206 protein-coding genes and 1 tRNA gene (2 of these 207 running past the window's edge) are annotated in these 227243 nt (G+C 70.1%); 94 read left to right on the top strand and 113 right to left on the bottom strand.

Annotated elements, in window-relative coordinates:
• The 7 genes from AB0N59_RS06585 to AB0N59_RS06555 all read left to right on the top strand — a co-directional run.
• Window positions 1–260: the final stretch of a DUF2238 domain-containing protein gene (locus AB0N59_RS06585; RefSeq protein ID WP_363480471.1), read on the top strand. 391 nt of this gene lie to the left of the window's left edge; the window shows 260 of its 651 coding nt (coding positions 392–651); its start codon lies beyond the left edge, outside the window; its stop codon occupies window positions 258–260.
• Between the two features lie 67 nt (window positions 261–327).
• Window positions 328–3153 carry an AAA family ATPase gene (locus tag AB0N59_RS06580; protein WP_363480468.1) on the top strand — a complete coding sequence of 942 codons (2826 nt, stop codon included), beginning with the start codon at window positions 328–330 and terminating at the stop codon, window positions 3151–3153.
• 19 nt (window positions 3154–3172) lie between these two features.
• A complete protein-coding gene (locus tag AB0N59_RS06575; RefSeq protein ID WP_363480465.1) occupies window positions 3173–3484 on the top strand; it encodes a hypothetical protein in 312 nt (103 codons plus the stop codon).
• A 48-nt stretch (window positions 3485–3532) separates the two neighbouring features.
• Entirely contained in the window at window positions 3533–4366 is an 834-nt protein-coding gene (locus tag AB0N59_RS06570; protein ID WP_363480462.1) for a transposase, read from the top strand.
• 113 nt (window positions 4367–4479) lie between these two features.
• Entirely contained in the window at window positions 4480–5313 is an 834-nt protein-coding gene (locus AB0N59_RS06565; protein ID WP_363480459.1) for a hypothetical protein, read from the top strand.
• Window positions 5291–5704, top strand: a complete 414-nt coding sequence (locus AB0N59_RS06560; RefSeq protein WP_363480456.1) for a phage holin family protein — start codon at window positions 5291–5293, stop codon at window positions 5702–5704. The genes AB0N59_RS06565 and AB0N59_RS06560 overlap by 23 nt, the downstream gene beginning before the upstream one ends.
• Entirely contained in the window at window positions 5701–6264 is a 564-nt protein-coding gene (locus tag AB0N59_RS06555; RefSeq protein WP_363480453.1) for a DUF3618 domain-containing protein, read from the top strand. The genes AB0N59_RS06560 and AB0N59_RS06555 overlap by 4 nt, the downstream gene beginning before the upstream one ends.
• 54 nt (window positions 6265–6318) lie before the next feature.
• Here the strand turns inward: AB0N59_RS06555 and AB0N59_RS06550 are convergent, their stop codons facing one another.
• Genes AB0N59_RS06550 through AB0N59_RS06540 form a run of 3 tightly spaced genes read right to left on the bottom strand, consistent with a single transcriptional unit; the run spans window position 6319 to window position 8142 of the window.
• Complete coding sequence (locus AB0N59_RS06550; protein WP_363480450.1) at window positions 6319–7023, bottom strand: TetR/AcrR family transcriptional regulator C-terminal domain-containing protein; 705 nt, start codon at window positions 7021–7023, stop codon at window positions 6319–6321.
• 37 nt (window positions 7024–7060) lie between these two features.
• The gene (locus tag AB0N59_RS06545) at window positions 7061–7606 is read right to left on the bottom strand and encodes a YaeQ family protein (protein ID WP_363480447.1); all 546 of its coding nucleotides are present in this window, start codon (window positions 7604–7606) and stop codon (window positions 7061–7063) included.
• A gap of 11 nt (window positions 7607–7617) precedes the next feature.
• Window positions 7618–8142, bottom strand: a complete 525-nt coding sequence (locus AB0N59_RS06540; RefSeq protein WP_363480444.1) for a GNAT family N-acetyltransferase — start codon at window positions 8140–8142, stop codon at window positions 7618–7620.
• A 224-nt stretch (window positions 8143–8366) separates the two neighbouring features.
• Between AB0N59_RS06540 and AB0N59_RS06535 the strand changes: the two genes are divergently transcribed.
• Together AB0N59_RS06535 and mmuM are read left to right on the top strand one after the other, a co-directional pair.
• The gene (locus tag AB0N59_RS06535) at window positions 8367–10406 is read left to right on the top strand and encodes an MMPL family transporter (RefSeq protein WP_363480441.1); all 2040 of its coding nucleotides are present in this window, start codon (window positions 8367–8369) and stop codon (window positions 10404–10406) included.
• A gap of 111 nt (window positions 10407–10517) precedes the next feature.
• Complete coding sequence (gene mmuM, locus AB0N59_RS06530; RefSeq protein WP_363480438.1) at window positions 10518–11417, top strand: homocysteine S-methyltransferase; 900 nt, start codon at window positions 10518–10520, stop codon at window positions 11415–11417.
• Window positions 11418–11420: 3 nt separating this feature from the next.
• Here mmuM and AB0N59_RS06525 read toward each other — a convergent pair whose 3' ends face one another.
• Both AB0N59_RS06525 and AB0N59_RS06520 read right to left on the bottom strand, forming a co-directional pair.
• Complete coding sequence (locus tag AB0N59_RS06525; protein WP_363480435.1) at window positions 11421–12761, bottom strand: SH3 domain-containing protein; 1341 nt, start codon at window positions 12759–12761, stop codon at window positions 11421–11423.
• A 176-nt stretch (window positions 12762–12937) separates the two neighbouring features.
• Window positions 12938–13028 (bottom strand) — tRNA-Ser (locus tag AB0N59_RS06520).
• Window positions 13029–13137: 109 nt separating this feature from the next.
• Here AB0N59_RS06520 and AB0N59_RS06515 point away from each other — a divergent pair.
• The 3 genes from AB0N59_RS06515 to AB0N59_RS06505 are packed head-to-tail and all read left to right on the top strand — an operon-like array spanning window position 13138 to window position 16298.
• Window positions 13138–14064 carry an ornithine cyclodeaminase family protein gene (locus AB0N59_RS06515; protein ID WP_363480432.1) on the top strand — a complete coding sequence of 309 codons (927 nt, stop codon included), beginning with the start codon at window positions 13138–13140 and terminating at the stop codon, window positions 14062–14064.
• Between the two features lie 43 nt (window positions 14065–14107).
• The gene (locus AB0N59_RS06510; protein WP_363480429.1) at window positions 14108–15091 is read left to right on the top strand and encodes a proline racemase family protein; all 984 of its coding nucleotides are present in this window, start codon (window positions 14108–14110) and stop codon (window positions 15089–15091) included.
• A gap of 25 nt (window positions 15092–15116) precedes the next feature.
• Window positions 15117–16298 (top strand): amidohydrolase family protein, encoded by a 1182-nt coding sequence (locus tag AB0N59_RS06505; RefSeq protein WP_363480426.1) that lies wholly within the window; start codon window positions 15117–15119, stop codon window positions 16296–16298.
• A 133-nt stretch (window positions 16299–16431) separates the two neighbouring features.
• Here AB0N59_RS06505 and AB0N59_RS06500 read toward each other — a convergent pair whose 3' ends face one another.
• From AB0N59_RS06500 to AB0N59_RS06440, 13 genes are all read right to left on the bottom strand, one after another.
• Window positions 16432–18018, bottom strand: a complete 1587-nt coding sequence (locus tag AB0N59_RS06500; protein ID WP_363480423.1) for an aldehyde dehydrogenase (NADP(+)) — start codon at window positions 18016–18018, stop codon at window positions 16432–16434.
• A 21-nt stretch (window positions 18019–18039) separates the two neighbouring features.
• Window positions 18040–19041 carry a proline racemase family protein gene (locus AB0N59_RS06495; protein ID WP_363480421.1) on the bottom strand — a complete coding sequence of 334 codons (1002 nt, stop codon included), beginning with the start codon at window positions 19039–19041 and terminating at the stop codon, window positions 18040–18042.
• Window positions 19042–19117: 76 nt separating this feature from the next.
• Window positions 19118–20050 (bottom strand): dihydrodipicolinate synthase family protein, encoded by a 933-nt coding sequence (locus tag AB0N59_RS06490; protein ID WP_363480418.1) that lies wholly within the window; start codon window positions 20048–20050, stop codon window positions 19118–19120.
• Between the two features lies 1 nt (window position 20051).
• Window positions 20052–21425, bottom strand: a complete 1374-nt coding sequence (locus AB0N59_RS06485; protein ID WP_363480416.1) for an FAD-dependent oxidoreductase — start codon at window positions 21423–21425, stop codon at window positions 20052–20054.
• Window positions 21422–21667, bottom strand: a complete 246-nt coding sequence (locus AB0N59_RS06480) for a (2Fe-2S)-binding protein (protein WP_363480413.1) — start codon at window positions 21665–21667, stop codon at window positions 21422–21424. Before AB0N59_RS06480 ends, AB0N59_RS06485 begins: the two co-directional genes overlap by 4 nt.
• Entirely contained in the window at window positions 21664–22824 is a 1161-nt protein-coding gene (locus tag AB0N59_RS06475; protein ID WP_363480410.1) for an FAD-dependent oxidoreductase, read from the bottom strand. The genes AB0N59_RS06480 and AB0N59_RS06475 overlap by 4 nt, the downstream gene beginning before the upstream one ends.
• Window positions 22825–22948: 124 nt before the next feature.
• Window positions 22949–23659 (bottom strand): ABC transporter ATP-binding protein, encoded by a 711-nt coding sequence (locus AB0N59_RS06470; RefSeq protein WP_204974560.1) that lies wholly within the window; start codon window positions 23657–23659, stop codon window positions 22949–22951.
• On the bottom strand, window positions 23656–24579 hold the full coding sequence (locus AB0N59_RS06465; RefSeq protein WP_363480405.1) for an ABC transporter ATP-binding protein: 924 nt from the start codon (window positions 24577–24579) through the stop codon (window positions 23656–23658). Before AB0N59_RS06465 ends, AB0N59_RS06470 begins: the two co-directional genes overlap by 4 nt.
• A complete protein-coding gene (locus AB0N59_RS06460; RefSeq protein ID WP_363480402.1) occupies window positions 24576–25733 on the bottom strand; it encodes a branched-chain amino acid ABC transporter permease in 1158 nt (385 codons plus the stop codon). Before AB0N59_RS06460 ends, AB0N59_RS06465 begins: the two co-directional genes overlap by 4 nt.
• 1 nt (window position 25734) lies before the next feature.
• Complete coding sequence (locus tag AB0N59_RS06455; RefSeq protein WP_204976726.1) at window positions 25735–26622, bottom strand: branched-chain amino acid ABC transporter permease; 888 nt, start codon at window positions 26620–26622, stop codon at window positions 25735–25737.
• A gap of 70 nt (window positions 26623–26692) precedes the next feature.
• A complete protein-coding gene (locus AB0N59_RS06450) occupies window positions 26693–27877 on the bottom strand; it encodes a branched-chain amino acid ABC transporter substrate-binding protein (RefSeq protein WP_363480400.1) in 1185 nt (394 codons plus the stop codon).
• Window positions 27878–28005: 128 nt separating this feature from the next.
• A complete protein-coding gene (locus tag AB0N59_RS06445) occupies window positions 28006–28671 on the bottom strand; it encodes a GntR family transcriptional regulator (protein ID WP_363480397.1) in 666 nt (221 codons plus the stop codon).
• A gap of 52 nt (window positions 28672–28723) precedes the next feature.
• Window positions 28724–29767, bottom strand: a complete 1044-nt coding sequence (locus AB0N59_RS06440; protein ID WP_363480394.1) for a hypothetical protein — start codon at window positions 29765–29767, stop codon at window positions 28724–28726.
• Between the two features lie 106 nt (window positions 29768–29873).
• Between AB0N59_RS06440 and AB0N59_RS06435 the strand changes: the two genes are divergently transcribed.
• The gene (locus AB0N59_RS06435; protein ID WP_363481234.1) at window positions 29874–30650 is read left to right on the top strand and encodes a hypothetical protein; all 777 of its coding nucleotides are present in this window, start codon (window positions 29874–29876) and stop codon (window positions 30648–30650) included.
• A gap of 127 nt (window positions 30651–30777) precedes the next feature.
• Here AB0N59_RS06435 and AB0N59_RS06430 read toward each other — a convergent pair whose 3' ends face one another.
• The gene (locus AB0N59_RS06430; protein ID WP_363480391.1) at window positions 30778–31446 is read right to left on the bottom strand and encodes an ArsR family transcriptional regulator; all 669 of its coding nucleotides are present in this window, start codon (window positions 31444–31446) and stop codon (window positions 30778–30780) included.
• An 80-nt stretch (window positions 31447–31526) separates the two neighbouring features.
• Here AB0N59_RS06430 and AB0N59_RS06425 point away from each other — a divergent pair, with 80 nt between their 5' ends.
• Entirely contained in the window at window positions 31527–32003 is a 477-nt protein-coding gene (locus tag AB0N59_RS06425; protein ID WP_363480389.1) for a MogA/MoaB family molybdenum cofactor biosynthesis protein, read from the top strand.
• A complete protein-coding gene (locus AB0N59_RS06420) occupies window positions 32000–32425 on the top strand; it encodes a molybdenum cofactor biosynthesis protein MoaE (RefSeq protein ID WP_363480386.1) in 426 nt (141 codons plus the stop codon). Before AB0N59_RS06425 ends, AB0N59_RS06420 begins: the two co-directional genes overlap by 4 nt.
• Window positions 32426–32440: 15 nt before the next feature.
• On the opposite strand, the gene AB0N59_RS06415 is transcribed toward AB0N59_RS06420, so the two are convergent.
• Genes AB0N59_RS06415 through AB0N59_RS06400 form a run of 4 tightly spaced genes read right to left on the bottom strand, consistent with a single transcriptional unit; the run spans window position 32441 to window position 35527 of the window.
• Window positions 32441–32677 carry a MoaD/ThiS family protein gene (locus AB0N59_RS06415; protein WP_363480383.1) on the bottom strand — a complete coding sequence of 79 codons (237 nt, stop codon included), beginning with the start codon at window positions 32675–32677 and terminating at the stop codon, window positions 32441–32443.
• Entirely contained in the window at window positions 32677–33156 is a 480-nt protein-coding gene (moaC, locus tag AB0N59_RS06410; RefSeq protein WP_363480380.1) for a cyclic pyranopterin monophosphate synthase MoaC, read from the bottom strand. Before moaC ends, AB0N59_RS06415 begins: the two co-directional genes overlap by 1 nt.
• Window positions 33156–34379, bottom strand: a complete 1224-nt coding sequence (gene glp, locus AB0N59_RS06405; RefSeq protein WP_363480377.1) for a gephyrin-like molybdotransferase Glp — start codon at window positions 34377–34379, stop codon at window positions 33156–33158. The genes moaC and glp overlap by 1 nt, the downstream gene beginning before the upstream one ends.
• Entirely contained in the window at window positions 34376–35527 is a 1152-nt protein-coding gene (locus AB0N59_RS06400) for a ThiF family adenylyltransferase (RefSeq protein ID WP_363480374.1), read from the bottom strand. The genes glp and AB0N59_RS06400 overlap by 4 nt, the downstream gene beginning before the upstream one ends.
• Window positions 35528–35678: 151 nt before the next feature.
• On the opposite strand from AB0N59_RS06400, the gene AB0N59_RS06395 reads away from it, so the two are divergent.
• The 5 genes from AB0N59_RS06395 (at window position 35679) to radA (ending at window position 39984) form a co-directional block, all read left to right on the top strand.
• On the top strand, window positions 35679–36080 hold the full coding sequence (locus AB0N59_RS06395) for a TOBE domain-containing protein (RefSeq protein ID WP_363480371.1): 402 nt from the start codon (window positions 35679–35681) through the stop codon (window positions 36078–36080).
• Window positions 36077–36889: a molybdate ABC transporter substrate-binding protein gene (modA, locus tag AB0N59_RS06390; RefSeq protein WP_363480368.1), complete on the top strand. Its 813-nt coding sequence runs from the start codon at window positions 36077–36079 to the stop codon at window positions 36887–36889. Before AB0N59_RS06395 ends, modA begins: the two co-directional genes overlap by 4 nt.
• Window positions 36886–37695: an ABC transporter permease gene (locus tag AB0N59_RS06385; protein ID WP_363480366.1), complete on the top strand. Its 810-nt coding sequence runs from the start codon at window positions 36886–36888 to the stop codon at window positions 37693–37695. The genes modA and AB0N59_RS06385 overlap by 4 nt, the downstream gene beginning before the upstream one ends.
• Entirely contained in the window at window positions 37692–38411 is a 720-nt protein-coding gene (locus tag AB0N59_RS06380; RefSeq protein ID WP_363480363.1) for an ATP-binding cassette domain-containing protein, read from the top strand. The genes AB0N59_RS06385 and AB0N59_RS06380 overlap by 4 nt, the downstream gene beginning before the upstream one ends.
• A 205-nt stretch (window positions 38412–38616) precedes the next feature.
• Window positions 38617–39984, top strand: coding sequence for a DNA repair protein RadA (gene radA / locus AB0N59_RS06375; protein WP_363480360.1), 1368 nt, complete (start codon window positions 38617–38619; stop codon window positions 39982–39984).
• 17 nt (window positions 39985–40001) lie between these two features.
• Here radA and AB0N59_RS06370 read toward each other — a convergent pair whose 3' ends face one another.
• From AB0N59_RS06370 to AB0N59_RS06350, 5 genes are all read right to left on the bottom strand, one after another.
• Window positions 40002–40238, bottom strand: coding sequence for a hypothetical protein (locus tag AB0N59_RS06370; RefSeq protein WP_363480357.1), 237 nt, complete (start codon window positions 40236–40238; stop codon window positions 40002–40004).
• On the bottom strand, window positions 40235–40645 hold the full coding sequence (locus AB0N59_RS06365; RefSeq protein ID WP_363480354.1) for a dehydrogenase: 411 nt from the start codon (window positions 40643–40645) through the stop codon (window positions 40235–40237). The genes AB0N59_RS06370 and AB0N59_RS06365 overlap by 4 nt, the downstream gene beginning before the upstream one ends.
• 239 nt (window positions 40646–40884) lie before the next feature.
• Window positions 40885–41544 carry a hypothetical protein gene (locus AB0N59_RS06360; protein ID WP_363480351.1) on the bottom strand — a complete coding sequence of 220 codons (660 nt, stop codon included), beginning with the start codon at window positions 41542–41544 and terminating at the stop codon, window positions 40885–40887.
• A gap of 9 nt (window positions 41545–41553) precedes the next feature.
• Window positions 41554–42057 (bottom strand): amino-acid N-acetyltransferase, encoded by a 504-nt coding sequence (locus AB0N59_RS06355; RefSeq protein WP_363480348.1) that lies wholly within the window; start codon window positions 42055–42057, stop codon window positions 41554–41556.
• Window positions 42058–42149: 92 nt separating this feature from the next.
• Window positions 42150–44669: an ATP-dependent Clp protease ATP-binding subunit gene (locus tag AB0N59_RS06350; RefSeq protein WP_363480345.1), complete on the bottom strand. Its 2520-nt coding sequence runs from the start codon at window positions 44667–44669 to the stop codon at window positions 42150–42152.
• Window positions 44670–44899: 230 nt separating this feature from the next.
• Here AB0N59_RS06350 and AB0N59_RS06345 point away from each other — a divergent pair, with 230 nt between their 5' ends.
• The 5 genes from AB0N59_RS06345 to AB0N59_RS06325 all read left to right on the top strand — a co-directional run bounded on the left by AB0N59_RS06345 (window position 44900) and on the right by AB0N59_RS06325 (window position 47956).
• Entirely contained in the window at window positions 44900–45526 is a 627-nt protein-coding gene (locus tag AB0N59_RS06345; protein ID WP_363480342.1) for a DUF2975 domain-containing protein, read from the top strand.
• Window positions 45526–46275: a hypothetical protein gene (locus AB0N59_RS06340; RefSeq protein ID WP_363480340.1), complete on the top strand. Its 750-nt coding sequence runs from the start codon at window positions 45526–45528 to the stop codon at window positions 46273–46275. The genes AB0N59_RS06345 and AB0N59_RS06340 overlap by 1 nt, the downstream gene beginning before the upstream one ends.
• Before the next feature lie 103 nt (window positions 46276–46378).
• A complete protein-coding gene (locus tag AB0N59_RS06335) occupies window positions 46379–46618 on the top strand; it encodes a helix-turn-helix transcriptional regulator (RefSeq protein WP_363480337.1) in 240 nt (79 codons plus the stop codon).
• 95 nt (window positions 46619–46713) lie between these two features.
• On the top strand, window positions 46714–46986 hold the full coding sequence (locus tag AB0N59_RS06330; protein ID WP_363480334.1) for a helix-turn-helix transcriptional regulator: 273 nt from the start codon (window positions 46714–46716) through the stop codon (window positions 46984–46986).
• A gap of 106 nt (window positions 46987–47092) precedes the next feature.
• Entirely contained in the window at window positions 47093–47956 is an 864-nt protein-coding gene (locus AB0N59_RS06325) for a MurR/RpiR family transcriptional regulator (protein WP_363480331.1), read from the top strand.
• Window positions 47957–47965: 9 nt separating this feature from the next.
• On the opposite strand, the gene AB0N59_RS06320 is transcribed toward AB0N59_RS06325, so the two are convergent.
• The 5 genes from AB0N59_RS06320 to AB0N59_RS06300 are packed head-to-tail and all read right to left on the bottom strand — an operon-like array spanning window position 47966 to window position 54536.
• The gene (locus AB0N59_RS06320; RefSeq protein ID WP_363480329.1) at window positions 47966–49303 is read right to left on the bottom strand and encodes an aminotransferase class III-fold pyridoxal phosphate-dependent enzyme; all 1338 of its coding nucleotides are present in this window, start codon (window positions 49301–49303) and stop codon (window positions 47966–47968) included.
• The gene (locus tag AB0N59_RS06315; RefSeq protein ID WP_363480326.1) at window positions 49300–50541 is read right to left on the bottom strand and encodes an amidohydrolase; all 1242 of its coding nucleotides are present in this window, start codon (window positions 50539–50541) and stop codon (window positions 49300–49302) included. The genes AB0N59_RS06320 and AB0N59_RS06315 overlap by 4 nt, the downstream gene beginning before the upstream one ends.
• Window positions 50538–51713, bottom strand: coding sequence for an amidohydrolase family protein (locus AB0N59_RS06310; RefSeq protein ID WP_363480324.1), 1176 nt, complete (start codon window positions 51711–51713; stop codon window positions 50538–50540). The genes AB0N59_RS06315 and AB0N59_RS06310 overlap by 4 nt, the downstream gene beginning before the upstream one ends.
• A complete protein-coding gene (locus tag AB0N59_RS06305) occupies window positions 51703–53085 on the bottom strand; it encodes a glutamine synthetase family protein (RefSeq protein ID WP_363480321.1) in 1383 nt (460 codons plus the stop codon). The genes AB0N59_RS06310 and AB0N59_RS06305 overlap by 11 nt, the downstream gene beginning before the upstream one ends.
• Window positions 53085–54536: an APC family permease gene (locus AB0N59_RS06300; RefSeq protein WP_363480318.1), complete on the bottom strand. Its 1452-nt coding sequence runs from the start codon at window positions 54534–54536 to the stop codon at window positions 53085–53087. The genes AB0N59_RS06305 and AB0N59_RS06300 overlap by 1 nt, the downstream gene beginning before the upstream one ends.
• 206 nt (window positions 54537–54742) lie before the next feature.
• Between AB0N59_RS06300 and AB0N59_RS06295 the strand changes: the two genes are divergently transcribed.
• The gene (locus AB0N59_RS06295) at window positions 54743–56170 is read left to right on the top strand and encodes a dicarboxylate/amino acid:cation symporter (protein ID WP_363480315.1); all 1428 of its coding nucleotides are present in this window, start codon (window positions 54743–54745) and stop codon (window positions 56168–56170) included.
• Window positions 56171–56260: 90 nt separating this feature from the next.
• On the opposite strand, the gene AB0N59_RS06290 is transcribed toward AB0N59_RS06295, so the two are convergent.
• Entirely contained in the window at window positions 56261–56551 is a 291-nt protein-coding gene (locus AB0N59_RS06290) for a MerR family transcriptional regulator (RefSeq protein WP_363480312.1), read from the bottom strand.
• A 127-nt stretch (window positions 56552–56678) separates the two neighbouring features.
• On the opposite strand from AB0N59_RS06290, the gene AB0N59_RS06285 reads away from it, so the two are divergent.
• Window positions 56679–57101 carry an Hsp20/alpha crystallin family protein gene (locus AB0N59_RS06285; RefSeq protein WP_363480309.1) on the top strand — a complete coding sequence of 141 codons (423 nt, stop codon included), beginning with the start codon at window positions 56679–56681 and terminating at the stop codon, window positions 57099–57101.
• Window positions 57102–57174: 73 nt separating this feature from the next.
• Entirely contained in the window at window positions 57175–57384 is a 210-nt protein-coding gene (locus AB0N59_RS06280; RefSeq protein WP_363480306.1) for a DUF2795 domain-containing protein, read from the top strand.
• A gap of 53 nt (window positions 57385–57437) precedes the next feature.
• Here AB0N59_RS06280 and AB0N59_RS06275 read toward each other — a convergent pair whose 3' ends face one another.
• A complete protein-coding gene (locus tag AB0N59_RS06275; protein WP_363480304.1) occupies window positions 57438–59180 on the bottom strand; it encodes a sodium:proton antiporter in 1743 nt (580 codons plus the stop codon).
• A 94-nt stretch (window positions 59181–59274) separates the two neighbouring features.
• On the opposite strand from AB0N59_RS06275, the gene AB0N59_RS06270 reads away from it, so the two are divergent.
• The gene (locus AB0N59_RS06270; RefSeq protein ID WP_363480301.1) at window positions 59275–60309 is read left to right on the top strand and encodes an LLM class flavin-dependent oxidoreductase; all 1035 of its coding nucleotides are present in this window, start codon (window positions 59275–59277) and stop codon (window positions 60307–60309) included.
• Between the two features lie 271 nt (window positions 60310–60580).
• Here the strand turns inward: AB0N59_RS06270 and AB0N59_RS06265 are convergent, their stop codons facing one another.
• Both AB0N59_RS06265 and pheA read right to left on the bottom strand, forming a co-directional pair.
• Window positions 60581–61528 carry a DUF559 domain-containing protein gene (locus AB0N59_RS06265; RefSeq protein WP_363480298.1) on the bottom strand — a complete coding sequence of 316 codons (948 nt, stop codon included), beginning with the start codon at window positions 61526–61528 and terminating at the stop codon, window positions 60581–60583.
• 157 nt (window positions 61529–61685) lie between these two features.
• Window positions 61686–62627, bottom strand: a complete 942-nt coding sequence (gene pheA, locus AB0N59_RS06260) for a prephenate dehydratase (protein WP_363480295.1) — start codon at window positions 62625–62627, stop codon at window positions 61686–61688.
• Window positions 62628–62754: 127 nt separating this feature from the next.
• Here pheA and pgm point away from each other — a divergent pair, with 127 nt between their 5' ends.
• Window positions 62755–64398, top strand: a complete 1644-nt coding sequence (pgm, locus tag AB0N59_RS06255) for a phosphoglucomutase (alpha-D-glucose-1,6-bisphosphate-dependent) (RefSeq protein WP_363480292.1) — start codon at window positions 62755–62757, stop codon at window positions 64396–64398.
• A 75-nt stretch (window positions 64399–64473) separates the two neighbouring features.
• Here the strand turns inward: pgm and AB0N59_RS06250 are convergent, their stop codons facing one another.
• The 8 genes from AB0N59_RS06250 to AB0N59_RS06215 all read right to left on the bottom strand — a co-directional run bounded on the left by AB0N59_RS06250 (window position 64474) and on the right by AB0N59_RS06215 (window position 72576).
• Window positions 64474–65487 carry a LacI family DNA-binding transcriptional regulator gene (locus tag AB0N59_RS06250; protein ID WP_363480289.1) on the bottom strand — a complete coding sequence of 338 codons (1014 nt, stop codon included), beginning with the start codon at window positions 65485–65487 and terminating at the stop codon, window positions 64474–64476.
• A 113-nt stretch (window positions 65488–65600) separates the two neighbouring features.
• Window positions 65601–66377, bottom strand: a complete 777-nt coding sequence (locus AB0N59_RS06245; RefSeq protein ID WP_363480286.1) for a TIM barrel protein — start codon at window positions 66375–66377, stop codon at window positions 65601–65603.
• A gap of 36 nt (window positions 66378–66413) precedes the next feature.
• On the bottom strand, window positions 66414–67298 hold the full coding sequence (locus AB0N59_RS06240; protein ID WP_363481231.1) for a sugar phosphate isomerase/epimerase family protein: 885 nt from the start codon (window positions 67296–67298) through the stop codon (window positions 66414–66416).
• 8 nt (window positions 67299–67306) lie between these two features.
• On the bottom strand, window positions 67307–68482 hold the full coding sequence (locus AB0N59_RS06235; RefSeq protein WP_363480283.1) for a dihydrodipicolinate synthase family protein: 1176 nt from the start codon (window positions 68480–68482) through the stop codon (window positions 67307–67309).
• Entirely contained in the window at window positions 68482–69633 is a 1152-nt protein-coding gene (locus AB0N59_RS06230) for a Gfo/Idh/MocA family oxidoreductase (protein ID WP_363480280.1), read from the bottom strand. The genes AB0N59_RS06235 and AB0N59_RS06230 overlap by 1 nt, the downstream gene beginning before the upstream one ends.
• A gap of 241 nt (window positions 69634–69874) precedes the next feature.
• The gene (locus AB0N59_RS06225) at window positions 69875–70342 is read right to left on the bottom strand and encodes a MarR family transcriptional regulator (RefSeq protein ID WP_363480277.1); all 468 of its coding nucleotides are present in this window, start codon (window positions 70340–70342) and stop codon (window positions 69875–69877) included.
• Window positions 70343–70490: 148 nt separating this feature from the next.
• Window positions 70491–70937 (bottom strand): MarR family transcriptional regulator, encoded by a 447-nt coding sequence (locus AB0N59_RS06220; protein WP_363480274.1) that lies wholly within the window; start codon window positions 70935–70937, stop codon window positions 70491–70493.
• A 1-nt stretch (window position 70938) separates the two neighbouring features.
• The gene (locus AB0N59_RS06215) at window positions 70939–72576 is read right to left on the bottom strand and encodes a DHA2 family efflux MFS transporter permease subunit (protein ID WP_363480271.1); all 1638 of its coding nucleotides are present in this window, start codon (window positions 72574–72576) and stop codon (window positions 70939–70941) included.
• A gap of 131 nt (window positions 72577–72707) precedes the next feature.
• On the opposite strand from AB0N59_RS06215, the gene AB0N59_RS06210 reads away from it, so the two are divergent.
• The 3 genes from AB0N59_RS06210 to AB0N59_RS06200 all read left to right on the top strand — a co-directional run bounded on the left by AB0N59_RS06210 (window position 72708) and on the right by AB0N59_RS06200 (window position 76623).
• Window positions 72708–73715 (top strand): hydroxyacid dehydrogenase, encoded by a 1008-nt coding sequence (locus tag AB0N59_RS06210; protein ID WP_363480268.1) that lies wholly within the window; start codon window positions 72708–72710, stop codon window positions 73713–73715.
• Entirely contained in the window at window positions 73712–75628 is a 1917-nt protein-coding gene (locus AB0N59_RS06205; protein WP_363480265.1) for a DUF2264 domain-containing protein, read from the top strand. The genes AB0N59_RS06210 and AB0N59_RS06205 overlap by 4 nt, the downstream gene beginning before the upstream one ends.
• Window positions 75629–75732: 104 nt before the next feature.
• The gene (locus AB0N59_RS06200) at window positions 75733–76623 is read left to right on the top strand and encodes a formylglycine-generating enzyme family protein (RefSeq protein ID WP_363481228.1); all 891 of its coding nucleotides are present in this window, start codon (window positions 75733–75735) and stop codon (window positions 76621–76623) included.
• 12 nt (window positions 76624–76635) lie between these two features.
• Here AB0N59_RS06200 and AB0N59_RS06195 read toward each other — a convergent pair whose 3' ends face one another.
• The 3 genes from AB0N59_RS06195 to AB0N59_RS06185 are packed head-to-tail and all read right to left on the bottom strand — an operon-like array spanning window position 76636 to window position 78394.
• A complete protein-coding gene (locus AB0N59_RS06195) occupies window positions 76636–76989 on the bottom strand; it encodes a DUF202 domain-containing protein (RefSeq protein WP_363480262.1) in 354 nt (117 codons plus the stop codon).
• Window positions 76986–77399, bottom strand: a complete 414-nt coding sequence (locus tag AB0N59_RS06190; protein ID WP_363480259.1) for a DUF202 domain-containing protein — start codon at window positions 77397–77399, stop codon at window positions 76986–76988. Before AB0N59_RS06190 ends, AB0N59_RS06195 begins: the two co-directional genes overlap by 4 nt.
• A gap of 44 nt (window positions 77400–77443) precedes the next feature.
• Window positions 77444–78394, bottom strand: a complete 951-nt coding sequence (locus AB0N59_RS06185) for a LacI family DNA-binding transcriptional regulator (protein ID WP_363481225.1) — start codon at window positions 78392–78394, stop codon at window positions 77444–77446.
• A 97-nt stretch (window positions 78395–78491) separates the two neighbouring features.
• Between AB0N59_RS06185 and galT the strand changes: the two genes are divergently transcribed.
• The 3 genes from galT to AB0N59_RS06170 all read left to right on the top strand — a co-directional run bounded on the left by galT (window position 78492) and on the right by AB0N59_RS06170 (window position 81465).
• On the top strand, window positions 78492–79676 hold the full coding sequence (galT, locus tag AB0N59_RS06180) for a galactose-1-phosphate uridylyltransferase (protein ID WP_363480256.1): 1185 nt from the start codon (window positions 78492–78494) through the stop codon (window positions 79674–79676).
• A complete protein-coding gene (galK, locus tag AB0N59_RS06175) occupies window positions 79673–80854 on the top strand; it encodes a galactokinase (RefSeq protein WP_363480253.1) in 1182 nt (393 codons plus the stop codon). Before galT ends, galK begins: the two co-directional genes overlap by 4 nt.
• Before the next feature lie 101 nt (window positions 80855–80955).
• Window positions 80956–81465, top strand: coding sequence for a GNAT family N-acetyltransferase (locus AB0N59_RS06170; RefSeq protein WP_363480251.1), 510 nt, complete (start codon window positions 80956–80958; stop codon window positions 81463–81465).
• Between the two features lie 90 nt (window positions 81466–81555).
• Here the strand turns inward: AB0N59_RS06170 and AB0N59_RS06165 are convergent, their stop codons facing one another.
• Window positions 81556–82986: a gamma-aminobutyraldehyde dehydrogenase gene (locus AB0N59_RS06165; protein WP_363480248.1), complete on the bottom strand. Its 1431-nt coding sequence runs from the start codon at window positions 82984–82986 to the stop codon at window positions 81556–81558.
• A gap of 100 nt (window positions 82987–83086) precedes the next feature.
• Here AB0N59_RS06165 and AB0N59_RS06160 point away from each other — a divergent pair, with 100 nt between their 5' ends.
• The 3 genes from AB0N59_RS06160 to AB0N59_RS06150 are packed head-to-tail and all read left to right on the top strand — an operon-like array spanning window position 83087 to window position 85344.
• Complete coding sequence (locus AB0N59_RS06160) at window positions 83087–83554, top strand: Lrp/AsnC family transcriptional regulator (protein ID WP_204974610.1); 468 nt, start codon at window positions 83087–83089, stop codon at window positions 83552–83554.
• 42 nt (window positions 83555–83596) lie between these two features.
• Entirely contained in the window at window positions 83597–84994 is a 1398-nt protein-coding gene (locus tag AB0N59_RS06155; RefSeq protein ID WP_363480245.1) for an FAD-dependent oxidoreductase, read from the top strand.
• The gene (locus tag AB0N59_RS06150) at window positions 84991–85344 is read left to right on the top strand and encodes a cupin domain-containing protein (protein ID WP_363480242.1); all 354 of its coding nucleotides are present in this window, start codon (window positions 84991–84993) and stop codon (window positions 85342–85344) included. Before AB0N59_RS06155 ends, AB0N59_RS06150 begins: the two co-directional genes overlap by 4 nt.
• Window positions 85345–85368: 24 nt before the next feature.
• On the opposite strand, the gene AB0N59_RS06145 is transcribed toward AB0N59_RS06150, so the two are convergent.
• Window positions 85369–86919, bottom strand: a complete 1551-nt coding sequence (locus AB0N59_RS06145; RefSeq protein ID WP_363480239.1) for a PucR family transcriptional regulator ligand-binding domain-containing protein — start codon at window positions 86917–86919, stop codon at window positions 85369–85371.
• 98 nt (window positions 86920–87017) lie between these two features.
• On the opposite strand from AB0N59_RS06145, the gene AB0N59_RS06140 reads away from it, so the two are divergent.
• From AB0N59_RS06140 to AB0N59_RS06130, 3 genes are all read left to right on the top strand, one after another.
• Entirely contained in the window at window positions 87018–88502 is a 1485-nt protein-coding gene (locus AB0N59_RS06140) for a CoA-acylating methylmalonate-semialdehyde dehydrogenase (protein WP_363480236.1), read from the top strand.
• A gap of 19 nt (window positions 88503–88521) precedes the next feature.
• Entirely contained in the window at window positions 88522–89907 is a 1386-nt protein-coding gene (locus tag AB0N59_RS06135; protein ID WP_363480233.1) for an aspartate aminotransferase family protein, read from the top strand.
• Window positions 89908–90026: 119 nt separating this feature from the next.
• Complete coding sequence (locus AB0N59_RS06130) at window positions 90027–91469, top strand: carboxylesterase family protein (RefSeq protein WP_363480230.1); 1443 nt, start codon at window positions 90027–90029, stop codon at window positions 91467–91469.
• Between the two features lie 81 nt (window positions 91470–91550).
• On the opposite strand, the gene AB0N59_RS06125 is transcribed toward AB0N59_RS06130, so the two are convergent.
• From AB0N59_RS06125 to AB0N59_RS06115, 3 genes are read right to left on the bottom strand one after another with little or no spacing between them, the layout of a single operon-like run.
• Window positions 91551–92480, bottom strand: a complete 930-nt coding sequence (locus AB0N59_RS06125) for a carbohydrate ABC transporter permease (RefSeq protein ID WP_363480227.1) — start codon at window positions 92478–92480, stop codon at window positions 91551–91553.
• 9 nt (window positions 92481–92489) lie between these two features.
• Window positions 92490–93449 carry a sugar ABC transporter permease gene (locus tag AB0N59_RS06120; RefSeq protein ID WP_363480224.1) on the bottom strand — a complete coding sequence of 320 codons (960 nt, stop codon included), beginning with the start codon at window positions 93447–93449 and terminating at the stop codon, window positions 92490–92492.
• Window positions 93446–94741: an ABC transporter substrate-binding protein gene (locus AB0N59_RS06115; RefSeq protein ID WP_363480221.1), complete on the bottom strand. Its 1296-nt coding sequence runs from the start codon at window positions 94739–94741 to the stop codon at window positions 93446–93448. Before AB0N59_RS06115 ends, AB0N59_RS06120 begins: the two co-directional genes overlap by 4 nt.
• 231 nt (window positions 94742–94972) lie before the next feature.
• Here AB0N59_RS06115 and AB0N59_RS06110 point away from each other — a divergent pair, with 231 nt between their 5' ends.
• The 4 genes from AB0N59_RS06110 to AB0N59_RS06095 are packed head-to-tail and all read left to right on the top strand — an operon-like array spanning window position 94973 to window position 99953.
• Window positions 94973–96103 (top strand): substrate-binding domain-containing protein, encoded by a 1131-nt coding sequence (locus AB0N59_RS06110; protein ID WP_363480218.1) that lies wholly within the window; start codon window positions 94973–94975, stop codon window positions 96101–96103.
• A gap of 33 nt (window positions 96104–96136) precedes the next feature.
• Complete coding sequence (locus AB0N59_RS06105) at window positions 96137–97129, top strand: Gfo/Idh/MocA family oxidoreductase (RefSeq protein WP_363480215.1); 993 nt, start codon at window positions 96137–96139, stop codon at window positions 97127–97129.
• Window positions 97126–98550, top strand: coding sequence for a sulfatase-like hydrolase/transferase (locus tag AB0N59_RS06100; RefSeq protein ID WP_363480212.1), 1425 nt, complete (start codon window positions 97126–97128; stop codon window positions 98548–98550). The genes AB0N59_RS06105 and AB0N59_RS06100 overlap by 4 nt, the downstream gene beginning before the upstream one ends.
• The gene (locus AB0N59_RS06095) at window positions 98547–99953 is read left to right on the top strand and encodes a sulfatase-like hydrolase/transferase (protein WP_363480209.1); all 1407 of its coding nucleotides are present in this window, start codon (window positions 98547–98549) and stop codon (window positions 99951–99953) included. The genes AB0N59_RS06100 and AB0N59_RS06095 overlap by 4 nt, the downstream gene beginning before the upstream one ends.
• Here the strand turns inward: AB0N59_RS06095 and AB0N59_RS06090 are convergent.
• Window positions 99940–101379: a sulfatase gene (locus AB0N59_RS06090; protein ID WP_363480206.1), complete on the bottom strand. Its 1440-nt coding sequence runs from the start codon at window positions 101377–101379 to the stop codon at window positions 99940–99942. The genes AB0N59_RS06095 and AB0N59_RS06090 overlap by 14 nt on opposite strands.
• 128 nt (window positions 101380–101507) lie before the next feature.
• On the opposite strand from AB0N59_RS06090, the gene AB0N59_RS06085 reads away from it, so the two are divergent.
• Window positions 101508–103922 carry a polysaccharide lyase 8 family protein gene (locus tag AB0N59_RS06085; protein WP_363480203.1) on the top strand — a complete coding sequence of 805 codons (2415 nt, stop codon included), beginning with the start codon at window positions 101508–101510 and terminating at the stop codon, window positions 103920–103922.
• A 156-nt stretch (window positions 103923–104078) separates the two neighbouring features.
• Here the strand turns inward: AB0N59_RS06085 and AB0N59_RS06080 are convergent, their stop codons facing one another.
• From AB0N59_RS06080 to AB0N59_RS06065, 4 genes are all read right to left on the bottom strand, one after another.
• A complete protein-coding gene (locus tag AB0N59_RS06080) occupies window positions 104079–107531 on the bottom strand; it encodes a bifunctional proline dehydrogenase/L-glutamate gamma-semialdehyde dehydrogenase (RefSeq protein WP_363480200.1) in 3453 nt (1150 codons plus the stop codon).
• A gap of 82 nt (window positions 107532–107613) precedes the next feature.
• Window positions 107614–107916 (bottom strand): hypothetical protein, encoded by a 303-nt coding sequence (locus AB0N59_RS06075; RefSeq protein ID WP_363480197.1) that lies wholly within the window; start codon window positions 107914–107916, stop codon window positions 107614–107616.
• On the bottom strand, window positions 107913–108614 hold the full coding sequence (locus AB0N59_RS06070; RefSeq protein ID WP_363480194.1) for a TNT domain-containing protein: 702 nt from the start codon (window positions 108612–108614) through the stop codon (window positions 107913–107915). The genes AB0N59_RS06075 and AB0N59_RS06070 overlap by 4 nt, the downstream gene beginning before the upstream one ends.
• Window positions 108614–109315 (bottom strand): hypothetical protein, encoded by a 702-nt coding sequence (locus AB0N59_RS06065; RefSeq protein WP_363480191.1) that lies wholly within the window; start codon window positions 109313–109315, stop codon window positions 108614–108616. The genes AB0N59_RS06070 and AB0N59_RS06065 overlap by 1 nt, the downstream gene beginning before the upstream one ends.
• A 140-nt stretch (window positions 109316–109455) precedes the next feature.
• On the opposite strand from AB0N59_RS06065, the gene AB0N59_RS06060 reads away from it, so the two are divergent.
• Both AB0N59_RS06060 and AB0N59_RS06055 read left to right on the top strand, forming a co-directional pair.
• A complete protein-coding gene (locus tag AB0N59_RS06060; RefSeq protein ID WP_363480188.1) occupies window positions 109456–110349 on the top strand; it encodes a LysR family transcriptional regulator in 894 nt (297 codons plus the stop codon).
• 33 nt (window positions 110350–110382) lie between these two features.
• The gene (locus AB0N59_RS06055; RefSeq protein ID WP_363480186.1) at window positions 110383–111027 is read left to right on the top strand and encodes a DUF6226 family protein; all 645 of its coding nucleotides are present in this window, start codon (window positions 110383–110385) and stop codon (window positions 111025–111027) included.
• 1 nt (window position 111028) lies between these two features.
• Here the strand turns inward: AB0N59_RS06055 and AB0N59_RS06050 are convergent, their stop codons facing one another.
• From AB0N59_RS06050 to AB0N59_RS06030, 5 genes are all read right to left on the bottom strand, one after another.
• Window positions 111029–111946: a site-specific DNA-methyltransferase gene (locus AB0N59_RS06050; RefSeq protein WP_363480183.1), complete on the bottom strand. Its 918-nt coding sequence runs from the start codon at window positions 111944–111946 to the stop codon at window positions 111029–111031.
• A 125-nt stretch (window positions 111947–112071) separates the two neighbouring features.
• Complete coding sequence (locus AB0N59_RS06045) at window positions 112072–113121, bottom strand: biotin/lipoate A/B protein ligase family protein (protein ID WP_363480180.1); 1050 nt, start codon at window positions 113119–113121, stop codon at window positions 112072–112074.
• Between the two features lie 41 nt (window positions 113122–113162).
• Complete coding sequence (pnuC, locus tag AB0N59_RS06040; RefSeq protein ID WP_363480177.1) at window positions 113163–113870, bottom strand: nicotinamide riboside transporter PnuC; 708 nt, start codon at window positions 113868–113870, stop codon at window positions 113163–113165.
• Window position 113871: 1 nt separating this feature from the next.
• On the bottom strand, window positions 113872–114735 hold the full coding sequence (locus tag AB0N59_RS06035; RefSeq protein WP_363480174.1) for an alpha/beta hydrolase: 864 nt from the start codon (window positions 114733–114735) through the stop codon (window positions 113872–113874).
• 52 nt (window positions 114736–114787) lie between these two features.
• Window positions 114788–115540, bottom strand: coding sequence for a copper homeostasis protein CutC (locus AB0N59_RS06030; protein WP_363480171.1), 753 nt, complete (start codon window positions 115538–115540; stop codon window positions 114788–114790).
• Between the two features lie 90 nt (window positions 115541–115630).
• Here AB0N59_RS06030 and AB0N59_RS06025 point away from each other — a divergent pair, with 90 nt between their 5' ends.
• From AB0N59_RS06025 to AB0N59_RS06000, 6 genes are read left to right on the top strand one after another with little or no spacing between them, the layout of a single operon-like run.
• Window positions 115631–116062, top strand: coding sequence for a MarR family transcriptional regulator (locus AB0N59_RS06025; RefSeq protein WP_363480168.1), 432 nt, complete (start codon window positions 115631–115633; stop codon window positions 116060–116062).
• Window positions 116059–117417: an MFS transporter gene (locus tag AB0N59_RS06020; RefSeq protein ID WP_363480165.1), complete on the top strand. Its 1359-nt coding sequence runs from the start codon at window positions 116059–116061 to the stop codon at window positions 117415–117417. Before AB0N59_RS06025 ends, AB0N59_RS06020 begins: the two co-directional genes overlap by 4 nt.
• Before the next feature lie 2 nt (window positions 117418–117419).
• Window positions 117420–118598 (top strand): multidrug effflux MFS transporter, encoded by a 1179-nt coding sequence (locus tag AB0N59_RS06015; protein WP_363480163.1) that lies wholly within the window; start codon window positions 117420–117422, stop codon window positions 118596–118598.
• A 31-nt stretch (window positions 118599–118629) separates the two neighbouring features.
• The gene (locus AB0N59_RS06010; RefSeq protein ID WP_363480160.1) at window positions 118630–118938 is read left to right on the top strand and encodes a hypothetical protein; all 309 of its coding nucleotides are present in this window, start codon (window positions 118630–118632) and stop codon (window positions 118936–118938) included.
• 28 nt (window positions 118939–118966) lie between these two features.
• Window positions 118967–120850 carry a BCCT family transporter gene (locus AB0N59_RS06005; protein WP_363480157.1) on the top strand — a complete coding sequence of 628 codons (1884 nt, stop codon included), beginning with the start codon at window positions 118967–118969 and terminating at the stop codon, window positions 120848–120850.
• A 46-nt stretch (window positions 120851–120896) separates the two neighbouring features.
• A complete protein-coding gene (locus AB0N59_RS06000) occupies window positions 120897–122498 on the top strand; it encodes a molybdopterin-dependent oxidoreductase (protein WP_363480154.1) in 1602 nt (533 codons plus the stop codon).
• Between the two features lie 31 nt (window positions 122499–122529).
• Here AB0N59_RS06000 and rocD read toward each other — a convergent pair whose 3' ends face one another.
• The 6 genes from rocD to AB0N59_RS05970 all read right to left on the bottom strand — a co-directional run bounded on the left by rocD (window position 122530) and on the right by AB0N59_RS05970 (window position 130155).
• Window positions 122530–123711, bottom strand: a complete 1182-nt coding sequence (gene rocD / locus AB0N59_RS05995; protein WP_363480151.1) for an ornithine--oxo-acid transaminase — start codon at window positions 123709–123711, stop codon at window positions 122530–122532.
• Complete coding sequence (gene ddaH / locus AB0N59_RS05990) at window positions 123711–124589, bottom strand: dimethylargininase (RefSeq protein ID WP_363480148.1); 879 nt, start codon at window positions 124587–124589, stop codon at window positions 123711–123713. Before ddaH ends, rocD begins: the two co-directional genes overlap by 1 nt.
• A 169-nt stretch (window positions 124590–124758) precedes the next feature.
• Complete coding sequence (locus tag AB0N59_RS05985) at window positions 124759–125742, bottom strand: NAD(P)-dependent alcohol dehydrogenase (protein ID WP_363480145.1); 984 nt, start codon at window positions 125740–125742, stop codon at window positions 124759–124761.
• A gap of 1 nt (window position 125743) precedes the next feature.
• Complete coding sequence (locus AB0N59_RS05980) at window positions 125744–125977, bottom strand: helix-turn-helix transcriptional regulator (protein ID WP_363480142.1); 234 nt, start codon at window positions 125975–125977, stop codon at window positions 125744–125746.
• Complete coding sequence (locus AB0N59_RS05975) at window positions 125977–126411, bottom strand: hypothetical protein (protein ID WP_363480140.1); 435 nt, start codon at window positions 126409–126411, stop codon at window positions 125977–125979. Before AB0N59_RS05975 ends, AB0N59_RS05980 begins: the two co-directional genes overlap by 1 nt.
• 81 nt (window positions 126412–126492) lie before the next feature.
• Complete coding sequence (locus AB0N59_RS05970; protein ID WP_363480137.1) at window positions 126493–130155, bottom strand: bifunctional proline dehydrogenase/L-glutamate gamma-semialdehyde dehydrogenase; 3663 nt, start codon at window positions 130153–130155, stop codon at window positions 126493–126495.
• 61 nt (window positions 130156–130216) lie between these two features.
• Between AB0N59_RS05970 and AB0N59_RS05965 the strand changes: the two genes are divergently transcribed.
• From AB0N59_RS05965 to AB0N59_RS05955, 3 genes are read left to right on the top strand one after another with little or no spacing between them, the layout of a single operon-like run.
• A complete protein-coding gene (locus tag AB0N59_RS05965; RefSeq protein WP_363480134.1) occupies window positions 130217–130930 on the top strand; it encodes a hypothetical protein in 714 nt (237 codons plus the stop codon).
• Window positions 130924–131502: a hypothetical protein gene (locus AB0N59_RS05960; RefSeq protein ID WP_363480131.1), complete on the top strand. Its 579-nt coding sequence runs from the start codon at window positions 130924–130926 to the stop codon at window positions 131500–131502. Before AB0N59_RS05965 ends, AB0N59_RS05960 begins: the two co-directional genes overlap by 7 nt.
• Window positions 131499–132107, top strand: a complete 609-nt coding sequence (locus AB0N59_RS05955; RefSeq protein WP_363480128.1) for a hypothetical protein — start codon at window positions 131499–131501, stop codon at window positions 132105–132107. Before AB0N59_RS05960 ends, AB0N59_RS05955 begins: the two co-directional genes overlap by 4 nt.
• Here AB0N59_RS05955 and AB0N59_RS05950 read toward each other — a convergent pair.
• Entirely contained in the window at window positions 132008–133498 is a 1491-nt protein-coding gene (locus tag AB0N59_RS05950) for a hypothetical protein (protein WP_363480125.1), read from the bottom strand. The genes AB0N59_RS05955 and AB0N59_RS05950 overlap by 100 nt on opposite strands.
• Window positions 133499–133531: 33 nt before the next feature.
• On the bottom strand, window positions 133532–134092 hold the full coding sequence (locus AB0N59_RS05945; protein ID WP_363480122.1) for an acyl-CoA thioesterase: 561 nt from the start codon (window positions 134090–134092) through the stop codon (window positions 133532–133534).
• A gap of 120 nt (window positions 134093–134212) precedes the next feature.
• Between AB0N59_RS05945 and AB0N59_RS05940 the strand changes: the two genes are divergently transcribed.
• A complete protein-coding gene (locus AB0N59_RS05940; protein ID WP_363480119.1) occupies window positions 134213–134722 on the top strand; it encodes a GNAT family N-acetyltransferase in 510 nt (169 codons plus the stop codon).
• 117 nt (window positions 134723–134839) lie between these two features.
• On the opposite strand, the gene pntB is transcribed toward AB0N59_RS05940, so the two are convergent.
• From pntB to AB0N59_RS05915, 5 genes are all read right to left on the bottom strand, one after another.
• Entirely contained in the window at window positions 134840–136240 is a 1401-nt protein-coding gene (pntB, locus tag AB0N59_RS05935; protein ID WP_363480116.1) for a Re/Si-specific NAD(P)(+) transhydrogenase subunit beta, read from the bottom strand.
• Entirely contained in the window at window positions 136237–137778 is a 1542-nt protein-coding gene (locus AB0N59_RS05930) for a Re/Si-specific NAD(P)(+) transhydrogenase subunit alpha (RefSeq protein WP_363480113.1), read from the bottom strand. The genes pntB and AB0N59_RS05930 overlap by 4 nt, the downstream gene beginning before the upstream one ends.
• 238 nt (window positions 137779–138016) lie before the next feature.
• Window positions 138017–139765: a cytochrome b/b6 domain-containing protein gene (locus AB0N59_RS05925; protein ID WP_363480110.1), complete on the bottom strand. Its 1749-nt coding sequence runs from the start codon at window positions 139763–139765 to the stop codon at window positions 138017–138019.
• Window positions 139766–139770: 5 nt separating this feature from the next.
• Window positions 139771–140742 (bottom strand): electron transfer flavoprotein subunit alpha/FixB family protein, encoded by a 972-nt coding sequence (locus tag AB0N59_RS05920; RefSeq protein ID WP_363480107.1) that lies wholly within the window; start codon window positions 140740–140742, stop codon window positions 139771–139773.
• Between the two features lies 1 nt (window position 140743).
• A complete protein-coding gene (locus AB0N59_RS05915; protein ID WP_363480104.1) occupies window positions 140744–141520 on the bottom strand; it encodes an electron transfer flavoprotein subunit beta/FixA family protein in 777 nt (258 codons plus the stop codon).
• 116 nt (window positions 141521–141636) lie between these two features.
• Between AB0N59_RS05915 and AB0N59_RS05910 the strand changes: the two genes are divergently transcribed.
• Together AB0N59_RS05910 and AB0N59_RS05905 are read left to right on the top strand one after the other, a co-directional pair.
• Window positions 141637–142173: a MarR family transcriptional regulator gene (locus AB0N59_RS05910; RefSeq protein WP_363480101.1), complete on the top strand. Its 537-nt coding sequence runs from the start codon at window positions 141637–141639 to the stop codon at window positions 142171–142173.
• A gap of 101 nt (window positions 142174–142274) precedes the next feature.
• Window positions 142275–142724, top strand: coding sequence for a YdeI/OmpD-associated family protein (locus tag AB0N59_RS05905; protein WP_363480098.1), 450 nt, complete (start codon window positions 142275–142277; stop codon window positions 142722–142724).
• A gap of 85 nt (window positions 142725–142809) precedes the next feature.
• Here the strand turns inward: AB0N59_RS05905 and AB0N59_RS05900 are convergent, their stop codons facing one another.
• The 5 genes from AB0N59_RS05900 to AB0N59_RS05880 all read right to left on the bottom strand — a co-directional run bounded on the left by AB0N59_RS05900 (window position 142810) and on the right by AB0N59_RS05880 (window position 147802).
• Window positions 142810–143259 carry a putative immunity protein gene (locus tag AB0N59_RS05900; protein ID WP_363480095.1) on the bottom strand — a complete coding sequence of 150 codons (450 nt, stop codon included), beginning with the start codon at window positions 143257–143259 and terminating at the stop codon, window positions 142810–142812.
• On the bottom strand, window positions 143256–144032 hold the full coding sequence (locus tag AB0N59_RS05895) for an enoyl-CoA hydratase-related protein (RefSeq protein ID WP_363480092.1): 777 nt from the start codon (window positions 144030–144032) through the stop codon (window positions 143256–143258). Before AB0N59_RS05895 ends, AB0N59_RS05900 begins: the two co-directional genes overlap by 4 nt.
• Window positions 144033–144194: 162 nt before the next feature.
• Entirely contained in the window at window positions 144195–145082 is an 888-nt protein-coding gene (gene mmsB, locus AB0N59_RS05890) for a 3-hydroxyisobutyrate dehydrogenase (protein ID WP_363480089.1), read from the bottom strand.
• Window positions 145079–146269: an acyl-CoA dehydrogenase family protein gene (locus AB0N59_RS05885; protein WP_363480086.1), complete on the bottom strand. Its 1191-nt coding sequence runs from the start codon at window positions 146267–146269 to the stop codon at window positions 145079–145081. Before AB0N59_RS05885 ends, mmsB begins: the two co-directional genes overlap by 4 nt.
• 30 nt (window positions 146270–146299) lie before the next feature.
• Window positions 146300–147802, bottom strand: a complete 1503-nt coding sequence (locus AB0N59_RS05880) for a CoA-acylating methylmalonate-semialdehyde dehydrogenase (RefSeq protein WP_363480083.1) — start codon at window positions 147800–147802, stop codon at window positions 146300–146302.
• Between the two features lie 285 nt (window positions 147803–148087).
• Here AB0N59_RS05880 and AB0N59_RS05875 point away from each other — a divergent pair, with 285 nt between their 5' ends.
• Entirely contained in the window at window positions 148088–150865 is a 2778-nt protein-coding gene (locus AB0N59_RS05875; RefSeq protein ID WP_363480080.1) for an immune inhibitor A domain-containing protein, read from the top strand.
• A 73-nt stretch (window positions 150866–150938) separates the two neighbouring features.
• On the opposite strand, the gene pulA is transcribed toward AB0N59_RS05875, so the two are convergent.
• Window positions 150939–156665 (bottom strand): pullulanase-type alpha-1,6-glucosidase, encoded by a 5727-nt coding sequence (pulA, locus tag AB0N59_RS05870; RefSeq protein WP_363480077.1) that lies wholly within the window; start codon window positions 156663–156665, stop codon window positions 150939–150941.
• Window positions 156666–157152: 487 nt separating this feature from the next.
• On the opposite strand from pulA, the gene AB0N59_RS05865 reads away from it, so the two are divergent.
• Window positions 157153–158142 carry a hypothetical protein gene (locus AB0N59_RS05865; RefSeq protein ID WP_363480074.1) on the top strand — a complete coding sequence of 330 codons (990 nt, stop codon included), beginning with the start codon at window positions 157153–157155 and terminating at the stop codon, window positions 158140–158142.
• A gap of 55 nt (window positions 158143–158197) precedes the next feature.
• Here AB0N59_RS05865 and AB0N59_RS05860 read toward each other — a convergent pair whose 3' ends face one another.
• From AB0N59_RS05860 to AB0N59_RS05800, 13 genes are all read right to left on the bottom strand, one after another.
• Window positions 158198–159376 (bottom strand): thiolase family protein, encoded by a 1179-nt coding sequence (locus tag AB0N59_RS05860; RefSeq protein ID WP_363480071.1) that lies wholly within the window; start codon window positions 159374–159376, stop codon window positions 158198–158200.
• A gap of 59 nt (window positions 159377–159435) precedes the next feature.
• Window positions 159436–160380 (bottom strand): aldose 1-epimerase family protein, encoded by a 945-nt coding sequence (locus AB0N59_RS05855; protein WP_363480068.1) that lies wholly within the window; start codon window positions 160378–160380, stop codon window positions 159436–159438.
• Window positions 160377–161900 (bottom strand): L-arabinose isomerase, encoded by a 1524-nt coding sequence (gene araA, locus AB0N59_RS05850; protein WP_363480065.1) that lies wholly within the window; start codon window positions 161898–161900, stop codon window positions 160377–160379. Before araA ends, AB0N59_RS05855 begins: the two co-directional genes overlap by 4 nt.
• A 45-nt stretch (window positions 161901–161945) precedes the next feature.
• Window positions 161946–163514: an FGGY-family carbohydrate kinase gene (locus tag AB0N59_RS05845; RefSeq protein WP_363480062.1), complete on the bottom strand. Its 1569-nt coding sequence runs from the start codon at window positions 163512–163514 to the stop codon at window positions 161946–161948.
• On the bottom strand, window positions 163511–164245 hold the full coding sequence (locus AB0N59_RS05840) for an L-ribulose-5-phosphate 4-epimerase (protein ID WP_363480059.1): 735 nt from the start codon (window positions 164243–164245) through the stop codon (window positions 163511–163513). The genes AB0N59_RS05845 and AB0N59_RS05840 overlap by 4 nt, the downstream gene beginning before the upstream one ends.
• Window positions 164246–164391: 146 nt before the next feature.
• Entirely contained in the window at window positions 164392–165402 is a 1011-nt protein-coding gene (locus tag AB0N59_RS05835) for a LacI family DNA-binding transcriptional regulator (protein WP_363480056.1), read from the bottom strand.
• 25 nt (window positions 165403–165427) lie between these two features.
• A complete protein-coding gene (locus AB0N59_RS05830) occupies window positions 165428–166465 on the bottom strand; it encodes a sugar ABC transporter permease (protein ID WP_363480053.1) in 1038 nt (345 codons plus the stop codon).
• On the bottom strand, window positions 166462–167532 hold the full coding sequence (locus tag AB0N59_RS05825) for an ABC transporter permease (protein WP_363480050.1): 1071 nt from the start codon (window positions 167530–167532) through the stop codon (window positions 166462–166464). Before AB0N59_RS05825 ends, AB0N59_RS05830 begins: the two co-directional genes overlap by 4 nt.
• Entirely contained in the window at window positions 167529–169136 is a 1608-nt protein-coding gene (locus tag AB0N59_RS05820) for a sugar ABC transporter ATP-binding protein (RefSeq protein ID WP_363480047.1), read from the bottom strand. Before AB0N59_RS05820 ends, AB0N59_RS05825 begins: the two co-directional genes overlap by 4 nt.
• Before the next feature lie 62 nt (window positions 169137–169198).
• On the bottom strand, window positions 169199–170203 hold the full coding sequence (locus AB0N59_RS05815) for a substrate-binding domain-containing protein (protein ID WP_363480044.1): 1005 nt from the start codon (window positions 170201–170203) through the stop codon (window positions 169199–169201).
• A 147-nt stretch (window positions 170204–170350) separates the two neighbouring features.
• A complete protein-coding gene (locus AB0N59_RS05810) occupies window positions 170351–171880 on the bottom strand; it encodes a sugar ABC transporter ATP-binding protein (RefSeq protein ID WP_363480041.1) in 1530 nt (509 codons plus the stop codon).
• A complete protein-coding gene (locus AB0N59_RS05805) occupies window positions 171877–172896 on the bottom strand; it encodes a LacI family DNA-binding transcriptional regulator (protein WP_363480038.1) in 1020 nt (339 codons plus the stop codon). Before AB0N59_RS05805 ends, AB0N59_RS05810 begins: the two co-directional genes overlap by 4 nt.
• A gap of 109 nt (window positions 172897–173005) precedes the next feature.
• A complete protein-coding gene (locus AB0N59_RS05800; protein ID WP_363480035.1) occupies window positions 173006–175498 on the bottom strand; it encodes a family 43 glycosylhydrolase in 2493 nt (830 codons plus the stop codon).
• Between the two features lie 372 nt (window positions 175499–175870).
• On the opposite strand from AB0N59_RS05800, the gene AB0N59_RS05795 reads away from it, so the two are divergent.
• The gene (locus AB0N59_RS05795; protein WP_363480032.1) at window positions 175871–176689 is read left to right on the top strand and encodes an aldo/keto reductase; all 819 of its coding nucleotides are present in this window, start codon (window positions 175871–175873) and stop codon (window positions 176687–176689) included.
• 101 nt (window positions 176690–176790) lie between these two features.
• Here the strand turns inward: AB0N59_RS05795 and AB0N59_RS05790 are convergent, their stop codons facing one another.
• The 4 genes from AB0N59_RS05790 to AB0N59_RS05775 all read right to left on the bottom strand — a co-directional run bounded on the left by AB0N59_RS05790 (window position 176791) and on the right by AB0N59_RS05775 (window position 181159).
• Window positions 176791–177981: a bifunctional 2-methylcitrate synthase/citrate synthase gene (locus AB0N59_RS05790; protein ID WP_363480029.1), complete on the bottom strand. Its 1191-nt coding sequence runs from the start codon at window positions 177979–177981 to the stop codon at window positions 176791–176793.
• Window positions 177978–178886, bottom strand: a complete 909-nt coding sequence (prpB, locus tag AB0N59_RS05785) for a methylisocitrate lyase (protein ID WP_363481222.1) — start codon at window positions 178884–178886, stop codon at window positions 177978–177980. Before prpB ends, AB0N59_RS05790 begins: the two co-directional genes overlap by 4 nt.
• A 90-nt stretch (window positions 178887–178976) precedes the next feature.
• The gene (locus tag AB0N59_RS05780) at window positions 178977–180503 is read right to left on the bottom strand and encodes an MmgE/PrpD family protein (RefSeq protein WP_363480026.1); all 1527 of its coding nucleotides are present in this window, start codon (window positions 180501–180503) and stop codon (window positions 178977–178979) included.
• Complete coding sequence (locus AB0N59_RS05775; protein ID WP_363480023.1) at window positions 180500–181159, bottom strand: GntR family transcriptional regulator; 660 nt, start codon at window positions 181157–181159, stop codon at window positions 180500–180502. Before AB0N59_RS05775 ends, AB0N59_RS05780 begins: the two co-directional genes overlap by 4 nt.
• Window positions 181160–181320: 161 nt before the next feature.
• Here AB0N59_RS05775 and AB0N59_RS05770 point away from each other — a divergent pair, with 161 nt between their 5' ends.
• From AB0N59_RS05770 to AB0N59_RS05755, 4 genes are read left to right on the top strand one after another with little or no spacing between them, the layout of a single operon-like run.
• Window positions 181321–181695 carry a PadR family transcriptional regulator gene (locus tag AB0N59_RS05770; protein ID WP_363480020.1) on the top strand — a complete coding sequence of 125 codons (375 nt, stop codon included), beginning with the start codon at window positions 181321–181323 and terminating at the stop codon, window positions 181693–181695.
• 1 nt (window position 181696) lies between these two features.
• Window positions 181697–182071 carry a DUF1048 domain-containing protein gene (locus tag AB0N59_RS05765; RefSeq protein ID WP_204974695.1) on the top strand — a complete coding sequence of 125 codons (375 nt, stop codon included), beginning with the start codon at window positions 181697–181699 and terminating at the stop codon, window positions 182069–182071.
• Entirely contained in the window at window positions 182068–182838 is a 771-nt protein-coding gene (locus AB0N59_RS05760; protein WP_363480017.1) for an ATP-binding cassette domain-containing protein, read from the top strand. Before AB0N59_RS05765 ends, AB0N59_RS05760 begins: the two co-directional genes overlap by 4 nt.
• Window positions 182835–183602, top strand: a complete 768-nt coding sequence (locus AB0N59_RS05755; protein ID WP_363480014.1) for an ABC transporter permease — start codon at window positions 182835–182837, stop codon at window positions 183600–183602. The genes AB0N59_RS05760 and AB0N59_RS05755 overlap by 4 nt, the downstream gene beginning before the upstream one ends.
• Window positions 183603–183725: 123 nt before the next feature.
• On the opposite strand, the gene AB0N59_RS05750 is transcribed toward AB0N59_RS05755, so the two are convergent.
• Complete coding sequence (locus AB0N59_RS05750; protein ID WP_363480011.1) at window positions 183726–184739, bottom strand: EamA family transporter; 1014 nt, start codon at window positions 184737–184739, stop codon at window positions 183726–183728.
• 39 nt (window positions 184740–184778) lie between these two features.
• Between AB0N59_RS05750 and AB0N59_RS05745 the strand changes: the two genes are divergently transcribed.
• The 8 genes from AB0N59_RS05745 to AB0N59_RS05710 all read left to right on the top strand — a co-directional run bounded on the left by AB0N59_RS05745 (window position 184779) and on the right by AB0N59_RS05710 (window position 193072).
• Window positions 184779–185315: a CGNR zinc finger domain-containing protein gene (locus AB0N59_RS05745; RefSeq protein ID WP_363480008.1), complete on the top strand. Its 537-nt coding sequence runs from the start codon at window positions 184779–184781 to the stop codon at window positions 185313–185315.
• 207 nt (window positions 185316–185522) lie between these two features.
• On the top strand, window positions 185523–186794 hold the full coding sequence (locus AB0N59_RS05740) for an ABC transporter substrate-binding protein (RefSeq protein ID WP_363480005.1): 1272 nt from the start codon (window positions 185523–185525) through the stop codon (window positions 186792–186794).
• A 73-nt stretch (window positions 186795–186867) separates the two neighbouring features.
• Window positions 186868–187800, top strand: coding sequence for a sugar ABC transporter permease (locus AB0N59_RS05735; RefSeq protein WP_363480002.1), 933 nt, complete (start codon window positions 186868–186870; stop codon window positions 187798–187800).
• Window positions 187800–188657, top strand: coding sequence for a carbohydrate ABC transporter permease (locus AB0N59_RS05730; RefSeq protein ID WP_363479999.1), 858 nt, complete (start codon window positions 187800–187802; stop codon window positions 188655–188657). Before AB0N59_RS05735 ends, AB0N59_RS05730 begins: the two co-directional genes overlap by 1 nt.
• Window positions 188658–188662: 5 nt before the next feature.
• Window positions 188663–190567 (top strand): hypothetical protein, encoded by a 1905-nt coding sequence (locus AB0N59_RS05725; RefSeq protein WP_363479996.1) that lies wholly within the window; start codon window positions 188663–188665, stop codon window positions 190565–190567.
• Window positions 190564–191364: a ribonuclease activity regulator RraA gene (locus AB0N59_RS05720; RefSeq protein WP_204974703.1), complete on the top strand. Its 801-nt coding sequence runs from the start codon at window positions 190564–190566 to the stop codon at window positions 191362–191364. The genes AB0N59_RS05725 and AB0N59_RS05720 overlap by 4 nt, the downstream gene beginning before the upstream one ends.
• Entirely contained in the window at window positions 191334–192272 is a 939-nt protein-coding gene (locus tag AB0N59_RS05715) for an aldo/keto reductase (RefSeq protein ID WP_363479993.1), read from the top strand. The genes AB0N59_RS05720 and AB0N59_RS05715 overlap by 31 nt, the downstream gene beginning before the upstream one ends.
• On the top strand, window positions 192248–193072 hold the full coding sequence (locus AB0N59_RS05710; RefSeq protein WP_363479990.1) for an amidohydrolase family protein: 825 nt from the start codon (window positions 192248–192250) through the stop codon (window positions 193070–193072). Before AB0N59_RS05715 ends, AB0N59_RS05710 begins: the two co-directional genes overlap by 25 nt.
• A 27-nt stretch (window positions 193073–193099) precedes the next feature.
• On the opposite strand, the gene AB0N59_RS05705 is transcribed toward AB0N59_RS05710, so the two are convergent.
• The 3 genes from AB0N59_RS05705 to AB0N59_RS05695 are packed head-to-tail and all read right to left on the bottom strand — an operon-like array spanning window position 193100 to window position 198437.
• The gene (locus tag AB0N59_RS05705) at window positions 193100–193750 is read right to left on the bottom strand and encodes a GntR family transcriptional regulator (protein WP_363479987.1); all 651 of its coding nucleotides are present in this window, start codon (window positions 193748–193750) and stop codon (window positions 193100–193102) included.
• Window positions 193751–193782: 32 nt separating this feature from the next.
• Complete coding sequence (locus AB0N59_RS05700; RefSeq protein WP_363479984.1) at window positions 193783–194385, bottom strand: SGNH/GDSL hydrolase family protein; 603 nt, start codon at window positions 194383–194385, stop codon at window positions 193783–193785.
• Window positions 194376–198437, bottom strand: a complete 4062-nt coding sequence (locus tag AB0N59_RS05695) for an Ig-like domain-containing protein (protein WP_363479981.1) — start codon at window positions 198435–198437, stop codon at window positions 194376–194378. The genes AB0N59_RS05700 and AB0N59_RS05695 overlap by 10 nt, the downstream gene beginning before the upstream one ends.
• Before the next feature lie 329 nt (window positions 198438–198766).
• On the opposite strand from AB0N59_RS05695, the gene AB0N59_RS05690 reads away from it, so the two are divergent.
• The 6 genes from AB0N59_RS05690 to AB0N59_RS05665 all read left to right on the top strand — a co-directional run bounded on the left by AB0N59_RS05690 (window position 198767) and on the right by AB0N59_RS05665 (window position 206625).
• Window positions 198767–199621 carry a sugar ABC transporter permease gene (locus AB0N59_RS05690; protein WP_363479978.1) on the top strand — a complete coding sequence of 285 codons (855 nt, stop codon included), beginning with the start codon at window positions 198767–198769 and terminating at the stop codon, window positions 199619–199621.
• Window positions 199618–200523 (top strand): carbohydrate ABC transporter permease, encoded by a 906-nt coding sequence (locus AB0N59_RS05685; protein ID WP_363479975.1) that lies wholly within the window; start codon window positions 199618–199620, stop codon window positions 200521–200523. Before AB0N59_RS05690 ends, AB0N59_RS05685 begins: the two co-directional genes overlap by 4 nt.
• Before the next feature lie 43 nt (window positions 200524–200566).
• A complete protein-coding gene (locus AB0N59_RS05680) occupies window positions 200567–201895 on the top strand; it encodes an extracellular solute-binding protein (RefSeq protein WP_363479972.1) in 1329 nt (442 codons plus the stop codon).
• Window positions 201895–203301 (top strand): BNR-4 repeat-containing protein, encoded by a 1407-nt coding sequence (locus AB0N59_RS05675; protein ID WP_363479969.1) that lies wholly within the window; start codon window positions 201895–201897, stop codon window positions 203299–203301. Before AB0N59_RS05680 ends, AB0N59_RS05675 begins: the two co-directional genes overlap by 1 nt.
• A 91-nt stretch (window positions 203302–203392) precedes the next feature.
• Complete coding sequence (locus tag AB0N59_RS05670; RefSeq protein WP_363479966.1) at window positions 203393–205654, top strand: FAD-dependent oxidoreductase; 2262 nt, start codon at window positions 203393–203395, stop codon at window positions 205652–205654.
• Window positions 205654–206625 (top strand): substrate-binding domain-containing protein, encoded by a 972-nt coding sequence (locus AB0N59_RS05665; protein ID WP_363481219.1) that lies wholly within the window; start codon window positions 205654–205656, stop codon window positions 206623–206625. Before AB0N59_RS05670 ends, AB0N59_RS05665 begins: the two co-directional genes overlap by 1 nt.
• A gap of 2 nt (window positions 206626–206627) precedes the next feature.
• On the opposite strand, the gene AB0N59_RS05660 is transcribed toward AB0N59_RS05665, so the two are convergent.
• Entirely contained in the window at window positions 206628–207413 is a 786-nt protein-coding gene (locus AB0N59_RS05660) for a DeoR/GlpR family DNA-binding transcription regulator (protein WP_363479963.1), read from the bottom strand.
• 80 nt (window positions 207414–207493) lie between these two features.
• Between AB0N59_RS05660 and AB0N59_RS05655 the strand changes: the two genes are divergently transcribed.
• Complete coding sequence (locus AB0N59_RS05655; RefSeq protein WP_363479960.1) at window positions 207494–208492, top strand: acetylxylan esterase; 999 nt, start codon at window positions 207494–207496, stop codon at window positions 208490–208492.
• A gap of 30 nt (window positions 208493–208522) precedes the next feature.
• Here the strand turns inward: AB0N59_RS05655 and AB0N59_RS05650 are convergent, their stop codons facing one another.
• From AB0N59_RS05650 to AB0N59_RS05635, 4 genes are all read right to left on the bottom strand, one after another.
• Complete coding sequence (locus tag AB0N59_RS05650; RefSeq protein WP_204974715.1) at window positions 208523–208882, bottom strand: VOC family protein; 360 nt, start codon at window positions 208880–208882, stop codon at window positions 208523–208525.
• 83 nt (window positions 208883–208965) lie between these two features.
• Complete coding sequence (locus AB0N59_RS05645) at window positions 208966–209385, bottom strand: RbsD/FucU domain-containing protein (RefSeq protein WP_363479957.1); 420 nt, start codon at window positions 209383–209385, stop codon at window positions 208966–208968.
• An 84-nt stretch (window positions 209386–209469) separates the two neighbouring features.
• Entirely contained in the window at window positions 209470–210420 is a 951-nt protein-coding gene (locus tag AB0N59_RS05640; RefSeq protein ID WP_363479954.1) for an aldo/keto reductase, read from the bottom strand.
• Window positions 210407–211702, bottom strand: a complete 1296-nt coding sequence (locus tag AB0N59_RS05635) for an L-fuconate dehydratase (protein ID WP_363479951.1) — start codon at window positions 211700–211702, stop codon at window positions 210407–210409. Before AB0N59_RS05635 ends, AB0N59_RS05640 begins: the two co-directional genes overlap by 14 nt.
• A 119-nt stretch (window positions 211703–211821) precedes the next feature.
• Here AB0N59_RS05635 and AB0N59_RS05630 point away from each other — a divergent pair, with 119 nt between their 5' ends.
• Window positions 211822–212676, top strand: a complete 855-nt coding sequence (locus tag AB0N59_RS05630) for a fumarylacetoacetate hydrolase family protein (RefSeq protein ID WP_363479948.1) — start codon at window positions 211822–211824, stop codon at window positions 212674–212676.
• Entirely contained in the window at window positions 212664–213419 is a 756-nt protein-coding gene (locus AB0N59_RS05625; protein WP_363479945.1) for an SDR family oxidoreductase, read from the top strand. Before AB0N59_RS05630 ends, AB0N59_RS05625 begins: the two co-directional genes overlap by 13 nt.
• An 89-nt stretch (window positions 213420–213508) precedes the next feature.
• Here AB0N59_RS05625 and AB0N59_RS05620 read toward each other — a convergent pair whose 3' ends face one another.
• A complete protein-coding gene (locus AB0N59_RS05620) occupies window positions 213509–214369 on the bottom strand; it encodes an amidohydrolase family protein (RefSeq protein ID WP_363479942.1) in 861 nt (286 codons plus the stop codon).
• Between the two features lie 69 nt (window positions 214370–214438).
• On the opposite strand from AB0N59_RS05620, the gene AB0N59_RS05615 reads away from it, so the two are divergent.
• From AB0N59_RS05615 to AB0N59_RS05600, 4 genes are all read left to right on the top strand, one after another.
• Window positions 214439–215119: an FCD domain-containing protein gene (locus AB0N59_RS05615; RefSeq protein ID WP_363479939.1), complete on the top strand. Its 681-nt coding sequence runs from the start codon at window positions 214439–214441 to the stop codon at window positions 215117–215119.
• A gap of 25 nt (window positions 215120–215144) precedes the next feature.
• Window positions 215145–216194, top strand: coding sequence for a PLP-dependent cysteine synthase family protein (locus AB0N59_RS05610; protein ID WP_363479936.1), 1050 nt, complete (start codon window positions 215145–215147; stop codon window positions 216192–216194).
• Between the two features lie 113 nt (window positions 216195–216307).
• Window positions 216308–216817 (top strand): ACT domain-containing protein, encoded by a 510-nt coding sequence (locus AB0N59_RS05605; protein WP_363479933.1) that lies wholly within the window; start codon window positions 216308–216310, stop codon window positions 216815–216817.
• A 36-nt stretch (window positions 216818–216853) separates the two neighbouring features.
• The gene (locus AB0N59_RS05600; protein WP_363479930.1) at window positions 216854–218233 is read left to right on the top strand and encodes an FAD-linked oxidase C-terminal domain-containing protein; all 1380 of its coding nucleotides are present in this window, start codon (window positions 216854–216856) and stop codon (window positions 218231–218233) included.
• 10 nt (window positions 218234–218243) lie between these two features.
• Here the strand turns inward: AB0N59_RS05600 and AB0N59_RS05595 are convergent, their stop codons facing one another.
• Complete coding sequence (locus tag AB0N59_RS05595; protein ID WP_363479927.1) at window positions 218244–218924, bottom strand: FCD domain-containing protein; 681 nt, start codon at window positions 218922–218924, stop codon at window positions 218244–218246.
• Window positions 218925–219079: 155 nt separating this feature from the next.
• Here AB0N59_RS05595 and AB0N59_RS05590 point away from each other — a divergent pair, with 155 nt between their 5' ends.
• From AB0N59_RS05590 to AB0N59_RS05575, 4 genes are read left to right on the top strand one after another with little or no spacing between them, the layout of a single operon-like run.
• The gene (locus AB0N59_RS05590) at window positions 219080–220315 is read left to right on the top strand and encodes an aminotransferase class V-fold PLP-dependent enzyme (protein WP_363479924.1); all 1236 of its coding nucleotides are present in this window, start codon (window positions 219080–219082) and stop codon (window positions 220313–220315) included.
• 47 nt (window positions 220316–220362) lie between these two features.
• The gene (locus AB0N59_RS05585) at window positions 220363–221670 is read left to right on the top strand and encodes a sugar ABC transporter substrate-binding protein (protein WP_363479921.1); all 1308 of its coding nucleotides are present in this window, start codon (window positions 220363–220365) and stop codon (window positions 221668–221670) included.
• A 5-nt stretch (window positions 221671–221675) separates the two neighbouring features.
• Window positions 221676–222647 carry a sugar ABC transporter permease gene (locus tag AB0N59_RS05580; protein ID WP_363479918.1) on the top strand — a complete coding sequence of 324 codons (972 nt, stop codon included), beginning with the start codon at window positions 221676–221678 and terminating at the stop codon, window positions 222645–222647.
• Window positions 222644–223567 carry a carbohydrate ABC transporter permease gene (locus AB0N59_RS05575; protein ID WP_363479915.1) on the top strand — a complete coding sequence of 308 codons (924 nt, stop codon included), beginning with the start codon at window positions 222644–222646 and terminating at the stop codon, window positions 223565–223567. Before AB0N59_RS05580 ends, AB0N59_RS05575 begins: the two co-directional genes overlap by 4 nt.
• A 113-nt stretch (window positions 223568–223680) precedes the next feature.
• Here the strand turns inward: AB0N59_RS05575 and AB0N59_RS05570 are convergent, their stop codons facing one another.
• Together AB0N59_RS05570 and AB0N59_RS05565 are read right to left on the bottom strand one after the other, a co-directional pair.
• Complete coding sequence (locus AB0N59_RS05570) at window positions 223681–224694, bottom strand: aldo/keto reductase family protein (protein WP_363479912.1); 1014 nt, start codon at window positions 224692–224694, stop codon at window positions 223681–223683.
• Window positions 224695–224762: 68 nt separating this feature from the next.
• The gene (locus AB0N59_RS05565) at window positions 224763–226358 is read right to left on the bottom strand and encodes a DUF4407 domain-containing protein (protein ID WP_363479909.1); all 1596 of its coding nucleotides are present in this window, start codon (window positions 226356–226358) and stop codon (window positions 224763–224765) included.
• Between the two features lie 104 nt (window positions 226359–226462).
• On the opposite strand from AB0N59_RS05565, the gene AB0N59_RS05560 reads away from it, so the two are divergent.
• Window positions 226463–226936, top strand: coding sequence for a histidine phosphatase family protein (locus AB0N59_RS05560; protein WP_363479906.1), 474 nt, complete (start codon window positions 226463–226465; stop codon window positions 226934–226936).
• Between the two features lie 35 nt (window positions 226937–226971).
• On the opposite strand, the gene rlmN is transcribed toward AB0N59_RS05560, so the two are convergent.
• Window positions 226972–227243: the 3' end of a 23S rRNA (adenine(2503)-C(2))-methyltransferase RlmN gene (rlmN, locus tag AB0N59_RS05555; protein ID WP_363479903.1), read on the bottom strand. The gene runs 1000 nt beyond the window's last position; the window shows 272 of its 1272 coding nt (coding positions 1001–1272); the start codon falls outside the window, past its right edge — the gene reads right to left on this strand; it ends in the stop codon at window positions 226972–226974.

The following is a 227243-nucleotide window of genomic DNA, read 5'->3' as shown; positions in this document are numbered from 1 at the left end:
TCCCCCTCATCGCGCTCGCGCTGAGCGCCGTCTGGGAGATGATCGAGTGGTTCGGCGCGGTGTTCATCAGCGATGCCATCCACGTCGGCTACCAGGACACCATCGGCGACATGATCCTCGGCGGGCTGGGCGGGGTGGCGGCCGGGATCGCCCTGTCCCGGCTCGACGTCCGCCGGCCGGCGGATCCCGACGCCGACGCACGTCGCACGGCCGGTGCGGGTGACGCCCGCCAGTGCGGCGAGAGCATCCCGCACAGATGAGCACTCCTGGGCAGGGGTATCGCGTGGCTACAATCCAGGTGGGGGGCAGAGAGGCGGTGGCATCTCCATGCCAGCAGAGGCGCTCCCCCCGGCGCCACCGGAACGGATCTTCATCGGCCGCGACGCCGAGCTCGCGCAGCTGATCGATCTGGCACGTTCCGGCCTGACGAGCGGTCTCTTCATCGTCGTGCGCGGCGAGGTGGGCATCGGCAAGAGCGCCCTCATCGATGCCGCCGTGGCTCAGGCGCCCGCGTCTCGTACGGTGCTGCGCGGAGCGGCGGATGCCATGGACCGGCGCCGCGCCTACGGCATGCTGCTCGACGCGCTCGCCCCGCTGCTCACCGAGCAGGATCGGCGGATGGCGGCAGAGCAGAACGAGCACGTCGCGGGCGAGCGGCTGCTCTCGGCCATCGACTCGTCGACCCGCGAGCCCACCGTGCTCGTCCTCGACGATCTGCACTGGGCCGACGCCGCGTCGCTGCGGCTGCTCACCCGACTGAGCCGCAGTCTCGCGCACCTCCCGCTCGCGATCGTCGCCTCGCTGCGCACCCAGGCCAGTCACGAGGTCGCGCCCGAACTCGACCACCTGCTCGGCGTGCTCGACGAGAAGGACCTGCTGCGCGCGGTCGAGCTGGCGCCCCTGCCCCAGCCGACGTGCGACGCGATCACCGAGCGTCTCACCGGCGCGAGAGTCGACGCGACCCTGCGCCGGTATGTCGCCGCGGCGGGAGGGAACCCGCTCTTCCTCACCGAGATGGTGCGCGCGCTGCTGCGCGACGGCGCGGTGACCGTCGGGCCGCACGGCGCCGTGCTGCGCCGCATCCCCGCCGATCCGTCGCCCTCGCTCGCGATGGTCATCATGCGCCATCTCAGCCATCTCGACCTGGCGACCCGTGAGCTGCTCACCACCGCGGCTCTGCTCGGAACGCGGTTCTCGGTCGCGCACCTGCGGCTGGTGGCCGACCGGCCGATGGGCGAGCTGGCTCCGCTGCTGCGGCAGGCGTACGCGGCCGGGTTCCTCGCCGAGATCGACGACGACACTCTCGGCTTCCGCCACGAGCTCATCCAGAACGTCCTCCTGCACGACGTGCCGACGGCGGTGCGCGCGCAGCTGCACCGTGACGTCGCCCTGACCCTCGACTCGGCAGGAGTGCCGGCAGCCACCGTCGCCGGTCACGTGCTGCGCGCACCGACCCTCGGCGAAGACCTTCCCTGGCTGCTCGATCTCGCGCAGCGCACCGCCGCGGCCGCTCCCGTGACCGCCGCGGAGCTCTGGGAGCGGGTCGCGTCCGAGACCGACGCGTCGGATCCCCAGCACGTCGCCGCGGTCGCCGGCCTGGCGCGGACGGCGCTGAGCGGGGGACGCGCTCGCGCCGCCGAGAAGCTGGCGGCCAGCGCGCTCGCCCATCTGCGCGGCGCCGAGTCCGGCATGCCGCTGCGCGGCATCGAGCTGCGGTCGCTGCTGCTGCAGAACCGGCACGCCGAGACGCTGCAGCAGGCGCGCGAGTACGCGGCGTCGCCGAGCCTTCCCGCCGCCGAGCGCGCGGCGCACCTCGTCTTCGGCGGCTGGCCCGCACTGCTTCTGGGCGATCCGGAGACGGCGCTCGGCCTGGCCGACGAGGGCATCGCTCTCGCCGCGCAGAGCGGGAACACGGCCGCCGAGATCACCGGATTGACGCTGCAGGGCCTGATCGTCAACGGGCGCGGCGACCTCGACGACGCCGTGCGGCTGCTCACCAGGGCTGTGGACCTCGCCGAACAGCATCCGTCGGTCGCCGCGATCGAGGCTTTCCCCCATGCCTGCCTCGCCGTCGCCCTCGCCGACGTCGAACGGCACGACGAGGCCACGGCGATGCTGGCCCGCAGCATCGAGATCTGCGAGCGGTTCGGGTTCCGCACCGGCATCCTCACCACACGAACGCTCGCGGCGCACGCACGCAGCCACAGCGGCAACCTCGCAGACATCGCCACAGAGCTCGAAGCGCACGCGGCGCTGCTCGACGCGATGGACGTGCGTCTCGACCCGCCGGTGCGGGGACTCCGCGCATGGGTCGTCGCATTGCAGCGCGGGCCGGATGCCGCGCGCGCAGCGGCCGCCGACATCGATCCGTCGCAGAGCCGCAAGGCGTGGCGCTGGCGCGGCAGCTCGTGGGTCTGGCTCGGGCACAGCCAGCTCGCCCGCGCCCGCGGCGACGCCGCCGCGACCAGGGAGACGATGTGGCGCGGCTGGGAGGATCTGCACGGCGCCGGACTGCTGATGGACTGCGCCGAGATCGCCCTCGACGTCATCGAGCTGTGGCGAGGGCAGCCGGGGCGGTGCGACGAGGTGGTCGTGGCGATGGATGCCCTCGCCGCCAGGAACCCGCGGATCACGCACCTGCAGGCGGCCGCACTGGCGGTGCGGGGCGTCGCCGAGAGCCGTGCTGATGCGCTCATCGACGCGGCGCAGCTGCTCGCCGCGACCCCTCGGCGCCTCGATCACGCTCGCGTCGCGGAGCTCGCGGCCCTCGCTCTGCCCGCCCGCGACGATCGGGCGCGCGTGCTCGCCGAGGGGTCGCTGCACTCCTACGCCGAGGTCGGCGCCGACCACGAGGCGAGGCGCGCTGCCTCATCGTTCCGACGAGCAGGCATCTCGGTGCGCGTGGCCGCGCGCGTCCGCCCGTCGTCGGGGTGGGAGGCGCTGACCCGCACCGAGGAGCGCATCGCGCGACACGTCGCCACGGGCGAGACCAACCTCGAGATCGCCCAGGAGCTGTTCATCTCGCGACGCACGGTCGAGACCCACGTGTCGAACATCCTCACCAAGCTCGGGCTGCGCTCGCGCACCGAGCTCGCCGTCCACTTCGCCCACCGTCTCGACGCTCGTGCCGCTCGGACGTCGGCCGACCAGTGAGTCCTCGGCGGTTCGCGGCATGATACTCGCCGCACGCGTCGCCGTCACGCCCCTGCCCCTCGGCGGCGACGCCGACTGCAATGGCGGCATGACCCACCACAACGGAAACCCCGACGAGCACCACGACGCAGCCGCCGACGCCGGTGAGAACGGCGCCGCGCAGACCGCTGACGAGGCGCTGCCCGACGGCCAGTTCGACAGCCAGCAGATGCCGACCACCGACGGCGAGCCCGCCTCGAACGACGATCCCGCCGCAGACGCCGGCGCGGAATCGCAGGAAGAGGGCGATGCCGCGATGCGGGCTGCCGAAGAGGCCACGAAGAACGACTGATCACACGACCGCTCACCCCGCGGCCGGCAGCGCGGTAGGGTCGCTCGCATGAGCGATGCGAGCGACCTCGAGACCATCGCCGCCGAGCTGTACGCCGCACCGCCCGAGTCGTTCGTCGCGACCCGGAACGCGCGCGCCGGCGAGGCCGACGAGGCCGAACTGGCGAAGGCGGTGCGCGCGCTCCGCAAGCCCAGCGTCGCCGCGTGGGTGGTCAACGTGTTCGCGCGCGAGCGGGCTGCGCGGCTCGGTCAGGCGCTGCAGCTGGCCGCCGAGCTGCGCGAGGCGCAGGAGGATCTCGATGCGGCGACCCTGTCGCAGCTCGGACGACAGCGGCGGGCGCTGACGAATCAGCTCGCCGCCGAAGCGGCCTCCCTGGCGACGGCGCAGGGCGCGCGCGTGACCGATGCGACGCTCGAGGCAGTGCGGCAGACCATCTCGGCGGCATTCTTCGACCCCGATGCGGCTGCGGCCGTGGCATCCGGGCGCCTCGTGCGCGATCTCGAGCCGACCGGATCCGTCGACCTCGACGCGGCCGTCGCCGGAGGGCGGCCCGCCGCTCCTGCGGCACCGGCGCCCGTCGCCGACGAGGTCGCCGCTCGGCGCGAGCGGCGCAAGGCCGAGCAGGCCCTGCGCGATGCCGAGAAGGCGAGGGAGCGTGCCGAGCGCGCTGTCGAGAAGGCGGACCGCGATGCCCGGTCGGCTCGTGGCCGTCTGGATCAGCTGGCCGCACGCATCGCCGAGGTCGAGAAGGAGCTGTCGCGTCTGCGGGCTGATCGTCAGCAGGCGGATGCGGATGCCGCTGATGCGGAGTCCTCGCGCGCCGAGGCGGCGGAGGCGCTGACCGAGGCGCAGGAACGGCTCGACACGCTGCGGGCGGAGTGACTCGCGCGGACTTACACCGTAAGGCACAGGATGGCAAGGGCCCTGGGTCAGGGCCTCCCCGGGCTTAGACATGGTGCACCGATCCACCGATCGGTCCGCGAAAAGGAGCACTCATGTCGGACAATTTCGAGACGACCAGCCCGAGCGGTTCGGGAGCACCCGCCTACGGCGCGGACGCACAGCCGCACGGCTCGCAGCCGCAGCCGGGGGGATCGCAGATGCCGCCGTCTGGCACGCACACGCCGTCCTCGGGCTCGCAGGGCAAGGTCGACGCCGCCAAGCACGAGGCATCTGATCTGAAGGACAGCGCCGCCGGCCACGCGAAGGATGTGATGGGCGCGGCCAAGGACGAAGCCTCCGCCGTCATCAGCGAGGCGAAGATGCAGGCCAAGGACCTGTACGCCCAGACTCAGCGCGAGCTGCGCGATCAGGCGAACACCCAGCAGCAGCGACTCGCCACCGGCCTTCGCTCCGTCGGCGACGAGCTGGGCTCGATGGCCAACAGCTCCTCGGGCACGGGCATCGCCGCCGACCTGGTGCAGCAGGCATCCGGACGCGTGTCGGCAGCAGCCACCTGGCTCGGCGACCGCGACCCCGGAGCAGTGCTGACCGAGGTCAAGCGTTACGCGCGCCGCAAGCCGGGCACGTTCATCCTGGCCGCGGCGATCGGCGGAGTCATCATCGGCCGGCTGACCAGGGCACTGGCAGCCGACGCATCCGATCAGAAGCACGCCGCGGCGCAGACGCCGCCTGCTCCGCCTGCACCGCCGATGCCTCCGGCCCCGCCGGTGCCTCCGGTGTCGCAGGTGCAGCCGGATCACTCGGCCCCCACCCTGGTCGGCGGCACCACCCCAGGCGCCACCGAGACGCCGCTGTACACCCAGACCCGCTCGACCCGAGCGGATGCCAGCGGGGAGGCCGGCTATGACCGACCCGACACCGTCTGAGCAGAAGGCGGCATCGTCGTCGCTCGGTGAGCTGCTGGGTGAGGTGTCGCGAGACATCTCCACGCTGATGCGGCAGGAGGTCGCGCTGGCGAAGGCGGAGCTCAAGGAGTCGGCGGCGAAGTCCGCCAAGGGCGCGGGGTTGATGGGCGCAGCGGGCTACAGCGCGCTGATGGCCGTGTTCTTCCTGTCGATGGCGCTCTGGTGGGCGCTGGGCACCCTCATCGGCGGCGGATGGTCGGGGGTCATCGTCGCCGTGATCTGGGCGGTGATCGCCCTCGTGCTGTTCATGGTCGGACGTGGCCGGCTGCAGGAGGTCGAAGGAGCACCGCAGACCGTGGAGACCCTCAAGGAGATCCCGGACACGCTGAAGAGAAATGAGGAGAACCGATGAGCAATTCAGCCGATGAGATCCGCTCGGACATCGAGCGGACCCGTCAGGACCTCGGCATGGACGTCGACGCCCTGGCAGACAAGGTCACCCCGTCGAAGATCGTCGACCGTCAGATGGGCAAGGTGCGGGGCGCGTTCGGGTCGGTGCGCGACCGCGTGATGGGCGCCGCTGACGACGCGGGCTCGTCGATCTCGGATGCAGGTGCGCACGCGGGCGACGTGAAGGACCGGGTCGTGTCGAAGGCCGAGGGCAACCCGCTGGCGGTCGGGCTGATCGCGTTCGGCGCCGGTCTGGTGGTGGCGTCGCTGTTCCCCGCCTCGTCGAAGGAGAAGGAGATCGCCTCGACGGTGAAGGATCAGGCGCAGCCGCTGATCGACGAGGCGACGGACGTCGCCAAGGAGGTCGGCGAGCACCTGAAGGAGCCCCTGGCGGCGTCGGTCGACTCTGTCACCGCCACGACCAAGGACTCGGTCGCCGCGGTGAAGGAAGAGGCGCAGTACGCCGCGAGCGAGGTCAAGCACGACGCTCAGGATGCACGGGACAACGTCGCGAACAGCTGACGATGCACATGATGCGGGCGGGCTCCGGTTTCGGAGCCCGCCCGCTTCGCGTCGTCAGTGCTGGCGGGCCAGGCTGTTCTCGAGGCGATCGAGCAGCGCCTCGAGGGCGACCTCGAACTCCTCGCGGCTGCGGTCCTCACTCAGCTTCTCGCGCAGCCGGAACACCTGCGGAGCGCGGGTCTCGGCATCCGGCTCGTCCTGCTCGGCCGTGGTGTCGGGCGGCGGCTCGACCAGATCGTCATGCACGGCGGCCTCGAGCAGCAGCTGCCCCAGCAGGAAGCTCGAGAACGACCGGTAGGTCGCGACGGCCTGCGCATCGGTGAAGCCGCGCTCGAGGAGCGCGGTGAGGAACGCATCGACGACCTCGACACTGCGCAGGGGCGGACGAAGCCAGGGCGCCGCCGGGTTCCGCGACGCGACGAGCGGGAACGCTCGCGGGTGCTCGACGGCGATCAGGCGCATCTGATGAGCGATCGCCTGCAGGAAGCCCTGCCAGTGCTCGGCGATGTCGTCGTCGAGGGCGCTGATCAGGTCGCTCATGAGCAGCGCGACGACGCCCTCGAGCAGGTCTTCGCGGCCGCGGACGTAGCGGTAGAGCGACATCGCCTCGACGTCGAGGGATTGCGCGAGCGAGCGCATCGAGACGGCGTGCACGCCGGACTCGTCGATCTGCTCGAGGGCGGCCGCGACGATCGACTCACGGGTGAGCCCTCGCCCCCGCGAGCCGCCTCTCGCTGGGTCCTGCGGCAGCTCGTCCACGTGCCGATCCTATCCCCGGGCTCTCTGTGCGGGCGGGTCAGGTGGTGCGGATCGGATGCTCGTGCACGGCCGTGCTCAGATGCGCGCCGTTGAGCTCGAGGTACAGCTGACGCTCGGTGACCGAGACCGTCATGGTGTTGCGGCGGGCGAGCGCTGCCGCGGCGTCGTCGAGAAAGCCGGCGTCGAAGCTGTGCATCACGATGGCGTCGGCCGCGTGGATGGTCTTGCCGGCCCAGTTCGCGATCACCTTCGCCGGATCCCGGTACGTGTAGACGACCGTGCGATCGGCGAGCTTGCTGCCGTAGTGCAGCCGCGACGCGTCGGGAGCACCGACCTCGATCCACGCGGTGATCCGGCCGGTGAGGTCGCGCACGAGCACGGCCGGCTCATCGGTCGCGGCGACGCCCTCGGTGAACGCGATGCCCTCTTCGTACTCGAGGCAGTACGCCAGCAGCCGGGTGAGCATGTAGGCGTCGGTCTCAGAGGGATGCCGCGCGACGCGCAGAGTCAGCTCGTCGTAGACACCGCGGTCGACGTCGGCCAGCTGTACATCGAAGGTGTGGATCGTCGCGCCTGCAGCCATGAGACCCGAGCTTACGCGGGCGCGGCGGCTGACCCTTCGGACGCCCCGAGGTCGAGCACCCATTCGTTCATCGTGAGCTCCTTCTCGCGGAACGTCTCGGTGAAGGTCCCGACGAGCGTGAACCCGTTGCGACGGCAGACCCCGTTCGAGGCGGGGTTGTCGACGCCGGGGCACGCGGTGAGCATCCGCCTCCCGTCGCGGTATGCCCGGGCATCCGGAATCACCGCCGCCAGGGCGGCCGACGCGATTCCCCTCCCCTGCGCCTCGGGCAGCACGAACCAGCCTGTCTCGAACGCCGGCTGGTCGCGCCAGAGCGTTCTCCAGTAGCCGATCGAGCCGACCGGATGCTCGTCTTCGACGATCACGAACAGGCGCGATTCGCCCGACGCGACATGGCGCAGATAGCGCTCGTGCCTCGCGATCAGCTGCTGCTCGGTCTCCGGCCCGTTGAGATGCTCGGTCATCTCCGGCGTGTTCGCCCGCCGCAGCAGCGGCAGGTCGGCGTCCGACCACAGGCGAAGGTAGATGGCTGCCATCGATGGAGTCTCGCACCGGGCGCCGACATCCGCCACCGGTCCGCCTGGTCCATCGGCCGGGCTGCGGGCACCGCGGCGCGATCTCGTCCTTTCGATCGATGACCGCGTCCGGCAGCGGTGATGGTCTTGATGACATGCCGAATTCTGTTGCCCGTGCCCGGTTCGCGGACAGGCTGACCTCTCGTCGAGGCGCCTGGATCTCACTCGCTCTCGTCCTTCTCATCATGACGACGCTCTTCGGCGTCTTCGGCTCGGCGAAAGCGCCCGAAGGCGGTGCCCAGGCTCCCTCGGGCAGCGAGTCGGCGAAGACCGCAGCGCTGATGAAGGAGTTCCCGGATGCCGATCGTCAGTCCGTGCTCGTGGTGGCATCGCGCGGCGACGGCGAGACGCTGTCGCCCGACGATGTCGCCGCCCTGACCGAGCTGCTGCCTGTGCTCGGCGAGCATGCCGAGGCCGATCCCTCGGGCCCGCTGATGAGCGATGACGGAGAGGCGGCTCTGCTCGTCACGCCGATCAGGGCCGGAGACACCAGTGCCGATGCCGCTCAGGTCATCGGCGACATCCGCGCCGATCTCGCCGAGCACCCCATCGACGGCGTGACGGTGCAGCTCACGGGCGGTCCCGCGTTCGGGGCGGACGTGGCGTCGGCCTTCGCCGGTGCTGACCTCGCACTGCTGCTGGTCACGATCCTGATCGTCGCGATCCTGCTGATCGTGACCTATCGCTCGCCCGTGCTGTGGCTGATTCCGCTGATCGTGGTCGCGCTGGCCGATGGCCTGGCAGGGCGGATGACCGCAGCGGCGGGCGCGGCGTGGGATCTGCAGTTCGACTCGGGCATCATCAGCGTGCTGGTCTTCGGGGCCGGCACGAACTACGCGCTGCTGCTGATCTCGCGGTACCGGGAGGAGCTGCTCCAGACGGACGATCACAGGCGGGCTCTGAGCTCGGCCTGGCGCCAGACGGTTCCGGCGATCGTCGCCTCGAACGTCACGGTCGTGCTGGCACTGCTCACCCTTGTTCTTGCCGTCATCCCCGGCACGCACGGTCTCGGCATCTCCAGCGCGATCGGACTGCTGATCGCCCTTTCCGCGGTGCTGTTCCTTCTTCCGCCGCTGCTCGCCGTGTGCGGCCGCGGAGTGTTCTGGCCGTTCGTCCCCCGCCCCGGTCAGGGCAGGACACAGGGTCGCGGATGGCGGACCGTGGCGACCAGGGTCGTGCGTCGGCCGGCGCTGAGCCTGCTCGCGGCGGGTGCACTGCTGGCGGTCATGGCATCAGGTCTGCTCGGCACCTCCGTCGGGCTCGACCAGGTGCAGAAGTTCCGGGTGCAGTCGGAGTCGGCGACCGGTCTGCAGGTGCTGTCCGCGCACTTCCCGCCCGGCGACGCGCAGCCGGTCTTCGTCGTCACGCGCACCGCCGAGACGGATGCCGTGCTCTCGGCGCTCGAGGGCGTCGACGGCATCGTCAGGGCGCAACCGGTCGGCACGAGCGACGACGACTCGCTGACCAAGATCATGGTGACGAGCGAGTTCTTGCCGAGCTCGCCCGAGAGCCTGGATCAGATCACCGAGCTCCGCGATGCGGTGCACCCGGTGCGCGGCGCGGACGCGATCGTCGGCGGTGCGGTCGCCACCGATCTCGACGCCCGAGCCGGAAACCAGAAGGACCTGTTCCTGATCGCACCGCTGGTGCTGGCCGTCAGCTTCATCGTGCTGCTCGTGCTTCTGCGATCGATCGTGGCACCCGTGCTGCTGCTGCTCGTGAATCTCGCCAGCGCCGTCGCCGCGATCGGGGCCGGCGCGTGGCTGAGCAGGATGATTCTCGGGCAGCATGCGCTCGACCTGCAGGTGCCGCTGCTGGCCTTCCTGTTCCTCGTCGCGCTCGGCATCGACTACACGATCTTCCTCGTGCACCGCGCACGCGGTGAGGCTGCGGAGCACGGCACCAAAGCGGGAATGGTCGAGGCGATCGCGCACACCGGAGGCGTGATCACCAGCGCGGGCATCGTGCTGGCTGCGGTGTTCGCCGCGCTCGGCGTTCTGCCGCTGGTCACCCTCGGCCAGCTCGGACTCATCGTGGGCATCGGCGTGATCGTCGACACCCTGGTCGTGCGCACCGTGGTCGTACCCGCTGTCTTCGCGCTGGTCGGCGACCGGATCTGGCGGCCGGGACAGCCACCGGCCGGCCGACGGGTCACGTCGCTCGAGGAGGCCGCATCGGAGGCGGGCGGTTCTGACTCTCGCGACCGCGTCATGACGGCGCCATGAACAGCGGAACGTCATCGATGCGACGGATCGTGCCGCGGCTCGGTACGATCCGAAGCGGCGATGAGCCGCGCGCCAGGCGCGACGCTGCTCGACGCGCGAGAGGAGACGCCGATGACGACGACAGAGGCCCCAGTGGTGGTGCTCGACGGCGGACTGTCGAACGCACTCGGCGACCGGGGGCACGACCTCAGCGACGAACTGTGGACCGCGCGGCTGCTGCGCGACGCGCCCGCCGAGATCGCCGCCGCGCACAGGGCCTACTTCGACGCCGGCGCCCACGTCGCGACGACTGCGAGCTATCAGGCGAGTTTCAGCGGGTTCGAGCGCGCGGGGATGAGTCGCGCCGAAGCCGCCGACCTCATCCGGCGCAGCGTGACGATCGCCCGCGACGTGCGCGACGAGGTCGCAGACTCTCAGATCGACGGCCCCGTCCTGCTCGTCGCCGCATCGGTGGGGCCCTACGGGGCCGTGCTCGCGGACGGGTCGGAGTACCGGGGCAGATACGGGCTGAGTCGCGCGGCGTTGCGCGACTTCCACGCCCCGCGGATGGAGCTGCTGGTGGGCGCCGGCCCCGACCTGCTTGCGCTGGAGACGATTCCCGACCTCGACGAGGTGGAAGTGCTCGTCGATCTCGCCGAGGAGTTCGAGGTGCCCGCCTGGCTGTCATGCACCGTAGCCGGTGATCGGCTGCGCGACGGTCGACCCGCACGCGAGGCGTTCGCCGCGGCCGGCGAGAAGCCCGGGATCGTGGCGGTCGGCGTGAACTGCTGTGCGCCCGGTGACGTGCTCGCGGCGGTGCGCTCGGCCTTCGACGCGAGCGGCACGCCCGCGATCGCCTATCCCAACTCCGGAGAGGTGTGGGACGGCGCTGCGCGCCGATGGAACGGCGAGCCAGGCTTCGAGACCGATCTCGCCCGCGCCTGGGTCGACGCCGGGGCGCGCTTCGTCGGCGGATGCTGTCGCATCGGCCCGGCGGCCATCGCCGGCATCGCCACAGAGCTGCAGAGGTAGGGGTCAGCGCAGGTAGCCGCTGTGCACCCAGCCGGTCTTTCCCGCGTACGTCACCTGTCGCCAGATACCGCTCGACGCGAGGATCCGCCCGACGCTCTTGCCCTTCGGGATCGTCAGCAGCGCCTTCCTGCTCGTAGAAGCTGTGGGCCGGAGGTTCACCGCCGCCGTGGTCGTGTAGGTGGTCGGCTTCGGCGCCGCGGCGGGCGCCGTCGCGCTCGTGAGGTAGTTCTTGTCGACCCATCCGGTCTTTCCGGCGTAGGTCACCTGTCGCCAGGAACCGCTCGACGCGAGGATCCGCCCGACGCTCTTGCCCTTGGGGATCGTGAGCAGCGGCCTCTTGCTCGTCGACGCCGTCGGTCGCAGGTTCACCGCCGCGGAGGTCGTGTAGACAGCCGCGGATGACGAGCTTCCGGCGGGGGCCGGAGCGGGCTTCGGGGCGGTCGGAGCCGGGGCCGGGGCGGGCTTCGGGGCGCTCGGGGCGGGCACGGGCGCAGGAGTCGGCTTCGGAGTCGTCACGACGGGGCGAGTGGGGCTGAGCAGCCAGTTCGCGATCCATCCGCTGCGTGAGCCCGCCGTGACGGGCAGGAACGAGTTGGTGACCTTGCCCGGCACGGCGGTGACCATGGTGCCGGCGGCGAGGGTCGCGACGATGGCGGTGGCGGTCGACGCTCCTGCGCGCAGGTTCACCGCCCCCGTCGTGTAGTAGGTGCAGGAGCTGGGGACCGGCTTGGCGGTGATCGTGGTCGCCTGTGCGGCCAGGTCGACGCCGCGAGCCTTCAGCCAGGGGACGGGATCGAGCTGCGTGCTGCCGCTCGTCGAATGCTGCCAGAGCTCGAGGTGCAGGTGCGGGCCGCTGGAGTTCCCGCTCATGCCCACAGAGCTGATCCGCTGCCCGGCCGCGACGACCTGGCCGACCTTGACGTGCGTCGTCGCCGACCAGATGTGCAGATACTTCGTCGTGTAGGTGACGTTGCCGACGGTGTGCCGGATCTCGATGCGCCCGTTGACCGAGCTCGACCCCGAGACGGTGGCGGTCACGACGCCCGCCGCGACGGCGTACATCGGCGAACCGCTCTTGGCCGCGAGGTCGACGCCGCCGTGCGCCGTCGATGCGCCGGGCATCGGCATGCAGCGCGGACCCTGCCATGCCGAGAGCGTGTACGACTTGGCCGCGAGCGGCATCGCGAAAGCCGTCGCTGCAGGTATGGCGGTCGCTGCGCTCGGGGCCGTTGAGACGGCTGCGGAGACGGGCACGGCAGCGGCCGCGGCGGCCGGGGACAGCGCCGCGCTCGACAGCGCGATCGCGGTCGAGAGTGCCAGGACATGGCGTGATCTGAGGTTCATGATTCTCCGGTCGAACGGCGCGGGGGAACGCCGATGGTCATGACATTAGCGGTGCGGTCGGATCCATGACCAGACACGATTCGAACGGCGGATGCGCGCAGCGGATGCAGGGGCGTGCGGATCTGCTCGTGCACACGCCGGACATGCGAGAACCCCCGATCTCTCGGGGGTTCTCATGGCGGTGACGGTGGGATTTGAACCCACGGTAGGGGGTTACCCTACACAACTTTTCGAGAGTTGCACCTTCGGCCGCTCGGACACGTCACCGTCGTCCAGCTTACGACATCCCCCACCCTGTGCGCGAATCGAGCCACAGCGGCTGGCGCCGACCCTCGCAATGCGTGACATATTACTGTTCCGCACCTAACCTGGAACCATGCCCAGCGTCTCCGACCTCACCCTCGTCAGCGCCGAGACGATCGCCGAGCGGGTCACCATGGCCGCAGCGATCGCCGAGCTTCAGCGCGTGCTGCGCGACGGCTTCGATCCCGAGACCGACCTGCCGCGCGGCATCCTCGATGTGCCGGCCGGGCAGCTGCTGCTCATGCCGGCAGCCATCGACGGCGCTGTCGGGCAGAAGTTCGCCACCGTCGCTCCAGGCAACCCCGCGCGCGGGCTCGAGCGCATCCAGGCGCTCTACATCCTGCTCGACGGCGACACCCTCTCCCCCACCGCGATCCTCGACGGCACGGCGCTCACCAGCCTGCGCACCCCGGCGGTCTCGGCGGCCTGCGCCGATCTCCTGGCGGATCCGGACGCCGGCGACGCGGTCATCTTCGGCACAGGCCCGCAGGCCATCCGTCACGTCGAGGCGCTGCAGGCCATCCGCCCGCTGCGCACCGTGCACCTGATCGGCCGCGACGCCGCGCGCACCGAATCCGCGGTACAGGAGTCGCGCCGGTTCGCACCCGGGGCGCAGATCACCGCCGGAACCCCGGATGCCGTACGCGACGCCGACCTGATCGTGTGCGCGACCACGGCATCCGACCCCCTCTTCCCCGCCGATCAGGTGCGCGACGACGCGACGATCATCGCGATCGGATCGCACGAGCCCGAGAAGGCCGAGCTCGACCCCGCGCTGCTCGGCCGGTCGCAGGTCGTCGTCGAGAGCCGCCGCGTCGCCGCGGCCGAGGCCGGCGACGTGATCCGCGCCGTCCGCGAGGGCGCCATGCGCGAGAGCGATGCGATCACGATGCACGAGCTGTTCACCGGCGCCGTCGCACCGGCATCCGACCGCCCCCGCATCGTCAAGACCTGCGGCATGGGCTGGCAGGACCTCGCCGTCGCCCGCCTGGCCGTCTGAACCGTCTGAACCGTCTGCACTGAAGCCCGAGAGAGGGACGCCCATGCGCTGGAGCACAGAGGACTGGCACACCGCCGGCGAGCCGTTCCGCATCGTCGAGAACGTGCCGACGCACGGCGCGACCGTCGCGGAGCGGCGGGTCGAAGCGATCAGCGGCGAGGCCGACGGAATCCGCCGCTTCCTGTGCCTCGAGCCACGAGGCCACGACGACATGTACGGCGGCTTCATCACCCCGCCCGACGACGAGGGCGCCGACTTCGGCGTGCTCTTCTGGCACAAGGACGGCTTCTCGACAGCCTGCGGCCACGGCACGATCGCGCTGGGCGCATGGGCCGTGCGCACCGGACGCGTGCCATCCGACCCCGACGGCGAGACCGTCGTGACGATCGACGTGCCGAGCGGCCGCGTGCAGGCCCGGGTGCGGCAGAACGGCGGGCGCATCGTCGACATCGTGTTCCGCAACGTCGAGTCCCGCGTGCTCGAGCGCGGCATCGCGCTGCGCACATCGCGCGGAGAGGTGGCCGTCGACCTCGTGTTCGGCGGTGCCGTGTACGCGACGCTTCCGGCATCCGCTGTCGGACTCGACGTCACCCCCGAGAACACCGCCGATCTCATCGCGGTCGGGCGCGAGATCAAGTGGGCGCTGAACGAGCATCCCGCCGCTCAGCTCGACGACGACCGGCTCAGCGGCGTCTACGGGACCATCCTGTTCGACGACCTCGGGCGCACCGCCGACGGACCCCACCAGCGCAACGTGACCGTCTTCGCCGACGGAGAGGTCGACCGCAGCCCGTGCGGCTCGGGCACGGCCGCACGCGTCGCCCTGCTCGCCGCCACGGGCGACCTGGCCGACGGCGAGATCCTCACCCACGACTCGATCATCGGCACCCGCTTCCTCGCACGCGTCGCCGATCGCACCGACGACGGCGTGATCCCCGAGGTCACCGGCCAGGCGCACCGCGTCGGAACCTCGACGTTCGAACTCGACGAAGGCGACCCCGTCGCCACCGGATTCAGCCTGCGCTGACACCCCCCCTCGGAACGGAGACCCCATGCGCACAGCATCCATCACCATCACCGGAGCACAGGTGTGGAACGGCGAGGGCTTCGACGCCCGCGACGTGCACATCGTCGACGGCCGGGTCGCCGATGCGGGCCATCCGGATGCCCGGCAGCTCGACGGCAGCGGCAGGTGGCTCGTCCCCGGGCTCATCGACGCGCACTTCCACGCGTATGCGACGAGCATGGACGGCCTCGAGAACGAGCGGGGCCCGCTCAGCTACGCGGCCATCAACGGCGCCACCCGTCTCGCCAAGGCGCTGCAGCGCGGCTTCACGACCGTGCGCGACGTGGCGGGCGGCGACATCGGCCTCGCCCGCGCGATCGACGCCGACCTGTTCCCCTCTCCCCGCTACCACTTCACCGGCCCCGCGCTCAGCCAGACCGGCGGGCACGGAGACCCGCGCTCGGCGCACGTCGACGTGTGCTTCTCGCACGGGCACATGTGCGAGGTCGTCGACGGCGTCGACAACCTGCGCCTGGCAGTGCGCAACCGGCTGCGCACCGGTGCGCATGCGATCAAGGTCATGGCATCCGGAGGCGTCTTCTCGCTCACCGATCCCATCCGCGTGCCGCAGTACTCGGCCGACGAGCTGCGCGCCGTGGTCGATGAGGCCACCCGGCGGGGCAGCTACGTCTGCGCGCACGCCTACTCGTCAGAGGCGGTGCAGCACGCGGTGACCGCGGGCGTGCGCTCGATCGAGCACGGCAACCTGATCGACGCCGACACCGCTCGGCTGATGGCCGAAGCCGGGGCCTTCCTCGTGCCGACCCTCGCCGCCTACGACGCGATGGACCGGCGCGGTGCCGAGATCGGGCTCAACGAGACGTCGCTCGCGAAGAACAGCGAGGTGCTGTCGAAGGGGCAGGATGCTGTGCGCCTCGCGCACGAGGCGGGCGTGCGCGTGGGCTTCGGCACCGACCTGATGGGAGACCTCGAAGACGACCAGCTCGCGGGCATCCGGCTGCAGGTCGAGGCATCGGGCGCCGCAGCGACCCTGCACTCGATGACCGCCGTGAACGCCGAGCTCATCGGCGACGAGTCGCTCGGTCACCTGAACGCCGGTGCCTATGGAGACGCCGTGCTGCTGGCATCCGACCCGCTCGCCGAGCCTGCCGCGCTGTGGCAGCAGGACGCCCGCGTCGCCGTGGTGCGCGCCGGCACCGTGGCCTGAGGTCCGGCGCGCGCTCGCCCGCGAGTGCACCACGTACCGCCGAGTTCACCACTTATCGACGTCAGCATCCGGTGCACTCGACGCGAAGTGGTGCACTCGGCGGCACGCGCCCCCCTCACACGCGCATGCGCGGTCAGCGCACCGCCGCGCCCCAGCTCTGCGAGACTCCCGCTTCGCTGACGCTCTGCGGAACGCCCCACGGGTTGTCGTCGCGCAGAGGCGCGGGCAGCAGCTCCTGCGGCGCACCCTGGTACGAGACGCCGCGCAGGAACCGCGTGATCGCCGCGGTGCCGACGCTCGTGCCGTCGCTCGTCGTCGCGGGGTACGGGCCGCCGTGCTGCATCGCCGGAGTGACCGAGACGCCGGTCGGCCAGCCTCCGAAGAGAACGCGTCCGCTGGTCTCGGCGAGCGCGTCGACCAGCTCGCCGAGCGATCCGTCCGCGAGCTCCTCGGGCCGCGCGTGCACGGTCGAGGTCAGGTTGCCGGGGAACAGGCCCGCGTGCAGGGCCGGCAGCGTCGACAGATCGGAGTACCGCACGATCACCGACAGCGGCCCGAACGACTCCTCGAGCAGGGCGTCGCCCGCAGCGACCAGCGAATCGACATCCACCGACACGACCGTCGGCGTCGCGTAGGTCTGTCCGTCGTCGTCGACGCGCACCTCGCCCTGCGAGAGCACCTCGACACCCGGAGCCTCGAGCACGTCGTCGCGACGCTGCGCGAACGACCGGCCGATCCCCGGGTTCAGCAGCCGGTGCTCGGCGACCGTCGACGCCGCCGACGACACCGACGAGAGGTCGGCGTCGGCAGGCACGAAGAGGAAGCCGGGCTTGGTGCACAGCTGCCCCGCCGATCCCGACACCGAGGTCACGAAGCCGTCGAGCAGCGCGTCATCGGCGTACGTCGCGTAGACCGGGTTCACGCTGCCGAGCTCGCCGTAGAACGGGATCGGCACGGGGCGCGACGCCGCGATGTCGGCCAGCATGCGACCGACGTGCGTCGACCCGGTGAACGCGCCGGCGCGGATGCGCTCATCCTTCAGCATCGCGACGCCGTTCTCCTGGCCCGAGATCAGCTGGAAGGCACCATCGGGCATTCCGGCCGACCGCAGGGCCGAGCTCACGACCTCGGCGGTGCGGCGCGAGAGCTCCGGATGCCCGGAGTGCGCCTTCACGACCACGGGGCAGCCCGCCGCGAGCGCGGCAGCCGTGTCGCCCCCGGCGACCGAGAAGGCGAACGGGAAGTTCGAGGCGGCGAAGTTCAGCACCGGGCCGACGGGCTCGAGCATGCGGCGCACGTCGGGGCGCGGACCGATCACGTAGTCGGGGTCGGCGCGATCGATGCGCGCGTCGAGGTACGAGCCGTCGAGGATCGTGTCGGCGAAGAGACGCAGCTGCCACGAGGTGCGGCGCAGCTCGCCGGTCAGGCGCGCTTCGGCGAGGCCGGTCTCGCGCATCGCGATCGGGATGAGCTCGGGGGCGGCGGCATCCAGGGCATCCGCCACGGCGACCAGCGCGGCCGCGCGCTCACGCGGGCTGGTGCGGGCGAACGGGCGGGCGGCTGCGGCTGCCGCAGCCGCGACCTCTTCGATGTCGATCTCGGTCACGTCGGTCTCCTTCGTCTTCGTCTGGGTCTCAGGGGCGGGCGGCGCTGCGCCTGCCGCGGAATTGTGCGCTTCGCGCGGATGGATGCCGGGAATTCGTCCGCGCGAAGCGCACATCTCCGCGCGAAGCGCCGGGCATCAGAACACGAAGCCCTCGGGGAACGGATCGTTCTCGTCGAGCATGTACTGACCCAGCCCCGTCACCCAGGCGCGCCCGGTGATCGTGGGGATCACGGCGGCGCGATCGCCGATCGTCGTCTCGCCGACGACCCGCCCGATGAACTCGGTGCCGATGAACGACTCGTTCACGAACGGGGTGTCGAGCGCGAGCTCGCCGCGGGCGTGCAGCTCGGCCATGCGGGCACTGGTTCCGGTGCCGCAGGGCGAGCGGTCGAACCAGCCCGGATGGATCGCCATCGCGTGCCGCGAGCGCACCGCATCCGAACCGGGCGCGATGAACTCGACGTGGTGCACGTGGTTCGCACCCTCGAGCACGGGGTGCACGGGCGGCGCCTGCTCGTTGATGGCGTCCATGATCTTCAGGCCAGCGGCGAGGATGTCGTCCTGCCTGGCGCGGTCGAACGGCAGCCCGACCTGGTCGAGGTCGACGAGGGCGTAGTAGTTGCCGCCGAAGGCGACAGAGTAGGTGATCTCGCCGATGCCGGGCACGTCGATGCGCTCGTCGAGCCGGTCGACGAAGCTCGGCACGTTCTCGATCGTCACGTCGACGGCACGGCCGTCTTCGACGCGCACACGGGCGATCACGAGCCCTGCCGGCACGTCGAGGCGGATCTCTGTGACCGGCTCGGTCACCTCGACCATGCCCGTCTCGACGAGCACGGTCGCGGCTCCGATCGTGCCGTGTCCGCACATCGGCAGGAATCCGGATGCCTCGATGAAGACGATCCCCCAGTCGGCGTCGTCGCGGGCGGGCGGCTGCAGCAGCACGCCCGACATCGCGGCGTGACCGCGGGGCTCGTTCATGAGAAAGCCGCGCAGCCCGTCGAGGTGCTCCATGGCGTAGAGGCGGCGGTCGTTCATCGTCGCGCCGGGGATGCGTCCGACCCCGCCGGTGACGACGCGGGTGGGCATCCCCTCGGTGTGGGAGTCGACGGCCTGGATGGTGCGGCGAGCGCGCATCAGCTTCCTTCGTTGAGAGTGAGGAACCGACGGGGATGCCGGGTAGCGGCGTCCCCGTCGGTCATTGTCACACGCGTCAGGCGACGACGGCCGCGCGGGCGGCGATCGCAGCGAGAGCACGCTCGGTGTCGGCGGTGACCTGCGCGCGCTGCTCGTCTGAGAGCGGGCCGCGCGGCGGGCGGGTCGGTCCGCCGTACGAGTTGCCGCAGATGTCCATCGACAGCTTGATGGCCTGCACGAACTCGGTCTTCGAGTCCCAGCGGAACACGGCGACGAGCTGCTCGTACAGCGCCTTGGCCTCGTGCCAGTTGCCGTCGGCGCAGAGGTTGTACAGCTCGACGGCCTCGCGCGGGAAGGCGTTCGGGTAGCCGGCGAACCAGCCGACGGCGCCGTTGACCATGAGCTCGAAGAGCACGTCGTCGGCACCGGCGATGATGTCGATGTCGCAGAGCTCCTTGATCTCGTAGACGCGACGCACGTCGCCCGAGAACTCCTTGATGGCGACGACCTCGGGGATCTCGGCGAGCTTCGCGACGAGCGAGGGCACCAGGTCGACCTTGGTGTCGAACGGGTTGTTGTAGGCCATGATCGGCAGGCCGACCTTGGCGACCTCTTCGTAGTGCGCGATGACCTCGCGCTCGTTGGCGCGGTAGATCGTCGGGGGCAGCAGCAGCACGCCATCGGCACCGTCCTCACGGGCGTACTCGGCCCACTGACGGGCCTGGTGGCTGCCGACGCCGTGCACGCCCGAGATCACGATGCCGCGGCCGTCGACCGCGTCGACCGCGACCTGGATGACCTTGCGGCGCTCCTCGTCGGTCAGCGACGAGTACTCGCCGAGCGATCCGTTGGGGCCGACGCCGCGGCATCCGTTCGACATGAGGAAGTCGACGTGCTCGCCGAACCGGTCGTAGTCGACGGCGAGACCGGCGGGCGCCGACGCGTCTTCCTTGAAGGCGAGGGTGGTGGCGACGACGACGCCGCCGAGGTCCATGCTCTGGTCAGTCATTTCAGCTCTCTTCTTCGATGAGTGGGTGGGTGGGACGGTGCGCGGCGAGCTCGCCGATGCGCACCGAGGACAGGACGGGGCGGCGGTCGATGCCGCTGGGTGCGCCGAGGATGTCTTCGACGCTGCGGCCGCAGGTGCGGCCCTGGCAGGCGCCGAGGCCGGCGCGGGTGGCGAGTCGCATGCCGCGCGACGAGGCGGCCGAGTACTCGGCGATCGCCGCTTTCGTCGCCGCTTCGCAGCGGCAGACGATGGTGTCGTCGTCGAGCCAGGCGGTCCACCCCGGGCGGATGGCGTGCGTCGCCAGCCGTGCGGCGAAGGCGCGCATGCGCCGGCGGGCGGCGACGGGGGCGCGCAGCAGCGGGTCGGATGCCCGGATGCCCGCGGCCGAGAGCCCCGCGATCTCGCCCTCGGCGAGCGCGGCGTCGGCTCCCCCGATGCCGGTGATCTCACCGGCGGCGAAGACACCCGGCACCGTCGTGAGCTGCTGCTCGTCGGCGCGGACGAACCGCTCGGGGGTGATGTCGCAGCCGAACTGGATCGCGGCCTCGAGCCGAGGGGTGAACCCGTGCCCGAGAGCGACGGCATCGCATTCGACGGTGCGCTCGGTGCCCGCGACGGGGCGCCAGTCGGCGTCGATGCGCTGCACGGTGACGGCCTCGACCACGGAGTCGCCGTGGATGCGGGTCACCGCGCTGCCGAAGCGGTACGGGGTGCGGGTCTTGACGAGCGAGGCGACGTACGAGCCGAGCTCGCCGGCTTTGCCCGCGGCGGCGGTGAGCTCCCACGCGCGGGCGCCCCAGCCGCGCAGGATCGTGCCGATCGAGGCGGCCTCGACGACCTCGGCGACGTCGCCGCCGAGGATCGCGATGCTCTGTGCGACGGGCAGCAGGAACGGCCCTGCCCCCGCCACGACGGTGCGGGTGCCGAGGGCGACGCCGTCGCGCTTCGCGAGGGCCTGCACCGCGCCGGCCGAGGTGACGCCGGGCAGCGTCCAGCCGGGCACGGGCAGCACGCGGTCGTGGGCGCCGGTGGCCAGCACGACGGCATCCGCCTCGAGGGTCTCCCCCTGCCGCTCGGTGCCGTCGACCGGTCCGACGAGGGCGTGCACCCGCAGGGGTGCACCGCTCTCGACGCGCCAGACGCTCGCAGACGAGAGCACGCGCACGCCGGCGAGGGCGCTCTCGAGCGCGCGGAACCTGCCGAGCTGGTGCTGCAGCCGCTGGTCGGTGAAGGCGGGATGGTGCCGCCAGAACTGCCCGCCGACGCGCTCGCCCTCGTCGACGATCACGACGTCGGCTCCGGCGCGGGCGGCGGATGCTGCGGCGGCGAGCCCCGCGGGCCCGGCGCCGATCACGACGATGCGGCGGGCGCTCATGCCCGCACCTCGCGCTCGACGCGATCGCCGTCGCAGGCGGTGCGCTGGCAGGCGCGAACGCCCTCGACGCCGTTGACCGTCACGACGCAGTCCTGGCAGATGCCGATTCCGCAGAAGATGCCCCGTTCGGCTCCGCCGGCCGTGCGCCAGGTGCGGTGGCCGTTCGACAGCAGGATGCCGCCGATGCTCTGACCGTCGCGGCCGTCGAGCGGCTGCCCGTCGAAATCGATCCGGATGCTCATGCCGCCACCCCCTGCAGGCCGGCACGCGCGGGCAGGAACGGCCTCGGGTCGAGCGGCGCCTCGGCTCCCAGCACCGCGTGCGCGATGAGCGCGCCGGTGGTCGGGGCGAGGCCGATGCCTGCCCCCTCGTGCCCGGCGGCGTGGAAGAGGCCGGCGATCCTGGCATCCGGTCCGATGGCCGGAAGGTGATCGGGGGCGTACGGGCGGAAGCCGAAGTAGGTGCGCAGCAGCATGGTGTCGCGCAGGAACGGGAAGAGCCGGGCCGCCTTGGCTGCGATCTCGGCGAGGGGTTCGAGCAGACCCTCGTCCGAGAAGCCCACGCGTTCGCGGCTCGATCCGATCAGCACCGTGCCGCCGGGGGTCGATTCGACGACCGTCGAGGTCTGCAGCGCTGCGTCCCCCGACCCGACGGCTCCGACGTAGTCGGCGTCGTACACCTTGTGGAAGACGCGCTGCGGCATCGGCGCCGTCACCAGGATGGTGCCGCGCCGGGGGCGGATGTCGAGGGTCGATCCGAACAGCGCCGCCGCGTCTCCGGCCCAGGGGCCGGCGCAGTTGACGACCGCGTCTGCGTCGATGCGCCCGGTGGGCGTGAGCACGCCGCGCACGCGATCGGCGTCGACGACGGCCCCGGTGACCTCGGTGATGCGCAGCTGCGCGCCGAGGTGGCGCGCCCGGGCGAGCATCGCCTGGGTCGCGAGGCTCGGCTGCACCTGCGCGTCGTCGGGGTAGTGCACGCCGAGCGCGATGTCGGGTGCGAGGTGCGGCTCGGCGGCGCGCAGCGCGCGCTCGTCGAGCACGTCGGCCCGGATACCGATGCCGCGCTGCGAGTCGGCGAAGCGCTGCAGAGCATCGGCCCCGCCGTCGAAGGCGACCACGATGCCGCCCTTCGCCTCGAACTCGGTGGCCGGCTGACCTGGTACCCGGTCGCCGTCGAGCCGTTCGGCGAGCTCGCGCCAGGCGCGGTTCGCCTCTATGGCCATGAGCGCTTCTGCGCCTGGCTCCTTGTCGGAGACGAGGATGTTGCCCTCGCAGCGGCTGGAGGTCTCGCCCGCCACGCCGACGCGGTCGATGACGACGACCTCGGCACCGGCCTCGGTGAGGGCGAGTGCGCATGCCGCGCCGACAGCGCCGGCGCCGATCACGATGATCCGCATCGCTCCCCCTTCCCTGCGGGCTGATGTCCCCTCCGCGCGAGGGTGACGTGTGACATATTACTCTGTGGAACGAGGATGCGCCACCCCGCCGGAGTGGCGCATCCCCGTTCTGACTGAAGGGCGGTCAGCCGCCCAGGTAGGCGTCGATCACCCTGGCATCCGCCGCGAGCTCGGCGGCCGGACCCTCGAGGGTCGTGCTGCCCGTCTCGACGACGTACGCGCGATCGGCGATCTTCAGCGCTGCCCTGGCGTTCTGCTCGACGAGCAGCACCGTCGTGCCCTGCGCGTTCACCGCCTGCACCGTCTCCATGACCTGCTTGACGACCAGGGGGGCGAGCCCCATCGACGGCTCGTCGAGCAGCAGCAGCTTCGGACCGCCGATGATGGCGCGCCCGATGGCGACCATCTGCTGCTCGCCGCCCGAGAGAGTGCCGCCCTGCTGCCTGCGGCGCTCGGCGAGCCGCGGCATCAGGCTGTAGACCTGATCGACGCGCTCGGCGATCTTCTTCTGATCGCGCACCGTGTACCCGCCGAGCAGCAGGTTCTCGTGCACGGTCATGGTCGAGAAGATGCGCCGACCCTCCGGCACGTGGATGAGCCCGGCCGACACGATGTCCCACGGCTTCGCGGTCGCGAGATCCATGTCGCCCCAGCGCACCGTGCCCGACTTCGGGCGAACGAGGCCTGACAGCATGTTCATCGTGGTCGACTTGCCCGCGCCGTTGTTGCCGAGCAGGCAGACGATCTCGCCCTCGCGCACCTCGAAGCTCAGCGCGCGCAGCGCGTGCACCCGTCCGTAGTAGACCTCGGCGGCGTCGACGGTCAGCGTGCTCATGAGCGCTTCTCCCTGCGGGTCTTGTCGGATCCGGTGTCGAGCAGCGACAGATCCACCGTGCCCGTCTGCAGCTTCGTGTCGTCGATCGGCTCGTCCTCGACGCCGAGGTACGCCTCGATCACGACCGGGTCGTTCTTGATCTGCTCGGGAGTGCCGACGGCGATCTCCTTGCCGTAGTTGAGCACCACGATGCGCTCGGCCAGCTCCATGATCAGCCCCATGTCGTGCTCGATGAGCACCACCGCGACACCGAGGTCGCGGATGCGGCGGATCAGCTGCATCAGCGACTGCTTCTCGTTGAAGTTCAGGCCGGCGGCCGGCTCGTCGAGCAGCAGCAGCTTGGGCGACGTCGCCAGAGCCCTGGCGATCTCGACCCGGCGCTGCTCGCCGTACGGCAGCTGGGTGACATAGAGGTTCTCGTCGCCCGTGAACCCGACGAAGTCGAGCCAGCCCCTGGCCTGGTCCGCGCACTCCTGCTCGGCCCGGCGGTAGCCGGGGGTGTGCAGCAGGGTCGCCCAGAAGCCCTCGCGCAGATTGGCGTGCATCGCGGTCTTCACGTTGTCGAGCACGCTCAGCTCGCGGAACAGCCGCAGGTTCTGGAACGTGCGCGCCATGCCCCACTTCGTTACCCGCGACGGCAGCACCCGGTAGAACCCGAAGCTCTGCAGCAGATCGACCAGGCGCAGGGTGCGCCAGATCGACGGCGCCTCGCGAACGATGTCGTTGCCGTCGAACACGACCGACCCCGAGGTGGGCAGGTAGAAGCCCGAGATGCAGTTGAACGCACTCGTCTTCCCCGCGCCGTTCGGGCCGATCACGGCGAGGATCTCGCCGGACTCGACCGAGAAGCTCAGCCCGTCGACGGCCTTCACGCCGCCGAACTGCAGACGCAGGTCCGAGACCTCGAGCAGCGCGCTCATCGGCTCTCCTCCCCTTCGACGGTCTCGAGATCCTCATTGGCTGAGGGCGAGGGAACGGCCATGAACCCCGCCGTGGGCGGCGGAACCGGCTTCTGCCTCTTCAGCCACGGCAGCACCGCGGTCGACGGCCACAGTCCGGCGGGGCGGAACAGCATGACGACCACGAGCAGGATGCCGAAGATCAGGAAGCGCCACTCCGAGAAGTCGCGCAGCAGCTCAGGCGCGAGCGAGACGAACAGCGCACCGATGATCACACCGGGCGTCGAGCCCATGCCGCCGAGCACGACGGCCATCAGGATCAGCGCCGAGTAGAGGAACTGGAAGCTGTTCGGGCTGATCGCCGACAGGTGCGTGGCCATCAGCTGACCGGCGACTCCTGCCCAGACGGCGCCGATGATGTACGCGGTGATCTTGGCGACGTAGGTGTTGATGCCCATCGCCTCGGCCGCGTCCTCGTCGTCGCGAACGGCCTTCCACGCGCGTCCCAGCTTGCCTCGGGCCAGCCGGCCGGCGCCGATGACGCCGACGAGCACGACGACGATGCCGACGAAGTAGTAGAACACCACGCGCTGCGGGAACTCGAGCCCGAAGACGGTGAAGCCGTCGGCGAAGCTCCAGTCGCCGAACTGCCAGGTCGGGATGCCGTGGATGCCCGAGGGCCCGCCGGTGATCTGGAGGTTGTTCGCCGTGATGCGGATGATCTCGCCGAAGCCGAGCGTCACGATCGCGAGGTAGTCGCTGCGCAGCCGCAGCGTCGGGGCGCCGATGATCACACCGGCGACGATGCAGGCCAGCACGGTCGCCGGCAGCGCCATCCACATCGGCCAGCCGACGACGGTGGTCAGGATGCCGGAGACGTAGGCGCCGACCGCGAAGAAGGCGATGTAGCCGAGGTCGAGCAGGCCGGCGTAGCCGACCACGACGTTCAGCCCCATGCAGAGCATCACGTAGATGAGCGCGCTGGTCGCGATCGACATCGTGTACCGCGACGCGTCGAGGAATGGCAGCACGGCCAGCAGCACGACGGCGACGATACCCAGCGCCCGCAGGAACCCGCGGTTGGAGGTGAAGATGCCACCAGGCGCGTCTGGCCGGTCGAACAGCGGGGAGGGCGCGCGCAGCGCCGAGTCTCGCGTCTTCAGTGAGCGGGACATGTCACATCCTCTCGACGACGCGGGCTCCGAGGAGGCCGGTCGGCTTGAAAGTGAGGAACAGGATGAGGAAGGCGAACGAGAACACGTCTCGCCATTCGCCGCCGAACCACGCGGCCCCGAACGACTCGAGCAGTCCGAGCAGCAGTCCGCCGAGCATGGCGCCGTAGAGGTTGCCGATGCCGCCGATCACCGCTGCCGTGAAGGCCTTCAGTCCGATGATGAAGCCCATCAGGAAGTCGATCGAGCCGTAGTAGGCGCCTGCCATCACTCCGGCGGCTCCGGCGAGCGCGGAGCCGATGAAGAACACGGTCGCGATCACGCGGTTGACGTTGATGCCCATGAGCTGCGCGCCCTGCGGGTCGAGGGCGATCGCGCGCATCGCGCGGCCCTGACGGGTGCGCTCGACGATGTGGGCGAGCACGAGCATGAGGGCTGCGGCGATCACGACGAGCACGATCTGCGCGGCCGTGATGCGCATGCCTGCGAAGGCGAACCCGCTCGATTCGAGCCGGACGGGGAAGGCCTCGGGGTTGGGGCCGAAGATCTGGCGCACGGCGTACTCGAGCGTGAACGAGACGCCGATGGCGGTGATCAGCACGGCGAGGCGGGGGCTCTTGCGCAGCGGCCGGTAGGCGACCCGCTCGATGGCGACGCCGATCAGGCCCGTGGTGACCATCGACAGCAGCAGGATCACGAGCAGCAGCGGGATCGACGACTCGTTCGAGATGCCGAAGGCCGACAGCGTCGCGAAGCCGGCGAAGGCGCCGAGCATGTAGATGTCGCCGTGCGCGAAGTTCAGCAGCTTGATGATGCCGTAGACCATGCTGTAGCCGAGCGCGACGAGGGCGTAGAACGAGCCGACGATCAGCCCGTTCCAGATGAGTTGCATCACAGGGGATGTCCTTCCGAGAAGGGGAGGCGAAGCGGGCGGGGCGACATGTCGCCCCGCCCGGATCGGATCAGCCCTGCAGGTCGTCCTTCAGCACGAACTGGCCGGAGGCCGGATCGATCGAGACGATCACGAAGCCGCCGCCGGAGCGGGTGTGGTCGGGCATGAACGTGAGCGGCCCGCCGAGGGTCTCGAAGTCCTTCAGACCTTCGAGCGCCTTGACGACCTTGTCGAAGTCGGTGCCCTCGGCCTCCTTCATGGCCTCGGCCACGACGTTGACGGCGTCGTACGCCTGCGTCGAGTACGGACCGGGGTCGGCACCCGCGAGCTTCTTGTAGTCGGCGATCCACTGGTCTGCGCCCTCGAGCATGTCGGGCGTCTGGGTGAACGTGCCGAGCACGTGCTCGGTGTATCCCTTGCCGGCGATCTCGGCGAACTTGGCGTCGACAGAGCCGTCGCCGACGAGGAACGTCCCCTCGAATCCGGCGTCCTTCGACTGGCGGGCGATGAGACCGCCCTCCTGGTAGTAGCCGGTCCAGTAGACGAGGTCGGGCTTGGCATCCGCGAGCTGCGTGGCGACCGCGGCGTAGTCGTTCTCACCGGGGGTGACGACCGCGTTGAAGTCGACGGTGAGGCCGGCCTCCTTCGCCTGGGCCTCGAACGAGTCGGCGAGGTCCTTCGCGTAGGCCGTGGCGTCGTTGATCGCGGCGACCGACTTCGCGCCCGTCTTCTGGGCGTAGGTCACCGCGGCCTCGGCCTGCTGGGTTCCGGTGCCGTTGATGAGGAACACTCCGGGCAGCTTCTGCTTGACCAGCTCGTTCGAGTTGGCTGCCGGGATCACCATCGGCACGCCGGCCTCGTCGAAGATCGGCAGGGTGGGCAGGGTGGCCCCCGAGCAGTAGCCGCCGACGGATGCGACGACACCCTCGGTCACGAGCTTGTTGGCACCGGCGACGGCGGTGGTGGCGTCGCACGCGTCGTCTTCGACGACGAGCTCGAGCTCACGACCGTCGATGCCGCCGTCGGCGTTGATCTCGTCGATGGCGAGCTGCGCGCCGTTCTTCATGTAGTCGCCGAAGGCCGACTCGCTGCCCGAGAAGGGTGCGAGCATGCCGAGCTTGATCGGGCCGTCGCCGCCCTTGTCGTCGCCCCCGTCGGAGGCGAGGCCGCCGGAGCAGCCGGCGGTGATGGCGATGACGCCGACGGCGGCGGCGATGGAGAGTGCGCGGCGGATGCGCGGGGTTCGGGTGTGCATGGATGGTCCTCCTGGATGCCTCATTGCATATGTCCCACCGGGATAGCACGTGACACATTACTCCCGCACCGGGTCGTTGGGAACGCCCCGAGATGAATCCGTGACCTAGGGCCGCGGGTCCGTGACTCTCAGTCCTCCTGCTGACCGCTCCACAGTCCGCCGACGTGACGGATGTGGCGGCGCATGAGGGCCTCCGCATCCTCGCCACGACCGGCGACGAGCAGATCGACCAGCTCTGCGTGCTCGAGCGAGGTCGCGATCAGGGCATCCGTCTCGGCGAGCTGCACCAGACCGACCAGCCGCGTCTGCTGACGCAGCTCCCGCACGGTCTCGACGAGCTTGCGGTTGCCCGTGCACTCGAGGATGCGCAGGTGGAACTCGGTGTCGGCCATCAGGTACTCGTCGAACTTCGCCCGCCTCGCGGCCTCGACGAGGCGATCGGCGATCGACCGGAGCGCGGACTCGGTCTCGGCGTCGAGCGTGCCGGCCACCGCCCGCATGGGCGGCGCCTCGAGCAGCATGCGCACCTCGCTGAGCTCACGCAGCTCGTCGGCCGAGACCTCGGTGACCTCGAAGCCGCGGTTGCGGATCGGACGCAGGAATCCTCGGCGGGCCAAGTTCAGCATGGCCTCGCGCACGGGCGTCGCGCTCACCCCGAAGTCGCCGGCCAGCGTCGGCACGGTGAGAACCTGCCCTGGCGGGATCTCGCCCGACACGATGCGCGCCGACAGGTGCGCCTCGACCTGCTCGCGCAGGCTCTCGGCGGGCGACAGCAGGGTCGCGAAGCCGCTCATCGGCTGATCCGGCAGTGGGTGGTCATGCGTCATATGGTACCCACGGCCGATGTCACCACGGGGGTGCGACAGCGGCGTGGGTCTCGAAGATGCCCTCGGTGGTGCCCGCCGGCGCACGCCCGATGCCGCACTCCGTGGCCACGCCGAAAGCAGGCACGACCTTCGACGCCGCGGCGATGCGCCGCTCGGCGCCCTCTACCCCGTCTTCGCGATGCACGAGACCCAGGTACAGCTCGGCGACCGGGGCCAGCTCGGCGAGAGGAGCATAGAAGGGGTCGTCGTCGCGCTCGATCGGCACGGGCAGGTGCAGCCAGGTGAGATCCCGACGAGCGCGGGAGAGCACGGCATTGGCGAAGCGCACCAGGGTTCCCGCATCGCTCGGCTCGACGAAGTGCCGCTCCCCCGCGTCGCCGTAGCAGAGGTGCACGCCCACCTCGACGCTCTCGGGCACGGCATCCACCAGCGCGACGAGCCGTGAGACCAGCCCGTCGAAGGGGTCGCCGTCCCACCACGCCTCCATCGTGCTGCCATAGCCGGATGCGCGCTCGATGATGCCGATCTCGCTCGCGACGTCCCACTGCACGGCCAGGTCGCCGGCGGGGATCGCCGTGATGATCTGCTCGAGCTCACGCAGCAGCGCGGCGGTGTACGCCGGCTCGATGGCCTCCCGATCGTCTCCGAAGAAGAACGACCCGACCACCGCGACGGCCGTGGGCAGCGAGACCTGGAAGCGAACGCCATCGGCGATGGCGCCCTCGTCGCGCAGTCTGCGGAAGATCTCGTACGACTCGATCGCCGCGTCGGCGTAGCCGAGCGGGGGCAGCTGCAGCGACGACGGGTCCGCGCCGTCGGCGATGCGCAGCGGGCGGGCGTCGAGGTCGCGCAGCCATACCGGCTCGGCGCCGATCCGCTCGATCCCCTCTGCCTCGCCGAGCACATCGGGCTGGAACATGATCCAGTGGAAGCGGCGCCCCACCTCACCGTCGGGGATGCGCTTGAGCAGCGGGCCGAGCACCTCGGCCGCGGTGCGCAGGGTCTTCTCGGCGTCGTCGTAGTTCACGCTGCCGACGAGCAGCGCGCCGTGGGGCTTGGTCATGCCCTCAGCGTAGGGCGAGGGCGTTTTGTCCGGCCGCGCCCGAGTCGCCATGTGACGTCGCGGATTAGGATCGGAGTGAGATCGGATGCCAGAACGGAGAAGCGCGATGGGATTCCTCACCTCACCCGCCCTGAGCGAGACGGGCTACGTCGTGCTCGACCGCCATGATCAGGCCGGCGACCCCGCCGAGTGGCACGACCTCGAGTACGTCGGCTGGCGCTCGTCGGGCATCACCCGCTTCGCGCCGCTCGCGAGCCATGCCGGCGACGTCGAGTGCAACGGATTCTGGAACCACACGCCTCCTCGCACCGACAAGGACGGCGTGTGGATCGCATCGCAGGTCGCGAAGGCGCCGACGCTGCAGGCCCGCGCGCTCGAGCCGGGGGCGAACGTCGGCCGCTGCCGGGTCATCGAGCTGCAGCCGAACACCTACGCCGATGCGATCTACAACCTGCATCAGGACGACAACAACCGCCTCAACACCGAGGGCACCGGCTGGGTCGTGCGGGCCTGGCTCAACCTCACCGACGACCCGGACTCGCTGCTGATCCTTCGCTCCGACCGGTTCGACCCGACGACCGAGATCCGCCTGCCGCTGCACGCGGGCTCGCGCATCATCGTCGACACGCAGCGCTTCTGGCACGCCGTCTGGCACCGCGGGTCCGAGCCGCGCTACTCCCTGATCTGCTCGTGGACCTCGGGCCCCGAGCTCGATGCGTACCTGGCCGCAGGTCACGCCGACCCGCATCCGGCATCCGTCGACCTGCCCGCATCCCTCGTGGCCGACGCGCAGGCCGAGATGCACCGGCGCATCGAAGAGCGCCGGCAGGCGTTCGAGGCGCACGGCATCGTGATGGAGCCGACCGAGTCCCTGTACAGCTGAGTACCGGCTCGACGCGGCGACGGCGGCGTGCGCCTGGCGCGGGAATGCGCGCTTCGCGCGGATGGATGACGCGGATTCCTCCGCGGCAGGCGTACATCTCCGCGCGAGCGCAAGGCCGCGAGCGCGCTCAGGCGGTGAGCGGCAGCTGTCCGGTCAGCTTGAGCTGACCGGTCACCTTGAGCTGCCCGGCTACCTTGAGCTGCACAGTGCACTCCTCCGGCAGCTGGGAGGCGAGCACGCACTCGGCGGCGATCGGTCCGCCGGCCTGCGTGAGCACGCCCTGCATGAGCCCGAGATGAACCTGGCACAGCATCGGCCTGTGCTCGGGAGCGCTGGCCGCGTGCGGGCACGGAGTGAGGTCGACGGTCATCCGGTCCTCGTCGACGATCGGCTCGAAGCCGCTCTCCTCGAGGTGCTCGACGAGAGCGTCGAGCTGGTAGGTCGCCTCGCGGCCGAGGTCGGATCCGGGCTCTGACAGGATGCTGCGCATCACGTCGCCCCGACGCGCGGCGCCGGCGATCTTCTCGCGGGCGATCGGGCTCGACGCCTCGGGCGCTCCGGTCGCCGCGCTGTAGAGGGTGCGAGGGCGTCCGCGGGTGGTGCGGTGCTCGGTCGCCTGGATGACGTAGCCGCCCTCGATCAGCCGCTGCAGATGCTCGCGGATCGTGTTCGCGTGCAGCCCGGTCGCGTCGCAGAGCTCGCCGATCGTGCGCTCGGGCCGCTCCTGCACGAGATGCAGGATGCGCACGCGCGAGTAGCTGGAGATCGGTCCGTAGGCGACCCCGGTGATCGACATGCCTCCATGATCCCAGAGCTGCCGTTCCACTGCACGGACAGGGGCCGTGAATAACCCGTCGCGCGGATAGTGTGGAGGGCATGATCGCCGCCGCCGTCGTCACCGTCTCAGACAGGTCGGCCGCAGGCGTGCGCGCCGACACCGCCGGTCCGGTCGCGGTCGCCGCCCTGCGCGAGGCGGGTTTCGCGTGCGACGACGCGCGGATCGTGCCCGACGGGGCGGATGCCGTCGAGCAGGCGCTCCGCGAGCTTCTCGGCACGGGCATCCGGTTCGTCGTCACCAGCGGCGGCACGGGCGTCAGCCCCCGTGATCAGACCCCGGAGGGCACGGCGCGCGTGATCGAGCGGCAGGTTCCCGGAATCGCCGAAGAGCTGCGGCGCGCCGGTCTCGCCTCGACGCCCATGTCGATGCTGACCCGCGGACTCGCCGGCGTCGTCGGCGACGCCCTGATCGTCAACCTGCCCGGCTCGCCCAAGGCCGTCGCCGAGGGCATGCCGATCGTGCTGTCGACGGCTGCGCACGTGCTCAGCCAGCTCCACGGAGAGGACCACCGATGACCGTCCGCCTCGCTCGCATCACCGAGCAGCCCCTGTCGCTCGACGAGCACATCGCCGCCGTCGACAGCACCACCGCCGGTGCCGTCACGACGTTCGTCGGTCGCGTGCGCGACCACGATCCGGATGCCGCCGACGCCGTCGTCGCGCTGGAGTACACCTCGCACCCCGACGCCGAGCCCACCCTGCACCGCATCGCGGAGGCCGCGGCCGAGGGAACGGATGCCCTGGTCGCGGTCAGCCATCGCATCGGCCATCTCGGCGTGGGCGAGGCCGCCGTCGCGATCGCCGTGGCATCGTCGCACCGCGATGAGGCGTTCTCGGTGTGCCGCGAGGTGATCGAAGCCATCAAGCGCGACCTGCCGATCTGGAAGAGGCAGGTCGAGGCCGACGGCACGACGGCCTGGAAGGGCATCGGCGGCTGAACACCGCCGTCGCCGTCAGCCTCCGGCGAAGGGCGGCAGGACGTCGATCGTCTGGGCCTCGGCGAGCGGGAACGCGTCATCGACGCGGGCGCCGTCGACCAGCACCGCGCATCGGTTCAGGATGCCGGTGAGCGCCGGATGCCCGGCGAGCAGCTGCTCTTTCAGCGAGCCGAGCGTCTGCGCATCCGTGGTCAGGGTGTCGCTGCCGACCGCCTCCTGAGCTGCGGCGAAGAACCGCACGGTGGCCGCCATCAGGCGCCCTCACCAGGGCGGTGCCATGATCCGCTGCGGCCGCCCTCCTTGGCGGTGATGCGCAGATTCTCGATCGACGCCGACTTGTCGACGCCCTTGATCATGTCGATCACCGAGAGCGCCGCGACCGAGACGGCGGTGAGGGCCTCCATCTCGACGCCGGTGCGGTCGGCGGTGCGCACGGTCGCCTCGATCGCCACGCCCTCATCTTCGATCGCGAGGTCGACGACCGCGCCGTGCACGCCGATCACGTGCGCGAGCGGCAGCAGCTCGGGGGTGCGCTTGGCGGCCTGGATGCCCGCGATGCGCGAGACCGCGAGCACATCGCCCTTGGGCACCGAGCCGTCGCGCAGCAGCTCGACGGTCGAGGCGGCGCAGCGCACGAAGCCCTTCGCGGTCGCCGCTCGGACGGTCGGGGTCTTCTCGGTGACGTCGACCATGCGGGCGTGGCCGGCGGAATCCAGGTGGGTGAAGGTCATCACAGCTCCATGACTTCGATGAGATCGCCGACGGAGACGCGCTCCGTCTCGGCGGGGACGATCGCGTAGGCCTCGGCCGCGCCGAGCCCCACGCTGAGGTGCGAGCCGGATCCGCCGGCGGTCGCCGGGCGCACCACGGGGCGCGCGGGGTCGGTGCGGTCGATCACGGCGGGCAGGTACTGGCGCCGGGCGGGCGGCGTGGTCCAGTCGGTGCCGGCGGGCAGCATCCGCTTCGGCCGGTGGATGCCGGCAGCCCCCTGCATGCGCAGCAGGGCCGGACGCACGAACACCTCGAACGAGACCGCGGCGCTCACCGGATTGCCAGGCAGTCCGAACATCAGCATGCCGTCGGCGGCGCCGAAGCCCTGCGGCTTGCCGGGCTGCATGGCGATCTTCGAGAACTCCATGCTCTCGCCGAGGCTCTGCTTGACCACCTCGTAGGCGCCCGCACTCACGCCGCCGGAGAAGACGATCACGTCGGCATCGAGCGCCTTCGCCTCTGCGACGGCGTCTGCGGGACCGTCACCCTCGTCGTCGACGACGCGGCGCAGCACGACCTCGCCGCCCGCGTCTGCCGCGAGACCGGCGAGCAGGATGCCGTTCGACTCGGGGATCTGCCCGCGCTGCAGCGGGGTGCCGACCGGCACGAGCTCGGAGCCGGTCGAGACGATCGCGACCCGGGGGCGGGGCGCGACCTCGACCTGGGCGATTCCCGCGGATGCCAGGGCCGACAGCTGCCGCGGGCCGAGCTGCGTCCCTGCGGCGAGCACGACGTCGCCCTCCGCCGTGTCGGCGGCCGTGCGGCGGATGTGCAGTCCTGGTGCCTTCGGAGCACGCCGCACGACGGCGGTGTCGAGCGAGTCGTCGAGCCCGCCCGCCGTGTCTTCGAACGGCACGATGGCGTCGGCGTCGCTCGGCGTGGGCGATCCGGTCATGATGCGGGCCGCCTCGCCGGGGCCGATCGCGGGGTCGAGGGCGCTGCCGGCCGGGATGTCGGCGATCACGCGGAGAGTCACGGGCTGCTCCGGACTCGCGCTCTCGACATCGGCCCAGCGCACGGCGAAGCCGTCCATCGCGGAGTTGTCGAAGGCCGGCACGGCGCTCAGGGCGCGCGCGTCGGATGCCAGGAACAGTCCGCGAGCGTCATCGAGCGCGACGGTGACCGGCGATCGCCGCCGCACCTGGGCGAGCACGATGTCGAGCTGCTGTTCGACGGTTCTCATGCCGTTGCTCCCGCGTTCGAATCGCTCATCTTGCCGCCGTCGACCTCGGAATGCCGCAAGTCGAGCGATTCGAAGCCGGTCCAGGCATCCATCCCCCCGGCCAGCACGACGGCGTCGGCACCGGCGGCGCGCAGCGCGTCGGCGGCGCGGCGGGCGCGGGCTCCGACCTGACAGATGACCACGACGCGGCCGGCGTCGAGCGCGGCGGGATCGGCGAGCACCCGCGCGAGCGGCACGTGCTGTGCGCCGGGGATCATGCCCGCCGCGACCTCGGCGTCCTCCCGCACGTCGAGCAGTGCGGCGCCGGCGGCGATCTCGGCCTCGAGGTCCGCTACCGCGATGTGCGGCGCGCGCTCGGGCTGCGGCGCCTGCGCGGTCGCACGCGACGGGCGCAGCGGCACCTCTGCGGTCTTCGCACGCAGCGCGTCGATCACCAGCACGCGACCGAGCAGCGGGTCGCCTATCCCGGTGATGAGCTTGATGGCCTCCATCGCGAGGATCGATCCGGCCTGCAGGCACAGCGCCCCGAAGACGCCGACGGCTGCGCACGTCGGCAGCTCGCCGACGCTGCCCGCGGGGTACAGGTCGCTCAGCACCACGGCGTCCGTGCCCTGCGGCGGAGACGACCAGAAGATCGTGACCTGCGCCGCGAACTCCTGGATCACGCCCCACACCAGCGGAATGCCGAGGCGCTCGGTCGCCGCGGCGACCTCGAGGCGGGTCTCGAAGGTGTCGGTGCCGTCGATGACGAGGTCGGCGCCGGCGAGCAGGTCGGCGGCGTTGCCGGATGCCAGTCGCGCGCGCTTCGCGTGCACGAGCGTCTCGGGCGAGAGATCGGCTGCCACGCGGACCGCGCTGTCGACCTTCGGCCGGCCGACGTCGCTGCCGCGGTGCATGACCTGGCGCTGCAGGTTCGAGAGCTCGACATCGTCGTCGTCGATCACGGTGATCTCGCCGATGCCCGCTGCGGCGAGCGCGAGCACGACGGGGGCGCCGAGCCCGCCCGCTCCGACGACGGCGACGTGCGCTGCGCGCAGGCGTCTCTGACCGATCTCGCCGAGGCCCGCGAGCACCTGGTGGCGCGCCGTGCGGGCGCTCTCGGCGTCGCTCAGGGCGGCGACGGGCTCGACGAGCGGCGGAAGGGGCATGGTTCCGAGGCTACGGTTCCGAGGCCGCACATGCCAGCCACGAGAGCAGGAAATCCGCATCGCGAGAATGGCGACTCAGATTTCCGCATCTGCGGAAGATCAGCACTGAATCCTCTGGATCTGCGGAACCCAGCCGCCTAGTCTCAGGACTATGACCTCGTACCGCATCGCCGATGCCGCCCGGCTGCTCGGCGTCAGCGACGACACTGTGCGCCGGTGGATCGACCAGCGCGCTCTGCCGGTGACCGGCGACTCCCCGACGCGCGTCCCGGGCGACGCCCTCGCCGCTCACGCGCAGCGCCTCGCCGAGTCGGGCGACGACGAGCGCGGGCCGCTCTCGAGCGCCCGCAACAGGTTCACCGGCCTGGTGACCCGCGTGCAGGCCGACGGGGTGATGGCGCAGGTCGACATCCAGGCGGGGCCGCACCGGATCGTCTCGCTGATGTCGGCCGAAGCCGTGCGCGAGCTGGCCCTCGAGCCGGGATCGCTCGCGACGGCCATCGTCAAGGCGACGAACGTCATCGTCGAGACCCCGCAGGGAGGGCACCCGTGAGGCGGGTGGCCGCCGGGATGCTGCTCGGCGCCCTGATGCTCACCGGATGCGCGGCGGCATCCCCGCGCGACTCCTCCGTGCCCGGCGACGAGAAAGGCGGGTCGGCGACGTCGGGACCCGGCCTCACCGGCGAGGTCACCGTCTTCGCCGCAGCCTCGCTGCGCACCGCGTTCGACGAGATCGCCGAGGAGTTCGAGCAGCAGCATCCGGGAGTCGACGTGAAGCCGATCGTCTACGACGGTTCGAGCACCCTGGTCACGCAGCTGCAGGAGGGCGCCCGCGCCGACGTTCTCGCCACCGCCGATGAAGACAGCATGCAGCTGCTCGTCGACGACGGCCTGGCTTCGGACCCCCGGATCTTCGCGACGAACACCCTCGTCGTGATCACCCCGCCCGACAACCCCGGTGGGGTGACGGCCCTCTCCGACCTGGCCGACGCGGTCACCGTGCTGTGTGCACCAGAGGTGCCGTGCGGCAAGGCGTCGTCGACGCTGCTCGACGGGGCCGGGATCGAGGTGACGCCGGCAAGCCTCGAGCAGAACGTCACCGCCGTGCTGCAGAAGGTCGCCGCCGGCGAAGCCGACGCGGGCCTGGTCTACGCGACCGACGCGCGTCCGGCCGACGGCCCGTGCGAGGCGTCGGCGGCCGAGGTCTGCAGCTTCCGGCCGGAGAACTGGCGCGATGCGGTGAACCGCTACCCGGTCGCGGCTCTCGACGGCGCGAGCGGGGCGGGCGTCGCGTTCGCCGAGTTCGTGCGCGGACCAGAGGCGCAGCGGATCCTCGACGACCTCGGATTCGGGCATCCGTGACCGGCCGCGACACCGGAACCGGCACCCCCTTCACCCTGGTCGCACCGGCGGTGCTGGGGGTGGCGCTGCTGATCCTGCCGCTCGTCGCCCTCGTCGGCCGCGCGTCGTGGGCGACGCTCTGGCAGGACATCACCTCCCCCGCCGCTCTCGACGCGCTGCGACTGTCGGTGCTGAGCGGTCTCGGCGCGACGGCGCTGTGCCTCGTGCTCGGACTGCCGCTCGCTCTGCTGATGGCACGGTCGGGTCCGCGGGTGTCGGCGCTGCTGCGCGCGCTCGTCGCGGTGCCGCTCGTACTGCCGCCGATGGTCGGCGGGGTGGCCCTGCTGTTCCTGTTCGGTCGCACCAGCCCGGTCGGGCGGATGCTGTCGGATGCCTTCGACGTGACCCTGCCGTTCACCCCCGCCGCCGTGGTGCTGGCGCAGGCGTTCGTCGCGCTGCCGTTTCTCGTGCTGGCGGTGGAGGGCACGATCCGCAGCGTCGGCGGCCGGTACGAGCGCACCGCGGCGACCCTGGGGGCGCGGCCGTGGCGCGTGCTGTGGCATGTGACCCTGCCGCTCGCCGCGCCGGGCATCGTCGTGGGCGTCATCCTGTGCTTCGCGAGGGCGATCGGCGAGTTCGGCGCGACGGCGCTGTTCGCCGGCAATGCGCCCGGCGTCACGCAGACCATGCCGCTGGCGATCTACACGGCGTTCAACGGCGCGGGCACGGGTCGCGAGACGGCGGTGGCGCTGTCGATCCTGCTGCTCGCGACGGCGGTGGTCGTGCTGCTGCTGGTGCGCGCCTGGCGGCCGGGGGCGCTGAAGTGAGCGCGGAGGCGACCGGCGCCCTCGACGCGCACGTCGTCGTGGCGCACGCGTCTCTCGACGTGCGGCTGTCGCTGCAGCCCGGCGAGGTGGTGGCGGTGATGGGTCCGAGCGGGGCGGGCAAGACGACGCTGCTCGACGCGCTCTCCGGTCTCACGCGCCTCGACGCCGGACACGTCGCGATCGACGGGGCGGTTCTCGCCGACCCCCGGCGCCACACGCCTCCGTCCCGGCGCGCGATCGGCCTGCTGGGGCAGGATCCGCTGCTCTTCCCGCACATGACCGCCGTCGGCAACATCGCGTTCGCCGCGCGTTCGGCGGGGTCGTCCCGGGCCGAGGCGATGACGATCGCGCAGGAGTGGATGCCCCGCATCGGCCTGGCGGACCTCGGCGACCGCCGCCCGGATCAGCTCTCCGGCGGCCAGCGTCAGCGCGTGGCCCTTGCCCGTGCTCTCGCCGCCCGCCCGCGGCTGCTGCTGCTGGATGAGCCGTTCAGCTCTCTCGACGTGCAGGCGGCGGCTCAGCTGCGTGAGGTCGTCGGCGGGCATCTGAATGGCACGACGACGGTGATCGTCTCGCACACCCTCGCGGATGCCCAGTCTCTCGCCCCTCGTCTCCTGATCCTCGAGAACGGCCGCATCACGCAGGACGGCGCGCTGAGCGACGTGCTGGCCGCCCCCGCGTCCCCGTTCACCCGAGCCGTCGCCGCCACCGCCTGACCTCAGCCCCCTCCCTCCCCTTCTCGCTCCTCGAGGGTGGCCCGCAGCCACACATGCAGTCGAGGGCGCAGGGATGCTCCCGATGCGAGCATCGGGGAGGGACCCGCGAAGCGGGAGGGGCACCCGCTCTGCGAGCAGCGGGAGCATCCCGAAGCCCGCCCACCCATGAAAGGGGAACGTCCGCCCCCACGGTTAGCCTTGAGCAATGGCCACCCGCAGACCCGCTCCCCCCGCTTTCGCCTGCTCCGAATGCGGCTGGACGACGGCGAAGTGGGTGGGCCGCTGCGGTGAGTGCCAGCAGTGGGGCACTGTGCAGGAGCAGGGTGCGAAGACCGGCCTGGTGAAGCAGACCGAGGCGGTGGCGCCGCTGGCGGGCAGGGCCGCGCGCCCGATCACGCAGATCACGACGGCCGATGCGCCGCGGCGCAGCAGCGGTGTCGGCGAGTTCGACCGGGTGCTGGGCGGCGGCATCGTGCCGGGGGCGGCGATCCTGCTGAGCGGCGAACCAGGGGTGGGCAAGTCCACGCTGCTGCTCGAGGTCGCGGCCTCGACCGCGCGAACGGGTCGCCGGGTGCTGTACGCGAGTGCCGAAGAGTCTCCTGCGCAGGTGCGGCTGCGCGCCGAGCGCACGAATGCGCTGCACGACGAGCTGTATCTGGCCAGCGAGACGGATCTGGCGACGATCCTCGGGCACATCGACGAGGTCAAGCCCGACCTGGTGATCGTCGACTCGGTGCAGACGGTGGCATCGGGCCTGATCGACGGCGCCGCGGGCCAGCCGAGTCAGGTGCGCGAGGTCGCGGCGTCGCTGATCCGCATCGCGAAGGACCGCGGGCTGCCCGTGATCATCGTCGGCCACGTCACGAAAGACGGGCAGGTGGCGGGCCCCAGGGTGCTCGAGCACCTGGTCGATGTGGTGTGCCACTTCGAGGGCGACCGTCAGACGGCGCTGCGGTTCATCCGCGCGCTGAAGAACCGGTTCGGTCCGACGGATGAGGTCGGATGCTTCGAGATGACCGGATCGGGCATCTCGGAGGTGCCCGATCCGAGCGGGCTGTTCCTGTCGCAGGGCACCGCCGAGCCGGGCACGTGCGTGGCGATCGCGCTCGAGGGCAGGCGTGCGCTGCCGGTCGAGGTGCAGGCGCTGACGATCGAGTCGAACGCGCCGAACCCGCGGCGGGTGGTGCACGGCCTCGACTCGTCGCGCGTCGCGATGGTGCTGGCGATCCTCGAGCGGCGGGCGGGTATCGCGACGTCGAAGCTCGACGTGTACGTGTCGACCGTGGGCGGGGTGCGCTTCACCGAGCCGGCCGCTGATCTCGCGATCGCCGTGGCGGTGGCCGGGTCGATCCGGCAGTGGTCGGTGCCGCGCACGATCGCGGCGGTCGGCGAGCTGTCGCTGGCGGGTGAGATCCGCCCGGTGACGCAGGCGCCGCAGCGCCGAAGCGAGGCGGCGCGGCTGGGCTATCAGCAGGTTGTCGACGACCGGTCGAAGACCCTGCGCTCGGCGCTGGGCGACATCCGCTCGCGCACGACCGATCGCCGACCCGAGGCCGCGATCCCCCCGTTCTGACCGTCGGCCCTGAGCCGTCAGCGTCGCGGGTCGCTGGGTCCTCCGCGCGTGCCCTTGTGCTCTTCCTCGATGAAGCGCACGTTGCGCACGGTGACCGTGTCGGCCATGAGCAGGTCGAGCGAGGTCACGAAGAGCCGGCCGATCTCGGCATCCGTCACGTCCGGGCCGGGAACGTCGACGCGGAACCCCTGCGCCTGCAGGCCGCCCTCGTTCGAGAACGTGACCTCGGCGTCGAAGACGGCCCGCCAGCTCACGCGTCGAGGGCCCTGAGAAGCTCGGCGGGCGGTGCCTGCATGGGGTGAGGCCCGGCGATGTCGAGGAACACGGTCGTGATGGTGTCTCGGTGCGTTGTCAGGAACGACTTCAGCCAGGTCGGCGAGTAGATGCCCACGCCGGGCGGAAGGTTGGCGGGCTTGTTCTTCGCGTCGCTGAACAGCAGCAGCGCGACGTCGCCGGTGCTCGCGTCGCGGTACGTCCACACCTCACCGCTGTCGAGCGGGTTGTCGCGCGCGCCGGGCTTTATCAGCGGCACAACCGTGTTGCCGTTGCGCAGGGCGAGGGCGACGGCAGCCATGTCCTGCTTCTCGAGCGCCTGAGCGAGTGCCTCTGAGCGGAAGTCCTGCGGTGCGGGCTTCTTGCTGCCCGGCTTCTTCTTCGCCATGACACCAGCCTATGAGTGGGGCCCTCTCGAATCCTCCATTGGGGACTGGGGAACTCGAGAGGGCCCTCCGGCTCTCGGATGCGGTGGATTGTCGAAGCGCTGGGGACGCTGGTATCGACACCACTGGGGATGGCTTGACCGCATCAGATCTGAGAACCTCTACCCATGGTATCCCAAAATATTGGTTGCGTCAGCCTAAAACCGGAATTTCTCCGATCGTTTTGCGACAGATCCGTTCGCTAACGCAGCAGGAACTGCTTGGGCTGGGCGCTCTCGAATCCGCCGATCGACACCACCACATGGTACGAAGCGCCGCCACCCGGGGCCCGCGGCCGGTTCTTCTCGGCACAGGTCTCCTTCGACGACCTCGTGCGATCCCAGACCACAGGAGTCGAGCTGGTGACCGACGCACCCGCTTCCAGCGTCACGATCATGTCCGAGGGGTCCGACTGGCAGTCGGTCGAGTTCCACCACACGTCCGAGCCGCTGGTGATCGTGAACTTCTGCGTGCTCGACCCGACGTTCATGGTGCAGTCCTGGGCACTCGTGTTCTTGAGCGCGATCGACAGCTTCGGCAGCTCTCCTGCGGCGTAGGCGTCGGCATCCGTCACCGCGGTGACCGTGACGTCCGCAGCCGTGCACGCGACGATCGCAGGAGACTCCGACGGGTCCGGGCTCGGGTCCGGGCTCGGGTCGGCGCTCTCCGCTGTCGAGGGGCTCGGCTCACCTGCATCCGGAGTCGCCGTCCGACCACTCGAGGGGTCGGCAGGGGCGGCATCCGCCCAGGGCTGGGCGATCGCCAGCCACACGCCGCCGCCGATGGCGGCGAGCACGAGCACGAGGATCAGCAGCACCGCGAGCCGGCGGCGACGGTAGACGGCGGCTGACTGACGGGGCATGACTCCAGGCTAATTCAGGTGCTTGATCATCCTCGTGTTGCCGAGCGTGTTGGGCTTGACGTGGGCGAGGTCGAGGAACTCCTCGACACCCGCATCGCCGCTGCGCAGCAGCTGCGAGTACACATCGGCGTCGACGACCTGCTCGCCGATCGGCTCGAACCCGCGGCGCGAGAAGAAGTCGGTCTCGAACGTGAGGCAGAACAGTCGCGTGAGGCCCAGCTGGCGCGCGCGATGCTCGAGGTCGGTCACGATCGCGCGTCCGACGCCGTGACGCAGGAAGTCGTCGCGCACCAGCAGGGTGCGCACCTCGCCGAGGTCTTCCCACATGACGTGCAGGGCGCCGCAGCCGATCAGCTCGCCGTCGGCTTCGGCGACCACGAACTCCTGGACGGCGCCGTAGAGCACCGCGAGATCCTTGCCGAGCAGGATGCGCTGGTCGACGAGCGGCTCCAGCAGGGAGTGGATGCCGAGGATGTCGGTGCTGCGCGCAGCGCGGACGATGAAGTCGCTCACCCTTCCAGCGTAGGGCCGGAACACGGCCGAGCATGGGAAAGGCCCGGATGCCTGGCATCCGGGCCTTTCCCGATCAGATCCGTCTCAGCCGATCAGCCGGCCGCGAGGTCGGGCGTGGTCGAGATGCCGCCGCCGGTGTTGACGCCCACCGACACCTTCTCGCCGCGCGGGGCGTGCTCGAAGGCGAACGCGCCGTCGACGACGTCGACCTTCACGTGGTCGCCGGTGTTCAGCTGACCGTGCAGGATGCGCTCGGAGAGCTGGTCCTCGATCTCGCGCTGCATGGCGCGACGCAGCGGACGCGCACCGAGAGCCGGGTCGAACCCGATGTCGATGAGCTTGTCCTTCGCGGCGTCCGACAGCTCGACGGTCATGTCGCGGTCGAGCAGGCGGTCGCCCAGCTGCTTGACGAACAGGCCGACGATCTGGCGCAGCTCGTCCTTGTTCAGCTGCGGGAAGACGATGATGTCGTCGAGGCGGTTGAGGAACTCGGGCTTGAAGTGGCGCTTGAGCTCTTCGTCGACCTTGCCCTTCATCCGCTCGTACGTCGTCTGCGAGTTGCCCTCGAGCTGGAAGCCGACGGGGCCACCGGCGATCGCCGACGAGCCGAGGTTGGTCGTCATGATGATCACGGTGTTCTTGAAGTCGACGATGCGTCCCTGACCATCGGTCAGGCGACCCTCTTCGAGGATCTGCAGCAGCGAGTTGAAGATGTCGGGGTGCGCCTTCTCGATCTCGTCGAACAGCACGACCGAGAACGGCTTGCGGCGCACCTTCTCGGTGAGCTGGCCGCCCTCTTCGAATCCGACGAATCCGGGAGGGGCTCCGAACAGGCGCGAGACGGTGTGCTTCTCACCGAACTCCGACATGTCGAGCGAGATGAGGGCGGCCTCGTCGTCGAACAGGAACTCGGCGAGAGCCTTGGCGAGCTCGGTCTTTCCGACGCCGGTGGGGCCGGCGAAGATGAACGAGCCGCTGGGGCGCTTCGGGTCCTTGAGGCCGGCGCGCTGGCGGCGGATCGTGCGGCTGAGCGCGGCGATCGCCTCTTCCTGCCCGATGACGCGCTGGTGCAGCGCCTTCTCCATGAAGACGAGTCGGCTCGACTCCTCTTCGGTGAGCTTGAAGACCGGGATGCCCGTAGCCTGAGCCAGCACCTCGGCGATCAGGCCCTCGTCGACGACCGCCTGGGTCGCGACGTCGCCCGAGCGCCACTGCTTCTCGAGGCGCAGACGCTCACCGAGCAGCTCCTTCTCCTGATCGCGCAGGGCCGCGGCCTTCTCGAAGTCCTGCTCCTCGGAGGCCGCCTCCTTGTCCTGACGGACCTTCGCGATCTTCTCGTCGAATTCGCGGAGCTCGGGCGGGGAGGACAGGATGCTGAGGCGCAGACGCGCACCGGCCTCGTCGATCAGGTCGATGGCCTTGTCGGGCAGGAACCGGTCGGAGACGTAGCGGTCGGCGAGGTTCGCCGCCGCGACGATCGCGCCGTCGGTGATCTGCACCTTGTGGTGCGCCTCGTAGCGGTCGCGCAGACCCTTGAGGATGTTGATCGCGTGCGGCAGCGTCGGCTCGTTCACCTGCACGGGCTGGAAGCGGCGCTCGAGAGCGGCATCCTTCTCGAAGTACTTGCGGTACTCGTCGAGCGTGGTGGCGCCGATGGTCTGCAGCTCGCCGCGGGCGAGCAGCGGCTTGAGGATGCTCGCGGCGTCGATCGCGCCCTCCGCCGCACCGGCGCCCACGAGGGTGTGGATCTCGTCGATGAAGACGATGATGTCGCCGCGGGTGCGGATCTCCTTCGTGACCTTCTTCAGGCGCTCCTCGAAGTCTCCGCGGTACCGGGAGCCGGCGATGAGCGAGCCGAGATCGAGCGAGTAGAGCTGCTTGTCCTTGAGCGTCTCGGGGACGTTGCCCTTGACGATCGCCTGCGCGAGGCCCTCGACGACGGCGGTCTTGCCGACGCCGGGCTCGCCGATGAGGACGGGGTTGTTCTTCGAGCGGCGCGAGAGGATCTGCATGACCCGCTCGGCCTCTTTCTCGCGGCCGATCACCGGGTCGAGCTTGCCGTCGCGGGCGGCCTGGGTGAGGTTGCGGCCGAACTGGTCGAGCACCTGCGACCCGCCCTGGGCGGCCTGCTGGTTCTCGTTCGTGGTCGCGCCGACCGAGGCGGTCTCGCGGCCCGGCGCACCCGAGAGCAGCTGGATGACCTGCTGGCGCACCTTGTTGAGGTCGGCGCCGAGCTTGACGAGCACCTGGGCGGCGACACCCTCGCCCTCGCGGATGAGACCGAGCAGGATGTGCTCGGTGCCGATGTAGTTGTGGCCGAGCTGCAGCGCTTCGCGCAGGCTCAGCTCGAGCACCTTCTTCGCACGGGGCGTGAAGGGGATGTGGCCGGTCGGCTGCTGCTGACCCTGGCCGATGATGTCCTGAACCTGCTCGCGAACGGCGTCGAGGGAGATGCCGAGGCTCTCAAGGGCCTTGGCGGCGACACCTTCGCCCTCGTGGATGAGGCCGAGCAGGATGTGCTCGGTGCCGATGTAGTTGTGGTTGAGCATCTTCGCCTCTTCTTGGGCGAGGACGACCACTCGGCGGGCTCGGTCGGTGAATCTCTCGAACATGCTGTGACTCCTTTTCGCGCGGGGCGAAGCGGCGGTGGCGCCGTGTACATCGAGAGTAACGACCGCGACGGGCAGGAATGCCCGTGTTCGCCGTCGGCATACCGCCGTGCCGCCACGGCGATCGAGCACCGGGAACGAGGGGGATTCGAGCGTCGGTTGACGTCTTTATCGATTCTCGTTATGTTAACGACAAGCGATAACAACGACTATCGATATCCCAAGGGGGGACCATGGACAGCAGGCAGAGCACTGCCGACAGGGCGCGCACGCTGAGCAGAGGAGACACGATCAGCCTCGCGCTGTTCGTCATCGCCGGGGTGGGCATCGCCGCGTGGACGACGTGGAACGCGGCGGTCCGCATCGCCGAGCTGGCTGGAGGCGGGGCCGTCCAGGTGCTGGTCGAGTTCGTGGGCACGACGGCGGATGCCCGCATCGGCGCGACCACGCTGCCGGTCGAGCTCGATCGAGGGGCGGTCACCGTGGAAGGACTCGGCACGATGGGCACCGTGTCGGGCATCCTCGGTCAGCTCGCGTTCGGGATCACGGTGATCGTGGTCGTCGCCTGCCTGATCATGCTGAGCCGGAACATCCTGCGCGGGCGCGTCTTCAGCAGGGCGAACACGCGCATCGTCGCGATCGGCGGCGGCGTGGGCCTGGTGGGGGCCGCCGCCGCGCACTTCTTCGACAACATGCTCTCGAACGCCGCGATGGCGCAGACGATCGACGGCCCCTTCGACACCGCGGTCATATCGATCGAGCCGTTCACCTTCGTGCTCGCCGCGTTCGCGATCGCGGTGGTCGGCTCGGCGTTCGTCGTCGGCGACCGCCTGCAGAAGGACACGGAAGGACTCGTCTGATGGCGATCGGCTTCGGAGTCGCCGCGATCGCGGTGATCGCGCTCATGCTCCTCGCGGTCGCCGTCTTCCTCTGGATGCTGGGCCGGGGTCTCCTCGGCAACGGCGAGCGGGCGATGCTCGTGACCGAGCGACTCGCGTGGGCGGCGATGACCGTGTTCGTGGGCACCGCGGTGATCGGCGCGATCGTCGACCTCACGTCCCCCGAGGTGACGATGGAGCTGCCGGTGCTGAACGTCTGGCCGCTGCCACTCCCCGATGTGCAGGTCGAGGCGGGTGCCGCCTCCGTGCAGTCGACCGGCGTGGCGCTGGCGCAGATGACACTCGAGGGCGTCTCGACTGCGACGCGCGCGCTCTGGGCTGCCGGCCAGGCGCTGAGCCTGCTGCTTCCTGCGACGGTCGCCATGCTGGTGGCACTCGCACTGCGCGAGGTGCGCACGGGTGCACCGTTCTCTCCGGTGATGCTGCGGATGACCACGGTGACTGCGGCGGCGATCCTGGTGGCCGGGACGGGTGCCCCGATCCTTCGCGGCATCTCGGGGTCGATGGCATCGCATGAGGCCCTGAGCCTGGGTGGAGCATCATGGACGGGGTATCCGGACGAATGGATGCCCATGGACCAGCTGCCCGAGCCGACCGTCTTCGTGCACTGGGACTTCTGGCCGATCGGAGTGGCCATCGGGCTGTTCGTGCTGGGCGCCATCCTCCGAATGGGCCAGCGCCTGCAGAAGGACACGGAGGGATTGGTGTGATGCGGTTCTCCCGCGACGCAGTCACGTACGGGCTCTCGACCGTTCCGACTGCTCTGGTGGCCGACGGGCTCGCCGCAGCGTTCTCTTTCACCAGGGGGCTCGCATGACTCCGGCCGGGATGGACGACGAGTTCACCGGCATACACTGCCGACTCGACGAGCTGCTCGCCGAGCGCGGGATGACGCTGACCGAGCTGAGTGCGAAGGTCGGCGTGAGCATCGTCAATCTGTCGGTGCTGAAGAACGACCGCGCGCGAGCGATCCGGTACTCGACCCTGCGGGCGGTGTGCGACGCGCTCGAGTGCGAGGTGGGCGACCTGCTCGTGCTCGCAGAGCGCGCCTGAGCCGCGACACCCGGACGAGGGGCGAAGTATAGCGGCACTTATACCCGGGTGCCTTGACCCTGGCACATGTGACGGATATTCATGACGCTTGTCAGGTGTCCCGCATCCCCTCCCCCGCCGCCGCTCGCATCGGCGAGCTGATCGCCGGCGAGCGCGTGCGCCGAGGCCTCACGCAGGACGACCTCGCACACCTCACGCGCATCGATTCGTCGAACATCCGCGGCTATGAGAAGGGCCGCGCTCTGATGGGCATCCCGACGCTGGTACGCATCGCCGACGCGCTGAAGATGGACCCGGGGATGCTGCTCGACGGAGTGACCGTCGACATGTTCCCGGTGCCGGCCGAAGACGGCCGACGCCGCGCCTGAGCGCCCGTCAGGCGTCTGCTCGGCGCGGAGGTGCACGCCAGCGGCCTCGTCCATGCCGCACTGAGAGGCATCCGCTGTAACGTATGTTTCACCACGAGGGGGTGCAATGTCCGACAGCGACGACACGGCAGCCGTCCGTCCCCTGAACGCCCAGGTGCGCGAAGCGCTCGACCGCCTGAGCTCGAGCGAGCGGAAGGTCGGTCGCGCGATCCTCGCGAACTATCCGATCGCCGGACTCGGCACGGTCGCGGAGCTCGCCGACCGGGCTGGGGTCAGTCCCCCGACCGTGGTGCGGTTCGTCAGCCGGCTCGGATTCAGCGGCTACCCCGCGTTCCAGAAGCAGCTCGTCCGCGAGGTGCACGAGCGTCTCGGGTCGCCTCTCGAGCAGTACGGACGCGACGACCTCCTTCCCGCCCACGGCGACCTCGCCCGCGCCGGTCGCGTCTTCGCCGCGAGCATCGCAGCGACGATCGGCGAGCTGCCGCCGAGCGAGTTCGAGCGCACCGTGGGACTGCTGTCGGATGCCAGGCGCGTGCGCCTCATCGGAGGGCGCTTCAGCCGCCTGCTCGCCGAGTACCTCGGCGCGCACCTGATGCTGCTTCGCGGGGATGTGCAGGTGATCGGCGGCGACGAGTTCACCCGCCTCTCCGTCGTCGAGGACACCCGCCGCGGAGATGTGATCGTCGTGTTCGACTACCGCCGGTACGACCCGCGCGTCGTGCGTCTCGCCCAGCGCATCGCCGAACGAGGCGCCGACCTGGTTCTCTTCACCGACCAGTGGCTCTCGCCCGCGGCCGAGCACGCCGCGACCGTGCTGCCGGCCAACGTCGAGGCCCCTTCGCCCTTCGACTCCCTGGTAGGTGCGCTCGCCGTCGTCGAGACGCTCGTGGCCGCCGTCACCGACCGTCTCGGCGAGGCCGGGCGTCAGCGGCTCGCCGCCATGGAGGAGACGCGCGGCACACCCGGCTGAGGGCGAGCGTCACCAGCCCTGGAAGGCCGCGATCATCTCGTCGGTCACGGCGCCCTCGACGACGTCGTCGACGGCCTGCGCGATCAGATCGGCGGCCAGGTCGATGGCCGAGGCGGTGATGGTCAGAGGGGGCGTGAGCTCGATCACATTCCCTCTCACCGGGTACGCCACGGCGCCCAGCTGCCACAGCCGGTAGGCGACCCTGGCTGTGAGATCCGCGTCCGGTTCGAGCGACGCCCTGTCGCGCACGAGCTCCAGGCCGAGCGAGAGGCCACGGCCCCGCACGTCGCCGATTCGCGAGGCACCCTGCCGATCGCCGCTCGCGTAGCTCTCGAGCAGCGATCGCAGCTGCCCGCCTCTCTCTGCGGCGTTGCGGATCAGCCGTCCGTCACGCAGAAGTGTCAGCACGGCACGACCCGCGGCGCACGACACCGGGTTGCCCGTCGTCGTCATCAGCGCCGATGCGACCGGCTCATCGAGCACCGCTGCGGGTCCGACCGCCGCCGACAGCGGAAGCGCTCCGCCGAGCGCCTTGCCCAGGGTCACGACGTCCGGCACCACGTCTTCGGCAGCGAACGCGTGCACACGGCCCGTCCGTCCCAGACCGACCTTGACCTCGTCGACGATGAGGTACGTGCCGTGATCGTCGCAGAGGCGCCGCAATCCGGCGAGAAAGCCGTGCGGAGGCACGATGACCCCGCCGTCCGACTGGATGGGCTCCACGATGACGGCAGCGGTCGCGCGCTGGCTGAGCACGCGCTCGGCACGGGCCAGCACATCCGGCAGAACCGTGGCCGGGTCTGCGGTGTGCGGCCGGAACGGATCGGGATACGGCAGGAAGACGACATGCGGATCGGCGGGCACCCCGCCCGAGACATGCACTCCCGACACCCGCTGCGCGGTGCCGACACCACCGTGATAGCCGTTCTCGAAAGCGACCACCCCTGGGCGCCCGGTCGCGTTCCGGCATCCGCGCAGGGCGACCTCGTTGGCGTCGGTCCCCGCGTGCCCGAGGTACACGCGCCGCTCGGCCGCCGGCAGGCGGCTGGGAACGAGCGCGATCAGCTCCTCGGCCAGAGCGACGGCGTCGGGGTGCGTCGCGGAGAGGACGGACGCTCCGGCCCCCTGCTGCATCGCCCGGTGCACGGCCTCGGCGATCGCCTCGGCACCGAGGCCGAATCCGGATGCTGTCCAGCTGGCACTCAGATCGAGCAGCTGACGGCCGCCCGGTTCGACCAGCGTGTGACCATGACCCGACTGCACCGCCAGGGGGAAGAAGCGCAGCTTCTCGACGCCGGCTATCACCGCATCGTCGCGCGCGATCAGGGCATCCGCTGCGTCGGTCATTCGCGACCCGCCCCCTCAGATCCTCGCCGGTGGTGCTCGATGCCGAGCGCGAGCTCGGCCGCGGCGAGGTAGCCGGCCATGAGCGCTCTGGCGACCGACGCGACGGCATCGTCACCCGGCAGGAACCGCGGGTGGTGCAGGCCCGGCTGCGGGTCCTCCCCCTCCGTGCGCACTCCCACGAACATCATCAGCGACGGCACCGCGTCGCAGAAGTACGAGAAGTCGTCGGCGCCCAGCGAGCGCATGGGCTCGGCCCCCTCGACGCCGAGGCGCGCGAGCCAGTCGTCCGCGGCGGTGGCCAGGACGCCGTCGTTGATGAGCGCGGGCTCCCCCTCGATGCGCCGGACGTCGGCTGCGGCTCCGTGCGCCGCGGCGATGCTCTCGGCCATCCGCCGCACAGCGGCGAAGAGCGCCGTGCGGTCGTCGGGGTGCGTCGTGCGCATCGTGGCGAAGATGCGCGCATCGGCAGGCAGCACATTGGCCGCCCCTTCACCGGCGGCGAGGGTTCCGATGCTGATGATCGCCGGACGCAGCGGACTCACGGTGCGGCGGACGATCTCGGGGACGGCGAGGGCGATCTGCGCGATCGCCGCGACCGTGTCGCTCGCCTCGTGCGGGTAGGCCCCGTGTCCGCCTCGACCGATGACGCGGATCTCGAGCTCATCGGCCGCCGCGTTGATGAATCCTCCGGCAGCTGCCACAGCGCCCGCCGGCAGGCTTGGATGCACGTGCGCACCGATCACATGGGCGATGTCGTACCTATCGATCACCCCCGCTTCGATCATGTCGAGCGCACCCGAGGGATACGTCTCCTCCCGCGGCTGCAGCAGGGGCACGAGCGGCACCGGCAGGTCGAGGCCATGTGCCGAGCGGACCAGCGCGACCAGCGCCGCCTGGTGCACATCGTGTCCGCAGGCGTGCATCGCCCCGTTGCCGGAGGCGAAGGCGGCACCGGTCAGCTCGGTCACCGGCAGGGCGTCGAGCTCGGCGCGCACGGCGACAGCGGGCCCGCCCGCGGGCCCGATCCGCCCGACCGCACCGCTCTCGGCGATGGGCTCGAAGTCGACCTGGCGGCTCAGCTCGTCGATCAGCCTCGCCACCGCCGGATGCTCGTTCCCCGACGTGCACGGCGCGGCGTGCAGCTCACGGCGCAGCTGACCGGCCGCGGCGAGCTCTCGCTCGAGCAGGGCGTTCCACTCGGTTGCGAGCTGGGTGAGACGGGCGACGGTGAGGGTCACGCTGCGCCCGCGCCGTCTGCCCCGGGCGTCTCTTCCGTCGAGGCGTCGAGCCGGTACGCCCGCCGGGCGTTGCGCCACGCGATCATCTCGGTGATCCTCGTGCGCTCCGCAGCGGGCCAGCCGTCGCGCTCCGCGAACGTGTCGAGTGCGCGAGCCAGCCCGCGGCGGAAGAGCAGGGCTCCGAGGTGGTACAGCTCGGCCGCGCCGAAGGCATCCGACGAGAACAGGATCTTGTGGAACGGAGCCAGCTCGAGCGTCTCGGCGATGATCTCGTCGGAACGCGAGCCCGTGTAGTTGATCGCCAGCCCCACGTCGAAGTACACGTGCGGGAAGACCTGAGCGAGGTAGCCGGCTTCGCGGTGGAACGGATAGCAGTGCAGCAGCATCACCCTGGCACCGGTCTCGCGCGTCAGACGCAGGAAGTCGGTGAGCAGCAGCGGGCTGCAGCGGTGCAGGTCGACATCCGCATCGCCGTAGCCGATGTGGAACTGGATCGCGCAGGCGCGGTCGACCGCCGCCCACAGCAGGCTCCTGATGATGACCGGGTCCGCCAGGCGCACCGGCGCCCCGTCGGCGATGCCCGCCAGCCAGGTCGCGACAGCGGAATCCGTCTCCGCCTCCGACGGACGTCGGGGATCGAAGTCCAGTCCGATCCGGTACGCGGCGATCGATTTGACTCCGACGGCCGTGCGCAGCCTCTCGTCGAGAAGGCGTGCATAGGCCTCGGTGAACCCGGCCGCCTCGACCCCGTCGAGCACGAGCTCCTCGGCCAGGCGCTCGAGCCTCACGATCACGGAAGCGCGGGCACCGCCGGCATCCGCCATCTCGTCCGGATCGAGGATCTCGTCGCCACGGTGCCCGGTCTCGATGAAGTAGTCGCTGATCCCGGTGGCGCGCAGCAGGCGGCGGCTCACCTCGAGGCCCCCCAGTTCGCGCCGTCGCGCCAGGTACTCGTCGGGGCTCGCGAACGGCTCGAGGCCGAGCACGGGCGCGCAGTGCCGCCGGATGGCGAAGCCGACCTGCGAGTCGAAGTGGGTCGTCCCCTCCGGCGCATCCCAGTCGGATTCGGTGATGAGGGCCTCGAACTCGTCACGATCGAGGTCTGCGGTCGTCACCCCGTGGCAGTGATGGTCGAGCAGCGGGATGTCGAGGTCACGGCGCTCAGTAGACACGGGCGTACACCTCGCACTGCTCGGCGAGCGAGCGCGCCTGCACCGAGGCGAACTCGTCGCGCTTGATCGCCTCGTACGTCGCGAGGAACGCCGGCGAGAACCATCCCGAGACGACCTCGTCGTCCGCCAGCGCGGTCAGCGCCTCTTCGAGGTTGCGCGGCAGCTTCGGCAGGTGCGCGTGCGCGTCGTCGAGGTCGAGCTCTCCGACCACGATCTCGGGGGTCTCGAGCCCGTCGCGCAGACCCTGCGCTCCGGCCCGGAGGATCAGTCCGAGCAGGATCCAGGGGTTGGCTCCGATGTCGCCGCCGCGGAACTCGAAGTGCAGCTGCCTGCTGGGGTCGCGACCGTCGATCTCGTTGGTGGGGCAGATGCGCAGCAGGGCCTCGCGGTTCTGCAGGCCGAGGAAGGCGCGCGCGCTCGACCAGTTGTGCGGCGCGAGTCGCTGGTAGCTCGTGGCGAGCGGGGCGAAGAGCGCGGCCATCGCCGGGCCGTACTTGACGATGCCCGCCGCGAAGCTGCCCGCGAGCGCCGAGAGCCGGCCGGGGCGCTCGGGATCGTAGATGACGGTGTTGCCGTCTGCGTCGTCGAGGCCGAAGTGCACGTGCACGCCGTTTCCGGCCTCTCCCGGTGCGACGACAGGAGCGAACGACGCCTCGCGGCCGTGCGCGTCGAACAGGTCGTACACGATGTCGCGAACGAGGATGGCGCGGTCGGCCGCCGTCACCGGGTCGGCCGGCGCCACGGTGATCTCGTACTGGTGACGGCCGTACTCGGGCAGCCAGGTCTCGGGCTCCAGGCCGGCGCGGCTCAGCACGGTCATCAGCGTCGACCCGATCGGCTCCGCACGCCGGAACGCCTGCAGCGAGAACGGGTGGTGGTCGCCGGTGGCCGTGCGGTCGACGAACTCGTGCTCGAAGGAGCAGCGGGTGGTGAGGCCGAACTCGGTGCGCAGCTGCTCCACCGCGTCACGCAGGAAGGTGCGAGGGCAGCTCTCCCACGGGGTTCCGTCGGTGTTGACGAGGTCGGCGAAGACGATGCTGAGCGGCGGCCGGCCCGGGATGCCGTCGAGCCGGGCGAGCGACGACAGGTCGGGCCTGAGACGCAGGTCCCCGGTCGATCCGTACGGGATGTCGTCGACGATGTGACCCAGCGATCCGATGCCCAGGTTGGCCGGCACCCACCCGAGCGAGGTGTTCTCGTCGAAGTCCGCGAGCCGCATGGATCGGCCCTTCGTGCGGGCCGCGATGTCGGTGGTCGCGACGAAGACGAGCTCGTCGACGTCGGATCCGGGATGCGGGAGGGTGCCGTTCATGTCTTCCATTCGGGTCGGTTCGGGGTCGGCGACGCCGACGGGGTTCTCGGTGAGGGTCATCAGTCGAGATCCTCCATGCTGAGGCGCGAGCCGATGCGGTTCGCGAGGGCGGGTTTGACCAGCACGATCACGAGACCGATGAGGCACCAGGCGCCGGCGATCCACGGGAAGTACGTGTACGGGGGCTGCTGACCCGCGATCTGGATGACGTAGACGTACGCGAGGAACACCAGCCCGAGCACGGGGATGATCGCCTCCCACTTGGGGATGACCGAGCCCGGCTTGAACGTGTACCGGATCACGCCGATCGACGTCATGCCGTACGCGACCACCATGCAGAGCACGGCGACCGTGGCGAACCAGTAGTACACGTCGACGGACGTGGCGCCGAAGACCCCGAACGCCACCGCCATGACGACGGTGAAGATCACGACGAACACGGTGCTGTTCACCGGCACACCCGTCTTCGCGCTGGTGCGCGCGAAGGCGCTCGGTCCGAAGCCGTCGCGCGCGAGGGCGAACATGAGTCGAGCGGATGCGGCCGTCGAGCTGAGCAGCGAGGCGAAGGCGACGAAGAACGCGAAGATCGCGATGAGCACCGCGAACCACTGACCGACATACGTCGATGCCAGGGTGGTGAGAGTCGACGAGGCACCGGCGAAGGCCGCGACGCCCGCCTCATCCGTGCCGAAGCCGATGGTCTGAGCGAACATCACGAGGACGTAGATGAACCCCGCGAGAACGACGGCGAGCAGCAGCGCGACCGGCACGACGCGCTTCGGATTGCGCGTCTCCTCGCCGAGCGACGCGCCGGACTCGAAACCGGCCCACGACAGGAACCCGAACACGGCTGCCGTCATCACGGCGCTGATCGGAGCATCGCCGGGGAGCAGCACCGACAGGTCGACGCCCGTGGACACGGGAGCGTCGCCGGTCGCGACACGCACGATGATGACGACCGACAGCACCAGCATCGCGGCGATGCCGACGAACCCGATGACCAGCAGCGTGCGCGCGGTCACGGCGGACTCCCGCACGTTGAGCATCAGCACGAACGCCGACACGACGATCGGCACCAGCACCCAGGCCCAGCCCGGCATGGTGATGCCGAGCTCGGTGAGCATGGCCTCGAAGAACACCGCGCATGCTCCCGCGATGCAGACTGCGAAGAACAGGTAGGTGCCCAGCAGGGCGAACCCGCCGAAGAAGCCCGCTCGCGGTCCGAGCGTCGAGCCCGCCAGGGCGTAGACCGAGCCGGCGTGGGTGATGTAGCGGGTGAGCCTGATGAACGCGTAGGCGACCAGCATGGTGCCGATGAACGAGACCGCGAACGTGAACGGCACCGACGAGCCGACGAGCCCGGCGACGCCGATGCCGTTCAGCGACATGGCCATGACAGGGCCCATGAAGCCGACGGAGATCGCGACGACCTCCCACAGCCTCAAGGGCCTGCGCGGAGTCAGCCTCTCCTCGCGCGCTGCTGACGGCTGGGCCTGCGACGTTGACGTCATGACAACCCTTTCGTCCGGCATCCGCATCGACGCCGGAATCCTGAACGAAATCATGCACGACTTCGTTGTTTGAGTGAGATTGAAACAGATATTACACACGCACCGGGCCCACGTCATCCTTCGTCACACACATTCACGGGAATAGGACGTTCCGCTTAGCGTTGACCCCACGTGACGCGCACTCCGCGCAGACAATTGGAGTCCCCTTGAGCACCTCTTCATCGACCGCGCGCGCCCAGAAGGCGCCCGACACCCGAAGCCCTGCACGCAAGCTGCTGACCTCGTTCGGGTTCCAGATCATCGCCGCCCTCGTCCTGGGCATCGGCGTCGGACTGATCGCCGTCTCGCTGGGCGCAGGCCCCGAGACCCCGACGGTCCTGTCCGACACCCTCGACCGCATCGGCAGCTCGTACGTGACACTGCTGCGCGCCGCCGTCGTGCCGCTGATCTTCACCGCCATCGTCGCGAGCATCTCCAACCTGCGCCGCGTGCAGAACGCCGCACGTCTCGCGGGTCAGACGATCCTCTGGTTCGGCATCACGGCATTCATCGCGGTGATCATCGGCATCGCCCTCGGCCTGGTCATCCAGCCGGGCGCGAAGGCCGGCGCAGGCCTCGAGACCGGCGACCCGTACACGGTCGGCACCTGGTGGAACTTCCTGCTGGGCCTCATCCCGCAGAACTTCCTCGGCCTGACCGTCTCGACGACCCCCGGCCCGGTCGAGGGAACCCTCGTCTCGAACGTCGGCTTCAACATCCTGCAGGTCATCGTCGTCGCGGCCGTCGTCGGCATCGCGGCGCTCAAGGCCGGCAAGAAGGCGGAGCCGTTCCTCGCCTTCACCGAGTCGCTGCTCAAGGTCATCCAGCGCGTGCTGTGGTGGATCATCCGCATCGCCCCGATCGGCACCTTCGGCCTCATCGGCGCCGCTGTCGTCAAGTACGGCTGGGACAAGCTGACCTCACTCGCCTGGTTCGCCGCCGCGATCTACATCGGTCTGGCCCTCGTGATCTTCGTGGTCTACCCGATCATCGTGCGCGTGCACGGCCTGTCGATCAAGCAGTACTTCTCTGGCGTGTGGCCCGCCGTGCAGCTGGCCTTCGTCAGCCGCTCGTCGATCGGCACCCTGCCCCTCACCGAGCGCGTCACCGAGCGCAACCTGGGTGTCCCCCGCGGTTACGCCTCGTTCGCCGTGCCCCTGGGCGCCACCACCAAGATGGACGGCTGCGCCGCCATCTACCCGGCGATCGCCGCGATCTTCGTCGCGCAGTTCTTCGACATCCAGCTGAGCTTCATCCAGTACCTGCTGATCGTGATCGTCTCGGTCGTCGGCTCGGCTGCGACCGCCGGCACCACGGGCGCCGTCGTGATGCTGACGCTCACCCTGTCGACCCTGGGCCTTCCGCTCGAGGGCGTCGGACTGCTGCTCGCCATCGACCCGATCCTCGACATGGGCCGCACCGCGGTCAACGTCGCCGGCCAGGCCCTGGTTCCGACGATCGTCGCCAAGCGCGAGGGAATCCTCGACGAGGATCTCTACAACGCCCCGCGCAACGGCCTGCCGTTCGCTGAGGACATCGACGACGTGGATGCCGCTGAGCCGGACGCCACCAAGGAGCCGGCCGGCACCCGCTGACCCTCCCGTACGTCCAGAGAGCGCCTCGCCCCTTCCGGGGGCGGGGCGCTCTCTGCATCCGGATGCCGCATCGCGGCGTGCGCGGCGGAGTCAGCCCTCTCGGCGCCTCTCCTCGAGCTCTCGTCGCAGGTCGCCGTTCTCGTCTTCGAGATCGAGCACCCTGCCGATGCCTGCGAGGTTCACCCCGGCATCCCGCAGCTCGGCGACCCGGCGCAGACGGTCGATGTCGTCGTCGCTGTACCTCCTCGTGCCGCCATCGCTGCGGAATGGCGTCAGCAGCCCGCGCCGCTCGTAGAGCCGCAGCGTCGCCTCGGGCACATCGGCCAGGTCGGCTGCGACGGCGATCCCGTACAGCGGCGTGGCAGCGTCACGATCAGTCATCGGCATCCATCCTGACACTTGAGATCTACGGCGGTCGGAGTTATAAATATACATCGACGGATGCAGATTCCCTGCATCACCATCCGCAGAGCCGCCGACCGGCGGCCCATAGTGAGAGGAGAACACCATGGCTATGACCCTCGACCCGATCAGTCAGCTCGATCGATTCGCCGCGAGCGTGCTGGACTCCGTGCGCGCCCCGCGCGTGATGCCCGTCGACCTCTGCCGCGACGGCGACCGCTATGTCCTGCATGCCGACATCCCGGGCGCCGATCCCGGATCGATCGACGTCGACCTCGATGGCTCGCAGCTGTCGATCCGCGCACAGCGCACCGCCGACACCGGCGAGGGCATGCGCTGGATCGCCCGCGAGCGCGGAACCGGCACCTACTTCCGCCAGTTCACGCTCGGCGACGGCGTCGACCTCGACCGCATCAGCGCCTCGTACGACAGCGGCGTGCTCTCGGTGATCATCCCCGTCAGCGAGCGCGCGAAGCCGCGGCGCATCGAGGTCGAATCGACCGACGCCCGCGAGGCGATCAGCGCCTGATCGACCGCGGGGAGCGCCCGGTCGCGTCTGCGGGCGCTCCCCGCATCCCCGTCCTCTCAGGAAAGGAGCACGCATGTCCCTCTCGACGTCGCTGCAGCGGTTCCTCGCCGGAATGGAGTTTCCCGCCACCAGAGACGACCTCGTGCGCGAGGCCGTGCGCGACGGACTCGATTCCGACGACATCCGGATGCTGATGCAGCTCGATCACGACAGCTACGACGCGCGCTGGCAGGTGCGCCTCGCGCTGGCCTCGCCCGCCGACGCGGCCCTCGTCGCGGCCTGACCGCCGCGCACCTCCTCCGCCCGGCGGGCAAGTCCGGGCCGGGCGGGGCACGGTCAGGTGCGCAGAGCCATCCTCGTGTCGAGGGCCAGCTCCTCGGCATCCATCGCCGCGATCAGCTCGTGCATGACCTCCTCGCTGAGGTTGCCGGCACGGCGCTCCTCGAGCAGCAGCTGCCGCCGCACCGCGAGCCACCCCTTCGCCAGGGCCGTGAACTGCTCAGCGGTCGGCCGCAGCTGCTGATCGACGCCATCCTGCGCGGGTCCGGACTTCTCGGCCCCCGCCTGCTCGGCGTCGGACTGCACCCGCACCAGCCGCTTCGCATAGGCGTCGAAGGCCGGCAGCCGGTCCTCGCGGTGCTCGAGGGCCCATTCGCGGCGCATCCCCCGCAGGTACGCCTTGCCCGCCTCGCGGCTGCGCTCGCGCACCGCGGCGAGCTGCCTGGCATCCTCCTGCTGCTCGCGATCGTCGACGACTCGCAGCGTGCGGATGAGCCACGGCAGCGTCAGCCCCTGCAGCAGAAGGGTTCCGACGGTGACGACGAAGGCGACCACGACGATCGCGTGCGCGGCAGCGCCGTCGATGCCCGCGAGGTCGGCTGCGGCGAGCGCCGTCGCGAGCGTGACGACGCCGCGCATCCCCGCCCACGAGATCACCGCGTTGTCACGCCACGAGAGCCGCATCTCTGCGAGGCGACGACGCAGCTGCTCCTCGCTGAGCGGATGCCGGCCCGGACGGCCCGGATGGGCCGCCGGGCCCGGATGAACGGCATCCGGATGCGCGGCGGTGATCCGCTTCCACCGACGCAGGCGCATCCGCGTCCACCACTGCCCCCACGCATGCGCGGGATAGACGAACAGCGGCCGCACGACCAGCACCGCCAGCAGCACCACGGCCGAGAGCAGCACGACCCCGCCCACCTCGCCGTCCTTCAGATCGGCGATGACCCTGGGCAGCTGCAGCCCGATGTACGCGAACACGAACGACTCGAGAAGGAAGTCGGCCGACAGCCACAGCGGCGCCTCCTGCTGGCGCGTCGCATAGCTCGTCTTCGGTGCGTTGAAGCCGACGAACAGACCCATCGCGACCACGGCGAGGACTCCCGAGCCCAGCAGCTGCTCCGCGATCGCGTACGCACCGAAGGGCGCGAGCAGCCCGAAGGTGCCGTTCACGACAGGGTCCGCGACGCGCATCCGAAGCCCGTGCAGCACCGCGCCGAAGACGAGGCCCACCGCCACCCCGACGAGCACGGCGACGAAGAACTGCCCGACACCGCCCGCCAGCGTCACCGTCGCGCCGGCCACGATCGCCGCGAACACCCGGTACATCGTCAGCGAGGTCGCGTCATTGATCAGGCTCTCGCCCGAGAGCACGGTCATGACGCGCCTCGGCAGGCCGAGCCGGCGCCCGATGGCGGCGGCGGACACGGCATCCGGAGGTGCGACGATCGCTCCGAGCAGCAGCGCACCCGGCAGGGTCAGCTCCGGCATGATCCACCACGCGAGCAGCCCGACGACGCCCGCCGTGACCACCACGAGACCGACACCCAGCCGCCGGATCTGCGGCATGGCCCTCGTGAAGCTCAGGAACGACACGTCGAGCGCCGCCGAGTACAGCAGCGGCGGCAGCACGATGTTGAGCAGCACATGACCGTCGATCGCGACGTCGGGCACGAACGGGAGGAACGAGGCCAGCAGCGCGACGACCGTCACCAGCAGAGGCGCGGGCCATCCCTTCCAGCGGGCGACGGCTGCGACCGCCACGGCACCGACCACGATGAAGAAGATGCTGGACTCCATCCCAGGAGGCTACGCCCACGGCATCCGGCCACCGCGGCTCGCATCTGGCGCGTCTCGTGGAATGCCCGCGCCGCCTGCGCGGTTGGCATTGACGATGAGTACTCCCGCGCTTTCCGTTCTCGATCTCGTTCCCGTCCGCTCAGGACAGACCTCTGCGCAGGCGATCGCCTCGTCGATGGCGCTCGCCCAGCACGCCGACGCCCTGGGCCTCGCTCGCTACTGGTTCGCCGAGCATCACAACATGCCGTCGGTGGCGTCGACCACTCCCCCTGTGCTCATCGCCGCGGCGGCGTCGCGCACCGAGCGGATCCGCGTCGGCTCGGGCGGTGTCATGCTGCCCAACCACGCCCCTCTCATCGTCGCCGAGCAGTTCGCCGCGCTCGAGGCTCTCGCGCCCGGCCGCATCGACCTCGGAATCGGCCGCGCTCCCGGCAGCGATCCCGTGATCACCCACCTGCTGCGTCAGTCGGGCACCACCGGCGATGTCGAGCGCTTCCCCTCGCACGTGCAGGACATCGCCGCGATGGTGCAGCCCGACGGCGCGACCGTGCGCTTCACGAGCGGCGGCGAGTACGGCGTGAAGGCGACGCCCGTGGCATCCGGCGCCCCCGCCATCTGGCTGCTCGGCTCGAGCGACTACTCCGCCCAGCTCGCCGCGGCGCACGGCCTGCCGTACGTGTTCGCCAACCACTTCGCCGGCACAGGGCTCGAACGGGCCCTCGACCTGTACCGGTCGCAGTTCCAGGCATCCGAGACCCTGGCGGCGCCCCTCACCTTCCTGACGGCGAACGTCGTCGCCGCGCCCACAGCAGAAGAGGCGAACGACCGCGCCCTGCCGCAGATGCGCGCGATGGCGCGCCTGCGCGGCAATAAGCCCATGCGGGTTCTCGAGACGGTCGAAGAGGCGCTGGGCGCGGCTCCGGATGCCGCCGAGCAGCCCCTCATCGAGGCGATGCGTCAGCGCTGGTTCATCGGCACCGGCGACGAGGTGCGCGCGTCGCTCGCCGCGTTCGCCGCGCAGCACGGTGTCGACGAGATCATGCTCTCGCCCGTGGCGGGCTCGTACGACGGCGAGCCGCTCGACGAGACGCCTGGACGCACGCAGACCCTCGACCTGCTGGTCGCGTAGCCCCCGGGCCGGGCCGGGGCCGGGGGCGTGCCGCCGGGGCCGTGCCGCCGCCGGGGCCGTGCCGCCGAGAGGTCGAAAAGGCACCGGAAAGAGCGCGTTCCGGTGCCTTTTCGACTTCTCGGTGGCCGAGCGTCACGTGCGCGACGCGACCCCGGCCGCCGCCATGCCCGCGCGGCCGGCCGGTGCCCCCGGCGCGCCGCACGCCGAAAGGTCGAAAAGGCACCGGAAAGAGCGCGTTCCGGTGCCTTTTCGACTTCTCGGTGGCCGAGCGTCACGTGCGCGACGCGATCGCGCGGCGGATGCGATCGACGACCGCATCCGGATGCCCGAGATCGGCCTGCGTGAGGCGGATGACCATCCAGCCGCGATCCTCGAGCTCACGCTGCCGCTGGATGTCGCGGCGCCACTGCTCCCTCTCTGTGCGGTGCCCATCGCCTTCGTACTCGATGGCGACCTTGCATTCGGGGTATGCGAGGTCGATCCGCGCCACGAGCCGCCCGCCGTCGAGCTCTCGATACTGAACGCGCGGCTCGGGAAGTCCCGCGGCGAGCAGAAGCACTCTCGTCTCGGACTCCTTGGGCGATTCGACGTCGGGACGCGCCAGCGCGAGGGCCTCGCGAACCGCTACGCAGCCGCGGAACGCGCCCCATTCAGCCAGCCGGGACTCGATCTGCTCGCGGGTGCAGACCGGTCTGCCTGGCAGGAGACCCGGATAGTTGTCGGCCGTTGTCATGACCGCATCCAGCAGCACGACCACCTGGCTCGCAGTCAGCTCGGCAGCCGCGCTGAAGACAGCAGCCAGGGGATCGACGACCGCGACGCCGTCGATGACCCACGTCGTCGCACGGCTCGCAGTCAGGCGCCGCCCCTTCACCCCGGTCGTGCGCGGCGGGTTCTCGTCTCGCGGCGCAGCGACCTCGAGGGGCTCGGCGGGGGTCCACCGCACGGGGAACGGCAGGCGCCATGCCCGCAGAGCGCTGCGTCCGATGAGCCGCTGGGTCGGGCGCATCCGGTGCCCGTAAGCCTGCATGCGGTCGAGAAAGCCCGCCTCAGGGCGTCGAGCGCGCACGCCGTGAAAGGGCCGAGCGAGATCACGGGCCCTGATCCGCCCCCTGCCGACGCCGAGCGCCCGCGCGTCGGCGACGCTGAACCTCTCGCCGAGCTGATGAGGGAGCGAGGTCTGATGGCGCATGCGCACCATGCTGGGGGAGACGGTCACCCTCACAAGCGCCTTTTCGCACGAGGTGCGCACAACCCGGGCATCCGCTCGCCTGTGCAGAACGACCGAGAAGTCGAAAAAGCACCGGAGAGCTCGGCTTCCGGTGCCTTTTCGACCTCTCGGCGCACCGAGCGCGCCGGGCGCAACTCGCGCCGGGTTACGCCTCGGGCTCGCCGTGCAGCAGGGCGCGCAGCCAGTCGCGGGCCTCGACGAACACGCCGTCGGCGTAGCGCTCGGGGTAGTGCACGATCTTGCGGTCGGCGCGCGGGTACGAGCCGAGGAAGACGACGCGCGGGCTGAACCGGCGGATGCCGAGCAGCGCGTCGGCCATCCGCTCGTCGTACGCGTGCCCGTCGGCATCCACCACGAAGCGGTACCTGCCCAGCGCGTCGCCGACCGGACGCGACTGCAGCAGCGAGAGGTTGATGCCGCGGGTCGAGAACTGCTCGAGCATGTCGAGCAGCGCACCGGGCCGATCGTCGGGCAGCTCGACGATCAGCGAGGTCTTGTCGGCTCCGGTGGGCTCGGCAGGGGGCGCCGGCTTCGAGACGAGCACGAAGCGGGTCACGGCGTTGTCGTTGTCGCCGATCTGCTCGGCCAGCACCTCGACGTCGTGGTGCTGCACGATGCCGGGCGCGGCGATCGCTGCCTGCGCGGGCGACGATCCGTCGAGCACGCCGAGAATGGATGCCACGTTGCTCGCCGCGGGAACATGGGCGTGCTTCGGAAGATGCTCGCCCAGCCAGCCATGGCACTGCGCGTATGCGACGGGATGCGCGGCGATGACGTCGACGTCTTGCAGGGTGGTGCCGGGCTTGCCGACGAGCACGAAGTTCACCTTCACGAGGTACTCGCCGATGATGCGCAGCCCTGGCAGCGTCGCGAGCGCGTCGAGCGTGGTCGACACCCCGCCCTCGACGGAGTTCTCGATCGCGATCATCGCGGCGTGCGACACCCCAGACAGCACGTCGTCGAGCGCTTCGCCGACGTTGTGCACCGGCCGCCAGTGGTGACCCCTCGCCTCGGGCACCTGCTCGAGGGCTGCTTCCGTGAAGGTTCCGGCGGGGCCCAGATAGCTGTAGGTGCGGCGTTCGGTCACCCGGCAAGCCTAGCCCTGGCGTTCCCCCGCCCCTGCGGCTGTTTCCGGATGCCGGCACGCATGCGGCTCCGGCCGTCCGCTGTCAACGGAGGTGCGCGGCAGCGCCCGGGCGGGGCAGACTATCCCCATGACGAGCCGAGCTGGCCTCCCCGCGGAGGAAAAGGACCTCATCGATGTCGACGAACTGATCGCCGCGTACTACGACCGCATCCCCGACCCGTCGGATCCGGGTCAGCGCGTCGCGTTCGGAACGAGCGGCCACCGCGGTTCGTCGCTCTCGACGAGCTTCAACGAGCAGCACATCGTGGCCACCACGCAGGCCATCGTCGACTACCGCCGCGAGCAGGGCATCACCGGTCCGCTCTTCCTCGGCCGCGACACGCATGCGCTGTCGCTGCCCGCCGAGCGCACGGCGATCGAGGTGCTGATCGGCAACGGCGTCGACGTGCGCGTGGACTCGCGCGACTCGTGGGTGCCCACGCCCGCGCTGAGCCATGCGATCCTCACCTACAACCGCGGCCGCGCATCCGACGACGCGGGCCGCGCCGACGGCATCGTCGTGACCCCGAGCCACAACCCTCCTCGGGACGGCGGCTTCAAGTACAACCCGCCGCACGGCGGCCCCGCCGACACCGACGCGACCAGCTGGATCGCCGACCGCGCCAACGCGCTCATCGAGGCCGGCCTCGAGGGGGTCGAGCGCATCCCGCACGCCGACATCGACGACGACTCGATCGGCGAGTACGACTTCCGCGACGCGTACGTGCGCGACCTGCCCACCATCATCGACATCGATGCGATCAAGCGCGCGGGCGTGCGCATCGGCGCCGACCCGATGGGCGGGGCATCGGTCGAGTACTGGCAGCTCATCAAGGAGATGCACGGGCTCGACCTCACCGTCGTGAACCCCGAGGTCGATCCGACCTGGCGCTTCATGACCCTCGACTGGGACGAGAAGATCCGCATGGATCCGTCGTCGCCGAGCGCCATGGCATCCCTCGTCGCGAAGCGCGGCGACTACGACGTGCTCACCGGCAACGACGCCGATGCCGACCGGCACGGCATCGTCACCCCTGATGCGGGGCTGATGAACCCCAACCACTACCTGGCTGTGGCGATCGACTACCTGTTCTCGCACCGCACCGAGTGGCCCCGCGACGCCGCGATCGGCAAGACGCTCGTGTCGTCGATGATCATCGACCGCGTGGCCGACTCGCTCGGGCGCCGCCTGCTCGAGGTGCCTGTGGGGTTCAAGTGGTTCGTGCCCGGTCTGCTCGACGGCTCGGTCGCGTTCGGCGGTGAGGAGTCGGCGGGCGCGTCGTTCCTGCGCAAGGACGGCACCGTGTGGTCGACCGACAAGGACGGCCTGCTGCTGTGCCTGCTCGCCGCCGAGATCATCGCCGTCACCGGCAAGACCCCGTCGGAGCGCTACCGCGAGCTCGAGCAGGCCTTCGGCTCGTCGGCGTACCAGCGGGTGGATGCTCCGGCGACGCCGGAGCAGAAGGCGACGCTGGGCAGGCTGGCTCCGGATGCCGTGGGCGCGACCGACCTGGCGGGCGAGACGATCACCGCGAAGCTCTCTCATGCCCCCGGCAACGGTGCGGCGATCGGCGGCCTGAAAGTGCAGACCGAGCACGCCTGGTTCGCGGCGCGTCCTTCCGGCACCGAGGACGTCTACAAGCTGTACGCCGAGAGCCTCAAGGGCCCCGAGCACCTCGCACAGGTGCAGGAGGAGGCACGGGCGGTCGTGAGTGCGGCCCTCGGCGGCTGACGCCGGACCCCTGACAGCGATGAGCCGTCTCCCTCTCCGGGAGACGGCTCATCGGCATCCTGGGCGCAGGCGGCGTCAGAGCCCGGGCGTGCTCTCGCGCACGACGACCTCGAGCTCGAGCGGAGGCTGCTGCCACTCGGCATCCACGGTCGCCCGGAACGCCTCGTAGCCGAGGTCGGCCAGCGGCACCCGCACGGTCGTCAGGCGGGGCGTCACGTCTCGGCTGACCGGCACGTCGTCGAATCCGCACACGGCGATGTCATCGCCGACGCTGCGGCCGCCGTCGCGGATCGCCGTCATCGCCCCCACGGCGACCACGTCGCTGAGCGCGAAGACGAGGGTTCCGGCATCCACTCCCTCGGTCAGCGCGGTCGTCATCGATGCCGCTCCCGACTCGCGTTCGAAGCTGCCGCGGTAGACGCGCTCGATCCGGCCGCCGCTGTCGCCGAACCCGGCGGCGAACCCGGCGAGGCGGTCGTCGGAGGTGCGCACGCCCTCGTCGGCGCCGATCGCGATCGCCCGGCGGTAGCCGAGCGCAGCCATCTCGCGACCCAGCCGCTCGGCGCCGCCGCGGTTGTCGATGCGGATGCTGCGGTCGCCGCCCTCGCCGAAGGTCACGGTGCGTCCGCCGAGAGGGGCGAAGGCCGCCAGCTCGGCGGTCGTGCGGTCGTCGGCCGTCTCGGCCCTGGATGCCGCGAGGATCACGCCGCGGGGACGCTGACCGCGCAGCGCCCGCAGGATCTTCGCCTCTCGGTCTGCGTCGCGCTCGGTGATCGCGACGGTGACGATGAGTCCCTCGGCATCCGCCCCGCGGGCGACGCCCGCAGCGATCTGGCCGAAGTACGGGTCGGCGATGTCGGCGACCAGCAGGGCGATCACGGCCGAGGTGCCCCGGGCCGTCGCCTGTGCCGACGCGTTGGCGGTGTAGCCGAGCTCGTCGGCCGCCTTCTCGACGCGCTCCCGGAACGACTCGGCGACCTTGCGCTCTGATCCGTTCAGCACGCGCGACGCGGTCGCCAGCGAGACCCCCGCCGCACGGGCCACATCGTGCAGCGTGGGCGGTGAGGTGCGCGTGCCGTCAGCGGTCATGAGCAGAGCCTACCGAGCACCGTGCGCCGCCGATCCACCGCTCAGGTCGCGATTCGCCCCGGAAAACCCGGCGGGAAAGCGTGCCGGATCGCGACCTGAGCGAGGCGGCGACGTCACCCGCCATCGATCCAGCGACGCAGCGTCGCCGCCTCGGGTGCGAGCAGCTCGGGGTCGTCGTCAGGAACGAACTCGATCAGGGCATCGCGGGGCGGGGCGGGGTTCGCCGCGGCGGCGACGAAGAGCGGACGCCAGAGGCTCTTCCTCTCATCGAGCCGGAGGCGCCGGTCGAAGGGCCACCACGAGAAGACGTGCACGGCGCTGACATGCGCGGCGAGCGCGTCGTACTCGGCGAGCGCGACGGCATCCGGCGCATCGACGGTCGGCTGCCAGTAGGTCGTGAGCCCCGGCACGTCGGCGATCAGGCGCAGCGCGGCCTGCGGGGTGTCGGCGACCGTGCCACGGTGGAACTCGAGCGCGAGGGCGATGCCCCGCTCCGAGGCCTCGGCGGTGGCATCCCGCAGCCGCGCGGCGATCTGCGCGTACTGCTCGGGCGTCGCGTCGGCCGAGTCGACGCGCCCCGCCCAGATGCGCACACGGTCGGCGCCCAGAGCCGCAGCGCTGTCGAGGATCGGCGTCAGCGACTCGTCGGCTCCGCTGCGGAAGTACGAGCCGTACGAGCAGACCGCGAGTCCGGCATCCGTCGTCACCCGCGCCACCTCGGCGGCGCGATCCGGTTCGCCGGGCGGCACGTGCACGTCGCCGCCCCACTCGATCACCTCGAGACCGGCATCCGCCGACAGCTCGACCACCTTCTCAGGCGCGAGCTGCCGGAACGTCACCGAGCACAGGCCGGGTCTGATCATCGTCACCTCCCCGTTCGAATCGCTCACCTTGTCGGCTTCTCGCCGTCGACGCGACCATTCACGCTACTCGAAGGATCCGAGCGCCGGCAGGTGCGGCGACACCGTCGCGGCGAAGGCCGCGGCGGTGCGCGCGACGACGGCCTCAGGGGCGTCGGACCAGATGTCGGCGTTGAAGATCTCGACCTCGATGTCGCGGTCGTAGCCGGTCTCGACCACCGCGCGGGTGAGCGAGGCGAAGTCGATGATCCCGTCGCCCATGTAGTGCCGAGAGAGCAGCACGTCGGCGGGGAACGGCGTCTTCCAGTCGCACACCTGGTAGGTCGAGATGCGCCCCTCGCGCCCGGCGCGGGCGATCTGCTCGTGCACCTGCGGGTCCCACCAGATGTGGAAGGTGTCGACCGCCGCGCCCACCACCTCCGGCGCGAAGTCGGCGGCGATGTCGAGCGCCTGTCCCAGCGTCGAGACGACGCAGCGGTCGGATCCGAACATCGGATGCAGGGGCTCGATCGCGAGGGTCACGCCCGCGCTCTCGGCGTACGGGGCGAGGGTGCCGATGGCATCCCGGACCCTCTCGCGAGCACCCGCGAGATCGCGGGAGCCCTCGGGAAGGCCTCCCGCGACGAGCACGAGCACGGCCGTCGAGCCGTCGGCGCCGGCCGCGGCGAGCGCCGCGGTCTCGTCGATCGCGCGGCGGTTGTCGTCGAGGGCGGCGTCGCGCTCCGCGCCGGCCGGGAGGGTGAAGAATCCTCCGCGGCAGTGGGTCGTGAAGCGCAGACCCGAGTCGGCGAGCATGTTCGCGGCGGTCTCGAGTCCGACCTCGTTCACCGGCTCGCGCCAGAGCCCGATGGCCTGGATGCCGGCATCCGCCGTCACCCGCAGCGCCGTCGCCAGGTCGGCGTACTTGATCGTCGCCTGGTTGATCGAGAGACGCGGATCGGGCGCGGCCATCGGGGCGCTCACTCTTCCACTCCCCTCAGGCTGATCCCGTTGACCACGAGCATGTCGTGCCAGCGCTCGCGGGCGAGACCCGGGTCTTCCAGGGCGAGCGACGCGTTCGCGAGCTCGACGATGCGCGAGAGGTGCGGCAGGCTGCGCGCCGAGTGCAGGCCGCCGACCATCTGGAACGCCGGCTGGTGGCCGTTGAGCCACGACAGGAACGCGACGCCCGTCTTGTAGTAGAAGGTCGGAGCGGCGAACACCTGCCTGCTGAGCTCTTCGGTCGGCCCGAGGATGCGGCGGTAGGCGTCTCGGTCGCCGGCATCCAGTGCCTGGATCGCGGCCGACGCGACGGGGGTGATGGCGGCGAACGCACCGAGCAGGGCGTCGGAGTGCCCGCTGTCGGATTCGTCGATGAGCCCGACGTAGTTGAAGTCATCGCCGGTGAACATGCGGACGCCCTGAGGAAGCCGCGAGCGCACCGAGATCTCGCTCTCGGCGTTCAGCAGGCTCATCTTCACTCCGGCGACCTTCGACGGGTTCTCCTCGATGATGTCGAGCAGCACTTCAGACGCCGCCTGCCACTCGGTCGATCCGAAGTAGCCCTCGAGCTCGGGGTCGAATGCGGTTCCCAGCCAGTGCAGCACGACCGGGCCGGTCGCCCGCGACAGCACCGCACGGTAGACACGGCGGTAGTCGTCGGCCGAGGTCGCGACGCGGGCGAGGTGGCGCGACGCCATCAGCACCGGCCCCGCCCCCTGCTCCTCGGCGAACTCGAGCTGCGACACGTACGCGTCGATGACCTGCTCGAGCGAGATGTGCGTGTCGGCGACGTGGTCGGTGTTGACTCCGACGACGACGGATCCGCCCTCCTCGCGCGCCACCTCGGCGCTGCGGGCGATCAGCTCGCGGGTGGCCGCGGCGTCGAGGCCCATGTTGCGCTGAGCGGTGTCCATGGCATCCGCCACCCCCAGCCCCCACGAGTACACGTTGCGGCGGAAGGCGAGCGTCGCGTCCCAGTCGATGTCGGCCGGCTGGCCGGGGGTGTTGTCGGCATGCGCCTTCGGCACGACGTGCGCGGCGGCGTAGGCGACGCGCGAGCGCAGCGGCGAGCTCGGGCGGCGGTAGCCGCCCGAATCGTTCAGTGCGGCATCCGACAGCCCACCGGATGCCGACAGCAGGCGAAGCGTCGTCATCAGAGCGACAGCTTCTCGATGGCGACCTTGCGGCCCTCGGCGCTCGAGGTCAGGCCCGCCTCGGCGAACTGCACGCCTCGCGCGCCGGCCAGCAGGTCGAACGCGTAGTCGGTGCCGAGCACGTATGACTCGAGGTACTCCTCCCACTGCTGACGGAACCCGTTGAGGAAGACGTCGTTGGTGGGCACCTTCTGCCAGTCGGCGTCGTAGTCGTGCGTGTCTTCGAGGTCAGGGTTCCAGACCGGCTTCGGGGTGGCGTTGCGCGGCTGGATCTTGCAGCCGAACAGACCGACGACCGCCGAGCCGTGCGTGCCGTCGACCTGGAACTCGACGAGCTCGTCGCGGTTCACCCGCACCGTCCACGAGGAGTTGATCTCGGCGATCACGCCGCCCTCGAGCTCGAAGATGCCGTACGCGGCGTCTTCAGCGGTCGCGGTGTAGTGCTCGCCCTTCTCGTCCCAGCGGTCGGCGATGTGCACGGCGGCCTGCGCGTACACGCTCTTGACCTCGCCGAAGAGGTTCTCGAGCACGTAGTTCCAGTGCGGGAACATGTCGCTGATGATCCCGCCGCCGTCTTCGGTGCGGTAGTTCCAGCTCGGGCGCTGCGCCGGCTGCCAGTCGCCCTCGAACACCCAGTAGCCGAACTCGCCGCGCACCGAGAGGATGCGCCCGAAGAAGCCGGAGTCGATGAGGCGCTTGAGCTTCTGCAGGCCCGGGAGGTAGAGCTTGTCGTGCACGACACCGGTCTTGACGCCGGCCGTCCTGGCGAGGCTTGCGAGCTCGAGCGCCTCTTCGAGCGACTCCGCGGTGGGCTTCTCGGTGTAGATCGCCTTGCCCGCGGCGATGGCCTTGCGGATGGCGGTGGCGCGGGCCTTGGTGACGAGGAAGTCGGCGTAGATCTCCCACTGCGGGTCGGCGAGCGCCGCGTCGAGGTCGGTCGTGTAGTCGGCGATGTCATGCTTGGCGGCGAGCTCGGCGAGCTTCTCTTCGCTGCGGCCGACGAGCAGGGGCTTGACGGTGACCTTCGAGCCGTCGGAGAGCTCGATGCCGCCCTGGTCGCGGATCGCGAGGATCGAGCGCACCAGGTGCTGACGGTAGCCCATGCGTCCGGAGACGCCGTTCATGATGATGCCGATCTCGCGAGTCGCCATGGTGTTCCTGTTCTGTCGGTTCAGTGTCGGTAAACGCTTTCCGAGAGTGTAGCCCGGCTTCGCCGCAACGCACAATGCCGCTCGCCCCCCCATCCCCCACCGCCCACCGCCCACCGCCCACCGTGATAAACCACTTCCGGCGTGAGAAACCACGTCTGCCGCGGTTTCTCACGCAGGATGTGGTTTCTCACCGGCGTAGGCGGCGCGGCGCGGCGCGGCGCGCGGCGCGATCACCCCGCGCTCAGCGGGCGAGCTCGTCGAGCAGTCCGGCCACGCGGTCGAGGTCGTCGGCAGACCAGCTGCGCAGCTTCCCGCCGAGCCGGCCCTCGTAGGCGGCGCGCGCCGCGGTCACGCGCTCGGTCGCGAGGTCGGTCGCGATCAGCCGTCGCGCCCGCCGGTCGTCGGGATCGCGGATGCTGTCGACCAGACCGAGCTCGGTCAGCTGGCGCACCTGGCGGCTGATGGCCGACTTGTCGGTCTGCAGTCGCTCGATCAGCTCGCCGGCGGTCGTGGCATGCCCGCTGACGATCGAGGCGAGCACCTGGTAGCCGAGGGGCTGCAGATCGGGATGCACGGTCGCGGCCGCCTCGCGCCACCCGACGCGGATGCGGGCGAACAGCCGGCCGAGCTCGCGCTCGACGCGGTGCACGGCGTCGTCGAGGGCCGCCCCTTCGAGGGCGCCGTCGTTCGAGGCAGGTGCATCGCTCATGCCGTCAGCCTAACGACGCCGTCACCCCGGGGCGCAGGCCGCAAACGCCGCGAGACGCGCCTTTTCGCATGAGACACCACGTCAGAGCATGAGTCTCATGCGAAAGGGCACGTCTCGCGCAGAAGAAGGGCGACACGAGCTGCAGGAGTCAGGCCTCGGTGAGCACCCGGAAGACCTTCGAGGCGACCTCGATCTCGGCGGGGGTCAGCCCGATCATGGCCGAGCGCATGCGCTCCGCATGGTCGGCCCGCAGGGCGGCGAGCATCTCGACCGCACGCGGGGCCGCGGTGAGCACGCGCAGACGGCCGTCGCGCTCATCAGCGCGCGACTCGAGCAGGCCCAGCTCCTCGAGCATCCGCACCTGGCGGCTGACGACCGACTTGTCCATCTCGAAGCACTCGGCCAGCTGGTGCGCGTTGGTGCCGCCGGAGCGGGCGATGAACGTCAGCAGCTTGTAGCCGGCGGGCTGCAGCTCGGGGTGCACCCGAGCCGCAGACTCCTTCCACAGCGTCCGGGCCTTGGCGAACATCAGGTTCAGCTGGCTCTGGAACTCGGCGAGCGCCTCGTCGACGTCGGCCGCCTGCTGCGCGGTCATGTCAGCGCACGACCCGGATGCTGCCGGTCGCGGCTCCCACCTCGGCCTCGGCGACCTCGATCGCCGATCCCTCGGCCTGCTCGCGCAGCTGCTCGGCCGAGTTCTTCGTCGACAGGGGCTTGTTGCGGATGAACGCGATCGCGATCACGCCGACCACCGCGAGCGGGATGGCGATGATGAAGGCGTCCGCGATGCCATGACCGTACGCCGACTCCACGACCGTGCGGATCGCATCGGGCAGGTCGCCGATCTTCGGCACGTTGCCCGAGCCGAGGGCCTTCAGCGCCTCGACCTCATCCGGCGAGGTGGGCCGGAAGCCGTCGAAGCCGCTCTTGATGTACTCGCCGACGTTCGTCGCGAGGATCGAGCCCATGATCGTGACGCCGATGGTGCCGGCGATCGTGCGGAAGAAGTTGACGCCGGACGACGCGGCGCCCAGCTGCTGCGGCGGGGTGTCGTTCTGCACGATCAGGGTGAGGTTCTGCATGACCATGCCGAGGCCGGCGCCGAGCACGAACATGTACGTCGCGACCAGCCCGAACGGGGTGTCGTAGCGCAGGGTCGACATCAGGCTGACGCCGGCGACCGTGAGCACCGAGCCCAGCAGCATCCAGCCCTTCCACCTGCCGAAGCGGCTCACCAGCTGACCGATGATGATCGACGCGCCCATCTGGCCGACGATCATGGGGATCGTCATCAGACCCGACTCGGTCGGCGTCGCGCCGCGTGCGAGCTGGAAGTACTGCGCGAGGAACACCGACGTGGCGAACATCGAGACGCCGATCGCGATCGAGGCGATGACCGAGAGGGTGAAGGTGCGGTTGAGGAAGAGCGTGAGCGGGATGATCGGCTCTTTGACCAGCAGCTCGACCACGATGAAGGCGATCAGCACGACGGCCGAGCCGATGGCCAGCGTGTAGCTGGTGACCGAGTCCCACTCGAACTGCTGCCCGCCCATCGAGACCCAGATCAGCAGGCCCGACACGCCCACTGCGAGCAGCACGATGCCGAGGTAGTCGATCGAGATCTTCGCAGCCTGCGGCTTGGGCAGGTGCAGGGTCACCTGCAGCAGCACGAGTGCGAGCACCGCGAACGGCACGCCGACGAAGAAGTTGGCGCGCCAGCCCCACACGTCGGTGATGAATCCGCCCAGCAGAGGACCGCCGATGGTGGCGAGCGCCATGATGCCGCCGACGACGCCCATGTACTTGCCTCGTTCGCGCGGCGAGATGATCAGCGCCACGGCGACCATGACGAGAGACATCAGACCGCCGACGCCGAGGCCCTGCACCACGCGCATCGTGATGAGCATGTCGATGCTGTGCGCGAATCCGGCCGCCACGGTGCCCGCGGTGAACAGCACGAGCGAGAGCTGAACCAGCACCTTGCGGTCGAGCAGGTCGGCGAGCTTGCCCCAGATCGGGGTCGACACGGCGGTCGCGAGCAGGCTGGCGGTGATCACCCAGGTGTACTGCGCCTGGGTCCCGCCGAGGTCGGCGACGATGACGGGCAGCGAGGTCGAGACGACGGTGCCCGAGAGCACGGCGACGAACATGCCGACGATGAGGCCGGAGATGGCGGTGAAGACCTCTCGGGCCGAGCGGGTGGTCTCAGCTGTTGCGGAAGGGGATGAGTTCAAGGGGAAGACGCTCCTGAAAGATGGTTGATCTTCGTCAACGATACGTTATTGGTTGCTCTTTTGCAACCATTGCGCAAGGTCAACTATTCCGTGCGTTGCGGAAGAGTCCGGGAAAGCGCTTCACTGGGAGCATGTCCCGCTCCCGACCCCGAGCCCACGCCGTCATGGACGTCGACGCTTTCGAGCTGCTGTTCGACGAGACCAGGCGCGAGCGCCTCGCGTCTCTCTCAGACGTCGCCGGCCGGATGCTGATCACCGATCTCGACGACCCCGCTCACGCCGCGCTGCTCGCCGAGACGGAGGTTCTGGTCACATCATGGGGCGTGCCCCAGCTCGACGCGGAGCGACTGGCGCGCATGCCGAAGCTGCGCGCCGTGCTGCATGCGGCAGGCAGCGTGCAGCACATCGTGTCCGAGGAGTTCTGGGCGCGCGGCATCCGGCTCACCTCGGCCGCAGACGCGAACGCCGTGCCGGTTGCGGAGTTCACCCTCGGCGCCATCCTGCTCAGCGGCAAGCGCACCTTCACGCACCTGCAGACACCGCACGACGCCACCTGGAACGCGTGGACCGCACGACGGATCGGCAACGTCGACCGCACCGTCGGCATCGTCGGCTTCTCGCGCATCGGCCGTCGGGTCGTCGAGCTGCTGCGTCCGTTCGACGGCATCCGCACGCTGGTCTCCGACCCGTTCGCCGATCCGGATGCCGTGGCCGCAGCCGGCGGCGCCCTGCTGCCGCTCGACGAGATGCTGCCTCAGGTCGACGTGCTCTCGCTGCATGCACCCGCGCTGCCCGCGACCAGGCACATGATCGCGGCTCCCCAGCTCGCGGCCCTCCGCGACGGCGCGACTCTGATCAACACCGCCCGCGGCGCCCTGCTCGATCACGACGCGCTGCTCGCCGAATGCCGCACCGGCCGGCTCGAGGCCCTGCTCGACGTGACCGAGCCCGAGCCGCTGCCCGACGACCATCCGCTGCGCGCGCTGCCGAACGTCGCCATCACCCCGCACCTCGCCGGCTCGCTGGGCACCGAGGCCCGCCGGCTCGCCGACTCCGCGCTCGACGAGCTCGCCGCGTACATCGCGGGGGCACCGGCGATGCATCCGGTGACCGAGGCCGAACTGGGGATCAGCGCATGATCCCGCTGCCCGACGACGACCGCGCTCTGTCGCCCTTCACGGGCTGGACGCGAGAGCACTGGGTCGCCGTGGCCGACGCGATCCTCGACGGCGCCGCCCGGCATGCCAGCCCCGCCCAGTCCCTGATCCGCTACCCGGGCACGCCGGGCGGTCTCGGACGGGCGATCGACGAGCTCGAGGGGTTCACCCGCACGTTCATGCTCGCGGCCTTCCGCATCGCCGGCGATCCCGCCGGCACGCACGACCTCGCCGAGCGCTATGCGCGAGGGATCGCCGCGGGGGTCGATCCGCAGCATCCGGAGAGGTGGACCCGCCTCGATGAGCACAACCAGGCGAAGGTCGAAGCCGCCGCCCTGGCCCTCGGCCTGCATCTCACGCGCGACACGGTGTGGGCGCGGCTCGACGAGCGCGCCAGGCACAACACGATCGACTACCTCGCCGCATCGATCGGCGCGCACTACTGGCCCAACAACTGGGTGTGGTTCCGGATCATGGTGTCGCACTTCCTCGAGAGCGTCGGCGGGCCGTTCTCGCCCGACGACCGCGCCGAGGACTTCGCCCTGCTCGACACGTTCGACCTGCCCGGCGGCTGGTCGAGAGACGGCGTCGGGCGCAACTTCGACCACTACTGCGGATGGGCGCTGCCGTTCTACCCGGTGTTCTGGGCGCAGATGGTCGAGGGCGACCCCGCGCATGCCGAGCGCGTCGCCCGCTACCGGACGCGGCTCGACGACTACCTCGACGACGCGCTGCACCTGATCGGCGCCGACGGGGCTCCGCTGATCCAGGGCCGCAGTCTGACCTACCGCTTCGCCACCGCCGCCCCCGCGTGGGCCGCGGCGTTCGGCGGCGCGAGCAGGCATGAACCAGGACTGCTGCGCCGTGCGGCGAGCGGCCAGGTGCGCCACTTCGTCGACCGCGGTGCGCCCGATGCCGACGGCATCCTCTCTCTCGGATGGCACGGCGAATGGCGGCGGATCGCGCAGAACTACTCCGGCCTCGGATCGCCCTACTGGGCGTCGAAGGGGATGCTGGGGCTCGCGCTGCCCGCCGGGCATCCGGCCTGGACGGCGACCGAGCAGCCGCTGCCGATCGACCGCGGGCCGTTCGCCCGCGCGATGACCGCTCCCGGCTGGCTGGCGACCGGAACCGCCGACGGCGTCGTGCGCATCGTGAACCACGGCACCGACCATCGCGTCGAGGGCTCCCTTCAGCCGGACTCGGCCGTGTACGCCAAGTTCGGGTACTCGACCGCTACTGCGCCGACGCTCGACGCCGCATCCGCGGCCGCCCCGCTCGTCGGCACCGTCGCGCTGCTGCGCGAGGCGCTGCCGAGCCACCGATCCGGATTCATCGCCGGCCCGGTGCGCGAGCTCGACGACTCGACCCTCGTCGGGTCGTCGCGCGCGCAGGCGCACTGGCCGGTCGACTTCTCGTTCGTGCCCGACCACGGGGTGAGCGACTACGAGGGCCGCACGGTGGTCGGCCCGTGGATCGACACGGTCTCGCTCGTCCGCGGTGCGTGGGAGGTGCGTTTCGTGCGCGTGCACGAGGGCGGCTTCGCCGGTGAGACGCTGCGGGTCGGCGGCTGGGCGCTGACCGCTCCGGATGCCGGGATCGCGGGCGACGCATGGGCGACGAGCGCCCGGCTCGCGTCTCGCGTGGTCGTGCTCGGCGGGACGCCGGCCGCAGGGTCGGGCGTGCGCATGCAGGACGACGTGACACCGCTGGAGGGCAGGACGGCGGTGCCGTGGATCACGGTGGCTCCCGCCGCCGGCGAGTGGCATGCCTTCGGCATCCACCTGGGCGAGCCCGCCGGCGCCGGGCAACCGCCCGCCGTGGCGGACGACCTGATCACGTGGCCCGACGGCGGCACCGTCTCGGTCGGTTCAATGCTCGAGGCCGCCGGATAGGCTCGGAGCAGAGCGCCGCCTCGGCGCCGGAAGGAGAGCGGGTGGACGCGGACTGCTCATGCGGATGCGGAACGCCGACGCGCGGCGTCTTCGGCTCGATACCGCTGCGCCCCGCTGCGACGGCACCCCAGGTGGCGGCGCAGCACGCCATCGAGCAGGCGGCCATCCCCGCCGGAACCTTCGTCATGGGCGACTCGTCGGGCGACCGCAATCGCGGCGACGGCGAGGTGCCGCAGCATCCGGTCACGCTCGAGGCGTTCTCGATCGACGTGACCAGCGTCACCAACGACGCCTTCGCACGGTTCGTCGACGCCACCGGCTACGAGACCGAGGCCGAGCGCTTCGGATTCTCCGCCGTGTTCCATCTGGCCCTCGCCGCCGACGACGGCGACGTGATGGGCCGGCCCCCTGGCACCCCGTGGTGGCTCGGAGTGAAGGGCGCCGACTGGCGGCATCCGGGCGGACCGAACTCCTCGCTCGACGGCGTCGGCGACCACCCCGTCGTGCACGTCAGCTGGAACGACGCCCAGGCGTACTGCGCCTGGGCGGGTCGGCGCCTGCCGACAGAGGCGGAGTGGGAGTACGCCGCCCGCGGCGGGCTCGAGCAGCGGAAGTACCCCTGGGGCGACGACGAGGTCGACGCCGGCGGATGGCGTGCCAACATCTGGCAGGGCGACTTCCCGCGGGTCAACACGCTCGACGACGGCTGGCTGACCACGGCGCCCGTGCGGTCGTTCGAGCCGAACGCGTACGGTCTCTGGCAGATGGTCGGCAACGTCTGGGAGTGGACGTCCGACTGGTTCGACCCGGACTACTACCGGGTGTCGCCCGCTGAGGCCCCGGCGGGACCGTCCGTCGGCCAGGCGAAGGTGCTGCGCGGCGGCAGCTATCTGTGCCACATCTCGTACTGCAACCGGTACCGCAATTCCGCACGCTCGCAGAACACACCCGACTCCTCGATGGGCAACGCGGGCTTCCGCACCGTCGGCCTGTGACCGCGAGGCCGGTCAGCGCCCGCCGAGCAGCACCGCGATCAGCCCGAGGGCGCCGACGGACGCCACCCCGGCGGCGATCAGCATGAGCGCGAGCGCGCCGCCGATGCGCGGATCATCGCCGCGCGACCACTGCCGCATGAAGGCCTGGTGCCGGCGCCGCGACACGATCCAGAGCAGGCAGGCCAGCAGCAGCCCGATCATGCCCGGCACCACCCACTCCGCCCCGCCCAGCCACTCGGGCAGCAGCCGCAGCGAGACCAGCGATCCGACCGCGACCGACAGCGCCGTCCGGCGCCACGACAGCGAGGTGCGCTCCAGCTGCAGGCCCGCGTCGAACGGGCCGGTCCGGCGCTCGGAATCGCTCATCGCAGGATGGCGAGCAGCACCAGCACGCCGGCCGCGACGACCGCCACGGCCAGCACGATGCCCGTCGGCGGATGCGGCAGCGGGCGCCCTTCGCGCATCCGCCGCTCCACCCGCGCCCACTCGAACCACGCGACGACAGGCAGCACGATGCCGGTGATGATCAGCACGAGCGATGCCGCGAGGCGCAGCGGCGCGTACAGGTCGAGCGCCAGCGCCTCCAGCGCGACGCCTCCTGCCATCAGCGCGAGAGCGGTGCGCGTCCAGGCGAGGAACGTCCGCTCGTTGGCCAGCGAGAACCGCACATCGGGCTCGTCGCCGCGACCGAACACCGCGCGAGGGAATCTGCGATCTGCGTTCACCTGTCGGGCCGTCCTCTCGCGCGCCGGGGGTCGGACGCCTGAACAGATCATTTCACGCCGCGGCCAGCGCCTCGATGCGCGCGACGGACCGACCGTCAGGCGCTCTCGCGAGCGATGAGGCGGGGCGCCAGCAGCAGGTCGGCAGGATGCTCGCCCTCGATCCACGACGCCAGGCGGCTCACGGCCTGCTCGCCGAGGGCGTCGAAGTCCTGCCGCACGGTCGTCAGGGGCGGAGTGAACTGCGCAGCGTCGGCGATGTCGTCGAAGCCGATCACGGCGACGTCGTCCGGCACGCGGCGCCCGGCCTCGGCGAGCGCGCGCAGAGCGCCGAGGGCCATCTGGTCGTTCGCGGCGAAGATCGCGGTGACGGTGCCGGTCGGCATCCGGCTCGCCAGGTCGAACCCTGATGCCGCACTCCAGTCGCCCCGTGCGACCCGTGGCGCCTCGAGCCCGGCGGCGTCCAGCGCCTCTCGCCAGCCGCGCTCGCGCTCTGCGGCGGCGAACGAGCCGGCGGGGCCCGCCAGGTGGTGCACCGTGCGGTGGCCGGCGGCGAGCAGGTGCTCGGTGGCGGCGCGAGCGCCCGCTGCGTGGTCGGTGCCGATGACGGCGAAGCGGTCGTCGGGCGGCGAGTCGACGACCACGAGGCGCAGGCCGGCGGATGCCGCATCGCGGGCGAGCGCGGTCGCCTCGTTCAGCACGATGGCGCCGTCGACCCCCTGATCGCGCAGGCGGTCGAAGGCCTCGGCGATGTCGGCGTCGGGGCCCAGGGTGAGCACCGTGAGCGCGTAGCCGCGAGAGGCGGCCGATTCGGCCACCGCCTGCAGCATGCGGGAGTTGCCCACGGTCGCGAGGGTCTGTGCGACGAGGCCGAGGGTCTGACTGCGTCCGGTGCGCAGCGCGCGGGCGGCGCGGTTGGGCCGGTAGCCGAGCTCCGCCATCGCCTGCTCGACACGCGCCCTGGTCTCGGGGTCGACCTTAGGACTGTCGTTCGCGACCCGTGAGACCGTCTGGCCCGACACTCCGGCTCGGGCGGCGACCATCGACATCGACACGCGCGTGGATCTCTGCATCCGGTCCCCTGATCTCGACGGTCACAACTCCGGAGTGTTGACGTTATCACGCCGCGCAGGGTAGCGTGTTGACGTGAACACGGCAGAATCTCCTGAGTTGCGAACGACCGAGCTCGGCGCAGGCGTCGTCAAGCGGGCCACCCGCCTCGCCGACGGCCGCGAGCTGTTCTACTACGACGACCCCGGCTCCTCCCTCGGCGCCGGCCGCGCCGTCGACGCCCGCGTGCTCGACGAGCGGCCCGAGACCGCGACCATGCGGCAGGACGTGCTCACCGGCGACTGGATCACCTTCGCGACCCGACGCCAGAACCGCGTGATGATGCCGAGTGCAGACGCCGACCCCCTCGCCCCGCAGACCCCCGCCAATCCCTCCGAGGTTCCGGCGAACTACGACGTCGCCGTCTTCGAGAACCGCTCCCCCGCGTTCGGCCCGGCGCTGAACGAGGCGACGGGCGGCGTGCCCGCGGCCCGCAACCCCACGCGGGGACTCGACGATCTCGCCGAGCTCGGCATCGGCCGCACGCGCACGAGCATCGGCCGCTGCGAGGTCGTCTGCTTCAGCCCCGACCACGAGGGCTCGTTCGGCACCCAGACGGTCACGCGCGCCCGCACGGTGATCGAGGCATGGGCCGACCGCACTGCCGCACTGTCGGCGCTGCCCGGCATCCAGCAGGTCTTCCCCTTCGAGAACCGCGGCGAGGCGATCGGCGTCACGCTCCCCCACCCGCACGGCCAGATCTACTCGTACCCGTACGTCACCCCTCGTACGCAGCGGCTGCTCGACAGCATCCACCGCACCGCACCTGACCTGATGCAGCGCGTGCTCGACAGCGAGCGCGACTCCGACCGCGTCGTGCTGCAGGGCGAGCACTGGACGGCCTTCGTGCCCTTCGCCGCCCGCTGGCCCCTCGAGGTGCACCTCATGCCGCACCGGCACGCGCCCGACTTCGCGGCTCTCACCGACGCCGAGCGCGATGAGCTCGCCCCGCTCTACCTGCGTCTGCTCAGGGGCGTCGACGCCCTGTACTCGACGCCCACGGCGTACATCGCCGGCTGGCACCAGGCGCCCGTGCACACGGGCCGTGACACCGTGCGCATGCGTCTCGAGCTGACGAGCCCCCGTCGCGCCGAGGACAAGCTGAAGTTCCTCGCCGGCTCCGAGGCGGCGATGGGCGGCTGGACCGCCGAGATCCTTCCCGAGGTGGCCGCGGAGCGGCTGCGCGATGCGATCGCCTCTGTTCCGGAGGTGTCCGCATGAGCGCGCTCGATGCCGCCCGCACCCTGTTCACCGGTCTCACCGGCCGCGAGCCCGACGGCATCTGGTCGGCACCGGGCCGGGTGAACCTCATCGGCGAGCACACCGACTACAACGAGGGCTTCGTGCTGCCCTTCGCGATCCCGCACCGCACCTTCGCCGCGGCGGCGCTGCGCGACGACGACCGCGTGCGCGTCGCGTCGACCTTCGCCGATGAGCCGGTCGAGGTCGACCTGGCGCAGCTGGATGCCCTGTTCCCGACGCCTGCAGGACGCGCGCCCTCCGTGCCGGAGTGGTCGGCGTATGCGCTGGGCGTGGCCTGGGCCATCCGCGCTGCAGCGCAGGGAGCGCCAGCCCGGGGAGTCGACATCGCGATCGCATCGGACGTGCCGGTCGGCGCGGGGCTGTCGTCGTCGGCGGCGATCGAGGGGGCCGTGGCGTCGGCCCTCGACGCGCTCTGGAGCACCGGGCTCGACCCCGTCGCCCTCGCGCAGGTCGGCCGCCGCGCCGAGAACGAGGCCGTCGGCGCCCCCACAGGGATCATGGATCAGATGGCGTCGATGCTCGGCCGTGCCGACGCCGCGACCTTCATCGACTGCCGTTCGCTCGCCACCGAGTCGGTGCCCACCGGGTTCACCGGCGAGGGCCTCGAGGTGCTCGTGATCGACACGCAGGTGAAGCACTCGCACTCGACCGGCGGCTACCGCGAGCGCCGCGAGGCCTGCGAACGAGGGGCTGCGCTGCTGGGCATCCGGTCGCTTCGCGACACGACCGAGGCAGACCTGCCGCGAGCCGCCGGACTGATGGACGATGTGACCTTCCGGCGCGTGCGTCACGTGATCACCGAGAACCAGCGCGTGCTCGACACGGTGCGCGCCCTCGCCGAGCGGGGCCCCCGGGCGATCGGCGACCTGCTGGTCGCCTCTCATGCGTCGATGCGCGACGACTTCGAGATCTCGGTCGCCGAGCTCGACCTCGCGGTCGAGACCGCCCTGGTGCAGGGCGCTGTCGGCGCCCGCATGACAGGAGGCGGTTTCGGCGGCGCGGCGATCGCCTTGGTCGCCCACGACGACGTCGAGCGGGTGTCGGATGCCGTGACCCGGGCCTTCGCGGATGCCGGCTACGCCGCCCCGCTCGTGTTCACCGTGCATCCCTCGGAGGGTCCGCGCCGCGACGTCTGAAACAACCGGCGTCGGATCGCTCATCTGGCGATGATCCCGGGCAGAATCGAGCCATTCACGCGATTCGAACCGGGCTGGGAAGCCCCTCAGAAGGAGCCGACATGGAGATCCGCCCCGCCGACTCAGCCGACGCCCACGGGATCGCCGTGGTGCACGTGCGCGCCTGGCAGGAGGCGTACCGCGGGCTGATGCCCCAGTCCGTGCTCGACGAGCTGTCGATCGCCGAGCGCGAGGCCGGCTGGACGCGCATCCTGGCCGACGCCGATCGTCCTTCCCAGACGATCGTCGCCGAGCGCGACGGCGCGATCGCGGGGTGGGCGAGCTTCGGCGGCGCTCGTGATGCCGAGGCGCCCGGCTCCGGTGAGCTGTGGGGCATCTACGCGCATCCGGATGCCTGGTCGACGGGCGTCGGCCACGCACTGATCACCGCGGTCGAGAGCGCCCTGCGCGCAGACGGCCACGAGACCGCATACCTCTGGGTTCTCGAGGGCAACGAGCGCGCGGCGAGGTTCTACGAGCGCCACGGGTGGGCATCCGACGGCGCCCGCAAGGTCGACCACCGCCCCGGGCTCGAGCTGCACGAGCTGCGGCACGTGACTCGCCTGGGGTGACGCGCACTCGTCTTCGCCCCTGTTCAGCGTCGCCGCCCCTGCTCAGTCACGCAGCTGAGCAGGGGCGGCGGCGATCAGCGGGGGCGAGGGTCAGAGCGCCGTCATCACGTGCTTGATGCGCGTGTAGTCGTCGAAGCCGTACTGCGAGAGGTCCTTGCCGTAGCCGGAGTGCTTGAAGCCGCCGTGCGGCATGTCGGACACGAACGGGATGTGCGTGTTGACCCACACGCAGCCGAAGTCGAGGTCGCGGGTGAACCGCATCGCGCGGGTGTGGTCACGCGTGAACACCGACGCGGCCAGCGCGTACCGCACCCCGTTGGCGAGCGCCAGCGCCTCGTCGTCGGTGTCGAACGACTGCACGGTGAGCACGGGCCCGAAGACCTCGTTCTGCACGGCCTCGTCGTCCTGCCGCATGCCCGAGACGATGGTCGGCTCGAAGAACCAGCCCTTCTCGCCCTGGCGCCGTCCGCCCGTCTCGATCGTCGCGTGGGCCGGCAGCCTGTCGACGAACCCCTGCACCTGGGCGAGCTGCGCTGCGCTCGAGAGCGGGCCGTACAGCACGCCCTCCTCGTGCGGCGCGCCCGTGCGCGCGTGGGTCCTCGTGCGCTCGACGAGGGCGCGCACCAGCTGGTCGTGCACCGACGAGTGCGCGATCACGCGGGTCGCCGCGGTGCAGTCCTGCCCGGCGTTGAAGAACGCGGCGGTGACGATGGCATCCACCGCCCTGTCGAGAGACGCGTCGTCGAACACGATCGCGGGCGCCTTGCCGCCGAGCTCGAGGTGCACCCGCTTGAGGTCGTTCGCCGCAGACGACGCGACCGCCATGCCTGCCCGCACCGACCCGGTGATGGCGACCATCTGCGGTGCCGGGTGGGCGACGAGCGCGGCGCCGGTCTCCCGGGCTCCGAGCACGACGTTCAGGGTGCCCGCCGGCGTGTGCTCGGCGACGATCTCGGCGAGCAGCAGGGTCGACAGCGGCGTCGATTCGGCCGGCTTCAGCACCACCGTGTTGCCCGCGGCGAGCGCGGGGGCGATCTTCCACACCGCCATGTTCAGCGGGTAGTTCCATGGTGTGACCTGGCCGATGACGCCGATCGGCTCGCGGCGCACATAAGAGGTGTGCCCCGCCGCGTACTCGCCCGCGGCGCGCCCTTCGAGGTTGCGGGCGGCACCCGCGAAGAAGCGCAGCTGGTCGATCGACTGCTCGATCTCGTCGGCCACGAGGGTCGCGCGGGGCTTGCCGGTGTCCTGTGATTCGAGGTCGGCGAACTCCTCGGCGCGGGATGCCATGGCATCAGAGATCCGGAACAGCGCGAGCTGCCGTTCGGCCGGTGTCTTCTCTCGCCAGACCGGGAATGCCGCCGCAGCGGCCGCGTATGCGTCGTCGAGGTCGCGCTGGTCGGACAATGGGATGCGCCCGTACACCTCTTCCGTCGCCGGGTCGATGAGATCGAGCGTGCCGGTGCCGTGCGCGTCCCGCAGGGATCCGCCGATGTGATTCTGCAGCGTCGTCGTTGCCATGCCGTCACTCTAACCTCGATCTCTGCGGATTCAGAAGTTTTTTCGCGGTTTCTCTACGAATACGGTTGCAGACACCCGTTCTACGTGTCAGGATCGGCACATGAGCGACAAGTCGAAGACCACCGCCCTTGACGACGTCTCGAAGCGGATCATCGAGCTGCTGCAGCAGGACGGGCGCCGGCCCTACGCCGAGATCGGGCGCGCGGTCGGACTCAGCGAGGCCGCCGTGCGCCAGCGCGTGCAGCGGCTCACCGACGCCGGCGTCATGCAGATCGTCGCCGTCACGGACCCGCGTCAGCTCGGATTCTCGCGGATGGCGATGATCGGCATCCGCACCTCCGGAGATCCGCGCGAGGTGGCGGAGGCCGTGAAGGCGTTCGACGAGATCGCGTATGTCGTCGTGACGCTCGGCACCTTCGACGTGCTCGCCGAGGCCATCTGCGAGACCGACGAGGATCTGCTCGAGCTCGTGTCGATGCGGGTGCGCGCCATCCCCGGCGTAGAGCACACCGAGAGCCTCATCTACGCCGGCCTGCACAAGGACTTCTACAACTGGGGAACGCGCTGATCAGCAGCGCGGCCCTTCCCCGCTGACACGAGACGAGAACCCATGGGCACCACTGTCTTCGAGCGCGCCCGCCCGCGCGACAGCATCATCGACGATGCGCTGAGCGAGACCAGGCACGCGACGTTCTGGCTCGACGACGTCGAGCGGCCCGCGTATCCGCCGCTCACCGCGTCCACCCGCGCCGACCTCGTCATCGTCGGCGGCGGCTACGTCGGGCTGTGGACGGCCGTGCGCGCGAAGGAGCGCGACCCGCAGCGGTCGGTCGTCGTGCTCGAGGCGGCACGGATCGGCTGGGCGGCCTCGGGCCGCAACGGCGGGTTCTGCGAGGCCAGCCTCACCCACGGCTACGAGAACGGCATGAACCGCTGGCCCGACGAGATGGATGCCCTCGTGCGCCTGGGACTCGAGAACCTCGACGGCATCCAGGAGTCGGTCGAGCGCTACGGCATGGATGTCGACTGGGAGCGCACCGGTCAGCTGGCCGTCGCGACCGAGCCGCACCAGATCGAGTGGATGGAGGGCGACGGCTTCCTCGATCAGGATGGCGTGCGCGCCGAAGTGCACTCCCCCACCTATCTCGCCGGCAATTGGGACCGCGAGGGCTGCGCGATGATCCACCCCGCCAAGCTCGCCGTCGAGCTCGCCAGGGTCGCCACCGAGCTCGGTGTCGTGATCCACGAGCAGAGCCGTGTGACCGGGATCGGCGGCAGAGGGGTGCAGACCGTCACCGTGCAGGGCGGCGCGACCGTCACCGCCGATCACGTCGCGCTCGCGACCAACGTCTTCCCCTCGCTGCTCAAGCGCAACCGGCTGATGACCGTGCCGGTCTACGACTACGCGCTGATGACCGAGCCGCTCACCGCGGAGCAGTACGACGCGATCGGCTGGAAGAACCGTCAGGGTCTCGCCGACAGCGCGAACCAGTTCCACTACTACCGGCTCAGCGCCGGCAACCGCATCCTGTTCGGCGGCTATGACGCGGTCTATCACTTCGGCGGCAAGGTGCGCGCCGAGTACGAGAACCGGCCGGAGAGCTTCCGCAGGCTGGCCTCGCACTTCTTCACGACCTTCCCGCAGCTCGAGGGGCTGCGCTTCACCCACCAGTGGGCGGGCGCGATCGACTCGTGCAGCCGGTTCTGCGCGTTCTTCGGCACCGCACGAGGCGGGCGCGTCGCCTACGCGACCGGATTCACCGGCCTGGGTGTAGGCGCCAGTCGCTTCGCCGCCGATGTCATGCTCGACGAGCTCGCCGGTCTCGACACCGAGCGCACCCGCCTCGAGATGGTGCGCACGAAGCCCATCCCGTTCCCGCCCGAGCCCGCCGCGTCGATCGGCGTGAACCTCGTGCGCCGATCCATGGACCGCGCCGACCACAACGGCGGCAGGCGCGACCTGCTGCTCAGGACTCTCGACGCCGTCGGCATGGGCTTCGACTCATGACTCTGCCGCTGGACGCGGCGGGAGCCGTGACGGATGCCCTGCAGGCGCCGGTCACGCAAGAGTCGCTGCCCGCCGACGTCGTCCGCTCGGGGTCGCCGAGCACAGGCGTCCGGCAGCTGGGCACGTTCAGCGGTGTCGACGTGGGCATCTGGGAGATGACGGAGGGCGCGGCGGTCGACGCCGAGGCCGACGAGGTGTTCATCGTGCTCGCCGGCAGCGCACGGGTCGACTTCATCGAACCGGCGCTGCCCTCCATCGAGGTGCAGGCCGGTTCTGTCGTGCGCCTGACCGAGGGCATGCAGACGCTGTGGACCGTGCACGAGACCCTGCGCAAGGTGTACCTCGCCTGATCGACGACGGGGCGGCTGGCCCGATCAGCCGCGCGCCAGCAGCGCGAGGTGCAGGGCCGCGAGAGTCTCGCCGTCGTCGAGATCGGCGCCGATCAGGTCGGAGATCACCGCGAGACGCTGGTAGAACACCGACCGCGACAGATGCGAGGCGGATGCCGCGGCCGTGCGGCTGCCCGGATGCGCGACCACCGCGCCGAGCACGCGCACGAGGTCGCCCTGATGCTGCTCGTCGTACCGGATCAGCGGCGCGAGCAGGCGCTCGGCGTGCTCCTGCAGCCGGTGGTCGTCGCCGAGCTCGGTGACCAGACGCGTGAGCGGCCTGTCGTCGACGCGGCGCACCTCGCCCGCCCGCAGCCGGGCGGCGAGCAGGCGGGTCGGGCGGATGGATGCCAGCAGCTGAGCGACCGTCGAGACCTCGGGGCCCACGGCGAGGCCCGCCCCGGATGCGTCGGCCGCACGGCGCAGCGCCGAAGACCGGATGCCGGCGGCGGCCGACACGAGCACCACGGCCGCGCCGTCCTGCACGGCCCCCAGGGCTCGGACGGAGGCGCGCGGGGCGCCGTCGTCGGTCAGCGCGGCGATCAGGGCATCCGTCGCCGTGACGTCCGCCCTCTCGGCGACCAGCACGCTGAGAGCCCGCCCGCGTACGGGCAGCCCCGCGGCCTGCAGCCGGGCGGCGATGTCGTCGTCGCCCCTGTGGCGGCCGCTGAGCACCGCATCGACGAGCTCGTGCGCGGGCAGGGTCGCCCACTCGTCCGGCCCGTCGGCCAGCCGGGCGAGCGCGAGGGCCGTCGCTGCGAGTTCGAGCACGGTCGTGCGTCCGGCCGGATGCTCGTCTCCGGGCAGTGCGATGAGAGTGCCCCACCGCGCGCCTCGGGCCTCGACCGGCACGGCGAGCAGTCCGTCGCCCGCGCGCGAGCGCGCAGCCCAGTCGCCGAGCACCTCGTTCGCCGCCTCACCCCACAGCTCGGCGGTGACCACCTCGCGCCCCAGCGTCTCGAGCACGACAGGGGCGCCGAGTGCCTGCGCCGCCGCATGCACGACGGTGTCGGCCGGCGCCCCGCGCAGAGTGAGCCCCGTGAACAGCTCGTGCAGCCGCTGCCGTTCCTGCAGCGCCTCGAGCTGGCCCGAGATGATGCGCCGATGCACCTCCTCGGTGACCGCGACGAACTTGACCACCCGCTCCAGCGCGATCAGGGCCAGCCCGCGTGCCCGGCAGGCGGCGACCAGCGCCGGAGGGGCGACCGGGAACCGCGCACCGAGTTCGAGCACGATGCCGGCGATCCCCGCGTCGGCGAGGCTCCCGGCCACCGCGCGCAGCGCGGCATCCGTACCGCTCCACCCCGCCGCCGTCGTCAGCAGCAGCTCTCCGCCATCGAGCAGACCCGCGACCTCAGCGCTGTCGGAGACGTGCACCCAGCGCACCCGCGCGTCGAGCGCACGGCCGCCGACGAGCACCTGCGGGTCGCCGCGCATGAGCGTGACCGTGTCGAGCGCGTCCCGCACCCGAGGAAGCGCGATGTCGTCCGGACGTTCTGTCCGGGTGAGGTCATCTTCCGGACGGTCTGCACTCATGCATCCATTCTGCCCGCTGGAATCATGGGTTTCGAGCCAGAAGACCCTTCCGGTCAGTCTGTGCGAACGAACCCCACATCTCATCGAGGAGAATCTTCGTGACCACGATCCGCCACTACATCGACGGCGCCGAGACCGGCACCACCGACCGCACCCTGCCGGTCTACGACCCCGCGACCGGAGAGGCGCACCGCCAGGTCGCCGCCGCCAGCGTGCAGGAGGTCGAGCAGGCGATCGCCTCGGCCAAGGCGGCCCAGAAGGCGTGGCGCGCCTCGAGCCTCATCAAGCGCGCCGACGTGTTCTTCCGTCTGCGCCAGATCCTCGCCGAGCGCACCGACGAGCTCGCCGCCATCGTCACCAGCGAGCACGGCAAGGTGCTCTCCGACGCCGCAGGAGAGGTCTCGCGCGGCATCGAGAACGTCGAGTTCGCCGCGGGCCTGCTGCACCATCTCAAGGGCGAGCGCGCCGAGCAGGTCTCGCGCGGCGTCGATGTGCACTCGGTCAAGCAGCCCGTCGGCGTGGTCGCCTGCATCACGCCGTTCAACTTTCCCGTGATGGTGCCGCTGTGGATGGTCGCCTCGGCCATCGCGTGCGGCAACACCGTGGTGCTCAAGCCGAGCGAGAAGGACCCGTCCGCCGCCATCTGGCTCGCCAAGGCCTTCCAGGAGGCCGGTCTTCCCGACGGCGTGCTCAACGTCGTCAACGGCGACAAGACGGCCGTCGACACGCTGCTCGATTCGACCGACGTCGGTGCCATCAGCTTCGTCGGCTCCACCCCCATCGCGAAGTCGATCTACGAGCGCGCTTCGGCCAACGGCAAGCGCGTGCAGGCGCTGGGCGGCGCCAAGAACCACATGGTCGTCATGCCCGACGCCGATCTCGACGGCGCCGCCGCCGCCGCCATCTCGGCCGCCTACGGCTCTGCCGGCGAGCGCTGCATGGCCGTGTCGGTGCTGGTCGCCGTCGGCGACATCGCCGATGACCTCGTCGACGGCATCCGCACCCGCATCGCCGACCTGCGCATCGGCGCCGGCACCGACTCCGCCTCCGAGATGGGCCCGCTGATCACCCGAGAGCACCGCGACAAGGTCGAGTCGTACGTCAAGGGCGCCGCCGCAGAAGGCGCCACCGTGATCGTCGACGGCACCCAGAAGCGATTCGAGGGAGACGGCTTCTTCACCGGGGTCTCGCTGCTCGACAACGTGCGACCGGGCATGAAGGTCTACGAGGACGAGATCTTCGGCCCCGTGCTCTCGGTCGTGCGCGTCGAGACCTACGCCGAGGCCGTCGAGCTGATCAACGCCAACGCGTTCGGCAACGGCACCGCGATCTTCACCCGCGACGGCGGCACCGCCCGCCAGTTCGAGTTCGACATCGAGGTCGGCATGGTCGGCGTCAACGTGCCGATCCCCGTGCCGGTCGGCGCCTTCTCGTTCGGCGGCTGGAAGAACTCGCTGTTCGGCGACTCGCACATCTACGGCCCCGAGTCGATCAACTTCTACACGCGCTCGAAGGTCGTGACCACCCGCTGGCCCGACCACACGCCCGCGCAGGTCGACCTCGGCTTCCCCAGCAACCACTGACCCGAGGAAGATCAGCGACATGAGCAGCTACACCGACCGGCACGGCGCGACGCACGCCCTGCCCGCCCCCGAGGCCGAGGCGCAGGTGCGCGCCGACGACCGCGCGCACGTGTTCCACTCCTGGAGCGCGCAGGCGCTCATCGACCCCGTGCCCGTGGCATCCGGTTCCGGGTCGACGTTCTGGGACTACGCCGGCAACGAGTACCTCGACTTCTCGAGCCAGCTGGTGAACCTGAACCTGGGTCACCAGCATCCCGATCTCGTCTCCGCCATCCAGCGACAGGCGGGACGCCTGGCCACCATCCAGCCGTCGGTCGCGAACGACGTGCGCGGCGAGCTCGCCCGCCTGATCGCCGGGGTCGCCCCCGAGGGTCTCGAGAAGGTCTTCTTCACGAACGGCGGCGCCGAGGCCAACGAGTACGCCGTGCGACTGGCGCGCCAGTCGACCGGGCGCCGCAAGGTGCTCTCGATGTACCGCAGCTACCACGGCTCGACCTCGACGGCGATCTCGCTCACCGGCGACCCACGCCGCTGGGCGAACGATGTCAGCGACACCGGCGCGGTGCGGTTCTTCGGACCGTACCTGTACCGCTCGCCGTTCCACTCCGAGACCCCCGAGCAGGAGGCCGAGCGGGCTCTCGCGCACCTCGAGCAGACGATCCTGCTCGAGGGCCCCTCGACCATCGCCGCGATCATCATCGAGTCGGTCGTCGGCACCAACGGCGTGCTCGTGCCCCCGCCCGGATACCTGCAGGGCGTGCGGGAGCTGTGCGACCGGCACGGCATCGTGTACATCGCCGACGAGGTCATGGTCGGGTTCGGCCGCATGGGCGAGTGGTTCGGCTTCCAGGCGTACGACGGCCGCCCCGACCTCATCACCTTCGCCAAGGGCGTCAACTCCGGCTACGTGCCCCTCGGCGGCGTGGTGATCTCCGACCGCATCGCCTCGCACTTCGACACCACGCCGTTCGCGGGCGGCCTCACCTACTCCGGTCACCCGCTGGCGTGCGCCGCCGGTGTCGCGACCTTCGAGGTGTTCGCCCGAGACGGCATCCTCGAGCGGGTGCGCGACCTCGGCGAGCGCATCGTCGAGCCGACGCTGCGCTCGTGGGGGTCGACCCACCCCAGCGTCGGCGAGGTGCGTGGACGCGGGCTGTTCTGGGCCGTCGAGCTCGTGCGCGACCGCGAGACCCGAGAGCCGCTCGTGCCGTTCAACGCCTCGGGCGCGGATGCCGCCCCGATGGGCGCCTTCGCCGCCGCCGCCAAGAAGGCGGGCGTCTGGCCGTTCGTGCACTTCAACCGCACGCACATCGCCCCGCCGCTCGTCATCACCGAGGACGAGCTCGTGCGCGGCCTCGCCGCGATCGACGAGGCTCTCACGGCGGCTGACGAGCACACCGCCTGACGGGCATCCGGCCCTGCACTCGATGGTGCGGGGCCGGAACCTCCGCTTCCGCACCGCCTCGGCGTGCACGGGCGGTCGGCTCCCCCGCGCGGCCGCGAGTGCCCTTTACGCTGGACACCGTGACCGAATCGCCGATCGCACAGACCGCAGAGGGCCCCGTCCGCGGCATCCGCCGACCAGACGGGTCGCTCGCGTTCCTCGGCATCCCGTACGCCGCCCCGCCGACCGGACGCCGCCGCTTCCAGCCTCCGCAGCCGGTCGCGCCGTGGACCGAACCGCTCGACGCGACCGAGTACGGCCCGACTCCGCAGCGGCGCGAGGAGCCCAACGCGATCATCCCCGAGCCGAGCATCCCCGGCGCGGCGACCCTGAACCTCAACGTCTTCACGCCGGCGCTCGAGGGCCGTGCGCCCGTGCTCGTCTGGATCCACGGCGGCGGCTACTCGTCGGGCTCGGCGGCCAGCCCCTGGTACGACGGGCGCGCGTTCGTGCGCGACGGCGTCGTGGTCGTCGCGATCTCGTACCGCCTCGGATTCGACGGCTTCGGGGTGATCGACGGCGCCCCCGACAACCGCGGCGTGCGCGACTGGATCGCGGCCCTCGAATGGGTGCAGCGCAGCATCGCCGGATTCGGCGGCGACCCGTCGCGAGTCACGATCGCCGGGCAGTCGGCGGGCGGCGGAGCGGTGCTGACGCTGTTCGGGATGCCGGCGGCGCAGCATCTGTTCCATGCGGGCATCTCGATCAGCGGCGCCCTCGGCGACCTGCCTCGGGAGCGCGCCCGCGAGCGCAGCGCACGCCTGGCCGAGATGGTCGGCTGCGAGCCGACGCTCGACGGCTTCCGCGGTGTGAAGGAGCGCGAGCTCACGAGGCGTCAGTACGAGGCATCCCTGCTCGGCAAGACCGGCCTCGCCGCGACGACCGCGACCCTGACCGACGGGCTGCCATGGGGGCCGGTGGTCGACGGAGAGCTGATCACGCGTCCGACCGTCGACTCGTTCGCGGCGGGCATCGGCGCCGACAAGCCCCTGCTGCTCGGCGCCACAGACGACGAGTTCACGATGGTGTTCGACGGCGCCCCGCGCATCCTGCGGTGGGTGCCGGTGCCGCTCGCCCTTCGCATCGTCGAGAAGACCGGCAGGCTGCGTCGCGGCTGGCGGCGCGCGAATCGGGCTCGTCGCGGCTCAGGCCCGGCGCTGGGCCGGTTCGTCACCGATCGCGTGTTCCGCTCGCTCGTGGTGCGGGTCGCCGAGACCCGGCGGGATGCCCGAACCTGGACGTATCGGTTCGCCTGGGCCTCGCCGACCAACAGGTGGTCGTTCCACTGCCTCGACGTGCCGTTCTGGTTCGACTGCCTCGACGATCAGCACGTCGCGCGCATCGCCGGGACGGACCCGCCGCAGCACCTGGCCGACGAGATGCACGCCGCCGCGGTCGCGTTCGTCCGCGAAGGCGACCCCGGCTGGCCGGCCTGGCGCACCGAACCGGGGATGACGCGCGTCTTCGGCGACCAGCCGGCCCTGTCGCGCTCGGCCTACGACGACGCCCTGCCCCTGGTCTGAGGGCCCCCGGGTTTCGAATCGCTCGAATGGCGCCTCGGCTGCCCGAGAAGCTGCCATTCGAGCGATTCGAAGCGGTTCAGCTCACTTCCCCATGCCGAGGGTCAGGCCCTCGGTGAGTCGCCGGCCGACCCAGAGGTAGATCGCCAGCATCGGCAGCACGACGATGCAGAGGCCGGCGAACAGGCCACCCCAGTCCGCCCCCGAGTACGTCTGCTGCTGGATGAACGAGATCAGCGCCACCGGAAGCGTGTACTTGTCGGTCGACTGCAGCAGGGTCAGTGCCAGGAGCGTCTCGTTCCAGTGCGAGATCACCTGCAGCACGAACGCCGTCAGGATCCCGCCCTTGGCGAGCGGCAGGGTGATGCGCCAGAACGTGCCGAACGCCGTGACGCCGTCGAGGGCCGCGGCCTCCTCCATCTCCAGCGGCAGGGAGCGGAAGAACGCGGTCAGCAGGAACACGGTGAACGGCATCGAGACGCCGATGTACACGAGGTTGAGGCCGATCAGGCTGTCGGTCAGGTAGACCTCGTTCAGCATGACGAAGAGCGGGATCACGATGACCTGCGCGGGAATGCCGAGCCCGAGCACGAAGTACAGGGTGAGCGAGTTCGTCACGCGATTCTCGACGCGGCTCAGATAGTAGGCGGCCGGTGCGGCGATGGCCACCGTCAGGAACGACGAGACCACGGTCGTGACGACGCTGTTCATGGTCGCGGTGGCGAAGTCGCCCACCGTCCACGCGGTCACGAAGTTGACCGGGTCGAGCGACGTCGGCATCCCCCACGGGTCGTTGAGGATAGAGCGGGTGTCGCGGAAGGCCTGCACGACCATCCAGACCATCCACGCGATGTTCAGCGCGACGAAGATCCACAGCAGCACGAGGCCGATGCCCCGCAGCACGCTGCGATCGCGTCCGATGGCAGCACGGCGCGGACGGGGACGGGGGCCCTTCGGCACGATCAGCGTGCGCGTCGTCTGGTCCGATGCGGGCGAGGGGGCGGTGAGTGTCACGGTCATCTCCTAGAACTCGATCGCTTCGCGCTTCATCGCGCGGCGCAGCAGCAGCACCAGCACCGACACGAGGGCGAGGGACAGCACCGCGGATGCCGACGCGGCACCGTATGCGGGCACCGACTCTCCCGAGAAGGCCGTCACGTAGGTGTACACGGCGGTGGTCCAGGTCTGCGTCGGCGGCATGCCCTGTCCGCTGGATCCTCCGAATACCCAGATGATCTCGAAGATCTTCACCGACGAGATCGTCCACAGCACGGCGCAGGTGCCGAAGACGTCCCAGGTGAGCGGCAGGATCACGTAGCGCAGCCGCTGGAAGGCGTTCGCGCCGGCCAGCGCGCAGTCCTCGTAGTAGTACGGCGGGATGCGGTCGACGCCCGCCATGAGGATCGTGGTGAAGTAGCCGGTGGTGATCCAGATCAGCATCACCATGATGAGCGGGAACAGGTTGTCCTGGGCGAGCCAGGCCGGGGGCTCCTTCACACCGAGGCCGCCGAGCAGGGTGTTCACCAGACCGCCCGGGTTGAAGATGAACCCGGCGAGCACCCCGAAGATCATGGCGTTCACCAGATGCGGGAAGAAGATCACCGAGCGGGCGACCTTGCGCCCGACCATGTCGCGCAGCACCAGCGTGAGGCCGAACGCGATGACGAAGATCGCGATGCCCACCACGAACAGCAGCAGGAGGGTGTTGCCGAACGACCGCAGGAACAGCTGGTCGGAGAACAGACGGACGTAGTTGCCCAGGCCGACGAACTCCATGGGGCCGGCTCCGGCCCACTTGTTGAAGCTGATCCACACGGCGAAGATCGCGGGGACGACGAACAGCACCGTGTAGAAGACGAACGCCGGTCCGACGAAGGGCACGAACAGTCGCCGCCTCGCCCTGTCGATCGTGCTGCCACCGCCGTGTCGCCCGCGACGAGCGACACGGCCGGCGGGCACGGCCACCACAGCGGCCTCGGTCATGAGTTCTGCTTCCAGTAGTCGATCTGGCCGCTCTTCATCGTCTTCACGAACTGCGCGGCGTCGGTCTTGCCGAGCACGAGGTCGTTGATCGCGGGCCACAGCAGCTTCTCGGTGTACCCGGGGAAGCTGATGCCGTCGTTCTGCAGGAAGTACGAGCCGGCGCCGTCGAGCGCGGACTTCACCGACGTCATCTCCTCGCTGACGGCGGCATCCTGACGGATCGGCAGGATCTTGGCGTCGGTACCCAGGGCGTCCTGGTACTCCTTGCGCAGGAAGAACGAGGCGAGCTTCTGCGCGTTCTCGTCGTTGCGAGCCCTGGCGGGCACCGCGAATCCGACGAAGTCGGCCCGCTCGGCGTCGCTGCCGCCGTCGATCAGCGGGAACGGGAACGACGAGTACTCGAACCCGTCAGCGGCGTACGGCCCGGTCTCCGTCGGGATCCAGGTGCCGTTGAAGAGCAGGGCGGCCTTGTTGTCGGCCCATGCCTGCTGCTGCGCAGGCCACTTGCTCGCGTTGTAGCCGTCGATGAAGTACTTGCCGTCGACGAGCTGCTCGACGAGCTGAGCCGCCTCGAGCGCCTCGGCCGAGTCCCATGCCTCGCCGCTCTTGTCTGCGGCCATCTCCTTGAGCGAGCCGGGGCCGGCGATGCGGATCATCGCCGAGGTGTACCAGTACGCGTTGTAGCCGGCGACGTCGCCGTCGATCGCGAGAGGGGTCTCGCCCGCCGCCTTCATGTCGTCCATCGCCGAGAGGAAGTCGTCCCAGGTCTTCGGCGGGCTCTCGACCAGCTCGGGGTGCGCCGAGGCGTTGAACCAGAACGCGTCGCTGGTGAGGGAGTAGGGCAGCATCCAGGGCGCGTCCTCACCATCGACCGTGAGCACGTCGCCCTTCAGGTACGCCTCCGGCACCAGCGCCGAGACCTTCTCGCCTTCGACCTCGGCGTCGTAGGCCTTCTCGAGGGGCTTCGCCTGGCCGGTCTCGGCGAGCACCGGAGCCAGACGCGCGAACGAGCCGTCGACGAGGTCGGGGACCTTGTTGGTGTTGAGGGTCGGGACGACCTTCTTCACGTTGTCGCGCCCCTGCCACTGGACGTTCACCTCGATGCCGGTCTCCTTCTCGAAGTCGGCGATCGCCGCGGCGACGACCTTCTGCTGCGCTTCGCCCTCCTTCCACATCGACCAGTAGGTGAGCTCCTTCGACTCCGTGCCCCCGCTGCCGGATGCGCACCCGGCTGCCGAGAGCGCGACCGCGCCAATGAGGACGAGTGCTGAGAGCTTTCGGGACTTCGCCATCGGATTTCCTTCCGTCTGAGAGCGGCTTCTTCGCCTGCGTCGGTTGACTCTCGCTCGCACATAAGAGAGCAATCAAGGAGTAATCCTGAAATCGTGCCGACCATTACGTCCGAAGATCCCGGATCACGTGCGTGAGCAGCGGAGAACCCAGGAGATGAATCGAGGAATACGTCTTTATTTCTCTCTTGCGCGACCTCAGAATCGGAGGAAGTGGAACGAAGGGGGGTCGTCATGGCCGGAAGGCGCACTGCAGCCGTGCGCGACGCGGAGTCGCGCGGGCTCAAGTTCGAGGTGCTCGCCGACCAGCTGCGCCGCGGCATCCTCGCCGGCACGTGGACGGCCGGGCAGAAGCTTCCGACGGAGCAGGAGCTCTCGAAGGAGACCGGACTGTCGCTGACGACCGTGCGCCGTGCGTTCGACGAGCTGGTCGCCGAGCGGATCGTCGTGCGTCGCCAGGGCGCCGGCAGCTTCGTCGCTCATGCGCGACCGCGAGAGCAGAACGCACGGCGGCGCATCGGCGTGCTGCTTCCCGACACCCAGCTGTACTACCCGCGCGTGCTGCAGGGCATAGACGAGTCGCTGTCAGCCGCAGGTGCGTCGCTTCAGCTGGCGACGTACCGATATCGTCCGGAACGCGAAGACGAGGCGATCGCCTCGCTGCTCGACGCCGGTGTCGACGGTCTGCTGCTCGCGCCGACCCTGACGGGACTCGAGGCGCCGTTCGAACGCGCGCAGGAGCTGCTGGCGCTGCCGGTTCCCGTCGTGCTCGTCGAACGCAGCCTGCAGGAGCTGGGCCCTGCCGACACCACCGAGCACGTCTGCTCGGATCACGCCGGCGGGGCGTTCGACGCGGTGCGCCACCTCGCCCGCCTGGGCCACACGCGCATCGCGCTTCTCACCCGCTCGCGCACGGTCACCGAGTCCGGCGTCATCCAGGGCTACCGGCGTGCGATCGACGACCTCGGTCTTCCCGCGGGGCTGGAGTTCTCGCAGAGCAAGGCCGAATGGGTGGCGGACGCGGCGTCGTCGGCGCTGCGCGCGGTGCGCGACTTCGAGGCCACAGCTGCGCTCGTGTTCGGCGACCGCGAGGCGACGATGCTCGAGGGTGCCGCGCATCGCGATGGCATCTCGATCCCCGACGACCTCGCGATGGTCTCGTACGACGACGAGGTCGCGGACCTGGCCGGGGTCCCCCTGACCGCGGTCGCCCCGCCGAAGTACCGCATCGGCCGGATGGCGGGAGACATCATGCTGCGGCGGCTCGTCGAGGGCGACGAATGCCCGCTGCATCAGATCAGGCTCCGCCCTCGGATCGTGATCAGGCGCTCGTGCGGCGCCGACCGGCAGCATGACCACAACTGACGAACACCGGACGACGGCCGACGAGGAGAACACGTGCGCATCGGATTGATCGGGGCAGGAGCGGTCGCGCCGTTCCACATCGCGGCGGCGGCGGCCCTGGAGGGGATCGAGCTGACCGCGGTGTGCGACATCGACCCCGCCATCGCCCGTCGGGCGGCCTCAGGGAGCAGAGCTGAGGTCTACACAGACCATCGAGCCATGCTGGACGCGGGCGTCATCGATGCCGTCATCGTGAACACGCCGCACGCGCTGCACCTGCCGATGACCCAGGATGCCGCTGCCGCCGGCGTCCACGTCATGGTCGAGAAGCCCATGGCCACGACCGTGGACGACTGCGATCGGCTGATCGCGGCGTGCACCCGGGCCGGGGTGGCGCTCACGGTGGGCCATATCCAGCACTTCATGCCCGACAAGCTCGCGGCACGACGGATGATCGACTCGGGCGAGCTGGGCGCCGTGCGCATGATCCGTGACAACCGCAGCACCGATTACCGGCCCGGAACCCGCCCCGCGTGGTTCTTCGCACCGGCGATCGCGGGTGGCGGAGCCCTGATGAACATCGGCGGCCACTGCCTCGATCGCTCGCTGTGGCTCGGCGACGGGCGGGCGGTCGAGGTCCTGGCGAGTGCGGTGAACCGCTTCGGGGCAGCCGTCGAGACCGACGGCGGGATGCTGGTTCGCCTCGACAACGGCGTGGGGGTGACCATCGCCGTGATCAGCGACCCCGCCACGCGCGGCGACAGCATGACGGTCGTCTGCGACGAGGGGGTCATCGAGCTCGATCCGCGTCAGGGCGCGACCGTGCACGTCGACGGCCGCTCCCGGGTCGTGCACTCCGTCGGAGAGCACGACATCCAGAACGCGTTCACCGCGCAGCTGGCCGATTTCGCGTCGGTGATCGGCGGCGCAGACCCCGCCGTGCCGCTCAGCCACGCGCGCCACGTGGTCGAGGTCGTGCTGGCCGCCTACCGCTCCGCGCAGGAGTCGACGACCGTGGCCATCGCACGAGAGGAGGTCGTGGCGTGACGCCTACCCGGCCGAACATCGTGATGATCGTCAGCGACGATCAGGGCCCGTGGGCGCTCGGCGCCGCAGGCAATCACGAGATCCGCACCCCCGTGCTCGACGGACTCGCCGCGCGCGGCGTGCGTCTCGATCGGTTCTTCTGCGCGTCGCCCGTGTGCTCCCCGGCGCGAGCATCCCTGCTCACCGGCCGCATCCCCTCAGCGCACGGCGTCCACGACTACCTCGACGGAGCCCACGTCGGTCCGACCGGCCGCGACCATCTGCAGGGCCTCCCGACCCTGACCGACGCGCTGGCCGACGCCGGATACCGTCTCGGGCTGTCGGGCAAGTGGCACCTGGGCGCGAGCGACGTCCCCCGTCGCGGTTTCGTGCACTGGTACGCGCTGGAGGGCGGGGGAAGCCCGTACCACGACGCCGTGATGTACCGAGGTGCCGAAGCGGAGCATGTGACCGACTACCTCACCGACGTCATCGCCGACGACGCGGTCGCGTTCATCGACGCGGAGCAGGCGCACGACGATCCCTTCTTCCTGGCCGTGAACTTCACGGCGCCGCACAAGCCCTTCGCCGGCCAGCATCCCGACGAGTACACCGCCCTCTACCGGGACTGCGCGTTCGACAGCTGCCCGCAGGAGGAGCCGCACCCCTGGCTGCAGACGCTCGGCGGGGCGCCGATCGGCGGCGAACCGGATGCGCGCGAAGCGCTCATCGGCTACTTCGCCGCCGTCACCGCGATGGATGCCGCGATCGGCCGCATCATCGATGCCCTGCGCAGGAACGACCGCGAGCACGACACGATCGTCGTCTTCCTCAGCGACAACGGGTTCAGCTGCGGACAGCACGGGTTCTGGGGCAAGGGAAACGGCACCTTCCCGATGAACATGTACGACGAGTCGGTGATGGTCCCGTTCATCGTCTCGGCGCCGTGGATGCTGCCCTCCGGCGCCGTGGACGACCGGCTGCACAGCGCCTACGACCTGCCCGCCACCCTGATGGAGCTGGCGGGCCTCGACGGATCGCCCTTCGAATCCGGGCCGGGACGCAGCTTCGCCGCCGCGCTGCGCGGCGATCTGCCCGCGGCGCCCGCCGAGCAGCGTCCCGTGGTGGTGCACAGCGAGTACGGCCCGGTGCGGATGATCCGCACCCACGATCGCAAGTACGTGCACCGGCATCCGTACGGGCCCCACGAGCTGTACGACCTGACAGCCGATCCGCGCGAGCGGCGCAACCTCGCCGATCTGCCGACGCACGGTGACGAGGTCGCACGGCTGCGCGGCATGCTGCACGACTGGTTCGCAGAGCACTCCGCGGCGGACGCAGACGGTCAGGGGCTCCCCGTGTTCGGCGCCGGACAGACCCGGCCGCTCGACGACGACCCGCTCGGCGCCTTCGCCCTTCCCGGCTGGGACGGTGCCCGATGACCCGGCCGAACATCCTGCTGATCGTCTCGGACGATCACGGTCATGCCGACCGCTCCGCACTCGGGACGCCAGGGGTGCACACGCCCGTGCTCGACCGCATCGCCGCGGAGGGGGCCACGTTCACCGATGCCTACGTGACCGCGCCGATCTGCTCGCCGTCGCGAGCGGCGATCATGACGGGTCGCTATCAGCAGCGGTGGGGCGGACTGTGGTTCGACTCGGCCGATATCGGCAGCGCCCCCACCATCGCCGAGCGCCTGCGCGATGCGGGCTACACCACCGGCTACTTCGGCAAGGTGCACTACGGCGACGAGACCGTGACCGATCGCGGTGCTCCCCCGAACCATGGCTTCGACGAGTCCTTCTACGGACTGGCGGGGCAGTCGATGGGCCGCCTGCACTACCTGCATCATTCTGATGCGGCGAGCGCGGCGTACGGCGAGGCTGCGGCGCCGATGGGCGTGCAGCCGTTCTGGTCGGGCGATGAGCCGGCCGAGTTCGAGGGCTTCACGACCGACGAGATCGCCGATCGGGCGATCGACTTCATCAGACGACGCGCCGCCGACGGCCCGTTCTTCGCCACCGTCGCCTTCAACGCCGTGCACAACTTCTGCTGGCAGCTGCCCGAGGACGAGCTGCAGGCCCGCGGGCTCGCGGGCTTTGAAGACTGGAACCCCGGCGCATCCCGCTACCTCGACTGGTACGACGGCGCGATCAGCCCGAATCTGCCTGACGGACGGGCCTACTACCTCGCACAGCTGGATCTCATGGATCGCGCGATCGGGCGGCTCCTCGACGCGCTCGAGGCGCAGGATGCCTCAGCCGACACGATCGTGGTGTACCTGACCGACAACGGCGGCTCGCAGTGCAATTACGGCGACAACGGCGAGCTGCGGGGCTCGAAGTACACGCTGTGGGAGGGCGGCATCCGGGTCCCGTTCCTGGTCAGGTGGCCGGGCGTCGCCGAGCCGGGCAGCATCGTCGGCGATCCCGTCAGCGCCCTCGATCTGGCATCCACGTTCGTCTCAGCCGCGGGCCTGCCCGCCTCGGCCGACGACGACGGATGCGACCTGCGCTCGCTGCTGTCGACCGCGACGGATGCATCCGCTCCTCGCCCGCACGAGCGCGAGCTGCACTGGGACTGCGGCTGGCAGTGGGCTGTCCGGCGAGGCGGGTGGAAGCTGCTGTCGGTGGCGGGAGACGACCCCATCGCCGCGCATGTGCGCGCGGTCGAGCACACCGAGACGGGTGACGGCCTGATCCTGACCGACCTCGCAGGAGACCCGGGCGAGCGTGACAACCTCGCGGGCCGCCGGCCGCGGCTCGTCGCCGAGCTGCAGCAGGCCCACCAAAAGTGGCGCGAAGAGGTCGGCCTGCCGCCGGACCGGCCTACCCGGCCCTGACCTGCGTGGCCCCGACCTGTCGGGGGATGACCAGGGACTCGGGGTAGGCCGCGGCCAGAGCGTCGCGGCCTGCCCATGCGTCTCGGGTCTCGTCGAGCATGCGCAGCAGGGCGTCGGCGAGCAGCGCGGCGGCGCGGTCATCCGGCCTGCTGTCGACCTCGAAGGGGTCGCGCCGGAGGTTGAAGTACTCGAGATCCAGTCCGTCGGACGGATGCCAGGTGGCCACGATCTTCTCGTCGCGCGTGCGCAGTCCCCTGGCGCTCGTCGGATCCGAGCGTGCGGGGTACCGCAGGTACAGGGCGGCGTCGCTCGGGTCTCCCTCCCGGACGGATGCGGACGCCGCGAGGAGTGCGGCTGAGCGGTCGCGCCCCGCCATCCGCGGATCCCGCGAGGTGACACCCGCGAGCCCCAGGATCGTCGGCGCGAAGTCGAGCGAGTCGATCAGCACGTCGGCCGTGCCGGCGGGGACCAGCCCCGGAGAGTGCACGATGAGCGGAAGGCGCATCGACTCCTCGTACGCCACGTTCTTGTACATCAGCCCGTGACTGCCCAGCTGCATGCCGTGGTCGGAGGTGAACACGATGACCGTCGGGCGCGCACCGCCGCGCCGCTCCACGGCCGCGGCGAGCCGACCGACCTGCTCGTCGACACCCGTGACGGCGGCGAAGTAGTCGCGCGCGATCGCCGCCGCCTCGGCGCTCGCCTCGGTGCCCCACGGCACATTGGGGCGGGTGAGCAGGGAGCGCTCGTCGAGACCGGCGTACATGCCGCGATAGCGCTCGGGCACCTGGTCGAACGGCTGGTGCGGAGGATTGAGCGACAGCATCAGCGCGAACGGCGCGGCATCGTCGAGTCCGGCGATGTGCTCCACGGCGACGTCGGTCTCGTGCTCGGCCGACCAGCGGTCGACATCGACGCGCTCGTGACGGCCGGCATCCGCGGTCCAGTAGTGCGGGGCGAGATGACGATCGGCCGCACCGTAGGAATACCAGAAGTCGAAGCCGAATCGCCGGGCGGGCGGCGACCAGGCGTCCCAGACCTTCCCATCGTCGCGGCGGCCCTCGCCCGCCTGCTCGTCCTCCGCCGTGGGCGGTTCGAGATGCCACTTGCCGATGTAGCCGGTGCGGTAGCCGTGGTCGCGCAGGATGCTCGCCCAGGTCGGCAGCCCGTCGCGCAGCCCCACGCCGTCGAGCGCGGACTCGGAGTGGACGTTGAGCGTGACCCCGTTCGCCTCGGGCCGCATGCCGGTGAGGAACATCGCGCGATGAGGGCTGCACACCGGATAGCAGCTGACCGCCTGACGTGCCAGGCATCCCGTCTCGGCGAGACGATCCAGGTTCGGGGTGCTCACCGGGTCCTCGCCGAGGATGCCGAGGGCAGCGGCCCGGAACTGGTCTGACATGACCACGAGGATGTTCGGTCGCATCGGCTGCTCCTCTCGTGCCCGCGCGGTGCGAGTCGTGCTCATTCAAGGCGCCGTGAAGATGAGGAATCAACATTGATTCCTCATCTTGCGCGCTCCTAGCCTCGCTGCCAACGACCGAAGGAGTTCGAATGTTCACCCCCACTCGCCGCACCGTCCTGCAGCTCGGCGGCTTCGCCGTGGCGTCGGCCCTGCTCGTCGACGCGAGCCGCCCTCTGACCGCAGCCGCGTCGCTGCGCCCCCTCGCCGTCGGCCCCGCCGAGATCGAGGCGCTGCGCACCCGGTGGGTCGAGACGCTGACCGGGCGCAGCATCATCGCCGGCTCGCCTGCGACCTTCGCAGCCGCGATCGCACGGCAGGACAGGGGCACCGATGCCCTGCTGGCGAAGATCAGTCCGACCTCCACCCGCTACTTCTCGGACCAGGACTGGTCGATCGGCGCCACCGACATCGCGAAGTCGAACGCCATGCGCATGAACTACTCCGGCATCCAGACCCTCGCGGTCTCGTGGTCGACGCCTGGTTCGAAGCACGAGGGCTCGCCCGCCGTGCTCGACGCCGCACTGCGAGGACTCGCCCACATGCACGAGCAGGTCTACAACCCCGCCACGACGTGGTGGGGAAACTGGTGGTCGTGGAACATCGGAGCCGCACAGCCGCTGGCGAACACGATGGCCCTCCTACACGACGAGCTCGACCAGGCCGAGATCGACAGGTACTGCACCGCCGTCGACCACTTCCTGCCCGACCGCGACCCGCGCATGCAGCAGCACCCGACCGGCCCGAAGGAGTCCGACGGGGCCAACCGCGTCGACATCTGCCAGGCCATCATCGTGCGCGCCATCGTGCAGCCCGACCCCGAGCTGCTCCGTGCGTCTGTGGCGGCGCTGAGCGACACCTGGCAGTACATCACCGAGGGCAACGGCTTCTTCCGCGACGGCTCGTTCGTGCAGCACTCCACGATCGGCTACACCGGAACGTACGGCCTGGTGCTGCTGGGCGGGCTCGCGAAGCTGTTCGCCCTTCTGGCGGGCACCGCGTTCGACGTCACGGACCCGAGCAGGGCGAATGTCACGGGAGTCGTGGAAGGGTCGTTCGCACCGCTGATGTTCCGCGGGCAGATGATGGACGCCGTGCGCGGACGCGCCGTCGCCCGGTACGCCGAGCGCAGCATGACCAACGGCAACGATCTGATCGAGCACACCCTTCGCCTCGCGCAGTCGGCCGACGCTGCCACGGCCGCGCGCTGGCGCGGGCTCTGCCGTCAGTGGATCGAAGGCAACCCCGCCGCGAGCATCACCTCGACGACGAACATCGTCCGCCTCTCGCTGGTCACCGAGCTGCTGGGCTCCGACACGGCCGCGGTGGCGGACCCCACGGGCCCCCGGCTCTTCCCCGCTATGGACCGGCTCGTCCACCGCAGTGCCGACGGCTCCTGGGCCCTCGCGATCGCGATGTGCTCGAACCGGATCGCCTGGCACGAGGGCACCGAGGCCGAGAACTTCGAGGGCGTCAAGACCAGTCAGGGCATGACGTACCTGTACCTGCGAGGCGACGAAGACCACTTCGACGACGAGTTCTGGTCGACCTCCGATCTCACGGCGCCTCCCGGCACCACCGTCGACCTGACCCCGCTGCCGCGCAACCCCGAGGGCGAGTGGGGCGAGCGCACGCCCGCCAACGAATGGACAGGCGGCGTCGTCTTCGAAGACACCGCGCTGGCGGCGATGCATCTGGTCGCGCCCGGAGGGACGGGCCTGACGGCCCGCAAGTCCTGGTTCACCCTGCCGGACGCCTATGTCGCGCTGGGCGCCGGCATCTCGACGGACAGCGAGGGCGAGGTGCGCACCACCGTCGAGCACCGCAACCTCGGCACCTCCGCACGCCGCCTGATCGTCGACGGTGCTCCCGTGACGACGCAGAAGACCGTGGCCGGCGCACGATGGGCGCACCTGGACGGGGTGGGCGGATATGTGCTGCTCGACGGCCCTGCCGACCTGATCGCGAGCGTCGCCGAGCGCGAGGGCACCTGGCGCCGCAACAGCACGAACGCGGCAGCCGGAACAGACGTGCTGCAGCGGCGCTGGTACGGCACGCTGAGCCTCTCGCACGGCGTGGGAGGATCGGCAGGCGGCGGGTACGCCTACGCCGTGCATCCGGGTGCGGATGCCGAGACGACCGCGGCCGCTGCCCGCTCCCCTCGCTTCCGGGTGCTGCGCAACGACGAGGTGGCTCAGGCCATCCGGCACTCGGGGCACGTGACGGCGGCCACGTTCTGGGCGGCCGGATCGGCAGGAGGGCTCGGCGCCGATCGCCCCGCCTGCGTCATCGCCCGCATCACTCCCGGCATGGTGAGGATGTCGGTGAGCGATCCGACGCAGAGTGCCGCGACTCTCGTGATCGATGTCGCCGCCACCGCCGTGACGCGGGTGGAGGGCGCCGACGCCGCCCGCGTCGCGCTCGCTCGCCGCGGCGACGGCATCCGTCTCACCATCGACACCTCCGGCACGGCAGGCACGACCGTGCAGTTCTCCCTGCACCGCTGATCGGCCGGCCCACCTTAGGCTTCGAATCGCTCAACTGGCGACTCCGGCCCCCGAGAACCGGCGATTCGAGCGACTCGAAGCAGCCCCGGCCCCAACCAGAGACGCACCCCCGGATGCTTCCGGAGGTGCGTCTCTTGTCATTCAGCGGATGCGGGGTCAGCGCACCGGCTCGAGAAGCGGGATCTCGTAGCGGTGCGGGGTGCCGAAGCGGTGCGCGGTGATCGACACGGCCTGCTCGCGCAGGAAGGTCAGCAGCTCGACGCGGCCGGCCGAGACCACCGGGTTGGCGTAGATCGCGAGGCTCGGCGAGCCCTCGACCGCGGTCGCCGTCTCGAGCACGTCGGCGCCGATCAGGCGCACGCGACCGCCCGCAGCGGCGAGACGCTGGGCGTGGGATGCCCAGGCAGCGGCGTCTTCGGTCACCACGACGACGTCGTGCGCACCCAGCCAGGTCACGACCCGCGCGGGCAGCGCCGAGGCCGTGCTGACGGTGACGCGAGCCCGCAGGCGCGCACCGGCGGCCGCGACGCGCAGCAGCTCGGCAACACGAGCGCCCTCGAAGCGGATCGCGACGGGCAGAGCCTGGTAGCGCAGCGCGTTCTGCTCGGTGACGAGGCCCGTGGCATCGCGGACCACGCCGAACTCGGCGGCGACGGCGTCGATGTCGGTGGCCAGCGCACCGCGCAGCCACTCGGCGTCAGCGCCCTCGACGAGCTCGACGGCCGACGAGGCCAGGGCGTCGAGCTTCGTGGCCGTCTGCACGGGGGCATCCGTCCACTCCGACAGACCCACGAGGTAGTTCGGGCCACCGGCCTTGGAGCCGGCGCCGACAGCCGCCTTCTTCCAGCCGCCGAACGGCTGGCGTTGCACGATGGCGCCGGTGGTGCCGCGGTTCACGTAGACGTTTCCGGCCTGGATGCTCGCGAGCCACTGCTGCACCTCGTCGGTGTCGAGCGAGTGGATGCCGCTGGTGAGGCCGTAGTCGATGTCGTTGACGATGTCGATCGCCTCGGTCAGCGAATCGGCGGTCATCACGCCGAGCACCGGCCCGAAGTACTCGACCTTGTGGAACTCGCTGCCGCGCTTCACGCCGTCGCGGATGCCGGGGCTCCACAGCTGGCCGGCCTCGTCGAGCTTCTTGGGCTCGAGCATCCACGACTGGCCGGGGTGCAGCTCGGTGAGGGCGCCGAGCAGCTTGCCCTCGGCGGGTCCGATCAGCGGACCGATGCGGTTCGTGCCGTCCTCGGGCATGCCGACCTCGTAGGCGCGCACGGCGTCGACGAGCTGGCGGCGGAAGCGCTCCGACTTCGCGACCGAGCCGACGAGCACGACGAGCGACGCGGCAGAGCACTTCTGGCCCGCGTGGCCGAAGGCCGAGTAGGCGACGTCCTTCGCGGCGAGATCGAGGTCTGCCGACGGGGTGACGATGATGGCGTTCTTGCCGCTCGTCTCGGCAAGCAGGGGCAGGTCGGCGCGGAAGCCGCGGAACAGCTCGGCGGTCTCGAAGCCACCGGTCAGGATGACGCGGCCGACGGCCGGGTCGCTGACCAGCTGGGTGCCGAGCTCGCGGCCGTCGAGCTGCACGTACTGCAGCACGTCGCGGGGCACGCCAGCCTCCCACAGTGCCTCGACCATGACCGCACCAGAGCGGCGGGCCTGGCGAGCGGGCTTGATGATCACCGGCGAGCCGGTGGCGAGGGCCGACAGCACCGAGCCTGCGGGGATGGCGACGGGGAAGTTCCACGGCGGGGTGACGACCGTGAGACCAACGGGCTGCATGACGGCGCCGTCGACGTCGGCGAGCTTCTTCGCGCTCTCGGCGTAGTAGTGCGCGAAGTCGATCGCCTCGGAGACCTCGGGGTCGCCCTGCTCGATGATCTTGCCCGCCTCGGAGCCCATGACCTCGAGCAGCTCGGCGCGGCGGGCCTCGAGGATGTCACCGGCGCGGTGCAGGATCTCGGCGCGGCCGGCGGCGCCGAGCGCGCGCCAGGCCTCACCGGATGCCACGGCCGTGGCGATGCGGTCCGACACCTGCTGCGAGGTGCTGAGCGTGTTGGCGGCGACGGTCTCGTCACCGAGCGTCGAGCCGACCATGCGCGAGCGGATCGCGTCGGCCCACGCGCGGTTGCCGGCGAGCGACGGGTCGGTGTCGGGGGTGTTCACGAAGCCGTCGCGGGGCGCCGGCTCAGCGGGCAGCTGACGGTTCTGCACGCGGTTGGCCGCGGGAACCTCGGTCGGGATGGTCTGGATGGATGCCAGGAACCGCTGCTTCTCGCGCTCGAACAGCGCCGGGTCGGTGTCGAGGTCGAACACCGCCGACATGAAGTTCTCGTGCGATGCGCCCTCTTCGAGGCGGCGGATCAGGTACGCGATCGCGACGTCGAACTCGTCGGGGTGCACCACGGGAGTGTAGAGCAGCAGCGAGCCGACGGTGCGCTTGACTACCTCGGCCTGAGCGGTGGCCATGCCGAGCAGCATCTCGAACTCGATGCCCTGGGTGACGCCGCGCTTCTCGGCGAGCAGCCAGGCGAGGGCGATGTCGAAGAGGTTGTGGCCGGCGACGCCGATGCGCACGTTGCCCACGTGCTCGGGGCGCAGCGAGTACTCGATGACCGCCTTGTACGACGAGTCCGACTGCTGCTTGGTCGACCAGGTCGCGAGCGGCCAGCCGTGGGTCTCGGCGTCGACGGTCTCCATCGGCAGGTTGGCGCCCTTGACGACGCGCACCTTGATCGGCGCACCGCCGTCTGCGACGCGGGCCGCGGCCCACTCCTGCAGGCGCATCATCGCCGAGAGGGCGTCGGGCAGGTATGCCTGCAGCACGATGCCGGCCTCGAGGTTCTTGAATTCGGGACGGTCGAGGATGGAGGTGAAGACCGCGATGGTGAGGTCGAGGTCCTTGTACTCCTCCATGTCGAGGTTGATGAACTTCGCGCCGGCGGGGCCGCCCTTGGCGGCGATCCGGTACAGCGGCAGAAGAGCCTCGGCGGCGTCGGCGACGGCCTCGTCGAAGGCCCACGGGCTGTGCGGGGCGACGGTCGACGACACCTTGATCGAGACGTAGTCGACGTCGTCGCGCTCGAGCAGGCGGCGGGTGCCCTCGAGGCGGCGCTTGGCCTCTTCGCGGCCGAGGATCGCCTCGCCGAGCAGGTTGATGTTGAGCTTCACGCCCTGCGACTCGCGGATGTGCTTGATCGCGGCTCCGAGCTTCTCGTCGCGCGCGTCGACGATGAGGTGACGCACCATCTGGCGCAGCACGGCGCGGGCCGACGGCACGACGACGCCGGGCACGATGCCGGCGGCGAAGCCGCCGAGGCCGATCGCTCCGCGCATCGGGGCGGGCAGGAAGCCGGGGGTCAGCGGCACGAGCTCCTTGAGCTTGGCGGCTGCGACCTTGAGGTCTTCAGGACGCACGACGCCGTCGACGAAGCCGACCGTGAAGTCGAGGCCGTTCGGGTCGCGCAGCACGCCGGCGAGGCGCTCGCCCGCGGCATCCGTCGGCACGTCGCGGCTCTCGACGAGCCACTTCCTGACGAGGGCGACGGCATCGTCGCCGAGGGCGGCGAGTTCGGCGATGGATGCTTCGTGAGCAGGCGCAGGGGAGGTCATTCCTACAGGATGCCGGTATCCACTCTGCAAGAAAAGCGATCGTTAGCGATGATGACCGTTCGGTCATATCGAAGGGTTTGAGTCAGCTCTCGCCGTTCTCCGGAGCGACGGCGTCGCGCGCGTTCAGCGCCGCCATGGAGCGCCGTGACTTCTGAACCTGCCGCAGCTTGCGCAGGACGTGCTCGAGTGCGTCGGACTCATCGTCGAACGACCGCACGGTCGGGGCGATCGGCTGATGCCGCTCATCGACGAGGAACACCTTCCACGACGAGCCCTCGCGCTGCATGACCACGGCATCGAGGTGCAGGCGCCCTGCGCCCTCGATCACCGGCATGTCGAGATCCTCGGCCGCGACGATCTCCATGAGCTCGCTGACGTCCATCACGGCACCTCCTTGATCATGCCCATCTTATCGAGCAGGTCCACGCTCACCGGCAGCAGGTCCTGGGTGGCGCCGCCCGGCGTGCCCCACTCGGGGATGGCCGCGGCCTCGCCGCGAGTCACGTGCGAGAGGTCGCTCAGATCCATGTCGTACTTCTCGAGCACGTCATCGACGGCCGCACGGGTCGTGCCGTCGAGGTTGTCGTACACCGACTGCACATCGGCGGGCGAGTGCAGCCATTCGTACGCGTGATAGGCGTTCGGGTTCTCGGCGTAGGGCAACGAGCGGCTGTCGTACGAGAAGGGCCCGTCATCGCCCACCGGCGACACGTAGCGGCCGTTCGGGTCGCCGTAGCGATCGAACCGGTCGCCGGCGCTCGGCACGTGATCCCGCATGATCGGGTTGCCGTCCGCGTCGAGCGTGAATCCGTTGTGCGGCGCTTTCGACCAGTCGATCTCGCCGTTGCCGTCGAGGCATTCAGGGCGCGGGATCAGACGGTCGTCGCCCGGCGTGCGTCCGCCCGGCCTGCCGGGCCCATCGGGCAGATCGTCGAACTTGTCGATGCCCCTGACCTGGTGCACCACGTTGTCGAAGTGGTCGGTGAGGTTGTCGGTCAGCTGGTGCAGCTTGTCGCGCGAGTGCGCGAAACCGTCGAGCACCGCCTGTCGCAGCTCGCGGAAGATCGGCTTCAGGGCGCTCATCAGTCGTCGCCTCCGAAGTCCAGGGCCGAGAACTCGGCGAAGAACGTCGAGGTGAGGGTCTGAATGTCGGAGCCGTGCACCTTCATCGTGCTCTGCGCGTCTTCGAGGGCCGCCAGGTCTGCCTGGAACTCGTCCGAGTCGCCGACGGATGCCTCGACCAGGGGAGCATCGAGGATCGCATCGATCACGGCGGGCAGCTGCTGCGCCATCGGCTCGATGACGGCGGGGGCCAGCTGGTTCAGAAGCTGCTCGACCGCGATGTCGACCGCGGCGTTGAGCAGCTTCTTCTTGATGATCAGCATGGGGCCGGCGCCGACGGCCGTGATCGGGTTGGTCAGCATGCCCACGAGCGCGATCATCGTCGTGGTCACGTCGACGATGACCTTCATCTTGAGCGCGAAGATCGCCCCGGCGCCGACATCCATCGCGACCGCAGCCGGCGGCATGATGTCGATCAGCTTCTGCAGGTTCTGCGAGCGGTTCGTGTTCCAGGCGCTCATCGTCGCGGGCCCGGTCTTGCCCATCAGCGATGCGGTGAGCTCGCTGTTCATCTGGCGATCGACGGCCTGCACGATGCCCTCGAGGTCGTCGCCGAAGTTGCGCACGAGCACGGCGCCCTTGCGCACCTCGTCCTCGTCGATATCGGGCCACTCGAATCCGAGCTTCTCCATGATCCAGACGAGTTCGTTCGGCAACATCATTCCCACGGCACAACCTCCTCGAGAACCGTAACGGTCCGCAGGGGGCGCGCGCGATGGGGAGTGCTCCCCATGCGCCTTCTTCTGCGCACGCCCGAATCTAGGATGTAAGGGTCCCGTCCGGCCGCAGAAAGCAGATCCCGGTGTTCGAACTCCGCCGCCTCCGGCTGCTGCACGAGCTGGCACTGCGCGGCACGATCTCCGAGGTCGCGGCATCTCTGTCGTACTCCCCCTCGACCGTCTCGCAGCAGCTCGCGCTGCTCGAGAAAGAGGCCGGGGTGGCGCTGCTCGAGCCCGACGGCCGCCGGGTGCGGCTCACGCCGCAGGGCCGGATGCTGGCCGAGCACGCCGCACGCGCCCTCGAACTCGATGAAGAGGCGCGCGCAGCGCTGACCGCGCATGCGGGCTGGGAGCCGGTGCGCATCGCCGCCATGCCCACCGCCGCGCAGACGATCGCACCCGCCGCGCTGACGCTGCTGGCCGAGCGCGAGCCCGAGCTGCGGGTCGAGCTCGCCGAGCTGCCTCCGGAGGAGAGCCTGTTCGAGCTCTGGGCCCGCCGCTTCGACCTGGTGATCGCCGAGCAGTACCCCGGTCAGACCCGCGAGCAGCGCGACGGCGTCGTGCACGAGCTTCTCGGAGAGGACCCCATCCGCATCGTGCTGCCGCCTTCAGAGCATCCGCTGCCCCTGCACGAGCTGCGTGATCGCGCCTGGGTGATGGAGCCAGAGGGAACAGCGGTGCGGCAGTGGACGGTGCAGCAGTGCCGGGCCGCGGGGTTCGAACCCGACGTGCGGTTCGAGGCCGCCGACCTCACCGCGCACGTGCGGCTGGTGGCATCCGGTCACGCCGTGGGCATGCTGCCCGACCTGATCTGGGGCGACGAGCCGAGCCCCCTCACCGTCGCCGACCTGCCGGGCTCCCCCGTGCGCGAGGTGTTCACGGCGGTGCGCGCCGCCTCGCGTGCGCATGAGGCCGTCGATCTCGTGCGCACCGCCCTGCGCGACGCCTTCGCCGCGCACCGCCGCGTCGCGCCCTAGCCGGACGGGCGCCTGGCGCGCGAGGATGAACGCATGTCCTCGTACCTGCGCCCTGCCGTCGCGCCGCCGGTCTTCCGCGACGACGACGGCCGCGTGATCAAGTACGGGCGGCGCTGGGTCGATTCGCCTCCTGCAGACAGCTACTCCGTCTCGCGGAACCCCGAGCGCTTCGCGCCGCTGCACACGATCGCCGACGCGCTCATCGACCACCTTCTCGCCGAATACGACGTGGAGGCCGACGACGGCATCGAGGTAGCGGCGGATCTGATCCACCCTCACCCCGATGTCGTGCGTGCTGTGCGGATCCGACCGCGCGACCCGGCCTGTGCGGCGCTGACCTTCGTGTTCACCGGGTACCCGGGCATCCTGCTGCACGCGGGCGTGCTGCACGACTTCTTCTACCCGTCCTGCGGATGCGAGGCCTGCGACGAGGAGTGGTCGGCCGAGGCCGACGACCTCGAGCAGCAGGTGCTCGCGGTCGTGACCGGAAACTATCGCGAGAGCACCCGCGCCGGGCGTCCCCCGTGGATCGAGTCCGAGACCGTGTTCCCCAACGGGTCGAGCTCGAGCCAGTCGCGCGGGGAGGATGTGCCGCCCGAGCGCCTCGCCGCTGCGATTCACGCGCTCACCGCCCGGACGGGCGCCTGGGCTCCGTGGCCGCCGGCGCCTCGCGGCTGAGTCAGACCGCGCGCACCGCGGCGTGCGGCATCCGCTCGCGCATCACGCGGATCGCCTCGGGGTTGTCGTCGACGAGCACCGCGTGCCGTCCGAGCCTCGACGCGACGGCTCCCGTGGTGCCCGAGCCGGCGAACAGGTCGAGCACGCGATCGCCCGGCCGCGAAGACGCCTGCACGATGCGCCGCAGAACGCCCTCGGGCTTCTGGGTCGGGTAGCCGGTCTTCTCGCGCCCCGTGGTGGGCACGATCGTGTGCCACCACACGTCGGTGGGCAGCTTGCCCCGGGCGGCCTTCGCGGCGGTCACGAGGCCGGGGGCCATGTACGGCTCGCGGTCGATGTCGTCGGCGTTGAACACATGGCGCCCGGGGTCCTTGGCGTACACGAGGATCGTGTCGTGCTTGGTGGGCCAGCGGCTGCGCGACTTCGCGCCGTAGTCGTACGCCCAGATGAGCTCGTTCAAGAAGCAGTCGCGCCCGAAGACGGCATCCATCATCACCTTGGCGTAGTGCGCCTCGCGGTAGTCGAGGTGCAGGTACAGGGTGCCGTCGTCGGCGAGCAGACGCCACGCCTCTTCGAGCCGCGGCATGAGGAACTCGCCGTAGTCGTCGAAGCGGTCGTCGAACGTGCGCAGCATGCCCCGAACCCGCTCATACGAATGCCCGTGGAACCCGTAGCGGATCTCCTTCTCGGCATCCGCCTGTTCATTACTCAGGAGATCCGCGGCCGCAACCGCCGGCTCGACCGCCTCGACGACCGAATCGGCGGATTCCTCCTGAGCTGCGATCAGCCGCCGGGCGGTGACGACCTCACGGCCACGGGTGCGCCCGGTGTTGAACGGAGGGTCGAGGTAGACCAGGGTGAAGGATCCGGATGCCAGCGATGCGGCCGCCGCGAGGTTGTCGCCCTCGATGATCTCCACCGAGCCGGGCTGAGCCTTGTGCGTCTGGCGCGGAGTTGTGCGCTTCGCGCGGACTAATGTCGCGGATTCCTCCGCGGCAGGCGCACTTCTCCGCGCGGAGCGCTCGCCCTCCGGAGCCGTCGCCGTCACGGAACCCGGTGCAGCCACGCGTCGGTCGCGAACTTGCTCTCGACCAGAGCCTCAGCCTCGGCGTACTCGTCGGCGGTGATCGCGCCGTCTTCTGCGCCGGTCAGCGCCCGGAACGTGGCCTTGAAGCGCTCGATGATCTCGGCGCGCTCCATGCCGGTCTGCGTGCGCAGCGGGTCGACGCGCTTTGCGGCCGACGTCGTGCCCTTGTCGCTCAGCTTCTCGCGGCCGATGCGCAGCACCTCTGTCATGGTCTGACCGTCGATGTCGTACGAGATGGTCGCGTGGTGCAGCACTCCCCCGTTGGCCAGGCGCTTCTGCGCGGCGCCGCCGATCTTGCCCGTGGGCGACGCGATGTCGTTGAGCGGCTGATAGGTGGCCTCGATGCCGATCGATCGCAGCGCGTGCAGCACCCAGTCGTCGAGGAAGGCGTACGAGTCGGCGAAGGTCATGCCCTGCACGAGAGAGGCGGGCACGTACAGCGAGTAGGTGATGATCTGACCGGCGGCCATCATCATGGCGCCGCCGCCCGAGATGCGTCGCACGACGTCGAAGCCGTGCCTGGCCGCGCCGTCGGGATCGACCTCGTTGCGGTACGACTGGAACGAGCCGATCACGACGGCCGATTCGTCCCACTCCCAGATGCGCAGGGTGGGGCGTCGCCGCCCCTCTCCCACGCGTGAGGTGAGCACCTCGTCGAGTGCGAGGTTCATGCGGGGCGAGACGGCCTTCTCGTGCGCGATCTCCCAGTCGAAGTCGCGCCAGCCGGGTGCGGTCACGAGGGCGCGGCGCACCACGGTGCCGACGGCCTCGGGCGAGAAGCCGAGCAGCTGGGCTCCTTCGGGCAGCGCTGCGCGCACGGCGGCGGCGATCGTGGCGACATCGGCCTCGACGGGCATGCCCTCGACAGCGGCGTTGATGGCCTCGAGCGCCGTGTCGGGTTCGAGGAAGAAGTCGCCCGCGAGACGGAAGTCGCGGATCAGTCCATCTGCGACCTCGAGGTCGACGACGACGAGCTTTCCACCGGGGACCTTGTACTCACCATGCACTCTTCGATCTTAACCGCGTGCCCGTCGCCCCTCGTCGGGATTCACCCGCGCGCGCCCCGCACGGTCGGATCGGGCAGGTCGGTGTCGATGCGAGGCTTGGCCCCGCGCGAGGCGCGCATCCACACGAAGAACCCGACGATCGTGAACGCGCCGTAGAAGAGGTACATGAAGGCGGTCGCGTAGTAGCCGGCAGAGAACAGCAGCGGCACGCCCACGGCATCCACCGCCACCCAGATCAGCCAGAACTCGACCCAGCCCTTCGCCATCGCCCAGGTCGCCAGCAGCGACCCGACGAACGTCCACGCGTCGCTCCATACGGGCTCGTACGAACCCAGCATCCGGAACAGCGGCGTGAGCGCCGCCGTCCCCGCCACGAGCGCAACGGCCAGCAGCAGCCGGGTGCGGCCGGATGCCCACCGGGGTGTGACGGCGTGCCCGTCGCTGTCGCGGGCCTGTCGCCATCGAACCCACCCGTAGATCGACACGGCGATGAACATCACCTGGCGCCCGGCCTGGCCGAGCAGGTTGGCGGCGTGCTCTGTGCCGAACACGCTGCCGAGGAAGACGGTGAGCAGCAGCAGGTTGCCCACGATGCCCACGGGCCACGCCCACAGCCGCCGGCGCATGGCGCCGAGCGCGCTCGCGAGTCCGAAGACGTTGCCGACCACCTCGCGCACGAGCAGGGCAGACGAGCCGATGGCGATCTGCGCGTCGAATGCGTCGATCAGCCACTGCAGGACGACGGCCACCTCAGCTCTTCGCCGGGATGCGCGCGTCGAGCCACGCGAGCAGGTCTGCCCGCACCTCGTCCTGCTGCAGCTCGTTGAAGATCTCGTGGCGCGCGTCGGGGTAGACGAGGGTGGTCACGTCGTCGAGGCCCGACCGCGTGCGGTATGCGTCGGCCAGCTTGTGCACGCTGCGCGGACCGCCGACCGGGTCGTCGCGGCCGACCATCAGCAGCACGGGAATGCGGTGCCCGAGGTTGCGCTTCGGCAGGCCGTACAGGCGCGCGGCCTCGATGGGCCCGAAGAGCGTGAGCAGCGGCACCTCGGTGGTCAGCGGGTCGTCGTGGAACGCCGCCCACACGGCCTCGTCGCGCGAGAGCCATTCGAGCCCGTCGGCGTCCGGCCCCTTCCACCGTGCGTTGAGGGGCGCGGCGTTGAGGTCGCGCGGGGTGCGCAGGGCAGAGCCCGACAGCACGACCGCGTCGTACGCCTCCGGATGCTGGTTCAGCAGCATCTGCGACAGGAACGATCCCCACGAGTGCCCGAGCAGGACCAGTGGCAGATCGGGGCGCTCGGAGCGGATGATCTCGGTCAGCTGCCAGCACGCGGCGACGGCCGCGCGCAGGCCGCCGGGGCCGAGCCGGCCGAGCTTCGCGGGCCCGCCGTGCTGCCGGATGCCGGTGCGCCCGTGCCCTCGGTGATCGTCGGCGTAGACGTGGAACCCGGCGCCGGTCAGCGCCTCGATCGTGCGCACGTAGCGCCCGGCGTGCTCGCCGACCCCGTGCAGCAGCTGCACGACGCCTCTGGCGGTTCCGACCGCCTCGTAGACGTCGTAGACGATGGCGATGCCGTGGGCATCGACGAACTCAGCGGTGCGAGGGGCGGCCATGCGTCAGATTCTACGGACGCCGGGCACGACAGAGCGGCTCCGTCGGCGCGGCTCAGGCGGCCTGAGCCCGCGCCAGGGCGTCGACGATCGAGCGAGCGGCGTCGAGGTCGGTGACCTCGTGCCCGGCGTCGCCGTCGCTCGCCGAGCCGAGGCGCACGCCGTTGTCGGCGGTCACGGTGCGCTTCGCCGAGAAGTGCACGGCGTCGACACCTGTGCCGGCGACCGTCACGACATCGGCGGCGGTGATGCCGCTGCCCGCCATCACCTCGATGTCGCCGGCCGCCTCTCGCACGAGGGCCCGCAGCACGTCGAGTCCGTCGACCGCCCGCGAGGCCCCGCCCGAGGTGAGCACCCGGCTCATGCCCAGCTCGCGGGCGAGCCGGAGGGCCGCGAGAGGGTCGGGGGTCGTGTCGACCACGCGGTGCACGGTGACGGGGGCTCCGGCTGCGGCGTCACGCAGTCGCGCGAGGCCGTCGCGGTCGAGCGCGCCGGTCGCGTCCTGGCATCCGATCACCACTCCGTGGGCTCCGGCGGCGAGCGCGTCGCGCACGTCTCGCTCCATGACGACGAACTCGTCGTCGTCGTAGTGGAAGTCGCCCGCACGCGGACGGATCAGCACGTGCACCTCGGGTCCGCTGTCTCCGCGCGCCTCGACCGCCAGCTCGATCGTGGCCCGCGACGGGGTGAGGCCGCCGAGCGCCAGTGCCTGCGTCAGCTCGACTCGCGTCGCTCCGATCTCCCGCGCGATGCGCACGCCGGCGGTGTTCTGGACGGCGACTTCGAGCGCGAGAGGCATGAGAATCATTTTCGCACCCGACGGCGGCCAGCGACAGATCAGCGGGCAATATTTTCATCCGGCCCCACCGCCGGAAATCTTAGTTAGGCTATCTAAGTAATGGCCACCGACTTCGACGACTCCGCCGCCGAGCTTCGCTACGCCCTCTTCCGCCTCACTCGGCGCCTGCGCTCCGCACGCGCCGTCGACGCGATGAGCGACGCCCAGCTCGCCACGCTCGGCGCGCTGCGCGCTCACGGTCGACGCACGCTCTCGAGCCTCGCCGAGCACGAGCACGTCACCGCCCCCACGATGAGCGCCACCGTGAACGGTCTGGCCGAGCTCGGGCTCGTGGTGCGCGTTCCTGACGAAGACGACCGGCGCCGGGTCTACGTCGAGCTGACCGATCAGGGCGAGAGCGTCGTCGTCGAGACGATCCGCAAGCGCAACCAGCTGATGGCCGACCTGATCGACGCACAGCGTTTCGATGACGACGAGCTGGCCGTGCTGCACTCCGCGTCGTCTCTGCTGCGGCGGATGGCCGACGCATGAGCCCGTCGTCCACTGGCATGTTCCGCTCGTTCCGCAGCTTCAACTACCGCACGTGGTTCCTCGGCGGCGTCATCTCGAACATCGGCGGCTGGATGCAGGCCACCGCGCAGGACTGGGTGGTGCTCACCGAGCTCACCGACAACGACGCCACCGCGATGGGCATCACCATGGCCCTGCAGTTCGGCCCTCCCCTGGTGCTCGTGAGCCTCACCGGATGGGTGGCCGACCGCTTCGACCGGCGCCGCGTGCTGCTGTGCACGCAGGCCGCTCTGATGCTGCTCGCGATCGCCGTGGCCGTGCTGCTGCTCACGGGCGTCATGACCCTGCCGCTGATGTTCGTGTTCGCGGCCGCGTTCGGCGTCGCGAACGCATTCGACGCGCCCGCACGGCAGGCGTTCGTGTCAGACATGGTGAGCCTCGAAGACACCTCGAACGCCGTGGCCCTGAACTCGGCCGCGTTCAACATGGCGCGCCTGGTCGGGCCCGCCGTCGGCGGAATCCTCATCGTGCTGCTCGGCACGGGCTGGGTCTTCGTCGCCAACGCGGTGACGTTCCTCGCGATGATCGTGGCGCTGATGCTCATCCGCGTGAACGAGCTGACTCCGCGGGTGAAGAATCGCAGCGGCGGTGGTCTGGGAGAGGGCTTCCGCTACGTGTGGCGCCGCCCCGACCTGCTCGTGGTGTTCGTGATGGTGTTCCTGATCGGCGCGTTCGGCATGAACTTCCCGATCTTCGCGTCGACCATGGCGATCGAGTTCGGTCGCGACGCCGACGGATACGGCGTGCTCAGCTCCGTGCTGGCGATCGGATCTCTGACCGGGGCTCTGCTCGCGGCGCGCCGCGACCGCGCCCGCGTGCGGGTGCTGGTCATCGCGGCGGGCGGGTTCGGCGTGGCATCCGTCGTCTCCGCCCTCATGCCCACCTACTGGGCCTACGGCGCGACGCTCATGCTCGTCGGGTTCACGATCGTCACCATGCTCACGACCGCCAACGGGTACGTGCAGACGACGACGGATGCCGCGCTGCGCGGCCGGGTGCTCGCGCTCTACATGGCCGTGATCATGGGCTCCACCCCGATCGGCGCTCCGATCGCCGGGTGGATCGTCGACACCTTCTCGGCTCGCACGGCCATCATGGTCGGCGGCGTGGCCGGCATCGTCGCGTTCGGCATCGGGATCGGATGGATGCTGTGGTCGGGCCGACTGCACCGCAGCAGCGATCGCCGCTTCCAGCTCACGCTCGACGAGACCCGCCCGCTGTCGGTGATCCGCGCGATGGACCCGGGCTCCTTCGACGACCGCCCGACGGCGACGACCCCGATCCGGCTCGCGGACCCGCGCGACGGCGAGGACTGACTGTGCCGCAGCACCCCCGCCGGCTCATGATCGCGCTCGGTGCGCTCACGGCCTTCGGTCCCATCTCGCTCGACGTGTACCTGCCGTCGCTGCCGCAGCTCGGTGCCGACCTCGGCGCCTCGGAGTCGCTCACGCAGTTCACGATGAGCGCGTGCATGATCGGCCTCGCACTCGGGCAGCTGCTGTGGGGACCGATCAGCGACCGGTTCGGCCGCCGGATGCCGCTCATCCTGGCCATCTCGGGGTTCGTCGTCACCTCGGCGCTGTGCGCCCTCGCGCCCACCATCGAGACGCTGGTCGCGGTGCGCATCGTGCAGGGCCTGTGCGGCGCAGCCGGCATGGTGATCGCGAGGGCCGTGGTGCATGACGTGTTCTCAGGTGCCGAGGCGGTCGCCGCCTACTCGACGCTCGCGGCCGTGATGGGAGTCGCCCCGGTGCTCGCCCCGCTCATCGGCGGCGCGGTCGCGACCGTGTCGGACTGGCGCGGGGTGTTCATCGCCCTCGCGGTGATCGGCGCGCTGCTGCTCGCCACCGCCGCCTCGGTTCCCGAGACGCTCGATCGCGCGCAGCGCACCACGGGCGGCGTCGGCAGCGACGTGCGCGGCCTCGGATCGGCGCTCGCGAACCTCGGCTTCATGCTCAGCGCGGTCACTCTCGGATGCGCCTCGGTCGCCCTGTTCACCTACCTGCAGCTGTCTCCCTTCGTGCTGCAGCAGCAGTTCGGCCTCACCGCGCAGCAGTTCGCGCTCGTGTTCGCCGCGAACTCGATCGGCATCATGGCCATGGCGCAGCTCAACCGCCGCCTCGCCGGCCGGGTTCCCGGCCTGCGGCTGCTGCGGTGGACGCTGAGCGTCGCCATCGCCGCCTCGGTCGCGCTGACACTGGCCGGGATGCTCGGGTCGGCCGTTCCCTGGCTGCTCGTGCCCCTCTTCGTCGCGATGTCGACCCACGGCGTGAACAACCCGTCGCTGACGGCGATCGCCCTCGGGCGGATCCGGCACAGCGCGGGATCGGCCTCGGCCGTGCTGGGCACGATGTCGATGCTGCTCGGCGCGTTCGTACCGCCGCTCGTGTCGATGCTCGGGGTGTCGGCGACGATCATGGGCGCGACGATGCTGGCATCGTTCACCGTCGCCCTGGTGCTGACTCTCTGCCACCCGCGCGCTGTCAAGGGGGTGTGAGCGCGCGGCACCGCACGCCTACCGTCGCGGCATGAACGACCACGAGCGCACCCCGAAGTACGGCTCACCCGACGGCCAGCACCCGCACGTTCCCGGACACGACCCGCTGGGCAGCGGCATGCCGCGTCAGCAGGAGTGGCCGCAGGCGGATTCCACCGACGACGCCTCGCCTCCGGACGAGGCTGCAGCGGCCGATGCGTCGCAGGAGCCTGCCGGTGAGCGGGCGGATGACGGAGCACCGCTGGGCGGGGACGAGAACACGGAAGACCAGCTCACCGCGGACACGGCGGTCGAGCGCGATGCGCTGAAGTCGCTCGACCCCGACGACACTCCCGCGTGAACGCGCCGATCTCGGTAGCGTGGAGAGCATGAGCGGAAACAGAGACGCGTCTGATCCGAACGTCACCGCGGCAGCGGATGCCGCCACCGCGGCGTCCCCGCGCGAACCGCAGGTGCTGAGGTGGGTCTTCTGGCCGGCCGCCGTCATCGTCGTGGTGTTCGCGCTGTTCGCGCTGCTGCTGCCCGGTGTGGCCGAGACGGCTTTCCAGACCATCCAGACGAGCATCGTCAACGCGTTCAACTGGTACTACGTGCTGATCGCCGCGTTCTTCGTCGCGTTCTGCCTGTTCCTCGGTTTCAGCCGCTTCGGCGACATCAAGCTCGGGCGCGACGACGAAGAGCCCGAGTTCTCGCTCATGAGCTGGTTCTCGCTGCTCTTCGCGGCCGGAATGGGCATCGGTCTCGTCTTCTACGGCGTGAGCGAGCCGCTCTCGCACTTCACGAACCCCCGTCCGGGCGTGGAGGGCACACCGGCCCAGCTGGCGCAGGCCGCCCTCGGCCAGACCTATCTGCACTGGGGCGTGCACGCCTGGTCGATCTACGTGGTGATCGGCATCGCGCTCGCCTACGCGATCCACCGGCGCCGTCGTCCCATCTCGATCCGGTGGACCCTCGAGCCCCTGCTCGGCAAGAAGGTCGAGGGCGGCTGGGGCCACGCGATCGACGTGATCGCTCTGGTCGGCACGCTGTTCGGCGTCGCCACCTCGCTCGGCCTCGGCGTGCTGCAGATGAGCTCGGGGCTGCACACGGCCGGCATCGCCGACCCCGACGAGACGACCCAGGTCGTGCTGATCCTGATCATCTCGGTCTTCGTGCTCATGTCGGTGCTCTCGGGCGTGACCAAGGGCATGAAGTGGCTCTCGAACGCCAACCTCGTGCTCGCCGGGCTGCTGGTCATCTACCTTCTCGCGGTCGGGCCGACCGAGTTCCTGCTGCGCGACTTCGTGCAGTCGATCGGCTACTACATCCAGAACTTCGTCGGCCTGTCGTTCAACGTCAGCGCCTTCCAGGGCACTGAGGGCGAGCAGTGGCAGTCGTCCTGGACCTCCTTCTACTGGGGCTGGTGGATCTCGTGGGCGCCCTTCGTCGGCATCTTCATCGCCCGCGTCTCGAAGGGCCGCACGGTGCGCGAGTTCGTCGTCGGGGTCATCCTCGTGCCGACGCTGCTCGGCATCCTCTGGTTCGCCGTGCTCGGCGGATCGGCCCTCGCGCTCGAGCTCGCAGAGCCGGGCACCCTGACCGGCCCCGAGGGCGCGGTCGATCTCCAGGGGGCCCTGTTCACGCTGCTGCAGAACGTGCCGGGTTCGATGATCGTCAGCATCGGCGCGATCCTGCTGCTCGCGATCTTCTTCATCACCTCGGCCGACTCGGGCGCGCTGGTGATGGGAATGATCGCCACCGGCGGCAAGCCGGAGCCCCAGCGCTGGATCCGCACCTTCTTCGTGGCGGTCACGGCGCTGCTGGCCATCGCGCTGCTGCTGTCGGGCGGCCTGAACGCTCTGCAGACGGCGGCCATCACGATCGCGCTGCCGTTCAGCGTGGTCATGCTGCTGATGTGCTGGTCGACGGTGGTCGCGTTCAGTCGCGAACGCCGGGCGTATGCCAAGGCCGAGCGCGCGCAGTTCATCGACAAGATCGGCGACTACTACGGGCTCGAGGTCGAGGCGCACGACGCGACCGGGGTGTTCGGCGCGCAGCCCAGGTGGATGCGCCGGCTGCAGCGCTCGTTCGGCCTGCCGGTCGCCCCGGCTGACCCTGCACGAGCGACGCCGGGAGCCCTGGCGGCCGAGAGCCACGTCGACTCCACGCCGTCGACGCAGGACGTCGATGTGCTGATCGCCGAAGACGAGCTCGCGGGTCTCGACGACCCCGACGTGAAGCCGCAGGACTCGGGTCCCTTCCTGAAGGACTGACCTGCGGGAGGGTCCGGACCGTGTAGAGCGCGCGTAGCCTTGACGCATGAAGGGCTCTTCACGGCGGCGCGTCATGGCTGCGCTCGCGGGCATCGCGGCCGCGGTGCTCGGTGCGGGTGCGGGCGAGCTGCTCGCCGCCCTGTTCGCACCCTCGGCGAGTCCGTTCGCCGTCGTCGGCGGCGCCCTGATCGACGCGGCACCGGCCTGGGCGAAAGACACCGCGATCGCGTGGTTCGGCACGGCAGACAAGGCCGCCCTGCTCATCGGAATCGCGATCGTGCTGCTCGCGCTGGCCGCCGCGGCGGGCATCGCCGAGGCGCGTCGGCGACGTGCGGGCGTGATCGCCCTGGTCGTGATCGGTGCGGCCGTCGGCGTGCTCGCGCTCACCAGGGCGGATGCCGGGATGCTGGCCTGGCTGCCGTCGGTCCTCGCCGGCGCTGTGGCAGCGACGGCGCTGCGGATGCTGGTGCGCGGCGCCTCGTTCGCCGGGGCGGCGCCCGGGGCGGCGCCCGCGGTGGCGCCCGCGGTGGCGCCCGTGCCGGCGAACGTCGTCGTGCCGGGCACGGCATCCGGAACGTCCTCCTCGCGACGCGCCTTTCTCGTCTGGGCCGGTGGCACCACCCTCCTCGGCGTCGCCCTCGCGGCCGCCGGTGCGCTCACCAAGGCCGGCTCGGCCGCGGTCTCGGTCGCACGCGACGCACTGCGACTGCCCCGCGCTGCCTCGCCTGCCCCCGTCGCGCCGTCTGGCGCCGAGCTCGATGTGGCGGGGATCTCGCCGTTGATCACGCCGAACCGCGACTTCTACCGCATCGACACCGCGCTCGTCGTGCCGACCGTCGACCCTGCCGAGTGGCGGCTGCGCATCCACGGCATGGTCGAGCGCGAGGTCACGCTCACCTGGGACGAGCTGCTCGCTCTGCCCCTCGTCGAGCGGGCGGTGACGCTGTCGTGCGTGTCGAACCCCGTGGGCGGCGACCTCGTCGGCAACGCCGTGTGGCTCGGGTACCCGATCCGCGAGCTGCTGGCCCGCGCGGCTCCCCGATCCGACGCCGACATGGTGCTCTCGACCTCTGCCGACGGCTTCACCGCGGGCACCCCGCTCGAGGCGCTGACCGACGATCGCGACGCCCTGCTCGCGATCGGCATGAACGGCGAGCCCCTTCCGCTCGCGCACGGCTTCCCTGTGCGCATGGTCGTTCCGGGTCTGTACGGCTACGTCTCGGCGACGAAGTGGGTGACCGAGCTCGAGGTGACGCGCTTCGACCGCTCTCGCGCGTATTGGACCGACCGCGGCTGGTCGGCAGAGGGCCCCATCAAGCTGCAGTCCCGCATCGACGTGCCGCGCGGCGGCAGCGGGGTCGGCGTAGGCGACGCGGTGATCGCCGGCGTCGCCTGGCAGCCCGGCTCAGGGGTCTCGGGCGTCGAGGTGCAGGTCGACGACGGTCCGTGGGAGCGCGCCGAGCTCGCATCCGCCCTGTCGGACGACACCTGGGTGCAGTGGCGCATGCCCTGGCGCGCGCAGTCCGGCGACCACCGCATCCGGTGCCGTGCGATCGCCGCCGACGGCACCCCGCAGACCGACGCGATCGCCCCGCCGGCTCCCGACGGCGCGACGGGCTGGCACACGATCTCGGTCACTGTCGCCTGACCCGCGGTCCCGTTCGCGGCCGGGCCGGCGGTCAGCCCTCGAGCACGAGGCGCAGCTGCTCGACGGCCCAGTCGAGCTCGGTCGCGCGGATGACCAGCGGCGGAGCGATGCGGATGGTCTGCCCGTGGGTGTCTTTCACGAGCACGCCGCGCTCGCGCAGCTTCTCGGCGACCTCGCGACCTGTGCCGTAGGCCGGGTCGATGTCGACGCCCGCCCAGAGGCCGGCGATGCGCACTGCGGCCACGCCGTGACCGATGAGCGCCTCGAGGTCCGATCGCAGGTGCGCGCCGAGCCGGCGGGCGCGCTGCTGGAACTCGCCGGTGCTGAGCATGTCGACGACCTTGTGGCCGACGGCCGCCGCGAGCGGGTTTCCGCCGAACGTCGAGCCGTGCTCTCCGGGGCGGATGACCCCGAGCACGTCGCGGTCGCCGACGACGGCCGACACGGGCAGGATGCCGCCGCCGAGCGCCTTGCCGAGCAGGTACAGATCGGGCACGACGCCCTCGCGGTCGCAGGCGAAGGTCTCGCCGACCCGGCCGAGGCCCGACTGGATCTCGTCGGCGATGAACAGCACATTCTTCTCGTCGCAGATCTCGCGCACGCGCCGCAGGTAGCCGTCGGGCGGGATGATCACGCCGCCCTCGCCCTGGATGGGCTCGATGAGCACGGCGGCGGTGTCATCGGTGATCGCTGCGGCGATCGCATCGGCATCGCCGTAGGGCACGACGTCGAAGCCGGGCGTGTACGGCCCGAAGTCGTCACGCGCCTGCGGGTCGTCGCTGAAGCTGATGATCGTGGTGGTGCGGCCGTGGAAGTTGCCTGCCGCGACGACGATCCGCGCCCTGCCCTCGGCGATGCCCTTGACCCGATAGCCCCACGCACGAGCGACCTTGATGCCGGTCTCGACGGCCTCGGCGCCCGTGTTCATGGGCAGAACGAGGTCCTTCCCGCACAGCTCCGCGAGCGCTGCGGCGAAGGGCTCAAGCTGGTCGTTCATGAACGCTCGGCTGGTGAGCGTGACCCTGCCGAGCTGCGCGGTCAGCGCATCGACGATCGCCGGATGCCGGTGCCCGAAGTTCACGGCCGAGTACGCCGCCAGCAGGTCGAGGTAGCGCCTGCCGTCGGCATCCGTCACCCATACGCCCTCGCCCTGGGCGACGACGACGGGCAGCGGGTGGTAGTTCTCGGCGACGTGCGGTTCGACCGCGGACATCAGGCGCCGCGCAGTTCCAGCGTGCAGCACTTGATGCCGCCGCCGCCGAGCAGCAGCTCGGAGAGGTCGACGGTGATGGGGTTGTAGCCGCGCTCGCGCAGCTGCTTCTCGAAGCCCTTGGCGCGCGGCGAGATGATCACGTTGTAGCCGTCGCTCGCGGAGTTCAGGCCGAACACGGCGCCGTCCTCTTCGCTGACGATGATCGCGTCGGGGAAGCGCTCGGCGAGGATCTTCTGCGACGCCTCGTCGAAGGCGGCCGGCAGGTAGGCGACGTTGGCGCGCTCGGGGCCGCCGTTCTCGACGCCCTGCACGGGGTCGAGCACGGTGAGGGCGGTGTCGAGGTGGTAGAAGCGCGGGTCGACGAGGTTCAGCGTCACGACCTCGCGGCCGAACACCTCGCCCACCTCGAGGTGGCTGTCGCCCACCGAGCGGAAGCCGGTGCCCGCGAGGATCACGTCGCCGACGAGCAGGAAGTCGCCCTCGCCCTCGTTGACCTGCTCGGGCATGACGGTGTCGAAGCCGTTGGCGCGGAACCAGTCGGCGAAGGCGGGCGCCTCGCCCTTGCGCTGCTCGAAGTAGAACTCGGGCACGTACGCACGGCCGCCGATGACGAAGCCGCCGTTGGCGGTGTAGACCATGTCGGGGTAGCCGGCGAGCGGCTCGATCAGCTCGACCTCGTGGCCCAGCTCGAGGTACAGGTCGTGCAGCTTCTGCCACTGCTCGACCGCCTTGGCGGTGTCGGTGGGGTTGGCGGGCTCCATCCACGGGTTGATGGAGTAGTTGACCGTGAAGTGCTCGGGGCGGCACATCAGGTAGCGGCGGTGGTGTGCCGTGCGGGTGGGGGCGTCGATCGTCGTCGCGGTGTCAGGCGTGGACATGAGTGCTCCTCGAGAAGGTGCGGCGGACGCTGTCCAGGGGCCTGGCGGAAGTTCGACCCGCCCCTCCGGTGCGGAGGGCGGGGAAGATGCGACAAGGCACGCCACGGATATTTTTGCATCCGGATGCTGAGAATCGCCACCCGTGCGGGCAGGGATTCCGGATGCATGGTCAGCTCTGCTCGACGACGACCTTGCCCACGACGTGGCCGCCCTGCACTCGCGCGAGGGCCGCACCGGCCTCGTCGAACGGGTGCACGGCCTCGATGAGCGGGCGGATCCGCCCCGCTTCCGCGAGGCCGAGCAGCATGCGCAGCATCTGCGGCTTCGCGACCGCGGCGAGGGGCCGGATGCGCCGGCGCGATCCGATCGAGAGCAGTGCGGCGCGCAGCATGCGAGGAATCGGCCCGAGCATCCGCCCGCCCTGGCCCGAGACCATCACGACGCGCCCGCCGTCGACCACGAGCCGCTGCAGGTCGCGCAGCGCCGCGGTGCCGGCGATGTCGATGACCGCGTCGTAGCCGCCGGCAGGCAGGTCGCGCAGCGGCCGCTCGCGGTCGATCACCGACGAGGCGCCGAGGTCTCGGACGGCTGCCGCATTGCGCGCCGAGCACGTCGCGTGCACCTCGAGCCCGTCAGCGGCGGCCAGCTGCACCGCGAAGGTGCCCACTCCCCCTGATGCCGCGATGACGAGCACACGGCCGTCGCCGGTGATCGCCGCTGCATCGAGCGCCTGGCGAGCGGTTCCGGCGGCGATCGGCAGGCAGGCGGCATCCCGGGCCGACACCGCGGCCGGGCGGAGCACCAGGCGCCCGGCCGGAGCCACGGCGTACTCGGCGAGCCCTCCGCCACCGGGCAGCTCGGCCACGACCTCGTCGCCGACCGACACGGAGTCGACATCGGGTCCGAGCGCGACCACGGTGCCGGCGACATCCATCCCCCGCACGGGGTTGCGCGGACGGCGGACGCCGAAGACGGGCCGCACGAGCAGCGGGTCGCCGAGCATGATCCTCACGTCGCCGGCGTTGAGGCCGGTCGCGCGCACCCGCAGCAGCACCTCTCCTCCGCCTGGTTCGGGGATCGGCCGCCGGACTCGTCGGACGCCGGATGCCGGTCCGTATCCCTCCTGCTCCCAGGCGCTCATCGTCTCGGGCATGTCAGTCCCCTCGCTTCTGGGTGGGTTCGGGGTACTGGAAGAGGTCTTCGAGCGGCCGGCCGAAGGCGCGGGCGATCTGGAAGGCGATCTCGAGCGTGGGCGAGTACCGGCCCTGCTCGATGGCGATGAGGGTCTGCCTGGTGACGCCGATCAGCCCGGCGAGCTCCGCCTGAGTCATGCCCGCTTCTTCGCGCCGTGCACGGATCGTGTTGGTGACGAGGGTGGGCTTGACCATCACACGAGCCCGCGTCGGTAGGCGACGACCCGGGCGATGCCGCCGATCAGGGCCGAGATCGCGAATCCGAGGAACATGGTGTTCGCGATCCAGAACAGGTGGGCGCCTGCGCCGCACAGCGCGATGACGCCCAGTCCGGCGATCACGAGGAAGGAGTGCTCGACCCGCCCGCCGAGGCGGCTGATGTCACGATCGCGGATGTCGGTGGCGGTCGCCGACTGCGGGTCGCGCATACCGGCCACGATCCCCCACAGGATGCTCAGGACGATGGTCAGCACGATGCCGCCGCCGATCGTCCACAGCATGAGCGGAAGCCAGTCGACCGACGTCAGCTCGCCACCATCGGCGCTCCTCACGACCAGTGCGACGTAGACCGCGATGGTGATCACCGAGACGATGAGCTGCGACCAGGCGACACGCTCCTGATAGACCATCGGACACCTCCATGTAAAAGATTCTTTACATGGAGGCTAGGCCCGCCTCGCGACAGATGTCAAGAATTTTTTACATCGGTGTCAGATGACGTCCGCGCTCCAGTCATCGGGGTTGCCGAAGCGGTGCGCCGTGATCGAGATCGCCTGCTCGTGCACGAACGGCAGCAGCTCGATGCGGCCGGCCGAGGTCACCTCGCCGTCGTAGACCGCGAGGTCGGGATCGCCCGCGACGGCCTCGGCGAGCGCGCGGTGCAGAGACGCCACCGTCTCGCGCGCCCCGACCAGTCGCACCCGATCAGGGGCTGCGGCGCCGGACGCCCCCGCCTCTGCGGCGGCGCCGTGGCGCAGCATCCGGTCGATCCACTCGGCGTCGCTCTCGACCGCGACCAGCACGCCGAGGTCGCCCAGCTCGCCCCTGATGCCGGCGGGGAGTCCCGACGGCACCGAGAGCATGAACTCCGCACCTGAGCGGATGCCGGCGAGCACCACCCGCAGCACCTCGTGCAGCGGAGCATCGGCGGTGGCGCGCACCGCGACGGGCACCGGCCGGTAGCGGAGCAGATTGCGCTCGACGCCGAGCTGCGACACGTCGCGCACCTGGCCGAACTCGCGGTCCCAGGCGACGGCGTCGGCGAGCGCCGACTGACGCAGCCACTCGAACCCCTCGAAGTCGAGCGAGGGCTGGCCCGCCTCGATGAGCGCCGCGATGCGCACGTCGAGACCGCGCAGGTGCAGCGTGTTCGACGCCTTGCCGCGGGGGCGCGAGCGCCACGCTCCGAGACCGATCAGATAGTGGGGTCCGCCGGCCTTGGCGCCGGGACCGACCGACGAGCGCTTCCAGCCGCCGAAGGGCTGGCGCTGCACGATCGCCCCGGTGATCCCCCGGTTGACGTAGAGGTTGCCTGCCTGCACATGCTCGAGCCATAGAGCGAGGTCTGCGGGATCCTGCGTGTGCAGACCGGCTGTGAGGCCGTACGACACGGCGTTCTGCAGGTCGATCGCGGCGCTCAGCGTGGGCGCGTGCATGATGCCGAGCATCGGACCGAAGAACTCCTCGAGGTGCGTGCGAGAGCCGGGCTGCACCCCGACGCGCACGCCCGGGCTCCACAGGCGTCCGCTGTCGTCGAGCGAGCGCGGCTCGATCAGCCACTTCTCCTCGCCCTCCAGCCGGGTGAGCGCCCAGTCGAGCTTGCCCTGCGGCCGCTCGATCACCGGGCCCACCTCGGCCGCGGGGTCCGACGGCCACGCGACCCGCAGCGAGCGGACGGCGTCGAGCAGCTGGCGCACGAATCGCTTCGAGTGGCCGACGGGCCCCACGAGGATCGCCAGCGACGCGGCCGAGCACTTCTGCCCGGCGTGGCCGAACGCGCTCTTCACGAGGTCGGCGACGGCCAGATCGATGTCGGCCGTCGGGGTGATGACGATCGCGTTCTTGCCGCTGGTCTCGGCGAGCAGCGGCAGGTCGGGACGCCACGAGCGGAACAGCGCCGCGGTGTCCCACGACCCGGTGAGGATCACCCGGTCGACCGCCGGATGCGTGATCAGCTGCTTCCCGAGCTCGCGCTCCCCCAGCTCGACGAGTGCGAGCACATCGCGGGGCACCCCGGCCTGCCACAGTGCCTCGGCGATCACCGCTGCGCACCGTCGCGCCTGATGCGCCGGCTTGAAGACCACCCCGGATCCGGCGGCGAGCGCCGCGAGCACTCCCCCGGCCGGGATCGCGAGGGGGAAGTTCCAGGGCGGGGTGACGACGGTGACCTTCGCGGGCTCGAACACCGCGCCGCTGATGGCGTCGAGCTCGCGGCAGGTGGCGGCGTAGTACTTCGCCATGTCGACCGCCTCGCTCACCTCGACGTCGGCCTCGGCGAACACCTTCCCGGTCTCGACGGCGGCGACCTCGATCAGCTCGCCGCGGCGCGCGGCGAGGGCGGCGGCGGCGCGCTGCAGGATCTGCGCGCGTTCGGCGGCGGGCCTGGATCCCCAGGCGGATGCTGCGCCCTGAACGCGCTCGATCACGGCATCCAGCCGCTCTGCGTCGTCGATGCGCGCCGCGCGCAGGGTGGGGATGCCGAGCCCCCGATCGCGGGCGATGTGCGCGAAGATCTCGCGCGCCCAGGCGCGGTTGGCGGGGAGCGCGGGGTCGCTGTCTGCGGTGTTCTCGAAGCCGGGGGCGCCGTCGGCGGCCGTGAGCTCCTGCCTGGCGTAGACGGCTGTCTGCAGGAACGGATCGTCAGCGCCCTCGTCGATGCCCGACGACCCGCGGGCGATGTCGAGCACCACCTCGGTGAGGCCCTCGTCGGCCGTCCGCGGCTGCGCGAGCGGGCGCACCGATTCATGCGCCGGCGCTGCGCGGTTCTGCGTGCGCCGGGGCCCGGTCAGCAGACTGCGGTCACGTGAGCGGGTGATCGAGTCGACGAAGCGCAGCCGCTCGCGTTCGAAGAGAGCGGGGTCGTCTGCGAGGTGGAAGGCGGCCGAGAGGAAGTTCGACGACGAGGCGTTCTCGTCGAGACGGCGCACGAGGTAGCTGATCGCGACGTCGAACTCGTTCGGATCGACGACGGGCACGTAGAGCAGCACGGCACCGACCTCGCGCGAGACAGCCTCGACCTGGCCCTGCGCCATTCCGAGCAGCATCTCGAACTCGATCGCGTCGCGCACCCCGCGCTCGCCGGCGAGCAGCCAGGCGTACGCGATGTCGAAGAGGTTGTGCCCCGCGACGCCGATGCGCACGGCGGCGGTGCTGCGCTGGTCGAAAGCCGCGTCGAGGCAGCGCAGATAGTTGGCGTCGGTGTCGAGTTTGGTGCCGTAGGGGGCCTGCGGCCAGCCGTGCATCACGGCGTCGACCTTCTCCATCGCGAGGTTCGCGCCCTTCACGAGCCGGATCTTGATCGGGGCGCCGCGATGCTCGACGCGGTCGCGGGCCCAGGCGGTGAGCTCGCGCAGGGCGGTCAGCGCGTCGGGCAGGTAGGTCTGCAGCACGATGCCCGCTTCGAGGGCGGTGAGCCTCGGGTCTTCGAGCAGGCGGGTGAACACGGCGATCGTGAGGTCGAGGTCGCGGTACTCCTCCATGTCGAGGTTGATGAACGTGCCGTTGTCGGCGGCGGTGATGTACAGCGGCAGCAGCCGCTCGACGACCTCGTCGACCGTCTGCTCGAACGCCCACATCGAGATGTGGCTGATGATCGCCGAGACCTTCACCGACACGTAGTCGACATCGTCGCGCCGGATGAGCTCGTGGATGCCCTCGAGGCGCCGTCTCGCCTCGGCATCGCCCAGCACCGCCTCGCCGAGAAGATTGAGGTTGAGCCGGGCGCCTGCCTCGGAGCCCGTGCGGATCTTCTCGAGCGCGGGGCCGAGCTTGTCCGGCCTGGCGTCGACGATGAGGTGCCCGACCATCTCGCGCAGCACGCGCCGGGCGATCGGCACCGTCGGCACGGGCAGCACAGGAGCGACGCCGCCGCCCAGGCGGACGACACCTCGCAGGTACCAGGGCAGGAAGTCGGGCGCCAGCGGCGCGACGCGGCGGAGGCTGGATGCTGCGGCCGCGGCGCTCTCGGGCCGCATCACGCCGTCGACGAAGCCGAGCGTGAACGGCAGGCCCTTGGGGTCGTGCAGCACCCCCGCGAGCCGCTGCGCGGCAGGATCGACCTGCGCCTGCGCCGCCTCGTCGACCCAGCGCCGGGCGAGTGCCGTGGCGGCATCGGCCAGGCGACGATCAGAGGACGATGACGACTGCTCTGCCATGCATCCAGAGTAGGCACGATCGGTCGCGCGGCGCGGAAGCACCGCGTTCTATGCTGTGTTCGTGGGGGAGAAGAAGGCGCTCGGTCCTCGCGCGAGCGCGCGCGAGGCGGCCGCCCAGGCGACGGCAGCCGCACAGGCGACTGCGCGTGATCGGACCCCGTCGCGGGTGCGATGGGTGCGCACCATGGCCGACCGCATCCCCACGAAATGGGCGAGCATGATCGGCGTGGGGATCTTCCTCGCCGCGACCGCGTCGTTCGGCGGGCTGAACAGCGTCGCCGCCCCCGAGACGCGCCAGGTGAAGGTCGGCGAGCACGTCGTCACGTCGAACCTCGACATGGCCGTCGACAGCGCCTACCTCTCCGACCGCGTCGAGAACGGCAGCTCCGCCGACAAGGAGAACGGCGAGCGCGTGCTGGCGGTGCGGATGAGGATCACGAACCTCTTCCCCGAGGCCCGTACGATGCGCGCGTCGACCGGGTTGCAGGGCACCCGCATCGTCGGCGGCCCTGACAAGACGCCCGAGTTCAGCCGACCAGGCGAGACCACTCAGGGCGTGCTCGCCCTGCAGCCCGGCGTGTCAGACGAGATCATCCTGTCGTGGACGGTCGATGCATCCGACTACAGCGAAGGCGACCAGGTGCGCATCGCGCTGTCCGACCCGCAGACCTACCGCGGGCAGTTCCTCGACGACGACCTGCACTGGTTCGAGGGCGGCACGTCGGCGGTCGTCACCGCGACTCTCGACGATCTCGGGGAGGGCGACCCGTGGTGAGACGTCTGCTGCCCTGGGCGATCACGATCGGCCTGCTGGTCGCGGCATGGCTCGTCGCTCAGGCGACCCCCGGCGACGACTCGGCAGAGCGCGCCTTCGTGCAGCAGGCGGAGGTCGGCGAGCGCGTCGAAGGCCGTGACCTCGCCGTCACCGTTCAGCGCGTGCGGGCTGCCGAGGCGATCACGACTCCCGCCGGATGGCGGGCGGAGGGCACGTGGGTCGTCGTCGAGATGGATGCCGAAGCCGTCCTCACCGAGTACGGGAACCTGCTGAGCCGGACCACGCTGAAGGTCGGCGACCGCGTCTACAGCGCGACCGAACGTGGCGAGGGCGAGAGCAGCATCGACGACTACATGCTCTCGGGCGAGCAGCTCGTGCCAGGCATCCCGAAGTCGGGGATGCTGGTGTTCCAGCTGCCGGATGAAGGGAGCCTGACCGGGGCCGCGACGCTCGAACTCGCCACGGATCGGTTCCCCGTCTACGACTCGATCATCACGGTGCAGATCGACCTCGACGCCTTGCCTGTCGAGAACTCGGTCGAGCTCGAGACGGTGGATTGGACGGACGAGTGAGCGGCCGCAGCTGGTGGAAGACGAACGCGATCGCGCTCGGCATGCTGGTGGTGCTGCTGCCCGCGGGGGCCGTCGCGATCGGCTGGAAGGACTGGACCGCGGCGAACAGCACCGCGTTGAACCGGGTGACACCGGTGATCGCGACCGATGGCGAGACGGTCGAACTGTCCGGCGCGACGTGGGGTCCGATCCGCTCCGCGGCCATCCACGACACAGAGGGCATGACCACTCCCCCGAACACACGCGTGATCGGGGTCGCCATACCGGTGAGGCCCGACCCGGTCGATCCCGACGATCCCGGCGACCCGGTGAGGTGCGACAGCCCGCTGATCATCGAGCAGAGCACAGGGCGTCAGTGGAACGAGAGCAGCTTCGAACTCGGCTTCGACTACAGCTCGACCGAGTACAGCGAGTGCGACTCGACGGTCACCGAGCCGTACGAGATCATCGTTCCCTTCGCGATCCCGGAAGACGCCGAGGGTCCGTTCTGGGTCGACGTGGTGCCCTACAACGGCTTCGGCAAGGACGGCGAGCTGCTCGATCCCGACGAGGGCGGCACCGGCATCGACGGCAGGTTCGTGCGGTTCGAGATCGACCCGTCCTGATCGAGCGGAAGCGGAGGCGCGCCCTCGGGCGACGGCTGAGTCCCACCAGCATCGGAGAGAACCGGTGCGTCATCGGGGATCGTGACCTCGGCGGGGATCGGCGCCTCGGCGACAGCCGGCTGCGCCGGCTGCTCGATCGCATCCTGAGCGATCTCCTCGGCGAGCGCCTCGGACTCCTCCGCGCGCGCTGAGCGCGTCGCCTTCAGGGTGCTGTCGTATGCAGCCGAGACCAGAGCGATACGAGCAGGCTCGGCGATCAGCAGCGGCGCGGTGGCGATCAGCGTCGAGAACGTGCCCCAGACCACGAGCTCCTGCGGTCCGATCAGCGACACGATGGCGAGGCGTCCGAGCGGTTCGAGCGCGAGCGCCACGGTGTACAGCAGCACGTAGGCGGCGATCATGATCGGGCCCGCGCGCCACATCAGCACGATCGCCCGCCCGATCGGGCGGAACCGCGACGTCAGCTCGTCGCCCAGGTCGCCTGCACGACGACGGATGGCGCTCGGCACCCGCTCTGCACGTGCCTTCGCGCGTTCGAGCAGTCGGTTCTCGATGCGCAGCTTCTCGGCCACGATCGTCTGGCCGTAGATGACTCCGGCGATCATCAGCCAGGCCAGGGGCTGCAGGATGATGCCGCCTGCTTCACCGAGCAGCCAGCCGATGGCATCCCACACCGCAGCGAGCGGCGCGAGCTGCTCCCCGACCCAGGTGCGCACGCCGTCGAGCCAGACCATCGCGACGCGGGTGTCGACCCAGCCCTGCACCGCCGAGGTCGCATCGCCGATGAGGGCCACGGCGAACGCCACCCACACGACTTCCAGATAAACGGCGACCAGTGCCGCGAACCTGGGCAGCCGGTCGGACCACTTCTTCCACGCCCACCGGCCCGCGTACGCGAGACCGATGATGAGCAGAACCCAGGGCCCGAGCGATACCTCGAGGGCCACATCCTGCTCCGTGACCGTGCGCCCGCCCACCGCCGCGCTGAGGTTGTTCCCGAAGGAGATGGCGAGTGCGATGTTCGCGTACTCGGCCGCGTCTTCCTTCAGGTTCCCGGCGGCGGCGTAGACCGCGTAGAAGGGCAGGATGCTGGCCATCAGCGATCCGACGAACGCGGTGCGCCGCTCGCGGGCGTCTTCGGGAACGGGAGCGATCGCCTGCAGATTGCGCAGCCCATCGCGCACGACGAGGAACATGCCGACGAAGCTGATGAGGCGCGCGAGCACCGCCAGCGGCAGGATCAGCATGCCGAGCGTGCTGTTGTATCCGCCGGCGAAGCCCGCGAGCTGGATGATGAAGTACCGCGCCACCACACCCGCGAAGAACCACAGCAGCAGCGCCGGCCAGTGCCGCCACAGCACGCGCCCTGTCGCCTTGAGCATCTCCCCCACGCGCACAGATTACCGCGCGCGGGCGGAGGGCCGTCAGCGCCAGACGCTCGGTGCGGGCTTCTTCGTCGAGGGCAGCGCCGAGGCCGACGACCAGTCGTGGATCCACGGCTCGACCTCGGGCAGGCCCTGTGGCTTGCCGACCGCGGCGAACAGCTCCTCGTTGCTGACGGTGCCGCCGCCGCGGCGCAGCATCCGCGACCTGACGATAACCCTGGCGTACACCTCGCCGTCGACCACGGCCCGGTGCTCGAGGAACACGGCCTTGTCGTCGTGGCCGACGAAGCGCGACTCGACGTCGAAGCGCTGCCAGAGCTGCAGCGACTTGCGGAAGGTCACCGTCTCGCTCGAGACGACCGCGTACCAGCCGCGCTCGTTCATGGCGTCGAACAGGCCGGTGCGGATCAGCAGATCCCAGCGGCCGAGGTCGAACAGCGACAGGTAGCGGCCGTTGTTCATGTGGCGCAGGATGTCGAGGTCGGTGGGCAGGGTCGTGAGCCGGATGCGGCTGACCGCCGACGGGTCGAGGCCCTGGCCGCGGCGCGTGCGCAGCCGTGCCTGCAGGATGACGAGGAGGGTGCGCCAGATCACATTCACAAGGGGCGATAGTAGCGATCCACGATGAAACCCCCAACTTCATTGGCAGATCACCACATACGACTCTGTGTGTCATCGGCGGATTTCACCTGCGCGGCGGCGGCGCGTAGAGTCACGCACATGAGCACCGAAGCCCATACCGAGATCATCGTCCGACCCGTCCGCGATGTCGATGCGGAAGCCCTCGGTCGCGTGCACGCCCAGTGCTGGCACGAGACCTACGACCATCTGATCAGCAAGGCAGCGCTCGAGCGCATCTCGCCGCGTCGCATGGCCGAGCTCTGGACGAACTGGGCCCGCCAGGGCGACGACTTCCGCATGAGCGCGGCTCTCGTCGACGGCGAGATCGTCGGCTTCGTCGGCTCGGGCCCCGCGCGCGACAAGGACGCACCGGCTGTGCGCGAGCTCTACTTCATCTACCTGCTCGACCAGTACCACGGCACGGGCATCGGTCAGAAGCTCTTCGACGCGGCCGTCTACGAGGGCGAGCCGAGCTACCTGTGGGTCGCCGACGACAACCCGCGTGCGCACCGCTTCTATCAGCGCAACGGATTCGTGCTCGACGGCGAGAGCCACACCGAGCCGTTCCTGGGCGAGACGCTCACCGAAGTGCGGTTCGTCCGCGCCTGACCTCGCGGGCCCGGTCCTCACCCCTGCCTGACTGCCTCACCCCTGCTGATTCACGTGGATCAGCAGGGGTGAGGCAGTTGAGCAGGGGTGTCGGCGAAGAGGCATCCGGATGCCGCCTCACAGCGCCCGGATGATGTCCTCCACCCGCTCCTTGGCGTCGCCGAACAGCATCTGCGCGTTGTCACGGAAGAACAGCGGGTTCTGCACGCCCGCGTACCCGGCGGCCATCGAGCGCTTGAACACGATGACGTTCTCGGCCTCCCAGACGCGCAGCACCGGCATCCCGGCGATGGGGCTTCCCGGATCCTCGGCGGCGGCGGGGTTGACGGTGTCGTTCGCTCCGATCACGAGCACGACCGAGGTCGACGCGAAGTCGTCGTTGATCTCGTCCATGCCGAGCACGATGTCGTACGGCACCTTCGCCTCGGCCAGCAGCACGTTCATGTGGCCAGGCAGGCGCCCGGCGACCGGATGGATGCCGAAGCGCACCTCCACTCCCCGATCGCGCAGCCGAGCCACCAGATCGGCGACGGGGTACTGCGCCTGGGCGACGGCCATGCCGTAGCCGGGCGTGATGATCACGCTGCTCGCGTTCTCGAGCATCGCGGCGGCGGTGTCGGCGGTGATCTCGCGGTGCTCGCCGTGCTCGTCGTCTGATGCCGTCGACGCCACGATCCCGAAGCCTCCGGCGATCACCGACAGGAACGACCGGTTCATCGCCGTGCACATGATGTACGACAGGTACGCACCCGACGATCCGACCAGCGCGCCGGTGACGATCAGCAGGTCGTTGTTCAGCAGGAAGCCGGCGGCCGCGGCCGCCCATCCCGAGTAGCTGTTCAGCATCGAGACGACGACCGGCATGTCGCCGCCGCCGATGGAGGCCACCAGGTGCCAGCCGAGCGCGAACGCCAGCACCGTGACGGCGACGAGCAGCCAGAGCTGCGGATCGATCACGAACCACACGGTGAGCGCGACGAAGGCGGCCAGCGCCCCGACGTTCAGCACATTCTTGCCCGGGAGCATGAGCGGGCGAGACGACATCTTCGCCGACAGCTTCAGGTACGCGACGATCGATCCGGTGAAGGTGACACCGCCGATGAAGACGCCGATGAAGACCTCGGCGTTGTGGATGTCGACCAGCTGGGCGGGGATCGCTGCGTGCGCGAGGTGCCCGTTCCATCCGACGAGCACGGCGGCGAGGCCGACGAAGCTGTGCAGCAGGGCGATCAGCTCGGGCATCTCGGTCATCTGCACGACCTTGGCGCGCCACAGGCCGATGGCCGCGCCGATCAGCACACCCACGGCGAGCAGGCTGAGCCCGAGGGTCGCGCCCGGCTCTCCCCAGGCGTCCGCCATCGTGAGCGCCAGCGTCGCGCCGAGCGCGATGGTCATGCCTGTGATGCCGTAGATCACGCCGGCGCGGGCGGATTCGTGCCGGCTGAGACCGGCGAGGCTGAGGATGAACAGCAGGGCCGCGACGATGTACGCGGCGGCGGCGAATGCGTCGACGGTCACCTGCTGCCGCCCTTCTGGAACATGCCGAGCATTCGGCGCGTCACGGCGAACCCGCCGAAGATGTTGATGCTGGCGACCAGCACGGCCACGGCGGCGATCACCTGCACGAGCGGGTTCGAATCGGTGATCTGCAGCATGGCGCCGACGATGATCACTCCCGAGATCGCGTTGGTGACCGACATGAGCGGGGTGTGCAGGGCGTGGTGCACCTTGCCGATCACGTAGAAGCCGATCACGACCGAGAGCATGAGCACCGTGAAGTGCTGTGGCAGCGGTGCGGGCGCGAAGGCGTTCATGAGGAACAGCGCCGCGATGCCCGCGACGATGAGCCCCGCCTTCCTCGCCGCCGACATCGGCTGCTTCTCGGGCACGGGCGCGGGTGCGGCCTTCGGAGCGGATGCCGCCGGCGCTGCCGCGACCTGCACCGCAGGCGGCGGCCAGGTGACCTCGCCGTCGCGCACGACCGTCACCGAGCGCTGCACGACGTCGTCGAAGTCGATCGTGATCACGCCGTCCTTGTTCGGCGTGAGCAGGGCGACGAGGTTGGCCACGTTGGTGCCGTACAGCTGGGACGCCTGGGTCGCGAGCCGCGAGGCGAGATCGGTGTATCCGAGGATGATCACGCCGTTCGCCGTGACCACCCGCTCGCCGGCGACCGAGCCCTCGACGTTGCCGCCCTGTGCTGCCGCCATGTCGACGATGACGCTGCCCGGCTTCATGAGCGCGACATCGGCGGCGGTGATCAGGCGCGGCGCCGCGCGCCCCGGGATCAGCGCCGTGGTGATGATGATGTCGACGTCGGCCGCCTGCTCGGTGTAGATCTCGGCGGCGCGGCGGTCGTAGTCGGCGCTCGTCGCCTTCGCGTAGCCGTCGGTCGACTTCTCGACCTGCACGTCGACGGCGAGGTACGTGCCGCCGACCGAGCGCACCTGATCGGCGACCTCGGGACGGGGGTCGGTGGCTCGCACGATCGCGCCGAGGCTCGATGCCGCGCCGATCGCGGCCAGCCCCGCGACACCGGCACCCGCGATGAGCACCTTCGCCGGCGGCACCTTGCCCGCCGCCGTCACCTGACCGGTGAAGAAGCGCCCGAACTCGTGGGCGGCCTCGACGACCGCGCGGTATCCGGCGATGTTCGCCATCGAGCTGAGCACGTCCATCGACTGCGCGCGCGAGATGCGCGGCACGGCGTCGAGCGCGAGCGCCGTGATGCCGCGCTGTGCGAGGGATGCGACGAGCTCGGGCCGAAGGGCGGGCGACAGCAGGCCGATGAGCGTCGCGCCGTCCGCGAGGTGGGCGATCTCGGCATCCGTCGGCGGGTTGACCTTCAGCACCACCTCGCTCGCCCACGCCTCATCGGGCGGCACGATGCGCGCCCCGGCGTCGGCGTACGCCTCATCCGGGTACGACGAGCGCGCCCCCGCGCCCTGTTCGACGACCACGTCGTGGCCCAGCTTCATCAACGTCTGCACGGTCGCCGGGGTCGCGGCGACCCGCGCCTCGTCCGGCTGCTCCTGCACGATTCCGATCCGCGTCATCGCGATCCCTTTCCGCCCGGCATCCTCGCCGGTTCGCTCAGGTTACTGAGCGAGGCGAAGGAAACGAACGCATGACGGCCAGATGACGCCTCAAGAATGAGCGTTCTTGCCGCAGGGCGAAACCCCGCGCGTCCGTCGCAGCGCTCCGGGCCTCGTCGCCCCCTCTGAACGCCCTCGCCCCCTCTGAGCCACGGGGATCAAAGGGGGCGAGGATGCCCAACGGGGCGAGGATGCCGGATCAGCGACCGGAGACCTGCCCGAACAGCTTCGCGATCGGAGCGAGCACGAGCGGGCGCGCGGCGAACCAGCCGGCGGCGATCACCGCGACGGCGAGCACGAACACCCAGAAGCCCGTCCAGTTCGCGGCGTACTCGACGCCGTCGACCGATCCCTGCGCGGCGAACATGTGGTTGAGGTTGCGCAGCATCCCGGTCAGGAACACCAGCGCGACGTGCACGATGATGAAGGCCACGAAGTAGAGCATCACGGGGAAGTGCAGCGTCCGCGCCCACTCGACCGGGTACGCCTTCGACAGCTTCTCGGCCTTCTTCGGCCACAGCCCCGACATGCGGAACCCCGTGACGATCGCGAGCGGGGCCGCGATGAACACGGTCGCGAAGTACGCGAGCTGCTGCAGGCTGTTGTAGTTGACCCAGCCGTTGTCGGTCGGCCAGTCGAACGAGACGTACTGCAGACCGGCCGAGAGCGCGTTCGGGAAGACCTCCCAGCTCGTGGGCACGATGCGCGCCCAGTGGCCGGTGGTGAACAGCAGCACCACGAAGATGACGCCGTTGATGATCCACAGCAGATCGAGCGCCTGGTGGAACCACAGCGTCAGGCTGATCTTGCCCTTGCTGTCGCGACGCGGAGTCCAGAACACCGTCGGCCGCTTCTCGCTGCGCACGCGCAGGCCCGAGCGGATGATCAGCACCATCAGGAACATGTTGAAGAAGTGGGCCCAGTTCGCCCAGGGGGCGAATCCCGGCTCGACCTCGACGGCCGGGTGGTACTCGCCCGGGTACGTGGCGAGGAAGTCCTGCATGGCCGGGGTGCTGAGGAAGGTGCGGACGAGGAAGACCGCGGCGACGGCCAGCAGACCGAGGGATGCCAGCCCCAGCAGCCCGCCGATGGCCTGCGGCCACGTCGGCCGCAGCGGCGAGGGCTCGGGCAGCGGTTCGGCCGCATGCCGTGGTGCACGCCCCTGCCACACCGTGCGCGGGTACGGGAGGGGCGTCGACACGTCGGGCGCGGATGCCGCGGCGACCGCGACGTCGTGCGTGGCGGGTGCTTCTGTGGTGGCAGCGACCTGAGCGGCCTGGGCCTCAGCGTTCGCGGCGACCGGGGCGAGTGGGGATGCGGCGGGCGCCGCGACCTCGGTGGCCGGGGACGCTGCGCCCCCTGCGACCGGCGCGGTCCCGGTGACCTCGGCGGTTGCGGCCGCGTCACCGTCGGCGATCGTGGGAACGGTGCCCGCCGGGGGCCACGGCTCCCCTCCGGCGACGCGGGGCAGGCCGCGGCGCACAGCGCCACCGGCATCCGTCGCGGCGGGGGTCGCCACCGGCGCGCCGAATGCACCACTTGCTGCCGACTGCACCACTTCCTCGCGCGGGGAAGTGGTGTTCTCGGCGACAACCGGTGCGCTCGAGGCCTCGGCGGGCGCGGCAGGCGCGGATGCCACGGCCGCGGCGTCCGCGAGCGGCCAGGGCTCGCCGCCGGCCACACGAGGAAGCCCGCGCCGCAGGCTCACCGCGGCGGGCGCTGGGGCATCCGCGGTCGACGCGGCGGGAGCGGCGGCGACAGCACCGGTTGCCGCCGACTGCACCACCTCGTCGCGCGAAGAAGCAGTGTTCTCGACGGCATCCGGTGCACTCGGCGCCTCCGCGACCGGCGCCTCAACGACCGCGACGGATGCCTCGATCTCCGTTGCAGGAGGCCACGGCTCGCCGCCCTTCACGCGCGGAAGGCCTCGACGGATCGATCCGGCCATGGCGATCACTTCTTCCGGGCTTCGAGCGCCTCGATCAGCTGCGGCACGACGGTGAACACGTCCCCGACGATGCCGAAGTCGGCGACGTCGAAGATCGGTGCGTCGCCGTCCTTGTTGATCGCGACGATCGTCTTGGCCGTCTGCATGCCCGCGCGGTGCTGGATGGCACCCGAGATCCCGAGCGCGACGTACAGCTGCGGCGAGACCGAGACTCCGGTCTGGCCGACCTGGTGGGCGTAGGGGATGTACCCGGCGTCGACCGCGGCGCGCGAGGCGCCGACCGCAGCCCCGAGGGCGTCGGCGAGCTGCTCGACGAGCACGAACTTCTCCTTCGAGCCGAGCCCGCGCCCGCCCGAGACCACTCGGGTGGCTCCGCGGAGATCGGGACGGGACGAGGTCTTCTCCTCGGCCGCGATCTCGCCGGCGGTGGCGGCCGGGGCTCCGGATGCCGTGACCGACAGCTCTTCGACCACGGGCGAGGCGACGGCCTCGGCGCGCGCGTCGACCGCGCCCTGGCGCACCGTGATCACGGGTGCGCCGAAGGTCGGTGCGGAGTCGGTGAGGTACGAGCCGCCGTAGACGGAGTGCTGTGCCGTGACGCCCTCGTCGTCGCGGGAGACGCCGATCGCATCGACCGACAGCGCGAGCTTCTCGCGCACCGCGAAGCGCCCGGCGGCATCGCGCCCGGCGATCGAGTTCGAGATGAGCACGGCATCCGGCTGCACCTGGCGATACGCCGCCTGCAGGGCGTCGACCACCGGCACGGTGAGCGACGAGGCGTCACCGGCAGCGGTGAGCACGACCTGTGCGCCGGCCGCAGCTGCCGCGTCGGCGGCCGCCTGGCTGCCGCCGACGATCAGCGCCACGGGGGCTCCGACGGTCGAGGCGGCGCCGATGAGAGCGGCGGTGCTGCTCGCCGCGTCGCCGGACGGGTCGACGTCGACGAGGACGAGGATCGACTTCTCGGGATACGCCATGTCACACCAGCCTGTTCTGCGCGAGGAACTCGACGAGCTGCGCCGCGGCGTCGCCCTCGTCGGTGATCTTGACTCCGGCGGCGCGCGGGGGCTTCTCCGCCACGGTCGTCATGATCGTGCGGGGCGCGAGGGCCGGGTCGGCCGAGACGCCGAGGTCGGCCAGCGAGAGCACCTCGAGCGGCTTCTTCTTCGCGGCCATGATGCCCTTGAAGTTGGGGAACCGGGCATCCGGAAGCGCCTCGGTGATCGAGATGACAGCCGGAAGCGGCACGGTGACATCCTGCGTGCCGGCGTCGCCGGTGCGGGTGCCCGTGAGCTGCCCGTCGCCGATCTCGACCGCGCTCAGCGCGGTGGCCTGGGCGTAGCCGAGGTGCTCGGCGAGCATCGCGGGGATGACTCCGCCCGAGCCGTCGGTCGACAGGTTTCCGGTGATGACCAGGTCGGGCTCTCCGCGGCGGATCGCAGCGGCGAGCACCTCTGCCGTGAGGGTGAGGTCGGCTCCGCGCAGCTCTTCGTCGACGACGTGCACGGCGGATGCCGCACCGATCGCGAGCGAGCGGCGGACGGATGCCGTGGCCGTCTCGGGCGCCATCGAGAGGCTGACCACCTCGGTGCCGGGGTTCTTGTCGGCGTACGACAGAGCGACCTCGAGTGCGCGCTCGGTGATCTCGTCGAGGACGACGTCACCGGCCCCTCGATCCGCCAGACCCGTCTCCAGGTCGAGCTTGCGGTCACCGTAGGTGTCGGGCACTTCCTTCACCAGGACGTAGATCTTCATTGAACCTCCCTCACGCAGGTTCGATCCTACCCGCGCGCTCCTCTGGAATCAGGTCTCACCTCATATGATACTGAGTCCCGAAGCCGTTCGGGCGCGCTTGCCGATACCGTTGATCCATGGCCCGTCCCCGCCCTCTTCCGATCGACCCGCTCGCCGAGGCGAAACGGCAGTGGCTCGCGCACGGCTGGACGGATGCGGCCGAGGGTATGGCCGTGGTCACGTCCGTGATGCGGGCGCAGCAGCTGCTGCTCGCTCGGGTGGATGCCGCCCTGAAACCGTTCCAGGTGACGTTCGCCCGCTACGAGGTGCTGCGTCTGCTCGCCTTCAGCCGCACCGGCACGCTGCCGCTGTCGAGCGTCGTGGCCCGCCTGCAGGTGCATGCGACGAGCGTGACGAGCACGGCTGAGCGTCTGGTGCGCGACGGTCTGGTGCGCCGCGACCCGCATCCGCACGACGGTCGGGCGGCGCTCCTCACCCTCACCGACTCGGGCCGCGACCTCGTCGAGCGCGCGACGGCGGCGCTGAACACCGAGGTGTTCTCGTCGCCAGGGCTGGATGCCGACGATGCGGCATCCCTCGTCGGAATCGTCGCCCGCCTGCGCAAGAACGCCGGCGACTTCACCGACCCGCGTCCGCTTCCGGATCCGCTCTGATGCCCGCCTTCGAATCGCTCACCTGGCAGCCGCTCGGGCCGAGAAACGGCAATTCGAGCGATTCGAAGCGCTGACTCACGCCGGCTCATAAGATGACCGGCATGAGCGAACTCCGACTGAGCACGGTTCTCGAGCCGATGGGTCCGGCCGGCGCGATCGTGCTCGACGACGATCAGGTCGCCGCCCTCAGCAGCGCCAAGGCCTTCCCGGTGGTCGTCACCATCGGCGATCGCACCGCCCGGCTGCGCCTCGCCCGCATGGGCGGGAAGAACCTCATCGGCTTCAGCAAGGCGGTGCGCGCCGAGATGGGCGTCGAGCTGGGTGACGAGTTCGAGGCGATCATCACTCCGGATGCCGAGGAGCGCACCGTCGACGTTCCCGACGTGCTCGCCGCCGCGCTGGAGGCCGACCCGGTGGCCCGCGCCGCCTTCGACGCCCTGTCGTTCACCCGCCGCAAGGAGATCGCGCGGTCGATCGCCGACGCCAAGCAGGATGCCACGCGTCAGCGCCGCCTCGAGAAGGCGCTCGCCGACCTGCGCACAGCCCTCTGAGCCGGCAACTCTGCGTTCGAATCGCTCACCTGGCGGCCAGAACGGCTTCTGCGGTGCAAGGTGAGCGATTCGAAGCGGAGGAGCCTCAGTCCCCCTCGTACACGTAGTGCTCGAACCGCTCGGGCACGCGCATGCGCTGCCAGGCGAGCTCTTCATCGCGACGCGATCGGTCTCCGGGAAACGCCTTGGCCGTGTACCGCGGAACCTGGCGGGCGTGCCCGGCCATGTGCGCGACGGCCGCGGCCTGTCCGCACACCCGCGCCGCGGCGATCGCGTTCGGGTCGGTCGACTCCCGCGCCGCGGCATGGCAGGCGAAAGCGGTCTCGCGCACCTCGTCTATGCCGAGCTCGCCGCGCAGAAACGCCTGGGCGGCGTCGAGCGCCTCGCGGGGCCGGGAGTCGTGCGGACGCTCGGCGAGGAACAGGGGGAGCATCCGCTCGGCGCACGCCACCGTCCACTGCACGAGCTCGCGGCGGTCGTCTTCTGAGAGGGTCAGGTCGGCATCGTCGGGCAGCGGTCGCATGGCGGCGCTCATCGGTGCTGGAAATGAGGGGGGCGCTTCTCGCGGAACGCGGCCATCCCCTCCTTCTGGTCCGCGGTGTCGAACAGGGCGGCGAACTGCTGCTTCTCGACGGCGAGACCCGCTTCGAGCGTGGTCTCCATCGCGGCATCCAGGGTCGCCTTCGCCGCATACAGCGACGGCAGCGACTTCTCGGCGATCGTCTCGGCGAGCCGGGTGGCCTCATCGATCAGGTCGGCTGCGGGCACGACGCGCGAGACGAGTCCGATGCGCTCGGCCTCATCGGCCTTGATCAGGCGGCCCGACAGGATGAGCTCGGCGGCCTTGTAGTAGCCGACCGCGCGGATGAGCCGCTGCGTTCCACCCATGCCCGGCACCACGCCGAGGTTGATCTCGGGCTGACCGAACGTGGCCGTGTCGGCGGCGAGGATGATGTCGCACATCATCGCGAGCTCGCAGCCGCCGCCGAGCGCGTAGCCCGACACCGCGGCGATCACGGGGGTCCTGACCACGGCGAAGCGGGTCCAGGCGCCGAAGTGGTCGGTGTCGAGCATCTCGGCACCGGTCTTCGACTCCATCTCCTTGATGTCGGCTCCGGCGGCGAACGCGCGCTCGGACCCGGTCACCACGATGGCGCCGACGCTGTCGTCGGCGTCGAAGGCGGATGCCGCTGCCGCGACCTCCTCGGAGACCTGGCCGTTCAGGGCGTTCAGGGCCTGCGGCCGGTTGAGGGTGATCCAGCCCACCCGTCCTCGCTGTTCGACGAGGATCGTCTCGTACTCGGTCATGGATGCTCCCTCCGCCGCCCCACTGCGGCTCCTCCAGTATCTCAGTTCGCCTGTCGCGACGACGCTGGCGCTCCGCGTGCGCGTGGCCCGCGCGGTGCCTCGCCGGTGACGGGACGGCCGAGAGGGCCACGGGGATGAAGGCTCAGCGGCGCGACATGGCTGTCACACAGTGCCCTCGCGGATATCGGTGATGATGCCCGAGAAGTCGCGCCCCGCCCCGTCGCCCTCGGCGAACGCGGCGTAGAGCTGCTGCGCGAGGCGGCCCATCCTGGCATCCGTTCCCGTCTGCTCGATCGCCTGCAGCGCAAGACCCAGGTCTTTCGCCATGAGGGCTCCAGCGAAACCGGGCTGGTAGTCGCGGTTGGCCGGGCTCGTGGGCACCGGCCCCGGAACGGGGCAGTTGGTCGTGATCGACCAGCACTGACCGGATGCCTGTGACACGACGTCGAAGAGCGCCTGATGCTCGAGCCCGAGCCGCTCGCCCAGGACGAACGCCTCGGCGACGGCGATCTGCGAGACGGCCAGCACCATGTTGTTGCACACCTTGGCGGCCTGGCCGAGGCCCGGTCCGCCGCAGTGCACGATGCGCTTGCCCATCGCCTCCAGCAGCGGCAGCGCCGCCGCGAAGTCCTCGTCCGACCCGCCGACCATGAAGGCCAGAGTGCCGTTCTCGGCGCCGACGACGCCGCCCGAGACCGGGGCGTCGACATTGCGATGCCCGGCCGCGAGCGCGAGCTCGTGGGCGGTGCGGGCCTCATCGACCGCGATGGTCGACGACTCGATGAACAGCGTTCCGGGCGCGGCCGCGGCGAGCAGCTCGTCCTGGTATGCGCTGATCACGTGCTTGCCGGCCGGGAACATGGTGATCACGACCTCGGCATCCGCCACCGCCTCCGCACCGTTGGCGGCGACCGGGATGCCGGCGGCCCTGGCCGCGTCGATCGCGGCCGGCACGACATCGAAGCCGTGCACATCGTGCCCGGCCTTCACGAGGTTGACGGCCATGGGCAGGCCCATGTGACCGAGGCCAAGGAAGGCGATGCGCGTCATGATGCGGCGCTCCGCATCGAGGCCGATCCGGCTGGGCGCAGCATCTCGCGCCCGACGATGAGTCGCATGATCTCGTTCGTCCCTTCCAGGATCTGGTGCACGCGCAGGTCGCGCACGACCCTCTCCACTCCGTAGTCCTGAAGGTAGCCGTAGCCGCCGTGCAGCTGAAGGGCCCTGTTGGCGACCTCGAAGCCCGCGTCCGTGGCGAACCGCTTCGCCATCGCGCAGCGCATCGTGGCATCCGGAGCCTTCTCGTCGACCGCCCGCGCGCCGTCCTGCACCATCAGCCGAGCGGCCTGCAGCTCGGTGCGCATGTCGGCGATCGCGAACAGGATCGACTGCTTCTCGGCGAGCGGCTCGCCGAAGGCGACGCGCTCGTGCACGTACTGCACGGCCTTCTCGAGCGCCCACTGCGCGCCGCCCAGCGAGCACGCCGCGATGTTCAGCCGGCCGCCGTTGAGGGCCGACATCGCGATGGCGAAACCGCGACCCTCGTCGCCGAGCATCGCCGAGGCCGGAACCCGCACGCCGTCGAAGATGACCTGCCTGGTGGGCTGCGCATGCCAGCCCATCTTCTTCTCGGGGGCGCCGAAGCTGAGGCCGTCGGCGTCGCCGGGCACGAGGAACGCGCTGATGCCCCTGGCGCCCGAACCGGCGTCGCCCGTGCGCGCCATCACCACGTACACCCCGGCTTCTCCTGCGCCCGAGATGAACTGCTTGACGCCGGTGAGCACGAAGTCGTCGCCGTCGCGGGTCGCGCTGGTGGCGATGTTCGCGGCATCCGACCCCGCTCCCGGCTCGGTGAGGCAGTAGCCGCCGAACTGCTGCATGGCGGTCAGCGCGGGCAGCCACTGACCGCGCTGAGCCTCGTCGCCGTAGGTGTCGATCATCCACGCCACCATGTTGTGGATCGAGATGTACGCGGCGACCGCAGGGTCGCCCTTCGCCAGCTCCTCGAAGATCGCGACGGTGTCGACGCGGGCGAGCCCGGTGCCGCCGAACTCCTCGCCGACGTAGATGCCGCCCAGTCCGAGCTCGCCGCCGCGGTGCAGCGACTCCCGGGGGAAGATGTGCTTCTCGTCGCGCTCGGCGGCGTAGGGGGCGAGCTCGATCTCGGCGAACTCGCGCACGGCGTCGAGGATCGCCTCTCGTTCCTCGGCGGTGACGGTGGTGGTCATCATGGTCATCGTTCTGATTCCTGAGCGATCGGTCGCGGACTAGTTCATGGTGGGGATGACGAAGCTCGCTCCGTCTCGCACCCCGTGCGATGGCCAGCGGCTCGTGACCGTCTTCGTCTTCGTGTAGAAGCGGAACGCGTCGGTGCCGTGCTGGTTGAGGTCGCCGAATCCGCTGCGCTTCCAGCCGCCGAAGGTGAAGTACGCGATCGGCACGGGGATCGGCACGTTGACGCCGACCATGCCGACGTTCACCCGGGCGGTGAAGTCGCGGGCGGCGTCGCCGTCGCGCGTGAAGATCGAGACGCCGTTGCCGTATTCGTGGTCGGATGCCATCGCCAGCGCCTCTTCGTAATCCGCGGCGCGTGCGATCACGAGCACGGGTCCGAAGATCTCCTCGCGGTAGATCGCCATGTCGGTGGTGACGTGGTCGAACAGGGTGGGCCCGAGGTAGAAGCCCTCTTCGTGGCCCTCGACCGTGAAGCCGCGCCCGTCGGCGAGCAGTGTCGCGCCCTCGTCGAGACCCTGCTCGATGTACCCCGTGACCCGGTTCACGGCATCGCGGGTGACGAGCGGCCCGTAGTCCACGCCCTCGGACAGCGAGGGGCCCACCTTCAGCTCGGCGACGCGCTCGGTGAGCTTGGCGGCAAGGGCATCCGCCGTCTCCTCCCCCACCGGCACCGCCACCGAGATCGCCATGCAGCGCTCGCCCGCCGAGCCGAAGCCGGCGCCCATGAGGGCGTCGGCGACCTGGTCGAGATCGGCGTCGGGCATCACGATGAGGTGGTTCTTGGCACCGCCGAAGCACTGCGCGCGCTTGCCGTTCGCGATCGCCGTCGTGTAGATGTACTCGGCGATCGGGGTGGATCCCACGAAGCCCACGGCCTGGATGCGCGGATCGGTGATGAGGGCGTCCACCGCCTCCTTGTCGCCGTGCACGACGTTGAAGACGCCGGCGGGCAGACCGGCCTCGAGGAACAGCTCGGCGAGCTTGACGGGAACCGAGGGGTCGCGCTCGCTCGGCTTGAGGACGTAGGTGTTGCCGGATGCGATGGCGGGGCCCGCCTTCCACAGCGGGATCATCGCCGGGAAGTTGAACGGGGTGATGCCGGCGACCACGCCGAGCGGCTGGCGCATCGAGTAGACGTCGATGCCCGCGCCGACGCCGGTCGAGAACTCGCCCTTGAGCAGATGCGGAGCACCGATGCAGAACTCGATGACCTCGAGTCCGCGCTGCACGTCACCCTTGGCGTCTTCGAAGGTCTTGCCGTGCTCGCTCGAGAGCAGGCGCGCGATCTCGTCCATGTCGCGGTTCACGAGATCGACGAAGCGCATGAGCACGCGGGCGCGCTTCTGCGGGTTGGTCGCCGCCCACTCCGGCTGCGCGGCCTCGGCGACGTCGATCGCCGCTCGCACCTCGTCGGTGGTGGCGAGAGGCACGCGGGCCTGCACGGCGCCCGTGCTGGGCTCGAAGACGTCGGCGACGCGGCCGCCGGCGGATTCGACGTGCTTTCCGCCTACGAAATGGGGGATCATTCGGGTCATTGTGCTGACACTCCTCTGCACCTTCTTTGGCACTGTGACCAGGATAGGCGGAGCACCGAGGAATTACTAGGGCTTCCTAGTAATTGATCGAACGGCGCGTCGAGGCATCCGATCGCCGAATCTTTTCCGGCGGTTCCTCTTCCCTCTCAGCGATTCGACAGGTAAACCCTTATCTGTGCGCCCTGACCGGGGCGCTTCATTTCGCACCGTCGCGAGATCCCTTCACGACGGTGTCCGAAGGGAGAAGCAATGTCACATCGGACTGCCCCAGCGCGACGACGCGCCGTGGCCGCGACGTCCGCGTTCGTGATCGCTGCCGCCGGCCTCACGGCCTTCGGCGGAGCGACCGCGACCGCGGCACCGTCGCCCGACACCGGCGCCCCGCAGGCGGCGCCGCAGATCGGCTCTGACGAGTACTACATGAACTACGTCGCGCCTCGAGCCGACAACATGGTCGAGGTTCCGGCGGATGCGCCGATCGCCAACACCAAGGGCCAGATGAAGCGCTCGGTGAGCGGCAAGGCCATCGAGAAGGCCACCGCCCACGACCAGAAGTTCGCCCAGGGCAACCCCAAGGCCGCGGCGCAGCTGGCCAAGACCGAGGCGAAGTCGATCAAGACCGGCAAGAGCCCCAAGGCCCTGAAGAAGGCGAAGGGCACGCAGCAGGCGAAGCTTCTCACGATCCTCGTCGAGTTCGACGGCACCGACGACTTCAGCGACCTGTACGTGCCGACGGAGTTCGGTGCGACCGACTGCAAGCCGGGCAGCGTCCAGGGCCCGACCCTGCACAACAACATCCCGAACCCCGCCGACACGGAGCAGCTCGACAACAACTCGATGTGGGTGCCGGACTTCTCGAGCGAGCACTTCAACAAGATGCTGTTCACCGACGAGGGCATCACCGAGCGCGTGCGCACCGACCTCACCGGCCCCGACGGCAAGCCCGGCTTCGACATCTCGGGCTACACCATGAAGAACATGTACGAGGAGATGTCGCGCGGCGCCTACTCGCTCAGCGGCGAGGCCACCGAATGGGTCAAGGTGCCCCACTCCGAGGGCTACTACGGCGCGACCGTCTGCCACAAGAACGACAAGGGCGAGTGGGAGGCCGGCCCCATGCAGGACATGCAGGGCCACCCCGACAACCCGCTCGGACCGGGCCAGCTGCCCATCGACGCGGTTGCGGCCGTGGCGGCGCAGAACCCCGACTTCCCGTGGGCCGACTACGACATCGAAGACCAGGGCGACCGTGACGGCGACGGCAACGTCAACGAGCCCGACGGCGTGATCGACCACGTCGTGCTCGTGCACGCCGGTGCCGACAAGTCCGGCGGCGGCGGCGAAGAGGGCACCTACGCGATCTGGGCGCACTCGTCGGCTGTCGCCGGCGGCGCCACGATCCCCGGCACCGACCTCAAGATCTCGAACTACATCGTGCAGCCCGAGGACTCGGGCGTCGGCGTCTTCGCCCACGAGTACGGGCACGACCTCGGTCTGCCCGACCTGTACGACACGTCGAACGCCGGCAACTCCGACGTCGACTTCTGGGATCTGATGAGCTCGGGCTCGCACTCCGGCCCCATCTTCCAGTCGATGCCCACCCACATGGGCCTCTGGGACAAGTGGGTGCTCGGCTGGGCCGACCCCGAGGTCGTGAACCCCGGCGACGACACCCGCACCATCAAGGTGGGTCAGACCTCGCGCCCCAAGAAGGGCACCGAGGACGGCATCAAGGTGAACCTGCCCGACAAGAAGATCGTGCTGACGACCCCGCACAGCGGTGACGACATGTGGTACTCCGGCGCAGACCAGAGCTGGGCCGACGTCACCCTCACGCGCAGCATCGACAGCGTCCCCGCGAACGCGAAGTTCTGGATGTGGAACGACTACGTCATCGAGGAGGACTGGGACTACGGCTTCGTCGAGGTCTCGACCGACGGCGGCAAGACGTGGGGCGAGCAGAAGGTCTACGACGAGGCCGGCGCGCTGGTCTCGACCGACGACGGCTACTCCGACCCCAACGGGCGCCTGAAGGACTTCGGCGGCAAGAAGTACGGCCTCACCGGATCCAGCGACGGATGGCGTCACGACTACATCGACCTGTCGGCGTACGCCGGTCAGAGCATCCAGGTGCGCCTGCGTCAGGCGACCGACGCGGCCTTCGAGGAGCGCGGCTGGTTCGCCGACGACTTCGCGCTGACCAGCGGCGCTGACACCGTCTGGAGCGACGACGTCGAGAACGGCGACAACGGCTGGACCGCCGCGGTCGGCACGTGGACCGACACCACCGGCGCCGGATGGCACCACGACAGCGGCACCCAGATCAAGGCGCAGTACTACCTGGTCGAGTGGCGCAACCTCGACGGCTTCGACGAGGGCCTGAAGTACGGCTACACCACGGTGTACAGCGACGAGGCCTGGAAGGTCGAGAAGGTGCCGTACAACGCACCTGGTGCGCTCGTCTGGTACCGCGACACCACCTACGGCGACACCAACCACGTCGCGTCCAACCACACGGCTCTGCCGAGCTGGGGCGCGAAGGGCGGCCTGCTGCTCGTCGACAGCCACTTCGACCCGCTGCGCCGCACCGGCGCGCAGGCCGCGATGGACCCGTCGCCGCTGAAGAACATCTCCAGCCGCGCCCAGTCGTCGAACGCCGCGTTCGGTCTGCAGCCGACGTACTCGTTCAAGGACTGCTCGGTCGACGAGAACTACAACGAGGCCTGCACCACGCTGGCCCCGCAGCCGCCGGTGAGCACGTTCACCGACGACAAGGGCTGGGTGCCCGGCATCGAGGTCCGCGACGGCCAGCTGTACTACCGCCTGCGTGACGCCTCGGTCGTCGTGCCGTCGGTCGGCGACGCCCCGTACTCCACTCGCGTGGTGAACGCGGACGGCTCGCCCGCCACCGCCCTCTACGGTCTCGACCTGGGCAACACCCTGCTCGGCAGCGGCAACCCCGCTGACGACGGGGTCGGCTACGGCACCGTGATCAGCGTGAAGAAGGCGATGCAGGGCAACACCGCAGCGCTCATCTCGGTCACGCCGCCCGCGGCGCAGTGATCGCGGACTGATCGCTCGACCGGAAGCGCCGGTCACCCTCGGGTGACCGGCGCTTTCGCGTGCGCTGAGGGCGTCAGCGTCCCTGCGCGTCGACCAGGACGGCGACCGTGCGGGCGGGCACGGTGACGGTGCCGGTCGCGGCATCCCACGTCGTCTTCTTCACGATCGCATCGGCACCCTTGGCCTGGGCCCGCGTCAGCGCGAACGAGCGGCCCGCAAGACCGTCGACCGTCTGCGCGACGGCATCCGGTGAGGCGTTGAACACCACGAGCGCGCCGTCGAGAGCGGGATCGACGTCGGCACCCACGAGGTCGTCGATCTGCATCACGATGACGCCGGGCGCGGCATCCGCTCCCCCGTTCGGGAAGGTGACCTTCTGCTCGATCAGCTTCGCCGAGCCCAGCCGCAGCAGATCCACCTCGTTGCGCACGCGCAGGAGGTCGAGAGCGGATGCCTCGGCCGCGGCCATGTCGGCCGCCTTCGGCTCGAGCGCGGGGTTCTCAAGGAGCGGGCGCATCACGCCCCACTTGCCCTCGTTGTCGGCGGCCATCGGCAGACCGGATCCGAACGTCGACTCCTTGCCTGTCCAGTCGATGCGGTTGAACCAGTCGCCGGAGTCGTAGCTGTTGCGGTCGAGCGACTTCGAGCGCAGCAGCTCGGTGCCCGCGTGCCAGAACGACGGCGACTGCGACAGCGTCACCGTGGCGAGCGACAGCGTGTTCATGCGCACGCGGTCTGCCATCGAGGTGCCGACCGGCAGCTTGAAGACCGACAGGTCGTAGAGCGTCTCGTTGTCGTGCGCGTCGACGTAGTTGATGACCTCGTCGGGTTCGTCGGCGTACCCTGCGCGGGAGCCGCGGTAGTCGATGTCGTCGCCCGAGGTGACCTTGCCATCGCTGGTCGTGAAGGCGAAGTCGCGCAGGTTGCCCGCGAGGCCCAGCTTGACGAGATCGGTCTCGTGCCCGAGGTCGGCGAGCGCCTGCGGAGTGCTGCCGTTGATCGGGTCGCCGTTCGGGTCCGTGCCGAGTCCGGTGCCGAAGCCCTGACGGAACGTCGACGAGCCGTCCACCGGGCTGCCGCCGTGCACGGCATCGCGCAGCCGGTCGTTGAACGTGCCGATGCCCGTGCCGCCGAGCTGACCCTGCACGGCCTGCTCGAACAGCGCGTTGTTCGCGACCTCGCCGAAGTTCCAGCCTTCGCCGTAGAGATAGACGCGCTTGCCGTCGACGCCGTCCTCGTCGAGGGTGAGCGCGTCGAGCGCCGTGCGCACAGCGAGCATGTTGCCCACCGAGTGGTGGCCCATGAGGTCGAACCGGAATCCGTCGACCTTGTAGTGCCGCGCCCAGGTGACGACCGAGTCGACCATGAGCTTCTGCGCGACCTCGTTCTCGGTCGCCACGTTCTGGCAGCAGGTCGAGGTCTCGACGGCGCCTGCCGCGTTCAGGCGGTGGTAGTAGCCGGGAACGACGCGATCGAGCACAGAGCGGTCGCCCTGGCCCGAGGCGGCGGTGTGGTTGAAGACCTGGTCGAGCACGACCTGCAGGCCCATGCCGTGCAGCGCCCCGACCATCGAGCGGAACTCCGCGACCCGCGCCCCGCCCTCGGGGTTCACCGCGTACGACCCCTCGGGGGCCGAGTAGTGGTACGGGTCGTAGCCCCAGTTGAAGCCGTCATCGCCGGCGATCGCCGACACGCACGCCTGCTGCGCGGTGTCGGCCGGGCCGTACGAGCCGAGGTCGCAAGCCGGCGTCGCCTGCTTGTCGCGGTTCTCCTCGATCGTGGCGATATCGAACGAGGGGAGCAGATGCACCGTGTTGATCCCGGCACCCGCGAGCTGACGCAGCTGCTTCGCCCCTGCGCCGTCGCGGGTGAAGGCGAGATACGTGCCGCGCTCAGCGGCGGGCACGCTCGTGTCGCCGATCGAGAAGTCGCGGATGTGCAGCTCGTAGATCGCGCGGTCGACGGGCCGGTCGACCACGGGCGCCTTCGTCTTGCGCCAGTCCTTGGGCTGGAACGCCTTGTCAGTGAGGTCCACGGCGACGGAGCGCGCGGAGTTCTCGGTGAGGGCGACCGAGTACGGGTCGGTGACGCGGTTGGTCTCGATCCTGCCCGTGGTCGGGGCGTAGACGGCGACCTCCCACAGGTACTCGTCGTTCTTCAGGGCCTTCTTGCCCTTGACCGTCCAGACGCCGGATGCCCGGTCGTACGCGGCCTTGTGACGCGTGGGCTCCGCGTCGGCGCCCGCCCCCGCGTCCCAGGTGAGCAGCGTCGCGCTCTGCGCCGTCGGCGCCCACAGGCGGAAGGTCGGGTTGACGCCCGCGAACGTCACGCCGAGCGTCTGCTTCTGCACCTCGTCGGCGTAGAGGTCGTCGAGCACGCCCGCGATCTGCACACCCGTGAAGGCGGTGAGCGCACCGGCCGTGTCACGCTGCGCCACGGCCAGCTGACCCTTCAGAAGGACCGCGGCGTCGGCATCCGGCACCCGCAGCGCGAGGTACCCGGCGAGCGCGGGGAAGCGCTTCTTCTGCGCATCGGTGAGTCCGCCGTCGATCTGCTCGAGCGCGATCGGCTCAGCGCCGGTCACCTCTGCGTCGGCGACCTTCACCGATGCGTCTGCGGAGGCGTACAGCTCGTACGCGGCACGATCGGTCGAGCCGAGGTCGGCCGGCCACGCGATGGTGGTCTCGTCGATCCAGTGCGCGCGCAGCTCGCCCGTGCCGGGCAGCGGCGCGTCGTCTGCCGTGACCTCGAGCACGTGCGTCGCCAGCGTGTACCGGAACGAGGTCACCTTGCCCTCGGTGGCGCTGAACGAGATGTTCGCGCCGTCCCTCGCCCCGCCGGCTCCGTAGTTCTCGGCCCAGCTGAGTCCGTGCGCGACCTTCAGCTCGTAGGCGCCCGTGGGCAGCGACGAGGTCGAGAACTCGTACACCCCGTCTCGGTCGCCGTCGGCCATCAGCGTCGCGAGGCAGTCCGGCATCCAGTCGCCTGCGCAGCCGAGCTCTTCCTGCAGCGAGCCGGGCAGGGTCACGATCGGCCCTTCCGAGCTCGACTGCACGATGTTCGTGCGGGGGTCGAAGTAGAACGAGATCGGCCCGCCCTTGTGCGAGACGGTGACGTTCGGCCCGTCCGGCACGCCGTTCGCCCCGTAGTTGATCGCCCAGCTGCCGTCGATGGCGGCCTTGTACTCGTAGTCGCCGGCGGGCAGATCGAAGGTGCCCGCCCACACGCCGTCGGCGCGCAGGGTCAGCTTCGCCTTCTCACAGGCCGGATCCCAGTCGCCGGCGCAGCCCATCTCCGAGTTCAGGCTGCCGGGCACGGTCACCATCTCGATGGGCGACTCGGGCTGCTCGTCGGCGGCGAGCGACACCTGGTTGCCGACCGAGGCGTAGGTGGATGCGGCGGCGTGGCCGCCCGTGGCATCCGTCGTCACGGCGCGGTACTCGACCAGCGTTCCCTTCTTCAGCCCGCGGATGTCGTGGTACACGCGCGGCTCGGTGTCTTCGGCGGTGCCGAGCGCGTGCCACTCGTCGGACCCGACGATGCGCCACGCGAAGCTCGTCTGCGCCCACTGGTCGGCGATGCCGGCCTGAACAGGCGACTGTCCGCTGAGGCCGGCACCCGGAGTGGGTGCGGCGATCGTCACGGGCGCGGCCTCGGCCGGGGCGGTGACCGTGCCATCCGCCTTCCACACCACGGCCGAGAGGGCGGGCACCGTGACGCTCGTCGCGGCGCCGGCATCCGTCGTCACCGGCTTGCCGTCGCCGTACAGCACGGCGTACGAGGCGTCGGCGGTGAGGGTCGTGAGGTCGACGGTCTGCGCGGAGGTCGCGTTGTTGACCGCGACCAGGTACTCGACCTTCTCATCGGCGTCGACGCGCGAGAAGGCGTAGACGCCTGCGCCCGACGCCGCATGGCGCTCGATCTGAGCACCGTCGCGCAGGGCGGGGTGCGCCTCGCGCAGCGCCGAGAGCGAGGCGATGTGCTCGTAGAGCGGGGCGTCGGTGCCGTAGCGGTCGACGGATCCCGCCTTCTCGCCGGTGATCAGATCCTGGTTCGCGTACTCGTCGACCTGGGTGGCGAAGAGCGTCTGACGGGCGTCCTTGTCGCCGCCCGCACCGGCGAAGCCCTGCTCGTCGCCGTAATACACGACCGGCTGACCACGGGTGAGGAACATGAGCTCGTTCGCGAGCTCGGTGCGCTGCAGCGGAGCATCCGTCCGCTGCAGGAAGGAGCCCACCCGGCCCATGTCGTGGTTTCCGAGGAAGGTCGGCAGGGCCGTCGCACTCGAGTCGGGGGTGGTGTAGCGGTCATCGCCGGCGAACAGGGTCTGCAGGCCCTTCGCCGAGTTGCCCGACGCGTAGCTGACCGCCGACGACTGGAAGGTGAAGTCAAGCACCGAGTTCATGTCGGTGTCGCGCACATACGGCGCGAGCTTGACCGGGTCGGCGTCGTACACCTCGCCGAACATGAAGAACTCGTCGTCGCCCTTCGCGTGGGCGTAGTCGAGCACCTCCTTGGTCCAGGCCTGCCAGAACTCGAAGTTCACGTGCTTGACCGTGTCGATGCGGAACCCGTCGATGCCGAGGTCGATCCAATCCTGGTACACCTGCACGAAGCCGTTCACGACGGTCGGGTGCTCTGTCATCAGGTCATCGAGCCCGTCGAAGTCGCCGTAGGTGACGGATTCGCCCGACCAGGTCGAGTTTCCGCGGTTGTGGTACAGCGTGGGGTCGTTGAGCCAGTCGGGCGTCTTCGCCGTCTTCTCGGCCTCGGCGATCACGGGCGTGTACGGGAAGCTCGTTGCGGGGTCGAGAGCCGGGAAGCCGTCGCTGCCCGCGTACTCGGCCGGGTCGAACGCCGCGCCGTCGGCCGTCTTGTACGGCTCGGTCGCCTGATCGATGTACGAGTACTGCTTCTCGCTGTAGTCGATCACGTCGGCGGTGTGGTTGGTGATGATGTCGAAGTACACCTTGATGCCGCGCTCATGCGCATCGGCGATGAGCGCCTCGAGCTCGGCATTGGTGCCCAGGTGCGGGTCGATGCGCGTGAAGTCGGTGACCCAGTAGCCGTGATAGCCCGCGCTCGCATTGTCGCCCGTGCCCTGCACGGGCTTGTTGGCGAAGCTCGGGGTGAGCCAGATGGCCGTCGTGCCGAGGCCCTCGATGTAGTCGAGCCTCTCGTGCAGCCCCGCGATGTCGCCGCCCTGGAAGAAGCCCTTGTTCGCCGGGTCGAATCCGGTCGAGAGACGGTCGCCCTCGATGCCGCCGGTGTCGTTCGACGAGTCGCCGTTGGTGAAACGGTCGGTCATCACGAAGTAGAACTGCTCGTCGGACCCGGGCTGCCGCACCGGCTTCTCGATGAGCGCGTCGTCGTCTGAGGAGTAGCCCTGGCGCAGGTCCTCGACCGCGACGCCGACGCGCTTCAGGCCTGCATCGAAGGTGAAGCGCAGGGTGGCGGGTCCGGCGACGGTCAGCGGGATGTTGTCTCCGCCCCCGTCGAGACCATAGGCCTCGTCCCAGCTGTCGTCGAGCGCGACCTTGTACTCGTAGCTGCCTGCCGGCACCTCGAACGCGGCTGAGTAGATGCCCTCGGCCCCGGTCGGCGCGAGCTCGGTCGCGGCGCAGTCGGGCGCCCAGTCGGCGGTGCAGCCGAGCTCGGACTGCAGATCGCCGACGAGGGCGACGGTGCGGTCGGCGGCGGCGGCCGGCGCCGCGAGGGCCCCGAACGATGACAGACCGGATGCCACGAGCGCGGCGGTCGCGAGCAGGGCGGTACGGCGTAGAGAGGTCTTCTTCGACACAGGGACTCCGTCAGGAAGGGCGCGGCGGCGCGCCGGTGGCTGTGGAGTGAAGGTAACAGCCCGTTGCATCGTTCTGCAAGCGCTTCCAGCATCCGGATGCGGGAATCTCGGCCTCTCAGAACCGAACTCTTGCTCTCTGACGCAAGCGCTTTCAGCACCCGCACCGAGGGTTGGGGCGCTGTTCACCTCGCTGTCACCTGCGCCGCGTAGAACTGACTGTGCGCGGCGACAGAGCTTGACCGGATCGGGTGCCTGCCACCGCCGCGCCGTGGTGAGCGAGCCGCTCCCACCGCGGTCTGAGACCGCGAGACCCCCGCCGAATCGGGTCGGCGGGGGTCTCCTTCGTCTCGGTGCCGGGGCTGCTCCCAGTTCGAATCGCTCACTTTGCAGCTCGGCGGCCGGACTGGCTGCCATTCAAGCGGCTCGAATGCCACGCGGGGCTGTGGATAACCCAGGGCGGCTCGCTGGGGATGCGTACGGTGTGGGCGTGAACACCGAAGACATCGATCAGTTCGGCGAGCTGTTCTCGGTCGGCACCGCTCGACTGCACGGAGTGAGCCGAGGACGACTTCGCCGGGCCGATCTCATCGCACCCTTCCACGGGGTTCGGCTGCGAAAGGACGCCGCTGGTCCCCTCCAGCATGCCGCGGACGACGCCGACCCTTACCAGCGACAGCGCGCGGCCCGCGTCGCACAGGCCCGCATCTACTCGGCGCGGCTCCACACCGGGCACTTCTTCAGCCACCAGACGGCCGCATCGATCTGGGGAGCACCGCTGCCGCTCGACATGGACCTCGACGGAGAGGTGATCGAAGGCGCCGAGCTGCCTCTGCACGTGAGCGCTTCCGGGTTCGTTCCCTTTCCCCGGGCCACAGGCGTTGTCGGGCACCGGACCCTGCAGAGCCTCACGGCGGTCGCGATGCACGACGGCCTGCGGGTGACCTCTCCGGCCGCGACCTGGGTGTCGCTGGGAGCACTGCCCACACGTGACCTCGTCGCGCTCGGCGACTTCTTCTGCCGTCGCTGGCGCGCAGGGCACGGACGTCGCAATGTCGGCCGAGCTCCGCTGGCGACGGTGGAGGAACTGCGTGAGTTCCTCGCTGCGGGGCGCCGGCGCGGGGCCGCCCGCCTGCGCGAAGCGCTGGACCTCATTCGCGAGGATGCCTGGTCGCCGCGCGAGTCGCACGTCCGCGTCATCCTGGTGACCGCAGGAGTTGCAGAACCCGAGCTCAACGTCGACGTGCATGACGACCGCGGGCGGTTCATCGCATGCGTCGATCTGGCGTATCCCGAGCAGCGCGTCGCGATCGAGTACATGGGGATGCTGCACGGCGCGACGTGGGCTGCCGACGTGGAGCGGCTCGCCGCGCTGCGTGCCGCCGGCTGGACCGTGATCGAAGTCACCGCTCCCCTGCTGCGCCGCCCGGAAGAGCTCATCCGTCGGGTGTCAGCGGCCCTTCACACGGCGTTCGAGTAGCACAAATGGCCGCAATCACCGCCGGTTGGCCGCAATATGAGCGATTCGAACGAGGTCAGGGGCGCTCGACGATGAGTGCGTTCGCCATGCCGCCGCCCTCGCACATGGTCTGCAGTCCGAGGCGTCCGTCGATCGCCTCGAGGTGGTCGAGCAGGGTGCCGAGCAGGCGGGTCCCCGACGAGCCCAGCGCATGACCCAGGGCGATCGCGCCCCCGCGCGGGTTCAGCTTCGCCGGGTCGGCGCCGAGCTCTGCGGACCAGGCGAGCGGCACCGAGGCGAACGCCTCGTTGACCTCATAGGCGTCGAGGTCGTCGATGGTGAGGCCGGCGCGTTCGAGCACGCGGCGCGTTGCGGGAATGGGGCCGGTGAGCATGAGCAGCGGGTCGTCGCCGATCACATCGAGCGCGACGATGCGCGCCCGCGGAGTGAGGCCGAGCTGCTCGGCGCGATCGGCGCTCATCATCAGCGCGGCCGATGCCCCGTCGGTGAGCGGCGAGGAGTTGCCCGGCGTGATCGCCCACTCGATCTCAGGGAAGCGTGCGGCGAGGGCGTCGGTGCGGAACGATGCCGGAAGCCCCGCGAGCCTGTCGACCGTGGTGCCCTCGCGCACCGTCTCGTCGATCCGGGCATCCGGCGCCTCGGGCACCGCCACGACCGTGCGGTCGAAGAAGCCGTCGCGCCAGGCCCGCGCTGCGCGGGCGTGCGACTCGGCGGCGAACGCGTCGAGCCGAGCGCGGTCGAAGCCCCAGCGCTGCGCGATCAGCTCGGCGCTCACGCCCTGGTTCACCAGGCCATCGGGATAGCGCTCGCGCAGCCGGGGCGACAGGGGCGACCCGCCGGCTGCCGACGCGCCGAGCGGCACGCGGCTCATCGACTCCACTCCCCCGACGATCACGATGTCGCTCTCGCCGGCCGCGATGCCGGCCGCGGCGAAGTGCACGGCCTGCTGGCTCGACCCGCACTGGCGGTCGATGGTCGTCGCCGGAACGGTCTCGTCGAACCCGGCGGCGAGCACGGCCTGGCGAGCGATGTTCATCGCCTGGTCGCCGACCTGGCTCACGCAGCCGAGCAGCACGTCATCGATCTGGCCGGACTCGAGCCCGTTGCGCTCGAGGATGCTCTGCAGCACGCCCGCCGCGAGATCCACAGGATGCACGCCAGACAGCATCCCGCCCGGCTTGCCGCGCCCGACCGGGGTGCGGACGACATCGACGATCACGGCTTCGCTGCTCATGACTCCATCCTCGCGCGTTCCGCCGGCTGGCGGCGCACCCAGCGGGTCCCGCAGACAGATCAGAGCGCGTGGATCGTCCAGGATGCCGCGTGCGACTCGCCGGAGGCGAGCGTGACCAGACCCGCACCGGAGGTGAAGGCATCGGGGGCGCAGGTCATCGGCTCGACTGCGAGACCGATCCGGTGCGTGGCGGCGTCGTGCGGGGTGTCTGCCGTGTGCACCTGCACCCACGGGCACGCCTCGTCCCAGCTGATCGCGGTGCCGGTGCCATCGGCCGCCCGCACTTCGACGCGCACCAGGCCGCCATCGCGATCGAGCGCCGTGAAGGCGTGATCGATGAACGTCGCGCCGATCGGCCGCGGGGTGCGGAAATTCCATTTCGGATGCCGGTCCACCGCCTCGACGGCGATCGGGGTCAGCCGGTCTGAGGTCACCGTCAGCACCTCGGATGCCGGCAGCGAGAGGGTCCAGGAGTCGACGGCGGACCGGCCGGGAGCGTCGGCGACGAGGTAGGGGTGCGGACCGGTGCCCCAGGGCGCGGCATCGGGGCCCAGATTGCGACCGGTGACCACCTGTGTGAGCCCGTCCGCGCTGAGCCGGTACTCGACTTCGACCTCGACGCGGAACGGATAGCCCGCCTGCGGCTCGATCACCGCGGCCAGCACGACGCGATCCGACTCGACGACCCGATCGGCGAACTCGAGCCAGCCGACGAGTCCGTGCAGGGCATGCCCGCGTGCGGGCTCGGTCAGCGGCAGCCGGTGCTGCACGCCGTCGAACGCGTAGCGACCGTCGACGACACGGTTCGGCCACGGCGCGAGCGTCGCCCCGCGGTACGCGGGACGCACCTCGTCGGCATCGAACGGCACGACGAGGTCGCGTCCGTCGTGCGTCAGTGTGCGAAGCGTCGCGCCGACGCTGGCGATGACCGCCTCGTAGCCGTGCCCCGCGAGGGCGAGCTGGCGGCCGGAGAGCGGCCGCCCCTCGGCCTCGGCCGGCGTCACAGCCCCTGCGCCAGGCGGTAGTAGGCCTGGTTCCAGCGCACCTGCTTCTGGAACTCGGGCAGCGTGGTCGACTCGTCGATCACGAGCAGCTCGACCTCGGCCATCTCGGCGAAGTCGCGGAACGCGTCGATCCCGACGGCCGTCGACATCACCGTGTGGTGCGCGGCACCCGCAGTGAGCCATGCGGCGGCGCTGGTCGTGAAGTCGGGAGCCGGCTTCCACACCGCGCGCCCCACCGGGAGCTTCGGCAGCGCGGCACGCGGCTCGACGTTCTCGACGACGTTCGCGGTGAGACGGAACCGGTCGCGCATGTCGCTCAACGCGACGACGACCGCGGGACCAGGGTCGGCCGTGAACACGAGACGCACGGGATCGTCCTTGCCGCCGATGCCGAGCGGGTGCACCTCGAGGGTGGGCTTCTGCGAGGTCAGCGAGGGCGAGACCTCGAGCATGTGAGCGCCGAGGATCAGCTCGTCGCCAGGGGTCATGTCGTAGGTGTAGTCCTCCATGAGGCTCGCACCGCCGGGCAGACCCGCGCCCATCACGTTGGCGACGCGCACGAGGATCGCCGTCTTCCAGTCGCCCTCGGCGCCGAAGCCGTAGCCCTCCGCCATCAGGCGCTGCACCGCAAGGCCCGGCAGCTGCTTCAGGTCGCCGAGGTCTTCGAACGACGTGGTGAAGGCCCCGAAGCCGCCCTCCTCCAGGAACGAGCGCAGGCCGATCTCGATCGCCGCACCGTCGCGCAGCGACTGGTGACGCTCGCCGCCCGCGCGCAGCTCGGGTGCGACCTCGTACAGCTCCTCGTACTCGGCGACGAGGGCGTCGATCTGCTGCTCGGACGCTGCGGCCACGGCATCCGCCAGGTCGTTCACGCCCCACGTGTTGACCTGAACGCCGAAGCGCAGCTCGGCCTCGGTCTTGTCGCCCTCGGTCACGGCGACGAAGCGCATGTTGTCGCCGAAGCGGGCGAGCTTGAGCGAGCGGGCGGCGGCGAGGCCGGCGGCGGCGCGCTGCCAGGTGCCCAGCTCCCTCCGCACCCGCGGGTCGGAGGCGTGCCCGACGATGGTCTTGCGCGGCACGCCGAGCCGGGTCTGGATGTACCCGAACTCGCGGTCGCCGTGCGCCGCCTGGTTCAGATTCATGAAGTCGAAGTCGATGTCGGCCCAGGGCAGCTCGACGTTCGCCTGCGTGTGCAGGTGGGCGAGCGGCTTCTGCAGCGCATCCAGGCCGGCGATCCACATCTTCGCCGGGCTGAACGTGTGCATCCACGCGACCAGGCCGATGACGTTGTCGGCCGCGTTCGCCTCGAGCGCGATGCGCTTGATGGCGGCGGAGTCGGTGAGCACGGGCTTCCAGACGATGCGCACCGGCGTCTCATCTGCTTCGTCGAGCAGGCGCGCGATCTGCTGCGACTGCTCGGCGACCTGCGCGAGAGTCTCGGGCCCGTACAGGTGCTGACTGCCGGTGAGGAACCAGACCTCGTACTCGTCGAGGGCGGTGGTGAGCGGCGTGCGGGTCATGGGGTTCCTTGCGTTCTGGCGTGCGGCGTGTGCAGGCGAGGGGGTTCAGAGAGCGGCGACCGCGGCGACCTCGACGGCGATGCCGGCGCGGTAGCGGTCGAGATAGGCGGCGTATCCGGCGACGTCGTCGGCGAGCGGTTCGGCGACCCGGACGGACGCGCCGGCGAACACCCGCTCGGCGAGATGATCGCCGAGCGGACGGTCCGACCCGAGGTACGCCGCGAGCACGGCGATGCCCCAGGCGCCGCCTTCGGATGCCGTGTCGCCGACGGCGACGGGGGCGTTCAGCGCCCCGGCGAGGAAGCGCTGGGCGACGCCGGCCGTGCGGAAGATGCCACCGTGCGCGAACATCCGGTCGATCGTCACGCCCTCGCCAGCGAGCACCTGCATGCCGAGGGCGAGGGTGCCGAAGACGCCGTACAGCTGGGTGCGCATGACGTTGGCCAGCGTGAAGCGGCTGTCGGGGGTGCGCACGAAGAGCGGGCGCCCCTCGTCGGTGCCGGTGATCGGCTCGCCCGCGAGGTGGTTGTAGGCGAGCAGCCCGCCCGCGTCGGCGTCGCCGTCGAGCGCCTCGCGGAACAGGGTCTCGAAGACGGCATCCGCCGACTGCGGGGTTCCGGACGCCTCGGCGAAGCGCGCGAACATGCCCACCCAGGCCGCCAGCTCGCTGGCACCGTTGTTGCAGTGCACCATCGCGACGGCGTCACCCGCGGGCGTCGTGACCAGGTCGAGCTCGTGGTGCACCTCGGTGAGCGGACGCTCGAGCACGACCATCGCGAAGATGCTGGTGCCGGCGCTGACGTTTCCCGTGCGGGGAGCCGTGGCGTTCGTCGCGACCATTCCCGTGCCGGCGTCGCCCTCGGGCGGGCAGAACGGGATGCCGGGCTGCAGCGCTCCGGTCGGATCGAGCAGCGCGGCCCCGGCGGCCGTCAGCGCACCGGCCTCGACACCGGCGACGAGCACCTCGGGCAGCAGCGCGCGCAGGTCGCCGCCGGTGCGGGCGTCGTACCGCTCGATGAGCGCCTGATCGTAGTCGCGCGTCGCCGAATCGATCGGGAACATGCCCGATGCGTCTCCGACGCCGAGCACACGCCGCCCCGTGAGCTGCCAGTGCACGTAGCCGGCGAGCGTCGTGAAGAACCGCACCTCGTCGACGTGCGGCTCGGCGTCGAGCTGGGCCTGGCGCAGATGGGCGACCGACCAGCGCAGCGGGATGTTGACGCCGAGCAGGTCGGTCAGCTCGGCTGCCGCAGAGCCCGTGTTCGTGTTGCGCCAGGTGCGGAACGGCACGAGCAGGTCGCCCGAGCGGTCGAATGCCAGGTAGCCGTGCATCATGGCCGAGATTCCGATGGCGCCGAAGGTCGAGGGGCGGATGCCGTAGCGGTCGTACGCGTCGGCGACCAGGCCCGCGTACGCCTCCTGCAGTCCGGTCCACACGGCGTCGAGCGAGTAGGTCCACAGGCGGTTCTCGAACCGGTTCTCCCAGTCGTGGAAGCCGGTCGCGAGCACCTCATGGGTCTCGGCGTCGATCAGGCAGGCCTTGATGCGGGTCGAGCCGAGCTCGATGCCGAGAGCCGTGCGGCCCGAGCGGATGGCCTCTGCCGTGGCGCTCATCGGCGGGCATCCGAGTTCTGGCCGTACAGGTTCTGGTACCGGTCGTACAGGCTGTCGATCGCGGTCTGCGGGATGGGGATCAGCGGCCCCGCCTCTCGCGCGTGGTGCACGGTGCGCGCGACGTCTTCGACCATGACCGCCGCCTTCACCGCGTCTTTCGCGTCGACGCCGATCGTGAACGGGCCGTGGTTCTGCATGAGCACGGCCCGCGAGCGGTGCCCCGTGAGCGTGTCGACGATCCCCCGGCCGATCGAGTCGTCGCCGATGATCGCGAAGGGCCCGACCGGGATCGGACCCCCGAACTCGTCGGCCATCGCCGTGATCACGCAGGGGATCTCTTCGCCGCGCGCGGCCCACGCGACGGCGTAGGTCGAGTGGGTGTGCACCACCCCGCCCACGTGCGGCATGTGGCGGTACACGTACGCGTGCGCGGCGGTGTCGCTCGACGGCGAGCGGTCGCCGCCTTCGCTGCCTGGTACGACGTTGCCGTCGAGGTCGCAGAGGATCATGTTCTCGGGCGCGAGGTCGTCGTAGCTCACCCCGGACGGCTTGATGACGAACAGGTCGGCGCTGCCGTCGTCCGAGAGCCGGACGCGCCCCGAGACGTTGCCGCCGGTCCAGACGACGAGGCCGTAGCGCACGAGCTCGCCGTGCAGACGGGCCACGTCGGCGCGGACGGATCGGATCGCTGCCTCGACGTCGGGGGTGAAGGCGGGAACTGCACTGGTCACGGGCACCTCATCACGCCGGTCGATGTGACCGGTCACAGTCAGTGTGACACCGGCACCCGGCGAGCGTCAAGGGCGCAGTGCGCAAGGCGCGCCCGTCGCAGTGCAACCCGAGCGGACCGCACGCGGAGCGGGGCCGAGGTCGCGGGTCAGCGGGGCGCGGCGATCGAGTCGCGCCGCACGAGCACCGGCTCCACCGGCGCGAGATCGGATGCCGCAGCGTCCGCTCCGCCGAGCAGGGCGGCGACCGCACGCCGCGCGAGCTCGTCGAAGTCCTGCCGCACCGTCGTGAGCTTGGGCCAGTAGTACGCGGCATCCGGAACGTCGTCGAAGCCGACGACGCTGATGTCGCCCGGCACCGACAGCCCCGCCTCGTGCAGCCCGCCGAGCAGGCCGAGCGCCATCTGGTCGTTCGCCGCGAACACCGCGGTGACCCCTGAGTCGCGGATCTCGGCGACGGCCGAGTAGCCGGACCCCGCCGACCAGTCCCCCGCGAGCACGGGACCGGGCTCCAGCCCGCGGGCCGCGATCTCGGCGGTGAAGCCATCGGCGCGGGACTCCGCCTCGAGCCAGTCCGCGGGTCCGGCCAGGTGGGCGATCCGGGTGTGCCCTGCATCCGCCAATGCGGCGACGGCCAGCCGGGCGCCGGCGACCTGGTCGACCGAGAGACCGCGCGCACCGCGATCCGAGGAGTGCAGGGTGACGACCGGCACGCCGGTGCGCAGCTCGTCGAGCGCCTCGAGGGTGCCGGCGTGGGGCGCGACGACGACGATGCCCTCCACGCCCTGTGCGACGAGATGCTCGACCGCCGACACCACCGCGGCGGCGTCGCCGGCGTCCGCGAACGCGGCGCTCACCCAGTAGCCCGCCTCTCGGGCCGAGGCCTCGATCGCGGCGATGCTGCGCGACGGACCGTACTGCAGGGCATCCGAGGCGAGCACCCCGAGGGTTCGGGATCGGCGCGTGCCGAGGGCACGCGCCGCGTTGTTCATGCGGTAGCCGAGCTCTGCCATGGCCGCGAGCACGCGCTCTCGCGTCGCCGTCGCGACCTCCGGATGCTCGTTGAGCACGCGCGACACGGTCTGACGCGAGACCCCGGCGAGCGCGGCGACCTCGCGCACACCCGCCGTGCGCTGAGGCGCCTGACCCGTTCCGCTCATCGTCCCGAGTGTACGACCCGTCGCGCTACTCCTTCTTGCGGGTGACCGCGCGCTGCAGCAGCACAAACACGAGCAGGATGCCGCCGGTGATGATCGTCGTCATCTCGGGCGGGATCCCGCCGTCCCGCGTGATGAGGACGGTCATGAGGCCCAGCACCAGCGCTCCGACGACCGATCCGAGCACGTAGCCGTAGGCGCCCGTGAGCACCGTGCCGCCGATGACCGCGGCCGCGATGGCATCGAGCTCCCAGCCGATGCCGGTGATGTTCTGCGCGGTGCCGAGGCGAGCGGTGTAGAGCACCGCGGCGAGACCCGCGAGTGCCCCGCTGATCACGTAGACGAGCACCTTGGTGCGATGAACCGGCAGGCCCATGAGCAGCGCCGAGTTCTCGGAGCCGCCGATCGCGTACACGGTGCGACCGGTGCGCGTGCGGTGCAGCACGAAGAACGCGGCGAGCACGACGACCACGGCGACGATCACCGCCGGAGTGACGGTCAGGTCGTTGACCTTGGGACCGTCGATGAGCTTGATCTTCTCGCCGATCCACCGCAGGCCCGAGTCCTCGGGCAGCCGCTCGGGCTGAGTGCTCAGCAGCGAGGCGAGCCCTCGTCCGAGGAACATCATCGCGAGCGTGGCGATGAACGGCTGCACGTTGAAGTACCGGATCAGCACGCCGGAGACGAGGCCGAAGAGTGCGCCGATCACGATCATCGTCACCGCGACCGCGAACGGGTTCCATCCCGCGTTCACCAGCATCACGCCCGCGACCGACGAGAAGGCGATGATCGAGCCGACCGACAGGTCGATGCCGCCCGTGATGATGACGAAGGTCAGGGCGACGGCGAGCACGATGAGGTGCGCGTTGTTGATGAGCAGGTTCGACAGGGTGCTGGCCTGCACGATGCGCCCGTACGCGATCTCGCCGTAGACGATCATGCCGACGAAGATGACGACCGAGGCGATGGTCGGCAGCACCGACGGATTCGAGGTGACGCTGCGTCCGACTCGGGCGGCGAGCGCCGCGCCGGCGGGACGGGCAGGGGTCGCGGTCGCGGAGCTCATGCCGCCACCTCCTTCTTCGGGGCATCGACGCCCGGGACGGGGTCCGCCGACCTGCGCCGACGGAACCATGCCCGCACCCGGTCGGACTGCAGCAGGCAGATGATGATGATGACGAGCGCCTTGAACGCCGGAGTGGCCGACGACGAGACGCCGAGGAACAGCACGGTCTTGTCGAGGGTGGCGATCAGGAGCGCTCCGACGAAAGCGCCCGAGAGCGAGAACTTGCCGCCCATGAGAGAGGCTCCGCCGATGACGACGGCGAGGATGGCGTCGAGCTCCAGCTGGTATCCGGTGCGCGAGATGTCGACGGTCATCACGCTGCCGACCGACATGACACCGGCGACTCCCGCGAGCACGCCGCTGAGGATGTACGCGGTCAGCAGCAGCCCCTTGGGCTTGATCCCGGCCATCCGGCTGGCCTTGGGGTTGATGCCGATCGCCTCGATCATGAGGCCGAGGGCGCTGCGCCGCACCACCCAGGCGACGGCGATCACGATGGCGACCGCGAGGATGAAGACGACGGGGATGCCCAGCACGTAGCCGTTGGCGATCCACCGGTACGACTCATTGGATGCCGCGGTGTTCTGCCCGCCCGTGATCACCTTGGCGATGCCGCGACCTGCGAGCATGAGCACCAGCGTCGCGATGAACGGCTGCAGCCCCACATAGGCGACGAGCACGCCGTTGACCGCGCCGAGGGCAGCGGTGACGAGCAGCGACAGCCCCACCGCGGTGAACGCCGCGCCGGCGGAGCCGGTCGCGCCCGGCCCGCTGAGCAACTCCATCGACACCGCTCCGGCGACGGCCATCATCGAGCCGACCGAGAGGTCGATGCCCGCGGTCGCGATCACCAGCGACATGCCGATCGCGATCATCATGATCGGGGCCGCCTGACGCAGGATGTCGATCACGTTGCCGACCAGGTTGCCGTTGTTGGGGTTGATCGAGATGGCGAGGTAGCCCGGGTCCTTCAGCACGTTGAGCGCGAGCAGCGCGACGATCGCGATGATGCCCCAGAAGAACGGCTTGTGGATGAGGTCTCGCCAGACGGCGGTCGCGTTGTTCATCGCGCGCCCTCCTCTGCGGTCGTTGCGGTGATGGTCTCGGGCAGTGCGCCCTGCGCGTCGTCGAGGGTGGCTGCCGCGGCATCCGTCCCGTGCGCCGCGATGATGTCGACGATCTCCTGGGCCGTCACATCGGGCCCGTTCTGGATCTCGCCGATCTTCTCATGGTCCTTGAGCACGACGATCCGCTCCGAGAGGCGGACGACCTCTTCGAGCTCCGATGAGATGAACACGACGGCGACCCCTTCTTCGGCGAGCGCCGCGACCGCCTCCTGGATCTCCGCCTTGGCTCCGACATCGATGCCGCGGGTCGGCTCGTCGAGGATCAGCAGCTCGGGCTGGGTGGCGAGCCAGCGACCCAGCAGCACCTTCTGCTGGTTGCCGCCGGAGAGGTTCTTGATGAGGCGGTTGGGGTCGCCCGGGCGCACGTTCAGCTCGGCGATGTACTTCGCGACGAGGGCATCCTGCTCCCTGCGCGGAATGGGCCTGGCCCACCCGCGCTCGGCCTGCACGGCGAGGATGATGTTCTCGCGCACGGTGAGGTCGCCGACGATGCCCTCGTCTCGGCGGTTCTCGGTCGAGAAGGCGATGCGCTCGGCCAGCCCGTCGGCGGGCGATGAGATGCTGACGGAGCGCCCGCGCAGCGTCAGCTCCCCCTGGTCAGGGCGATCGGCGCCGTAGAGCAGGCGGGCGAGTTCTGTGCGGCCGGAGCCGAGCAGGCCGGCGAGGCCGATCACCTCGCCCGGGCGGATGTCGAGGTCGGTCGGCTCGACGGATCCCCGGCGGCCGATTCCGGATGCCGAGAGCAGCGGCTGCTCATCGGATGCGCGCGGTGCCGTGCGGCGGTTTCCGCCGAGCGACTTCAGCGCATCGAGGTCTTTGCCGATCATCTTCGAGATCAGCGCGTGCCGGTCGAGCTCGCGCGTGAGGTACTCGCCCTCGTAGCGTCCGTTGCGCAGCACCGTGAGACGGTCGCTGATCGCGTAGATCTGGTCGAGGAAGTGCGAGACGAAGAGGATCGCGACGCCCTGGTCGCGCAGGGTCCGCATCACGCGGAACAGCCCGTCGACCTCGGCGGCGTCGAGGCTCGACGTCGGCTCGTCGAGGATGAGCACCTTGGCCTTGATGGCCATGGCGCGGCTGATCGCGACGAGCTGCTGCATCGCGATCGAGAGAGTGGAGAGCGGCCTGCGGGTGTCGAGCCGGTCTAGTCCGAGGCGGGCGAGCGCGTCGGTCGCCGCCCTGTGGGTGGCTCGCCAGTCGACGCCGAACGGCCCCCGTACCTCGTGCCCGAGCATGACGTTCTCGCCGATGCTGAGGTTGGGCGCGAGGTTCACCTCCTGATAGACCGTGGAGATCCCGGCATCCTGCGCGTCGCCGGTGCCGGCGAACCGTCTCTCCTGCCCGGCCACCACGATCGCTCCGGAGTCGATCCGGTAGACGCCGGTGAGCGCCTTGATGAGGGTGGACTTGCCGGCGCCGTTCTCGCCCATCAGGGCGTGCACCTCGCCGGGGAAGAGGCGGAACTCGACGTCGTCCAGGGCCTTCACCCCGGGGAACTCAATCGAGATCCCGCGCATCTGCACGATGGGCAGTTCTTCGGTCATCGCTGTCTCTCCGTCTGGGTCGACGAGGCCGGGTGGCGCATCGCGCGCCACCCGGCTCCCGGTCAGTACTTGCGGTCGGCGAGCACGGCCTTGGCCGCGTCGGCCGAGTCGAACGCCTCGCTCGGGACGATGATGTACGGCTCGACGTCCTCGCCGTCGAGCGCCTTCTGCACGACCTCGAGAGCGGTCTCTCCGAAGAGCGGGTTGTACTCGTGCACGTAGCTGAGCTTGCCGTCGGCGAGCGCCTGGATCGCGTTCTTCGTACCGTCGATCGTGGCGATCTTGATGTCCTCGCCGACGACGAGACCGGCCTCTTCTGCGGCCTGAGCCGCTCCGAGACCCATCTCGTCGTTCTGCGCGAAGACGAACTGGATGTCGTTGCCGTTGGCCTTGAGCATGGTCTCGAGGACGCTCTTGCCCTCCTCCGTCGACCAGTTCGCCGTCTGCGCGTCGACCTTGGTCAGCTGCGCGCCGCCCAGGCCCTCTTCGAAGCCCTTGTTGCGCTCGTTCACGACGCCGACACCGGCCGGGCCCTCGAGCACGACGTAGTTGCCGCCGTCGGGGAAGGCGCTCGCCGCCCAGGCGCCGACCTCCTTGGCGACCTCGACGTTGTCGGGCGCGATGCGGGTGACGTACAGGCTGTCGTCGTCGGGCTCGATGCCGCGGTCGAGCAGGATGACCGGGATCTCGGCCTCCTGCGCGAGCTTGAGCGAGTCCTCCCAGCCGGTGGCCTCGGTCGCCGAGAGCAGGATCACGTCGACGCCCTCATCGACGAAGGCGGTGAAGCTGTCGATCTGCGACTTCTGGTCGAGGTTGGCCGCGGGTGCGTAGCTGAGCTCGTACCCGGCCTCCTCGGTGAACGTGTCCTTGATGTTCTGCTCGTTCGCCTGGCGCCAGCCGCCCTCGGGGCCGACCGCGACGAAGCCGACGTTGATCAGTTCGCCGGAGCCGCCGTCGGCGCCCGCGTCCGCATCGGCCGCCCCTCCGCTGCAGCCCGTCAGGCCGAGCGCGAGCGCGCCGACCGCGGCGAAGCCGAGTACCGCTGTGATGTGCCTCTTTGCAGACATTGTTCTCCTCCTTGAGACCGGGTGCCGCCCGGGTGGACCGTGATGGTCCGGTGTGGGTTCGCAGGACGTGGGTGCGTCCTGGCAAGGATGTTACCGGGAACATTCCTCAGAGCACAAGAGATCTTTCCGCGACCGTCGACGGCGCCGTCAGGCGTGGTCGGCGGCGATCATCTCGACGACCGTGTCGACCGTGACCCCCGGTCCGTTGCTCAGCTCGCCGATCTTCTCGCGATCCTTGAGCACGAGGATCCGGTCGCTCAGCCGCACGACCTCTTCCAGCTCGGACGAGATGAACACCACGGCCGTCCCCTCGGCAGCCAGCCGGCTGACGCGCCGCTGGATCTCCAGCTTCGCCGAGACGTCGATGCCGCGGGTCGGCTCGTCGAGGATCAGCACATGGGGCCTGACGATCAGCGCCCGGGCGAGCATGACCTTCTGCTGGGTGCCACCCGACAGCAGCTCGACCGGACGGTCGAGCTCGTCAGGGTCGAGATGCAGCGCGTCGATGCAGGCATCCACCAGCCCGGCCTGCTCCGCCCTCGACACCGGACGCGTCCACCCCCGCACCGCCTGCAGCGAGAGCAGGATGTTCTCGCGCGCGGTCAGCCCGGCGATGATCCCGTCGGTGCGCCTGCTCTCGCTCGAACGCGAGATGCGCCTGCGCAGTGCCGCCGACGGGCTGCGCAGAGCGACCCGCTCCCCCGAGACCTGCAGGTCGCCGGCATCGGGGCGCAGCGCTCCGCCGAGAAGCGACGCCAGCTCGGTGCGGCCGGAGCCGCGCAGCCCGGCGAATCCGACGATCTCGCCTCGGTGCACCTCGACGTCGGTCGGCGCGAGCACTCCGCGACGACCGATGCCCTCTGCCCTGAGCACCGGCTCGCCCTCGGCCTGGTAGTGGTGCGCCTTGCGCTCCGACCCGAGGGCGCGCAGCCCCTCGATGTCCTTGCCGAGCATCTGCGAGATGAGATCGGCGCGCTCGAGATCGCGCGTGGCGTGCTCGCCGATCTTCCTGCCGCCCCGCAGCACGGTCATCCTGTCGCTGATCGCGAACGCCTGCTCGAGGAAGTGCGACACGAACAGGATGGCCGTGCCACCGTCGCGCAGTCCGCGGATCACCCGCATGAGCGTCGTGACCTCTGCCTGGTCGAGGCTCGCTGTCGGCTCGTCGAGCACCAGCACCCGTGGTTCGTCGACGACCGATCGCGCCAGCGCCACCAGCTGCTTCTGCGCGGGCGACAGCTGCGTCAGCGGTGTGCGCGGGTCGAGCTCGTCGAGGCCGAGCCGGGCGAGCGCTCGAGCGGCATCCGCCCTGGTGCGGCGCCAGTCGATGCCGAGGCGCCCCCGGCGCTCACGCCCCAGCATCACGTTCTCGGCGACGCTGAGGTTCGGGCTGAGCTGCGCCTCCTGGAACACGGTCGCGATGCCCGCCCCGCGGCTCGCCGCGACGCCCGAGAACTCGCGCGCATCGCCGTCGACGAGCAGCATGCCCGCGGCCGGGCGGCGCGTGCCCGTGAGCACGCCGATGAGCGTCGACTTGCCGGCTCCGTTCTCGCCCATGAGGGCGTGCACCTCACCGGGGAAGAGCCGGAAGTCGACACCGTCGAGCGCGCGCATACCGGGGAAGTCGACCGTGATCCCGAGCATCTCGACGATGGGGTCGACGGACGTGCCGGTCACCGCACCTCCCTCGGCGCCGCGGTCGATTCGCGCACGACGAGCTCGGTGGGGATGCGCGTGACCTGAGGGATCTCGCGCTTCTCGATGGCCGCGCGCAGCATCTCGACCGCGGCCGAGCCCAGCGCCTCGAAATCCTGACGGACGGTGGTGAGAGGCGGCAGGAAGTGGCGGGCCAGCGGCACGTCGTCGAAGCCGACGACGCTGAGATCGCCCGGCACGTCGAACCCGCGTTCGTGCAGACCGTGGATGAGGCCGATCGCGGTGTCGTCGTTGGCGGCGAAGATCGCGGTGAAGTCAGGCAGCCGCTTCAGGCCGATCGCGAAGTCGTAGGCGAAGTCCGCACTCCAGTCGCCCACGACGATCGGCCGCTCACGCACTCCCCACGACTTCGCCCTGGTGTGGAAGGCCCGCTCACGCGCTCGGGCGTCGAGCCAGTCGAGAGGCCCCGATACGTGCAGGATGTCGCGGTGGCCGAGAGAGACGAGGTGGTCGACGACCAGCGCGGCTCCCGCGTTCTGGTCGATCGACACCGTGAGGAACGTCGGATCGGCATCCGCCTTGATCACCAGCATCGGCACGCTCATGGCGACGCGGCGCAGTGCGGCCACGGACGACGACCGAGGGGCGATCACGCAGATCGCATCGACCCCCTGAGTGGTGAGGCTGTCGACCGCGTCCTGCGGGGTCAACGGGTCGCCTTCGAGGAGCGCGATGGGCGTCACGGAATAGCCGGCGCCGCGGGCGGCGAGCTCGACGGCCCGGAGGATGCTGGTCGGGCCGTGCGCCACCGCGCTCTCGACGATCACTCCGATGCGCTGACTGCGCTGCGTGGCCAGAGCCCTCGCGACGAGGTTCGGACGGTAGTCGAGCTCTTCGATCGCCTCGAGCACGCGACGTCGCGTCTCGGGCTTGATGTTCGGGTAGTCGTTGAGCACCCGCGAGACAGTCATGTGCGAGACACCCGCGATCGTCGCGACCTGCCTGATGTTCGGCTTGTCTGAACCGACGTTCGCCATGCGGTCCTCCGTCGAGCGTGCTTGTCGCGATGTTATCGGGAACGACTCGGGCGGCACAATGAGGGGCCGGCCGAAGCGTACTCCGGCCGGCCCCGATGGCGGATCGCGATCAGCCGCAGCGCGCGACCGGTGTCGCGATCTCCTGCGTCACGTCGACCCGCTCGCCGTCCACCACGGCGGTCGCGGAGACGGTGATCGCGCCTTCGGGCACGACGGCCCGCTTGGTGTTCACCACCGTCGACGCAGCGGCACCGGCGTCGACCGCGCCGATGCCCCGGCGTCCGTACGGGGTCTCCACCGTGAACGAAGCCGGCACGGCGGCGCCGTTGGTCACGCCGATGGTCAGGCTGACGAACTTGCCCGCCAGGCAGCGATCGGTCACGTCGACCGTGAACGGCAGCACCGGCGCGATGTCGCGCTCGAACGCCCAGTTGTCGACCTCGGCGAGGCCGGCGCCGTCCTCGGCGCCTTCGGGCGCGGCGAACACGAAGAACACGTCGTGCTCACCGGTCGCCCCTTCCACATCGGCCTGCACGGTGGTCCACTCTCCGAGAGCTCCCGTAAGCGGGATCTCGGCGACGACCGGGCCGTCGACCTGGTCGAGTCGCACCTGGACGCTGCCGCCCGCGACGAGCGGCTTCACCCGGGCGGACACCGTCTTCGCGCCGTCGCCGAAGTCGACACCCGAGATACCCGCGAAGTCCCCATCGTCGACCTTCGACAGCACCATGTTGCCGCCGCCGTTGTGCTCGGGGAACTCGACAGACGGGGCATCCGTCTTGGTGACGGCGAGGCCGAGCTGCCAGGCGAGGGTCTCGGCCTCGAACGTGCGGTACGGGTCGAAGGCCTCGACCTGCTCGACGCCGGCGCGCGTTCCGACGATCGGCTTGATGGTGCCGTCTTCGTTGAACTCGAGCTTGTCGATGTGCACCGAGCGATAGCCCTGGGTCGACCCCGGTGTGCCGAGAGCCGCAGCCCACGCCGCGCCGCGCGTCTGCGCGTGATAGGTGAAGTAGGTCTCGCCCTTGAACTCGAACATGTCGGAGTGGTTGTTGCCCCCGTTGCCCGCACCGAAGAACGTCGACTGATTCAGGAACGCCTCTCCTGCGTACTTCGAGGCCGGCAGGTCCATCGGATCATCGGTCATCATGTACGCGATCGCGCCCGTCCTCGGGTACTTGCCCGCCTCGGCCTTCACCTGGAAGTTCGACGAGTACGAGTAGTAGTACCTGCCGTCGCGCTTGAACATGCTCGACGCCTCGAACATGCCGGGGCCGTCGATCTCGACCGGGTCGCCGTCGAGCGTGACCATGTCGTCCTTCAGCTTGACCACGCGGGTCGACTTGGGATTCTGCGGGCCCTGCACGTTCGGAGCGGTGCCGATCTGCGAGTTGCCGCCGAAGTAGAGGTACGCCTGACCGTCGTCGTCGATGAACACCTCGGGGTCGAAGAGCCACATGCCCGCCGGGAATCCGCCCGAGGCGATGTAGTCGCGCGACACGGTGTCGGGGACGATCTTCTTGCCGAGCGGATCGGTCCACGGGCCGAGCGGCGAGCCCCCGACGACCACGGCGGTTCCCGTGCCGCTGTCGCAGAAGTACAGGTAGACCTTTCCGTCCTTCTCGATGGCCGCGGGTGCCCACGAGTTGCGGGCCCATGGTGCCGCACCGCCCTCGCGCGCGATCGGCACCGCTCCGTGGTCGACCCAGTTGACCATGTCGCTGGTCGACATCACGTTGAGCCGGGTGATCGCACCGTAGCCGTTCGACTGGGTCGGCAGCCCGTTGGCGTCCTTGCTGTTCGCCTCGTACTGCTGCGTGTCGTCGGTCGAGTAGATGTAGAGGCGGCCGTTGTAGACGAGGTGGTGCGGGTCTGCGCCGAACTTGTGGCCGACCAGCGGGTTGTGGTCGCCGATCGGCTTGGTCTGCACCTGCTCGAGGCTCGTGAAGGCCGGCTGCTCCGGAGCATCGGCGATCTTGATGAGCGAGAGCTCGTCGACCGCGAAGTCCTGCAGCGCGCCCGATCCCCATGGGGTCTCGACGAAGAACCAGCCCGCGGCGGCGTGCTTGGCCTCGGCCGTGAACTGCTGGGTGAACGAGCCCCACTCGCCCTTCGTGAACGTGGTTCCGTAGTCGGCGCAGCCGTTGAAGTTCGTCGGGCAGAAGGTGAAGTTGAACCGCTGCGTGTCCGCGCCCTCGGTGTACTTCAGCTTGCCGCTCATCCGGTAGGTGGCGCCCGTCTCGAGCCGCCCGCTGACGTTCGCGAACGGACCGGACTGGGTGTTCTCACGCCCCGTCACGGACAGCGAGTGCGTTCCGGTGGCGGCATCCGTGCTCAGGGCGAGAGTCCCGCCTCTGGTGTTCGCCCATCCGACGTAGTCCCCGGCGAAGCGGCCGTCGGGCAGCAGGTTGCCCGGCACCGGCGGCACCTCAGGACCGGCCGCGACGACGGCCTGCGGCGCGAGGGAGACCGGCGCCGCCGAAGCGGACTGGCCGATGGCGACCGCCGATGAGGCGATCAGTGCCGTCACGCCCGCCAGGGCGGCGACGCGACGCGCCGATCGACGCCGCACGCGGCGGACGTCGTTGTCGATTGTTCTCACGTGTACGTACTCCTTCTACTGCATCGGCCGTTCACGGGCGCGACAGAGCGCAGGCGCGCTCGAGCAGCGGCCTGAGGCCGCTGCGGCACGGGGGTGCCGAGAGGACGCGCCGAGGACGGCGGTGGGGATCGGCCGGTCGGCCGGCGGCGGAGCCGCTGTCTCAGCTGGGCCGGGCCACCGGGTTCGGTGCGGGTCTCTCCTCCTCGAGATACGACGGATGCCACGGCATGGGATCAGCTGCCTCGGATGTTACCGGTATCACAACGGCCGGCACAAGACCTCTGTGGCGTGATTCCCCCGTCCCCCGCACCACGCGTCGCACGCGACGAGCACGCATCTCGAGGCGCAACGCTCCCGTGCCAGGATGTCGGCATGCCCGCATCGCTCCCCCTCGCCGACGGCACCCGGCTTCCCGCACTCGGCTTCGGCCTCTACAAGGTGCCGGTCGAGCAGACCCGCGAGGTGGCTCTCGCCGCGATCGGAGCCGGCTATCGGCTGGTCGACGGCGCGCAGTTCTACGGCAACGAGCGCGAGCTGGGCGCGGCGATCCGCGCGTCGGGCCGGCGCGACGAGCTGCTCGTCGCCTCGAAGTTCTGGGGCGATCCTGTGCAGAGCCGGGCGCAGGCGCTCGCCGACTTCGCGCAGTCCGAGCGCGACCTCGGCATCGGGCCGCTCGACCTGTATCTGATCCACTGGCCGCGCTCGACGCGGGGCGCTTTCGTCGACGTCTGGCGTGGGCTCATCGAGCTGCAGCAGCAGGGGCGCGTGCGCACGATCGGCGTCGCCAACTTCGAGATCGACGACCTGCGTCGCCTCATCGACGACACCGGCGTCGCCCCCGCCCTCAACCAGGTGGAGTCGCACCCGTGGCTGCCGCAGCATGAGCTGCGTGCGTTCCATGCAGAGCACGGCATCGTCACGCAGGCGTGGAGTCCGCTCGGTCGCGGGCGGCTGCTCGACGACCCCACCCTGACCGGCATCGCGGCGAAGCACGCGGTGTCGGTCGCCCAGGTCATCCTGCGCTGGCACCTGCAGCTGGGCGGAGCCGCGGTGGTCAAGTCCGTGCATCCGGACCGCCTGCGTCAGAACCTCGACCTCGACGGCTTCGACCTCGACGCCGACGATCTCACCGCCGTCGCCGCACTCGAGACCGGCGAGCGCACCGGCACCCACCCCCGCGACCGCCAGTAGCCCCATCGCCGAGAAACCACTTCGGGCATGAAACCCACGCTCACACGTGGTTTCTCATGCCCGAAGTGGTGTCTCGCGGTCGGAGCGAGAGCGGGATGCGGTCAGCCGGCGGCTTCCTCCGGGCGCTCCTGCACGTCGATCGCCGCGGTGTCGGGCACGTAGGCCTGGATGTGCCGCTCGTCGACGCCGTTGTACGCCGACAGAGGGCGGATCAGCGCGTTCGCGCCCTGCTGCTCGGCGATGTGCGCCGTCCAGCCGACGATGCGCGCCGCGATGAACAGCGGCGTGAAGGTGAGCGTGTCGTAGCCGATCAGGTTGTACGCCGGGCCCGACGGATAGTCGAGGTTCGGGTAGATGCCCTTGCGCTCGACGAACTCGCTCTCGAGCGTCTCGTACAGCTCGGCCACGTCGGGGCGGCCGTAGTGCTCGACGAGCGAGTCGAGCGCCGCCTTCATGGTCGGCACCCGCGAGTCGCCCCGCTTGTACACCCGGTGGCCGAAGCCCATGATCTTGCGCTTCTCGGCGAGCGCCTTGTCGAGCCAGGGCACGACCCGGTCGGCCGATCCGATCTCGTCGAAGATGTGCATCACGGCCTCGTTGGCCCCGCCGTGCAGCGGGCCCTTGAGCGCGCCGATCGCACCCACCACGGCCGAGTACAGATCGCTCAGGGTCGAGGTGATCACGCGGGCGGTGAAGGTCGACGCGTTGAACGAGTGCTCGGCGTACAGGATCATCGACCGGTTGAACGCGTCGACGACCGTCTCATGCGGCTCTTCTCCGAACGTCAGCCACAGGAAGTTCGCGGCGTAGTCGAGGTCGTCCCTCGACTCGACGAGCTCCTGACCGCGGCGACGGCGCTGGCCGTACGAGACCACGGCCGGCAGCACCGCGAACAGCTGCAGGCTGCGCTGCAGGTTCTGCTCGGGGGTGCCCACGGCATCCAGCACATTGCCCGTGCCCGCGGTCTCGAACGCGCCGATCACGCTGACCGCCGTGCGCACCTCGTCCATCGGGTGCGAGTCGAGCGGCAGGGCGTCGATCGCGGCCTTGACCTCGGGCGTGAGGGCGCGGTGAGCGCGCTCGGTCGCACGGAACTCCGCCAGCTGCGCATCGGTCGGCAGCTCGCCATGCCACAGCAGGTAGGCGACGGCCTCGAACGACTGGGTCGCCGCGAGCTCCTGCACCGGGTATCCGCGGTAGAGCAGGCTGTTGGTCTCGGGGTTGACCTTGCTGATGGCCGTCACGTCGGCGACGACCCCCGCCAGGCCCTTCCTGATCTCGGACTCGCTCATAGCTGCTCCCTGCTCACGGTGAAGGTGAAGACTCCCGAGTCGAAGTGGTTGTACGACTCGTAGTCGATCAGATCATAGAGATCGGCGCGGTGCTGCATCTCGCCGAGCTTCGAGGTCAGGTGCCCCTCGTCGTTCAGGGTATCGAGTGCGCGACCGGCCGCACCCGTCGCGATGCGCAGCAGCGAGACCGGCCAGATCACGATGTTCACGCCGACGTCGCGCAGCTGGTCGACCGAGAACAGGTCGCTCTTGCCGAACTCGGTCATGTTGGCGAGGATCGGCACGTCCACGGCATCCCGGATCGCGGCGAACTCCTCGAGCGAGCGCATCGCCTCGGGGAAGATCGCGTCGGCCCCGGCATCCACCAGCGCCCTGGCGCGGTCTTTCGCCGCCTCGAGTCCGTCGACGGCGGCGATGTCGGTGCGCGCCATGATGAGGAAGTTCTCGTCGCGGCGTGCGTCGACCGCAGCCCGGATGCGCTTGACGGCCGTGTCCTCGTCGACGACCGACTTGCCGTCGAGATGCCCGCATCGCTTCGGGTTGATCTGGTCTTCGATGTGCGCACCGGCGATGCCGGCGTCTTCGAGGGCCTGGATCGTGCGGGCGACGTTCATCGGCTCGCCGAACCCGGTGTCGGCGTCGATGATCGCCGGCAGCTCGGTCATCCGCGCGATCTGCTGGCCGCGGCCGGCGACCTCGGTGAGCGTCGTGAGCCCGATGTCGGGAAGGCCGAGGTCGGCCGACAGCACGGCACCCGAGATGTAGACGCCTTCGAAGCCCTTCTGCTCGATGAGCCGGGCGCTGAGCGGGTTGAACGCCCCAGGGAACCGCAGCAGCTCGCCTGACGCGAGCCGCTCCCGGAACGCGCGACGCTTCTCGTGCGCCGGAGTGGTGGAGTACAGCATGAGAACCTTCTTCATCTCTCGAATCGCTCAACTGGCGGCGAAACCAGCCGGGAGACGGCCAGTTGAGCGATTCGACGGCGGGTCAGACTTTCAGAACAGGCCCTTCGGGGCATCGGCGGATGCCAGCAGGCGCGGCTTCGCGACGATCGAGAGCTCCTGCACCTCGTCGGCGGTGAGCTCGGGGAGCCTCTGCACCAGCGCCAGGAAGCGCTCGATCTCGGCCACCTCGAGCACGGGCTCGGCGAGGATGCGGAACTTGCGGATGTAGTTCTCGCGGGTGAAGGGGCGCGCGCCCAGCGGGTGCGCGTCGGCGACGGCGATCTCGTCGACCACCGTGGTGCCGTCGGTCAGCGTGATCTCCATGCGTCCGCCGAACGCCTTCTCTGCGGGGTCGATGGAGTGGTAGCGGCGGGTCCACTCCGGGTCCTCGGCAGTGGTGATCTTGTTCCACAGCTCGACGGTGTCTGCGCGCCCCGCACGCTCGGGGGTGTACGAGTCGACGTGGTGCCAGGTGCCGTCCTGCAGCGCGACCGCCAGGATGTACGGGATCGAGTGGTCGAGCGTCTCGCGCGAGGCGGTCGGGTCGTACTTCTGCGGATCGTTCGCGCCCGAGCCGATCACGTTGTGCGTGTGGTGGCTGGTGTGCAGCACGATCGACTGGATGTTCGCCGGGTCGCGCAGCTCGGGCCGCGCGGTGCCGAGGCGGCGCGCGAGGTCGATGATCGCCTGCGCCTGATACTCGGCCGAGTGCTCCTTGGTGTACGTGTCGAGGATCGCGCGCTTGGGCTCGCCTGCTGCGGGCAGGGGCACCTCGTACGAGGCGTCCTTGCCGTCGAGCATCCAGGCGATCACGCCGTCTTCGCCTTCGTAGATCGGCGAGGGCGAGGTCTGGCCGCGCATGGCGCGGTCGACGGCCTCGACGGCCATCTTGCCTGCGAAGGCCGGGGCGTGCGCCTTCCAGGTCGAGATCTCGCCCTTGCGGCTCTGGCGGGTGGCGGTGGTGGTGTGCAGGGCCTGGCCGATGGCCTGGTAGATGGTCTCGGCGTCGAGGCCGAGCAGGGTGCCGATGCCGGCGGCGGCCGAAGGGCCGAGGTGCGCGACGTGGTCGATCTTGTGCTTGTGCAGCGAGATCGCCTTCACGAGGTCGACCTGGATCTCGTAGCCGGTGGCGAGGGCGCGCACGAGCGCGCGGCCATCGGCTCCCGTGTGCTGGGCGACGGCGACGATCGGCGGGATGTTGTCGCCAGGGTGCGAGTACTCGGCGGCGAGGAAGGTGTCGTGGTAGTCGAGCTCGCGCACGGCGACGCCGTTCGCCCATGCCGCCCACTCGGGGCTGGTGCGCTCGTCGAGGGCGCAGCCGAAGACGGTGGCTCCTCTGCCGCCGGTCGAGACGGGGTGGCTGAACGCCTGGGCGCGGGCCGCGTTGATCGGGCCGCGGGTGAGGGATGCCGCGGCGACCGACGCGTTGTCGATGATGCGGTTGACGATCATGTCGACCACCTCGGGCTCGACCTCGACGGGGTCGACGGCGACCTGTGCGATCTTCCAGGCGAGCTGCTCCTCGCGGGGGAGCTCTTCTTCCGAGCGGTAGACGCGGACGTGGTGGTTGACGGTCATCGTGTTCCTTCCGTGAGGGACTGCAGGATGCTCTCGAGAGCGTTGTGCAGGTGGACGTGGGTGGCGTGGGCGGCGAGATCCGCGTCGCCGGATGCCAGGGCGCGGGCGATCAGCAGGTGCTCGCGCGCCGAGGCGGCGAGCCGCTCGGGTTTGTCGCGAGCCATCCGTCGCACGCGCACGAGGTGGGTGCGGACGGTGCGGAGGGCTGAGGAGAGGTAGTCGTTGCCCACGGCGGCGTCGAGCTGGGCGTCGAGGCGGGCGATGAGCCCGTAGTAGGCGTCGCGGCCCTCGGCGCCGTCGAGGTCGACGTGGTCGAACTCGTCGGCCAGAGCCGCGAAGGCACCGGCATCCCCCCGCTGAGCGGCGAGGCGGGCCGAGGTCTCCTCGAGAGCACGGCGGATCTCGAACAGGGCGCGGATGTCGTCGGCATCCAGCCCCGCGACGACGGTCACGCGCGGGGACTGCTGCACGGCGAGGCCGTCGGCGGCGAGGCGGCGCAGCGCCTCGCGCATGGGCGTGCGGCTGACGCCGAGCCTGGTCGCCTGCTCGACCTCGCCCAGCACGGTGCCTGCGGGGAGGGTGCCCGACTGGATCTCTTCGAGCAGGGTCTCGTAGGCGCGATCGCTCGCTCTGACGCGGTCGACGACGGTGCTCATACCCTCAGCGTATACACAAAGGCGACCGGATGCCAGAATCTCTGCGCTTGCATGGATCTACGTATACATAAACGAATCTCGATTTCCCCTTGCGCTCGGGCTACTCAGTGTTACTATGTACCGGTAGTCAACATCACTGAGTACTGGAACGGAGGGTCGATGTGGGCAAGCAGATGACCGAGATGCTCAAGGGCACACTCGAGGGAATCGTCCTCGCCCTGCTCGCGGGGCACCCCGCATACGGATACGAGATCACCACGCAGCTGCGCGACCGCGGCTTCGTCGAGATCGCCGAGGGCACCGTGTATGCGCTTCTCGTGCGCATCGAGCAGAAGGGCCTCGTCGACGTCGAGAAGGTGCCCAGCGAGAAGGGACCACCGCGCAAGGTGTTCACCCTCAACGCGCAGGGAGCGCAGGAGCTCGCGGAGTTCTGGAGCACCTGGGCCTTCCTCACCGAGCGTATCGATCAGCTCCGCTCCCCCGACACCGACACCGACACCGACACCACGAACACCGCCTCTGAAGGAGAGAACTGACATGGCCGCCAAGTGGATCGAAGCGCTCACCGGATCGCTCGAGCAGAAGAAGCAGTACAAGAACGCCAAGGGCCGCATCGACGCACTGCCCGAACCCCACCGCACCGCCGCCACGGCGATGCACCGCTACCTGCTGTACTACGGCGGCGTGACCGACGGAGACACCCTCACCCAGATGTTCGTCGACCTCGCGGACCTCTGGGAGCGGGCCGCGATCGATGGCATCCCGGTCGGCGAGATCACGGGAGACGACCCCGTCGACTTCACCGAGACCTTCGCGCAGTCGTACGCCGGCACCCGCTGGATCGACAAGGAGCGCGCCCGCCTCGCCGAGGCGATCGAGACCGCACGACGAGAAGAAGGGGAACGATCATGATGGACGACACAGCCGCCAGCGCGATCCGCGTCCGCGGCATCCGCAAGTCGTACGGCGAGCTCGCCGTGCTGCGCGGAGTCGACCTCGACGTGGCGAAGGGCAGCATCTTCGCCCTGCTCGGATCCAATGGCGCAGGCAAGACCACCCTCGTCAGGATCCTGTCGACGCTGCTGCCGGCGGATGCCGGCACGGCATCCGTCCTCGGATCCGATGTGGCAGCCGACGCTCGGCGCGTGCGGGAGTCGATCAGCCTGACCGGCCAGTTCGCCGCCGTCGACGAGGTGCTCACCGGGCGCGAGAATCTCGTCCTCGTGGCGAAGCTGCGGCACCTGCCTGACCCGGGCGGCGTGGCGGATGCCCTGCTCGCCCGCTTCCGGCTGACGGATGCCGGCAGCCGGCGCGCCGGCACCTACTCCGGCGGCATGCGCCGCCGACTCGACATCGCGATGAGCCTGGTCGGCGACCCCAAGGTGATCTTCCTCGACGAGCCGACCACTGGTCTCGACCCCGAGGCCCGCATCGAGGTGTGGGACATCGTGAAAGAGCTCGCGGGCTCCGGACGCACCGTGCTGCTCACCACGCAGTACCTCGACGAGGCGGAGCACCTCACCGACCGCATCGCGATCCTGCACGAGGGCAGCATCATCGCGCACGGCACGCTCGCCGAGCTGAAGGGCCTGCTGCCCGCCGCGAGGGTCGAGTACGTCGAGAAGCAGCCCACTCTCGAGGAGATCTTCCTCGCCGTCACAAGGAGGGACGCAGCATGACCACCCACGCATGGGCAGACACCGCCACTCTCACCGGCCGGTCGCTGCGGCACATCTTCCGCAGCCCCGACACGATCATCACGACCGCCGTCACCCCGATCGCGCTGATGCTGCTGTTCACGTTCGTGTTCGGCGGGGCGCTGCGCCAGAGCATCGGAGACGCGAGCTACGTCGACTACCTGCTTCCCGGCATCCTGCTGATCGCGATCGCATCCGGCATCGCCTACACGGCGTTCCGGCTGTTCACCGATCTGCAGGGCGGCATCTTCGAGCGGTTCCACTCCATGCCGATCGCACGGTCGAGCGTGCTGTGGGCGCACGTGCTCACGTCGCTCGTCGCCAACGGGGTGACCGTCGCCATCATCTTCGGGGTGGGGTTCGCGATGGGCTTCCGCACCTCGGCCGGCGTGCTCGAGTGGCTGGCGGTGCTGGGCATCCTGGCGCTGTTCACGCTCGCCCTCACCTGGCTCGCGGTGATCGCGGGCCTGACGGCCAAGACGGTCGACGGAGCGAGTGCGTTCTCGTACCCGCTGATCTTCCTGCCGTTCATCAGCTCGGCGTTCGTGCCGACCGAGACGATGCCGGGGCCGGTGCGCTGGTTCGCCGAGAACCAGCCCGTCACCTCGATCGTGAACTCGATCCAGGCCCTGTTCGCCGGGCGCCCGGTGGGCTCGGAGATCTGGATCGCGCTCGCCTGGTGCGTCGGCATCCTCATCGTCGCGTACCTGTTCGCGATGCTCGCGTACCGCCGCCGGATCGCCTGACCCGCGTGTGCGCGACTGCGGTGTTCACAATTCAGGACGGACGCTCGGATCGGGGCCGCCCGGCGGCGAGAACAGCCCGTTTCACGCGGGGTGTCCTGAGTTGTGAACGCTCAGCCGGTCAGCTCAGACGGCCGCCGGAAGCCGATCGGCTTCCGGCCGGCCGGCCTCAGGCGGAGCCGGATGCGGGGGCGCCGCCACCTCGGCCTCCCCGAGCTTGACGACGATGACGCCGGCGAGCACCAGCATCCCTCCGATCGCCTGGACGGGACCGGGCACCTGCCCGAGCATGAGCCAGCCGAACACCATCGCCGCGACCACCTCGGAGAGCGCGATGAACGACGCCAGCCGCGAGCCGAGGATGCGGGTCGAGGCGATGCCGAGGCCGTAGGCGAGAGCCGTCGCGATGACCCCGACCGCGATCACCGGCACGAACCACGGCACGGTCATCAGACGGAACTCGACGTCGGCCGTCGTCCATGCGAAGGGCAGCACGCCGACGACCGCGGCGACCGTCAGGCCGATCGAGCCGATCAGCAGACCGAGGCCGGCGAGGGCGATGGGCGGCAGACCGGTGTCGCCCCGCCCCGAGAGCACGAAGTAGGTCGCCGCGCCCACCATCGCGCCGAGCGCGAAGAGGATGCCGCCGACGTTCACGTCGCCGCCGGTCAGCACGTCGAGCATGAGCACGAGTCCGGCGAACGCGATCACGGCGCCGATGATGCTGCGCCGGCTCGGGCGCTCACCGCGTCGGACCCACAGCCAGAGGATCACCGCGATCGGGGCCGTGTACTCGATGAGCAGGGCGATGCCGACATCCATCACGGCGACCGCCTGGAAGTAGCAGAGCTGCGCGGTCGTGACGGCGAGCAGGCCGTACATCACGATCATCCCGGCGTTCTTGCGCACCATGGCCCAGCGCCCGCGCAGCGCGATCAGCGTGGGCACGAGCAGCACGATCGCCGCGACCCACATGCGCACGGTGACCGCGGCACCCGGGGTCCAGCCGGCGTCGATCAGACCGCGCGCGAAGACTCCCGAGGTGCCGAACGACAAAGCCGCTCCGAGGGCGAAGAGCAGTCCGATGTTGACCCCGCGGCGCGCGGCCGGCAGGCGGATGTCATCGACGACGGTGCTCATGAGATGTGACACTATCCCCGCGCGATGTAAGGTGTCAACATGATTTTCACCGATGACACCGAGGGCGCTCTGCGCTCGGCCGTCTGGCTGGTGAACTCTGCCGAGGAACCCGACACCCTCACGACGATCGCCGATGAGCGCGCGTTCCTCTCGCTCTTCCCCTACACGGGCCGCATCGACCGCGACGCCGCCGAGGTCGCGGCCCTCCGCGAGCTGCGAGGGCGCCTGCGCGCCATGCTGCTCGCCCCTCGCGACGAGATGGTCGCCCAGGTGAACTCGGCCCTCGCCGAGAGCACGCTCGCCCCGCAGCTGCGGCGTCATGACGGCATCGACTGGCACCTGCACGCGGTCGGCGACGCCCATCCGCTGGCCGAGCGCGTCCTCATCGAGACCGCGATGGCGATGATCGACGTCATCCGCGCAGACGAGGGCAGCCGCATCGCCGTGTGCGACGACGCGGACTGCGAGGCCATCGCGCTCGACCTGTCGCGCAACCGCTCGAAGCGCTACTGCTCGACCACGTGCGCGAACCGCAATGCGGTCGCCGCGTATCGCGCCCGGCGCGCCCGCGACTGACCTCGCCTCCCTCGCGCCTCGCGGCTCGCGCCGCTCAGGTCGCAGTTCGTCGCGCAAAGAACTCCGAATAGCGAGCGGGATCGCGACCTGAACGCGCAACAAGCCGGAGACAGCGGAACCGATCGCGACCTCAGCACCGGATGCTTCACAAACGATTATCGATTAGTGTAATCTCCTGAGCAGCACCCACCCCCGAAAGGATCAATGATGATCAAGGCTCGACTTCTTCCCGCGGTCGGCATCACTGCCGTCGCGGCACTCGCCCTGGCGGGCTGCAGCGGCAGCGCCGGCGCCGGCGAGGGCGGTGACTCGAACGAGAAGGTCACCCTGCGGATGCTCGTGAACGTCACGCCCAACCTCACCGAGGAGTTCTGGAACGAGCTCGTCGCCCCGTTCGAGAAGGCGAACGAGAACATCGACGTCGTCATCCAGGACCCGGGCGCCGAAGGCGTCGCCGCCGCCGTGCCCCGCCTGCTGGCATCCGGCGACGCCCCCGACATCGTGCAGTCGCTCGCTCCGAACGGCAAGCTCGCTCCAGAGCTCGTCGATCTCTCGCAGTACGAATGGGCCAAGAACGGCCCGCTCGCCGAGCAGTACTCGATGGACGGCAAGTACCTCATGGCCGGCATCGGCGTGCAGCTGCAGAGCCTCTTCTTCTACAACAAGACTGCCTTCGAAGAGGCCGGCATCACCGAGCTCCCCGAGACCGTCGACGACCTGACCGCCGCGCTCGGCAAGCTGAAGGACGCCGGCTGGACTCCGATCCAGGAGGGCGGCGACTGGATGTCGAGCCACACCCTGCAGTCGCTGGCCCTGCCCTCGGTGATCGCCGAGAACCCGAAGTGGTACCAGGAGATGTCGGCCGGCGAGGTCACCTTCGGCGAGACGTACGGCCCGGCGATCGAGGTCTTCTCGGACTGGGTGAAGCAGGGCTACGTGCCGAAGGAGGCGCTGGGCATCAAGTACCCGGATGCCGAGCAGTCGTTCCTCTCGGGCAAGACCGCGATCTACTCCATGGGCAGCTGGTTCGCCGGCTCGCAGGCCAAGGCAGCCGACTCGGCCGAGATCGGGGTCTTCCGCGCGCCCGCGATGGATGCCGGCGAGCAACCGGCCATGGGCGCGAACATCGCCAGCCCGTACTCGATCCTCAAGGTGAGCGAGCACCAGGACGCGGCGGCGAAGCTGATCGAGTACCTCACCACCGACAAGACGGCGGTGGCGGATCAGCTCGAGGTCGACGGCAACTTCCGCGACGGCTACGAGTACGAGATGACCGACCTCGGCAAGGAGCTGCTGCAGATCGTCGCCGACACCCCGGCTGAGGCGTACACCCCCACCGGTGGCGGCTACGGCGAGCGCACCCTGCCTGACGGCTACGCCAATGAGATCAACACCCAGACGCAGGCGCTGATGGGCGGCACGTCGGCCGCCGACGTCGTCGAGGCGATGGATGCCTGGTTCGCTGCGAACGCGGGCTGATCTGCCCTCCGTGTCCCGGGGCGCCCGCCGCCCCGGGGCACGAACGCCCCACCCCGGACAGGAGCCTCGACGGATGAGCGCGACAACCGCCCCGCAGCGTCACGGCGCCAGGCAGAACCGCGGCGCCGTGCAGCGCTGGCGCCGCCGCCTCCCCGGCGTGATCATGGCCGCTCCCGCCGTGGCGGTGTTCCTCGCGATGTTCGTCATCCCGATGATCCTGGCCGGCGTGCTGAGCTTCACCGACTGGACGGGCTACAGTCTCAACTTCGACTTCGTCGGCTGGGACAACTACGCCAGGGCCTTCCGCAATCCCCGTTCGATCTCGGCCGCCGTCTTCACCGGCGTGATCGCCCTGGTCGGCACGCTGTTCTGCAACCTGGTCGGTCTCGCGATCGCCGCGCTGATCTCGGGGCCGGGGCGCTCGAACACGATCCTGCGGACGATCTTCTTCTACCCGTACGTGATCAGCTCGCTGATCATCGGCTTCATCTGGTCGGCGATGCTCGCCCCGACCGGCGCGGTGAACGGGATGCTGGCATCCTTCGGCCTTCCTGCCATGCCGTTCCTCACCGATCCGACCTTCGCGAAGGCGAGCGTGATCTTCACCATCGTGTGGTCGCACTTCGGCTTCAACATGATCCTCTTCCTCGCCGGCATCAAGTCGGTGCCCGCCGAGTACTACGAGGCGGCCACGGTCGACGGCGCATCGCGCTGGCAGCAGTTCCGCTCGATCACGGTTCCCCTGATCGCTCCGGTGTTCACCGTGAACATCGTGCTGACCCTGGTCGGGCTGCTCAAGGCGTACGACGTCGTGCTGTCGCTGACCGACGGCGGACCGGCGGGCTCGACGCAGACGATCGTCTATCAGATCCTCAAGGACTCGTTCGCGAACTCGGCGCTGGGCTTCGGCGCCGCGCAGTCGATCGTGCTCCTCATCGTGACGGCCGTGATCGGCCTCGGCGTGACGCTGGTGCGCCGCCGTGCAGAGCAGAAGGCGGTCGACTGATGATCCGGCAGACGCGCAACCGCCCCTCGGCACTGGTCGCCAGCGTCCGCTGGCTCGTGCTCGGAGTCGTGGCGATCACGATGCTGATCCCCATGTACACGATGGTGATCAACGCCTTCAAACCGCAGAAGGACATCATCGAGAGCCCCCTGCTGATCACTCCGCAGAGCTTCACCCTCGACTTCCTGTGGGCGGCGATCACGAGCAGCAAGTTCAACGTCATCGCCGCGTACGGCATCACGCTGCTGTTCGTCGTGCTGGTCAACATCTTCTGCATCCTGCTGTCGGCTCCGGTCGCCTATGTGATCGCGCGCGGCCGCTCGAAGTGGCATCTCGGCCTGCTGCTGCTGTTCGTCTCGGGGCTGTTCATCCCCGGGCAGGTCACGCTGATCCCTGTGGTCTTCGTGCTGCGGATGCTGGGATTGATCAACACGATCCCCGGCTTCATCCTGTTCGAGACGGCGGCGACGCTGCCCGTCACGATCTTCCTGTTCAGCGCCTACCTGCGCAGCGTGCCCCGCGACATCGACGAGGCGGCGGCACTCGACGGAGCAGGACCGGTGCGCGCGTTCTGGTCGTGCATCTTCCCGATCATGAAGCCGGTCGTCGCGACGATCGTCGTGCTCAACTCGATCGGCGTGTGGAACGACTTCGTCAGCCCGCAGATCATCCTCGGGCCGAGCTCGGGCATCTACACGGTGACGACCGGCGTGTACGCCGCGGTCGGCCAGTTCTCGACCGACTACACGCAGGTGTTCCCCACCCTGCTGCTCGCCGTGCTGCCGGCCATGGTGTTCTTCATCGTCATGCAGCGGCACATCATCGGCGGCCTCGTGGCCGGTGCGACGAAGGGATGACGACCATGACCGCCCTCTCCGCTCCCCTTCGCTCGATCCCCGCCTGGGCCGTGCTGCAGCGACGCCTCTTCGACCAGGTCGAGCAGGCCAGGCGCGTGTTCCGCGACCGCTACACCACACCCGACGGGCGACTGCGCGGGGTGGCCGAGTTCGAGGACCGTGACGGGGTCGACGACCTGTACGAGCCGTTCTTCAACTGGCCGGCGTTCTACCTTCTGGGTGGGCCGGATGAGGCTCTCGCCGACAGCAAGCGCGTCTGGGAGGGCGTGACGGCTCAGCTGACCGAGGCGGGCATGCTGACCGACGAGTACGACAACGGCTACGACTGGTTCCACCAGGGCGAGTCGCTGCTGTTCTTCGCCGGCATCTGCGCTGCCGATCCGGCGGATGCCCGGTACGCGACGCGCGCACGGCGCTTCGCGAGCCTGTTCATCGACCCCGCGCACGGCAACTACGACGCCGAGCACAACATCCTCCGCGCTCCGCACAACGGCGCCCTCGGCGCCCGGCCCGGTCTCGACGACACGGTCGTGCCCTACTCGGCCGACCGTGCCGAGATGCGCCCCTACGGGCTGCCGATCCACGGGCTCGACGGCATCCGCACCTGGGACGACCTCGCCGACCCCGGCAAGGCGCTGCGGATGTCGGAGGAGATGCATCGCCGTGCGCAGGGCGACATCGCCGTGAACCTCGCGGCGACGTCGCTCGCGGCGAACGCCTGGCTGTACGACGGCGACGACACCGCGGCCGCGTGGATCCGACGCTATGTCGACGGCTGGCGCGAGCGCGCAGGCGACGGCATCATGCCCGACAGCATCGGACCGGACGGCGTCGCCGGGTCGATGCAGGACGGTCGCTGGTGGGGCGGCCACTACGGCTGGACCTGGCCGCATGGCTTCCACTCGGTGGGGATGAGCGCGCTCATCGGAGCGCTCAACCACGCCCTCATCACTCGTGACGACGCGGCGCTCGATCTGGTGCGCACCATGCTCGACGCTCTGCTCGCGCAGGCGCGCCCCGGTTCGGTCGCCGAGAGCTCGTACAGCCTGCGTGGCGGGTGGGCGGCGCGCTTCGGCGCGGCCGCACAGGAACCAGGGATGCTGGTGCCGTATCGCCACGGGGCCGACGGCTGGTTCGACTTCGGCCCGCTTCAGCTCGACGTGCCGATGTGGCTCTGGTGGTGGTCGCGCTCGGACGCAGACCGCGAGCGCCTCGAACGCGCGATCGCGGGCATCCCCGCATCCGCCGACCGCATCGCCCCCTTCCGCGACAAGACGGAGGCGGGTCATGAGGCGGGCTGGTTCGACTTCCTCTCCGGCCGCCGGCCGGACTACCCGGAGCGCGCGCTCGAGATGGCGCTGGGTCAGATCGCCAGACGCACCGCGATGATGCTGGGCGATGCGCTCGACCCCGATGCCACCCACCTGCACTTCTGGCAGCGCGTGAACCCGGTCGTCACCGAGGTGCTGACGCAGCTCGTCGGCGGGGCGCCTCAGGTGCTGTACAACGGCGGCCTCGGGCACACCGCGCTGCGCTACGAGGATGTCGATCGCGCACGACCCGGTCTGCCCGACGACGTCGCGGCGCTCGTGCACCGGCTCGATGCCGATGGCGCGGGAGTGCGTCTGGTGAACACGTCGATCGTGCACACCCGCACGGTGCGGCTGCGCGGCGGGCGCTTCGGTCTCGACCGCATCGTCCGGGCCACCGCCGCCGTCGAGGACTCCTCGGGCCACCCCGGAGCATCGGGCACCTACGCCTCGCCGATCGGCGCCGTCACGCTTGCCACCGTCGACTGCGACGACGACCTGGTCGTCGTGCTTCCCCCCGCGCACGGCACCGACCTCGACCTCACCATCGCGCGGGCGACCGGTTCGCCCCGCCACCTCACCCCCGAAGGACAGCCATGAGCGACGATCTGATCCGGCCCGACTTCCCGCTGCCCGTGCGCGGATCGCAGTACAGCCGCACCGACGAGGCCGTGATCGACGAGTTCGCCTCGATCTCCTCGGCGACGGCGTGCGCGAAGCTGCATCAGCTCGGCATCCGCCGCACCTTCGTCGACGGGCCGCGGCCGCTGACGACCGGCACGCGGGTGGTCGGCTCTGCTCTGACCCTGCAGTTCATGCCGCAGCGCGAGGACCTCGCGCTTCCGCAGGATCCGACGGCCGGCGTCGAGCAGGAGTACGCCGAGCGTCACACGGCGCTCTGGCACGTGCTCGAAGCCGTGCAGCCCGGCGATGTGCTGGTCGTGCAGGCCTATGGCAGCCGGTTCTCGGGCTGCCTGGGTGACATCCTGGTGCGCTACTTCATGCGCAAGGGCGGCGCGGGGATCGTCGTCGACGGCCGCATCCGCGACGCGGCCCGCATCCGCGAGCTCGGGATCCCCGTCTGGTGCACGGGCGAGACGCCGCACTACGCGTCCCAGTCCGAGCTCGCTCCGTGGGCGTACGACGTGCCGGTCGCCGTCGGCGGGGCCCTGTGCATGCCCGGCGACCTCATCGTCGCCGACGACGACGGTCCGGTGGTCGTGCCGCAGGCGATGGCCCCGCAGGTGGTCGCCTCGGCGCGCGATCACGAGGAATGGGAGGTGTTCAGCCGCCAGCGCCTCGACGAGGGCGCGCGCCTGAGCGACTATTACCCTCTGACCCCCGACAGCCGTGAGGAGTACGAGGCATGGCGTTCACTGCAGAGCTCCGCCCGCTGACGCCCGTCGCCGGGGCGCACGACGACCTCGGCCTCGGGTGCGCCCCGATCGGCAATCTGTTCACCCCGGTGACCGATGCCGATGCCGTGGCGACGATCGAGACGGCGCTTGCTCTCGGTGTGCGGTTCTTCGACACTGCGCCCCTGTACGGCGACGGCGAGAGCGAGCGCAAGCTGGGCCTCGCCCTGCGAGGCGTTCCCCGCGACGAGGTGGTGCTCGCCACCAAGGTCGGTCGCAGGCTCCTGGATGCCGACGGCTCGCCGGTCGCCCCCGGCGCCACCGGCGCGTCGTCGGTGACGGACCTCAGCCGCGATGGGGTGTGGCGCAGCCTCGAGGGCTCGATGGCGCGACTGGGCACCGACCGCGTCGACGTGCTGCATCTGCACGACCCGCTGGATGTCGAGGCGGGCCTCGCGGGAGCGATGAGGGCGCTGACAGAGCTGCGCGCGCAGGGGGTGGTGCGGGCCATCAGCGTCGGGCTCGGGCGCCTCGAGCCTCTCGAGCGGTTCGTCGCCGCCGCGCCTCTCGACGTGGTGATGGAGGCCGGGCGGCTGACGCTGCTCGACCGGTCGGCGGAAGAGCGCCTGATGCCCCTGGCCGAGGAGCGCGGCATCGGGGTGATCGCCGCCGGGGTGTTCAACTCGGGCATCCTCGCCGACCCCGACACCGCGCCGTTCTTCGAGTACCGACCGGCGGACGCCGACCGCATCGATCGGGCGCGCCGGCTGCAGGCGCTGTGCCGCGAGCACGGCGTCGCGCTGGCCGACGCCGCCGTGCAGTTCCCGCTGCGGCGCGGCGCGGACGCCGTCGTCGTCGGCGCCCGCATGCCTGCCGAGGTCGAGGCGTTCGTCGCGGGGCGAGGGGCCGAGATCCCGTCGGCGCTGTGGGACGCGCTCGAGCGCGACTGACCATGCGGATCGTCGACGCGCACGTGCACGTGTGGGATGCGAGGGCGTTTCCGATCCCCTGGCTGCGCGACGGGATGGGGTTGCCCGCCGTGGCGTCGCCCGCCGAATACCGCGCTGTGGCCGAGCCCTGCGGGATCGTCTCGGGGGTCGCGGTGCAGGTCGCCGATTCCGCCGCAGAGGCGCGCTGGCTCTCGGCCGTCACCCACGCGGATGCCGTGCTCTCGCGTGCTGTGCTGCAGTACGAGCCCGCGCCGGGGCTGGCCCTCGGGGCGACGGCGGACGGCGGCGCGGGCTTCTCGGGCATCCGGGCGGCCGTGCCGCAGCGAGCTGCCGACCTCTCCGACGTGCCGGGACTGGACGAGCTCGCCGCCGCGCTTGCGGCATCGGGGCGCGTGCTCGAGCTGCTGATCCGCCCCGAGCAGCTCGGCGGGGCCGCGGCTCTGGCTGCGCGGCATCCCGCGACACCCGTGGTGATCTGCCACCTCGGATTCGGCTTCGCTGACGTCACCGATGATTGGGTCGGCGGTCTCGACGTTCTCGCCGAGCAGCCCAACGCGCACGCCAAGTTCTCTGGACTGATCTCGCCGACACGCACCGACGCCGAGCTCTCGCACCTCGCCGACATCGCCTTCGCCTCGTTCGGTCCCGAGAGGCTGATGTTCGGCAGCGACTGGCCGCTCTCGGCCCGAGTCGCGGACTATCCTCGGCTGCTCGATCGGGTGCGTCTGGCGGTGCCGGATGCCGCGGGCGCAGCCTTCTGGCACGGCACCGCCGACCGGCTGTACGGCCTGCGCGCCTGACGGGCACCGGCCGCGAGACGCGGTGCGTCAGTCGAGCAGCGTTCCCGCGGCGTGCGCACGGAACAGATCGGCCGCGGCGTCGGGCGCATCGCCCTCGAGCACGTCGAGCAGACCGCGATGCCAGTCGGCGACCTCGTGCCAGTCACCGGTGAAGGTCGGGTCGCCGAGAACGTGCATGGAGCGCAGGCTCGGCTCGAGCAGGTCCCACATCTTGGGGAGGTACGCGTTGCCGCTCGCCTCGATCACCGCGCGGTGGAAGGCGAAATCGAGTTCGCGGAAGCGCGCGAGATCGCTGTTCTCGGCTGCCGTGTGCATGCCCTCGATGAACTGCTCGAGAGCGCCGCGCCGCTCGGCATCCAGCCGGCCGCAGGTCAGCCGGCCCGCGAGCGCCTCCAGCTCGACCCTGGCGACCTTCGCCTGCGCCGCCTCTTCGGCCGAGTAGCTGGCGACGAAGTTGCCCTGATGGCGCACATGCGAGACGAGACCTTCGTGCGCCAGGCGCTTGAGGGCGTCGCGAACGGGCGCCTGACTCACCTCGAGCTGGCGGGCGAGCTGCGACTCGACGAGCTGCTCCCCCGGACCCAGCGTCGAGTCCTTGATCATCGCCTTGATCATGGCGTAGATCTGGTCGGACAGCAGTCCGCGCTGCAGGCCTGCGGCGCCCATCACATCGGTCATGGTGCTCATTCTACTTCCGTTATCGACTATCGCTAATGACCCAGCGCGCGGTATGCCTCGCGCCAGGCCCGCGCGATCGCGTTCGACCCCTCCGGCAGCGGATGCACGCCGTCAGGCGCGAGGTCCGCGGCATCCCGTCCCCGGGCGGCCTCGGTCAGCACGTCGTGCAGCCGCACCAGCTGTGCACCGAACTCGTTCGCGAGGCGGGCGACCGCGGCGCGTTTCTCGTCCAGTTCCGGAAGCCACTCGCGCTGCTCATCGCTCACCGGCAGCAGGTACGGCTCCATGAGGATGAGCTGCGGCGAGCAGGCCTCGACCGCCGAGGTCAGCAGACCGCGCATCGTCGACTCGAAATCCGCCGTCGGGGTGGGGTCGTCGCTGTCGAAACGACGCCAGACCTCGTTCACGCCGACGTAGACCGTCAGCACGTCCGGCGCCGCAGGCAGAAGGTCCGAGTCCCACCGGGCGGCGAGGTCCGCCGCCCGGTTGCCGGCGATGCCGAGGTTGATCACCTCGGCACCGCCGGCCGTCAGCTCGGGCGCGAGGATCGACACGTAGCCGTCGCCGAGCGAGCTCGGGTCGGTCCTGTCGCGTCCGGCATCCGTGATCGAATCGCCGATGAAGATCAGCCGCATCGTTCCACTTCCAGATCCTTCTTGTTGTCCTTCGGCCGCACCGAGATCGGCAGGGTCACCGTCGCACCCTCGTGCGTCACGGTGAGCGTCTGCTTCGGCGCCACCTTCCGGCTGTCGAATCCGCTCACCATATCGGCCGTCACCTGCTTCTGCGTCACCCGGTCATCGCTCCACGCGACATCGAGCAGCATGCCCGAGACATCGAGTTCTTCACCGCGCAGGTAGCGCGTCTTCGGAGTGGCGTCCTTCGACCAGCAGACCGACACCACCTCGGCATCCGACGGCGCCGGACGAACCGCGAACGTGTTGGTCTTGCCGTAGTGATACAGGTTGAAGAAGCCGTCCGCCCCGATCTTCAGGTTCTGGCGGGAATCCAGCATGTTCCACACTGTCTTGCCGTCCACCCGGAGCACGACGCGGCTCGCGTCGCCCTCCTCGATCGCGCCGACCTCGATGAGGTGGGTGCTGTCCGGCTCGATGACGGTGTTCGGAATGACGTCGAGCATCGTCTGACCTGGCGACCAGCTCTGGAACTCGATCGTGTCCTCCTTGATGACGAAGACGTACCCCGTGTTCGAGTTCTGCCAGGCCGGAAGACCGGTCTGGTCGGAGCGCACCTGGAAGCCGTACCAGCCGCCGTCGAACGCGCCGAAGTCCGCCTCGACCTGAAGCAGCGTCGAGCCGAAGCGCTCGGCCTTGTAGCCGTACACGCCCTGTTCCGTGAGCTTCACGCCGTTCTCATCGACGGCGATCCCCTTCGCGACGCTCCAGTTCGCGGCATCCGTCAGCTGCTCGTCGAGCCGCTGAGTCGGATACTCGGCATCCGTGACCGTCACGGCGACCTGAGCCGTGAGCGACGGATCGGCGACGGATGCCGCAGTGATCGTCGTCGTCCCCGCGCTCACCCCGGCGATGCGGCCGTCGGCGACGGTGGCGATCGCGGGATCGGCGCTGGTCCAGCTGACGCGCGTGTCACTGGCGTCTTCCGGAGCGGTGGTCGCCTTCACCGTGCGGCGCTCGCCGGTGCGGAGATCGAGCTTCGCGGTGTCGAGCGCCACGCCCGTCACCGGCACATCCGACAGCGAGAACCCGATGTTGTCGATGTCGAGGCTCGTGAAGCCCTCGACGTAGAAGCCGACGCGACCGGGGGCGGCGGGTGCGGGGTCCTTGCCCTCGAGCGACACCTTCCCGTTGGTGACGATGCGGATCGTGCCGTCCTGCACGGCGATGCGCACATGCGAGGTGCGGCCGTTCGGCAGACCCTCGCCGGCGGGCAGCACCTTCTCGGCGACGATCTGCCAGCTGCTGTCGAAGATGGTCCAGGTCGGACCGGCGTCGGCGTTGCGGTAGCGGATGTACCCTCCGCGGTTCTGGTGGCGGTTGTAGATCAGCAGATCGGACTTCACCGTGTCGCCCGCGGGCGGGGTCACGTCGAAGTCGAGCACGAACTCGCTGAAGTCCCGCGGCAGCAGGGCGTTCGCACCCTTCACGATGCGGTAGACCTTGTTGCCGTTCGCATCTGTCTGAATGCTGCGGTTCGGGTCGGTCGGCCAGCCGTTCGCCCCCGATTCGAAGTCGGTGAAGTGCAGCACGCCGTCGCCCTCCGAGACGATCACCTCGATTGCGGCCGTCTTGGCGGGGTCCGACTTCGCCGTCGCGGTGATCATCGTGGTGCCGGGGCCCACGCCGAGCACGATGCCCTTGTCGTTCACGGTGACGACCGATGCGTCGGCCGAGGCGTAGGTGAACTCGGCGCCCGACGCGTTCCACGGCAGCGAGACCGCGCGGAGGCGCACCTCGTCACCGGCATCGAGCAGAAGCTGGTCGCTGTCGAAGGCGACCGCCTCCAGGTCGATGCTCTCGGGTGACTGGGAGTGGCCGACATGGCCCTGCAGCCCGATCTTGTCGAAGGCGATGGCCTCGAACCCGGGGATCTTCGCGAAGACCTCGGAGTCGGCTTTCAGCGTGTAGTCGCCGTTCGCCGCATCCACGAAGCCGGGGTCGGCGGTGGCGACCATGTTGACGCCGTAGTCGAGCAGGTTCTTGCCGTCTTTCGCGCCCTGATCGTTGATGCCGGCGATCGGCTTGCGGTTGGGGTTCCAGACGACGTTCTTCGCGAACGTGCTGTGGTTCGGGTAGTAGTGGTCGTCTTCGAAGAAGTGCCCGAGCTCGGGATACTTCTCGAGGTAGGGAGTGCCGACGAAGTCGTTGTTCTCCTCGAACACGCGCTTCCACTCCGGCATGTACGACCGGTCGACCACATTGCCCTCCTGGTCGCCCATCCACTGCTCGTAGTTGTCGTACGGTGCGAAGGCGTCGACGAAGACGTTGTTCGTCGCGGTGATGTAGTCGGCGGATCCGCTCTTGATCGCCGCGTTGCCCATGTTGACGAACACGTTCTTCTCGATCGTGAGGTCCCACGTGAAGTTGTCGGCGTAGATGCCCTCGACGCCGGCCATGCCGACGCCGATGTCATGGAAGTGGTTCTCGCGGAACACGTGACCGCGCTGCTGCGGGGTCATGCCGGAGTTCATGTAGATCGCGCCGAGGTCGTTGAACATCTTGCAGACGTCGTACACCTCGTTGCGCTCGAACAGGTGGTCGTTGCCGTGCACGATGATGCCGGGGTGCGGCGCGTCGTGGATCTTGTTGTTCTTGGCGACGTTGCCGACGCCGTCGAACATCACGCCGGGGTTGTAGGCCTTGTGGTAGTACGCGAAGTCGGCGATCTCGGAGTTCTGCACGCGGTTGCGTCCCGGCGCGAGGGTCTTCTTGTCGCCGCCCTGCAGCACGACGCCGACACCGCCGACGTGGGTGATCCGCGAGTCGGTGACGGCATGGTCGCGCCCGCCCCTGTTGATCGGGATGCCGTCGTAGGTGTACCTGCCGGGCGAGTTGATCAGCACGCCGCCGTCGGTGAAGTTGCGGATGTCGGCGTGCGAGATGGTGACGTTCGACCCGCCGAGGATGACGGCCGCGGTCGCCCTGCCGTATTCCATGACGATGTCGTCGAAGGTGATGTGCGAGGCATCCTCGGCGCGGATCATCGGCTCGGCGAGCGTGGTGACCGTCACGTCGCCGCGGCCCTGCGTGAAGGCGGCGTTCGGGATGAGGTACAGCTTGCCGGCGTCGCGATCGATGTAGTACTCGCCAGGGGCGTCGAGCTCTTCGAGAAGGTTCTGGGCGAAGTGGAAGTCGGGGAACCAGCTCTTCATGATGCCCGACATCTCGCCGTAGCCCAGCGTGATGGTCTTGGCGGCCGTGTCGATCTTCTCGATCCTGTTGTACGACCACTCCCAGCTGTAGCCGAAGATGCCGTCGAGCCAGATGTCCTTCGCCGCGGTCCAGTGCTCGGGACGGTCGTAGGTGTAGGCGAACGTGCCGCCGCGCTCCTGCAGGTCGGCGTCGTTGCGGGTGGGCCCGGGGTCGATGATGTCGCCCATCTGCACGGTGGGAGTCGCCGCGTCGGCGTTGGGCCAGCGGGCGAGAGTCATGCCCTGCCCCTCGATGAACAGTTCCATCGGCGGGGTCTCGCTGACGTCGTTCGCCTTCCAGTAGCCGTGCCTGCTCAGCTGGCCGTAGTCGGTGAGGCCCATGGCCTCGAGGTCGAGCTCGAGCACCTTGTCCCGCGCGCTCTCTTCGACGATGCGCCCGGTCACCGCGGTGTCGGCGACCTTCGAGAACCGGTCTCTCGGCAGGTCGCGCCCTCCCGTCAGCGTCGCCGTCTCGCCGGGGTACGAGCGGTACTCGATGGGCGCGTCGGCGGTGCCCGAGTCGCCGGCGCCGAGCAGGAACGACGAGCTGCGCTGGTACTCGCCCTCGCGCAGCAGCACGGTCATGCCCTCGGGCAGACCGGTGTCGCCCTTGAGCTGGCGGATGCGGTCGCGCGCGCCTTCGAGTGTGGCCAGAGGTGCATCGATGGTCCCTGCTGCGCTGTCGTCACCCCCCGGCGCCACATAGAGTGTCGGTCCGTCGGCGGCCGACGCGGGTGTGACCGCGAAGGCCGAGCCGATCATCGCCGCGATCGCAGCTGCTGCCAGTGCACGCTTCATTGCGTCTCCGATTGCTCTCTGGGGAGTGGGTCGAGGGGACGACCTTTCGGAAGCCTAGCTAATCGATAATCGCTAATCAAGGATCGATGTTGCGCCTCGGATAGGAACTTGCGCGCTCACTTCTCCCCAAGATTTATCATTACTTCTCGTTACTTGATCGTGACTGATCGCAGTTGACCCGGCCGCGGCAGTCCGAAACACTGGTGTTTCCGCGATACCCGCACTCATCGCCGAGAATCTCGAAGGCCAAGGATGTCCATTTCATGACACAAGTACCCATTTCTTCACAGAAGACCACGGGTCACCGCCCCCGGCGACTGACGGACGGGATGTTCGCCCTCCTCCTGACCGCTCCCGGGCTCGCCCTGCTGGCCGCTGTCGTCGTGTACCCCCTGATCACCGCGCTCATCACCGCGTTCTACAAGCAGAGCCTCGTGGAGCCGGGACGCGAGTTCGTCGGATTCGACAACATCGTCGACGTCCTGACCGGCGACTTCTTCACGCTGCTGAGCCAGACGGTGGTCTTCACGCTCGGCACGACCATCGCGCCGTTCGTGATCGGCTTCGGCCTCGCGCTGGCGCTGAACACGAAGATCCGCGGCGCCAAGGTGCTGCGCGGTCTCATGCTCATCCCGTGGCTCATCCCCGGCGTCGTGGTCTCGTTCCTCTGGATGTGGATCTTCAACGCCAACTACGGCGTCATGAACGCGCTGCTCGAGTCGGTCGGCCTCATCGACGCCCCGCAGGCCTGGCTCGCGGATCCGACCACGGCCATGATCGCCGTGATCGTCGCGAAGACCTGGCAGTCGTTCCCCTGGATGATGGTCATGCTGCTCGCCGGACTGCAGACTGTTCCGCCCGAGCTGCACGAGGCGGCCGAGATCGACGGCGCCGGGACCGTCCGCCGCTTCTTCTCGATCACGGTCCCCCAGATGAGCGGCATCATCGGCCTCGTCCTGCTGCTCGAGTTCATCTGGAACTTCCAGCACTTCGACATCATCTACGTGCTCACCGGCGGCGGACCCGCCGGCTCCACCGAGACCTTCGCCACCGCGGTGTACGAGACCGCCTTCGACGGCTTCGACCTCGGCAAGGCCGGTGCGCTCGGCTTGCTGTGGATGGTGCTGCTGATGGGGCTCGTCGTCGTCTATGTCCGCTTTTCCGAGAAGGGGGAGAAGCGATGACCGCGCTGCTCACCGAACCGCCCGCCGTGGCATCCGCCGCGCCCGCTCAGCCGCCGCGCAAGCGCCGCGTGCGTGCCGACCACCGCGCCGTCACCGTCAGCGCCTGGGTCGCCGTCGTCGTGTTCGGCGGGTTCGCGCTGCTCCCGGTGTACTGGCTGCTCTCGACATCGCTCACACCGCGCACCGAGGTCTTCTCGTACCCGCCGCGCCTGTTCCCCTCCGAGATCAGCTTCGACGCGTACCTCGCCCTCGCGAACAACCCCGCCCTGTTCGGCTACCTCCGCAACAGCATCATCGTCTCGGTGATCACCGCGGTGCTGTCGGTGATCGTCTCGGCCTACATGGGATACGCGTTCTCGAAGTTCCGCTACCGCGGTCGACGCAGCCTGATGTACTTCGTGCTCGCCTCGCAGATGTTCCCCCAGGCACTGCTGCTGATCACGCTCTACAGCGTCTTCGCCGCCTATGGACTGCTGAACAGCTACGCCGCACTGGTGCTGTCGTTCACGACGTTCACCCTGCCCCTGTGCGTGTGGATGCTGAAGGGCTTCTTCGACACGATCCCCGACGAGCTCATCGAGGCCGCGCTGGTCGACGGAGCCTCGCGCATGCGCATCATCCACTCCATCGTGCTGCCCCTCGCCGCACCCGGGCTGATCGCCGCGGGCCTGTTCGCGTTCGTGCGCGGCTGGAACGACTTCATCTTCGCGCTGACCCTCGCCGGTCCCGACAAGCAGACCCTGCCACCAGGGCTCGTGAACACGTTCATCGGCGAGGCCTCGACGGCCTGGCCCGAGCTGATGGCCGCGTCGCTGGTCGTCTCGCTGCCTGTCGCGATCGCCTTCATCGCTCTGCAGCGCTACCTCGTCGGCGGCATGACCGCCGGTGCCGTCAAGGGCTGACCTGCCCATCCCCTCCCCTCCATCACTCGAAGAAGAGAGAATCATGTCCCACCCCACCCCCTCCCTCTCACGTCGCCAGCTGCTGCAGTTCGCAGGGCTCGGCACCGCGGGCCTGCTGCTGGCCGGATGCATGCCCAGCGGCGGATCCGCCGGCGGCGCGCCCGCCGCGTCGGGCGGTTCGCTGAAGCCCGGCGGGTTCACCGCGACCGACTTCGACTTCGCCAGCTGGTCGCTCACCGAAGAGGCCGCCGCTCCGGCGATCCGCGCCCTCCTCGACGGGTACGCCAAGAAGAGCAAGGTCGACATCACCGAGGTGTCGTTCCCGTACAACGAGTACTTCAAGCAGCTGATGCTGCAGGTGCGCGGCGGCCAGTTCTCGGGCGCGGCCCACGTCGACGTCGCCTGGCTCGCCTCGCTGGCCGCCCTGGGCAAGCTCGAGGACGTCTCGGCGTTCACCAAGGATCGCGGATACACCGCCTCGTCGCTCGAGGCCGCGCAGTTCGACGGCGTGCAGTACGGCTTCCCCTGGACCATCGGCGCGATCGGGCTGGTGACCAACTCCGAGCTGATCCAGAAGGCCGGCATCGACGAGTTCCCCGTCACGGTCGACGAGTACGAGGGCGCGCTCAAGAAGCTGAAGGGACTCGGCGGAGGCCTGATCCCCTACGCCGCGTCGACGAAGGCCGCCCAGCTGAAGGACGTCCTCATCTGGATGGAGACCTTCGGCAGCCCGCTCGTGAAGGACGGCGAGGTCGCCATCGGCGATGACGCCTCGATCGAGGCCATCACCTGGTACAAGTCGCTGTACGACCAGGGTCTGATCGCTGCAGACGTCGACCGCTTCGACGCCCGCGCGCTGTTCTCGCAGGGCCGGGCCGCCATCTACGACGACGCGCCCGTGGGCCGCAATGCGGTGGTGAAGGACTCGCCCGACGCCAAGCTCGGCGAGAAGCTCGTCGCGGAGTCGCGCCCCGTGCTCAAGAAGGGCGACACCCCTCGCGCGCTGGTCTGGGGCGGCGCGATCGTCGTCGTCGGCGGCGCGGGAGCAGACGCGACCGGGACCGCGGCCGAATTCGGGCAGTGGGCCACGAGCGACCTCGACGCGGTCATCGCCGACTACGAGGTGCGCGGGCTCCCGCCGGTGATCGAGAAGGCCCAGAGCTCCGAGGCCGTCACCTCCGACGCGTTCGGCGCTCGCTTCGCCGAGAAGATCACCGCCACGGCGACGGTGAACCCGTTCTGGCAGTACCCCGAGTACGCCCAGGTCGAGACCGCGATCGCCGAGCGCGTGCAGGCGGTGCTGGTGGGCCAGCAGAGCCCGAAGGACGCCATGACCCAGGCCGGCGAGGCCGCACAGAAGCTGATCGGCTGATGGGCATCCCGATGTCTCGCCGTCGCACCGCCCTCGCCGCCGCCGCTGTCTCGGCCGTGACCGCTGCCGGTCTCGCGCCGGCCGCCGTCGCGGCTGTGCACCCGACCCATGTCGAGACTGTTCCGTTCACGGTCGACGGCTCCAATCAGTCGGGCTGGTGGAACCCCCTCGCCGTGGTGGACGACACCACGTACTTCGCGTACAACGTCCCCGCAGGCGTGAACCGGCACGAGGTGCATCTCGCATCGCGCTCTGCCGCCGGCGAGTGGACATCCGGATGCCTCCGGCTCGACACCGGCGCGTGCGCGAACTACCTGAACGACAACGGCCACAACCAGCCGTCGATCGCGATCGACGGCGCGGGCGACATCCATGTCTTCGCGTCGATGCACCACGAGGACTGGAACTACTTCCGCTCCACGACCCCCGGTGACGTCACCTCGCTCGTCGAGGTCAGTGCCGAGCTGCCCGATCAGGGCGGCACCATCTCGTACCCGATCACCTCGGTCGGTCCCGACGGAGACGTGTGGCTCATGGTCCGGACGGGCCCTGACACGCAGGCGCGCCGCGACGGAGTGCTCTACCACTACGACCTCGCCACCGGGGTGTGGCAGCGCGAGACCGTGATCGCCTCGGCGACGAACTTCTCGGTCTACCCCGACGACCTGATCGTCGATGACGACAACAAGGTGCACGTGCTGTGGGAGTGGCACCGCTGGGCAGCGGGACCGTACCGCCACCTCGGCTCCTACGCGATCTGGGATCCGCAGGCCCAGTCGTTCGCCGATATCGCCGGCAGCGCGCTGCCCGCGCCCATCACGCCGAGCACCCCCGGGCAGGTCGTCTTCCAGCCGTTCACCGGGGATGAGGACATGAACAGCACAACTCCCGCGTTCCAGACCGCCAAGATGGCGGTCAAGGACGGTCGCCTCGACAGCGTCGTGTACCGCTACACGGCCGACGGCTCAACGCGCTTCGACCTGCGCCGCGCCACCTGGAGCGGCACGGAGTGGCAGCGCGAGACGCTCATCGACGTCGACGCCCTCGGCGCCGACATCGACACGATCGCCGCGATGGATGCCACGGCGCACGGTGCGAAGAGCCGCGCCTACGCCGTGCTGTCGGTGCCGGTGTGCGGCGTCGCGACGAGCCAGGTCGTGATGCTCGAGTCGGCCAAGGGCCGCACCGGGTGGGCGATCGAGGCGATCGGCGACCCGATGCGCGGGCAGCAGCGACTGCGCGCCGCGACGGCCGACGACGGCACCGACGTGCTCTATCTGAGCGCACCGGCGACCGCGGGCGGCGGCACGCTGCGCTACGCCGAGGTGCCGCGCTCCGGTCAGAAGCGCACCGGCGGCTCGCTCGCGCAGATCGTCTCCGACCTGCGCGCCGACTGCGCGCCCTGACCCGCACAGCTGAACCCTTCACCCGCGACACCCCTGGCGGGTGCCGGCCCGCCGGCACCCGCCACCCTCAGAACCCAGGAGAACCCCCGCCATGCGCACGCAGACCATCGAAGCCGACATCATCGTCGTCGGAGGAGGCCTTGCCGGTGTGAGCGCCGCCGTCGCCGCAGCCCGGCACGGCCGGCGCACCGTGCTGATCAACAACCGTCCCGTGCTGGGCGGCAACTCCTCCTCGGAGGTGCGGGTGTGGGTCTGCGGAGCGACAGCGCACGGAAACCAGCGCTGGGCCCGCGAGACGGGCATCATCGGCGAGATGCTGCTCGAGAACCAGTTCCGCAACCCCGAGGGAAACCCGGTCTACTGGGACGACGTCGTGCTCGACATCGTGCGCCGCGAGCCCAACCTCACGCTGTTCCTCAACACCGAGGTGCTCGAGGCCGAGGCCACCGGACCCGACGACGATCGCCGCGTCACCTCGGTGACCGGGTGGACGATGGGCTCCGAGGTGCGCACCATCTTCCGCGGCCCCCTCTTCCTCGACTGCACCGGCGACGGGCTGATCGGCCGCCTGGTCGGCGCCCGCCACCGCCTCGGCAAGGAGAGCCGCGCCGAGTTCGACGAGGAATGGGCCCCGGAGGAGCCGATCCGGGAGTTCCTCGGCTCGACCCTGCTGTTCTACACGAAGGATCTCGGGCATCCGGTCAAGTACGTCGCCCCCGAGTCGGCGAAGGACATCAGCACGACCCCCATCCCCGCGACCCGCATCATCCGCAGCGGTGACAGCGGCGCCCACTACTGGTGGATCGAGTGGGGAGGGCAGCTCGACATCGTCGACGACAACGAGCGGATCCGCGACGAGCTGCGCTCGGTCATCCTCGGCATCTGGGACCACATCAAGAACTCCGGCGAGTTCGACGCCGACAACCTCACGCTCGAATGGATCGGGAACATCCCCGGCAAGCGCGAGTACCGCCGCTTCATCGGCGACTACACGCTGCGTCAGCAGGACATCCTCGAGCAGGTCGCGTTCGACGACGGCGTCGCCTTCGGCGGCTGGTCGATCGACCTGCACCCGGCTGAGGGCATGTACGCCACCGGCGCCGGCGCCGTGCAGCGCTTCTCGGACGGCGTGTTCGAGATCCCGTTCCGCTCGCTGTACTCGGTCAACGTGTCGAACCTGCTGATGGCGGGCCGCAACATCTCGGCCACCCACATCGCCTTCGGCGCCGCACGGGTCATGGCCACGTGCGCGGCGATGGGCGAGGCGGCCGGCACGGCGGCATCGCTCTGCCTCGACCACGACGCCACCCCGCGCGAGCTGTACGAGAACCACCGCGCCGAGCTGCGCCAGGCGCTGCTGCGCGCCGACGCGTCGCTGATCGGCGTCGCCAACGAAGACCCGGCCGACCTCGCCCGCTCGGCCCGCGTGACGGCGTCGGGATGGCAGCGCACGGTTGCGGCCGGAGCGGATGGGCCCGCCGCCGGCGCCCACGCGCTCGCGGAGGACCTGGGCATCGTGGTGCCGGTGCATCCGACCCTCGAGACCACCGACCTGCTGCTCAGCGCGACGACCGACACGAGCCTGACGGTCGAGGTCTGGTCGACCGGACGCCCGCAGAACTTCGTGCCGGCCCACCTCGAGCACAGCACGACCGTCGAGGTGCCCGCCGGCGGCCCGATATGGGTGACCGCTCCGACCCCCTTCGCCCCCGCCGACCCGCAGAACGCCGTCGTGGTGCTGCGCGCGAACCCCGACATCAGCGTGCACCTGACCGACGTGCTGCCCGCGGGCGTGCTCACCCTCGTGCACCGCGTCGACAACGACGACCAGAACGTCGAGATCAGCGACGACGGACTGCTGGTCAAGTGGCCGACCAAGCCGCTGCGCGGCAGGGCGCCCGTCTTCCGCACCGCTCCGGAGACCGCGGCACTGGCGCCGGAGCGGGCAGTGTCGGGATTCAACCGTCCCTTCGGCGGCCCCCACATGTGGGCGTCCGAGCCGCTGACCACCGCCGGGCCGGCGTGGCTGCGCCTGGACTGGGACGCCCCTGTCGAGGCCCGCGAGATCCGGCTGGTGTTCGATGACGATGTCGACGTGTCGCTCAACACGCTGCACCACCACCGCAACCCCGACGAGGTCATGCCGCAGCTGGTGCGCGACTACCGGGTCGAGGTGCTGTCCGCCGCATCCGGAGAGTGGACGACCGCGGTCGAGGAGCAGGGCAACCGCCACCGCCACCGCGTGCACTCCCTTCCCACCGGCCTCGGCGCCTTCACCGCGGCCCGTCTGGTGATCGATGCGACGAACGGCGCGGCGGAAGCACGCGTGATCGCCTTCAGGGTGCAGTCGTGATGGATGACGCTAACGTGATGCACACCCGCCTTCCGGCGGGTGACCGCCGGGCATCCAGGAGGCCGAAGGTGACGACCGCACCCGATCGCGAGCAGCGCCCCGCGCGCTCGGTCCCCGCCGCGCGCTCGTCGCGGACGGGATTGATCGCTCTCGCCGTCCCGCACCTCGAGGAGCCGTACTTCGCCGAGCTGAGCTCGCGGCTCGTGCGCGGTGCCGAGGCGCGGGGCATGGCCGTGCTCATCGTGCAGACCGAGGGAGACCACGGCCGCGAGGTGGACGTCGCCAACGGCGTCGGTCTGCCCGACATCGACGGCCTGATCCACATCCCGCGGTCGCTGACCGTGGCCGACCTCACCCGCCGCACCTCGCCCGGGCCGCTCGTGCTGCTGGGCGAGCACATCCAGGTCAGCCCGTTCACGCACATCACGATCGACAACCGCGGCGCCGCCCGCACCGCGACCGAGCATCTCATCTCCGCCGGATGCCGCCGCATCGCCTTCATCGGACGTCGTGACGCCCGCCCGTCGGATGCCGCCGACCGGCGCCACGCGGGATACCTCGAGGCCCTCGACGCCGCAGGCATCGCGATCGACGACGCGCTCACCCTGCAGGTCGACGCGTTCAGCGCGGAGGAGGGCGAGCGCGCCACCGGCGAGATCATCGCCGCCGTCGGCGACCTCGACGGCATCGTCTGCTCGAACGACTCGGTCGCTCTCGGTGCGCTGGCGGCGCTGGCCGCGCACGGGCGCCGCGTGCCGCAGGACATCGCCGTGGTCGGCATCGACGACATCCGCGCGGCCCGCTTCTCGGTGCCCGCGCTCACCTCGGTCGCACCCGACCACGACCAGCTCGTCGACGCGGCCTTCACCGAGCTCGAGCGTCAGCTCACCGCCCCGCTGGGGGCGAACCTGCCCGTACGGCACGTCACCATTCCCGCCCGCCTCGTGAAGAGGGCGAGCACGGCGCGCTGATGTCAGCCGCTGTGCCCCGCCGCGACGACGTCGAGGCGCCCGACGTGATCGCGCAGCTGCCCGGCGGCGTCGGCAGGAAGGGCATCATCCGAGATCAGCCGGTCGATGTCGCTCAGCTCGGCGATCGTCGTCAGGCCCACGACCTGCCAGCGGCTGTGCTCGGCCAGCACGATCACCTCGCGGGCCATGGCCATGAACGCGCGGTAGGTCTCGGCCTCGAGCAGATTCATCGTGGTCAGCCCCGCCTGCACATCGAGGCCGTGCGCGTCGAGGAAGACCAGGTCGCAGTGCAGCTGCTCGAGCGCGCGCACGGCGACGGGGCCGACGAGCGACTGCGACGGCGTGCGCACTCCGCCGGTGAGCACGACGGTCTGCGTGTAGGGGGCGTCGGAGCGCGACGGCGGCGAGAAAAGGTCGGACACCAGCAGGGAGTTCGTCACGATCGTCAGATCGGCGATGCCCCTCAGCTCGTGTGCGAGGGCAAGGCCCGCTTCGCCGCCCGAGATGCCGATCGCCATGCCCGGTTCGACGAGGTCGGCGGCAGCGGATGCGATGGCCCTCAGCTCCGATCGCGACGCCGTCGCCGCGCCGCTCACCGGCCGGCCGGCGCCGATCGCCCGCACTCCCCCGCGCACCTTCTGCACCTCGCCGTCCTCGGCGAGCAGGTCTATGTCGCGGCGCACCGTCATGTCACTGACGCCGAGGGTCGAGGCCAGCTCGCTGAGCGGCAGAGTGCCTCGCTCGCGCACCAGGGCGAGAATGCGCTCGCGTCGCTCGGTGACCAGCATCCGCTCTCCTTCTCGTGCCGTGACCAGTCTGCCACGCGCTCCACCCCCGACCCGATTCCCGACAGGACCCCGCACTGCGCATGACCTTCCCTGCTCCCTACGATCTCTGGTTCTCCGACGCGGCTTTCGACGGCAGCTACGGCTTCACGCTCGACACGCTCCGAGCCGTGGCTCCGGTGCCGCCGGCGCCGGGTTTCGCCGACCGCTGGCGCGGTTGGCGCGAAAGCGCCCGGTCGACGGATGCCGTGCCGCGGATCCTCTCGAGCAGCGACCGTGCCGGCCGCAGGGTGTCGCTCATCGAGCTGTCGGGCGTCGACGGCGTTCGCCTGCGCGCCTGGTACGTCGAGCCGCTCGCCGAGGCGCCGCGCGTGGGCGTGGTGCACAGCCACGGCTACGGCGGGCGCGAGCGCGTGGATCTCAGCCGCGTGCCGCGCGATGCCGCCGCGATCTTCCCCGTGGCGCGGGGACTGGGCGCGCTCAACGTCGACGTCGGGGCGCCGGAAGAGCGCGAGGCCCACGTGCTGACGGGGCTCTCAGACCCCGACGCGTATGTCATCGGGCTCTGCGCCCGCGACCTGTGGCTCGCGGGCGATGCGCTGCGCGAGCTGGCCGGCGACCTTCCCCTCTACTTCGTGGGCGAGAGCTTCGGCGGCGGGCTCGGGGCGCTCGCCGTGCCGTGGGACGACCGCTATGTCGGAGCGACCCTCGTCGTGCCCACCTTCGGACAGTACGACGAGCGCCTCGCCGCGCCCTGCCTCGGCAGCGGGGAGCACCAGCGGAGGCATGTGCAACGGCATCCCGAGGCCCGTGAGCAGCTGCGGCTGTTCGACGCCTCTACCTCGGCGCTGTTCTTCCGCATCCCCGTGCGGATCGAGGCGGCGCTGTGGGACCAGTACGTCCCGCCGCCCGGACAGTTCTCGATCGCGAACGCCGTGCCGGCGGAGCTGCTCGAGCTGCAGGTGCTGCCCGCGGGTCACGCCGAGTATCCCGGCCTCGGACGCGTGATCGTCGACGCGCGTCGCGCAGGTCGCGAGCATCTGGAGCGGTCGCTCACCGCGGCCGCCGAAGCACGCGACTGAACCTCGACGGCCGGGCCCGGGCGACGCCGGTCAGCCGACGGTGCCCTCGAACAGGCCGATGCTGTTGCCGTCGAGGTCGGAGATCACGGCCCAGGCGCTCGTCTCGGTGATCGGCATCTTCTCCATCAGCACGGTCGCACCGGCATCCTTCGCCAGGGCGATCGTCTCGTCGATCGAGTCGACCTCGACGTACGAGCGCGGCTGCGTGAAGCCCTCGCCGCGAGGCGCCAGTCCCCCGCCCGAGATGCCGTTCGGCGCCTGCCACATCGGGTAGCCCTCGAAGCCGGGAAGCTCGGCGATGTTCCAGCCGAAGAGCCTGCTGTAGAAGGCGGTCGCCGCCGCCATGTCGGATACCGGGATGTCGATGTGCGTGATGTCGCCGTGAGCCATGAGCGTTCCTTCTGCGAAGCGGGAAGAGCGGATGCCCAGATTCTGCGCCCGCGCCGCACCGCGCACAAGGGGCGCCGCCGCCGTCAGCGCGAGGGGTGCCCGACGACGCCCTTGCGCAGCAGAGCGTTGCCGTACTTGCGGGTCTCGCCGGTGCGGACCATGAGGTAGGCGTCCTTCGCGATGTCGTAATAGGCGAAGCGCTCGACGAAGCGCGTGGTGTCGACATCGGTGCCCGCTGCGGCCATCAGCTCTCGCTGCACGTCGAGCACCGTCGCATCGGCCGACTCCATCAGGTCGATGCCGGGGGCGTCGTCGAGCGGGAGCACCGAGCGGATCGCCGCGACGACCTCCGGGGTCGTGGTGCCGGGGAGGTCGACGACCCTGGCACCCAGCGCCCACGCGGGGAAGTGCGCGTCGGCGATCACGACGGCATCGGAGTGCCCCATCCGGTCGAGATGCAGCAGCATCTCCCCGGTGAGCAGCGGGTGGATTCCCTCAAGCATCGGTCGGTCCTCTCTCAGTTCTCGAATCGCGTGAATTGCTGCATCTCAGCGCCGGATGCCGCAATTCACGCGATTCGAAAGGTGTCATACCTCCGCCAGCTCCGTCCAGAGCTCGGCGGGGATGTCGACGTGCATCCGCTCGACGTTCTGCCGCACGGACTCGGCATTCGAGGTGCCGACGACCACGGTCGTCACCACCGGATGCCGCGCGGGGAACTGCAGCGCCGCGGCGGGCAGCTCCACCCCGTGCGCCGCGCAGACGGCCGCCAGCCGCTGCGCACGCTCGAGCACATCCGCGGGCACCGCGCCGTAGTTGTACGTCGCGGTCGCGGCAGGCATCGAGGTCGCGAGAAGCCCGGAGTTGAACACCGCGGCGTCGACGACCCGCACGCCCCGTTCCATGCACACCGGGAACAGCTCTTCCAGGGCCGGCTGCTCGAGCAGCGTGTACCGGCCGGCGATCATCACGAGATCGAGGTCTCCCTCGCGCACGGCTCGCGCAGCGACAGCGGCGTCGTTCACGCCGACTCCGATCTCGCGCACCAGACCCTCGGCACGCAGGCCGGCGAGCGCGGGCAGCCCTTCGCGCAGGCCGCGGTCGAGGTCGTAGACGTCGGGGTCGTGGAGGTAGAGCACGTCGACCCGATCCAGTCCGAGACGCTCGAGGGAGTCGTCGAGGCTGCGACGGATGCCATCCGCGCTGGGATCGAACCGGCGGATCATGTCATCGGGCACGTCGAAGCCCTCGGCATCCCGTCCGCCGGCGAAGTGCGGGTTGGGCTCGAGGAGCCGGCCCACCTTGGTCGAGAGCACGAACTCGTCGCGGGGCTTGGAGCGCAGGAACGCGCCCAGCCGGCGCTCGCTCAGGCCGAGCCCGTAGTGGGGAGCGGTGTCGAAGTAGCGGATGCCGCTCTCCCACGCCGCCTCCAGCGCAGCCTCCACGGTCTCATCGTCGACTGCCCGGTAGAGGTTGCCGGCCGATGCGGCGCCGAAGCCGAGCGGACCGAACTCGATCCGCGACTCAGTCGACGACATGCTCGCCCTTCCAGGTGTACTTCGCGATGCTCTCGGCCTTCATCTGCATGCTCGTCCCCGGCGCGGTGGGCGCCGTGTACGACCCGCCGCGGATGTCGGTGGGGGCGACGAAGTGCTCGTGCAGGTGATCGACGTACTCGATCAGCCGGCCCTCTCGGGTGCCGCTGACGGCGACGAAGTCGAACATCGACAGGTGCTGCACGGCCTCGCACAGACCCACGCCGCCCGCGTGCGGGCAGACCGGCACGCCGAACTTCGCGGCGAGCAGCAGGTTGGCGATGTTCTCGTTGACGCCGGCGACGCGCACCGCGTCGATCTGCATCACGCCGATGGCGTCGGCCTGCAGCAGCTGCTTGAAGATCATCCGGTTCTGCGCGTGCTCGCCCGTGGCGACCCGGATGGGCGCGACGCCGCGGGCGATCTCGGCGTGCCCGAGGATGTCGTCGGGGCTCGTGGGCTCCTCGATCCACGCGGGGTCGAACTCGGCGAGCGCGTTGACCCACTCGATGGCCTCCGACACCTCCCAGCGCTGGTTGGCGTCGATCGCGATCGGGAAGTCCGGTCCGCACACCTCCCTGGCCTTGCGGAACCGCCGGATGTCGTCATCGAGGTCGGCGCCGACCTTCAGCTTGATCTGCGTGAAGCCGTCGGCCATGGCCTCGCGGGCGAGGCGCTCGAGCTTCTCGTCGGAGTAGCCGAGCCAGCCGGGGCTGGTGGTGTAGCCGGGATATCCGGATGCCAGCAGCTCGGCCTCGCGGTCTGCTCGGCCCGCCTCGGCGGCGCGGAGGATGTCGAGGGCCTCATCGCGCGTGAGCGCGTTGGTGAGGTAGCGGAAATCGACGAGGTCGACGATCTGCTCGGGGGTCATGCGCGACAGCAGCTGCCACAGCGGCAGACCGGCGCGCTTGGCCTTGATGTCCCACAGCGCGTTGATCACGGCGCCGATGGCCATGTGCATCACGCCCTTCTCCGGACCGAGCCAGCGCAGCTGGGAGTCCCCGATGATCTCGCGGAAGATGCCGCCCATGTCGTCGAGCAGCGGCTCGATCTCACGACCGACGAGGTGCCCGGCGAGCGCGTCGATGGCGGCGACCTGCACGTCGTTGCCGCGGCCGATCGTGAAGACGAACGAGTGGCCCTCGATGCCGTCGCCGGCGTCGGTGCGCACCACCGCGTAGGCCGCGGAGTAGTCGGGGTCGGGGTTCATGGCATCCGAGCCGTCGAGGCTCAGAGAGGTGGGGAAGCGGATGTCGCTGGTGTCCAGCGCGACGATGCGGCTCACTGTGCTCCTTCAGGGGCGTCGGATGGGCGACGCCGCGCTTGAGTGTAAACATCCGATGTCTATACTGTCAATCACGGACGCCGCCCCGGCATCCCGCCTCCCTGAGGAGAAGGAGAACCATGAAGTTCGCGCGACTCGGCGAGCCAGGACGCGAGATCCCCGTCGTCATCGACGGCGACCGCACCCTCGATCTGCGCTCCGTGACATCGGACGTGAACGGCGACTTCCTCGCCGACGACCCCATCGGCCGCACCCGCGCGGCCCTCGACGCCGGGTCGCTGCCCGAACTGGCCGATGCCGCCGATCTGCGCATCGGCGCCCCGATCGCCCGGCCCAGCGCGGTCATCTGCATCGGGATGAACTACGCGGCGCACGCCGCGGAGTCGGGATCCGAGCCGCCGAGCATCCCGATCATCTTCCTCAAGACGCCGAACACGGTGGTCGGCCCGAACGACGACGTCACCATCCCGCGCGGCAGCGAGAAGACCGACTGGGAGGTCGAGCTCGGCATCGTCATCGGCGCTCGCACCGCCTACCTCGACTCGCCGGAAGAGGCAGACGCGCACATCGCCGGCTACGTGCTGGCGAACGACGTGTCGGAGCGCGACTTCCAGATGACCGTCTCGGGCGGCCAGTGGTCGAAGGGCAAGATCGCCGCCGGATTCAACCCGACCGGCCCCTGGCTCGTGACGCCCGACGAGATCGACGCGTCGTCGCTCGGACTGCGCAGCTGGGTGAACGGCGAGCCGCGCCAGGACTCCAGCACGAGCGACATGATCTTCGACGTGCGCACGATCGTGCACCACCTGTCGCAGTACGTGACCCTCGAGCCGGGCGACCTGATCCTCACCGGCACTCCGCAGGGCGTCGCCCTGTCGGGCAAGTACGCCTACCTCGCGCCGGGCGACGTCGTCGAGGTCGAGATCGACGGCCTCGGCCGCCAGAAGCAGAGGTTCGTGGCATGGGAGCGCTGACCGTGCAGGGCCTGGTCGCGATCGTCACGGGCGGGGCATCCGGGATCGGGGCGGCCATCGCACGCCGTCTGCACGATGAGGGCGCGCAGGTCGCAGTGCTCGACCGCGACATCTCCGCCGCCGCTCCCGAGTTCGCCGCCTTCACGGCGGACATCGCAGACCGGGCATCCGTCGACGCGGCCGTCGCCGCGGTCGGCGAGAGGTTCGGCCGCATCGACATCGTGATCAACAACGCCGGGATCGGCGCCCAGGGCGACATCACCGCGAACGACGACGACGAGTGGGCGCGGGTGCTCTCGGTGAACGTCACCGGCATCGCGCGCGTCACCGGCGCCGCACTGCCGTGGCTGCGACGGTCGCCGGCCGCGGCTGTCTGCAACACGGCATCCATCGCCTCGACCACCGGCCTGCCCCAGCGCGCGCTGTACTCCGCGTCGAAGGGCGCCGTCAGCGCCCTGACGCGCGCGATGGCCGCTGACCACCTCCGCGAGGGCATCCGGGTCAACGCCGTCAACCCCGGCACGGCCGACACCCCCTGGGTGGGGCGCCTGCTCGACTCGGCCGACGACCCCGCGGCCGAGCGCGCCGCACTGAATGCCCGCCAGCCCCACGGCCGGCTCGTCTCCGCCGACGAGGTGGCCGGCGCCGTGCTGTACCTCGTGAGCCCGGCATCCGGGTCGACGACCGGGACGTTCATCGAGGTCGACGGCGGCATGGCGTCGCTGCGCCTGCGCTCGGAGTGAACCCCCGTCGCAGGTGACTCTCCGGCGTCGCGCTCAGGTCGCGACGCCGGAGAGCGGGTCCAATCGCGACCTGAGCGGGGAACGACGTCTCAGCGGATGCCGTAGAACGCCAGCGCGTTCTCCCAGAAGAGCCCGTCCGCATCGACGCCGCGGGACGCGGCCCAGTCGGCGACGGTCTGCAGCCACCGCTGACGACTGCCGGGCACGAAGTCCCCGGACACGGCCGACACCGGCCAGTCGCTGCCCCACATCAGCCGCTCCGGGCCGAATGCCTCGAGTGCGGCGTCGAAGAACGGTGCGACCTGGGCATCCGTCCACTCCCCGCCCGTCTCCGCCGGCAGACCGGACAGCTTGCAGAACACCTGCGGATGCCGGGCGAGATCGGCGATGTCCCGAGACCACTCGGCGCTCGGCCGCAACGGCGCCTGCGCCGTGCCGAGCGCGGGCTTGCCGAGGTGGTCGAGCACGATGGGCAGCTCGGGAACGGCGGCGGCGAGCGCGGTGACATCCGACAGCTGCCTCGCGCGCACGCAGGCGTCGAACGTCCACCCACGCGATGCCAGGGCACGAGCCCCGGCGATGAAGGCGGCGCTCTGCGCGAGACCGTCGGCCTCGCCCTGCAGCAGATGACGCACGCCGACCACGCGCTCGTGCGCGGCGAGCGCGTCGAGGTGCCGCTCGGTCTCGGCACCCCGATCCAGACGCGCACCGGCCACCGCGGCCACGACCCCCGACTGCAGCGCGATCGAGTCGACCCAGCGCATCTCGGCCAGGTCCTGATCCTCGACGGGGTCGGCCTGCACGAAGATGGCCACCTCTTCGTCGACGCCCGTGAGCGCGTCCTCGTCGATCTCGATGTCTGAGAAGGTGGCGTCCAGCGGACCCTCGAGCCAGGTGTAGTCGAGAGCCGCGGGGTCCCAGAGGTGCAGGTGTGAGTCGACGACGCGCATGCGCCCATCCTGCCGCAGCAGCGCCCGCGATCGCGCACAGACATCCGATCACTGTGGAATGATGTCGCCATGGCCCTCACCGACGACGCGATCGAGAAGATCAAGGCGATGATCGTGTCGGGTGAGCTGCGCCCCGGCGACCGCCTGCCGCCCGAGAAAGAGCTCGCAGAGCACCTGGGGCTCTCGCGCAATTCGCTGCGCGAGGCCGTCAAGGCGCTCGAGATCATCCGCGTCCTCGACGTGCGTCGAGGCGACGGCACGTATGTGACCAGTCTCGAACCGCACCTCCTGCTCGAGGCCATCAGCTTCGTGATCGACATGCACGACGACGACTCGCTGCTCGAGCTGTTCGCCGTGCGCCGCATGCTCGAGTCGCAGGCTGCCGGCATCGCCGCACAGGCCGCCTCCGACGAGCAGTCCCGCGCCCTGATCGACGAGGTCGCGTCGATCGATGCCGAGACCGTGACCGTCGACGACCTCGTCGCGCACGACGTGCGCTTCCACAGCGACATCGTGCGCCTCACCGGCAACGGCTACCTGCTGAGCCTGGTCGAGAGCCTGAGCAGCCGCACGATCCGCGCGCGGGTGTGGCGAGGGCTCACCGAGCAGGATGCCGTCGAGCGCACCATCTCAGAGCACCGCGCCATCGCCGAGGCGATCGCGCAGCACGATTCTGCTCTCGCCACCTCGCTCGCGACCGCGCACGTCGCGGGCATCGAGCGCTGGCTGCGGCAGGCGACATCGGCGTGAGCACCGCCCGCTACGCTCGAGAACCATGAGCGATTGGGTCAGTTCCGCCATCCAGGTGCTCGAAGCGGATGGCAACCGCTCGGCCGACACGCACCTGCACCTCTTCCCGCTGCCCGCGGAGTGGGGCATCGACCTGTACCTCAAAGACGAGTCGGTGCATCCGACCGGGTCGCTCAAGCACCGGCTGGCGCGCTCGCTCATCCTGTACGGGCTCGTGAACGGCCTGATCGACGAGGGCACGACCCTGGTCGAGTCGTCGAGCGGATCGACCGCCGTGTCAGAGGCCTACTTCGCCCGGATGCTGGGTCTGACCTTCATCACGGTCGTGCCGCGCTCGACCAGCCAGGAGAAGATCGACCTCATCGAGTTCTACGGCGGCCAGTGCCACTTCGTCGACCACGCCGACCAGATCTCGCCCGAGGCACGACGGCTCGCCGCCGGATGCAACGGCCACTACCTCGATCAGTTCACGTTCGCCGAGCGGGCCACCGACTGGCGCGGCAACAACAACATCGCCGAGAGCGTGTTCAGCCAGCTGTCGCAGGAGAGGCATCCGGTCCCCCGCTGGATCGTCGTGGGCGCCGGAACCGGCGGCACCAGCGCGACCTTCGGCCGTTACGTGCGCTATCGCCGCCATGCGACCGAGGTCGCGGTCGTCGACCCCGAGGGCTCGGCCTTCTACGCCGCCTGGAAGGGCGATCCGGATGCCACGGGCCAGCCCTCCCGCATCGAGGGCATCGGCCGGCCGCGGGTCGAGCCGTCGTTCGTGCCGAGCGTGATCGACGAGATGATCCCGGTTCCCGACGCGGCGTCGGTCGCCGCCATCCGGCTGCTGCGCGACCGCACTCTGCACTGGACGGGCGGGTCGACCGGCACGAATCTGTACGGCGCTTTCGAGCTGATCGGGCGCATGCGCGACGCCGGCGAGACGGGCAGCGTGGTCACCCTGATCTGCGACAGCGGCGTGCGCTACGCGCAGACGTACTACGACGATGCGTGGGTCGCCGCGCAGGGCTGGGACCTCGCCCCGCACCGCGAGCGGATGGAGCGCTTCCTCGACGGCGGCGCGTGGTGAGCGCGATCGTGCGTTCATAACTCAGGAGCGTCGGGGCGGAAATGGCCCGGCCGGTGCGGTTGCGGCCCGAAAGCAGCCGTTCCCCCTGAGTTGTGAACGGCTACGCTGAGCGCATGACCACGCTCATCCTCACGGTCGCGGGAGCGGATCGCCCCGGACTCGTCTCGGCCGTCGCCGATGTCGTCGCCGCCCACGGCGGCAACTGGGAGAACAGCCAGCTCGCCGAGCTCGCCGGCACCTTCGCGGGTGTCATCGAGATCTCGGTCGCCGACGATCGCGTCGATGCCCTGCGGACCGACCTCGACGCCCTCGACGGGATGCTGTCGATCACCGTCCGCACGGGCGCCGACACCTCGGCATCCGACTCGGACCAGCGCATCTCGATCAGCGTGCTCGGCAACGATCGCCCCGGCATCGTGCGCGAGATCTCGGGCGTGCTGAGCACGCACGCGCTGAGCATCGAGAGCATGACCACGCAGACCCGCGACGCGGCGATGGCCGGCGGGCGCCTGTTCGAGTCGTCGGTGACGGCGACACTGCCGTCGTCGGCCGACCTCGAGGCCCTGCGCGGCGACATCGAGCGGCTCACGCACGACCTGCAGGTCGACATCACCACGCTCTGACGGCCGGCGCGGTCGCCGTGTGACACAGTGGAGGCCATGCTCTCCGAAAGCGTGATCTCCGCTCTCGTCGACGCCATCGGCGCCGACGCCGTCGTCACCTCACCGGACTCGCTCGAGGCGTACCGCCGCGACCGCGCGGACGATCCGGATGCCGGCATCCCGCTCGCCGTGGTGCGGGCCTCATCGACCGAGGACGTGCAGGCCGCCGTGCGCATCGCGGCAGACGCGGGTATCGGGGTCGTGCCGCGCGGCGCGGGCTCCGGCCTCTCCGGCGGGTCGACGGCTGTCGACTGCGCGATCGTCGTCTCGCTCGAGCGGATGCGCGAGATCACGATCGATCCGACCATGCAGATGGCCGTCGTGCAGCCGGGTGCGTTCAACGCCGAAGTGAAGGCCGCGGCATCCGAGCACGGCCTCTGGTACCCGCCCGACCCGTCGTCGTGGGAGTTCTGCTCGATCGGCGGCAACATCGCCACGAACGCCGGCGGGCTGTGCTGCGTGAAGTACGGGGTGACCACCGACTACGTGCTGGGCCTGACCGTGGTGCTCGCCGACGGCCGCGCCGTCACGCTCGGCGGCCCTCGCCTCAAGGACGTCGCCGGCCTCTCGCTCACCAAGCTCTTCGTCGGCAGCGAGGGGACCCTCGGCATCGTGACCGAGGCGGTGCTGCGGCTCGTGCCGGCGCAGCGTCAGCCCACCACGCTCGTCGCGATGTTCCCCACGGTCGCCGGGGCGATCCAGGCCGTGGTCGACATCAAGGCGGCGATGCGCCCCTCGATGCTCGAGTTCATGGACCGGGTGACGATCAACGCGGTCGAGGACGTCACTCGCATGGAGCTCGACCGCACCGCCGCGGCCATGCTGATCGTGCAGTCCGACGAGCCCGCCGAGGTGGCCACCGCGCAGATCGAGCAGATCGAGCAGCTGTGCGGACTGAACGGCGCCTCCGAGGTGTACGCGACGAGCGACCCCGACGAGAGCGAGGCGCTCGTCGAGGCGCGTCGCATCGCCATCCCCTGCGTCGAGAAGCGAGGGACGTTGCTGCTCGAAGACGTCGGTGCGCCGCTTCCGCGCCTCGGCGACCTGCTCGAGGGCGTGCGGGCGATCGCCGAGAACCGCGGCGTCGAGATCGCCGTGGTCGCGCATGCGGGAGACGGCAACACGCATCCGCTGATCGTGTTCGACCCGGCGGATGCCGATCAGAAGGCCCGCGCCGAGCTCGCCTTCGGCGAGGTCATGGATCTCGCCATCGCTCTCGGCGGCACGATCACCGGCGAGCACGGCGTCGGCCGGCTCAAGCAGCCGTGGCTGGCCGACTACCTCGGCGACGACGTCCTCGAGCTGAACCTGCGCATCAAGAAGGCTCTCGACCCGCAGAACGTCCTGAATCCCGGCGCGATGTTCGGCCGCCTCTGAGAGCTCGGGCTCAGACGCTGCCCGAGTTCTTCTTGACCCAGTACTCGGTGTAGGCGACGTGCGCCGACGCGGCTGCCGCTGCGGCGACGGGGTCGCCCTCCCTCAGTCCGCGCAGGATCGCCCGGTGGCCGGCATCGGAGTGCAGCTTGAGCTCGGCCGCGTCGCCGGGGTCCGACATCCGGTACGAGCGCGAGCGTGATCTGAGCACGCCGATGAGGCTGGTCAGGGCGTCCTGGCCCGCGACCTCGGCGATCGTCATGTGGAATTCGTGGTCGATGCGGGACTGCTCGTCGAGGTCGGCCGTCGCCTCGTTGGCATCGAGAAGACCGTCGAGGTGGTCGAGGGTCTGCTCGTCGATGCGCGAGGCGGCGAGCGCGGTGGCGTGCGGCTCGAGGGCTCGGCGCAGCTCGGTGAGCTCGAGCACGCCCTCCATCGGAAGCAGCCCGACGGTGAGCGAGAGGCTGCCGATGAGATCTGCGGCACGGAGCTCGCTCACGTAGCTGCCGGAGCCGTGCCTCGTCTCGAGCACGCCGAGCGCGGCGAGCATCCGGATCGCCTCACGCAGCGATCCGCGCGAGACGCCGAGCTGCTCGCAGAGCTCGCCCTCGCTGGGCAGCCGGTCTCCCGGCCGCAGGGCGCTGTCGGCGATGAGCGATCGCAATCCGTGCAGGGCCGTGTCCAGTGCGCTCATCGGTCCTCCATCGATCCGCTGGAGTGAGTATGGCGGATGCCACTCACCGTTCCAATTCGTAGGACGACTTTGTCATACATCTGCCCCAGGCATCGCACAATCCCCCCTGGTGTGGCAAAGTTGTGCAACAAGTTACCGAAAACCTGCGAGGAAGCATGACCACGGCAGCGCCGTTCCCCCCTATCCGGCTGAAGTCATACGAGCGCGCCCGTGACGCGTGGCCGCTCGACCCCGACATCATCCACCTCAACCACGGTTCCTTCGGCGCAGTGCCCACCGCGGTCGTCGATCACCAGAACGCGCTGCGGCATCAGGCCGACCTCACCCCCGTCGGATGGTTCCCGCGCATCGCCGAGCAGGTCCGCGAGGCCGTCGAGCAGACGGCGCCGTTCGTCGGGGCGCGCGCCGACGACAGCGCCTTCGTGCCGAATGCCTCGGCAGCAGCCACCGTCGTGTACAACTCGCTGCGCCTCGGGGCCGGAGACGAGATCCTGGTCACCGACCACGGCTACGGCGCGGTCACCATGGGCGCACAGCGCCTGGCCCGCCGCTTCGGCGCCTCCGTGCGCGTCGTCGAGCTGCCGCTGCTGGCATCCGACGACGAGGTGGTGCAGCGATTCTCCGACGCGATGACGACGCACACGCGACTCATCGTGATCGACCAGATCACCTCCCCCACCGCACGCATGCTGCCCACCCGGCGCATCGCCGACATCGCCGCCGAGCGGGGTGTGCGCACCCTCGTCGACGGCGCGCACGCACCGGGCCTGATCGCCTCGGCCGCTGCGCAGGCGGGCGGCGACTGGTGGTTCGGGAACATGCACAAGTGGCCGTGCGCTCCGCGAGGCTCGGCACTGCTGGTGACGGCCGCCCACGACCGCCAGGAGCTGTGGCCGCTGATCGACTCCTGGGGCGCACCGGAGCCGTACCCGCACCGCTTCGACACGCAGGGCACGATCGACGCCACGACGTACATCGCGACGCCGGCGGCGATCGACTTCGTCGAGAGCGAGTTCGGATGGGAGGCCGCCCGTGACGCACTGTCGGCAGTCGCCGACGCCGGCGCCGAGATGATCGCCGCGGCGCTGCGCCCCTTCAGCACTCGCGAGCCCCTCACCCCGCTGCCGTCGCCCGTCCCCTCGATGCGGCTGGTCCGGCTGCCGGACGGCCTCGGGGCGACTCGCGAAGAGGCCGATGCGCTGCGCATGGACCTCTTCGACGAGGAGGGCGTCGAGACCGCTTTCACCAGCTTCCGCGGCATCGGCTACTTCCGCCTCTCGGCGCACCTCTACACAGAGGCATCCGACTTCGAGGCCTTCGTCGAGCGCTGCGTGCCGCAGATCCTGCGCCGCGCCGGCATCCGCGTTCCCCTCACGACCACCATCGCCTGAGCACCCCGCCCCCAGAAGATCCCCAACCCACCACAGAGAGGCACATCGTGAAGCACAAGATCTTGACGACCGTCGCAGGAATCGGCACCGTCGCCGTTCTCGCCCTCACCGGATGCTCGCCGTCGGCCGGATCGGCCGACGGCAAGGTCACGCTGCAGATGGTCGAGAGCCTGACCAACCCTGCGCGCACCGAGCTGATCCGCGGACTGCTCGACGACTTCGAGAAGCAGAACCCCGACATCAAAGTCAAGCTCGTCTCGCCGCCCACCGAGCAGGCCGACCAGAAGATCCAGCAGATGCTGCAGTCGGGCAAGGGCGTCGACGTGCTCGAGGTGCGCGACATCACCGTCGGGCCCTTCTCGAACAACGGCTGGCTGCGCGACATCAGCGGCGACGTGAAGAAGTGGGACGGATGGGACGCGCTCACCGAGAACGCGCAGTCGGCGTCGGTCGCCGAGGACGGCAAGAGCTACTTCCTGCCCTACGGCTTCTACGGCCTGTCGCTGTTCTACCGCAAGGACCTCGTCGAGCAGGCGGGCTTCGACGGCCCGCCGAGCAGCTGGAAGGAACTGCTCGAGCAGGCGTCGGCCATCCAGAACCCCTCGAAGAACATCTACGGCTACGCCTTCCGCGGCGGCCAGAACGCGAACAGCAACGTCGTCGCGGCGATCGAGGCGTACACGATCGACGACCTCGATGTCGACGACGCGTTCCTGCTGAAGAACGGCGACACCATGTTCTCGGCTCCCGAGGCGCAGGATGCCGTCGACGACTACTTCGACCTGTTCGCGAAGGCATCGCCGCCGTCGGCCGTGTCGTGGGGCTACCCCGAGATGGTCGCGGGCTTCACGAACGGCTCCACCGCGTTCCTGCTGCAGGACCCCGAGGTCATCGCGACCGTGCAGGACTCCTCGCTGAAGCCCGAGCAGTGGGACACCGCTCCCCTGCTCACGGGTCCCAGCGGCAAGGCCGCGCAGCCGCTCGCCGTGGCGGGCTGGGGTGTCGCCGAGAAGAGCGCCAACAGCGAGGCGGCCGTCAAGCTCGTCGAGTTCCTCGCCTCGGAGGAGCCGGCGACGGAGTTCGCGCAGGCGAACAGCCTCGTGCCGATCGTCACCTCGGCCGCCGATGACGAGTTCTACAAGACCGGCCCGTGGACCAGCTACGTCACGATGACCGAGAACCCCGACACCTACATCAACGTGCGCCAGCCGCGCGGCGTGAGCTGGTGGACGGAGTGGATCCAGAAGTCCGATCAGGATGTGCAGAAGGTGCTTCTCGGCAACATGACCACCGAAGAGCTGCTGACGTCCTGGGACGAGTTCTGGACGGAGAAGTACGCCGCGGAGAAGGGCTGATCACCTTGTCCGCTCCGACCACCCGCGGCATCCGCGCGACCCGCGGCATCCGCGAGAGGGGCTCCGCCGGCACCACCGGCGGGGCCTCCCCCTCGCGTCGCCCGTTCCGCGCACGCCACGCGCTCACCCTTCTCGCGTTCATGGCGCCGGCGATCGTGTTCGTGTGCTGGTTCACCTACGCCCCGATGCTGCAGGGCGCCCGCATGGCGTTCCACGACTGGAACCTGTGGGACCTCACCTCGACCCCGTTCGTGGGGTTCGACAACTTCGTCACCGTCTTCCAGGATCCGGCGTTCCCGACCGTCGCATGGAACTCCGTGCTCTGGGTGGTCGGCTCGCTCGTTCCGCAGCTGGTGATCGGCTTCCTGATCGCGCTCGCGCTGCGCAAGAGGTTCCGCTTCCGCGGCCTGTATCAGGCTCTCGTCTTCTTCCCGTGGGCGGTCTCGGGCTTCCTCATCGGGATGCTCTTCCGCTGGATGTTCAACGCCGAGTTCGGCGTCGTGAACGATCTGCTCATGAAGGCGGGGCTGATCGATGCGCCGCTGCCGTGGCTGGCCGATCCGAAGCTCGCGATGTTCGCCGTGATCGTCGCGAACGTCTGGTACGGCGTCACGTTCTTCGCGATCATGATCCTCGCGGCCCTGCAGTCGGTCCCCGATGACGTGCTCGAGGCCGCCAGCCTCGACGGCGCGGGCAAGGCCCGCCAGCTCTTCTCGATCATCATCCCGTACATCTCGGTGACGCTGTTCCTGACCGTGCTGCTGCGCGTGATCTGGATCTTCAACTTCCCCGACATCATCTGGGCGATGACGAGCGGCGGGCCGGCGAACCAGACGCACATCATCACGACCTGGATGATCAACTACACGCAGCAGGGCAACTACGGCATCGCCAGCGCGATCGGCCTGATCGTCGTCGCGTTCCTGTTCGTCTTCTGCGCGTTCTATCTCATGGCGATGCGGAGGGCACAGCGATGACCACCCTGACCGGCCCCACCTCGGCGCGCACCTCGATCACCGACACGCGCCGCGTGACCGTCCCCGACCCGGCAGCCGCACCGCGCGGTCCGCGCAAGGTGACCGTCGGCGGCGTCATCCGGGTCGTCGGACTCGCGCTGTGGCTCATCATCACGCTGTTCCCGCTGTACTGGATCGCGCTGACCTCGTTCAAGTCCCCCGGCACCATCAACCGGTACCCGATCGAGTACTGGCCGAGCGAGCCGTCGCTCGAGAACTACGTCAGCCTGTTCGAGACGAGCTCGTTCGGCGTCTTCCTGGGCAACTCCGCCCTGGTGGCGGTCACGGCCGGTGCGGTGGCGACGCTCATCGCCCTGCTCAGCGCCTACGTCCTCGCGCGCTTCGAGTTCCGCGGCAAGGGGCCCGTGCTGATCGCGTTCCTGCTGACGCAGATGATCCCGGCGTTCATCGCGCTCGGACCGCTGTACTCCATGATGAGCGACCTGGGCCTGGTCGACACCAAGCCCGGCCTCATCCTCGTGTACATCGCGATCTGCATCCCGTTCTCGACGGTCATGCTGCGCGGGTTCTTCGAGAACGTGCCGGACGCGCTCGAAGAGGCGGCGCAGATCGACGGATGCTCCCGCCTCGGTGCACTGTTCCGCGTGCTCGTCCCGGTGATGACCCCCGGCATCATCGCCGCGTTCATCTTCAACTTCGTCAACTGCTGGAACGAGCTGTTCCTGTCGGTCGTGCTGATGAACACCGATGAGAACCGCACGGTTCCGTCGGCGCTGAACGGATTCATCTCCACGTTCAACATCGACTGGGGCTCCATGTCGGCGGCGGCCGTGCTGACGATCCTCCCGACGATGCTGATGTTCGCGCTCGCGAGCCGCTGGATCGTCCAGGGGCTGACCTCCGGCGCCGTCAAGGAGTAACCGCACGCGAACGCCCGTCTCGGGCATCCGCAGCACTCAGGTCGCGATTCGTCCCGCTGTTTCACCGAAATGGCGGGACGAATCGCGACCTGAACGCGTTGAAGAGGCGAACCTCAGACCAGACGCGTCTTCGGCGAGACGTCGTAGGTGTCTTCGGGGTCGGTGTTCGCCACTCCCCCGAGTGCCTCGTCGATCGCCGTCATCACATCGGCGCCCAGACGCACGCCCGAGGCCTTGACGGTCTCTGCGAGCTGCTCGGGGCGCGATGCGCCCACGAGGGCGGCGGCGACGTTCGGGTTCTGCAGCACCCACGCGATCGCGAGCTGCGGCATCGTCAGACCCGCGTCGGCAGCGATGGGCTTGAGCTTCTGCACCGCCTCGAGGATGTCGTCCTGCAGCAGGCGCTTGATGAAATCGGCGCCCGAGTGCGGGTCGGTCGCGCGCGAGCCGTCGGGCACGGGCTGGCCGGGCAGGTACTTGCCGCTCAGCACGCCCTGCGCCATCGGCGACCACACGATCTGCGAGATGCCGAGGCTCTCGGAGGTCGGCACGACCTTGCCCTCGATCACGCGGTGCAGCATCGAGTACTGCGGCTGGTTCGAGATGAGCTGGAAGCCCAGCTGGCGCGACAGCGCGTGTCCTTCGCGCAGCTGCTCGGCCGTCCACTCCGAGACGCCGATGTACAGCGCCTTGCCCTGACGCACGACGTCGGCGAACGCCTGCATCGTCTCTTCGAGAGGCGTCTCGTAGTCGTAGCGGTGCGCCTGGTACAGGTCGACGTAGTCGGTTCCGAGCCGCTGCAGTGAGCCGTCGATCGACTCGAAGATGTGCTTGCGGCTGAGCCCGGTGTCGTTCGGACCCTTCGGCCCGGTCGGGAAGTAGACCTTGGTGAAGATCTCGAGGCCGGCGCGACGCTGACCGGCGAGCGCCTTGCCGAGCACGACCTCCGCCGCCGTGTTCGCGTAGGTGTCCGCGGTGTCGAACGTGGTGATGCCGGCGTCGAGCGCAGCGTGCACCGTCGCGATCGCCGCCTCGTCACCCACCTGCGACGCGTGGGTCACCCAGTTGCCGTAGGTGATCTCCGAGACCTTGAGTCCGCTGTTTCCGAGGTAGCGATAGTTGACCATGCACCAACGCTATCCGCGATCGACGCGGTCTCGGCCAGATGAGTCGGGCCTTGACAAGCCCGGCGTCGTCACACCGAGGCGGTCTCGCGGATGTCGGCCCTGGTCATCGGCTGGGTCGGCGCCGGATCGGTCGCGACAGCCGCCGGTGACGACCCGGATGCCCGTGACGCGGCCGCAGGGGCATCCGCAGCCGTCACGATCGCCGCGCGATCGCGGAAGCCCTCGGCGGTGATCCGGTCGAGATCGACCTGCTTGCGGATGTCGCGTGCGCGCTCGTAGAGCGACGGGTCGCCCCAGCTGGTGAGCACCTTCACGAGCACGGGCAGCAGCTCGATCATGAAGAACAGCGCGGCGATCAGCCAGTGCGCCCAGAAGATCGTCGGCTCCTTCTCGCCGAGGCGGTTGAGCCCGGTGATCTGGCTGAGCAGGCCGATCGCGCCGGCGTTGCCCTGCGCGACCGAGTCGGCACGCGCGTTGTATGCGGCGAGCGCCTGCTCGTAGGTCTTCTTCGCGGCCGGAAGCTGGTCCTTCGCCTGCTCGCGGTTGGCCTGCTCGGATGCCGCGGTGTTGGCCTTCGCGTCGGTCTCGGCTGTCGACAGGTCGTCGTTCGCCGACCGGAGCTGCGCCGACAGCGCGTCGTAGGTCTGCTGGGCCTGGGCGAGCTGCGCCTTCGCGGCGTCGGAGCTCGAGCCCTCGCCGTTCACACCGGTGCAGCCCGGCACGGTGCCGGCGCCCTCGCCGGTCAGCTCGCACTGGTACAGCGCACGGGCCGAGTCGATGACCTTCTGCTGCTCGGCCATCTTGGCGGTCAGCTCGTCGACGGTCGACTTCGCGGCGCTCGTGCTCGCCGAGCCCGAGTCGGTGCCGGCGACGACGCCGGTCGCGGCCTGGTTCTCGAGGGCGGCGACGCGCTCGGTCGCCGCGTCGAGGGCCTTCTTCTCGGGGCCCTTCTCGAGGGCGTCCTGGTCGGACTGCGACTGGGTGATGTTGGTGGACGCCACCTCGCGGGCGATGTCGTTGTGGAACACCTGCAGCACGAGAGGCTCGGCCACGAGGAATCCGATCAGCGCGGCCATCGCGACACGGGGCAGCGCGAGCGCGAGCATCTTGCCGACATTGCGGGTCGACGACATCGTCGACGTGAGGAAGCGGTCGAGGTTGAAGATGATCGCCGCCCACACGAGCGCCAGCGGGATCGCGACCCAGATGGCGACCTGCACGCCGGTCGTCAGCGCGAACATCATCGAGATCGCCGAGACCAGCGCGGTGCCGACCAGCACGAAGAACATCTGCACGAAGCGCGGCGTCTCGCCGGGCACCCGGTCGAGGATCTCGCCCTCGGCGCCGCCGAGGATCGCCATCGTCCGCATCCGCGAACCGGGGGTGCGGGGGCGTCGCTCGCGCTTCGGTCGCGGTGCGCGCTTCGGACGGCGGGGCTCGGCCGGCCGCTCGTCGGATGCTGCGGGCTCGGACTCGTCGATCACCGTGCTCGGGTGCGTCTCCGGAGCGTCGTCAGCGGGCCGCGCGGTCTCGGAGCCGGTCGGCTCGTACTGGCGCAGGAAATCGAGGTCTTCGTCGGTGACCGAGCCTTCGGGAGCGTCGGACTCGAACGAGATCCGCCCCTGGGAATCCATCCGGCCAGGGCGATGTGCGGAATAGGACATCCCTCCAGAGTAGGAAACCCCGGCTGTGCGACTCCCCAACGCTCCCTGCGAGCGGCTCACAGAGAAGGGTGCGGCGAGCGGTCGCGGATGCCAGGCTGGACGCCATGAAGACGCTGCTGCTGGCCCGCCACGCGAAGTCCGACTGGGGCGATCAGGCGCTGCGCGACCACGATCGTCCGCTCAACGCCCGCGGGATGCGCGACGCCCCGGCGATGGCGACCAGGCTCGTCGACGAGGGGCTGCGGCTGCAGCACATCGTGTCGAGCACGGCGCTTCGCGCCCGCACCACGGCCGACGAGTACGCGGCGGCGTTCCGCCTCGAGGTCGCCGATGAGCCGGCCCTCTACGCGGCCTCGGCGCGCACGATCCTGTCGGTGGCCGCGGCGCTTCCGGATGCCGTCGACGTCGCGATGCTCATCGGCCACAATCCCGGAATGGCAGATGCTGTCGCCGAGCTCACCGGCGAGCACGTCGAGTTCCCGACGTGCGCGGTCGCCGAGTGCACGGTCGACGCGGAGTCGTGGGCAGAGCTGATCGAGGGTTCGGGCCGGATGGTGGCGCTGCGCACGCCCCGCTGACCGCGCCGCGTCCTCGCCCCTGCTCGTCGACGAGGTCAGACCAGCGCGGCGGCCTCGGCCTCGTCTTCGCTGGTGGCGACGAGCTGACCGCAGGCCCCGTCGATCTCCTTGCCGCGGGTGTCGCGCAGAGTGGTCGGGATGCCCGCGTCGTTGAGGCGGCGCACGAACTCGTTCTGCACGTCGACCTCTGAGGCCGTCCAGATCGAGCCGGGCGTGGGGTTCAGCGGGATCGGGTTCACGTGAACCCAGCCGCGGCCGCGGGAGTTCAGCTTCGAGGCGAGCAGGTCGGCGCGCCACGGGTGATCGT

It is taken from the genome of Microbacterium sp. NPDC089321 (assembly GCF_040684935.1).
GTDB lineage: Bacteria > Actinomycetota > Actinomycetes > Actinomycetales > Microbacteriaceae > Microbacterium.
This window is presented reverse-complemented; position numbering and strand designations above follow the sequence as displayed.

Bases quoted from the DNA above. Each gene is read 5' to 3' on its own strand.
- AB0N59_RS06580 (WP_363480468.1), top strand. From the start codon at position 328: ATGCCAGCAGAGGCGCTCCCCCCGGCGCCACCGGAACGGATCTTCATC.
- AB0N59_RS06575 (WP_363480465.1), top strand. From the start codon at position 3,173: ATGATACTCGCCGCACGCGTCGCCGTCACGCCCCTGCCCCTCGGCGGC.
- AB0N59_RS06570 (WP_363480462.1), top strand. From the start codon at position 3,533: ATGAGCGATGCGAGCGACCTCGAGACCATCGCCGCCGAGCTGTACGCC.
- AB0N59_RS06565 (WP_363480459.1), top strand. From the start codon at position 4,480: ATGTCGGACAATTTCGAGACGACCAGCCCGAGCGGTTCGGGAGCACCC.
- AB0N59_RS06560 (WP_363480456.1), top strand. From the start codon at position 5,291: ATGACCGACCCGACACCGTCTGAGCAGAAGGCGGCATCGTCGTCGCTC.
- AB0N59_RS06555 (WP_363480453.1), top strand. From the start codon at position 5,701: ATGAGCAATTCAGCCGATGAGATCCGCTCGGACATCGAGCGGACCCGT.
- AB0N59_RS06545 (WP_363480447.1), bottom strand. From the start codon at position 7,606: ATGGCTGCAGGCGCGACGATCCACACCTTCGATGTACAGCTGGCCGAC.
- AB0N59_RS06540 (WP_363480444.1), bottom strand. From the start codon at position 8,142: ATGGCAGCCATCTACCTTCGCCTGTGGTCGGACGCCGACCTGCCGCTG.
- AB0N59_RS06535 (WP_363480441.1), top strand. From the start codon at position 8,367: ATGACGACGCTCTTCGGCGTCTTCGGCTCGGCGAAAGCGCCCGAAGGC.
- mmuM (WP_363480438.1), top strand. From the start codon at position 10,518: ATGACGACGACAGAGGCCCCAGTGGTGGTGCTCGACGGCGGACTGTCG.
- AB0N59_RS06525 (WP_363480435.1), bottom strand. From the start codon at position 12,761: ATGAACCTCAGATCACGCCATGTCCTGGCACTCTCGACCGCGATCGCG.
- AB0N59_RS06515 (WP_363480432.1), top strand. From the start codon at position 13,138: ATGCCCAGCGTCTCCGACCTCACCCTCGTCAGCGCCGAGACGATCGCC.
- AB0N59_RS06510 (WP_363480429.1), top strand. From the start codon at position 14,108: ATGCGCTGGAGCACAGAGGACTGGCACACCGCCGGCGAGCCGTTCCGC.
- AB0N59_RS06505 (WP_363480426.1), top strand. From the start codon at position 15,117: ATGCGCACAGCATCCATCACCATCACCGGAGCACAGGTGTGGAACGGC.
- AB0N59_RS06500 (WP_363480423.1), bottom strand. From the start codon at position 18,018: ATGTGCGCTTCGCGCGGACGAATTCCCGGCATCCATCCGCGCGAAGCG.
- AB0N59_RS06495 (WP_363480421.1), bottom strand. From the start codon at position 19,041: ATGCGCGCTCGCCGCACCATCCAGGCCGTCGACTCCCACACCGAGGGG.
- AB0N59_RS06490 (WP_363480418.1), bottom strand. From the start codon at position 20,050: ATGACTGACCAGAGCATGGACCTCGGCGGCGTCGTCGTCGCCACCACC.
- AB0N59_RS06485 (WP_363480416.1), bottom strand. From the start codon at position 21,425: ATGAGCGCCCGCCGCATCGTCGTGATCGGCGCCGGGCCCGCGGGGCTC.
- AB0N59_RS06480 (WP_363480413.1), bottom strand. From the start codon at position 21,667: ATGAGCATCCGGATCGATTTCGACGGGCAGCCGCTCGACGGCCGCGAC.
- AB0N59_RS06475 (WP_363480410.1), bottom strand. From the start codon at position 22,824: ATGCGGATCATCGTGATCGGCGCCGGCGCTGTCGGCGCGGCATGCGCA.
- AB0N59_RS06470 (WP_204974560.1), bottom strand. From the start codon at position 23,659: ATGAGCACGCTGACCGTCGACGCCGCCGAGGTCTACTACGGACGGGTG.
- AB0N59_RS06465 (WP_363480405.1), bottom strand. From the start codon at position 24,579: ATGAGCGCGCTGCTCGAGGTCTCGGACCTGCGTCTGCAGTTCGGCGGC.
- AB0N59_RS06460 (WP_363480402.1), bottom strand. From the start codon at position 25,733: ATGTCCCGCTCACTGAAGACGCGAGACTCGGCGCTGCGCGCGCCCTCC.
- AB0N59_RS06455 (WP_204976726.1), bottom strand. From the start codon at position 26,622: ATGCAACTCATCTGGAACGGGCTGATCGTCGGCTCGTTCTACGCCCTC.
- AB0N59_RS06450 (WP_363480400.1), bottom strand. From the start codon at position 27,877: ATGCACACCCGAACCCCGCGCATCCGCCGCGCACTCTCCATCGCCGCC.
- AB0N59_RS06445 (WP_363480397.1), bottom strand. From the start codon at position 28,671: ATGAGCGGCTTCGCGACCCTGCTGTCGCCCGCCGAGAGCCTGCGCGAG.
- AB0N59_RS06440 (WP_363480394.1), bottom strand. From the start codon at position 29,767: ATGACCAAGCCCCACGGCGCGCTGCTCGTCGGCAGCGTGAACTACGAC.
- AB0N59_RS06435 (WP_363481234.1), top strand. From the start codon at position 29,874: ATGGGATTCCTCACCTCACCCGCCCTGAGCGAGACGGGCTACGTCGTG.
- AB0N59_RS06430 (WP_363480391.1), bottom strand. From the start codon at position 31,446: ATGTCGATCACCGGGGTCGCCTACGGACCGATCTCCAGCTACTCGCGC.
- AB0N59_RS06425 (WP_363480389.1), top strand. From the start codon at position 31,527: ATGATCGCCGCCGCCGTCGTCACCGTCTCAGACAGGTCGGCCGCAGGC.
- AB0N59_RS06420 (WP_363480386.1), top strand. From the start codon at position 32,000: ATGACCGTCCGCCTCGCTCGCATCACCGAGCAGCCCCTGTCGCTCGAC.
- AB0N59_RS06415 (WP_363480383.1), bottom strand. From the start codon at position 32,677: ATGGCGGCCACCGTGCGGTTCTTCGCCGCAGCTCAGGAGGCGGTCGGC.
- moaC (WP_363480380.1), bottom strand. From the start codon at position 33,156: ATGACCTTCACCCACCTGGATTCCGCCGGCCACGCCCGCATGGTCGAC.
- glp (WP_363480377.1), bottom strand. From the start codon at position 34,379: ATGAGAACCGTCGAACAGCAGCTCGACATCGTGCTCGCCCAGGTGCGG.
- AB0N59_RS06400 (WP_363480374.1), bottom strand. From the start codon at position 35,527: ATGCCCCTTCCGCCGCTCGTCGAGCCCGTCGCCGCCCTGAGCGACGCC.
- AB0N59_RS06395 (WP_363480371.1), top strand. From the start codon at position 35,679: ATGACCTCGTACCGCATCGCCGATGCCGCCCGGCTGCTCGGCGTCAGC.
- radA (WP_363480360.1), top strand. From the start codon at position 38,617: ATGGCCACCCGCAGACCCGCTCCCCCCGCTTTCGCCTGCTCCGAATGC.
- AB0N59_RS06365 (WP_363480354.1), bottom strand. From the start codon at position 40,645: ATGGCGAAGAAGAAGCCGGGCAGCAAGAAGCCCGCACCGCAGGACTTC.
- AB0N59_RS06360 (WP_363480351.1), bottom strand. From the start codon at position 41,544: ATGCCCCGTCAGTCAGCCGCCGTCTACCGTCGCCGCCGGCTCGCGGTG.
- AB0N59_RS06350 (WP_363480345.1), bottom strand. From the start codon at position 44,669: ATGTTCGAGAGATTCACCGACCGAGCCCGCCGAGTGGTCGTCCTCGCC.
- AB0N59_RS06345 (WP_363480342.1), top strand. From the start codon at position 44,900: ATGGACAGCAGGCAGAGCACTGCCGACAGGGCGCGCACGCTGAGCAGA.
- AB0N59_RS06340 (WP_363480340.1), top strand. From the start codon at position 45,526: ATGGCGATCGGCTTCGGAGTCGCCGCGATCGCGGTGATCGCGCTCATG.
- AB0N59_RS06335 (WP_363480337.1), top strand. From the start codon at position 46,379: ATGACTCCGGCCGGGATGGACGACGAGTTCACCGGCATACACTGCCGA.
- AB0N59_RS06325 (WP_363480331.1), top strand. From the start codon at position 47,093: ATGTCCGACAGCGACGACACGGCAGCCGTCCGTCCCCTGAACGCCCAG.
- AB0N59_RS06320 (WP_363480329.1), bottom strand. From the start codon at position 49,303: ATGACCGACGCAGCGGATGCCCTGATCGCGCGCGACGATGCGGTGATA.
- AB0N59_RS06305 (WP_363480321.1), bottom strand. From the start codon at position 53,085: ATGACCCTCACCGAGAACCCCGTCGGCGTCGCCGACCCCGAACCGACC.
- AB0N59_RS06300 (WP_363480318.1), bottom strand. From the start codon at position 54,536: ATGACGTCAACGTCGCAGGCCCAGCCGTCAGCAGCGCGCGAGGAGAGG.
- AB0N59_RS06290 (WP_363480312.1), bottom strand. From the start codon at position 56,551: ATGACTGATCGTGACGCTGCCACGCCGCTGTACGGGATCGCCGTCGCA.
- AB0N59_RS06285 (WP_363480309.1), top strand. From the start codon at position 56,679: ATGGCTATGACCCTCGACCCGATCAGTCAGCTCGATCGATTCGCCGCG.
- AB0N59_RS06280 (WP_363480306.1), top strand. From the start codon at position 57,175: ATGTCCCTCTCGACGTCGCTGCAGCGGTTCCTCGCCGGAATGGAGTTT.
- AB0N59_RS06275 (WP_363480304.1), bottom strand. From the start codon at position 59,180: ATGGAGTCCAGCATCTTCTTCATCGTGGTCGGTGCCGTGGCGGTCGCA.
- AB0N59_RS06270 (WP_363480301.1), top strand. From the start codon at position 59,275: ATGAGTACTCCCGCGCTTTCCGTTCTCGATCTCGTTCCCGTCCGCTCA.
- pgm (WP_363480292.1), top strand. From the start codon at position 62,755: ATGACGAGCCGAGCTGGCCTCCCCGCGGAGGAAAAGGACCTCATCGAT.
- AB0N59_RS06250 (WP_363480289.1), bottom strand. From the start codon at position 65,487: ATGACCGCTGACGGCACGCGCACCTCACCGCCCACGCTGCACGATGTG.
- AB0N59_RS06240 (WP_363481231.1), bottom strand. From the start codon at position 67,298: ATGGCCGCGCCCGATCCGCGTCTCTCGATCAACCAGGCGACGATCAAG.
- AB0N59_RS06235 (WP_363480283.1), bottom strand. From the start codon at position 68,482: ATGACGACGCTTCGCCTGCTGTCGGCATCCGGTGGGCTGTCGGATGCC.
- AB0N59_RS06230 (WP_363480280.1), bottom strand. From the start codon at position 69,633: ATGGCGACTCGCGAGATCGGCATCATCATGAACGGCGTCTCCGGACGC.
- AB0N59_RS06225 (WP_363480277.1), bottom strand. From the start codon at position 70,342: ATGAGCGATGCACCTGCCTCGAACGACGGCGCCCTCGAAGGGGCGGCC.
- AB0N59_RS06220 (WP_363480274.1), bottom strand. From the start codon at position 70,937: ATGACCGCGCAGCAGGCGGCCGACGTCGACGAGGCGCTCGCCGAGTTC.
- AB0N59_RS06210 (WP_363480268.1), top strand. From the start codon at position 72,708: ATGTCCCGCTCCCGACCCCGAGCCCACGCCGTCATGGACGTCGACGCT.
- AB0N59_RS06205 (WP_363480265.1), top strand. From the start codon at position 73,712: ATGATCCCGCTGCCCGACGACGACCGCGCTCTGTCGCCCTTCACGGGC.
- AB0N59_RS06195 (WP_363480262.1), bottom strand. From the start codon at position 76,989: ATGAGCGATTCCGAGCGCCGGACCGGCCCGTTCGACGCGGGCCTGCAG.
- AB0N59_RS06190 (WP_363480259.1), bottom strand. From the start codon at position 77,399: ATGATCTGTTCAGGCGTCCGACCCCCGGCGCGCGAGAGGACGGCCCGA.
- AB0N59_RS06185 (WP_363481225.1), bottom strand. From the start codon at position 78,394: ATGTCGATGGTCGCCGCCCGAGCCGGAGTGTCGGGCCAGACGGTCTCA.
- galK (WP_363480253.1), top strand. From the start codon at position 79,673: ATGAGCGCGCTCGATGCCGCCCGCACCCTGTTCACCGGTCTCACCGGC.
- AB0N59_RS06170 (WP_363480251.1), top strand. From the start codon at position 80,956: ATGGAGATCCGCCCCGCCGACTCAGCCGACGCCCACGGGATCGCCGTG.
- AB0N59_RS06165 (WP_363480248.1), bottom strand. From the start codon at position 82,986: ATGGCAACGACGACGCTGCAGAATCACATCGGCGGATCCCTGCGGGAC.
- AB0N59_RS06160 (WP_204974610.1), top strand. From the start codon at position 83,087: ATGAGCGACAAGTCGAAGACCACCGCCCTTGACGACGTCTCGAAGCGG.
- AB0N59_RS06155 (WP_363480245.1), top strand. From the start codon at position 83,597: ATGGGCACCACTGTCTTCGAGCGCGCCCGCCCGCGCGACAGCATCATC.
- AB0N59_RS06150 (WP_363480242.1), top strand. From the start codon at position 84,991: ATGACTCTGCCGCTGGACGCGGCGGGAGCCGTGACGGATGCCCTGCAG.
- AB0N59_RS06145 (WP_363480239.1), bottom strand. From the start codon at position 86,919: ATGAGTGCAGACCGTCCGGAAGATGACCTCACCCGGACAGAACGTCCG.
- AB0N59_RS06135 (WP_363480233.1), top strand. From the start codon at position 88,522: ATGAGCAGCTACACCGACCGGCACGGCGCGACGCACGCCCTGCCCGCC.
- AB0N59_RS06120 (WP_363480224.1), bottom strand. From the start codon at position 93,449: ATGACCGAGGCCGCTGTGGTGGCCGTGCCCGCCGGCCGTGTCGCTCGT.
- AB0N59_RS06115 (WP_363480221.1), bottom strand. From the start codon at position 94,741: ATGGCGAAGTCCCGAAAGCTCTCAGCACTCGTCCTCATTGGCGCGGTC.
- AB0N59_RS06110 (WP_363480218.1), top strand. From the start codon at position 94,973: ATGGCCGGAAGGCGCACTGCAGCCGTGCGCGACGCGGAGTCGCGCGGG.
- AB0N59_RS06095 (WP_363480209.1), top strand. From the start codon at position 98,547: ATGACCCGGCCGAACATCCTGCTGATCGTCTCGGACGATCACGGTCAT.
- AB0N59_RS06090 (WP_363480206.1), bottom strand. From the start codon at position 101,379: ATGCGACCGAACATCCTCGTGGTCATGTCAGACCAGTTCCGGGCCGCT.
- AB0N59_RS06085 (WP_363480203.1), top strand. From the start codon at position 101,508: ATGTTCACCCCCACTCGCCGCACCGTCCTGCAGCTCGGCGGCTTCGCC.
- AB0N59_RS06080 (WP_363480200.1), bottom strand. From the start codon at position 107,531: ATGACCTCCCCTGCGCCTGCTCACGAAGCATCCATCGCCGAACTCGCC.
- AB0N59_RS06070 (WP_363480194.1), bottom strand. From the start codon at position 108,614: ATGAGCGCCCTGAAGCCGATCTTCCGCGAGCTGCGACAGGCGGTGCTC.
- AB0N59_RS06065 (WP_363480191.1), bottom strand. From the start codon at position 109,315: ATGATGTTGCCGAACGAACTCGTCTGGATCATGGAGAAGCTCGGATTC.
- AB0N59_RS06055 (WP_363480186.1), top strand. From the start codon at position 110,383: ATGTCCTCGTACCTGCGCCCTGCCGTCGCGCCGCCGGTCTTCCGCGAC.
- AB0N59_RS06035 (WP_363480174.1), bottom strand. From the start codon at position 114,735: ATGGCCGCCCCTCGCACCGCTGAGTTCGTCGATGCCCACGGCATCGCC.
- AB0N59_RS06030 (WP_363480171.1), bottom strand. From the start codon at position 115,540: ATGATTCTCATGCCTCTCGCGCTCGAAGTCGCCGTCCAGAACACCGCC.
- AB0N59_RS06025 (WP_363480168.1), top strand. From the start codon at position 115,631: ATGGCCACCGACTTCGACGACTCCGCCGCCGAGCTTCGCTACGCCCTC.
- AB0N59_RS06020 (WP_363480165.1), top strand. From the start codon at position 116,059: ATGAGCCCGTCGTCCACTGGCATGTTCCGCTCGTTCCGCAGCTTCAAC.
- AB0N59_RS06010 (WP_363480160.1), top strand. From the start codon at position 118,630: ATGAACGACCACGAGCGCACCCCGAAGTACGGCTCACCCGACGGCCAG.
- AB0N59_RS06005 (WP_363480157.1), top strand. From the start codon at position 118,967: ATGAGCGGAAACAGAGACGCGTCTGATCCGAACGTCACCGCGGCAGCG.
- AB0N59_RS06000 (WP_363480154.1), top strand. From the start codon at position 120,897: ATGAAGGGCTCTTCACGGCGGCGCGTCATGGCTGCGCTCGCGGGCATC.
- rocD (WP_363480151.1), bottom strand. From the start codon at position 123,711: ATGTCCGCGGTCGAACCGCACGTCGCCGAGAACTACCACCCGCTGCCC.
- ddaH (WP_363480148.1), bottom strand. From the start codon at position 124,589: ATGTCCACGCCTGACACCGCGACGACGATCGACGCCCCCACCCGCACG.
- AB0N59_RS05985 (WP_363480145.1), bottom strand. From the start codon at position 125,742: ATGCCCGAGACGATGAGCGCCTGGGAGCAGGAGGGATACGGACCGGCA.
- AB0N59_RS05980 (WP_363480142.1), bottom strand. From the start codon at position 125,977: ATGGTCAAGCCCACCCTCGTCACCAACACGATCCGTGCACGGCGCGAA.
- AB0N59_RS05975 (WP_363480140.1), bottom strand. From the start codon at position 126,411: ATGGTCTATCAGGAGCGTGTCGCCTGGTCGCAGCTCATCGTCTCGGTG.
- AB0N59_RS05970 (WP_363480137.1), bottom strand. From the start codon at position 130,155: ATGGCAGAGCAGTCGTCATCGTCCTCTGATCGTCGCCTGGCCGATGCC.
- AB0N59_RS05940 (WP_363480119.1), top strand. From the start codon at position 134,213: ATGAGCACCGAAGCCCATACCGAGATCATCGTCCGACCCGTCCGCGAT.
- AB0N59_RS05930 (WP_363480113.1), bottom strand. From the start codon at position 137,778: ATGACGCGGATCGGAATCGTGCAGGAGCAGCCGGACGAGGCGCGGGTC.
- AB0N59_RS05925 (WP_363480110.1), bottom strand. From the start codon at position 139,765: ATGGCCGGATCGATCCGTCGAGGCCTTCCGCGCGTGAAGGGCGGCGAG.
- AB0N59_RS05920 (WP_363480107.1), bottom strand. From the start codon at position 140,742: ATGGCGTATCCCGAGAAGTCGATCCTCGTCCTCGTCGACGTCGACCCG.
- AB0N59_RS05915 (WP_363480104.1), bottom strand. From the start codon at position 141,520: ATGAAGATCTACGTCCTGGTGAAGGAAGTGCCCGACACCTACGGTGAC.
- AB0N59_RS05910 (WP_363480101.1), top strand. From the start codon at position 141,637: ATGGCCCGTCCCCGCCCTCTTCCGATCGACCCGCTCGCCGAGGCGAAA.
- AB0N59_RS05905 (WP_363480098.1), top strand. From the start codon at position 142,275: ATGAGCGAACTCCGACTGAGCACGGTTCTCGAGCCGATGGGTCCGGCC.
- AB0N59_RS05900 (WP_363480095.1), bottom strand. From the start codon at position 143,259: ATGAGCGCCGCCATGCGACCGCTGCCCGACGATGCCGACCTGACCCTC.
- AB0N59_RS05895 (WP_363480092.1), bottom strand. From the start codon at position 144,032: ATGACCGAGTACGAGACGATCCTCGTCGAACAGCGAGGACGGGTGGGC.
- mmsB (WP_363480089.1), bottom strand. From the start codon at position 145,082: ATGACGCGCATCGCCTTCCTTGGCCTCGGTCACATGGGCCTGCCCATG.
- AB0N59_RS05885 (WP_363480086.1), bottom strand. From the start codon at position 146,269: ATGACCATGATGACCACCACCGTCACCGCCGAGGAACGAGAGGCGATC.
- AB0N59_RS05880 (WP_363480083.1), bottom strand. From the start codon at position 147,802: ATGACCCGAATGATCCCCCATTTCGTAGGCGGAAAGCACGTCGAATCC.
- AB0N59_RS05860 (WP_363480071.1), bottom strand. From the start codon at position 159,376: ATGAGCAGCGAAGCCGTGATCGTCGATGTCGTCCGCACCCCGGTCGGG.
- araA (WP_363480065.1), bottom strand. From the start codon at position 161,900: ATGACCCGCACGCCGCTCACCACCGCCCTCGACGAGTACGAGGTCTGG.
- AB0N59_RS05845 (WP_363480062.1), bottom strand. From the start codon at position 163,514: ATGAGCGCCACGGCAGAGGCCATCCGCTCGGGCCGCACGGCTCTCGGC.
- AB0N59_RS05835 (WP_363480056.1), bottom strand. From the start codon at position 165,402: ATGAGCGGAACGGGTCAGGCGCCTCAGCGCACGGCGGGTGTGCGCGAG.
- AB0N59_RS05830 (WP_363480053.1), bottom strand. From the start codon at position 166,465: ATGAGCTCCGCGACCGCGACCCCTGCCCGTCCCGCCGGCGCGGCGCTC.
- AB0N59_RS05825 (WP_363480050.1), bottom strand. From the start codon at position 167,532: ATGAACAACGCGACCGCCGTCTGGCGAGACCTCATCCACAAGCCGTTC.
- AB0N59_RS05820 (WP_363480047.1), bottom strand. From the start codon at position 169,136: ATGACCGAAGAACTGCCCATCGTGCAGATGCGCGGGATCTCGATTGAG.
- AB0N59_RS05815 (WP_363480044.1), bottom strand. From the start codon at position 170,203: ATGTCTGCAAAGAGGCACATCACAGCGGTACTCGGCTTCGCCGCGGTC.
- AB0N59_RS05805 (WP_363480038.1), bottom strand. From the start codon at position 172,896: ATGGCGAACGTCGGTTCAGACAAGCCGAACATCAGGCAGGTCGCGACG.
- AB0N59_RS05795 (WP_363480032.1), top strand. From the start codon at position 175,871: ATGCCCGCATCGCTCCCCCTCGCCGACGGCACCCGGCTTCCCGCACTC.
- AB0N59_RS05790 (WP_363480029.1), bottom strand. From the start codon at position 177,981: ATGAGCGAGTCCGAGATCAGGAAGGGCCTGGCGGGGGTCGTCGCCGAC.
- prpB (WP_363481222.1), bottom strand. From the start codon at position 178,886: ATGCTGTACTCCACCACTCCGGCGCACGAGAAGCGTCGCGCGTTCCGG.
- AB0N59_RS05780 (WP_363480026.1), bottom strand. From the start codon at position 180,503: ATGACCGTCAACCACCACGTCCGCGTCTACCGCTCGGAAGAAGAGCTC.
- AB0N59_RS05775 (WP_363480023.1), bottom strand. From the start codon at position 181,159: ATGAGCACCGTCGTCGACCGCGTCAGAGCGAGCGATCGCGCCTACGAG.
- AB0N59_RS05765 (WP_204974695.1), top strand. From the start codon at position 181,697: ATGGCCGCCAAGTGGATCGAAGCGCTCACCGGATCGCTCGAGCAGAAG.
- AB0N59_RS05760 (WP_363480017.1), top strand. From the start codon at position 182,068: ATGATGGACGACACAGCCGCCAGCGCGATCCGCGTCCGCGGCATCCGC.
- AB0N59_RS05755 (WP_363480014.1), top strand. From the start codon at position 182,835: ATGACCACCCACGCATGGGCAGACACCGCCACTCTCACCGGCCGGTCG.
- AB0N59_RS05750 (WP_363480011.1), bottom strand. From the start codon at position 184,739: ATGAGCACCGTCGTCGATGACATCCGCCTGCCGGCCGCGCGCCGCGGG.
- AB0N59_RS05745 (WP_363480008.1), top strand. From the start codon at position 184,779: ATGATTTTCACCGATGACACCGAGGGCGCTCTGCGCTCGGCCGTCTGG.
- AB0N59_RS05740 (WP_363480005.1), top strand. From the start codon at position 185,523: ATGATCAAGGCTCGACTTCTTCCCGCGGTCGGCATCACTGCCGTCGCG.
- AB0N59_RS05735 (WP_363480002.1), top strand. From the start codon at position 186,868: ATGAGCGCGACAACCGCCCCGCAGCGTCACGGCGCCAGGCAGAACCGC.
- AB0N59_RS05730 (WP_363479999.1), top strand. From the start codon at position 187,800: ATGATCCGGCAGACGCGCAACCGCCCCTCGGCACTGGTCGCCAGCGTC.
- AB0N59_RS05725 (WP_363479996.1), top strand. From the start codon at position 188,663: ATGACCGCCCTCTCCGCTCCCCTTCGCTCGATCCCCGCCTGGGCCGTG.
- AB0N59_RS05720 (WP_204974703.1), top strand. From the start codon at position 190,564: ATGAGCGACGATCTGATCCGGCCCGACTTCCCGCTGCCCGTGCGCGGA.
- AB0N59_RS05715 (WP_363479993.1), top strand. From the start codon at position 191,334: ATGGCGTTCACTGCAGAGCTCCGCCCGCTGACGCCCGTCGCCGGGGCG.
- AB0N59_RS05705 (WP_363479987.1), bottom strand. From the start codon at position 193,750: ATGACCGATGTGATGGGCGCCGCAGGCCTGCAGCGCGGACTGCTGTCC.
- AB0N59_RS05700 (WP_363479984.1), bottom strand. From the start codon at position 194,385: ATGCGGCTGATCTTCATCGGCGATTCGATCACGGATGCCGGACGCGAC.
- AB0N59_RS05695 (WP_363479981.1), bottom strand. From the start codon at position 198,437: ATGAAGCGTGCACTGGCAGCAGCTGCGATCGCGGCGATGATCGGCTCG.
- AB0N59_RS05690 (WP_363479978.1), top strand. From the start codon at position 198,767: ATGTTCGCCCTCCTCCTGACCGCTCCCGGGCTCGCCCTGCTGGCCGCT.
- AB0N59_RS05685 (WP_363479975.1), top strand. From the start codon at position 199,618: ATGACCGCGCTGCTCACCGAACCGCCCGCCGTGGCATCCGCCGCGCCC.
- AB0N59_RS05680 (WP_363479972.1), top strand. From the start codon at position 200,567: ATGTCCCACCCCACCCCCTCCCTCTCACGTCGCCAGCTGCTGCAGTTC.
- AB0N59_RS05675 (WP_363479969.1), top strand. From the start codon at position 201,895: ATGGGCATCCCGATGTCTCGCCGTCGCACCGCCCTCGCCGCCGCCGCT.
- AB0N59_RS05670 (WP_363479966.1), top strand. From the start codon at position 203,393: ATGCGCACGCAGACCATCGAAGCCGACATCATCGTCGTCGGAGGAGGC.
- AB0N59_RS05665 (WP_363481219.1), top strand. From the start codon at position 205,654: ATGGATGACGCTAACGTGATGCACACCCGCCTTCCGGCGGGTGACCGC.
- AB0N59_RS05660 (WP_363479963.1), bottom strand. From the start codon at position 207,413: ATGCTGGTCACCGAGCGACGCGAGCGCATTCTCGCCCTGGTGCGCGAG.
- AB0N59_RS05655 (WP_363479960.1), top strand. From the start codon at position 207,494: ATGACCTTCCCTGCTCCCTACGATCTCTGGTTCTCCGACGCGGCTTTC.
- AB0N59_RS05650 (WP_204974715.1), bottom strand. From the start codon at position 208,882: ATGGCTCACGGCGACATCACGCACATCGACATCCCGGTATCCGACATG.
- AB0N59_RS05645 (WP_363479957.1), bottom strand. From the start codon at position 209,385: ATGCTTGAGGGAATCCACCCGCTGCTCACCGGGGAGATGCTGCTGCAT.
- AB0N59_RS05640 (WP_363479954.1), bottom strand. From the start codon at position 210,420: ATGTCGTCGACTGAGTCGCGGATCGAGTTCGGTCCGCTCGGCTTCGGC.
- AB0N59_RS05630 (WP_363479948.1), top strand. From the start codon at position 211,822: ATGAAGTTCGCGCGACTCGGCGAGCCAGGACGCGAGATCCCCGTCGTC.
- AB0N59_RS05625 (WP_363479945.1), top strand. From the start codon at position 212,664: ATGGGAGCGCTGACCGTGCAGGGCCTGGTCGCGATCGTCACGGGCGGG.
- AB0N59_RS05620 (WP_363479942.1), bottom strand. From the start codon at position 214,369: ATGCGCGTCGTCGACTCACACCTGCACCTCTGGGACCCCGCGGCTCTC.
- AB0N59_RS05615 (WP_363479939.1), top strand. From the start codon at position 214,439: ATGGCCCTCACCGACGACGCGATCGAGAAGATCAAGGCGATGATCGTG.
- AB0N59_RS05610 (WP_363479936.1), top strand. From the start codon at position 215,145: ATGAGCGATTGGGTCAGTTCCGCCATCCAGGTGCTCGAAGCGGATGGC.
- AB0N59_RS05605 (WP_363479933.1), top strand. From the start codon at position 216,308: ATGACCACGCTCATCCTCACGGTCGCGGGAGCGGATCGCCCCGGACTC.
- AB0N59_RS05600 (WP_363479930.1), top strand. From the start codon at position 216,854: ATGCTCTCCGAAAGCGTGATCTCCGCTCTCGTCGACGCCATCGGCGCC.
- AB0N59_RS05595 (WP_363479927.1), bottom strand. From the start codon at position 218,924: ATGAGCGCACTGGACACGGCCCTGCACGGATTGCGATCGCTCATCGCC.
- AB0N59_RS05590 (WP_363479924.1), top strand. From the start codon at position 219,080: ATGACCACGGCAGCGCCGTTCCCCCCTATCCGGCTGAAGTCATACGAG.
- AB0N59_RS05575 (WP_363479915.1), top strand. From the start codon at position 222,644: ATGACCACCCTGACCGGCCCCACCTCGGCGCGCACCTCGATCACCGAC.
- AB0N59_RS05570 (WP_363479912.1), bottom strand. From the start codon at position 224,694: ATGGTCAACTATCGCTACCTCGGAAACAGCGGACTCAAGGTCTCGGAG.
- AB0N59_RS05565 (WP_363479909.1), bottom strand. From the start codon at position 226,358: ATGTCCTATTCCGCACATCGCCCTGGCCGGATGGATTCCCAGGGGCGG.
- AB0N59_RS05560 (WP_363479906.1), top strand. From the start codon at position 226,463: ATGAAGACGCTGCTGCTGGCCCGCCACGCGAAGTCCGACTGGGGCGAT.